General features: G+C 71.2%; 194 protein-coding genes, 3 tRNA genes and 1 pseudogene (1 of these 198 cut by a window edge). 95 read left to right on the top strand and 103 right to left on the bottom strand.

Annotated elements, in window-relative coordinates; all coding sequences use genetic code 11:
• The 15 genes from E5N76_RS03730 to E5N76_RS03660 form a co-directional block, all read right to left on the bottom strand.
• A protein-coding gene (locus E5N76_RS03730) for a calcium-binding protein (RefSeq protein WP_149535953.1) crosses the window boundary here: on the bottom strand, window positions 1-748 show its 5' portion. It extends 89 nt beyond the left edge of the window; 748 of the gene's 837 nt are visible here — the first part of the coding sequence; the start codon lies at window positions 746-748; its stop codon lies beyond the left edge, outside the window.
• A gap of 87 nt (window positions 749-835) precedes the next feature.
• The gene (locus tag E5N76_RS03725; protein WP_235907561.1) at window positions 836-2,041 is read right to left on the bottom strand and encodes an ABC transporter ATP-binding protein; all 1,206 of its coding nucleotides are present in this window, start codon (window positions 2,039-2,041) and stop codon (window positions 836-838) included.
• On the bottom strand, window positions 2,038-3,021 hold the full coding sequence (locus E5N76_RS03720) for an ABC transporter ATP-binding protein (protein WP_149535952.1): 984 nt from the start codon (window positions 3,019-3,021) through the stop codon (window positions 2,038-2,040). Before E5N76_RS03720 ends, E5N76_RS03725 begins: the two co-directional genes overlap by 4 nt.
• Entirely contained in the window at window positions 3,021-4,454 is a 1,434-nt protein-coding gene (locus E5N76_RS03715) for an amidohydrolase family protein (RefSeq protein WP_149535951.1), read from the bottom strand. The genes E5N76_RS03720 and E5N76_RS03715 overlap by 1 nt, the downstream gene beginning before the upstream one ends.
• Before the next feature lie 55 nt (window positions 4,455-4,509).
• The gene (locus E5N76_RS03710) at window positions 4,510-6,090 is read right to left on the bottom strand and encodes an ABC transporter substrate-binding protein (RefSeq protein WP_235907560.1); all 1,581 of its coding nucleotides are present in this window, start codon (window positions 6,088-6,090) and stop codon (window positions 4,510-4,512) included.
• An 85-nt stretch (window positions 6,091-6,175) separates the two neighbouring features.
• On the bottom strand, window positions 6,176-7,057 hold the full coding sequence (locus tag E5N76_RS03705; protein WP_149535949.1) for an ABC transporter permease: 882 nt from the start codon (window positions 7,055-7,057) through the stop codon (window positions 6,176-6,178).
• Window positions 7,054-7,995, bottom strand: a complete 942-nt coding sequence (locus E5N76_RS03700) for an ABC transporter permease (protein WP_149535948.1) — start codon at window positions 7,993-7,995, stop codon at window positions 7,054-7,056. Before E5N76_RS03700 ends, E5N76_RS03705 begins: the two co-directional genes overlap by 4 nt.
• An 11-nt stretch (window positions 7,996-8,006) precedes the next feature.
• On the bottom strand, window positions 8,007-9,707 hold the full coding sequence (locus E5N76_RS03695) for an amidohydrolase (protein WP_149535947.1): 1,701 nt from the start codon (window positions 9,705-9,707) through the stop codon (window positions 8,007-8,009).
• Window positions 9,704-10,489 carry a class II aldolase/adducin family protein gene (locus tag E5N76_RS03690; RefSeq protein ID WP_149535946.1) on the bottom strand — a complete coding sequence of 262 codons (786 nt, stop codon included), beginning with the start codon at window positions 10,487-10,489 and terminating at the stop codon, window positions 9,704-9,706. The genes E5N76_RS03695 and E5N76_RS03690 overlap by 4 nt, the downstream gene beginning before the upstream one ends.
• A gap of 51 nt (window positions 10,490-10,540) precedes the next feature.
• Window positions 10,541-11,329: an ABC transporter permease gene (locus E5N76_RS03685; protein ID WP_149535945.1), complete on the bottom strand. Its 789-nt coding sequence runs from the start codon at window positions 11,327-11,329 to the stop codon at window positions 10,541-10,543.
• Window positions 11,330-11,435: 106 nt separating this feature from the next.
• Window positions 11,436-12,335: an ABC transporter permease gene (locus E5N76_RS03680; RefSeq protein WP_235907558.1), complete on the bottom strand. Its 900-nt coding sequence runs from the start codon at window positions 12,333-12,335 to the stop codon at window positions 11,436-11,438.
• Window positions 12,332-13,468, bottom strand: a complete 1,137-nt coding sequence (locus tag E5N76_RS03675; protein WP_149535944.1) for an ABC transporter ATP-binding protein — start codon at window positions 13,466-13,468, stop codon at window positions 12,332-12,334. Before E5N76_RS03675 ends, E5N76_RS03680 begins: the two co-directional genes overlap by 4 nt.
• Complete coding sequence (locus E5N76_RS03670) at window positions 13,465-14,235, bottom strand: class II aldolase/adducin family protein (protein WP_149536131.1); 771 nt, start codon at window positions 14,233-14,235, stop codon at window positions 13,465-13,467. The genes E5N76_RS03675 and E5N76_RS03670 overlap by 4 nt, the downstream gene beginning before the upstream one ends.
• 1 nt (window position 14,236) lies before the next feature.
• Complete coding sequence (locus E5N76_RS03665) at window positions 14,237-15,187, bottom strand: 2-hydroxyacid dehydrogenase (protein ID WP_235907557.1); 951 nt, start codon at window positions 15,185-15,187, stop codon at window positions 14,237-14,239.
• Window positions 15,188-15,333: 146 nt separating this feature from the next.
• Window positions 15,334-16,431: an extracellular solute-binding protein gene (locus E5N76_RS03660; protein ID WP_149535943.1), complete on the bottom strand. Its 1,098-nt coding sequence runs from the start codon at window positions 16,429-16,431 to the stop codon at window positions 15,334-15,336.
• A 99-nt stretch (window positions 16,432-16,530) separates the two neighbouring features.
• Between E5N76_RS03660 and E5N76_RS03655 the strand changes: the two genes are divergently transcribed.
• Entirely contained in the window at window positions 16,531-17,850 is a 1,320-nt protein-coding gene (locus E5N76_RS03655) for an NAD(P)/FAD-dependent oxidoreductase (protein WP_149535942.1), read from the top strand.
• A 229-nt stretch (window positions 17,851-18,079) separates the two neighbouring features.
• Here E5N76_RS03655 and E5N76_RS03650 read toward each other — a convergent pair whose 3' ends face one another.
• The 5 genes from E5N76_RS03650 to E5N76_RS03630 form a co-directional block, all read right to left on the bottom strand.
• Window positions 18,080-19,132, bottom strand: coding sequence for a glycosyltransferase family 2 protein (locus E5N76_RS03650; RefSeq protein ID WP_207791850.1), 1,053 nt, complete (start codon window positions 19,130-19,132; stop codon window positions 18,080-18,082).
• A 77-nt stretch (window positions 19,133-19,209) separates the two neighbouring features.
• Window positions 19,210-19,680, bottom strand: a complete 471-nt coding sequence (locus E5N76_RS03645) for a (2Fe-2S)-binding protein (protein ID WP_149535941.1) — start codon at window positions 19,678-19,680, stop codon at window positions 19,210-19,212.
• Window positions 19,677-20,468, bottom strand: a complete 792-nt coding sequence (locus tag E5N76_RS03640) for an FAD binding domain-containing protein (protein WP_149535940.1) — start codon at window positions 20,466-20,468, stop codon at window positions 19,677-19,679. The genes E5N76_RS03645 and E5N76_RS03640 overlap by 4 nt, the downstream gene beginning before the upstream one ends.
• Window positions 20,465-22,813 (bottom strand): xanthine dehydrogenase family protein molybdopterin-binding subunit, encoded by a 2,349-nt coding sequence (locus E5N76_RS03635; RefSeq protein WP_149535939.1) that lies wholly within the window; start codon window positions 22,811-22,813, stop codon window positions 20,465-20,467. The genes E5N76_RS03640 and E5N76_RS03635 overlap by 4 nt, the downstream gene beginning before the upstream one ends.
• 35 nt (window positions 22,814-22,848) lie before the next feature.
• Window positions 22,849-24,138 carry an amidohydrolase/deacetylase family metallohydrolase gene (locus tag E5N76_RS03630; RefSeq protein WP_149535938.1) on the bottom strand — a complete coding sequence of 430 codons (1,290 nt, stop codon included), beginning with the start codon at window positions 24,136-24,138 and terminating at the stop codon, window positions 22,849-22,851.
• A gap of 214 nt (window positions 24,139-24,352) precedes the next feature.
• Here E5N76_RS03630 and E5N76_RS03625 point away from each other — a divergent pair, with 214 nt between their 5' ends.
• From E5N76_RS03625 to E5N76_RS03595, 7 genes are all read left to right on the top strand, one after another.
• On the top strand, window positions 24,353-25,117 hold the full coding sequence (locus tag E5N76_RS03625; protein WP_149535937.1) for an SDR family NAD(P)-dependent oxidoreductase: 765 nt from the start codon (window positions 24,353-24,355) through the stop codon (window positions 25,115-25,117).
• Window positions 25,118-25,130: 13 nt separating this feature from the next.
• The gene (locus E5N76_RS03620; RefSeq protein WP_187829955.1) at window positions 25,131-26,126 is read left to right on the top strand and encodes an isopenicillin N synthase family dioxygenase; all 996 of its coding nucleotides are present in this window, start codon (window positions 25,131-25,133) and stop codon (window positions 26,124-26,126) included.
• Window positions 26,123-27,274, top strand: coding sequence for an ABC transporter substrate-binding protein (locus tag E5N76_RS03615; RefSeq protein ID WP_149535935.1), 1,152 nt, complete (start codon window positions 26,123-26,125; stop codon window positions 27,272-27,274). Before E5N76_RS03620 ends, E5N76_RS03615 begins: the two co-directional genes overlap by 4 nt.
• 244 nt (window positions 27,275-27,518) lie before the next feature.
• Window positions 27,519-28,391 carry a branched-chain amino acid ABC transporter permease gene (locus E5N76_RS03610; RefSeq protein WP_149535934.1) on the top strand — a complete coding sequence of 291 codons (873 nt, stop codon included), beginning with the start codon at window positions 27,519-27,521 and terminating at the stop codon, window positions 28,389-28,391.
• The gene (locus E5N76_RS03605) at window positions 28,388-29,416 is read left to right on the top strand and encodes a branched-chain amino acid ABC transporter permease (protein WP_235907556.1); all 1,029 of its coding nucleotides are present in this window, start codon (window positions 28,388-28,390) and stop codon (window positions 29,414-29,416) included. Before E5N76_RS03610 ends, E5N76_RS03605 begins: the two co-directional genes overlap by 4 nt.
• Window positions 29,413-30,219, top strand: a complete 807-nt coding sequence (locus E5N76_RS03600) for an ABC transporter ATP-binding protein (protein WP_149535933.1) — start codon at window positions 29,413-29,415, stop codon at window positions 30,217-30,219. Before E5N76_RS03605 ends, E5N76_RS03600 begins: the two co-directional genes overlap by 4 nt.
• Window positions 30,206-30,919 carry an ABC transporter ATP-binding protein gene (locus tag E5N76_RS03595; RefSeq protein ID WP_149535932.1) on the top strand — a complete coding sequence of 238 codons (714 nt, stop codon included), beginning with the start codon at window positions 30,206-30,208 and terminating at the stop codon, window positions 30,917-30,919. Before E5N76_RS03600 ends, E5N76_RS03595 begins: the two co-directional genes overlap by 14 nt.
• Window positions 30,920-30,955: 36 nt before the next feature.
• Here the strand turns inward: E5N76_RS03595 and glpD are convergent, their stop codons facing one another.
• Entirely contained in the window at window positions 30,956-32,536 is a 1,581-nt protein-coding gene (gene glpD / locus E5N76_RS03590) for a glycerol-3-phosphate dehydrogenase (protein WP_149535931.1), read from the bottom strand.
• A gap of 114 nt (window positions 32,537-32,650) precedes the next feature.
• Entirely contained in the window at window positions 32,651-33,448 is a 798-nt protein-coding gene (locus E5N76_RS03585) for a DeoR/GlpR family DNA-binding transcription regulator (RefSeq protein WP_149535930.1), read from the bottom strand.
• 200 nt (window positions 33,449-33,648) lie between these two features.
• Between E5N76_RS03585 and E5N76_RS03580 the strand changes: the two genes are divergently transcribed.
• On the top strand, window positions 33,649-34,083 hold the full coding sequence (locus E5N76_RS03580) for an NUDIX hydrolase (protein ID WP_149535929.1): 435 nt from the start codon (window positions 33,649-33,651) through the stop codon (window positions 34,081-34,083).
• Window positions 34,084-34,335: 252 nt separating this feature from the next.
• Here E5N76_RS03580 and E5N76_RS03575 read toward each other — a convergent pair whose 3' ends face one another.
• The 4 genes from E5N76_RS03575 to E5N76_RS03560 all read right to left on the bottom strand — a co-directional run bounded on the left by E5N76_RS03575 (window position 34,336) and on the right by E5N76_RS03560 (window position 38,446).
• Window positions 34,336-34,668: a carboxymuconolactone decarboxylase family protein gene (locus E5N76_RS03575; RefSeq protein WP_408021692.1), complete on the bottom strand. Its 333-nt coding sequence runs from the start codon at window positions 34,666-34,668 to the stop codon at window positions 34,336-34,338.
• A 90-nt stretch (window positions 34,669-34,758) separates the two neighbouring features.
• The gene (gene clpA / locus E5N76_RS03570) at window positions 34,759-37,122 is read right to left on the bottom strand and encodes an ATP-dependent Clp protease ATP-binding subunit ClpA (RefSeq protein ID WP_149535927.1); all 2,364 of its coding nucleotides are present in this window, start codon (window positions 37,120-37,122) and stop codon (window positions 34,759-34,761) included.
• 198 nt (window positions 37,123-37,320) lie between these two features.
• Window positions 37,321-37,668, bottom strand: coding sequence for an ATP-dependent Clp protease adapter ClpS (clpS, locus tag E5N76_RS03565; protein ID WP_149535926.1), 348 nt, complete (start codon window positions 37,666-37,668; stop codon window positions 37,321-37,323).
• Window positions 37,669-37,936: 268 nt separating this feature from the next.
• Complete coding sequence (locus tag E5N76_RS03560) at window positions 37,937-38,446, bottom strand: phasin family protein (RefSeq protein WP_187829954.1); 510 nt, start codon at window positions 38,444-38,446, stop codon at window positions 37,937-37,939.
• Between the two features lie 374 nt (window positions 38,447-38,820).
• Here E5N76_RS03560 and E5N76_RS03555 point away from each other — a divergent pair, with 374 nt between their 5' ends.
• The 3 genes from E5N76_RS03555 (at window position 38,821) to E5N76_RS29325 (ending at window position 42,659) form a co-directional block, all read left to right on the top strand.
• Entirely contained in the window at window positions 38,821-39,966 is a 1,146-nt protein-coding gene (locus E5N76_RS03555) for a D-alanyl-D-alanine carboxypeptidase family protein (RefSeq protein ID WP_207791849.1), read from the top strand.
• 157 nt (window positions 39,967-40,123) lie between these two features.
• Window positions 40,124-42,319: a GAF domain-containing protein gene (locus E5N76_RS03550; RefSeq protein WP_149535924.1), complete on the top strand. Its 2,196-nt coding sequence runs from the start codon at window positions 40,124-40,126 to the stop codon at window positions 42,317-42,319.
• Window positions 42,320-42,323: 4 nt separating this feature from the next.
• A complete protein-coding gene (locus E5N76_RS29325; RefSeq protein ID WP_187829953.1) occupies window positions 42,324-42,659 on the top strand; it encodes a gamma-glutamylcyclotransferase family protein in 336 nt (111 codons plus the stop codon).
• Window positions 42,660-42,903: 244 nt separating this feature from the next.
• Here E5N76_RS29325 and E5N76_RS03540 read toward each other — a convergent pair whose 3' ends face one another.
• The 3 genes from E5N76_RS03540 to E5N76_RS03530 are packed head-to-tail and all read right to left on the bottom strand — an operon-like array spanning window position 42,904 to window position 46,705.
• Window positions 42,904-43,644 carry an enoyl-CoA hydratase/isomerase family protein gene (locus tag E5N76_RS03540; RefSeq protein ID WP_149535922.1) on the bottom strand — a complete coding sequence of 247 codons (741 nt, stop codon included), beginning with the start codon at window positions 43,642-43,644 and terminating at the stop codon, window positions 42,904-42,906.
• On the bottom strand, window positions 43,641-44,600 hold the full coding sequence (locus E5N76_RS03535) for a tripartite tricarboxylate transporter substrate binding protein (RefSeq protein ID WP_149535921.1): 960 nt from the start codon (window positions 44,598-44,600) through the stop codon (window positions 43,641-43,643). The genes E5N76_RS03540 and E5N76_RS03535 overlap by 4 nt, the downstream gene beginning before the upstream one ends.
• On the bottom strand, window positions 44,597-46,705 hold the full coding sequence (locus tag E5N76_RS03530) for an acetate--CoA ligase family protein (protein ID WP_149535920.1): 2,109 nt from the start codon (window positions 46,703-46,705) through the stop codon (window positions 44,597-44,599). Before E5N76_RS03530 ends, E5N76_RS03535 begins: the two co-directional genes overlap by 4 nt.
• A 355-nt stretch (window positions 46,706-47,060) precedes the next feature.
• Here E5N76_RS03530 and cysK point away from each other — a divergent pair, with 355 nt between their 5' ends.
• Both cysK and E5N76_RS03520 read left to right on the top strand, forming a co-directional pair.
• A complete protein-coding gene (gene cysK / locus E5N76_RS03525) occupies window positions 47,061-48,071 on the top strand; it encodes a cysteine synthase A (protein ID WP_149535919.1) in 1,011 nt (336 codons plus the stop codon).
• A gap of 297 nt (window positions 48,072-48,368) precedes the next feature.
• Window positions 48,369-48,878, top strand: a complete 510-nt coding sequence (locus E5N76_RS03520; RefSeq protein ID WP_149535918.1) for a cupin domain-containing protein — start codon at window positions 48,369-48,371, stop codon at window positions 48,876-48,878.
• A gap of 6 nt (window positions 48,879-48,884) precedes the next feature.
• On the opposite strand, the gene E5N76_RS03515 is transcribed toward E5N76_RS03520, so the two are convergent.
• Window positions 48,885-49,718: a uroporphyrinogen-III synthase gene (locus E5N76_RS03515; protein WP_149535917.1), complete on the bottom strand. Its 834-nt coding sequence runs from the start codon at window positions 49,716-49,718 to the stop codon at window positions 48,885-48,887.
• A 324-nt stretch (window positions 49,719-50,042) separates the two neighbouring features.
• On the opposite strand from E5N76_RS03515, the gene E5N76_RS03510 reads away from it, so the two are divergent.
• The 5 genes from E5N76_RS03510 to E5N76_RS03490 all read left to right on the top strand — a co-directional run bounded on the left by E5N76_RS03510 (window position 50,043) and on the right by E5N76_RS03490 (window position 53,836).
• Entirely contained in the window at window positions 50,043-50,477 is a 435-nt protein-coding gene (locus tag E5N76_RS03510) for a nuclear transport factor 2 family protein (RefSeq protein ID WP_207791848.1), read from the top strand.
• Window positions 50,478-50,779: 302 nt separating this feature from the next.
• A complete protein-coding gene (locus tag E5N76_RS03505; RefSeq protein ID WP_149535916.1) occupies window positions 50,780-51,658 on the top strand; it encodes a glycine betaine ABC transporter substrate-binding protein in 879 nt (292 codons plus the stop codon).
• A complete protein-coding gene (locus E5N76_RS03500; protein WP_149535915.1) occupies window positions 51,658-52,275 on the top strand; it encodes an ABC transporter permease in 618 nt (205 codons plus the stop codon). The genes E5N76_RS03505 and E5N76_RS03500 overlap by 1 nt, the downstream gene beginning before the upstream one ends.
• Window positions 52,275-52,919 carry an ABC transporter permease subunit gene (locus E5N76_RS03495; protein WP_149535914.1) on the top strand — a complete coding sequence of 215 codons (645 nt, stop codon included), beginning with the start codon at window positions 52,275-52,277 and terminating at the stop codon, window positions 52,917-52,919. Before E5N76_RS03500 ends, E5N76_RS03495 begins: the two co-directional genes overlap by 1 nt.
• On the top strand, window positions 52,916-53,836 hold the full coding sequence (locus E5N76_RS03490) for an ABC transporter ATP-binding protein (protein WP_149535913.1): 921 nt from the start codon (window positions 52,916-52,918) through the stop codon (window positions 53,834-53,836). Before E5N76_RS03495 ends, E5N76_RS03490 begins: the two co-directional genes overlap by 4 nt.
• A gap of 114 nt (window positions 53,837-53,950) precedes the next feature.
• Here the strand turns inward: E5N76_RS03490 and E5N76_RS03485 are convergent, their stop codons facing one another.
• From E5N76_RS03485 to thrS, 19 genes are all read right to left on the bottom strand, one after another.
• Window positions 53,951-54,430 (bottom strand): response regulator, encoded by a 480-nt coding sequence (locus tag E5N76_RS03485; protein ID WP_149535912.1) that lies wholly within the window; start codon window positions 54,428-54,430, stop codon window positions 53,951-53,953.
• Window positions 54,427-58,791, bottom strand: coding sequence for an ATP-binding protein (locus tag E5N76_RS03480; protein ID WP_187829952.1), 4,365 nt, complete (start codon window positions 58,789-58,791; stop codon window positions 54,427-54,429). The genes E5N76_RS03485 and E5N76_RS03480 overlap by 4 nt, the downstream gene beginning before the upstream one ends.
• Window positions 58,792-59,340: 549 nt before the next feature.
• Entirely contained in the window at window positions 59,341-59,475 is a 135-nt protein-coding gene (locus E5N76_RS30930) for a hypothetical protein (RefSeq protein WP_268921283.1), read from the bottom strand.
• Window positions 59,476-59,500: 25 nt separating this feature from the next.
• On the bottom strand, window positions 59,501-59,653 hold the full coding sequence (locus E5N76_RS29320; RefSeq protein WP_187829951.1) for a hypothetical protein: 153 nt from the start codon (window positions 59,651-59,653) through the stop codon (window positions 59,501-59,503).
• Window positions 59,654-59,661: 8 nt separating this feature from the next.
• Window positions 59,662-62,061, bottom strand: coding sequence for a TonB-dependent siderophore receptor (locus E5N76_RS03470; RefSeq protein WP_149535910.1), 2,400 nt, complete (start codon window positions 62,059-62,061; stop codon window positions 59,662-59,664).
• Window positions 62,062-62,164: 103 nt separating this feature from the next.
• Entirely contained in the window at window positions 62,165-63,082 is a 918-nt protein-coding gene (locus tag E5N76_RS03465; protein WP_207791847.1) for a FecR family protein, read from the bottom strand.
• Between the two features lie 86 nt (window positions 63,083-63,168).
• Entirely contained in the window at window positions 63,169-63,693 is a 525-nt protein-coding gene (locus tag E5N76_RS03460; RefSeq protein ID WP_149535908.1) for an RNA polymerase sigma factor, read from the bottom strand.
• A gap of 392 nt (window positions 63,694-64,085) precedes the next feature.
• A tRNA-Arg gene (locus E5N76_RS03455) sits at window positions 64,086-64,159 on the bottom strand.
• A 34-nt stretch (window positions 64,160-64,193) separates the two neighbouring features.
• A tRNA-Arg gene (locus E5N76_RS03450) sits at window positions 64,194-64,270 on the bottom strand.
• 79 nt (window positions 64,271-64,349) lie between these two features.
• Window positions 64,350-65,465, bottom strand: coding sequence for a 3-isopropylmalate dehydrogenase (gene leuB / locus E5N76_RS03445; RefSeq protein WP_149535907.1), 1,116 nt, complete (start codon window positions 65,463-65,465; stop codon window positions 64,350-64,352).
• A gap of 34 nt (window positions 65,466-65,499) precedes the next feature.
• On the bottom strand, window positions 65,500-66,114 hold the full coding sequence (gene leuD / locus E5N76_RS03440; RefSeq protein ID WP_149535906.1) for a 3-isopropylmalate dehydratase small subunit: 615 nt from the start codon (window positions 66,112-66,114) through the stop codon (window positions 65,500-65,502).
• Complete coding sequence (gene leuC, locus E5N76_RS03435; RefSeq protein WP_149535905.1) at window positions 66,114-67,544, bottom strand: 3-isopropylmalate dehydratase large subunit; 1,431 nt, start codon at window positions 67,542-67,544, stop codon at window positions 66,114-66,116. The genes leuD and leuC overlap by 1 nt, the downstream gene beginning before the upstream one ends.
• Before the next feature lie 57 nt (window positions 67,545-67,601).
• Complete coding sequence (gene rplS / locus E5N76_RS03430) at window positions 67,602-68,042, bottom strand: 50S ribosomal protein L19 (protein WP_149535904.1); 441 nt, start codon at window positions 68,040-68,042, stop codon at window positions 67,602-67,604.
• Window positions 68,043-68,067: 25 nt separating this feature from the next.
• Window positions 68,068-68,805 carry a tRNA (guanosine(37)-N1)-methyltransferase TrmD gene (gene trmD, locus E5N76_RS03425; protein WP_149535903.1) on the bottom strand — a complete coding sequence of 246 codons (738 nt, stop codon included), beginning with the start codon at window positions 68,803-68,805 and terminating at the stop codon, window positions 68,068-68,070.
• A complete protein-coding gene (gene rimM / locus E5N76_RS03420) occupies window positions 68,802-69,329 on the bottom strand; it encodes a ribosome maturation factor RimM (RefSeq protein WP_149535902.1) in 528 nt (175 codons plus the stop codon). The genes trmD and rimM overlap by 4 nt, the downstream gene beginning before the upstream one ends.
• 23 nt (window positions 69,330-69,352) lie before the next feature.
• Window positions 69,353-69,688 carry a 30S ribosomal protein S16 gene (gene rpsP / locus E5N76_RS03415; protein WP_149535901.1) on the bottom strand — a complete coding sequence of 112 codons (336 nt, stop codon included), beginning with the start codon at window positions 69,686-69,688 and terminating at the stop codon, window positions 69,353-69,355.
• A gap of 28 nt (window positions 69,689-69,716) precedes the next feature.
• Entirely contained in the window at window positions 69,717-71,114 is a 1,398-nt protein-coding gene (gene ffh / locus E5N76_RS03410; protein ID WP_149535900.1) for a signal recognition particle protein, read from the bottom strand.
• Window positions 71,115-71,311: 197 nt separating this feature from the next.
• A complete protein-coding gene (gene infC, locus E5N76_RS03405; protein WP_149536126.1) occupies window positions 71,312-71,836 on the bottom strand; it encodes a translation initiation factor IF-3 in 525 nt (174 codons plus the stop codon).
• Between the two features lie 82 nt (window positions 71,837-71,918).
• A complete protein-coding gene (thrS, locus tag E5N76_RS03400) occupies window positions 71,919-73,877 on the bottom strand; it encodes a threonine--tRNA ligase (protein ID WP_149535899.1) in 1,959 nt (652 codons plus the stop codon).
• A gap of 490 nt (window positions 73,878-74,367) precedes the next feature.
• Here thrS and E5N76_RS03395 point away from each other — a divergent pair, with 490 nt between their 5' ends.
• Window positions 74,368-74,901 (top strand): hypothetical protein, encoded by a 534-nt coding sequence (locus E5N76_RS03395; protein ID WP_149535898.1) that lies wholly within the window; start codon window positions 74,368-74,370, stop codon window positions 74,899-74,901.
• Between the two features lie 121 nt (window positions 74,902-75,022).
• Window positions 75,023-76,651 (top strand): thiamine pyrophosphate-binding protein, encoded by a 1,629-nt coding sequence (locus E5N76_RS03390; RefSeq protein WP_149535897.1) that lies wholly within the window; start codon window positions 75,023-75,025, stop codon window positions 76,649-76,651.
• Window positions 76,652-76,948: 297 nt separating this feature from the next.
• On the opposite strand, the gene E5N76_RS03385 is transcribed toward E5N76_RS03390, so the two are convergent.
• From E5N76_RS03385 to E5N76_RS31335, 6 genes and pseudogenes are all read right to left on the bottom strand, one after another.
• Window positions 76,949-78,940 (bottom strand): acetyl-CoA carboxylase biotin carboxylase subunit, encoded by a 1,992-nt coding sequence (locus tag E5N76_RS03385; RefSeq protein ID WP_149535896.1) that lies wholly within the window; start codon window positions 78,938-78,940, stop codon window positions 76,949-76,951.
• 5 nt (window positions 78,941-78,945) lie between these two features.
• Window positions 78,946-80,553: a carboxyl transferase domain-containing protein gene (locus E5N76_RS03380; RefSeq protein WP_149535895.1), complete on the bottom strand. Its 1,608-nt coding sequence runs from the start codon at window positions 80,551-80,553 to the stop codon at window positions 78,946-78,948.
• On the bottom strand, window positions 80,553-81,722 hold the full coding sequence (locus E5N76_RS03375; RefSeq protein ID WP_149535894.1) for an isovaleryl-CoA dehydrogenase: 1,170 nt from the start codon (window positions 81,720-81,722) through the stop codon (window positions 80,553-80,555). The genes E5N76_RS03380 and E5N76_RS03375 overlap by 1 nt, the downstream gene beginning before the upstream one ends.
• Before the next feature lie 164 nt (window positions 81,723-81,886).
• A complete protein-coding gene (locus E5N76_RS03370) occupies window positions 81,887-82,228 on the bottom strand; it encodes a hypothetical protein (RefSeq protein ID WP_149535893.1) in 342 nt (113 codons plus the stop codon).
• 2 nt (window positions 82,229-82,230) lie between these two features.
• Window positions 82,231-82,413, bottom strand: a pseudogene (locus E5N76_RS31340) (polymorphic toxin type 50 domain-containing protein); the annotation flags it as partial.
• Entirely contained in the window at window positions 82,410-82,514 is a 105-nt protein-coding gene (locus tag E5N76_RS31335; protein ID WP_408021691.1) for a hypothetical protein, read from the bottom strand. The gene E5N76_RS31335 and the pseudogene E5N76_RS31340, both read right to left, overlap by 4 nt.
• Before the next feature lie 779 nt (window positions 82,515-83,293).
• On the opposite strand from E5N76_RS31335, the gene E5N76_RS31550 reads away from it, so the two are divergent.
• Both E5N76_RS31550 and E5N76_RS31545 read left to right on the top strand, forming a co-directional pair.
• The gene (locus tag E5N76_RS31550) at window positions 83,294-83,839 is read left to right on the top strand and encodes an SMP-30/gluconolactonase/LRE family protein (RefSeq protein WP_268921282.1); all 546 of its coding nucleotides are present in this window, start codon (window positions 83,294-83,296) and stop codon (window positions 83,837-83,839) included.
• Window positions 83,840-83,850: 11 nt separating this feature from the next.
• Window positions 83,851-84,366, top strand: a complete 516-nt coding sequence (locus tag E5N76_RS31545) for an SMP-30/gluconolactonase/LRE family protein (protein ID WP_268921281.1) — start codon at window positions 83,851-83,853, stop codon at window positions 84,364-84,366.
• Between the two features lie 142 nt (window positions 84,367-84,508).
• On the opposite strand, the gene E5N76_RS03350 is transcribed toward E5N76_RS31545, so the two are convergent.
• The 3 genes from E5N76_RS03350 to E5N76_RS03340 all read right to left on the bottom strand — a co-directional run bounded on the left by E5N76_RS03350 (window position 84,509) and on the right by E5N76_RS03340 (window position 88,433).
• Entirely contained in the window at window positions 84,509-85,642 is a 1,134-nt protein-coding gene (locus E5N76_RS03350; protein WP_235907555.1) for a sensor histidine kinase, read from the bottom strand.
• Between the two features lie 222 nt (window positions 85,643-85,864).
• The gene (locus tag E5N76_RS03345) at window positions 85,865-87,043 is read right to left on the bottom strand and encodes an acetyl-CoA C-acetyltransferase (protein ID WP_149535891.1); all 1,179 of its coding nucleotides are present in this window, start codon (window positions 87,041-87,043) and stop codon (window positions 85,865-85,867) included.
• Between the two features lie 67 nt (window positions 87,044-87,110).
• The gene (locus E5N76_RS03340; protein ID WP_235907554.1) at window positions 87,111-88,433 is read right to left on the bottom strand and encodes an alpha/beta fold hydrolase; all 1,323 of its coding nucleotides are present in this window, start codon (window positions 88,431-88,433) and stop codon (window positions 87,111-87,113) included.
• Between the two features lie 449 nt (window positions 88,434-88,882).
• Here E5N76_RS03340 and phaR point away from each other — a divergent pair, with 449 nt between their 5' ends.
• The 3 genes from phaR (at window position 88,883) to E5N76_RS03325 (ending at window position 91,228) form a co-directional block, all read left to right on the top strand.
• Complete coding sequence (phaR, locus tag E5N76_RS03335; RefSeq protein WP_149535890.1) at window positions 88,883-89,473, top strand: polyhydroxyalkanoate synthesis repressor PhaR; 591 nt, start codon at window positions 88,883-88,885, stop codon at window positions 89,471-89,473.
• Window positions 89,474-89,891: 418 nt separating this feature from the next.
• Complete coding sequence (locus E5N76_RS03330) at window positions 89,892-90,386, top strand: helix-turn-helix domain-containing protein (protein ID WP_149535889.1); 495 nt, start codon at window positions 89,892-89,894, stop codon at window positions 90,384-90,386.
• A 119-nt stretch (window positions 90,387-90,505) separates the two neighbouring features.
• On the top strand, window positions 90,506-91,228 hold the full coding sequence (locus E5N76_RS03325) for a hypothetical protein (RefSeq protein WP_149535888.1): 723 nt from the start codon (window positions 90,506-90,508) through the stop codon (window positions 91,226-91,228).
• Between the two features lie 147 nt (window positions 91,229-91,375).
• Here E5N76_RS03325 and E5N76_RS03320 read toward each other — a convergent pair whose 3' ends face one another.
• The 3 genes from E5N76_RS03320 to E5N76_RS03310 all read right to left on the bottom strand — a co-directional run bounded on the left by E5N76_RS03320 (window position 91,376) and on the right by E5N76_RS03310 (window position 96,589).
• A complete protein-coding gene (locus tag E5N76_RS03320; RefSeq protein ID WP_149535887.1) occupies window positions 91,376-92,995 on the bottom strand; it encodes an ABC transporter substrate-binding protein in 1,620 nt (539 codons plus the stop codon).
• Window positions 92,996-93,217: 222 nt separating this feature from the next.
• Complete coding sequence (locus tag E5N76_RS03315) at window positions 93,218-94,828, bottom strand: ABC transporter substrate-binding protein (RefSeq protein WP_149535886.1); 1,611 nt, start codon at window positions 94,826-94,828, stop codon at window positions 93,218-93,220.
• Between the two features lie 147 nt (window positions 94,829-94,975).
• A complete protein-coding gene (locus tag E5N76_RS03310) occupies window positions 94,976-96,589 on the bottom strand; it encodes an ABC transporter substrate-binding protein (protein ID WP_149535885.1) in 1,614 nt (537 codons plus the stop codon).
• Window positions 96,590-96,993: 404 nt separating this feature from the next.
• On the opposite strand from E5N76_RS03310, the gene E5N76_RS03305 reads away from it, so the two are divergent.
• Entirely contained in the window at window positions 96,994-98,220 is a 1,227-nt protein-coding gene (locus E5N76_RS03305; protein WP_149535884.1) for an ABC transporter substrate-binding protein, read from the top strand.
• Window positions 98,221-98,377: 157 nt separating this feature from the next.
• On the opposite strand, the gene E5N76_RS03300 is transcribed toward E5N76_RS03305, so the two are convergent.
• Both E5N76_RS03300 and E5N76_RS03295 read right to left on the bottom strand, forming a co-directional pair.
• The gene (locus E5N76_RS03300; protein ID WP_149535883.1) at window positions 98,378-99,850 is read right to left on the bottom strand and encodes an NADP-dependent isocitrate dehydrogenase; all 1,473 of its coding nucleotides are present in this window, start codon (window positions 99,848-99,850) and stop codon (window positions 98,378-98,380) included.
• A gap of 205 nt (window positions 99,851-100,055) precedes the next feature.
• A complete protein-coding gene (locus E5N76_RS03295) occupies window positions 100,056-100,559 on the bottom strand; it encodes a CHAP domain-containing protein (protein ID WP_149535882.1) in 504 nt (167 codons plus the stop codon).
• Between the two features lie 317 nt (window positions 100,560-100,876).
• Here E5N76_RS03295 and E5N76_RS03290 point away from each other — a divergent pair, with 317 nt between their 5' ends.
• Both E5N76_RS03290 and E5N76_RS03285 read left to right on the top strand, forming a co-directional pair.
• Window positions 100,877-101,401: a hypothetical protein gene (locus E5N76_RS03290; protein ID WP_149535881.1), complete on the top strand. Its 525-nt coding sequence runs from the start codon at window positions 100,877-100,879 to the stop codon at window positions 101,399-101,401.
• A 24-nt stretch (window positions 101,402-101,425) separates the two neighbouring features.
• Window positions 101,426-101,917, top strand: a complete 492-nt coding sequence (locus E5N76_RS03285; protein ID WP_149535880.1) for a hypothetical protein — start codon at window positions 101,426-101,428, stop codon at window positions 101,915-101,917.
• A 181-nt stretch (window positions 101,918-102,098) separates the two neighbouring features.
• Here E5N76_RS03285 and E5N76_RS03280 read toward each other — a convergent pair whose 3' ends face one another.
• Both E5N76_RS03280 and E5N76_RS03275 read right to left on the bottom strand, forming a co-directional pair.
• Window positions 102,099-102,998 carry a hydroxymethylglutaryl-CoA lyase gene (locus E5N76_RS03280; RefSeq protein ID WP_149535879.1) on the bottom strand — a complete coding sequence of 300 codons (900 nt, stop codon included), beginning with the start codon at window positions 102,996-102,998 and terminating at the stop codon, window positions 102,099-102,101.
• Between the two features lie 427 nt (window positions 102,999-103,425).
• On the bottom strand, window positions 103,426-104,283 hold the full coding sequence (locus tag E5N76_RS03275) for a LysR family transcriptional regulator (protein ID WP_149535878.1): 858 nt from the start codon (window positions 104,281-104,283) through the stop codon (window positions 103,426-103,428).
• Window positions 104,284-104,378: 95 nt separating this feature from the next.
• On the opposite strand from E5N76_RS03275, the gene E5N76_RS03270 reads away from it, so the two are divergent.
• Window positions 104,379-105,281 (top strand): DMT family transporter, encoded by a 903-nt coding sequence (locus E5N76_RS03270; RefSeq protein ID WP_149535877.1) that lies wholly within the window; start codon window positions 104,379-104,381, stop codon window positions 105,279-105,281.
• Window positions 105,282-105,447: 166 nt separating this feature from the next.
• Here the strand turns inward: E5N76_RS03270 and E5N76_RS03265 are convergent, their stop codons facing one another.
• Together E5N76_RS03265 and E5N76_RS03260 are read right to left on the bottom strand one after the other, a co-directional pair.
• Window positions 105,448-106,632, bottom strand: a complete 1,185-nt coding sequence (locus E5N76_RS03265) for a CaiB/BaiF CoA transferase family protein (protein ID WP_149535876.1) — start codon at window positions 106,630-106,632, stop codon at window positions 105,448-105,450.
• Window positions 106,633-106,701: 69 nt separating this feature from the next.
• Window positions 106,702-107,550: a glycosyltransferase family 2 protein gene (locus tag E5N76_RS03260; RefSeq protein ID WP_187829950.1), complete on the bottom strand. Its 849-nt coding sequence runs from the start codon at window positions 107,548-107,550 to the stop codon at window positions 106,702-106,704.
• Window positions 107,551-108,087: 537 nt separating this feature from the next.
• Here E5N76_RS03260 and E5N76_RS03255 point away from each other — a divergent pair.
• Together E5N76_RS03255 and E5N76_RS03250 are read left to right on the top strand one after the other, a co-directional pair.
• Complete coding sequence (locus E5N76_RS03255) at window positions 108,088-108,300, top strand: hypothetical protein (protein WP_149535874.1); 213 nt, start codon at window positions 108,088-108,090, stop codon at window positions 108,298-108,300.
• The gene (locus E5N76_RS03250) at window positions 108,297-109,691 is read left to right on the top strand and encodes an amidase (protein ID WP_149535873.1); all 1,395 of its coding nucleotides are present in this window, start codon (window positions 108,297-108,299) and stop codon (window positions 109,689-109,691) included. The genes E5N76_RS03255 and E5N76_RS03250 overlap by 4 nt, the downstream gene beginning before the upstream one ends.
• A gap of 157 nt (window positions 109,692-109,848) precedes the next feature.
• Here E5N76_RS03250 and E5N76_RS03245 read toward each other — a convergent pair whose 3' ends face one another.
• Window positions 109,849-110,037 carry a hypothetical protein gene (locus E5N76_RS03245; protein WP_149535872.1) on the bottom strand — a complete coding sequence of 63 codons (189 nt, stop codon included), beginning with the start codon at window positions 110,035-110,037 and terminating at the stop codon, window positions 109,849-109,851.
• Between the two features lie 311 nt (window positions 110,038-110,348).
• Here E5N76_RS03245 and E5N76_RS03240 point away from each other — a divergent pair, with 311 nt between their 5' ends.
• A complete protein-coding gene (locus E5N76_RS03240; RefSeq protein WP_149535871.1) occupies window positions 110,349-111,320 on the top strand; it encodes a Bug family tripartite tricarboxylate transporter substrate binding protein in 972 nt (323 codons plus the stop codon).
• A gap of 12 nt (window positions 111,321-111,332) precedes the next feature.
• Window positions 111,333-111,956 (top strand): glutathione S-transferase family protein, encoded by a 624-nt coding sequence (locus E5N76_RS03235; RefSeq protein ID WP_149535870.1) that lies wholly within the window; start codon window positions 111,333-111,335, stop codon window positions 111,954-111,956.
• A gap of 173 nt (window positions 111,957-112,129) precedes the next feature.
• Here the strand turns inward: E5N76_RS03235 and E5N76_RS03230 are convergent, their stop codons facing one another.
• From E5N76_RS03230 to E5N76_RS03210, 5 genes are all read right to left on the bottom strand, one after another.
• Window positions 112,130-112,423: a gamma-glutamylcyclotransferase family protein gene (locus tag E5N76_RS03230; RefSeq protein WP_149535869.1), complete on the bottom strand. Its 294-nt coding sequence runs from the start codon at window positions 112,421-112,423 to the stop codon at window positions 112,130-112,132.
• A 272-nt stretch (window positions 112,424-112,695) separates the two neighbouring features.
• The gene (locus E5N76_RS03225) at window positions 112,696-112,950 is read right to left on the bottom strand and encodes a hypothetical protein (RefSeq protein WP_149535868.1); all 255 of its coding nucleotides are present in this window, start codon (window positions 112,948-112,950) and stop codon (window positions 112,696-112,698) included.
• Between the two features lie 2 nt (window positions 112,951-112,952).
• A complete protein-coding gene (locus E5N76_RS03220) occupies window positions 112,953-113,429 on the bottom strand; it encodes a DNA polymerase III subunit chi (RefSeq protein ID WP_149535867.1) in 477 nt (158 codons plus the stop codon).
• A 130-nt stretch (window positions 113,430-113,559) separates the two neighbouring features.
• The gene (locus E5N76_RS03215) at window positions 113,560-114,972 is read right to left on the bottom strand and encodes a leucyl aminopeptidase family protein (RefSeq protein ID WP_149535866.1); all 1,413 of its coding nucleotides are present in this window, start codon (window positions 114,970-114,972) and stop codon (window positions 113,560-113,562) included.
• A gap of 22 nt (window positions 114,973-114,994) precedes the next feature.
• The gene (locus E5N76_RS03210; RefSeq protein ID WP_149535865.1) at window positions 114,995-116,506 is read right to left on the bottom strand and encodes a leucyl aminopeptidase; all 1,512 of its coding nucleotides are present in this window, start codon (window positions 116,504-116,506) and stop codon (window positions 114,995-114,997) included.
• A gap of 128 nt (window positions 116,507-116,634) precedes the next feature.
• On the opposite strand from E5N76_RS03210, the gene E5N76_RS03205 reads away from it, so the two are divergent.
• Genes E5N76_RS03205 through E5N76_RS03195 form a run of 3 tightly spaced genes read left to right on the top strand, consistent with a single transcriptional unit; the run spans window position 116,635 to window position 119,338 of the window.
• Window positions 116,635-117,588, top strand: a complete 954-nt coding sequence (locus tag E5N76_RS03205) for a glycosyltransferase family 2 protein (protein ID WP_149535864.1) — start codon at window positions 116,635-116,637, stop codon at window positions 117,586-117,588.
• A gap of 2 nt (window positions 117,589-117,590) precedes the next feature.
• The gene (locus tag E5N76_RS03200) at window positions 117,591-118,367 is read left to right on the top strand and encodes a 3'(2'),5'-bisphosphate nucleotidase CysQ family protein (protein ID WP_149535863.1); all 777 of its coding nucleotides are present in this window, start codon (window positions 117,591-117,593) and stop codon (window positions 118,365-118,367) included.
• Window positions 118,364-119,338 carry an L-threonylcarbamoyladenylate synthase gene (locus E5N76_RS03195; protein ID WP_149535862.1) on the top strand — a complete coding sequence of 325 codons (975 nt, stop codon included), beginning with the start codon at window positions 118,364-118,366 and terminating at the stop codon, window positions 119,336-119,338. Before E5N76_RS03200 ends, E5N76_RS03195 begins: the two co-directional genes overlap by 4 nt.
• A gap of 552 nt (window positions 119,339-119,890) precedes the next feature.
• Here E5N76_RS03195 and E5N76_RS03190 read toward each other — a convergent pair.
• Window positions 119,891-120,586, bottom strand: coding sequence for a hypothetical protein (locus tag E5N76_RS03190; protein WP_149535861.1), 696 nt, complete (start codon window positions 120,584-120,586; stop codon window positions 119,891-119,893).
• A 248-nt stretch (window positions 120,587-120,834) separates the two neighbouring features.
• Here E5N76_RS03190 and E5N76_RS03185 point away from each other — a divergent pair, with 248 nt between their 5' ends.
• From E5N76_RS03185 to E5N76_RS03170, 4 genes are all read left to right on the top strand, one after another.
• Entirely contained in the window at window positions 120,835-121,332 is a 498-nt protein-coding gene (locus E5N76_RS03185) for a hypothetical protein (RefSeq protein WP_149535860.1), read from the top strand.
• Entirely contained in the window at window positions 121,332-121,634 is a 303-nt protein-coding gene (locus E5N76_RS03180) for a hypothetical protein (RefSeq protein ID WP_149535859.1), read from the top strand. Before E5N76_RS03185 ends, E5N76_RS03180 begins: the two co-directional genes overlap by 1 nt.
• A complete protein-coding gene (locus E5N76_RS03175) occupies window positions 121,600-121,908 on the top strand; it encodes a non-heme iron oxygenase ferredoxin subunit (protein WP_149535858.1) in 309 nt (102 codons plus the stop codon). The genes E5N76_RS03180 and E5N76_RS03175 overlap by 35 nt, the downstream gene beginning before the upstream one ends.
• A gap of 239 nt (window positions 121,909-122,147) precedes the next feature.
• Window positions 122,148-122,993 carry a class I SAM-dependent methyltransferase gene (locus E5N76_RS03170; RefSeq protein ID WP_149535857.1) on the top strand — a complete coding sequence of 282 codons (846 nt, stop codon included), beginning with the start codon at window positions 122,148-122,150 and terminating at the stop codon, window positions 122,991-122,993.
• Window positions 122,994-123,205: 212 nt separating this feature from the next.
• Here E5N76_RS03170 and E5N76_RS03165 read toward each other — a convergent pair whose 3' ends face one another.
• The 5 genes from E5N76_RS03165 to E5N76_RS03145 form a co-directional block, all read right to left on the bottom strand.
• On the bottom strand, window positions 123,206-124,162 hold the full coding sequence (locus E5N76_RS03165; protein WP_149535856.1) for a tripartite tricarboxylate transporter substrate binding protein: 957 nt from the start codon (window positions 124,160-124,162) through the stop codon (window positions 123,206-123,208).
• Between the two features lie 177 nt (window positions 124,163-124,339).
• On the bottom strand, window positions 124,340-126,019 hold the full coding sequence (locus E5N76_RS03160) for a thiamine pyrophosphate-dependent enzyme (RefSeq protein WP_149535855.1): 1,680 nt from the start codon (window positions 126,017-126,019) through the stop codon (window positions 124,340-124,342).
• A 15-nt stretch (window positions 126,020-126,034) separates the two neighbouring features.
• Complete coding sequence (locus tag E5N76_RS03155) at window positions 126,035-127,039, bottom strand: Bug family tripartite tricarboxylate transporter substrate binding protein (RefSeq protein WP_187829949.1); 1,005 nt, start codon at window positions 127,037-127,039, stop codon at window positions 126,035-126,037.
• A gap of 22 nt (window positions 127,040-127,061) precedes the next feature.
• Window positions 127,062-127,472, bottom strand: a complete 411-nt coding sequence (locus tag E5N76_RS03150; protein ID WP_149535853.1) for a VOC family protein — start codon at window positions 127,470-127,472, stop codon at window positions 127,062-127,064.
• Window positions 127,473-127,566: 94 nt separating this feature from the next.
• Window positions 127,567-128,346, bottom strand: coding sequence for a class II aldolase/adducin family protein (locus E5N76_RS03145; RefSeq protein ID WP_149535852.1), 780 nt, complete (start codon window positions 128,344-128,346; stop codon window positions 127,567-127,569).
• Window positions 128,347-128,534: 188 nt separating this feature from the next.
• Here E5N76_RS03145 and E5N76_RS03140 point away from each other — a divergent pair, with 188 nt between their 5' ends.
• Both E5N76_RS03140 and E5N76_RS03135 read left to right on the top strand, forming a co-directional pair.
• Window positions 128,535-129,467 (top strand): Bug family tripartite tricarboxylate transporter substrate binding protein, encoded by a 933-nt coding sequence (locus E5N76_RS03140; RefSeq protein ID WP_149535851.1) that lies wholly within the window; start codon window positions 128,535-128,537, stop codon window positions 129,465-129,467.
• Window positions 129,464-129,898, top strand: a complete 435-nt coding sequence (locus tag E5N76_RS03135) for a DUF1810 domain-containing protein (protein WP_149535850.1) — start codon at window positions 129,464-129,466, stop codon at window positions 129,896-129,898. Before E5N76_RS03140 ends, E5N76_RS03135 begins: the two co-directional genes overlap by 4 nt.
• Window positions 129,899-130,292: 394 nt before the next feature.
• Here the strand turns inward: E5N76_RS03135 and E5N76_RS03130 are convergent, their stop codons facing one another.
• The gene (locus E5N76_RS03130) at window positions 130,293-131,429 is read right to left on the bottom strand and encodes a CaiB/BaiF CoA transferase family protein (protein WP_149535849.1); all 1,137 of its coding nucleotides are present in this window, start codon (window positions 131,427-131,429) and stop codon (window positions 130,293-130,295) included.
• A gap of 141 nt (window positions 131,430-131,570) precedes the next feature.
• Between E5N76_RS03130 and E5N76_RS03125 the strand changes: the two genes are divergently transcribed.
• The 5 genes from E5N76_RS03125 (at window position 131,571) to E5N76_RS03105 (ending at window position 141,547) form a co-directional block, all read left to right on the top strand.
• Window positions 131,571-131,954 (top strand): hypothetical protein, encoded by a 384-nt coding sequence (locus E5N76_RS03125; RefSeq protein ID WP_149535848.1) that lies wholly within the window; start codon window positions 131,571-131,573, stop codon window positions 131,952-131,954.
• Between the two features lie 258 nt (window positions 131,955-132,212).
• Window positions 132,213-133,559, top strand: a complete 1,347-nt coding sequence (lysA, locus tag E5N76_RS03120) for a diaminopimelate decarboxylase (RefSeq protein WP_149535847.1) — start codon at window positions 132,213-132,215, stop codon at window positions 133,557-133,559.
• The gene (locus E5N76_RS03115) at window positions 133,556-136,159 is read left to right on the top strand and encodes a TIGR02302 family protein (RefSeq protein WP_149535846.1); all 2,604 of its coding nucleotides are present in this window, start codon (window positions 133,556-133,558) and stop codon (window positions 136,157-136,159) included. The genes lysA and E5N76_RS03115 overlap by 4 nt, the downstream gene beginning before the upstream one ends.
• Window positions 136,160-136,169: 10 nt before the next feature.
• Window positions 136,170-136,541 carry a VOC family protein gene (locus E5N76_RS03110; protein WP_149535845.1) on the top strand — a complete coding sequence of 124 codons (372 nt, stop codon included), beginning with the start codon at window positions 136,170-136,172 and terminating at the stop codon, window positions 136,539-136,541.
• Window positions 136,542-136,846: 305 nt separating this feature from the next.
• Window positions 136,847-141,547, top strand: a complete 4,701-nt coding sequence (locus E5N76_RS03105) for a beta strand repeat-containing protein (protein ID WP_149535844.1) — start codon at window positions 136,847-136,849, stop codon at window positions 141,545-141,547.
• A 15-nt stretch (window positions 141,548-141,562) separates the two neighbouring features.
• Here E5N76_RS03105 and E5N76_RS03100 read toward each other — a convergent pair whose 3' ends face one another.
• Window positions 141,563-142,234 (bottom strand): tyrosine-protein phosphatase, encoded by a 672-nt coding sequence (locus E5N76_RS03100; RefSeq protein ID WP_149535843.1) that lies wholly within the window; start codon window positions 142,232-142,234, stop codon window positions 141,563-141,565.
• Window positions 142,235-142,556: 322 nt separating this feature from the next.
• Here E5N76_RS03100 and E5N76_RS03095 point away from each other — a divergent pair, with 322 nt between their 5' ends.
• A complete protein-coding gene (locus E5N76_RS03095) occupies window positions 142,557-143,309 on the top strand; it encodes an SDR family NAD(P)-dependent oxidoreductase (RefSeq protein WP_149535842.1) in 753 nt (250 codons plus the stop codon).
• Window positions 143,310-143,699: 390 nt separating this feature from the next.
• Here E5N76_RS03095 and E5N76_RS03090 read toward each other — a convergent pair whose 3' ends face one another.
• Window positions 143,700-144,173 (bottom strand): hypothetical protein, encoded by a 474-nt coding sequence (locus E5N76_RS03090; protein WP_149535841.1) that lies wholly within the window; start codon window positions 144,171-144,173, stop codon window positions 143,700-143,702.
• A gap of 82 nt (window positions 144,174-144,255) precedes the next feature.
• On the opposite strand from E5N76_RS03090, the gene E5N76_RS03085 reads away from it, so the two are divergent.
• The 5 genes from E5N76_RS03085 to E5N76_RS03065 all read left to right on the top strand — a co-directional run bounded on the left by E5N76_RS03085 (window position 144,256) and on the right by E5N76_RS03065 (window position 150,378).
• A complete protein-coding gene (locus E5N76_RS03085; protein WP_149535840.1) occupies window positions 144,256-144,900 on the top strand; it encodes a tetratricopeptide repeat protein in 645 nt (214 codons plus the stop codon).
• A 23-nt stretch (window positions 144,901-144,923) separates the two neighbouring features.
• On the top strand, window positions 144,924-146,267 hold the full coding sequence (locus E5N76_RS03080; RefSeq protein ID WP_149535839.1) for an outer membrane protein assembly factor BamB family protein: 1,344 nt from the start codon (window positions 144,924-144,926) through the stop codon (window positions 146,265-146,267).
• Window positions 146,268-146,480: 213 nt separating this feature from the next.
• The gene (gene der, locus E5N76_RS03075) at window positions 146,481-147,827 is read left to right on the top strand and encodes a ribosome biogenesis GTPase Der (protein WP_149535838.1); all 1,347 of its coding nucleotides are present in this window, start codon (window positions 146,481-146,483) and stop codon (window positions 147,825-147,827) included.
• A gap of 500 nt (window positions 147,828-148,327) precedes the next feature.
• Window positions 148,328-149,464 carry an FAD-dependent monooxygenase gene (locus tag E5N76_RS03070; RefSeq protein ID WP_149535837.1) on the top strand — a complete coding sequence of 379 codons (1,137 nt, stop codon included), beginning with the start codon at window positions 148,328-148,330 and terminating at the stop codon, window positions 149,462-149,464.
• Window positions 149,461-150,378 carry a polysaccharide deacetylase family protein gene (locus E5N76_RS03065; RefSeq protein ID WP_235907552.1) on the top strand — a complete coding sequence of 306 codons (918 nt, stop codon included), beginning with the start codon at window positions 149,461-149,463 and terminating at the stop codon, window positions 150,376-150,378. Before E5N76_RS03070 ends, E5N76_RS03065 begins: the two co-directional genes overlap by 4 nt.
• Window positions 150,379-150,597: 219 nt before the next feature.
• Here E5N76_RS03065 and recA read toward each other — a convergent pair whose 3' ends face one another.
• From recA to E5N76_RS03025, 8 genes are all read right to left on the bottom strand, one after another.
• Complete coding sequence (recA, locus tag E5N76_RS03060; protein WP_149535836.1) at window positions 150,598-151,641, bottom strand: recombinase RecA; 1,044 nt, start codon at window positions 151,639-151,641, stop codon at window positions 150,598-150,600.
• 225 nt (window positions 151,642-151,866) lie between these two features.
• A complete protein-coding gene (locus E5N76_RS03055) occupies window positions 151,867-153,444 on the bottom strand; it encodes a PAS domain-containing sensor histidine kinase (protein ID WP_149535835.1) in 1,578 nt (525 codons plus the stop codon).
• Window positions 153,437-154,519: an EscU/YscU/HrcU family type III secretion system export apparatus switch protein gene (locus tag E5N76_RS03050; RefSeq protein WP_149535834.1), complete on the bottom strand. Its 1,083-nt coding sequence runs from the start codon at window positions 154,517-154,519 to the stop codon at window positions 153,437-153,439. The genes E5N76_RS03055 and E5N76_RS03050 overlap by 8 nt, the downstream gene beginning before the upstream one ends.
• A gap of 3 nt (window positions 154,520-154,522) precedes the next feature.
• Window positions 154,523-155,284: a flagellar biosynthetic protein FliR gene (locus tag E5N76_RS03045; RefSeq protein WP_149535833.1), complete on the bottom strand. Its 762-nt coding sequence runs from the start codon at window positions 155,282-155,284 to the stop codon at window positions 154,523-154,525.
• Entirely contained in the window at window positions 155,284-155,559 is a 276-nt protein-coding gene (locus E5N76_RS03040; protein ID WP_207791846.1) for a flagellar biosynthetic protein FliQ, read from the bottom strand. The genes E5N76_RS03045 and E5N76_RS03040 overlap by 1 nt, the downstream gene beginning before the upstream one ends.
• 168 nt (window positions 155,560-155,727) lie before the next feature.
• Entirely contained in the window at window positions 155,728-156,039 is a 312-nt protein-coding gene (locus E5N76_RS03035) for a flagellar hook-basal body complex protein FliE (protein ID WP_149535832.1), read from the bottom strand.
• Window positions 156,039-156,446 (bottom strand): flagellar basal body rod protein FlgC, encoded by a 408-nt coding sequence (gene flgC / locus E5N76_RS03030; protein ID WP_149535831.1) that lies wholly within the window; start codon window positions 156,444-156,446, stop codon window positions 156,039-156,041. Before flgC ends, E5N76_RS03035 begins: the two co-directional genes overlap by 1 nt.
• A 260-nt stretch (window positions 156,447-156,706) precedes the next feature.
• Window positions 156,707-157,096 (bottom strand): flagellar basal body rod protein FlgB, encoded by a 390-nt coding sequence (locus tag E5N76_RS03025; protein WP_149535830.1) that lies wholly within the window; start codon window positions 157,094-157,096, stop codon window positions 156,707-156,709.
• Between the two features lie 118 nt (window positions 157,097-157,214).
• Here E5N76_RS03025 and E5N76_RS03020 point away from each other — a divergent pair, with 118 nt between their 5' ends.
• From E5N76_RS03020 to E5N76_RS03005, 4 genes are all read left to right on the top strand, one after another.
• Window positions 157,215-157,550 carry a hypothetical protein gene (locus tag E5N76_RS03020; RefSeq protein ID WP_149535829.1) on the top strand — a complete coding sequence of 112 codons (336 nt, stop codon included), beginning with the start codon at window positions 157,215-157,217 and terminating at the stop codon, window positions 157,548-157,550.
• A 61-nt stretch (window positions 157,551-157,611) separates the two neighbouring features.
• Window positions 157,612-157,875: a flagellar biosynthetic protein FliO gene (locus E5N76_RS03015; protein ID WP_149535828.1), complete on the top strand. Its 264-nt coding sequence runs from the start codon at window positions 157,612-157,614 to the stop codon at window positions 157,873-157,875.
• Complete coding sequence (gene fliP / locus E5N76_RS03010; RefSeq protein ID WP_149535827.1) at window positions 157,872-158,609, top strand: flagellar type III secretion system pore protein FliP; 738 nt, start codon at window positions 157,872-157,874, stop codon at window positions 158,607-158,609. The genes E5N76_RS03015 and fliP overlap by 4 nt, the downstream gene beginning before the upstream one ends.
• Window positions 158,610-158,674: 65 nt before the next feature.
• Window positions 158,675-160,066, top strand: a complete 1,392-nt coding sequence (locus E5N76_RS03005) for a hypothetical protein (RefSeq protein WP_149535826.1) — start codon at window positions 158,675-158,677, stop codon at window positions 160,064-160,066.
• Window positions 160,067-160,283: 217 nt separating this feature from the next.
• On the opposite strand, the gene speE is transcribed toward E5N76_RS03005, so the two are convergent.
• The 9 genes from speE to E5N76_RS02960 form a co-directional block, all read right to left on the bottom strand.
• Entirely contained in the window at window positions 160,284-161,150 is an 867-nt protein-coding gene (gene speE, locus E5N76_RS03000; RefSeq protein ID WP_149535825.1) for a polyamine aminopropyltransferase, read from the bottom strand.
• A 75-nt stretch (window positions 161,151-161,225) separates the two neighbouring features.
• Complete coding sequence (gene speD / locus E5N76_RS02995) at window positions 161,226-161,678, bottom strand: adenosylmethionine decarboxylase (protein WP_149535824.1); 453 nt, start codon at window positions 161,676-161,678, stop codon at window positions 161,226-161,228.
• Window positions 161,679-161,834: 156 nt separating this feature from the next.
• Window positions 161,835-165,047 carry a hypothetical protein gene (locus tag E5N76_RS02990; RefSeq protein ID WP_149535823.1) on the bottom strand — a complete coding sequence of 1,071 codons (3,213 nt, stop codon included), beginning with the start codon at window positions 165,045-165,047 and terminating at the stop codon, window positions 161,835-161,837.
• Window positions 165,047-165,634 carry a protein phosphatase CheZ gene (locus E5N76_RS02985; RefSeq protein WP_149535822.1) on the bottom strand — a complete coding sequence of 196 codons (588 nt, stop codon included), beginning with the start codon at window positions 165,632-165,634 and terminating at the stop codon, window positions 165,047-165,049. Before E5N76_RS02985 ends, E5N76_RS02990 begins: the two co-directional genes overlap by 1 nt.
• Window positions 165,627-166,013, bottom strand: coding sequence for a chemotaxis response regulator CheY (locus E5N76_RS02980; protein ID WP_149535821.1), 387 nt, complete (start codon window positions 166,011-166,013; stop codon window positions 165,627-165,629). Before E5N76_RS02980 ends, E5N76_RS02985 begins: the two co-directional genes overlap by 8 nt.
• 28 nt (window positions 166,014-166,041) lie before the next feature.
• Window positions 166,042-166,731: a MotE family protein gene (locus E5N76_RS02975; protein WP_149535820.1), complete on the bottom strand. Its 690-nt coding sequence runs from the start codon at window positions 166,729-166,731 to the stop codon at window positions 166,042-166,044.
• Window positions 166,731-167,159: a DUF6468 domain-containing protein gene (locus E5N76_RS02970; RefSeq protein ID WP_149535819.1), complete on the bottom strand. Its 429-nt coding sequence runs from the start codon at window positions 167,157-167,159 to the stop codon at window positions 166,731-166,733. The genes E5N76_RS02975 and E5N76_RS02970 overlap by 1 nt, the downstream gene beginning before the upstream one ends.
• A gap of 4 nt (window positions 167,160-167,163) precedes the next feature.
• On the bottom strand, window positions 167,164-168,225 hold the full coding sequence (gene fliM / locus E5N76_RS02965; RefSeq protein WP_149535818.1) for a flagellar motor switch protein FliM: 1,062 nt from the start codon (window positions 168,223-168,225) through the stop codon (window positions 167,164-167,166).
• A complete protein-coding gene (locus tag E5N76_RS02960) occupies window positions 168,222-168,761 on the bottom strand; it encodes a flagellar basal body-associated FliL family protein (RefSeq protein ID WP_187829948.1) in 540 nt (179 codons plus the stop codon). Before E5N76_RS02960 ends, fliM begins: the two co-directional genes overlap by 4 nt.
• Window positions 168,762-169,006: 245 nt before the next feature.
• Here E5N76_RS02960 and flgF point away from each other — a divergent pair, with 245 nt between their 5' ends.
• The 18 genes from flgF (at window position 169,007) to E5N76_RS30915 (ending at window position 190,691) form a co-directional block, all read left to right on the top strand.
• The gene (gene flgF / locus E5N76_RS02955) at window positions 169,007-169,747 is read left to right on the top strand and encodes a flagellar basal-body rod protein FlgF (protein ID WP_149535816.1); all 741 of its coding nucleotides are present in this window, start codon (window positions 169,007-169,009) and stop codon (window positions 169,745-169,747) included.
• Window positions 169,748-169,848: 101 nt separating this feature from the next.
• Window positions 169,849-170,634 (top strand): flagellar basal-body rod protein FlgG, encoded by a 786-nt coding sequence (gene flgG, locus E5N76_RS02950; RefSeq protein ID WP_149535815.1) that lies wholly within the window; start codon window positions 169,849-169,851, stop codon window positions 170,632-170,634.
• Between the two features lie 11 nt (window positions 170,635-170,645).
• Entirely contained in the window at window positions 170,646-171,617 is a 972-nt protein-coding gene (gene flgA / locus E5N76_RS02945; protein ID WP_187829947.1) for a flagellar basal body P-ring formation chaperone FlgA, read from the top strand.
• Window positions 171,614-172,342, top strand: coding sequence for a flagellar basal body L-ring protein FlgH (flgH, locus tag E5N76_RS02940; RefSeq protein WP_149535813.1), 729 nt, complete (start codon window positions 171,614-171,616; stop codon window positions 172,340-172,342). Before flgA ends, flgH begins: the two co-directional genes overlap by 4 nt.
• A 436-nt stretch (window positions 172,343-172,778) precedes the next feature.
• Window positions 172,779-173,717 carry an NAD-dependent epimerase/dehydratase family protein gene (locus E5N76_RS02935; RefSeq protein ID WP_149535812.1) on the top strand — a complete coding sequence of 313 codons (939 nt, stop codon included), beginning with the start codon at window positions 172,779-172,781 and terminating at the stop codon, window positions 173,715-173,717.
• Window positions 173,714-174,448 (top strand): nucleotidyltransferase family protein, encoded by a 735-nt coding sequence (locus tag E5N76_RS02930; protein WP_207791844.1) that lies wholly within the window; start codon window positions 173,714-173,716, stop codon window positions 174,446-174,448. The genes E5N76_RS02935 and E5N76_RS02930 overlap by 4 nt, the downstream gene beginning before the upstream one ends.
• The gene (locus tag E5N76_RS02925; protein WP_149535811.1) at window positions 174,441-175,595 is read left to right on the top strand and encodes a DegT/DnrJ/EryC1/StrS family aminotransferase; all 1,155 of its coding nucleotides are present in this window, start codon (window positions 174,441-174,443) and stop codon (window positions 175,593-175,595) included. Before E5N76_RS02930 ends, E5N76_RS02925 begins: the two co-directional genes overlap by 8 nt.
• Before the next feature lie 21 nt (window positions 175,596-175,616).
• A complete protein-coding gene (locus E5N76_RS02920; protein ID WP_149535810.1) occupies window positions 175,617-176,759 on the top strand; it encodes a glycosyltransferase family 4 protein in 1,143 nt (380 codons plus the stop codon).
• Between the two features lie 194 nt (window positions 176,760-176,953).
• The gene (locus E5N76_RS02915) at window positions 176,954-178,192 is read left to right on the top strand and encodes a glycosyltransferase (RefSeq protein WP_187829946.1); all 1,239 of its coding nucleotides are present in this window, start codon (window positions 176,954-176,956) and stop codon (window positions 178,190-178,192) included.
• Window positions 178,189-179,346 (top strand): glycosyltransferase, encoded by a 1,158-nt coding sequence (locus tag E5N76_RS02910; protein ID WP_149535808.1) that lies wholly within the window; start codon window positions 178,189-178,191, stop codon window positions 179,344-179,346. Before E5N76_RS02915 ends, E5N76_RS02910 begins: the two co-directional genes overlap by 4 nt.
• A gap of 37 nt (window positions 179,347-179,383) precedes the next feature.
• On the top strand, window positions 179,384-181,684 hold the full coding sequence (locus E5N76_RS02905; protein ID WP_149535807.1) for a GumC family protein: 2,301 nt from the start codon (window positions 179,384-179,386) through the stop codon (window positions 181,682-181,684).
• Window positions 181,681-182,547: a glycosyltransferase family 2 protein gene (locus tag E5N76_RS02900; protein WP_149535806.1), complete on the top strand. Its 867-nt coding sequence runs from the start codon at window positions 181,681-181,683 to the stop codon at window positions 182,545-182,547. Before E5N76_RS02905 ends, E5N76_RS02900 begins: the two co-directional genes overlap by 4 nt.
• A gap of 2 nt (window positions 182,548-182,549) precedes the next feature.
• Window positions 182,550-183,878: a lipopolysaccharide biosynthesis protein gene (locus tag E5N76_RS02895; protein WP_187829945.1), complete on the top strand. Its 1,329-nt coding sequence runs from the start codon at window positions 182,550-182,552 to the stop codon at window positions 183,876-183,878.
• Complete coding sequence (locus E5N76_RS02890; RefSeq protein ID WP_149535804.1) at window positions 183,871-184,968, top strand: aldo/keto reductase; 1,098 nt, start codon at window positions 183,871-183,873, stop codon at window positions 184,966-184,968. The genes E5N76_RS02895 and E5N76_RS02890 overlap by 8 nt, the downstream gene beginning before the upstream one ends.
• Complete coding sequence (locus tag E5N76_RS02885; protein ID WP_149535803.1) at window positions 184,965-186,650, top strand: GMC oxidoreductase; 1,686 nt, start codon at window positions 184,965-184,967, stop codon at window positions 186,648-186,650. Before E5N76_RS02890 ends, E5N76_RS02885 begins: the two co-directional genes overlap by 4 nt.
• Complete coding sequence (locus tag E5N76_RS02880) at window positions 186,650-188,101, top strand: hypothetical protein (protein WP_149535802.1); 1,452 nt, start codon at window positions 186,650-186,652, stop codon at window positions 188,099-188,101. The genes E5N76_RS02885 and E5N76_RS02880 overlap by 1 nt, the downstream gene beginning before the upstream one ends.
• A complete protein-coding gene (locus tag E5N76_RS02875; protein ID WP_149535801.1) occupies window positions 188,098-189,150 on the top strand; it encodes a hypothetical protein in 1,053 nt (350 codons plus the stop codon). Before E5N76_RS02880 ends, E5N76_RS02875 begins: the two co-directional genes overlap by 4 nt.
• Entirely contained in the window at window positions 189,147-190,691 is a 1,545-nt protein-coding gene (locus E5N76_RS30915) for an ArnT family glycosyltransferase (RefSeq protein WP_149535800.1), read from the top strand. The genes E5N76_RS02875 and E5N76_RS30915 overlap by 4 nt, the downstream gene beginning before the upstream one ends.
• A gap of 204 nt (window positions 190,692-190,895) precedes the next feature.
• Here the strand turns inward: E5N76_RS30915 and E5N76_RS02865 are convergent, their stop codons facing one another.
• Window positions 190,896-192,527 (bottom strand): hypothetical protein, encoded by a 1,632-nt coding sequence (locus E5N76_RS02865; RefSeq protein ID WP_149535799.1) that lies wholly within the window; start codon window positions 192,525-192,527, stop codon window positions 190,896-190,898.
• A 40-nt stretch (window positions 192,528-192,567) separates the two neighbouring features.
• Between E5N76_RS02865 and E5N76_RS02860 the strand changes: the two genes are divergently transcribed.
• From E5N76_RS02860 to E5N76_RS02810, 10 genes are all read left to right on the top strand, one after another.
• Entirely contained in the window at window positions 192,568-193,266 is a 699-nt protein-coding gene (locus tag E5N76_RS02860; RefSeq protein WP_149535798.1) for a hypothetical protein, read from the top strand.
• A 168-nt stretch (window positions 193,267-193,434) separates the two neighbouring features.
• Window positions 193,435-195,111: a carbohydrate-binding domain-containing protein gene (locus E5N76_RS02855; RefSeq protein WP_149535797.1), complete on the top strand. Its 1,677-nt coding sequence runs from the start codon at window positions 193,435-193,437 to the stop codon at window positions 195,109-195,111.
• Window positions 195,112-195,736: 625 nt separating this feature from the next.
• On the top strand, window positions 195,737-198,562 hold the full coding sequence (locus E5N76_RS30015; protein ID WP_207791843.1) for a carbohydrate-binding domain-containing protein: 2,826 nt from the start codon (window positions 195,737-195,739) through the stop codon (window positions 198,560-198,562).
• 232 nt (window positions 198,563-198,794) lie between these two features.
• On the top strand, window positions 198,795-201,239 hold the full coding sequence (locus tag E5N76_RS02835) for a GcvT family protein (RefSeq protein WP_149535796.1): 2,445 nt from the start codon (window positions 198,795-198,797) through the stop codon (window positions 201,237-201,239).
• An 87-nt stretch (window positions 201,240-201,326) separates the two neighbouring features.
• Window positions 201,327-202,613, top strand: a complete 1,287-nt coding sequence (locus E5N76_RS02830) for an NAD(P)/FAD-dependent oxidoreductase (RefSeq protein ID WP_149535795.1) — start codon at window positions 201,327-201,329, stop codon at window positions 202,611-202,613.
• 12 nt (window positions 202,614-202,625) lie between these two features.
• On the top strand, window positions 202,626-204,632 hold the full coding sequence (locus E5N76_RS02825) for a hydantoinase/oxoprolinase family protein (protein ID WP_149535794.1): 2,007 nt from the start codon (window positions 202,626-202,628) through the stop codon (window positions 204,630-204,632).
• A gap of 3 nt (window positions 204,633-204,635) precedes the next feature.
• Window positions 204,636-206,291 carry a hydantoinase B/oxoprolinase family protein gene (locus tag E5N76_RS02820; RefSeq protein ID WP_149535793.1) on the top strand — a complete coding sequence of 552 codons (1,656 nt, stop codon included), beginning with the start codon at window positions 204,636-204,638 and terminating at the stop codon, window positions 206,289-206,291.
• 37 nt (window positions 206,292-206,328) lie between these two features.
• Window positions 206,329-206,529, top strand: a complete 201-nt coding sequence (locus tag E5N76_RS31330; RefSeq protein WP_235907551.1) for a hypothetical protein — start codon at window positions 206,329-206,331, stop codon at window positions 206,527-206,529.
• A gap of 286 nt (window positions 206,530-206,815) precedes the next feature.
• Window positions 206,816-207,571, top strand: a complete 756-nt coding sequence (locus tag E5N76_RS02815) for a 2-keto-4-pentenoate hydratase (protein ID WP_149535792.1) — start codon at window positions 206,816-206,818, stop codon at window positions 207,569-207,571.
• A gap of 70 nt (window positions 207,572-207,641) precedes the next feature.
• Complete coding sequence (locus E5N76_RS02810) at window positions 207,642-208,418, top strand: SDR family NAD(P)-dependent oxidoreductase (protein ID WP_207791842.1); 777 nt, start codon at window positions 207,642-207,644, stop codon at window positions 208,416-208,418.
• Window positions 208,419-208,556: 138 nt separating this feature from the next.
• Here the strand turns inward: E5N76_RS02810 and E5N76_RS02805 are convergent, their stop codons facing one another.
• Window positions 208,557-209,744: an MFS transporter gene (locus E5N76_RS02805; protein WP_187829944.1), complete on the bottom strand. Its 1,188-nt coding sequence runs from the start codon at window positions 209,742-209,744 to the stop codon at window positions 208,557-208,559.
• 165 nt (window positions 209,745-209,909) lie between these two features.
• Here E5N76_RS02805 and E5N76_RS29315 point away from each other — a divergent pair, with 165 nt between their 5' ends.
• From E5N76_RS29315 to E5N76_RS02795, 3 genes are all read left to right on the top strand, one after another.
• Window positions 209,910-210,404 carry a P-loop NTPase family protein gene (locus E5N76_RS29315; protein WP_187829943.1) on the top strand — a complete coding sequence of 165 codons (495 nt, stop codon included), beginning with the start codon at window positions 209,910-209,912 and terminating at the stop codon, window positions 210,402-210,404.
• Window positions 210,390-210,465: transfer RNA gene (locus E5N76_RS02800), tRNA-Glu, on the top strand. The genes E5N76_RS29315 and E5N76_RS02800 overlap by 15 nt, the downstream gene beginning before the upstream one ends.
• A gap of 252 nt (window positions 210,466-210,717) precedes the next feature.
• The gene (locus tag E5N76_RS02795) at window positions 210,718-212,424 is read left to right on the top strand and encodes a gamma-glutamyltransferase family protein (protein ID WP_149535790.1); all 1,707 of its coding nucleotides are present in this window, start codon (window positions 210,718-210,720) and stop codon (window positions 212,422-212,424) included.
• Between the two features lie 128 nt (window positions 212,425-212,552).
• On the opposite strand, the gene E5N76_RS02790 is transcribed toward E5N76_RS02795, so the two are convergent.
• Window positions 212,553-215,321 (bottom strand): DUF3141 domain-containing protein, encoded by a 2,769-nt coding sequence (locus tag E5N76_RS02790; protein WP_149535789.1) that lies wholly within the window; start codon window positions 215,319-215,321, stop codon window positions 212,553-212,555.
• A 414-nt stretch (window positions 215,322-215,735) separates the two neighbouring features.
• Between E5N76_RS02790 and E5N76_RS02785 the strand changes: the two genes are divergently transcribed.
• Genes E5N76_RS02785 through E5N76_RS02775 form a run of 3 tightly spaced genes read left to right on the top strand, consistent with a single transcriptional unit; the run spans window position 215,736 to window position 222,583 of the window.
• Window positions 215,736-216,473 (top strand): hypothetical protein, encoded by a 738-nt coding sequence (locus E5N76_RS02785; RefSeq protein WP_149535788.1) that lies wholly within the window; start codon window positions 215,736-215,738, stop codon window positions 216,471-216,473.
• Window positions 216,474-216,504: 31 nt separating this feature from the next.
• On the top strand, window positions 216,505-219,651 hold the full coding sequence (locus tag E5N76_RS02780) for a hypothetical protein (RefSeq protein WP_149535787.1): 3,147 nt from the start codon (window positions 216,505-216,507) through the stop codon (window positions 219,649-219,651).
• A 25-nt stretch (window positions 219,652-219,676) separates the two neighbouring features.
• Window positions 219,677-222,583 (top strand): hypothetical protein, encoded by a 2,907-nt coding sequence (locus E5N76_RS02775; protein WP_149535786.1) that lies wholly within the window; start codon window positions 219,677-219,679, stop codon window positions 222,581-222,583.
• A 399-nt stretch (window positions 222,584-222,982) separates the two neighbouring features.
• Here E5N76_RS02775 and E5N76_RS02770 read toward each other — a convergent pair whose 3' ends face one another.
• The gene (locus E5N76_RS02770; RefSeq protein WP_149535785.1) at window positions 222,983-223,558 is read right to left on the bottom strand and encodes a TetR/AcrR family transcriptional regulator; all 576 of its coding nucleotides are present in this window, start codon (window positions 223,556-223,558) and stop codon (window positions 222,983-222,985) included.
• A gap of 216 nt (window positions 223,559-223,774) precedes the next feature.
• Between E5N76_RS02770 and E5N76_RS02765 the strand changes: the two genes are divergently transcribed.
• From E5N76_RS02765 to E5N76_RS02755, 3 genes are read left to right on the top strand one after another with little or no spacing between them, the layout of a single operon-like run.
• The gene (locus tag E5N76_RS02765) at window positions 223,775-224,272 is read left to right on the top strand and encodes a (2Fe-2S)-binding protein (RefSeq protein WP_149535784.1); all 498 of its coding nucleotides are present in this window, start codon (window positions 223,775-223,777) and stop codon (window positions 224,270-224,272) included.
• A complete protein-coding gene (locus E5N76_RS02760) occupies window positions 224,269-225,327 on the top strand; it encodes an FAD binding domain-containing protein (RefSeq protein WP_149535783.1) in 1,059 nt (352 codons plus the stop codon). Before E5N76_RS02765 ends, E5N76_RS02760 begins: the two co-directional genes overlap by 4 nt.
• Window positions 225,320-227,566, top strand: a complete 2,247-nt coding sequence (locus E5N76_RS02755) for a xanthine dehydrogenase family protein molybdopterin-binding subunit (RefSeq protein ID WP_149535782.1) — start codon at window positions 225,320-225,322, stop codon at window positions 227,564-227,566. Before E5N76_RS02760 ends, E5N76_RS02755 begins: the two co-directional genes overlap by 8 nt.
• Window positions 227,567-227,622: the final 56 nt, after the last annotated feature.

Genomic DNA, 227,622 nt, shown 5'->3' with positions numbered 1-227,622 from the left:
AGTTGCGGATGGTCAGGCTGTCATTGGTGTCATGGATGCGGAGCACGAGGTCATTGCCCTCCTGCGCCACCAGCAGCCGGGATTCCTCGACGCCGCCCATCAGCAGGCCGAGCGGGCCATCGGCGAGTTCCACCGTGTCGTTGCCGGCGTCATAGCCGAAATTGACCAGCAGGCTGCCGCCGGTGGAGGCGATGCTGTCATTCCCCGCGCCGCCGCGGACCAGCGCATTGCCGTTGACCACGATGGTGTCATCCCCCGCCCCGGTATCGACCAGGGCGGCGAGGCCGGGCGAGGCCTCCGGGGCGGCGGTGGGGTCGCCGGCCAGCACCGCGTCATGGCCCTCCCCGGTGCGGACCGAGGCGAAATAGCCGGCCGAGCCGGCGGCGCCGGGATCGCCGCCGCCCTGCAGGATGGTGGCGAGGCGGTTGAGATTGTCATCCGCCGTATCCGGCCCGCGCGGCGCCAGGTCGATGGCCAGGCCGGCGCCGTCGCCGGTGACGACCATCGGGCCGAGCTGGGCGGCGAGGCTCATGATCTGGTCGGCCGGGGTGGTGGTGCCCTGGGAGGCGTTCAGCGCCGAGGCGATGGAGAGCAGGAGCTGCGCCTGGGAGGACAGGTAGATGGTGTCATTGCCCGTGCTGCCGCCGGTGCTGCCCCCGCCGCCGCCGGTGCCGCTGCTGCCGCGCATGGAGGACAGCAGGATGCCGATATAGGAAGCGGCGCCGCTGCCGGAGACGCTGGACACCATCTCTTCACCACGCTGGAACGGCCAGGGTGGCGGCAGCCTGCGGGATGAGGATGAAAATCCGGTTAAGCGGCGGTCAGGCTGCTGCCATCAGGCGGCAGGACGGCCGGCCGCGAAGAGCGCCAGGCGCTTCGCCGCCAACGAGCTGAGGCCGCCGCCCGGCGCCGCCGCCACCGGCGGCAGGGTGGCGGCGAAATGGCAGGCGGCGAGATGGCCGGGGCCGATTTCCAGCGCCGGCGGCTCCTGGGTGCGGCAGAGTTCCGCCGCATGCGGGCAGCGGGTGTGGAAGCGGCAGCCGGGCGGGATGGCCATGGGGCTGGGCACGTCGCCGCCGAGCGGCGTCACCTGGCCGCGCCGGCTGGGATCCGGATGCGGGATGGCGGCCAGCAGCGCCCGCGTATAGGGGTGGCGCGGCGCGGCGAAGAGGGCGCGCTTCTCGGCGATCTCCACGATGCGGCCGAGATACATGACGGCGACGCGGTCCGCCATGTGCTTCACCACGGCGAGGTCATGCGCGATGAAGAGATAGGCGAGGCCGAAGCGCAACTGCAGCTCCTTCAGCAGGTTCACCACCTGGGCCTGGATGGAGACATCGAGGGCGGAGACCGGCTCGTCGCACACCACCAGCTCCGGCTGCACGGCGAGCGCCCGGGCGATGCCGATGCGCTGGCGCTGGCCGCCGCTGAATTCATGCGGGTAGCGATCGGCGTGATAGGGCGCGAGGCCGACCAGGCCGAGCAATTCCCGCACCCGCGCGGCGCGGGCGGCGGCATCGCCGATGCCGTGCACCACCATCGGCTCGGCGATGGCGTCGCCGACGGAAAGCCGCGGGTTCAGCGAGGCATAGGGGTCCTGGAAGATGATCTGGGCGCGGCGGCGCAGGCGGCGCAGCGCGGCGCCGGAAAGGGAGGTGATGTCCTCGCCCTCGATCGCCACGCGACCCGCGCTGGGCTCGATGAGGCGCAGGACGAGGCGGGCGGTGGTGGATTTGCCGCAGCCGGATTCGCCGACCAGCGCCAGGGTCTCGCCGCGGTTCAGGGTGAAGGAGACGCCGTCCACGGCCCGCACCGTGCCGACCTGGCGGGCGAGGATCAGGCCGCGGCGGACGGGGTAGTGCTTGACGAGATTCTCGACGGCGAGGAGCGGCTTGGCGGCATGGCTCCCACCCTCCCGCGCTGCCGCGCGGGTCCCGTTGGCGGCCGTGCCGCCACCCCCCCGCTGCGCGGGCGACGGGGTGTCGCTCCCTCCCCCGCCTGCGGGGGAGGGTTGGGGTGGGGATGGCGCCACGCTGCTCACGCCGCCACCGCCTGCTCGACCGGCGCCCGGATGCAGGCCGCCCCGTGCCCCTCCGCCAGCTCCCGCAGCGGCGGCATCGCCGCCGTGCACTCGGTGATGGAGAACGGGCAGCGCGGCGCAAACCTGCACCCCGGCGGCAGGGCGAAGGGCGGCGGCACCGCGCCCTCGATGGCCAGCAGGCGGTCGCGCTCCTCATCCAGCCGCGGGATGGAGCCGAGCAGGCCCAGCGTATAGGGGTGTTGCGGGTCCTCGAACAGGGCACGGGCGGTCGCCTGCTCCACCACCCGGCCGGCATACATCACCGCCACCTCATCCGCCATTTCCGCCACCACGCCGAGGTCATGGGTGATGAGGATGATGCTCATCCCGGTCTCCGCCTGCAATTCGCGCAGCAGGTCCAGGATCTGCGCCTGCACCGTCACGTCCAGCGCCGTGGTCGGCTCGTCGGCGATCAGCAGCTTCGGCCGGCAGGCCAGCGCCATGGCGATCATCACCCGCTGCCGCATGCCGCCGGAGAGCTGGTGCGGGTATTCGTCCAGCCGCCGCTCCGGTGCCGGGATGCGGACGCGGCGCAGCGCTTCGATGGCGCGGTCGCGCAGGTCGCGCCCGCCGGCCTCATGCGCCTGCATCGCCTCGATGATCTGGTCGCCGATGGTGTGGACCGGATTGAGGCTGGTCATCGGCTCCTGGAAGATCATCGCCACCTGGCCGCCGCGCACGCTGCGCATCTCGGCGGGCGAAAGGGTGAGGAGGTCCCGCCCTTCCAGCCGCACGCTACCGGCCGCGACGCGCCCCGGCCGCGGCACCAGCCGCATGACGGACAGCGAGAGCATGGATTTGCCGCAGCCGCTCTCCCCCACGATGCCGAGGGTGCGGCCGCGCGGCACGGCGAGGGAGACGCCATCCACCGCCGCCACCTCGCCCGAGGAGGTACGGAAGACGGTACGAAGGCCGTCGATGGCGAGGAGCGGCGCTTGCATCAGGTCCAGCGGAAGGTGGTGGGGGAGATCTGCTCCGCCGTGCGGTGGTTCCAGTCCCGCTCCGGCACGCGGTCCGCGATGCGCTGCTGCGCCTCGTGCAGATGCGCGGCGGCGGTGCGGTAATCCATGGTCAGCACCTCGCCGTTTTCCACGACCTTGCTGCCATCCACATAGACCGCCTTCAGCGCCCGATCGCCCGCGGCGTAGATCAGGCTGCGCAGCGGGTCGCGGGCCGGACGCATCATCGGGTGGGCGACGTCTACCAGCACGAGATCGGCGCGGCAGCCGGCGGCGAGGCGGCCGATATCGTCGCGGCCCAGCGCCTTCGCGCCGCCGATGGTCGCCGCCTCGAACAGCTCCGTGGTGGTGAGGCTGCGCGGATCGGTCGCCTGGGTGCGGGCGAGATAGGCGGCGAGGCGCATCTCATCCAGCATGTTGTGCGGATAGGTGTCCGTGCCGAGGCCCATATTCACGCCATGCCGCTTGTAGCGGCCGAGATGCTTCAGGGTGATGCCGCGCCGGGCGAAGACGGTCGGGCAATGCGCGACGGTGGTGCCGGTCTCCGCCAGCAGGTCGAGATCCCGGCGGGTATGCCAGGGCGTGCTCGGATGGTCATCCAGGAAGATGCCATGGCCGATGATGCTGCGCTCCGAGAGCAGCCCCTGCTCATGCAGCCAGCCGATGGGCGTGAAGCCGTGGCGCCGGGTGATCTCATGGAATTCGGAGACCGATTGCGCGGCGTGGATCTGCCAGGAGACGCCGCGGCGCTTGGCTTCGTCGAAGCTGTCGCGCAGCAGCTCCGGCGTGCAGGTGTCGATCTGCGCCGGCACCACCATGCCGAAGAGGCGGCCGCTCTCATGCTGCTCGGCGCGCTCGATCAGCGTCATCGCCTCGGCGAAGGCCTTCTGGCCGGCGGCCTCGTCCCATTCGTATTCCACCACATGGCCGTTCTTCGTGAACCAGCGGGCGGAACGGAACATCGGCGCGATGCAGACGCGCATGCCGGATTCGCCGAGCAGGTCCAGCCAGCCCGGATGCGCCATGGAGAGATCGGCGACGGTGGTGACGCCGGAGAGCAGCAACTCGCTCAGCGCGACGCGCACGCAGCTCGGCACCGCCTCCGCATCGGCGCGGAAGATGGGCAAGTATTCGTAGAGGGAGGAATTGTAGAGGCCGGGCGTCCCCACCTCATCGGTGAAGCCCTTGTTCATGGGCTCGCTGGAGGGGTGGGAGTGGATGTTCACCAGCCCGGGCATCACCATCACGCCACGGCCGGAAATGGTCTCCGCCGCCGGGCCGGCATAGGCGCCGCCGACATGGACGAGCCGCCCGCCCTCGAAGGCGATGTCCACATCGGTTGCATAGACATGCTGCTGCACGGCGGCATCCCAGAGGATGGCAACCTCGGCGTTCCTGATCAGCGTGATGCTCATCCATCCCATCTCCCTGGCCGCCGCCCACCGCATGCGACAGGCGGCGGCAGCGGCGCTACCGCGTCAGCCGGATATCCAGCCCCTTGTACAGCGCCACGCCGTAGATGCCATGCGCCCGCACGCCCTCCGTGCGCTGCGAGGCCGCCACCCAGATCTGCTCCCGCGCCAGCGGCAGCCACACATTGTTCTCCGCCACGATGCGCTGCGCCCGGGCGATCGCCGCCGCCCGCGCCGCCGGGTCCAGCGCCACCTTCGCCTGGGTCAGCGCCTCGTCAGTCGCCGGGTCGTTCCAGTTCATCCGGTTCGGCGTCGGGCGGTTGCGGCTGTCGAAGTAGAGCGAGAAGGCATCCGTCGCCGTCACATAGGGGTAGGACATGGTGAAGGCGTCGAATTCCTGCGTCGCCAGCTTGCCCCAGCCCACCGTCGCATCCCAGAGCTGGATGCGCATCTCGATGCCGATGCGGCGCAGGTCGGCCTGGATCGCCTCCAGATACTGCCGCGAGGTCTGGGTGTTGATGGCATAGGTCAGGAAGCTGGCGCGCTGGCCATCCTTCACCCGCACATTGTCCGGGCCCATGCGCCAGCCGGCCTCGTCCAGCGTGCGACGCGCCGCATCCGGGTCGTAGCCCGGCACCAGCTTCGCCGCCTCCGCGTCATAGCCCGCGGTGTTGGGGTTGAGATAGGACGTCGCCGGCTGCGCCGAGCCGAACCACACCGCCTGGACGATGGCGCTGCGGTTGACCGCCTGGTTGATGGCACGGCGGATCGCCGGGTCGCTCACCACCGGCTTGTCCACCTTGAAGCCGAGGAAGTAGTCCCAGAAGTAGTTCTCCTGGGTGGACATGCGCACCGTCGGCACGTTGCGGAGCTGGTTGATGGCGACGTTCGGGATGTACTGCGTCGCATCCGCCTGGCCGGTCTGCAGCGCGGCGAGGCGCGTCTGGCTCTCCGGCACCACGCGCCAGATCACCCGCTCCACCTGCGGGCTGGGGTTGCGGTAGATGGGCGGGCCCCAGCGGTAATTCGGGTGGCGCTGCAGGACGAGTTCCTGCCGCGGCGTCCAGCTCACCCAGCAGAAGGGGCCGGTGCCGTTGAAGCCCTGCACGCCGAAATTCGCGCCGAGCTTCTCGACCGTCGCCTGATCGACGATGGAGGCGAAGAACAGGGAGAGCTGATACAGGAGCTCGCCATAGGGCTCCGTCAGCTCGTACTCCACGGTGTAATCGTCCTTCGCGCGCACCTCCTTCACCGGGCCGGCGCGCCAGCGCACCGGGCTGCGGGTGGCGGGGTCCAGCCAGCGATTGATGGTGTAGACCACGTCGCGCGCGGTGAAGGGCTTGCCATCGCAGAAGGTGACGTCACGGCGGAGATGGAAGGTGTAGAGCCGGCCATCCTCCGAGACATCCCAGCGCTCGGCGAGGCCGGGGCGGACGGTCTTCATGTCCCAGTCGAGCGAGACGAGCGTGTCGCTCATCATGTAGAGGCTCTCGCCGGCGGAACGCGCCGTGGAGCGCGGCGGGTCGTAATTGTCGGCGTCGATCTCGCGCAGCACCACCAGCGTGTTGCGTGGCGCGGGCTGCGCATGCGCCGTGCCGGCCACGAGAGCCAGCAGCGCGGCGTAAGCTAGCTTTCTCATCCCCCAACCTCCCGACATGCGAGAGGGACGCGGTCCCTCTCGCGCTCTCCCTGCCAAAGGCCGAAGGGCCTTTGGAAACCTTGAGTCAGACGCGCAGGCGTGGATCCAGCGCGTCACGCAGCGCGTCGCCCAGCACGTTGAAGGCCAGAACCACGAAGAAGATCAGCACGCAGGGAATCACTGCGATATGCGGCGCGAAGAACAGGAAATTGCGGCCCTCGCTGGCCATGGCCCCCAGTTCCGCCACCGGTGGCTGTGCGCCGAGACCAAGGAAACTCAGCGCCGAGCCCAGCAGGATCACCTGGCCGAAACGCAAAGTGGCGAAGATGAAGATCCCGCTCAGGCAATTCGGCGCCAGGTGACGCCAGATCAGCCGCGCATCGCTCATGCCGATGGCCCGCGCCGCCTCGATATAGTCCAGCCGCATTACCACCAGCGCGCTGCCGCGCACGATGCGGGCCATCAGCGGCACGGTGGAAATGGAGAGCGCCAGCACCACGGAAAAGACGCCAGGTCCGAAAATGGCGGCAATGGCCAGCCCCACCAGGATGGCGGGGAAGGACAGCATCATGTCCATCAGCCGCATGATCGGCCCATCCAGCCAGCGCTGATAGAAGGCCGCGAGGAAGCCCAGCAGCGCCCCCACCGCGCCGCCCGCCCCCGTCGCCACCACGCCCATCACCAGGGAGACGCGCAGCCCGAACAGCAGCCGCGTGATCATGTCCCGCCCCTGGGAGTCCGCCCCCAGCGGCAGGCCGGGCGAGCCGGGCGGCTGCATGGTGCGCGCCAGGTCGTTGTCGAAGGGATCGCTCGGCGCCAGCACCGGCGCCAGCACCGCGGCCGCCACCACCAGCACCACGAACACCAGCGCCAGCGCCGCCGCCGGGTCCTTCAGCAGCCGCGCCAGCAGCCCAGCGCGCTTCGGCGGCACCGCCTCCGCCGCGCTCGGCACCGTGGTCGCGCTCATGCCGCGCGCATCCGCGGGTCCAGCCCGGCATAGAGCACATCGACCAGCAGGTTCACCAGGATGAACCCGGCCGAGAGCACGATGATGGTCCCCTGCGCCATGGGGAGATCCGAGGAGAGGATGGCGCCCACCGCCAGCCGCCCGACGCCGGGCCAGGAGAACACCGTTTCCGTCACCACCGCCCCGCCCAGCAGGAAGCCGATCTGCAAGCCGATCAGCGTCACCACCGGGATCAGCGCGTTCCGCAGCGCATGCCGCAGCACCACCAAGCGTTCCGTCAGCCCCTTGGCGCGCGCGGTGCGGACATGGTCGGCGGAGAGCACGTCCAGCACCGCCGTCCGCGTCATCCGCGCCACCGGCCCGACGAAGACGCCGCCCAGCGTGACGGCCGGGAGGATGATGGCCTGGAAGCCGTCCCAGCTCCAGACCGGCCCGGCCCGGCCGGTGAAGGGCAGCAATTGCCACTGGAAGCCGACGAACCAGATCAGCAGCAGGCCGAGGAAGAAGACCGGCACGGAAACGCCCGCCACGCTGAAGGCCATGATGATCCGGTCCGCGATGGAGCCGCGCCAATAGGCGGCGAAGGTGCCCATGGCGATGCCGAGCGGAATCGCCCAGATCAGGCTCGCCGCCATCAGTTCCAGCGTCGGGCCGATGGTGGCGCCCAGCTCCTGGCTCACCGGCACGTTGTTGATGATGGAGACGCCGAGATCCCCCTGCGCCAGCCGCCATAGATAGCGGCCGAATTGCACGTAGAGGGGCTGGTCAAGGCCGAGGTCGCGGCGGATGGCCTCCACCACATCGGGCGTGGCGCTGGGGCCGGCACGGACCTGGGCGGCATCGGTCGGCACCACCTGCATCAGCAGGAAGCCGATCAGCAGCACCCCGAACAGCACGGGAATGGCGAGCAACAGGCGATGCAGGCTGTGACGCAACATGGGTCGGGCCGTTAGCCTGCGATCGCCCTGGGGGCACCCAGGGCGTGAATCGCCGGCTCAATCAAGGCTGGACCGGCGGCCGGCGGCCGGTCCAGCGCCGCCAATTCGCCATGGCGATCGAAGATCGGCAGCCCGTCGCGCAGGGTGAGGTCGGCCTGAGCGCCGAGAATCTCCTCCGGCGCGCAGGCGAAGACGTTGCGCGACAGCACGGCGAGGTCGGCCAGCATGCCCGGCTCCAGCGTGCCGCGGCGATCCTCGGCGAATTGCGTATAGGCGCCGCACCATGTCTGGCAATGGATCGCCTCGGCGACGGAAAGGGCTTCCTCCGCCCCCAGCACCGTGCCGCGGTTGGTCCGCCGCGTCACCATGGTGAAGAGGTTCACGAAGGGATCGACGGTGGAGACCGGACAATCCGAGGAGGCCGCCGGGTGATGCCCCTCCTCGAGCCAGGTCTTCATCGGATAGGCGTGGGTGCTGCGCTCTGGCCCGAGATTGGCCAGGTAGAGATCGCCGAACTCATACATGAAGACCGGCTGCGGCACCGGCAGGATGCCGCGCGCCTTCATCCGCCGCCGCTGGTCGCGGGTGACGAAGCCGCAATGCTCGATCCGGTGGCGGCGGCCGGCGAAGGGGTGCTGCGGCGTATCCGCCGCCTCCATCGCGCAAAGGACCTGCTCGATGGCGGCATCGCCGATGGCGTGGATGTCGAGTTGCCAGCCCTGCTCATGGTAGCGCTTCAGCAGCGCCTGCATGGTCTCGTCGGGGAAGGTGAAGACGCCCCGCGTCGGCGCCGGCAGATAGGGGTCGAAGAAGGCGGCGGTCAGGCCGCCGGCGCTGCCGTCGGCGAAGACCTTCACGGCGCCCCAGCGCAGCCCGTCATCGCCCTGCATCGGGCGCAGCCCCTGCTCCCAGGCCGCCTGGGCGATGTCCTCCGGATTGCCGCCCAGCACCTGCCACATGCGCAAAGGCAGCCGGCCTTCCGCCTGGGCCTTTTGATAGGCGGGGATGTCCGCCAGCCCCGCCACGGTGCCGACATACATGTCGGTGGCGCTGGCGAAGCCGTAGCTGGCGAGCCTGTGGCAGGCGAGTTCGATCGCCTCGATCATCATCGCTTCGGGCGCGACCGGCATCGCCCCCTTCACCAGCCGCATGGCGCGTTCCTGGATCAGCCCGGTCAGTTCCCCGCTGCGCCGCTCGATGACGCCGCCCTCCGGGTCCGGCGTGTTGTGGCCGATGCCGGCGGCGGCCAGGGCGGCGCTGTTCGCCACGCCCATATGGCCGCAGGTCCGCACGATCCAGACCGGGTTGTGCGGCGCCGCCGCATCCAGCTCGGCGCAGGTCGGGTGCCGCCCGACATCCAGCGCCGCATGGTCGTAGCCGCGGCCGAGGATCCAGGCGCCCTTCGGCGCCTTCGCCGCAGCGGCCCTGATGCGGCTGAGCGCCGCCTCCAGCGTCGTCACCTCCTCCGGCCGTAGATTCACCTGTGCCAGGCCGAGGCCATAAGGCAGCAGGTGCATATGCGCCTCGTTGAAGGCAGGGATCGCCACCCGCTCCCCGAGGGCCATGCGCTGCGTGCCCGGCCCGGCGAGATGCGCCACCTCCTCCCGGCTGCCGACCGCCAGCACGCGCCCGCCGCCGATGGCGAGGGCCTCCGCGAAGCCCCCCGCCAACCCACGGAAGATGCGCCCCTCGATCAGCAGCTCGGCGGTCAAGAACGGTAGTCCGGCTTGTCGTTCTCGATCAGCCGCAGCGCCGCGCTCCAGGCGAATTGCTTGCCGGAAGACGCGCTCGGGCGGTTGAATTGTTCGGCGGTATGGCGGCGGACCTCCTCCGGCGGGAAGATCAGCTCGGAGCCGCCGGCCAGGGCCGCCACCTGGGCGGAGCAGGCGCGCTCCAGATAGTACAGCTCATGATAGGCCTCGCCCGCCGTCGGGCCGCAGACCAGCAGGCCGTGGTTGCGCAGCACCATGGCGTTGTGGGTGCCGAGGTCGTTGGTCAGCCGCACCCGCTCATCCTCGTCGAGCGCGATGCCCTCATAGTCGTGGTAGGCGAGGTGGCCGTAGAATTTCAGCGCGTGCTGGCTGATCGGCAGCAGCCCGTGCTTCTGGGCGGCGACGGCCATGCCGGCCTGGGTGTGGGTGTGGATGACGAAATGCGCATCCTCCCGCGCCATGTGCACGGCGGAATGGATAACGAAGCCGGCGGCGTTCACCAGCACGCTCTGCCCGTCCCAGCCCTCTGGCTCCTCCACCGGGTTGCCGTTCACGTCGATCTTCACCAGGTCGCTGGCGCGCATCTCATGGTGCATGACGCCGTAGCGGTTGAGCAGGAAATGATGCTCCGGCCCCGGCACCCGGGCGCTGATATGGGTGTAGATCCAGTCGGTCCAGCGGTGATGCGCGCAGAGCCGGTACAGCGCCGCGAGATCGCAGCGGATCTGCCACTCCTCCTGCGACCAGCCATGCAGGGAGGCGGGCGGGGATGCGACATTCATGGCTCTCTCTCCTTCCGGGCCTGGGATGGTTGGCCGGCTTCCCAGCCGCCGTCAACCGTTTCGCCGGGCCCGGAGGGCGCCATCCAGCGCCAGCAGCGCCACGGTGAAGACGATCAGCAATACCGCCACCGCCGCCATGGTCGGGTCCAGGTTCTCGTTGATCCCGTCCCAGATCTTCCGCGGCAGGGTGAAGACCTCCCGGCTGGCGATGAACAGCACCATGACCAGCTCATCCCAGGAATGGATGAAGGCGAAGATGGCGCCGCTGGCGATGCCCGGCATGATCCGGGGCAGAATCACCCAGCGCAGGGTCTGGGAGAGGCTGGCCCCCATCCCCCGGGCCGCCTGTTCCAGCCGCGGGTCGAAGGCGGCGAGCGCGGTGGAGACGGTGATGACCACATAGGGGATGCCCGTCACCCCATGCGCCAGGGTGACGCCGAGGAACCGGTCCAGCAAATCCAGCTTGCCGAAATAGCGATACAGGCCGATGGCGTAGACGATGCTGGGGATGATGAGCGGCAGCAGCATCATCGCCCGGACCAGCTCCGTGCTGCGCCGGCTCAGCCGCCAGCAGCCGATGGCGCAGAGCGTCCCCGCCACCACCGCCAGCGCGGTCGAAGCCAGGGCGATCCAGAAGCTTTGCCAGATCGCCCCCAGCCAGGCCTCCGAGCCGAACAGGTTGACGTAGTGTTGGAGGCTCAATCCCTCCTGCGGCAGGGAGAGGTAGCGCTGATCGGTCAGCGAGACCGGGATGACGATGGTGATCGGCAGGATGAGGTAGAGCACCGTCACCCAGGCCAGGCCCTTGGCGAAGGGACCGGCGGGATATCCGCCATTCATTGCGGCAGCCCTCCGGGCGCCCGCCGGTTCAGCCCGCCGCGCACCACCGGGTCCCCACGACGCCCTGCTTCGCGGGTAGAGGCGCCGCTCCGGTCCTCGGACGGCATCACGCCCCTCCCCCGAACAGCCGCTTGAGGTTCACCACCCGGGAAAAGATCGCCAGCGTCACCAGGATGGCGACCACCAGCACCGTCGCCAGCATGGTGCCGAGGCCCCAGCGGATGAGGTCGAGGATCTGCAGCTTGATCCACTCGGCTGCCATCAGCGTCTTGCCGCCGCCGAGAATGGCCGGGGTGATGTAGAAGCCGAGGGAGAAGATGAAGACCAGCACCCCCGCCGCCACCAGCCCGGGCGCCGAAAGCGGCAGGAAGACCCGGCGGAAGGCGGTGAAGCGGGAGGCGCCGAGGCCGCGCGCCGCCGCCAGCAGCCGCGGGTCGATCTCCCGCATGGAGGCCAGAATGGGCAGCACGGCATAGGGCACCATGTAGTGCACCATGCCGACCACGATGCCGAACTCGTTCCAGACCAGGCGCAGCGGCTCGTCAATCACGCCAAGGCCCATCAACCCCTCATTCACCAGCCCCTGGCGGCGCAGCAGCGTCACCCAGGCGAAGGAGCGGACGAGGACGGAAATCCACAGCGGCACCAGCACCGCCAGCAGCCACCAGCGCTGCGCCCGCGGCGAGGCCAGCGCGACGACATAGGAGAGCGCATAGCCGAGCGCCAGCGAGACTGCCGTGGTGATGATGCAGATGCGCAGCGTGGTCTCGATGACATTCTGCACGCCCATCGAGGTGAAGAGCCGCTCGTAATTGTCGAGGCCCGGCCGTGGCTCGGTGAAGGAGATGAGCAGCACCTGCAGGATCGGCGCCAGGTAGAACACCGTCATCAGCAGGAAGGCGGGCAGGATCAGCCCCCACCAGCCGGCATTGCGGAAGCGCGGCAGGCTGGGCGCCGGGGTAGCGGCAGAAAGCGCGGGCGCGGCGGCGCTGCCGGACATGCTCATGCGGCCCCCTCATCCTCCAGCACCGGCACCGCCGCATCGGCGCTCCAGCCCAGCCGCACCGGCAGGCCCTCCGCCGGGGCGATCGGCGCCTTCCAGGCCGGCAGGGCGACGCGGATTTCGCCGAGATCGGCGGTGCGGACGGCCAGCGAGAAGCCAGCGCCAAGATAGGCCCAGGCGGCGATCTCGCCGCTGACCATGTTCTCCGCCGCATCGGATTCGCCCAGCAGCGCGATCTTCTCCGGCCGCAGGGAGAGCAGGGCGGGCGCGCCGATGGCCGGGCGCGGCCCCGCCCCTGCCGCCTGCACCAGCCGCGTCCCGCCCGCCTGCAGCGCCATGCCGCCCGGCGCCAGCTCCCGCACCGTGCCCTGCAGGAAGTTGGACTTGCCGAGGAAGTCGGCGACGAAGCGGGTGCGCGGCGCCTCGTAGAGGGCGGTCGGCCCGCCCATCTGCACCAGCTTGCCATGGTTCAGGATGGCGATGTGGTCGGAGAGGGAGAGCGCCTCCTCCTGGTCATGCGTCACATTGACGAAGGTGCGGCCGACGCGGCGGTGCAGCGCCTTCAACTCCTCCTGCAACTCGGCGCGCAGCTTCTTGTCCAGCGCCGAGAGCGGCTCATCCAGCAGCAGCAGCGCCGGGTCGAAGACCAGCGCCCTTGCCAGCGCCACCCGCTGCTGCTGCCCGCCGGAAAGCTGGGAGGGCTTGCGCTCCGCGAAGCGGTCGAGTTGGACGAGGTCCAGCGCCGCCCGCACCTTGGCCTCCCGCTCCGCCTTGCCCATGGCGCGGACGCGCAACGGAAAGGCGACGTTCTCCGCGACGCTCATGTGCGGAAACAGCGCATAGCCCTGGAAGACCATGCCGAAATCGCGCTTTTCCGGCGGCAGACCGGTGATGTCCTGGCCGTCCAGCAGAATGCCGCCCTCGCTCGGCGTGGTGAAGCCGGCGATCATCATCAGGATGGTGGTCTTGCCGCTGCCGGAGGGGCCGAGCAGCGTCAAGAACTCACCGCTCTCCACCCGCAGCGAGACATTCTCCACCGCGGTGAAGCTGCCATAGCGCTTGGACAGGCCGCGCAGCTCCAGCGCATGGCCCGCGCTCCGCGCCTCGGGGCGCGAGAGGGCCGTGGCTTCGCTCATTGCTTGTAGTCGGGCTGCTCGCGGTCGAGCTTGCGCTTCAGCGCCTGCCAGGGCAGCCAGCCCTTGGTCGGGCCGGTGCTGAATTGCGCCCGCGTCCGCTCGATGGTGCCGCGGCTGGGCAGGGAGAGGGGCACGCCGGATTGCTGCGCGGTGAGCTGGATGCGGCAGGATTGCTCCAGGTACCACATCCAGTAGAAGGCCTCCGCCACCGTGCCGCCCACCGTCAGCAGCCCATGATGCTTCAGGATCATGCAGGGCTTGTCGCCGAGGTCGCGCACCAGCCGCTGCCGCTCGGAGAGGTTGTCGTCATCGGCGATGCCCTCGTAGTCGTGGAAGGCGACGCGGCCATCGAATTCCATGGAGATCTGGTTCAGCGGCAGGATGCCCTGCTGCTGCGCCGCCACTGCCATGCCGGCCATGGTGTGGGTGTGCATGACGCAGAGCGCATCCGGCCGCCCGGCATGCACGGCGGAATGGATGACGAAGCCCGCCGGGTTCACCGGCCAGCTCGTCGCCTGCGCCGGCTCGCCATCGGCATCCACCACCACCAGGCTGGACGCGGTGATCTCCTCGAACAGCAAGCCGTAGGGGTTCACCAGGAAGCGATGGCCCTCCCCCGGGATGCGGGCGGAGAGATGGGTGAAGACCAGATCCGTCATGCCGTAGAGGGCAATCAGGCGATAGGCCGCGGCGAGATCCTCGCGCAGCTCCTGCTCATCCGGCACATGCTCCGGGTCGGGCCGCACGGGCGGCGGGGGCAAGGGCATGTCAGTAGCCTCGCGCATGGTCGTAGAGGTTGGGAAGCGCCTCGCCGCGCTCATAGGCGGCGATGGCGGCGGCCACCGCCCCGGCGCGCTCCGCCTTGGTCGGCAAGCTGGCGACATGGGCGGTGACGATGGCCCTGGGATGCGCCCAGAGCGGATGCTCGGAGGGCAGCGGCTCCGGCTCGAACACGTCGATCACCGCGCCGGAAAGCTGGCCGCTGTCCAGCGCCGCGATGATGGCATCCAGATCATGCTGCACGCCGCGGCCGACGCCGACGAAGCCGCCGCCCGGCCGCAGCTTGCCCAGCGTCGCCGCATTGATGATGCCGCGCGTCTCGGGCGTCGCCGGCAGCAGGCAGATCAGGATGTCGGTGGCGCCGAGGAAGGCGTCCAGCGCGCCGGCGCCGACGTAATTCTCCACCCCGGGCACCGCTTTCGGCGTGCGCGACCAGCCGATGACCGGGAAGCCGATCCCGGCAAGCATCTCCGCGCAGCGCACCCCCATATTGCCGAGGCCGAGGATGCCCACGGTGCGGTGCTGCGCCCGGAAGACCGGCTCGAAATAATCCCAGCGCCGCTCCGCCTGGGCGATCGCCATGCGCCGCCCGTCCTTCAGCAGGGAGAGCACCGCCCAGCAGACGAACTCGCCCATGCGCTGGGTGGCTTCCGGAATGCTCATCCGCACCAGCGGCAGGTGCCGCGGCAAATCGGGGTCGGCGGCGATGATGTCCACCCCGGCGCCGGAGCCGAAGATGACCTTCAGCTTCGGCATCCGCGCCAGCCAGCCCGGCTCCGGGTCCCACAGCAGGGCGTAGTCGATCCGCTCCGGCACCTTGATGGCGTCGTCCCAGTAGAGCAGCTCCAGCGCCGGATCGAGGGCGGCAAAGCAGTCCTGCCACTCCGCGAAGCCGGCGGCGCCGCCCGATTTCACCACCATCACCCTGCGATTCGTCATCGGACCCCCAAGCCGGCGGGCCGTGGCCTGGCCCCTGCCCCGGCCTTAGCCTGCCGGGCGGGACCAGCCCCAATGGCGCCAACGAGACTCGCCCCGAGCGTTTCCACTCAGGGCGATCGTGGACTAGCAGGAATCAGGCCAGACCTTCAGCCGGTGACGGCGTCGAGGAAGTCCTGATTCGCCTGCTGGTAATTCTCGCCCCAGAACGCGCCGTCGAGCACGATCTGCTGCTTCTCGTTCTCCGGGTCGGTCGGGTTGTACTGGCGCAGCTCGGCCGGGACCATGGCGGCCGCCTTCGGGTTGGTCGGCCCGTTGCCCAGCAGGCCCAGCAGCCCGACCTGCGGCTCCGGCTTCGCCAGCATGCTGGCGAGGAATTTCTGCACGATCTCGCCCGCCGGATTGCCCTTCGGCACCACCTGGATGCCGGGCTGCAGCACGCCCTGGTTCCAGATGAATTTGAACCGGCCATTGCTTTCCTTGTGCAGCACGCTGGCGCGGGTGTGCCAGATCTGGCCCATCACCGCCTCTCCGGTGCGCATCAGCTGCTCGGATTCGCTGCCATTGGTCCAGAAGACCAGGTTGCGCCGCAGCTCCATCACCCGGCGGATGCCGGTCCGGATATCCACCGGATAGGGCGGCTTGCCCATGGACATCAGCGCCGCTTCCAGCACGCAGGTCGCGTCCCGCCGCAGCAGGCGGGTGCCGGGGAATTTCCGCAGGTCCCAAAAATCCGTCCAGTTGGTCGGGCCGCCATTGGGGAATTTCGCGCTGTCATAGACCAGCACGCTGCTGAAGGAGTAGGGCGCCACGCCGTATTCCAGGGCGAAGCCCGGCCCGATCACGTCGTTCCGGTTGATGATGGAATAGTCCATCCTGGTGGCGAGGTCGAGCTTGCCCAGCAGGTTCGCGCCGGTGGCCGAACTGTCGCAGACATCCCAGGTGACGCGGCCGCTCTCCACCATGCTGCGGATGCGCCCGGTGGCCGGGCCGGTGCTGTCCTGCACCACGCGCACGCCCGGGTTCTCCGCCATGAAGGGCTTGCCGTAGAAATCGCCGAAGCCCTGATTGGCGAGGCCGCCCCAGTTCACCATGACGATCTGGCGCTCGGCCTGGGCCATCGCCGCCCCCCCCGGGGCGACGGCGCCCAGGGCGACCAGGCCCGCCAGCAGCTCGCGCCGGCCGACCTCGCCGCGGCGGAACCGGCGCAGCGCCAGCTCCACGCAGTCCTGCTGGAATGTTTGCATGATAGGCAATCCCTACTTGCGGCGTTGGGCCGTCGGCGTGAACCTCACCTGGCTGTCATCAAAGCGCATTCAGCGCCTTCCGGGGAGTCCCCCTGCCGCATGAGCCACCCCCTCTTCGCCACCGGCTTCAAGGCCAGCCCTTACTGGTGGGAGGCGGCGGAGCCGCCGAAGCGCGACACGACCCTGCCGGACCACGCGCCCGTGGTGGTGGTGGGCGGCGGCTATGCCGGCCTCTCCGCAGCGCTGACGCTGCGTCGTCTCGGCGATGCGGTGACGGTGCTGGATGCGGAGCGGATCGGCTGGGGCGCTTCCTCGCGCAATGGCGGCATGGTCTCGGGCGGGCTGAAGGTGGCGGGGGCGGGGCTGGACGCCGCCTTCGGCCAGGAGGAGGCGGCGCGCATCGTCCGCGCCGCCGCCGCCTCCTTCCCCTTCATCGAGGAGACGATCCAGCGCGAGGGGATCGACTGCGATTATGTCCGCTGCGGCCGCTACCGCGCCGCCTGGTCACCGAAGCACTACGCGGCGATGGAGAAGGACGCGGAGCGCCTGGCCGAGCTCACCGGCCTGCCGACCGAGATGGTGCCGAAATCCCGCCAGCGGGAAGCGCTGGGCAGCGACCACTACCATGGCGGGATGAAGGTGGCGGCGACCGGCAGCCTGCACCCCGGCAAATACGCCCGCGGCCTGGCCGCCGCGGCGGAACGCGCCGGCGCGAAGTTGGTGGACGGCGTGCGGGTGCAGGGGATCAGGGAGGAAGGCTCGGGCTTCCGGGTTACCACCGACAAGGGGGAGATCCGCGCCGATGCGGTGCTGGTGACGACCAATGGCTATTCGCTGGACAAGCGCGGCACCGCCCTGCCCTGGTTCGCCCGCCGCATGGTGCCGCTGAACAGCTACATCATCGCCACGGAGGAGCTGGGCGAGGCGGTCATCGACCGGCTCTTCCCCGGGCGGCGCGTGGTGGGCGACACCAAGCGGGTGCTGAACTACTTCCGGCCCAGCCCGGACGGCAAGCGGGTGATCTGGGGCGGTCGGGCCAGCTTCCGCGCCGCCACGGCCGAGGATACGGCGGTGGCGCTGCATGGCTACATGACCGCCTGCTTCCCGGAGCTGGCAAAGACGAAGATCACCCATGCCTGGACCGGCTTCGTCGCCTTCACCTTCGACCATCTGCCGCATATCGGCGTGCAGCGCGGCATCCACTATGCCGGCGGCTGCCAGGGCAGCGGCGTGGCGATGGCGACCTGGCTGGGGCACAACGTGGCGCTGAAGCTGGCCGGCGCCGCCAACGAACGCTTCGCGCTGGACGGGCTGCCCTTCCCGACGCGGCCCTTCTATTCCGGCGACCCGTCCTGGGTGCTACCCTTCATCGGAAGCTGGTACCGGCTGCGGGACAGGATCGACCGGATGGCGGCCTAGAGCAGATCGCCAGAGGGCGGCATCGCCCGGAGGCGTGAAGCTGCTCTACAATCCATAAGCTAGAGCGGTTTCACGCTGCACAGTCAGCGTGAAACCGCTCTAGCTACCCACGACGTCGCTGCGCGACGCCGCGGGGGCCCCGGAGTTGCTCGGCGGCGCCTCGCACAGCCTTCCGCGGCAAAGCCGCGGAAGGACACCGGGCAGCGCCGGAGCTACCGGTCCGCCTGTGCTACGCCCGCAGCGTCGTCGCCGCGCGCGTCGCTTCCCACACCTCGCGCTGCGCGGTCGGCGCCAGGCTGCAGAATTCCGCCGGCAGGGCGCGCTCATTCCCCGCCGTCACCACCCGGTCGATGAGGAAGAGCGGCCGCGCCTTCGCCTCCTGGAACAGCCGCCCGACATATTCCCCCTGGATGCCCAGCACGATGAGCTGCACCGCGCCGAACAGCACGATGGCGGTCATCACGCTGGACCAGCCGGCCACCGTGTCCCCCGCCGCCCATTGCCACAGCGTGTAGGCCAGCAGCAGCAGCGCCAGCCCGGCCGAACACAGGCCGAGATAGGTGGCGATGCGCAGCGGCCCGATGGAAAAGCCGGTGATGGCATCCACCGCGAAGCGGACCATCTTGCGCAGCGGATATTTGCTGGTGCCGGCATGCCGCGCCTGGCGCTCATAGAGCAGCGCTTCCTGCCGCCCGCCGATCCAGCTCACCAGACCGCGGATGAAGCGCTGGCGTTCCGGCATCGCCACCAGCGCATCCACCACCCGCCTTCGCATCAGGCGGAAATCGCCGGTGTCGCGCGGAATGGGCACGGCGGCGAGGTGGGAGAGCAGCCGGTAGAAGGCGCTGGCCGAGGTCTTCTTGAACCAGGTTTCCGCATGCCGCGTGCCGCGCTGGCCGAAGACCACATCGGCCCCCGCATCCATCCGCGCCATCATCGGCGCCAGCAGCTCCGGCGGGTCCTGCAGATCGGCATCGATCAGCATGACGCGATCGCCGCGCGCCAGGGAGAGCCCGGCACTGGCGGCGAGCTGGTGGCCGTGATTGCGCATCAGCCGCACGCCGACGACATGCCGGTCCTGCTCCGCCAATTCCTCGATGATCGCCCAGGTGGTGTCGCGGGAGCCGTCATCCACCAGCACGATCTCGAAGCTCTCGCCGCAACTGGCGCGCGCCGCCGCCGCCGCCCGGCGATGGAATTCATGCAGGCACTCGGCCTCGTTATAGCAGGGCGCGACGATCGAGACGGCAGGCGCGCCACCGCCGGTAATCATCCCTTCCATCGGTCCCACCCGCAGATGACCCGATGGCGATACCGTCCGGACCTCGCCTCCCGCAATGCACAAAGCGCGGCGCGAACTCAGCCTCGCCGCTGCGCCAACACGCGGAGGATGGCGCGCACGATGCCGCGATAGCCGGTGCAACGACAGAGGTTGCCGGCCAATTCCTCCCGCACGCGGGCTTCGTCGGCATCGGGCAACCGCAGGATGATATCGCGCGCCGTCACCAGCATGCCGGGCGTGCAGTAGCCGCATTGCAGCGCGTGCTCGGCGCTGAAGGCCTCGCGCAGCGCGGTCATCACCGCATCGCCATCGAAGCCCTCGACGGTGCGCACGGAGGCGCCCTCGGCCGCCCCGGCATGCAGCAGGCAGGCGCGGGCAGGGGCGCCATCCACCTCCACGGTGCAGGCGCCGCAGACGCCGTGCTCGCAGCCGATATGGGTGCCGGTCAGGCGCAGCCCCTCCCGCAGCAGGCCGGCGAGATGGGTGCGCGGCTCGGCCAGCACGGTCTCCGCGCGGCCATTCACGGTCAGGCTGATGGGACGTTTCACGAGGCGGCCTCTGCGGCGCGGCGCAGCGCGGTGCGGGCGATGGCGGCGCGCCAGGGATCTGCGACATCGAGCGCGGCGACGAGGCGCGCTGCTTCCGCCTCCGGCGCCGCGCACAGCGCGGAGGCGTCGGCGACGACGAACGGCGGCGCATCCAGCGCCGCCAGCACGGCGCGCGGCGCCTCGCCGGGCACGGCCAGGACGCAGGCTGTGGCCTTGGAGAATTCGCCGGGCTTGCGGCAGAATTTCCAGTGCCCCCACCGTGCCGCCTCCGGCAGGGCCGGCAGCTCCACCGCCAGCAGCAATTCCTCCGGCGAGAGCGCCGTCGCCAGCATGCCGGTGACGAAGCGTTCCAGCTTCACGCGCCGTTCCCCGGCCGGGCCGAGCACCACCGCCTCGCCGCGGAAGCAGGGTAGCACCGCCACCCAATCCGCCGCGGGATCGGCATGCGCCAGGCTGCCGCCGATGGTTCCGCGATTGCGCACCGGCCGGTAGGCGATGCGCCGCGCGACGCCCGCCAGGATGGCGCCCAGCCGCCCCGGCACCGCGCCATCCTCGATGGCGGCATGGGTGGTGCCGGCGCCGATGCGGATGGTGCCGCCCTGCTGCGTCACGCCGGCATAGCCCGGCAGATGCCGCAGATCGGCCAGCTTCTCCGGCGTCGCCACGCGGAGATTGAGCATCGGGCCGAGCGATTGCCCGCCCGCTACCGGCCGCGCGCCTGCCGCCAGCAGCGCCAGCGCCGCCGACCAATCCGCCGGACGCGCATAATCGAACGGCGCCGGCTTCATCGCCGCGCGGCCTCGATGGCGGCCAGCACCCGTGCCGGCGTCGCCGGCAGGTCGAACACCTCCGCCCCCAGCGGCGCCAGCGCATCGTTGATCGCGTTCAATATGGCGCCGGCCGGGCCGATGGCGCCGCTCTCGCCAATGCCCTTCTGGCCGAAGCGGGTCCAGGGACTCGGCGTCTCCATATGGTCGAGCCGGATATCGGGCACCTCCGTCGCGCCCGGCAGCAGGTAATCCGCCAGCGTGCCCGCCAGCGGCTGCCCCTGCGCGTCATAGGGCATCTCTTCATACAGCGCGGTGCCGATGCCCTGCGCCGTGCCGCCCAGCACCTGACCGTCCACGATCATCGGGTTCACCAGCACGCCGCCATCCTCGACGACGACGTAATCCTCCAGCGTGACGGCCCCGGTCTCCACGTCCACCCGCGCAACCACGGCGTGGCAGGCATAGGAATGCGTGCCCGTGTCCGGGTCAGGCCGGTAGCCGGCCGTCACGTCCAGCCCGCCGCGATCGACATCGGCGGGCAGGTTCTGCGGCCGGCGATACCAGGTGCGGGCGATCTCCTCCAACGCAATGCCGGCGCCGCCGCGGCGCCGTACCGTACCGCCCGCCAATTCCACCTCGCCCCGCTCCGCCTGCAGCAGCGCGGCGCCGATGGTCAGCGCGCGTTCGCCAAGCTGCCGGCAGGCCTCCGCCACCGCACCGCCCGCCATCACCATGGCGCGGCTGCCCCAGGTGCCGGTGGAATAGGGCGTCAGCGCCGTATCGCCATGCACCAGCCGCACCCGCGCCGGATCCACGCCGAGAATCTCATGCGCCACCTGCGCCAAGGTCGTCTCCAGCCCCTGGCCATGGCTGTGCAGCCCGACGCGCAATTCCAGCACGCCATCGGGCGTGAAGCGCGCCTGCGCCTGCTCGAAGCCCGGCACCATCGGCATGCCCCAGCCGTGATAGACGGAGGTGCCATGCGCCCCCTGCTCGCAGAAGCTGGCAAGCCCAACGCCGACGCACTCGCCTTTCGCCTGCCGCGCCCTGACCTTCGGCACATCGACCAGCGCGACCGCGCGCCGCAGCGCCTCCTTGTAGTCGCCACTATCAAAATGCTTGCCCACCAGGTTGCGGTAGGGCATCGCCTCCTTCGGCACGAGGTTCACCGCCCGGATCGCCTCGGCGGAGAGGCCGAGCTGGCGCGCCAGCGCATCCAGCGTGGTCTCCATGGCATAGCACACGCCGGGCCGCGCCACGCCGCGATATGGCAGGATGGGCGGCTTGTTCGTGCAAGCCGAAAGCGTGTGGTAGCGGAAGCGCGGCAGGATGTAGGGGCCGGGGAAGATGGAACCGATCTGCGCCGCTTCCAGGCAGGCGCTGAAAGGGTAGCTGGAATAGGCGCCGCTATCCACGGTGGCGTCCACGTCGCAGCCCAGCAGCCGGCCTTCCCGATCCGCCCAGGCCGTGACGATGTAGTGGTGCTCTCGACAATTGGCGTTGGCGGTCAATTGCTCCAGCCGGTCCTCCAGCCAGCGCACAGGGCGTTGCAGCCGCATGGCGAGGGCGCAGCAGACCAGCTCCTCCGGCAGCAGGATCGCCTTGTAGCCGAAGCCGCCGCCGACATCGGGGGCGATGACGCGCACCTGCCCTTCATCCAGCCCCAGCGCCTCCGCGATGCCGGTCTTGCTGACATGCGGCTGTTGCGAAGCGGTGGTGACGACGAGTTGCTCCAGCCGCGTATCCCATTCCGCCAGCACGCCGCGCCCCTCGATCGGCGCCATGCTCTGGCGGGAGGTGCGCAGCACGCGCGTGACCTTGGCCGCGGCGACGGCATCGAGGTCGGAGAGATCTTCCTCCCGCCGCGTCTCGAGGAAGACATTCTCCGCCCAATGCTCATGGATCAGCGGCACGCCCGGCGCACGCGCTGTCAGCATGTCGCTGATCGCCGGCAGCACCTCGAATTCCGGCTCGCAGGCGGCGGCGAGGTCCTCGGCCTCGGCCCGGCTCGACGCGAGGCAGGCGGCGATCGCCTCCCCCACATGCCGCACCTTGCCGGTCGCCAGCGCCGTCTGCTCCGAGACGCGGAAGCCCGGCAGCGCCGAGACGGCGCGAATGGGCGCGATCTCCGGCAGATCAGCGGCGAGGAAGACGCGATCCTGCGCCCCTGCCGGCTTCGTCACGCCCAGCAGCCGCGCATGCGCCACCGGGCTGCGCAGGAACGCCACCTCCAGCATGCCGGGGACGGCAATATCCCCGACATAGCGGCCGCGCCCGTGGAGGAAGCGCGCATCCTCCTTGCGCCGGAGCGAGGCCCCGACGCCCTTGCCCGTCTTGCTGGCATGGCTGTGCGGCCGATTCACGCCCTCGCTGGCGCTCGGACGATCGGACGCGGTCGTCACGCGGCCTCGGCGAGCACCGGCACGGGCAGGATCTCGGCATCCGCATCGAAGCGGGTGCCGGCGCGGAGGCAGAAGGCCGGGCGCAGCAGCCGCTCCGCCACCACCACCGTGCCTTCGTTGTCCTCCAGCCGGAAGCGGCCGCGCTCATCGCTCAGCACGGAGACATCCGCCACCATGCCGGGCCGCAGCGTGCCGATCTCGTTCTCCATGCGCAGCATGGCGGCGCAGTTGCAGGTGACCATGGCGACCACATGGTTCAGCTCCAGGCCGAGCGCGAGCATGCTGGTCATCGCCGAGGCGAGCGAGAAATTCGTCTGCCCGGCGAACAGGTGCATCTCCTCCTTGTCCGGATGCTCGGAGGGGGTGCCGCGCGGCTTCGGCACGCTGGTGTTGTAGCCATGCATGTCGGCGCCGAGCGTATCCGGGACGATGCCGGCATCGATGACCCGCCGCGCCATGTTGTAGGAGAAGTGGGAGCCATGCCCCACATCCGTCTTCAGCCCGCGCGCCAGGGCTTCCCGCACGATGGGATGCAGCGTGCCGTTGCGGTCCACGAAGCCGCCGGGATGGCGGGTGAAGGGATGCGCCAGGATGTCGCCCGGGCGCATGATCTCGATCATCTCCGGCAGGATCAGGTCCGGGTCATAGGTCCGCCCATCCTCCGGCATGCGCCAGAGCTGGCCGAAATGGATGTAGAGCGGGCGGTCCAGGCCCCGCGCGATCTGCGCCGCCTTCTGCATGGCGCTGATGCCCCAGCGGGCGAAGCCGGCGATCTCGGCATGCCCCTTCACGCCGCGCACCAGATCGGCGTTGTCGCGGCCGGCGCGGATCGTGTCCTCCACCGCGATGCACTCCGGCCCATAGAGCTCCGGATAGTAATGCCCTTCCAGCCCGCCGACCATGTAGGCGGAGATGAAGGCGAGGATGCGGGTGGCCGAGGGCTTGGCGATGTATTCGCGGAAGCCCGGGAAGGTGAGGACGGAGGGCCCGCCCTGGTCCACCAGCGTGGTGACGCCCGAGCGCACGCCGGCCATGTCCGGGTCCAGCCCGAACCGGCCGGTGACGTAGCGATAGACATGGGCGTGGGTGTCGATCATCCCCGGCAGCACCAGCTTGCCGGCAACGTCCACCACCTGGTTCGCCGGGCCGAGCAGCCTGGGCGCGATGGCGGCGATCCGGCCGGCCTTCACGCCGATATCCATGATGCCGTCCAGCCCCTGCGCCGGGTCGATGACGCGGCCGCCACGGAGCAGGATATCGAAAGCTTCGGTGGGAAGGGCGTCCATCTTCGGGTTCCTTGCGTGCGGCGGCTGAAGGAAAACGCAAAGCGCGTGCCAGAATAACCCCGTGCCCAAGCCGGCGCCACTGGCGCCGGGGCGCATCTTTCCTGGGCATTCGCCGCCCAAGCAGTGGGCGCAGCGGAGGGCCGCGCCGGGCCCGGCGCGGTCCAGAACATGGCACCGTGATTGCTACGCGGCCGGCCATGTCAGGCAGAACCACATGAGCGGCGCACCGCTTGCGGGCAAGGTCGCCATCGTCACCGGCGGTGCCGCCGGCATCGGCTTCGCGTTGGCCGAGGGGCTGGCGCAGCGTGGCGCGGCCGTGCTGATCGCCGACCTCAAGGGCGCGGAGGCGGCAGCGGCGAAGCTGGCGGCCGCCGGCCACGAAGCCGCCGGCGTCACCGCCGACGTTGCCTCGGAAGCCGCAACCATGGCGATGGCGGAGTCCGCCGAAGCGCGCTTCGGCGGTCTCGACATCCTGGTCAACAACGCCGGCATCTACGCCACGCTGACGCCACAGCCCTTCGAGGCGCTGGACATCGCCGAATGGCGGCGGGTGCTGGAGGTGAACGTGATCGGCACCTTCCTCTGCTGCCGCGCCGCGCTGCCGACGATGCAGCGGCGGGGCGGCGGGCGGATCGTCACCATCAGCTCCGGCGTCGCCTTCAAGGGCAACCCCTACATGGCGCATTACGTCGCCAGCAAGGGCGCGGTGGTCTCGCTGACCCGGGCAATGGCGACGGAGCTCGGCAAGCACGGCGTCACGGTGAACAGCGTGGCGCCCGGCTTCACGCTGAGCGACGGCGTGCTGAAGAACCCCGGGCTGATCGAGGGGGTGAAGGAGCCCTCCCTGCGCGGCCGCGTGCTGGCGCGGGACATGCTGCCGGCGGACCTGGTCGGCGCGGTCTGCTTCTTTGCCGGCCCCGATGCCGCCTTCATCACCGGCCAGACGCTGGTGGTGGATGGCGGCGCCTATTTCCACTGAAGGAGGCGCGGCCATGGCCGGCATTCCCGTCATCGACCTGGCCCCCGCCCTGTCCGGCGATGCCGCGGCGCGGCTGGCCACGGGGCAGGAGCTGGACCGCATCTGCCGCGAGACCGGCTTCTTCACCATCACCGGCCATGGCGTGGCGCCTGCCGTGATGGATGCGCTGCGCGACACGGCCAAGGAATTCTTCGCCTTCCCGCTGGCGGAAAAATTGCGCGCCGCGCATCCGGTGAAGGGCACGCCGCGCGGCTATATCGCGATGGGGGTCGAAGCGCTCTCCCTCGGCAATGCCACCGCAACGCCGCCGGACCTGAAGGAATACTGGCACTTCGGCCGGGAAAGCTGGCCGGCGACCGAGTACTACAGCTCCGCCGAAGGCCAGCGCTACTTCATCCCGAATATCTGGCCGGAGCGCCCCACCGGCTTCCGGGAGGCCGCCGCCACCTACTACGCGGCAATGGAGCATCTGACCGGGGAGCTGATGCGCGTCGCCGCCCTCGGCCTTGGCATCGAGGAGCATTTCTTCGACGGCTTCATCGACCGGCACATCACCGCCATGCGCCTCAACCACTACCCGGCGCAGGAAAAGCCGCCGCTGCCCGGCCAGCTCCGCGCCGGCGCGCATACCGATTACGGGCTACTGACCATCCTGAATGGCGAGAATGTCCCGGGCGGGCTGCAGGTGCTGACGAAATCCGGCGAATGGCTGGATGTGGCAACCGACCCCGGGCATTTCGTGGTGAATATCGGCGACCTGCTGATGCGCTGGACCAATGACCGCTGGGTCTCCAACAGCCATCACGTGGTGAATCCGCCGGAAGAGGCAGCGCGCAATCGGCGGCTCTCCATCGCCTTCTTCCATCACCCGAATTACGACGCGCCCATCGAATGCATCGCCCCGCCCGGGGAGGCGCGCTACCCGCGCGTGCTCTCCGGCGCCTACCGCGACGAGAAGTACCGCCAGACCCGCGCCGTCCCAGCGCCGCAGAAGGAGACCGCCGCATGACCTCCCGCCGTACCCTGCTGCTGGCCGGCCTTGCCGCGCCGGCGCTGGCCCGCCCTGGCTTCGCCGCCGACCCCATCAAGATCGGCATGACCCAGCCGCTGACCGGCGCCGTCGCCGCCTCCGGCAACTACGTTGCCAACGGCGCGAAGATCGCGACCGAGGTGCTGAACCGCGCCGGCGGCGTGCTCGGCCGGCCGATCGAGCTGATCCTGGAGGACAACAAATCCAATCCGCGCGAGGCCGTCGCTTCGGTGGAGAAGCTGGTGCTGCGGGACAAGGTGCCGGTGCTGATCGGTGCCTGGTCCTCCACCTTCACCCTCGCCATCATGCCGAAGCTGGTGGAGTACAAGGTGCCGATGGTCGTGGAGACCTCCTCCGCCTCCCGCATCACCACCTCCGGCAACCCCTGGGTCTTCCGCATCGCCCCGACCTCGGAGATGGAGGCGGTGGCCTTTGCCGAGCTGCTGGGGAAATTCGACCCGCCGGTCAGGAAGATCGACTTCCTTTCGGTGAACAACGATTTCGGCCGGGGTGCCGCGGAGAAGTTCACGGAGGCGCTGCGCGCCAAGGGCGCGGCGATCGGCCGCACGGAGACGATGACGCCGGAGGCCACCGACCTGGCGGCGCAGATCACCGCGCTGAAGCAATCGGATGGCGATACCGTCTTCGTCACCACGGGCGTGGAGCAATTGACGCTGGCGCTGCGCCAGGCGGTGGAGCAGCGGCTGGGGAAGCGCATCGTCTCCACCGGCGGCTCCTTCCCGGACCAGCTCCTGGCTAATCCGCTGCCGGCGGGAAACAGCAGCTTCCACATCCTGTTCTACGCGCCCTGGTTCCCGGAGCGCGCGCCGCACCCGCAGCTCGCCGAGACCTACACGGCGGAGTGGAACAAGAAGGGCTGGGAATTCGCCGGCCTCACCGAAGGCTTCCGCGGCTTTGACGCGATGCTGACGGTGGTGGAGGCGATCCGCATCGCCGGCGAGCCGGAGGCGGAGGCGATCCGCGAGGCGCTGTGGCAGGTGAAGATCCCCGGCGTGAACGGCGATATCAGCTTCGTCAAGGAAGGGCCGGCGGGGCGGGAGAGTGGGCAGAATCGCCCGAACGTCTCCGTCGTCCGGCTCAGCGAGGGTAAGGCGAGTCTGCTCTGACGATGCCAGCCCCCGTCTGCGAAGGCGCCTTCACGGCGCCTTCGACACCGTCGAAGGCGATCATTCGCGAGGGCCATGGGGCCGTTTGCGCGTCAAGAATGCCGCGAAGCGGCACCGCGCTTCGCGCGGCTTCGTCCTTGACTCGCAAACGGCCCCATGGCTCGGGCTTGAGGTGCGCTCGACGCAGTCGAGCGCGCATTCAGCGCGCCCGGACGCTACGGCGTCCCGTTTCGGGCGCTTGCTGATGGACCAGACCCTTCAGCACCTCGTCAACGGCACCGTCCTTGGCGGCACCTACGCCCTGCTCGGCATCGGGCTGACGCTCGTCTTCGGCATCATGCGCGTGGTGAATTTCACCCATGGGGAGCTCTACACCTTCGGCGCCTACATGGCCTATGCGCTGGTCGCTCTGCTGCAGCTCGACTTCATTCTCTCGCTGGTCCTGGCCACCGTGCTCGGCATCGGCCTCGGTGCCGCGATCGAGCTCCTGCTGCTCCGCCCCATGCGCCGCGCGGATATCGACAGCGTCATGCTGGTGATGATCGGCGCCGCGCTGGTGCTGCAGAATGCCGAGATGTGGGCCTGGGGCGGCGTCGCCAAGCTCATCCCCAACCCCTTCCCGGGGGAGCCGCTGGTCCTCGGCCCCGTCTCCGTCCTGCCGTTGCGCCTCTTCGTCCTTGCCGTCGCCGCCGCGCTGCTGCTCGGCTTCTGGCTGCTGCTGGACCGCACCCGCTTCGGCGTCGCCATGCGCGCGACCTTCCAGGACCCGGAAACGGCGGCGCTGATGGGCGTGCGCATCGGTTGGGTGAACACCGCCACCTTCGCCCTGGGCTCCGGCCTCGCCGCCGCGGCGGGCGCGCTGCTCGGGCCGGTCTTCATCGTCTCCCCCACCATGGGCGATCTGGTGGGGCTGAAGGCCTTCGCCATCGTCATCCTGGGCGGGCTCGGCAGCCTGCCGGGCGCCACCATCGGCGGCTTCGCCCTGGGCTATGTCGAGGAATTCGCCGGCGGCTTCGTCTCCACCGAATACCGCGATGCCTTCGGCTTCCTGCTCATCATCCTGGTGCTGGCGCTGCGGCCGCAAGGCCTGGTCCCGGCGAAGGAACGCATCGGGTGAGCGGCGGCGAGAGCGCGAACCGGCCGGGCCAGTTCATGGGCTATGCCCTTCCCTGGGGCTTCGTCGCCCTCCTGGCACTCGTGCCGGTGGTCTTCCCGGATCCCTATCTGCTGGCGGTGCTGACCTCCGCCGGCATCTTCATCATCGGCGCCATCAGCCTCAACCTGCTGCTCGGCTATACGGGGCAGCTCAGCCTCGGCCATGTCGCCTTCTTCGGCCTCGGCGCCTATGCCAGCGCGCTGGCGACCCTGGGCTTCGACATCGCCATCGGCTTCGGCCTCCGCCTGCAAGTGGCGCCGCAACCCGTCTGGGTCGGCTTCCTCGCCGCCATCCTCGTGGCCGGCGGTTTCGGCTGGCTGCTCGGCCGCCTTGCCTTCCGGGTGCGCGGCGCCTTCTTCGTCATCCTCACCGTCTGCTTCGCCCAGGTGCTGCGCATGGTGGCGCTGAACTGGGTGGAGCTGACCCAGGGGCCGATGGCCCTCATCGGCATCCCCGGCTTCGCCCTCTGGTGGCCCGGCGAGGGCGTGGTGGAGCTGACGCGCAAGGACCAGAATTACTGGCTGGTCCTCGCCGTCACCGTGCTCGCCTTCCTGCTCGTGCGGCAGCTCGTGCAGTCCCGCTTCGGCCGCGCCATGGTGGCGCTGCGGGCGAATGAATCCCTGGCCCGCTCCGTCGGCATCCGCGTCACCCACTACCTCACCGTCGCGGCCGTCATCTCCGCCGGCATCGCCGGCGCGGCGGGCAGCCTCTTCGCGCATTACACCCGCATCATCGACCCGGACGTGTTCCTGTTCATCTACACCGTCACCATGGTCATCATGGTCGTCACCGGCGGCAAGGGCACGCTCTGGGGCCCGGTGGTGGGCGGCTTCATCTTCGGCCTGATGCCGGATCTGCTGCGCGGCACCGCCCCGCCGGAGGTGCAATGGGTCATCTACGGCGCCGCCATGATCCTCTTCGTCATGTTCCTGCCGCGCGGCATCGTGCCCGCCCTGCAGGCCCTGCTGCGGCGCCGCGCGGCATGAGCGCGGCGACGCCGGCCCGGCCGCTGCTGGAAGTGGAGAACCTCGCCGTCCATATCGGCGGCCTGGTCGCGATCGCGGACATGTCCTTCGCCGTGCCGGCAGGCCAGGTGGTCAGCCTCATCGGCCCCAATGGCGCCGGCAAGACCACCGCCTTCAACGTCATCTCCGGCTATATGCGCGCGACGGCCGGGCGCATCCGCTTCGAAGGCAGCGACCTCGCCGGCCTCACGCCGGAGCGCATCGCCGCGCGCGGCCTGACGCGCAGCTTCCAGCGCAGCAGCGTCTTCGCCGGCTGCAGCGTGTTCGAGAATGCGCTGATGGCGCTGCATCTGCGCGGCCGCGCGGGCCTGCTCGGCGCGCTGCTCGCCCTGCCCTTCGCGCGGCGGGAGGAGAAGCAGCTGCATGCCGAGGCGGAGGCGCTGCTTGCCCTGGTCGGCCTCGCCGACCGCGCCGCCCGGCCGGCCGATTCCCTCGCCTATGGCGAGCAGCGCCGCCTCGGCATCGCCATGGCCGCCGCTTCCCGCCCCCGGCTGCTGCTGCTGGACGAGCCCGCCGCCGGCCTCAACCCCACCGAGACCGAGGCGCTGATGGCGCTGCTCCGCGCGCTGCGCGACCAGGGCATGACCGTGCTGCTGGTGGAACACGACATGGCCATGGTCATGCGCCTCTCCGACCATATCGTGGTGCTGAACCAGGGCCGCATCATCGCCGCCGGCCCGCCCGATGCCGTCCGCCGCGACAAGGCGGTGATCCGCGCCTATCTCGGCAGCGCGGCGGAGGAGGCGCTGCATGCTGAGGCTTGAGGCCGTCTCCGCCGGCTATGGCCGGATCGCCGCGCTGAAGGCGGTCTCGCTGGAGGTGCGGGAGGGCGAGCTGGTCTGCCTCATCGGCGCCAATGGCGCGGGCAAGTCCACCACGCTGCGCGCCATCAGCGGGCTGCTGGCGCCGGGCGCCGGCCGCATCACCTGGCAGGGCGAGACCATCTCCGGCCTGGCGCCGCGGGAGGTGCTGGCCCGCGGCATCGCCCATTGCCCGGAAGGCCGGCGCATCTTCCCGCATCTGACGGTGCGGGAGAATCTGGAAATGGGCGCGCTGCTGCGGCGGGACCGCGCTGCCGTCGCGCGCGACCTTGCCGCGATGCATGACCGCTTCCCACGCCTCGCCGAGCGCAGCCGCCAGGCCGCCGGCACGCTTTCGGGCGGGGAGCAGCAGATGCTGGCCATCGCCCGCGCCCTGATGTCCCGCCCGAAGCTGGTGATGTTCGACGAACCCTCGCTGGGCCTGGCGCCCAGCCTTGTCGATGCCGTCTTCGCCCTGGTGGCGGAGATCCGCGCCGCCGGCACCACGGTGCTGATGGTGGAGCAGAACGCCATGGCCGCGCTGCGCCTGGCCGACCGCGCCTATCTGCTGGAGACGGGCCAGGTGGTGACGCAGGGCACGGGCGCCGCGCTGCTGGCGAGCCCGGCCGTGCGGGACGCCTATCTGGGCGGCGCGACAGCGTAGGGCGCCTGGCCCATGGGTGGCCGTCGGGCCGCAAACTCACACCGGGGTCCGGGGGGTGGTCCACCCCCCGGCGGGGTGCAGGGGCAGAGCCCCTGCCGGGGGGCCCGGGGGCGGAGCCCCCGCGCGAGACCCTCGCGCCTCCTGCCCCATCCACGCCGCCACCGCCGCCTGCCGCTCCGGCGCCAGCCGCAGCCCCAGCTTGCTGCGCCGCCAGAGCACGTCCTCGGCGGTGCGGGCCCATTCCTCCCGCACCAGCCAGTCCAGCTCGCGCTCGAACAGGCCGCAGCCAAAGGCCTGGCCGAGATCGGCGACCCTCGCCGCGCCCCCCAGCAGCGCCGCCATCTCCGTGCCATAGGCGCGCAGCATGCGCCGCGCCGTCCCCGGCGCCAGCCAGGGCCAGCGTTGCAGCGCCTCCGCCTCCATCGCCGCCAGGTCGCGGCCAGCGAAATCGCCGCCCGGCAGGCTGGGCCCCGCGGTCCAGGACGGCGCCGTGCAGCCCAGCAGCGGGGCCAGCTTTCCTACCGCCTCCTCCGCCAGGCGCCGGTAGGTGGTGATCTTGCCGCCGAACACCGAAAGCAGCGGGGCCCCCGCCGTATCCAGCTTCAGCACATAGTCCCTGGTGACGGCGGAGGGATCGGCGGCGCCGTCATCATGCAGCGGCCGGACGCCGGCGAAGCTCCACACCACCTCCTCCGGCCGCGGCGCCCGGCGGAATTGCCGGCCGACCGCGGTGCAGAGATAGGCCATCTCCTCCGGCGTGCAGCGCGCCGCGCCAGGGTCGCCGGCATGCGGCACATCGGTGGTGCCGACCAGGCTGAACCGCCCCTCATAGGGCAGGACGAAGACCACGCGGCCATCGTCGTTCTGCAGGATATAGGCCTGCTTCCCGTCATGCAGGGCGGGCAGCACGATATGGCTGCCACGCACCAGCCGCACCCGGTCCGGCGCCGGCACATGGGCGGCCGCCTGGGCCTCCATCACCCAGGGCCCGGCGGCGTTCACCAGGGCGCGGGCACGCACTGCCCACTCCTTCCCCCCGGCGCCGCGCAGCCGGCAGGTCCAGCCGGCCGCGTCCCGCGTGGCGCCGGCGAAGGCGGTGCGCACCGCCACCGCCGCCCCGCGCTTCGCCGCATCCCGGGCGTTCAGCACGACCAGCCGGCTGTCCTGCACCCAGCAATCGGAATAGGCGAAGGCGGCGTGAATGTCCGGGCGGAGCGGCGCGCCCCAGGGGTGGCTGTGCGGGTCGATGCGTTCCGTTCCCGGCAGGCTGACCCGCGGCGCCAGATGGTCGTAGAGGAACAGCCCGGCGCGGATCAGCCAGCGGGACCGCATGGCGGGCCGGTGCGGCAGCACGAAGCGCAGCGGCCAGATGATGTGCGGGGCGAGGCGCAGCAGCACTTCCCGCTCCGCCAGCGCTTCCCGCACCAGGCGGAATTCATAGTGCTCCAGGTAACGCAGCCCGCCATGGATCAGCTTGGAGGAGGCGGAGGAGGTGGCGCCGGCGAGATCCCCCTGCTCCACCAGCAGCACGGACAGGCCGCGGCCCGCCGCATCCCGCGCGATGCCGGCGCCATTGACCCCGCCGCCGATGACGAGAAGGTCGAAATTATCGCGCATGCCCGCCTGCCGCCCCGCCAGGGCGCCGATCGCTGTTATGTGGCATGTACCACATAACCTGCCCGGCAGCGAGGCAGTTCCAAGCCGGCCGCGGAAGGACCTCGCCCCTCATATTCAGCCAAGGCTCGGCGGCGCCAGGATGACCCGGACCTTCTCCCGCGCCAGCGCGGCGGCGATGGGCGGGGGCGGCAGGGTATCCGTCACCAGCTCGGTCAGCGCGTCCAGCCCGGCCACGCGTTCCAGATGCGCCATCCCGAATTTTCCCGCATCCATCAGCAGCACACGCCGCCCCGCCCGCGCCAGCATGGCGCGCTTCACCCAGGCGGCGCGGGATTCGACATCGGAAATCCCCTCCTCGGTCAGGCCGGAGGCGCCGAGGAAGGCGATGTCGGCATTGAAGCGGGCGAGGAATGCCTGGGTCTCCGCGCCATACACCGCGCTCTCCACGCTGTAGAGCTCGCCAGGGCAGAGCAGGATGCGGATGCCGGGGGCGGCGGTGCAGGCCTCGGCCACGGCCAGGCTGTTGGTCAGCACGGTGCCGGTGAAGCCGCGGGCTGCCAGGGCCCGGGCCAGATGGGCGGTGGTGGAGCCGGCATCGATCATCAGCGCCGCGCCGGGGGTGACCAGCGCGGCGGCGGCGGCGCCGATGCGCGCCCGCTCCGCCACCGCGATGCGTTCCCTTTCATGGAAGACCGGCTGCACCGCGGCATGGGTGACGGAGGCCCCACCATAGGTGCGCCGCACCGCCCCGGCGCGGGAAAGGGCCTCGATATCGCGCCGCACGGTCTCTGCCGAGACGCCGAATTCCGTGGCCAGGGCAGAGATGCGCACGGTGGGGTCGCCAGCCAGGGCGGCCAGGATGCGGCGATGGCGCTGCTCTCGGCTGGGTGCGGCGCTGGGGCGGGGCGGCATGGCCGAAGCATGGCATGGGGCGCGGCCGGGGCAAGAGGCGGCAGGAACTCCACCATGATCGCGGAATTACGACATCTCGGCGATCAGTCGTGCGGTTTAAACTGCGGAAAGGTCTGGACATCCAGCATGCGCCAGCCCCATATCTGCTTTGCGTTTGGAGGTTGCAAACAGAACGTCCGATGTCCCACAGCATGACCCGTATGCGCCGAAAGCACCGCAGCCGCCAGGGCCGGCAATGCGCCGCCCTGCCGCTGCGCGAGCTGGACGGCGCCGTGCAGGTGCTGCTGGTGACGAGCCGGGACACCGGGCGCTGGGTGCTGCCCAAGGGCTGGACCGAAGCGCGCAACCTGGCCGCCGAGCAGGCGGCGGTGGAGGCCTTCGAGGAAGCCGGCATCCGCGGCATCGTCGCCCCCACGCCGATCGGCAGCTACGAATACGAAAAGCGCATCGGCAACGGGCGGAGCCTGCCCTGCCGGGTGGAGGTCTTCCCGATGCGCGTGGCCGAGCTGCTGGAGGATTGGCCGGAACGGGCCGAGCGCGAGCGGCGCTGGTTCAACCTGGCGGAGGCCGCCCAGGCAGTGGAGGAAGGCGGGCTGGGCCGGTTGATGCTGCAATTGGCGCGGCCGGAGGCGTGAGGATCGACCCCCTGGCGGTCCCGGGGGGTGGGCTTCTGGGCCTGGCCGCCTGCCCCGGCCGGGCTTCCCGCGAGCTGCCGGCGGATCTCGCCCCGGCGGAGGTGTAGGAGGCAGAGCCTCCTGCTAGAGCGGGATCGGTTGAGCTACGCTCACCCGCCCCGCCCTAGCTCATTGTTCGGTCGCGGGATTCACGGTTTCGGTCGATTCGACCTCAACCGATCACGCTCTAGGGGTTGGGGGGGAAGCCCCCGATCACTCCTCCCCCACCGCATCCAGCACATGCAGCGCATAGGTGAAGGCCGCCCCCGCATTCAGCGCGATCGCCACCCCCAGCGCCTCCGCCATTTCCTCCCGCGATGCCCCGGCCACCTTGGCCTTCCGCACATGCGCGTCGATGCAGCCATCGCAGCGCGTGGTGATGGCCACGGCAAGGGCGATCAGCTCCCGCGTCTTCGCATCCAGATGCTGCGTCGTCGCCGCCCCGCGGCTCAGTGCGCCGAAGCCCTTCACCAGCTCCGGATGCAGCGCGTTCAGCGCCTTGCCCTGCACCCGCGTGGCGGCGTTGTAGGCGTCCCAATCCTTGATCGCGCTCATGGCGGTCCCTTCCCAAGCGAAAGGGGCGCCCGCCGCCTGGCGAGCGCCCCCTGCCATCCTACGCGGGGTCCGGCGCGGCGGTTACCCCGCCACTTCCGGTTCCTTCTCCGCCTCGCCATCGCCGTCGCCGGAGCCTTCCTCCGGCTTCGGCAGGGCGGGCGGCGCTGCCTCGACATACTCGAAGAACAGCGCGGCGTCGCGCAGCCCGACCTTCACCGCCCCGCCCTTCACCAGCTTGCCGAAGAGCAGCTCCTCGGCCAGCGGCTTCTTGACGTATTCCTGGATGACGCGGGCCAGCGGCCGGGCGCCGTAGAGCGGATCGTAGCCCTTCTCCGCCAGCCACTCCTTCGCCGCCGAGCTGAGCTCGATGGTGACGTTGCGGTCGGCGAGCTGGGCCTCGAGCTGCATGACGAATTTCTCGACCACCTGGCCGACGATCTCCGGCGTCAGCCCGCCGAAGGGCACGACGGCGTCGAGGCGGTTGCGGAATTCCGGGGTGAACATGCGCTGGATCGCATCCGTGTCCTCGCCCACCCGGCTTTCGCGGCCGAAGCCGATGGCCGGCTTCGCCAGATCCGCCGCGCCCGCATTGGTCGTCATGATGAGGATGACGTTGCGGAAATCGACGGTCTTGCCGTTGTGGTCGGTCAGCTTCCCGTGGTCCATCACCTGCAACAGGATGTTGTACAGGTCCTGGTGCGCCTTCTCGATCTCGTCCAGCAGCAGCACGGCATGCGGGTGCTGGTCGATCGCGTCGGTCAGCAGCCCGCCCTGGTCGAAGCCGACATAGCCAGGGGGCGCGCCGATCAGCCGGCTGACGCTGTGCCGCTCCATGTACTCGGACATGTCGAAGCGGATCAGCTCGATGCCGAGCGTCTTGGCGAGCTGCTTCGCCACCTCGGTCTTGCCGACGCCGGTCGGGCCGCTGAACAGGTAGTTGCCGATCGGCTTCTCGGCGTCGCGCAGCCCGGCGCGGGAGAGCTTGATCGCCGCCGAGAGCGTCTCGATCGCCTTGTCCTGGCCGAAGACCATCGCTTTCAAGTCGCGCTCCAGCGTCTTCAGCGTCTCCTTGTCGTCGTTCGAGACCGTCTTCGGGGGGATGCGGGCGATCTTCGCCACGATCTCCTCGACATCCTTCAGCGTGACGGTCTTCCGCCGCTTGTTCTCCGGCAGCAGCATGCGGGAAGCGCCGACCTCGTCGATCACGTCGATCGCCTTGTCCGGCAGCTTGCGGTCATGGATGTACTTGGCCGAAAGCTCCACCGCCGCGCGGATGGCTTCCGGCGTGTAGCGCACCTTGTGGTGCTTCTCGTAGTTGGTCTTGAGCCCCTGGAGGATCTTCACCGCATCCTCGAGGTTCGGCTCGTTCACGTCGATCTTCTGGAAGCGCCGGACGAGGGCCCGGTCCTTCTCGAAGTAGTTGCGGTATTCCTTGTAGGTGGTGCTGCCGATGCAGCGCAGCGTGCCCTGGGCCAGCGCCGGCTTCAGCAGGTTGGACGCATCCATCGCGCCGCCGGAGGTGGCGCCGGCGCCGATCACCGTGTGGATCTCGTCGATGAAGAGGATGGAGCCGGGCTGCTGCTCCAGCTCGGAGACCACCGCCTTCAGCCGCTCCTCGAAATCGCCGCGGTAGCGGGTGCCGGCCAGCAGGCTGCCCATGTCGAGCGCGAAGATGGTGCTCTTCAGCAGCACCTCCGGCACGTCGCCCTCGATGATCCGCTTGGCCAGGCCTTCCGCGATGGCAGTCTTGCCGACGCCCGGATCGCCCACATAGAGCGGGTTGTTCTTGGTGCGGCGGCAGAGGATCTGGATGGTCCGCTCGATCTCCTGGTCGCGGCCGATCAGCGGATCGATCTTGCCCTGCTGCGCCTTCTTGTTGAGGTTGACGCAGTAATTGGAGAGCGCGTCCTGGCTGCGGCCGCCGCGCGGCTTCTCCTCCTTCTCCGCCTCGCCCTCATTGTTGGCGGAAGCGGTGGGGGTGCCCTGCACCGGCCGGTTCTGCGCCCTTCCCGGCGCCTTGGCGATGCCGTGGCTGATGAAATTCACCGCGTCCAGCCGCGTCATATCCTGCAACTGCAGGAAATACACCGCATGGCTCTCCCGCTCGGAGAACAGGGCGACGAGGACATTGGCGCCCGTCACCTCATCCCGGCCGCTGCTCTGCACATGGATGGCGGCGCGCTGGACCACGCGCTGGAAGCCGGCGGTCGGCTTCGGGTCGCCGGCGCGTTCCGTGACCAGCCCGGCCAGGTCCTTGTCGAGGAATTCGGTCAGGTCGCGCTTCAGCTTGTCATTGTCCACGCCGCAGGCCCGCAGCACGGTGGCGGCATCGGTGTCATCGGTCAGGGCGAGCAGCAGATGCTCCAGCGTCGCATATTCGTGCCGGCGCTCATTCGCCAGGCCGAGGGCGCGATGGAGCGTCTGCTCGAGGTTGCGTGAAAGCATGCTAGAGACGCTCCCGTTGAAACCCGTTGCACCGGTCAGCGCCCGGCGACGGAGGGGGGTTTCCCCTGATGAAATCCTGGGCGTTCCCGATCCCTGATGCGAGCCCCCCGTTCGGCGGGGTGGCATTGGCCGGAAGAGAAGCAGGCTGGCCCGGTCGCGCCGCGCCGGCAAGCCCGCACTGCCGTCTTCCCCCCGGCCTCACTCCTTTTCGATGGTGCATTGGAGGGGGTGTTGGTTCTGCCGGGCGAGGTCCATCACCTGGGTGACCTTGGTCTCCGCCACCTCATAGGTGAAGACGCCGCACACCCCGACGCCGCGGCGATGCACATGCAGCATGATCCGGGTCGCCTCCTCCCGCGTCTTCTGGAAGAAGCGTTCCAGGACGTGCACGACGAACTCCATCGGGGTGTAGTCGTCGTTCAGCATCAGCACCTTGTACATCGCGGGCTTCTTGGTCCGCGGACGGGTCTTCACCACCACGCCGGTATTCGGCGTGGTGTCCCCAGGCGTGTTACCCCCGTTCGGCCGCTTGTCTTGGTCGCTCATCGGATTCCTGCTCGGCGGGCCAACGCCGTCGCTTGGCGGTCTTCCCGGGGGCCGGCCCCTGCCAGCCCCGGAGCCTCAGACTATCGCCGCCCGGGGCCGAAGGTGAAGGGCCACGCGCGGCTGATACAAGATGATATGGGCGGAGGATTGAGAAAGCGGAAGGGCCCGGCAGCCCGCCCGCATCCCCGCGCGGGGGATGGGACGGCCCGGCCGGGCCCCGATCCGTCCGCCCGGGCGCCAGGCCCGGGCGGCAAGCAGCAGCGCTTCTTCAGGCGGCGAGCGGCTTGGAGAATTTCTCGACCGCGAGGCTCATCCGGGCGGAGAGCGGAGCGAAGCTGGACTCGGCCAGCTTCAGCGCCGCTTCCTGCAGCTTGGCGGATTCGGCGAAGGTCTTCTCCAGCGTCGCCTTGGTGAAGCTGGCCTGCAGCTCCGCGGCTTCCTTCAGGGACTTCACGGTGGAGAACGCCTTGGCGTTCTCGATCGCGGTGTCGGACAGGCCCTGGAACAGCGCCAGGGTCTGCTTGCCCAGATCCTGCACGCCGGCGACGTAGAGCTGGGTCGCCTTGGCCACCGCCTCGGCATTGCCACGGCTGAACTCGGCCACTTCCTCGGCCGCCTTGAACAGGCCCTCGGTCGCCTTCGTCATGTCGGTCACGGTCTTCTCCACGGTAAGGCGCGCCGCCGCCGGCGCGCGGGTTTCGGTCGTCTTGCGGCTGCGGCCAGCGCCGACCTCAGTGAGCTTCTTCACATCCGCGAGTTTGATGTCGTCGGCCGTCATGCCCTGATCCTTGCGCCCCCGGGGGTCCTGGTCCGGCAGGCCAGGAGGCCGGGTTGGGCTGGCACCTGACCGCCGCTTCTGCTCCGCAGCGGCTTTGCTGCGCTGCAACATGGCGGTTTCTAGGCCGCGGCCAAGGCCGAATGCAAGAGTTTTTTGCACTGCAGCATGAAAGTATCGCAATTACATCAGGGCCGGGGTCGCGACGCTCCCTCTGTGCCGTGGCGCACAAATCAGACCCCATCGCATCTTCGGGCCATAAAGTATTGCTCCGGCAAGGTTCACCTTCCATTCCGCTGGACAATCGAGAACCCCATCCCTAGGCTCCGGCTGATTCGAGGGCCCTCCGGGGGGCGGGCCACGAGTCGGGGGACAGCATGTTCAGGGACCTGTCGTCGCGCCTGGGGGCCGTGCTGGCCCTGGCCTTGCTCTGCGGCCTCGGCGCCGCCCGGCCCGCCGAGGCCCAGATCGGCAGCGACCGCTACTCCGCCATCGTCGTCGAGGCCCGCAGCGGCAATGCGCTGATCGCCGCCAGCCCGGACGAGCCGCGCTACCCGGCCTCGCTCACCAAGATGATGACCGTCTACCTGGCCTTCGAGGCGCTGCGCGACGGCAGGCTCGGCCTCTCCACGCCGATCCGCGTCTCCTATGAAGCGGCCTCCAAGCCGCCCTCGCGCCTCGGCCTCGTCGCCGGCATGACGCTGACGGCGGAGGAGGCGATCCTCGCCCTGGTCACCAAATCCGCCAATGACGCCGCCGCCGCCCTTGGCGAGTATCTCGGCGGCGGCAGCGAGCAGCGCTTCGCCCAGATGATGACGCTGAAGGCCAGGGCGCTCGGCATGAGCCGCACCACCTTCCGCAACGCCTCCGGCCTGCCGGATCTGGAACAGGTCAGCACGGCGCGGGACATGGCCCTGCTGGGCCGCCGGCTGCTGCAGGATTTTCCGGACCGCTACGCCTATTTCTCCACCCCCTATTTCGTCTTCCGCGGCCGGACGCATTTCAACCACAACCGGCTGCTGGCGGAATATGACGGCACGGACGGCATCAAGACCGGCTATGTGAACGACAGCGGCTTCAACCTGGTCGCCAGCGTGCAGCGGGACGGGGTACGGCTGGTGGCGACGGTGTTCGGCGGCCGCAGCAGCCGGGAACGGGACCGCCACATGATGGCGCTGCTGGACCAGGGCTTCGCCCAGATGGGCGTCGCGCCGGAGCCGCGCGGAACGGCGATGGCCCGGGCCGCCCCGCGCGGCGTGCTCGTCGGCCAGGCGGAGGCGGCGCCGCGCCGCGCCGTCCGGCCGCCCGTGCCGGTGGCCCACCGGCCGCATCGCACCACCGCCGCGGCCGCCAAGGCCACCGCAAGGCGGCCCACCCCGCAGGCCCAGGCCGCCAGCCGCGCCACCCTGCTGCGGGTGACGGCGGGACGCCCGGCCCGGGTGGAACAGGGCGATGCCCGGGTCAGCCGCCCGAGCCGGGCGGAACCGCGCCGTCCAGCCCAGACCCGCACCGCCCGGCGTTAACCAGGCCCGGGCCCCTGCCCCGGACTCCCGGCAGTGGACCCCAGCCCCGGGGCAGAGCCTGGCGCCGCCAGCCCCCGCGCCGCGACCGGTGGGGGCGCAGAATATTGCGGTGTGATTCCGCGCCCGCTACAGTCCCGGGGCTTTGCGAGGTCGCACCATGCCACTCGCCGCGCCTTCGCCCGAGCCCGGCACCGGCCCTGACCGGGCGCCCGGTCCTGCCCCTGCGCCGGAGGGCCGGCCGCCGGCTCTGGCCTGCGAAACCCGCTACGAACGCCTCTGCCGCGTCGCCGCCGCCCAGCTCGGCCTGCCCATGGCCGCCATCACCCTGGCCGGGGATACGGAGGTCTGGGTCCATTCCGCCCTTGGCCTGCCGCATCTCAGCATGCCCCGCAGCGCCTCCTTCTGCGGCGCGGTGATCGAGTCCGGGCAGCCGCTCCTTGTGCCGGATGCGGCCCTCGACCCGCGCTATGCCGGCCTGCCCCTGGTCACCGGCCCCACCGCCATCCGCTTCTATATCGGCGTGCCCATCCGTGACCCGGCGGGCCGGATCCTCGGCTCGCTCTGCGGCCTCGACACCAGGCCGCACCCCGATGCGGCGGCGGAGCAGGACATCGCCCTGCTGGAGCAGATCGCCGCCCTGGCCGGCGAATGGCTGCAGCAGGAAACCGAGGCGGCGCGGCTCCGCCACCGCCATGCCCGGCTGGAGCAGCGCTACCGCGCCGTCTTCGACGCCATCCCCCTGCCCCTCGCGACGATCGACCCGGAAGGCCGGGTGACCGCCTGGAACCCCGCCGCCGAGGCGGTCTTCGGCTGGCGCGCGGAGGAGGCGATCGGCCGCTTCGGCCCGCATGTCCCCCCGGAGCAGGTCGCCGCCGCGCATGCCCTGCGGGCCCCGCTCGGCCAGGGCGCCACCCTGGTCGGGGTGGAGGTGGAGCGCCAGCGCCGCGACGGCAGCCGGCTGCCCGTCGCCCTCTCCATGGCCCCGCTGCTCGATGGCGCCGGCCATGCCGATGGCGCCGTGGTGGTGATGGAGGACATCACCGCCCGGCAGGAGGCGGCGCGGGACGCCGTCGCCCGGCTGGAGCGCAACGCGGCCCGCACCCGGCTCCTCACCGGCATCGCCAATGCCATGCCGCGCGCCGCGGCGGACCTGCCCGGCACGCTGCGGCGGATCGCCGAAGCGGCGGTGGCGGGGATCGAAGGGGTGGATGCCGGGGTCTGGGACCTGCCGGATGGCGGGGACCGCTTCCTGCTGCGCATCCTGGTCGGCGCCGATGGCGCGGAGATCCCGCAAGGCGCGCCGAAGCATGCCGCCCTGGCGGCGCTGCCGGAGGCGCCGGTGCTGACCGCGGCGCTGCAGGCCGGGCGGCAGCTTCCCGCCGCCGATGCCCTGGGCGACCCCCGCCTGGCCGAGTTGCGCCGCGCCTATCTGGCGCCCTTCGGCATCGGCGCCGTGCTCTCCGCCCCCATCCGGGTCGGGGCGGAGCTGCTGGGGGTGGTCTCCGCCTGCAGCAACGGCCCCGCCCGGCCCTGGACGGTGGAGGAGCAGGGCTTCCTCGCGTCGCTCGCCGACCTCGCCGCCCTGGCGCTGGAAGCCGCGCGCCGCGCCGCCGCCATGACGGCGCTGGCCGAGGCCGCGGCGCGGGCGGAACGGGCGAGCCGGGCGAAGAGCGAATTCCTCGCCGCCATGAGCCAGGAGCTGCGCACCCCGCTCAACGCCATCCTCGGCTTCGCCGCCCTGCTCTCGGACGCGGCGCTGCCGGCGGTGCGGCGGGAGGAGTACACGGCGCATATCACCGCCGCCGGCCGCCAGCTCATCGGCCTGTTCCAGGATGTGGCGGAGCAGGCGCAGCTCGAGGGCCGGATGCCGGCGCTGGACCTGGCGCCGGTGGCGCTGCCGCCGCTGCTGGATGCGGTGGCGCTGGCGGCGGCGCCGGAGGCGGCGGAGCGCGGCATCATCATCGGCATGGCGCCTGCCGGCCAGGCCGCGGCCCCGCCCGCGCTGCGCGCCGATGCCGCCCGGCTGCGGGAGGCGGTGTCGCGGCTGCTGGCGCATGCGCTGCGGGTCTCGCCGCCGCAGGGGCGGGTGGGGCTGGCGGCGCGGTTCGAGCCGGGGCGCGGCTTCTGCATCCGGGTGGAGCATGGCGGCCCGGCGGAAGGGCCCGCCGCCTTCGAGGCCTTCCTCGCCCCCGGCATGCTGGCCCGCCCCACCGGGCTGGGCCTGCCCCTGGCCCGGGCGCTGGTGGAGGCGCATGGCGGCCAGGTGCTGGCGGAGGCGCTGCCGGGTGGCCGGCAGATGCTGCTGGCCCGGCTGCCGGCCAGCCTGGCCCTGCCGCCGGCGGGGCCGGGGTGAGGTGATGCTGTTCCTCTACGGCACGCTGCTGCAGCCGGCGGTGCTGGCGCGCTGGTCCGGGCAGCCCGGGCTGGCGCGGCGGCTGCGGCCGGCCCGGCTGCGGGGGTTCGCCCGGGTGGCGCTGCGGGGGACGCCCTACCCCACCCTGGTCCCCCGGCCGGGGGCAGAGGTGAAGGGGGCGGTGCTGCTCGTGCCGCCCGCCGCCCTGGCCAGGCTGGCGGGTTATGAGGGGCCGGAATACCGGCTGGTGCCGCTGCTCGTGGACACGCCGCGCGGGCCGCGCCGGGCGCGGGCCTGGGTGGCGCCGCGCTGGCGGGCGGGTGCGGTGATGCCGGAGTGAGGGGGGGCGCCGTCCGCAGGCCCCGGGCAGGGGCTCTGCCCCAAGGCGCGAGCCTAAGCCGAGGATAAGAATATCGACGCGGTAGAATGGGGGCTCTGCCCCCAGCCCCCCGCCGGGGGGAAGGCTTCCCCCCGGACCCCGCCCTGAGTCTGCTGGTTCGACCCCGGGCCTGAAACTTCCGCCGGAGGCCAGGGACCACCGGCGGAGGTGCGGGGGGCAAGGCCCGATCCCTTTGTCGTTGCTCTTATTCGCCGCGGAATTGCGGCGGCCGCTTGTCCCGGAAGGCTGCCACGCCCTCCTTGAAATCCTCCGACTCCCGGATCTTCGTCAGCCGCTGGTGCTGCAGCGCCCATTGCTCGGAAGGGCCGCGCGGCAGGATGTCATCCAGCACCATGCGCTTGATGGCGCCCGTCACCAGCGGGGCGAAGCCGGCGATCTCCTGCCCCCACTCGATCGCCCGGGCCAGCGCCCCGCCCGTCTCCACCACCTCGTTCACCAGCCCGACGCGCTCCGCCTTCGCCGCGTCGAAGGTGCGGCAGAGCAGCATCAGCTCCATGGCGAATTTATGCGGAATGCGGGAGGGCAGCGCGGCGATCATGCCGCCGGTCAGGCCGAGCTTCGCCTCCGGATAGTAGAATTTCCCGCCCGTACCGGACACGGCAAGATCCGCCATCATCGCCAGCACCAGCGCGCCGCCGATGCACCAGCCCTCCACCGCGCAGATCAGCGGCTTGTCGGTCTGCCAGCCGACATTGGGCACGGCGCGCCACAGCTCCGGCGGCTCCGTCACATCGGCGCCGAAGGAGAAGGCCTTGCCGCTGCCGGTCAGCACCGCCACCCGCTGGTCCGAAGCGGCGAATTCGGTCATCGCCGCCTGCACCTCCTCCGCCATCGTCCGGGTGATGGCATTGCCCTTGTCCGGCCGGTCGAGCGCCACCACCCGCACCGCGCCCTCGTCCCATACCTTGACCTGCGTGAAGCTCATTCCGCTCGTGCTCCTGTCCGCCGCACCATCTCGCCGAAAATCGCCCGGTCCTGCGCGATGCGCTGGGCGAAGGCCTCGCCCGCTTCCAGCCGCGGGCGCAACCCGACCGGCGCCATGGCCCGCGCCACCTCCGGCAGCGCCAGCACCGGGCCGAGCGCCGTGACCAGCCGGTCCACCACCGCGACCGGCAGGCCGGCCGGGCCGGCGAGGCCGAAGAAGGAAAGGCCGCCCTCGCCGTAGAGGCCGAGCTCGCGCAGCGTCGGCAGCTCCGGCAGTTCCGGGCTGCGCGTCTCGCCGGTGGTGGCCAGGCCGATGAGGCGGCCATCCTTCACCGCCGGCGTCGCCACAGGGTCGAATTGCAGCTCCACCTCCCCGGCCAGCAGCGCGGTGAAGGCGGGGGCGGAGCCGCGATAGGGCACATGCTCCAGCCGGATGCCGGCGGCGCTGGCAAAGATCTCGCCCGTCATCTGGGTGATGGTGCCGTTGCCGGCGCTGCTGAAACGGAGCTTGCCCGGATTGGCCCGGGCATAGGCGAGGAATTCCGGCATGCTGCGCGCCGGCACCCGCGGATGCATGGCCATCACCCCGTCCGAGGCGGCGAGCATGGCGATGGGGGTGAAATCCTTCGCCGGGTCGTAGGGCAGGCGCATCATATGCGGGCTGATGGTCAGCACCGCGGTCGGCCAGACCAGCAGGGTGTAGCCATCCGGCCTGGCCTGGGCGACCGCCGCCGCGCCGATGGAGCCGCCGGCGCCGCCCCGGTTCTCGATGACGATGTTCTGGCCGAGCGCCGCCGAGAGCGGCATCTGGATGGGCCGCGAGACATTGTCCGAGGAGCCGCCGGGCGGGTAGGGCACGATCAGGGTGATCGGCCGGTCCGGATAGCGCGCCTGCGCCCGGGCCAGGGCCGGCATGGCCAGGGCGGCGGCGAGCAGGGGACGGCGGGCGGTCCTCATGGCTGTTCTCCTCCGATGGTGGCGCGGGCATCGACTGCCACCGCCCCCTGGCCCCTGGCACGCAGCAGCAGCGGGTTGAGGTCCATCTCGACGAGGCGCGGCCCGAGATCGGCGGCGAGCCAGGAGAGGCGGGTCAGCGCCTCGACGGCCGCGGCGACATCCAGCGCCGGCCGCCCCCGCACCCCCTCCAGCACCGGCCAGACGGCCAGGCGGCGGAGCATCGCCTCCGCATCGGCAGGGCGCAGCGGGGCGGGCATGAGCTGGACATCGCGCAGCAATTCCACCAGCACGCCGCCGGCGCCGACCAGCACCATGGGGCCGAAGCCCGGCTCCCAGCGCGCGCCGAGGATCAGCTCCGCCTCGCCGCGCGCCATTTCCTGCACCAGCACGCCGTCGAGGGGGAGGTCCGGCAGGGCGGCATAGGCGGCGCGAAGGGCCTTGGCATCGGCCAGGTTCAGCTTCACCAGGCCGAGATCGCTCTTGTGCACCACGGCGCGGCTGACGCCCTTCAGCACCACCGGGTAGCCGATGGCCTCGGCCGCCAGGACCGCCTCCTCCGCCGAGCGGGCCAGGACGCCCCGGGTGACGGGGATGCCATAGGCGGCGGCGAGCGCCTTGGCCTCCGCCTCGGTCAGCGCGCCTTCCGGCAGGGGCGGCGGCCTGCCGATGCCGGCGGGGCGGGCAGGGGGCGGCAGGGCGGCACGGTTGCGGCCCTCGGCCTCCGCCTCCAGCGCCCGCAGCACACCGAGCGCATCGGAGACGCGGTCGAAGAAGGGGAAATCCGCCTCCCGCAGCGCGTCCCGCGCGCCATTGCCCACCTCCGCCGCGGTCATGACGAAGAGGATGGGCCGCCCGCCCTCCCGGCACAGGCCGGGGAAGAGGGCGGCGCGGGCGGCCATGGCGGGCTGCGTCGTCATCGGCACCGCCACGGCGCCGATATCCGGGTCCTTGAGGAAGGCGCGGACGCAGGCGGCGAGGCCTTCCTCGCTCGTGCCGTCATCGAAGCTGCCGGTGTCCAGCGGCAGGTGGACATGGCTTTCCGGCATCCAGCGGCGCAGCTCGGCACGCGTCGCCTCGCTCATCTCCGCCAGGCGCAGCCCCGCGGCCGGGAGCATGTCCGCGGTGGTGACGGTGGAGCCGCCGGAGGAGGCGATGACGGCCAGGCCCAGGCCCGGCCCGGGCAGGCGCGGCAGCCGGTCCAGCGCATCGGCCGCCTGGACCATGATGGCGGGATCCTCGCAGAGCACCGCGCCTTCCGCCCGGCAGAGCGCGGCGAAGGCGGCGTAGCTGCCGGCGAGGCTGGCGGTGTGGGACCGTGCCGCCTGGGCGCCGGCCGCGCTGCGCCCGGCCTTCACGCAGAGCACCGGCTTGCCCGCGGCGCGGGCCCGTCGCAGCAGCGGGGCGAAGCGGGCGGGGTCCTTCAGCCCCTCGATGTAAAGCGCGATGACGCGCGTCGCCGCGTCCTCGATGAGGAAATCGAGGACGTCGCAAAGCTCCAGATCCGCCTGGTTGCCGACCGAGATGCAGCGGCTGAACCCCGCCCCGTGATGCAGCCCGATGGAGACCAGCGTGCCCATCAGCGCGCCGGACTGGCTGACCATGCCGATGCCGCCGGCCTTCACCTGCTCTGCCTCCAGCACCAGGGAGGAGGAGAGCATGGCCCGGTCGGTCATGTTGAAGATGCCCAGGCAATTGGGCCCGACCAGCCGCATCCCCGCCGCCCGCGCCACCGCCAGGATCTGCGCTTCCAGCGCCGCCCCTTCCGGTCCCGCATCGGCCAGCTTGCCGGTGATGATGATGCAGGCGCCGACGCCGGCCGCGGCGCAGTCCTCCACCTGGCGCAGTAGATGCGCGACGGGGACGGCGAGGATCGCCACGTCTATCCCCCCGGGCACCGGGCCGGCGGCGCCGATGCCGGGGAAGGCGGGCAGGCCGCGGATGCTGGCGCGGTTCGGGTTGATCGGCAGCAGCCGGCCGGAATAGCCGTGCTTGATCAGGTAGTGAATGACCCGCCCGCCGAATTTCCCAACATCGTCGGAGGCGCCGATGACGGCGACTGAAAGCGGGCTCACGATTCGCGCGAGCGGGAGGCGTGGTTCGGCCATGGGACGTTTCCTTATGGCCGCAGGAGACGACCAGCCGCGCCCGCTGTCCAGCCCCCGCCGACGGGGGAGGGCCGGGCGGGGAGTGCGGTAGAGCCTGCGGCCCCTCCGTTCGGCGCCCGCACCCGTTCCGTACCCGTATCCGCCCCCACATCACCTCCCCGAGGGAGACCGCCTGGGCCAGACAAGGACGAGGCGCGGGACATGGGCCATGGCGGCCGGCCGGATGGCAGCCGGCCCTCGGCCGCGCCGCGGGCAGCGCCGGGCGCCCTCGCCGCGGCGAATTCAGCCGCCATCGACGCAGGATCACCCGCAATGCGGGCTACCGGCCTCCGATGAAGCATGGTAGCGGACCCCTATGCCCGATGGCGAACCGAACCGCCGGCGGCGCGCCGCGGCGCCGAAACCCGAGCCCAGCCCCGCCCCCTCCCGCGGCCGGATCTTCGGCAGCGTGCTGGAGGTGGTGGGCGCCACCCCACTGGTCCGCCTGCCGCGGCTGAAGGCGTCGGAGGGCCTTGCCGCCGACCTCGCCCTGAAGCTGGAATTCTTCAACCCGCTCGGCTCGGTGAAGGACCGCATCGGCCTCGCCATGGTGGAGGCGGCGGAGCGGGAGGGGCTGATCGCTCCGGGCCGCTCCACTTTGGTGGAGCCGACCTCCGGCAATACCGGCATCGCGCTGGCCTTCGTCGCCGCCGCCCGCGGCTACCGCCTCATCGTCGTCATGCCGGACGGCGCCAGCACGGAACGGCGCAAGATGATGCGGCTGCTGGGGGCGGAGCTGGAGCTGACGCCCTCCCGCCGCGGCATGGCGGGGGCCATCGCCCGGGCGGAATCCATCGTCGCCGCCACGCCCGGTGCCTGGATGCCGAAGCAATTCGACAACCCCGCCAATCCGGACATCCATGCCGCGACCACGGCGGAGGAGATCTGGGCGGATACCGGCGGCCAGGTGGATGTCATCGTCGGCGGCATCGGCACCGGCGGCACGCTGACAGGCATCGCCCGGGCGCTGAAGCCGCGGCGGCCGGGCTTGCGCATCATCGGGGTGGAGCCGGCGGAAAGCGCCGTGCTCTCCGGCGATGAGGCGGGGCCGCACGGCATCCAGGGCATCGGTGCCGGCTTCAAGCCGGCGGTGCTGGAGCTGGCGCTGATGGATCAGGTGGTGCGGGTGGCGGAGCGGGAGGCGATCGCCGCCGCCCGCCGCTGCGCCCGGGAGGAGGGACTGCCGATCGGCATCTCCTCCGGCGCCGTGCTGCATGCGGCGCTGGGGGTGGCGCAGGAGAAGGGGCTGGCCGGCGGGCTGGTGGTCGGCATCGCCGCCAGCTTCGCCGAGCGCTACCTCTCGACGGAGCTGTTCGCCGGGCTGTAGGCGCCACGGTTTGCGGTTGTGGCGAGCGAGTCCGGATCGCCGGATCGGAAAGAGGCGGGCGCTGCGTCCTGGATCAACGATCCGCCGCCGTGCCAAGGCGAAAACCCGGCGTCCCCCATGGTGGTTCGCCGCTGCCCGGCCTATCTTCCAGGCCAGTGTCCTGCTGCCGAAATCCCGCGGATCGGCATCGGGGCGCCAGCTCCATGTACTTTATGTATGAGTGGCCTGCTTATCCGCCCCGTCGCCGGACATCCGGCAGATCGAGCGGGCAGGACACCGAAGCCAGGGGAACCCGCCATGCCGCATGACGGCCACCACCATGAACCCGATGGCAGCCACACCCCGGAGGATGGCTGGAAACATACCGGCGTGCGCGTCATCCCGGGCGATCAGCTCGACACCAATACGGCGCAGACCCCGGGCATGAACCGCGCCGCCGCGATCAACGCCGCCCGGGTGGGCGCGCAGAAGATCTGGGCCGGCACCGTGCATATCCACCCAAACGCCAAGACCGGCGCGCATCATCACGGGGAGCTGGAGAGCGTCATCTACATCGTCAGCGGCCGTGCCCGGATGCGCTGGGGCGAGAAGCTGGAATTCGTCGCCGAGGCGGGCCCGGGCGATTTCATCTTCGTCCCGCCCTTCGTGCCGCACCAGGAGATCAACGCCAGCACGGATGAGACGCTGCGCTGCGTGCTGGTGCGCTCCGACAATGAGGCGGTGGTGGTGAATCTCGACATCGAGCCGGTGGAGAAGCCGGAGGAAGTGCTGTGGATCGACCCGATCCACAAGACCGGCGGGGTCTGAGCGGGTTCAGGAGGCGGGTTCGGTGAAGGCCAGGCCGCCCGAGGCCAGGGCGGCCAGGATGGCGTTCACCATGGGCTTCATGTGGAAGCTGTCCTCCGGCATCACCGCCACCTCGCCCCCGGCCTCCCGCACCGCCTCCGCCACCACCGGCCCGACCGCGGCGATGCGGGTGCGGCGCAGGGCTTCGGCCAGCAGCGCCGGCTCGGCCAGGGCGGTGAGGCGGCGGAGCTGCGGCGTACTGGTGAAGACGATGAGGTCCACCCGCCCCGCCGCCATCTCCGCCAGCGTCGCCAGCACCCGGGCATCGTCCTCCTTGGAGGCATAGGCGTAGGGCAGGATGGGGTCCGGGGTAGCGCCCTGGGCGCGGAGCGCGTCCAGCAGCGCCGCGTTCGGGTTGTCCGGGTAGAGCTGCACGGCGACGCGCTGGCCGGCCAGGGCGAGGCCCGGCAGGGCGGCGATGATGCCGGCGGTGGTCGGCGGTTCCGGCGCCAGATCCGCCGCGAGGCCCTGGGCGCGCAGCCGGGCGACCGGCTTCGGGCCGCGGCAGATGCGCCGCACCCCGGCCAGGGCGGCACGGAATTCCGCCTCGATCCCCGCCCGGGCGGCGACGCCGAGCAGGCGGGTGAGGCCTTCGCCGGTCAGCAGGATCAGCGTCTGCGGCGGGGTGGCGATGAAACGGCGCAGCCAGGCCTCGATGGGGGCAGGGTCCGGCGCGTCGATGATGGCGACGAGCGGGCAGCGTATGGCGGTGGCGCCCTGGCGTTCCAGCATGCGGGCGAGGACCTCCATCTCCCGCGTTTCCGGCACCACCACCTGCATCCCGGCCAGGGCATCCGCCATCGCCGCGCTCCTCTTTCGCCTGGCCCGTCCGGGCTGGGGGGTGGGAGCCTATCGCGGAATGCCGTTGGGGCGGAGCGCCATTCCGCGGCCGGGCTGCGCGCCCCGCGGCGCCGGCTGCGGATAGGGCAGAGGCACGCCGCGTCTTCCTTGCCGCCCTGCCTTCCTCGCGGGCGAAGCCGACCATGCGCGCGGACCATGCTCCGGCTTTCGTGCCAGGGAGGCGCGCCGCGCATCGCGCCGGAAGCGTGCTATTCGCACGGCGCGCGGCGGCAATGTCCCGGCCCGAATTTCCGCTTCCGCACCATGCAGGCCATCGGAGAGCGCATGATGGAAACCCGCGTCAGGAAATTCTTCGAGCGATACGAGAGCCTCTTCAACCAGTCCCTCGGCGGCGCCATGGACATGGATGGGGTCGCGGCGCTGTATGCTTCCGAGTTCATAGCGGCCTCGCCTGCCGGCGTCATGACCGGCAGGAACGACGACCGGCTGAAGCAGGCCATGGTGCAAGGCTATGCGCGCTACCGGGCGATCGGGACGAAGGAGATGCGGATACGCGATGTCCGCCTCTCCCCGATGGATGCGCAGCATTGCGTGGCGCATGTCGCCTGGACGGCAATCTATGCCCGCCAGGGCCAACCGGAGGTGGCGATAGATTTCGACGTCCACTACTTCGTCCAGGCGCTGGACGGGGAGCCGAAGGTGTTCGGCTGGGTGTCGGGGGATGAGCAGGCGCTTCTGAGGGCGCACGGCATCGTCTGATGCCGCTTGCCACGCCCGGCGGCATGTGAAGCTGGGACGCTCCCCGTGGCCAGGTGCGCTCGGCTGCGACGGGGGGCGCCACGAAGCTTCCCTGGGCCATCGAGCGCGCGGGGACGCGACTGCGTCCTGGAGGGCGGGCGAAGGCGGCGGGCATGCCGGAGTGGCGCTATCCGCCGGCACATGGGCTAGAGCAGATCGCCGGAGGGCGGCATCGCCCGGAGGCGTGAATCTGCTCTACGATCCATAAGCTAGAGCGGTTTCGCGCTGCACAGTCAGCGTGAAACCGCTCTAGGCTGCCCGCCATGCCCCTGCCCCGACGCGCCCTGCTGGCCCTGCCCGCCCTGCTGCCGCCCCGCGCCGGACAGGCGGCGCCGCGCCTCCGCATCGGCTCCAAGAACTTCACCGAGCAGCTCGTGGTCGGCGAGCTCTACGCCCAGGCGCTGGAAGCCATGGGCGCCACGGTGGAGCGGCGGCTCAATCTCGGCGGCACCGCCATCGCCCAGGCGGCGCTCATCAGCGGCGAGATCGACCTCTACCCGGAATACACCGGCACCGGCCTCGGCGTGGTGCTGAAGGAGAAGCCGGAGGGCGATGCTGCCGGCATCCTCGCCAAGGTCCAGGCCGGCTACGCCGAACGCTTCGACCTGCGCTGGATCGCCCCCTCCGGCATCGACAACGGCAATGCCCTGCTCGTCACCCCCGCCACGGCGCGGCGGCTGAACCTCGCCACCCTCTCGGACCTTGCCCGCGAAGCGCCCAGGCTGACCCTGGCCGCCGGCAATGAATTCGCCGACCGTGCCGACGGGCTGCCCGGCCTCCGCCGGGTCTATGGCATGGAATTCCGCCGCCTCCGGCAATTCGCCGCGCTCGGCCTGCGCTACGCCGCCCTCGCCCATGGCCAGGCGGATGTGGTGAACGCCTATGCGACGGACTGGCAGATCGCCGTCGGCGGCTATGTCACGCTGCGCGACGACCGCGCCCTCTGGCCGCCCTACCAGCTCTGCGCCGTGGTCCGCGGCGCCGCGTTGCGGGAGGCGCCGGAGCTGGAAGCGCCCCTCGCCGCCCTCGGCCGCAAGCTGGACAATGCGGTGATGCAGCGGCTGAACCGTGAAGTGGACCAGGATGGCGACGAGCCGCGCGAGGTCGCCAGCCGCTTCCTCCGCGCCCAGGGCCTGACCTGATGCGCTGGACCGGCCGCAACCTCGACACCATCCTCACCGCGACCGCCGTGCATCTGGAACTGGTGCTGGCGGCGCTGCTGATTGCCCTGGCGCTGGCCCTGCCGCTCGGCCTGCTGGCGGCGGGGCGGCCGCGCCTCAGCGCCTGGCTGCTGGGCAGCGCCTCGCTGCTCTACAGCCTGCCCACCCTGGCGCTCTTCGCCCTGCTGGTGCCGGTGCTCGGCCTCGGCTTCGCCCCGGCGCTGCTGGCCCTCGTCACCTACGCCCTGCCGGTGCTGCTGCGCGCCCTGGTCGCCGGCCTCGCCGGCGTGCCGGCGCCGGTGAAGGAAGCGGCGACGGGCATGGGCCTCAGCCCCTGGCAGCGGCGCTGGCGGGTGGAGCTGCCGCTGGCCCTGCCCGCCCTGCTCGGCGGGCTGCGGGTCGCCTCCGTCACCCTGGTCTCGGCCGCGACCGTCGCCGCCTATATCAGCGCCGGCGGGCTCGGCACGCTGATCCTGACCGGGCTGGACCAGGGGCATACGGAGAAGATCCTGGTCGGCGCTGGCCTCGTCGCCGCCATGGCCCTGCTGCTGGACCAGGGGCTGGGCGCGGTGCAGCGCCGCCTGCCGGCGGTCGCCTGATGCAGGCGCTGGCCGAGGCCTTCGCCTGGCTGCGGGGCAACCCCGCGCTCTTCGCCGGGGCGGTGGGGGAGCATCTGCTGCTCTCCCTCACCGGGCTCGCCCTCGGCATTGGGGTGGCGCTGCCGCTGGGGCTGGCGGTCGCCCACCGGCCGCGCCTGGCGGAGCTGGCCATCACCCTGGCCGGCGCCCTCCGCACCCTGCCGAGCCTCGCCGTGCTGGCGGCGCTGCTGCCGCTGCTGGGGGTGGGCTTCACCCCCTCCGTGATCGCCCTGGCGCTGCTGGCGCTGCCGCCGGTGCTGGTGAATCTGGTGGTCGGGCTGCGCGGCGCCGATCCGGCGGCGGTGGCGGCGGCGAAGGGGCTGGGGATGACGCGGGCGCAGACGCTGTTCCGGGTCGAGCTGCCGCTCGCCCTGCCGCTGCTCTTCGCGGGCTTGCGCATCGCCGCGGTGCAGGTGGTCTCCGCCGCGGCGCTGGCCACCTTCATCGGCGGCGGCGGGCTGGGGGATCTGGTGACCCAGGGGCTCGCCCTGCTGGATACCGGGCGGATGCTGCTGGGGGCGGTGGCGATCGCGGCGCTGGCCCTGTTGACGGAAGCCGGCTTCGGCCTGCTGGAGCGGCGGCTGCAACGGGGGGTGCAGGCATGATCCGACTGGAAGGACTCAGCAAGGCCTGGCCCGGCGCCGCCGCCCCCGCCGTGGCCGACATCACCCTGGAGGTGCCGGAAGGGACGAGTTGCGCCCTGATCGGCCCCTCCGGCTCCGGCAAGACCACCACCCTCCGGCTGGTGAACCGGCTGGTGGAACCCAGCGCCGGCCGCGTGCTGATCGCCGGCCAGGATGCGCTGCGCCAGGATCCGGTCCAACTGCGCCGCCATATCGGCTACGTCATCCAGGAAGGCGGCCTCTTCCCCCATCGCAGCGTCGCCGAGAATGTGGCGACGGTGCCGCGCCTGCTGGGCTGGGCGGAAGCCCGCATCCAGGCCCGGGTGGCGGAGGTGCTGGAGATGATGGGCCTGCCCCCCGGGCAATTCGCCGCCCGCCGGCCGCACCAGCTCTCCGGCGGCGAGCGCCAGCGCGTCGGCGTCGCCCGCGCTTTGGCCGGGGACCCGCCGGTGCTGCTGATGGACGAGCCCTTCGGCGCCGTGGACCCCGTGCGCCGCCGCCAGTTGCAGGACGAGGTGCTGAAGCTGCTGCGCCAGCTCCGCAAGACCGTGCTGGTGGTGACGCATGACGTGGCGGAGGCGATGCGCCTGGGCGATGCCGTGGCGGTGCTGCGGGATGGGCGGCTGGTGCAGCACGCGCCGCCGGAGGCGCTGCTGGCGCATCCGGCGAATGGCTTCGTCGCCGGCTTTCTCGGCAGCGACCGGGCGCTGACCCGGCTCGGCCTCTTCCCTGCGAAGGCGGCGCGGGGCGAGGCGGCGGCGGCGGGCCCGCCCCTGCCGGCCGAGGCGACGCTGCGGGATGCGCTGGCGGAAATGCTCGCCCGCGGCACCCGCGCGGTGCCCCTGGCCGGCGGCGGGGCGGTGACGCTGGAGGCGGTGCTGGACCTGGCCGCCGTCTGAGGCGGCTGGCGCGCCGGGAGAGATCCCGGAACGCCCCGCCCGCGCCGCCCTTGGCCGGCCGCGGAACCCCCGCCCGCCGCAGCGGCCCTCACCCGAATGCCCGGCGGCCGCGGCTCAGCCGCTGCCGTAGAGCTGCAGGCCGGAGGGCAGGCGCCGCGGCAGCGGGCGCCCCCGCAGCACCGCCTCGGCCGCGGCGACGGAGGCGATGAGCTCGCCTTCCGTGAAGGGCTTGCTGAGGCAGCCCAGGGCCACCCCCCGGCCCTGGCTGTCCGGGCAATTGCCGGTGACGAACAGCACCGGAATGCCGAGCGTCGCGAAATCCGCGGCGATCTGCAGCCCGCTCGAACCATTCGCCAGCCGCATATCCACCAGCGCCAGGTCGGGCAGCGGGGTGGCCTGCCGCGCCAGCCCGGCGGCGGCCACCCCATCCGCCGCCACGCCGACCACGACATGGCCCGCCGCGGTCAGGAAGGTCTCGATCTCCAGCGCGACCAGCGCCTCGTCCTCGATCACCAGCACCCGTAAGGGGCCGCCGCCCTGCGCGCGCGCCTCGGCGGCCATCATCACCAGCATCAATCTGTCTCGGCCGATCAAGATCGGGTCTCCCCTGGGCCAGTGCCGCTTCCCGCCGGGTCCGGCAGCGGCATGATGATATCGAAGGCAGCTCCCCCCTCCGGCGAGGCGGGGTGGACTTTCAGCCGGCCCCGCAATTGCCGGAGCAGGGTGGTGACGACGCGCATGCCAATGCCCCTGGACGTCGCGGGATCGAAGCCGTCCGGCAGGCCAACGCCGTCATCCGCCACGGAGATGACCAGGCTCCCCTCCTCCGCCTCCGGACGCCGGAGGGCGATTCGGACATTCCCCTGCCGCTCCTCTGGAAAGGCATATTTCATCGCATTCGTCACCAGCTCGGAGACGATCAGCGCCAGGGGCACGGCACGGTCGATCGGCGCGCGCAGCGGGCTGCCGCCATCCATGGCATCGGCGACGAATGCAAGCTGGACCCGCCCCCTGGGATCCAGCGCCGCCACGGTATCGTCGCACAGCTCCCGCAGGAAGCCGCCGAGGTCGTCGATGCGGCCATGGGTGCCGGATTGGTAGAGCCGCCGATGCACCTGCGAGACGACGCCGATGCGGCTCCGCGCCTCGGCCAGCCCGATCCGCAGCTCCGGATCGGTGGAGCGGGAGGCCTGCAGGGAAAGCAGGGAGGAGACGAGCTGCAGGCTGTTCTTCACCCGGTGGTTCACCTCGTGCAGCAGCACCTCCCTGGTCTCCAGCGCCTCCCGCAGCGCGACCTCGGCCTGGCGCTGGGCGGTCACGTCGGTGAGCGATTCCAGCACCGCCACCGGCCGTCCCTCGGCGTCGCGCCGCAGCATCTTGTGCGCCTCGACGACCACCTCCACCCCGTTCCGCGTCCATTGCCGCAGGTCGCCGACCCATTCGCCCTCCCGCTCCAGCGTCGCCGTGATCTCGGCGCGCGGGACGGGAAAGACGGTGCGGAGCAGGCTGTGCGCATCGCGGCCGACGGCCTCCGCCACGCTCCAGCCATAGAGGCGGGTGCAGCCTTCGGACCAGAAGCGGATGGTCCCGCCGAGGTCGCGCGCCATGGAAGCGCCGAGATCGAGCGTCGCCAGCAGGTCGCGCAGCCGCGCCTCGCTGTTGCGCAGCGCCGCCTCCACCTTCCCGCGCGCCGAGATCTCCCGCTGCGCCTCCTGGTAGAGCCGGGCATTGTCGATGGCGATCGCCGCCTGGACCGCGATGCCGACGACCAGCCGCTCCGCCCGCTCGGTGAAGATTCCCGGCTGCGGATGGCCGAAGAACAGGCCGCCCAGCACCTCCCCGGAGCGGGAGGTGACCGGCACGGCCAGGTAGCTGCGCACCGGCAGATGCCCTTCCGGCATGCCGCAATGCGGCGCGTTCCGGCCGTAGCGCGGGTCCTGGGTGATGTCCTCCACGCGGACCGCGCCCTCGCCGCGGAAGGTCGGGCCGAATACCTCCGTGTTGCGCGGCATCGGGAAGTTGGCGAAGGCCTCGCGCGGCGCGCCGGACAGGGCGTAGAGCGTGTAGGCCTCGCCGCGCTCGTCCAGCACGTTGTAGAAGAAGGCGCCGAAAGCGGCGCCGGAGACCTCGGTCCCGGCATCCGTCACCATCTGGACCACGCGGCCGAGGTCGAGCTCGGCGGCCAGCGCGATGCCGGTATGGTGCAGCACCTCCAGGGTACGCGTCTCCTCGCGCAGCGCCTCCTCCGCCCGGCGGCGGTCGGTGATGTCCACCGCGGCGCACACCGCGCCGGCCAGCTCGCCGGCCGCGTCGCGCAGCGGCATCGCATGGCACAGCAGCACCACCGGCGGGGCGCCGTCGGCGAAGCGGATCTCCTGTTCGTCGCCCCGCACCTCCTCGCCGCGCGCGGCGCGCACCAGGGGCAGGGTCTCGAGCGCGGCCTCCACCCCGTCGCGGAAGACGCGGAAGCCGAGATGCCCGGACGGCCCTGCCACCATGGAGGCATTGGCGTCCTCCGGCAGGCGCAGCAGCGCGGCGGCGTGGCGGTTGCCCCAGACCTGCCGCGCCTCGGGGTCCCGGGTGAACCAGACGCCGGCCGGCACCGTGGCCAGCACCGCCTCCAGCTCGGCGGAGCGGGCCCGCACCGCCTCCGCCGCTTCCCGCCGCGCCCGGGTGAGGGAAAGGCTGGCGCCGACCCGGGCCAGCAGCTCCCGGGCGGAGAAGGGCTTGATCAGGTAGTCATCGGCGCCGGCCTCCAGCCCTTCCACCTGGGCTTCCTCGCCGGCCCGGGCGGAGAGCAGGATGACCGGCACCTCGGCCAGCTCCGGCTCGGCGCGGAGGGCGCGCAGCAATCCGAAGCCGTCGAGCCGCGGCATCATCACATCGGCGAGGACGAGGTCCGGCGGCCGCCGCCGCGCCGCCGCCAGCGCCGCCGCGCCATCCGCCACCGCCTCCACCGCATAGCCGGCATCGCCGAGCAGCCGGCCGACATAGTCGCGCATATCGGCATTGTCGTCGGCCAGCAGCACGCGGCCGCCGGGCAGGGCAGGGCGCGGCAGCAAATCCCCAAGGTCCGGGCCGGGCGGCGGGCCCTCCGCCGCCGCGCTCCCCTCCAGCCAGCGGAGCGCCTCCTCCACATAGGCCTCGGCGCGGGCGGCGGCGGGCGCCGCCGGCGCCGAGGCCAGCGGCCCGTCCGGCAGCGGGGCTGCCCGGAAGGGCAGCGTCACGGTGAAGGCGCTGCCCTTACCCGGCCGGCTCTCGACCGCAATCTCGCCGCCATGCAGCCGCACCAGCTCCCGCACCAGGGCGAGGCCGATGCCGCTGCCCTCGAAGCTGCGGCCCTCCGCGCCCGCGACACGGTGGAAGCGCTCGAAGACCTTCGGCAGGGATTCGGCCGGGATGCCCGTCCCGGTATCCTGCACCGTCAACACCACCGTGGCGCCGCCCTGGGCGGGGCGGAGCGAGACGCGGATGCGGCCGGCGAAGGTGAATTTGAAGGCGTTGGAGAGCAGGTTGAGGGTGATCGTCTCCCACATGCCGCGGTCCACGAAGACCGGCGCGGGCAAAGGCGGGCAATCCACCTCCAGCGCCAGCCCGGCGCGCTCGCAGAGCGAGCGGAAGGAGGAGGCCAGCTCGGCGGTGAAGGCGGCGAGGTCCACCGGGGCGGATTGCGCCTGCGCCCGCCCGGCCTCGACGCGGGAGAAATCCAGCAGGCTGTTCACCAGCCGCAGCAGGCGGCGGGCATTGCGGTGCGCCGTCTCCAGCCGGGTATGGTCCGCCGGCGCCAGCCCCGCCGGCGCCGCCAGCACCTCCTCCAGCGGGCCCAGCATCAGGGTCAGCGGGGTGCGGAATTCATGGCTGACATTGGAGAAGAAGGCGGTCTTGGCGCGGTCCAGCTCGGCCAGCGCCTCCGCCCGCCGCCGCTCCTCCTCATAGGCCTCGGCATTGGCCAGGGCGGCGGAGACCTGGCCGGCGACCAGGCCGAGGAATTGCCGGTAGCCCTCGTCGAACAGGCGATAGGGATTCAGCCCGAGGATGAGGCAGCCGGTCCGCCCCGCCGCGCCCGCGGCGGCGATGGGCAGCAGGGCGGCCTGGGCGGGCGGCCGCGGCCAGGCGCCGGTGGGCAGGCCGGAGCCGAAGCGCGCCGCAAGATCGGGGACGAGGCGCAGCTCCGGCTGGCGCAGCAGCTCGGCGACCGGCCAGGGCGCAGCGCCTTCGAGCGGCAGGCGGGCGGGCGCCGCCGGATGCCCGGGCGCGATCCCCGCCGCGCCGGCCAGGGCGAGGCCCTGCCCGTCCGGCTCCGCCATGTAGAGCAGGGCGAAGGGCAGGTCGCGCGGGTTGCCGGCCAGGGTGGCGGCGGCGCGTTCGCAGACCTGCCGCCAGTTCCGCGCCTCGGCCGTGCTGGCGGCCAGGTCCCGCAGCAGGGCGAGCTGGCGCTCGCCGATGACGCGCTGGGTGTCCTCCGTATTGGCGCAGATGATGCCGCCGGTGCCGCCCCCGTCCTTCGGCACCGGGCTGTAGGAGAAGGTGTAGTAGGTCTCCTCCGGATAGAAGTTGCGCTCCATGACGAGGAGCTGCTTCTCCACATAGGTGCCTTCGTCGCCGGTCAGGGCGGTGGCCAGCAGCGGGCCGATATCCTGCCAGATCTCCTGCCAGACCTCCGCGGTGGGCCGGCCCAGCGCCCAGGGGTGCTTGCCGCCGATGATCGCCTTGTAGGGGTCGTTGTAGAGGAAGGTCAGCTCCTCCCCCCAGCCGATCCAGATCGGCTGGCGCGAGGTGAGCATGATGCGGACGGCGGTCTTCAGACTTTGCGGCCAGGAGTCCGGCGGGCCGAGCGGCGTCGCCGCCCAGTCGAACTGGCGCATCCGCGCGCCTATCTCGCCGCCGCCGGCGAGGAAGCGGGGCGCGGCATCCGGCAGGAAGGGGGAAATCGGGATCGTTACCTCGCGGCGCATGCACGGCCTGTCCTGGGCCATCGCGTCCGCCGCGCCGGACCGGCGGCACCCCGCCTGGCGATCCGGGGAGCAGGGCGATTCCGGGGTGTCCTCAACTCAGGGCGTGGTGGCGGCACCGGCTCTCTCTTCCTCCCGCAGCAAGGCAGATGGCACCCCATGGGCCGGCGCTGCTCAAGCCATGACACGATCATAAGATCGCTGGCAACGGGCGAAGGTCGCGATCCCATGACACCCGGCGTGTCACCTTTCCGCGCGCGTTCCATGCGCCTGGGCTGCGCGGCGCGTGCCGCGGCCGGGGCGGGGGCAGCGCGGCGGAGGGGCGCCGGATCCCTGGCGGCAGGGGGCGCGCGCGCCCCCTGCGGGCGGCGGCTGGAGCGGGATCGGTTGAGCTTCGCTGACCTGTCCCGCTCCAGCTCGTTGTTGGGCCGTGTGATTCACGGTTCCGGTCGATTCGACCCTGGCCGATCACGCCCCAGGGCGACCGCCCTGGCCGGAGGGCGGCCACCGGCAGATCCGGACGGCAGCGGCTCTCCCGCGCCCGGGCGGCGATCAGCCGGGCCAGCAGCGCGTCACGGCGGGGATGAGGCGGCGGCGGCGCGGATGCAACAGCGCCAGGTGCCACTCGAATTCCTGCGGCAGGGGCAGGATGCGGAAGCCGGGACGCAGGGCGGCCCCCTGCGCCACGGCATCCTCCGCCAGCCCGGCGCCGCTACCGGCGATCGCCGCCCGGCAGATCGCCCGTCGGGTGCAGCTCGGCGATGATGCGTGGCCGGATGCCGGCCTCCCTGGCGCGCTGGTCGAAAGCGTTGCCGAAGGGAGCGTCGGGGTCAGCACGTTCAGCGGCACGCGACCCGTCGCGCATTCCGCCCGTCACCAGCGGTAGCTCAGCGTGCCCAGCACGGTGCGGCGCAGCCCGTAATAGCAGTTGTTCGGCGCCCTGCTGCAGGAGGAGACATACTGCTCATCACCCAGGTTGTTGGCGTTGATGGTGATGCGCGCGCCGCGCAGACCCGGGCTCAGCTCGCCGAGATCGTAGCGGATCATGGCGTCGACGAGCGTGTAGCTCGGCACCGAGTAGAAATTCACCGCATCGCCCGCCGTACGGCCGACATGGCGCACGCCGCCGCCGAGCCCGAGGCCGCGCAGCGGCCCGTCCTGGAAGGTGTAGTCGGCCCAGGCCGAGGCGGTGATACGCGGAATGCCGATGGGCCGATGGCCGAGATTGGCCGTGTTGCTGCGCGTCACCTCGGGGTCGAGGAAGGTCGCGGCCAGCGTCACGTTCAGCCCGCTTGCCAGGCTCGCCTTGGCCTCGAGCTCCAGGCCGCGGGACCGGATCTCGCCGGTCTGCACGCTGAAGCTCGGATGCGCGGGATCCGTGGTGGTGACGTTCTGCTGCGTCAGATGGAACAGGGACGCGGCGAGGTAGGAGTCCATCCCCGTCGGCTGGTAGCGGATGCCGACCTCGTACTGCTCTCCCCGCGTCGGCCTGAAGGCAGCGCCGGAGAAATCGCTGCCGAGCACGGGCTGGAAGGAGGTGGAGTAGCTGACATAGGGCGCGAGGCCGATGTCGAAGGTATGGACGAGGCCGACGCGGCTGGTGAAGGCGCCGTCGGACTGCCGGGTGGTCCGGTCAAGCAGCCGGTCCGTCGACCGCGTGTCAGCCCAGTCATGCCGGCCGCCGAGGAGGAGCGACCATCGGCCGAAGCGGATCTGGTCCTGCAGGTAGAGGCCGATCTGGTCGGCCCGCTGGTTGATGCTGAGATAGACGGGCGGGCGGGCGATGGCGGCCCCGTAGACGGGAGTCAGGATGTCGAGAGGGGGCGCCGCGGCGCTGCCGATGGCGTATTGGTTGGAGGACCATTGATAGTCCACGCCTGCCAGCAGCGTGTGCTGCACCGGGCCCGTCTGCAGCCGCGCCTGAAGCTGCGTGTCCACGGTGAGGCCGGCCAGGGATTCGTCGTCGGTGTTGGCCTCCCGGTTCAGGGTGCGCAGGTCGGCCCGCAGGCCGGCCGAGGCGACGCGGCCCCACTGCACGTCCATATGCTGGTAGCGGAGGTTCTGGCGCAGCGTGAAGACCTCATCGAAGCGGTGCTCGAAGAGGTAGCCCGCCTGGATCTGCTTGCGCCGGAAATATTCGAAGCCCGGCTCGCCATCGTAGAAGCTGGTCGGGATGCGGCCATTCGGGTTGGGCAGGAAGCTGCCCTGCGCCGGCACGAAGCCGAAGAAGCCACCCTCCGGGTCGCGCTGGTAGTTGCCGAGCAGGGTCAGGCTGGTATCGGCCGAGGGTCGCCAAGTCAGCGCCGGCGAGAGGGAGATCCGGCTTTCCTCGATATGGTCCACCTGGGAGTCGGCCCTGCCGGCCAGGCTGGTCAGGCGGTACAGCCACTGGCCGCTCTCGCCCAGCGGTCCGCCGAGGTCGAAGCCGCCAGTGATCCGCCCGAAGGAGCCGGCCTGGAGCTGGATCTCATGGACCGGCTCCGCCGGAGGGCGCCTGGTGACCAGGTTGACCATGCCGCCCGGGTTGTTCTGGCCGTAGAGCACCGAGGTCGGGCCGCGGAACACCTCGACCCGCTCGATGGTGTAGGGGTCGGGTTGCGCGATGGCGTAATTGCCGAAGAGCAGGCGCATCCCGTCCTGGTAGATGATGTTGAAGCCGCCGAAGCCCCGGGCGTAGAGCACGTCGTAGTGGTTCACCGAGCCGCGGTAGTCGGCCGTGATGCCGGGCGTGTAGCGCAGGGCCTGAGAGATGCTGTGCGGCTGGCGCGCCTCGATCTCCGGCCGGCCGATGACGGACAGGGCTTGCGGGGTTTCGAGCAGGCTCGTCTCCGTCTTGGTCGCGGTTTCGCTGACGGCGGCCACGTAGCTGCGCAGCGGGCTGTAGGCTCGCGGCAGGCCGGCATCCACGCGGACCTCCGGCAGTTCCAGCGCGCCGCTGCCTGGCAGCGGCAGCAGCGTGACGGTCGCGGCATCGGTGAAGCGGTAGGTGAGGCCGGTGCCGGCGAGGAGCTGGCGCAGCGCTTCCTCGGGCGGCAGCGTGCCGGAGACGCCCTGGGTCCGGCGGTCTCCGACATTCTCCGTCAGCGCCAGGATTCGCAGCGAGGCCGCTGCGCCGAAGGCCGGCAGCGCCTGCGCCAGCGGGCCGGCCGGAATGCTGAAGCTGCGCGGCGCGGGCGAGGCCTGGGCCAGCCGTACGGCCTCCTGCGCCTGGCCGGTCAGCGGGGCCCAGGCCAGGGCGGCGGCAGCCAGCAGCGCGAGACGAATTCCGGTCATTCCGAACCCCGATCAGCGGCGCGCAAGCGGCGCCCTCACCGGGTCCAGACGTCCGTGCCCGCGAACACGGCCGGGAAAATATGATGACGTAACGAATCGCCGCTCAGGCGCCGAGCGGCTCGATGATGTCGAGCAGCGGCAGGCGCCGGATGCGCACCGGCAGCAGCGCCGGCAGGGCCTGGAGGAAGGCCTCGGTGTCGCCGGTCGGGAAGACGCCGGTGACCCGGCGCTGCGCCAGCGCCTCGCCGCGCAGCAGAAGCCAGCCGCGGCGGTAGCGCGAGACCGTGGCGACCACCTCGCCGAGCGGCTCGCCGTTGAAGACGAGCTGGCCGCGTTGCCAGGCGGTGGCGGCCGCCAGATTGACGCCGCGCGGGCGCCCCAGGCCGATGGCCGGGCTGTAATCGACCTCCTGCCCCTCCTGGAGCAGGGTTTCGGCGCCGCCATAGCGCACCTGCACGCTGTGCCGGGTGACGAGGACGCGCACCTCGGCGCCGCTCCGCGCCACCGAGAAGGCAGTACCGCGGGCCTGGCTGTCGCCGCCGGCGGCCGCCACCAGGAAGGGCCGCGCGGCATCGGGCGCGACCTCCACATGGATGCGGCCGGCATGGAGGAGGATGCGCCGCCGGTCCGCAGCGAAGTCGAGGTCGAGGCTGGTCGCCGTATCCATCTCCAGCGCCGAGCCGTCGGGCAGCGTGAGGCGCCGGAGTTCGCCGACCGCCGTGCGCTGCTCAGCCAGGAGCCGAGCCGAGCCGCTGCGGATGGCCGGCAGCCGTGAGGCGCCGAACGCTCCGGCGCCGAGGACGAGTCCTGCCGCGATAACCGCCCGGCGGCGCGAGGGCCTGGGGCGGGGCGCGGCGCCGATCGCCGCCCAGCTTCGCTCCGCTTCCGCCGCTGCCGCGGCATGGGCGGGGTCGGCGGCCTTCCAGGCGGCATAGGCCGCGTGGTCCCCGGGCGAGGCCAGGCCGGAATGCAGGCGCACGACCCATTCCAGCGCCGCCTCGCGCGCGGGTTCGAGCGGCATGTCCAACTCGGCAGGAGACAGGCGTCGTGTCATGGGCTGCGGGATGCGGTCCGGGGCTTCAAGGATACAGACGTTCGGCCGCCCGATCACGACAGCGGAAGATGCGCCGACAGGCGCCGGGTGCAATGGCGCAGCGCCCGGATGACATGCTTGGTGACCATGCTGGTGGAAATGCCGAGATGCCGGGCGATCTCCGGATGCGTCAGCCCCTCGGTCCGGCTGAGCAGCAGGGCAAGGCGGCAGTGACGCGGCAGCTCGTCCAGGGCGGCCCGCAGCACCAGGAATTCCTGCCTGGCAACCAGGATGCGCTCGGCCGAGGGCCGCGGATCGGCGAGGCTTTCCGAGAATTCCTGGAGGTCGAGGGGCGCGCCGCGCCGCCGGTGCTGCCGCCCATGGTCGCGGACGATGTTGCGCACGACCTGCCACAGGAAGGCCACCGGGTTGGCGATCGGCCGCGGCGCGTCCCCCCGTCCCTGCGCGGCCATGGCGTAGCGGAGGAAGGCGTCCTGGACGATGTCGGCTGCCTGGGAACGGTCCCGCAGCCCCTCGCGGGCGTAGCGCTGCAGCTCGCGGTGATGCCGTCGGAAGAGGGCGTCCAGGTCGTCCGGCATGCGATTCCCATCGGCCAGGATTGCCCCGTAGCTAGAATGCGAATGATTCGCAAGTAGTAGCGAGGCGCCACCGGGCGCCGGTCGGCGCAGCCTGGGCGCGATCCCGTGACGCAGGTGGAAGACGGCCGGGAAGCTGGCCTGGCCGCCTGGGCCGGGAGATGGGGCATCCCCTCCAAGGCCTCGGGCGCCTTACGGCACGGGGCTTGGAGGCGGTCGTCGCGCGGCAGGGAGGCATGGTGGCCGAAGGCGACGACCACCGCCTTCTCTGCGGCCGAGAAGGGGGCGAACGCGGCTCCCGGCCTGATGCATCGGTCGGCCAGGTCCCGCCATGCGCGCCGGCCGGACACCGCGGACCGCCACGCAAAACATGCCCTTCGACGGCTTTGCAGGTGCGCGCCCGGAGAGGTTCGAACTCCCAGCCCCCAGATCCGAAGTCTGGTGCTCTATCCAGTTGAGCTACGGGCGCCGCAACCGGGCGTGCAACGGTATGGAAGGAAGTTTGGCGCGCCCGAAGAGATTCGAACTCCTGACCCCCAGATTCGTAGTCTGGTGCTCTATCCAGCTGAGCTACGGGCGCGCAGCCGCCGAAGCGGCGAGGCCGGCGAGATAGCGGAGGGCGCGGCGCGGCGCAACCCCCCTCCCCCGCTGGCGAAGACCTATCCGGCCAGCTTGTCCAGCTCCCGCACCACCGCCTCGCCCATCACCGAGGTGCCGACCCGGGCCATGCCCGGCTGCATAATGTCCGCGGTGCGGAGGCCGCCGGCCAGCACCTTCTCCACCGCCTGCTCCACCAGCGCCGCCTCGTCCTCGAAGCCGAAGGACCAGCGCAGCAGCATGGCGAAGGAGAGCATCTGGGCACAGGGGTTGGCGATCCCCTTGCCGGCGATATCCGGCGCCGAGCCATGGATCGGCTCGTACAGCGCATGGCGCTTGCCGGTGACGGGATCCACGGCGCCAAGCGTCGCCGAGGGCAGCATGCCGAGCGAGCCGGTCAGCGCCGCCGCCAGGTCGCTTAGCACGTCGCCGAACAGGTTGCTGCCGAGGATGACGTCGAATTGCGCCGGGCGGCTGCAAAGCTGCATGGCGCAATTATCGGCATACATGTTCTCGAGCTGCACATCCGGGTATTCGGCCTTGTGCACCTCGCCCACCACGGCGCGCCAGAGGCGGCCGGACTGCATGACATTGGCCTTCTCGACGCTCGTCACCTTGTTGCGGCGCTTGCGTGCCAGGTCGAAGGCGATGCGGGCGACGCGGGCGATCTCGTCCTCATGGTACACATCGGTGTCGAAGCCGCGGCGCTTGCCGTCGGCCAGGGTCTCGACGCCGCGTGGCTCGCCGAAATAGACGCCGCCGGTGCTTTCCCGCACCACCATGATGTCCACGCCGCGGACGATGTCCGGCTTCAGCGAGGAGGCCTCCGCCAGCGGGTCCAGCACCACCGCGGGGCGCAGATTGGCGAAGAGGCCGAGATCCTTGCGCAGCCTGAGGATGCCGAGTTCCGGCCGCTGCTCGAAGGGCAGCCCGTCCCATTTCGGCCCGCCGACGCTGCCGAACAGCACGGCATCCGCAGCCTTGGCGCGGGCCACGGTGGCGTCCGAGATCGGCGCGCCCTCGGCCTCGATGGCGGAGCCGCCGACCAGCCCTTCCTCGATCTCGAAGGCGAGGCTGCGGCGGCGCGCCATCCACTCGATGACACGGCGGGTCTCCCGCATCACCTCCGGGCCGATCCCATCCCCCGGCAGAACGAGTAGCTTCTTGTTGGCAGCCATGCGCGGCGTTTCTCCGGTCGCGGCTGGCGGCGGCTCAGCCGCCGTGCAGCCAGGGCTGCGCGGCCTTCTGCCGCGCCTCGTAACTGTCGATCGCCGGCGCGTGCTGCAGCGTCTGGCCGATGTCGTCGAGGCCGTTCAGCAGCAGATGCCGCCGCAACGGGTCGATCTGGAAGGGGATCTCCTCGCCGGAGGGCCGCACCACCACCTGGCGCTCCAGATCCACGGTGAGGCGGGCATTGCCGCCCATCCGCGCATCCTCCATGAGCTGCTCGCACACTTCCCGCGGCAGCTTCACCGGCAGCACGCCGTTCTTGAAGCTGTTGTTGTGGAAGATGTCGGCGAAATCCGGCGCGATGACGCAGCGTATGCCGAAATCCAGCAGCGCCCAGGGCGCATGCTCGCGCGAGGAGCCGCAGCCGAAATTCTCGAAGGCGATGAGAATTTCCGCCTTCCGATACGGCTCCTGATTCAGGACGAAATCGGGATTCTCCGAGCCGTCCTCCTTGTAGCGGAAATTGGCGAAGAGGTTCTTGCCGAAGCCGGTGCGGCTGATGCTCTTCAGGAAGCGGGCCGGGATGATCTGGTCCGTATCCACATTCGCCTTGGGCAGCGGCGCGGCAATGCCCGTGAGGGTGGTGAAGGCTTCCATCACACGCTCCCTTTCGGCTGGTAGTCGCGGACATCGGCGAGATGCCCGGCAATGGCGGCGGCGGCGGCCATGGCGGGCGACAGCAGATGGGTACGGCCGCCCGGGCCCTGGCGCCCCTCGAAATTCCGGTTGCTGGTGCTGGCGGAACGCTGGCCCGGCGTCAGCTTGTCCGGATTCATGCCGAGGCACATGGAGCAACCCGCCTCGCGCCATTCGAAGCCGGCTTCGGTGAGGATGCGGTCCAGCCCCTCCGCCTCCGCCTGCTTCTTCACCAGGCCGGAGCCCGGCACCACCAGGGCGCGCACGCCATCCGCCACGCGACGGCCGCGGGCAATGGCGGCGGCGGCGCGGATATCCTCGATGCGGGAGTTGGTGCAGGAGCCGATGAAGGCGACGTCGATCTTCAGATCCTGCAGCTTCTGCCCGGGCGTCAGGCCCATATACTCCACCATGCGGCGGAGCTGGGCGCGGCGGGCCTCGTCGGCCGCCTCCTCCGGGTTCGGCACCACGCCGGTGATGGGCAGCACATCCTCCGGGCTGGTGCCCCAGGTGACCTGCGGCGCGATCTCATGCGCGTTCAGCGTCACCACCTTGTCGAATTGCGCGCCGGCATCGGTGGGCAGCGTCTTCCACCATTCCATGGCGCGCGCCAGCGCCTCGCCCTTCGGGCCGTTCGGCGTGCGGGCGATGTAGTCGAAGGTGGTCTGGTCCGGCGCGATCAGCCCGGCCCGTGCGCCGCCCTCGATCGCCATGTTGGAGACCGTCATCCGGCCGGCCATGTCCAGCGCGCGGATGGTGTCGCCGCAATACTCGATCACATGGCCGGTGCCGCCGGCGGTGCCGATCCTGCCGATGATGGCGAGGGTGATGTCCTTGCCCGAGCAGCCGAAGGGGAGGGTGCCGGTCACCTCCACCTTCATGTTCTTCGCCGGCTTCTGCAGCAGCGTCTGGGTGGCGAGCACATGCTCCACCTCCGAGGTGCCGATGCCGAAGGCGAGCGCGCCCATGGCGCCATGGGTGCTGGTATGGCTGTCGCCGCAGACGATGGTCATGCCGGGCAGGCTGCGCCCCAGCTCCGGCCCGATGACATGGACGATCCCCTGCCGGTCGTCCAGCAGCGGGATCAGCGGCATGCCGAATTCGGCCGCGTTCCGCTCCAGCGTCTCGACCTGGAGGCGGCTTTCGGGATCGACGATGCCGGTATAGCGGCTGGCATCGGTGGCGATGTTGTGGTCGATGACGCCGAGCGTCAGGTCCGGCCGGCGCAGCTTGCGGCCGGCCTGCCGCAGCCCGTCGAAGGCCTGCGGCGTCGTCACCTCATGCGTAAGGTGAAGGTCGATGTAAAGGAGAGCCGTGCCGTCCGGGAGGGTGTCCACCACATGGGCGTCCCAGATCTTGTCGAAGAGAGTGCGCGGCTTCTGCCCTGACATGCGTTGGTTCCTACTCCTTCTTGCGCCCTGCGCGGATCGGCGCGGGGCGGAACTCCGTTACGCTTCCTGCTGTTCCGACGGCTGCGCGGCGGCGGCCTTCGGGCTCCCCGCCGCGGCGGCGGCGCCACCGCCCCCCTGGGTGGTGGTGCGCTCCTGGATGCGGGCCGACTTGCCGGTGCGGCCGCGCAGGTAATAGAGCTTTGCGCGCCGCACCTTGCCGCGCCGCACCACCGCGATCTCCGCGACCGAGGGGGAGTAGAGCGGGAAGACGCGCTCCACCCCCTCGCCGTAGGAGAGCTTGCGGACGGTGAAATTGCTGTTCAGGCCGCGGTTGGAGCGGGCGATGACCACGCCCTCATAGGCCTGGGTGCGGGTGCGCTCGCCCTCCACCACCTTCACCATCACGCGCACGGTGTCGCCCGGGGCGAATTCCGGCACGGCGCGGGCGGCGGAGAGTTTGGCGAGTTGCTCAGCCTCGAATTGCTGCAGCAGGTTCATGGAAGCGGTCCTTTCGTCTATTCGTTTAGGCGGCGGCGGGGCGGCCGTCCATGGCCTCCGCCTCCGCGGCATGGGGGTGCAGCTTCGCCCAGAGGTCCGGGCGGCGTTCGCGGGTGATCCGTTCCGCCTCCGCCCGGCGCCAGGCGGCGATCTCGGCATGGTGGCCGGAGAGCAGCACCGGCGGGACGGCCCGGCCCTGCCACTCGGTGGGGCGGGTATAGTGCGGGTATTCCAGCAACCCGCTGGAAAAGCTTTCCTCCTCGGCGCTGGCGGCGGCGCCCATGACGCCGGGCAGCAGGCGGATGCAGGCATCCAGCAGCACCATCGCCGCCGTCTCCCCGCCCGAGAGGACGTAGTCGCCGATCGAAATCTCCTCCAGCGCCCGGGCCTCGATGACCCGCTGGTCGATGCCCTCGAAGCGGCCGCAGAGCAGGATGGCGCCTGGGCCGGCCGTCAGCTCGCGGACCCGCGCCTGGGTCAGCGGCCGGCCGCGCGGCGTCAGCACCAAAGCGGGGCGCGCCGCGCCGGCGGCCAGGGCGGCGCCCACCGCCGCATCCACCACATCCGGCCGCAGTACCATGCCGGCGCCGCCGCCGCAGGGCGTGTCGTCCACGCTGCGGTGGCGGTCCGTGGCGAAGCCGCGGATGTCGATCGCCTCCAGCCCCCAGACGCCCTCCCGCAGCGCGCGCCCGGCCAGGGAATGGCCGAGCGGCCCCGGGAACATCTCCGGAAACAGGGTGAGGATGGTCGCCCGCCAGCTCATTCCGCCGCCTCCCCCTGGGCCGAAGGCGCGGAGGGCGGCACCACCACCTCGTCAGGCGGGATGGCGGTGAGCTTGCCGAGGACGAGATCCACCACCGGCACCACCGCCCGGGTGAAGGGCAGCAACAGCTCCTTGCGCCCCTGGACGACCAGGAAGCTGCCGGCACCATGCTCCTCCACCGCGCGGACGGTGCCGAGAGGTTGCCCCTCCGGCGTCTCCACCGCGAGGCCGACCAGATCCGCCAGGTAGTATTCCTCCGGCTCCGGCGGCGGCAGGGCGGCGCGCTCGACGTAAAGCCTGGTGCCGGTCAGCTTCGCCGCCCCGTCGCGGTCGGTGACGCCGTCCACCCGCGCCAGCCCGTCGCCCAGCAGCACCACGCGGTACTGGCGGGTGCCCGCCTCGTCGGTCAGCGGGCCGTAATCGGCGATGGCATCGGGATCGGCGGTGAAGCTGCGCAGCTTCACCAGGCCGCGCACACCGTGCGGCCTGCCGATCTCCCCCACCAATATCCGCTTGCCCGCCACCGGTCAGGCCCCGTTCGCGTGCCTCAGCCCGCCGCGGCGGCGGCGGCGCGTTCCTGCGCCTTCTTCTTCGGCGCGGACTGCTTCGGCTGCTCGCGCAGCGCCGGCATCGGGGCGAGGCCCGCCTTGCCTAGGAACTTCGCCACGCGGTCGGTGGCCAGCGCGCCCTGGCTCAGCCAGTGCGTCACGCGCTCATCCTGCAGCTTCACCCGGTCGGCGTGGTCGGAGGGCAGCATCGGGTTGTAGCTGCCCAGCTTCTCGATGAAGCGACCATCGCGCGGGCTGCGGCTGTCGGCCACCACGATGTGGTAGTAGGGGCGCTTCTTGGCGCCGGCGCGCGCGAGGCGGATCTTCAGGGCCATGGTGTCGGTATCGCTCCGTGGGTAAGAATCAAAAGGGTTTCCGGCCGCCGGGGAATTGCATCCCTTTGGGCAGAAGCGCGCCGAGGCCGCCGCGCTTCAGCCCCTGCGGGCCGAGCTTGTTCATCCGCTTCATCATCGCGGACATGTCGTCGAACTGCTTCAGCAGGCGGTTCACATCCTGCACCTGCACCCCGCTGCCCGCCGCGATGCGCTTCTTGCGGGAGGCCTTGATGATGTCCGGGTGGCGCCGCTCCTTCACCGTCATGGAGGAGATGATGGCGGCGTGGCGCTTCAGGATGGTCTGGTCGAGATTGGCGTCCTCGAGCTGCTGCTTCATCTTGCCGACACCAGGCAGCATGCCGAGCAGGCCGGAGAGCGAGCCCATCTTGCCGATCTGCTTGAGCTGGCTCGCGTAATCCTCCAGCGTGAACTGGCCCTTCTGCATCCGGGCGGCGAGCTTCTCCGCCTCGTCCCGGTCGATGGTCTCGGCGGCGCGCTCGACAAGCGAGACGATATCGCCCATGCCGAGGATGCGGCCGGCGATGCGGTCGGGGTGGAAATCCTCCAGCGCCTCCAGCTTCTCCCCGGCGCCGAGCAACTTGATCGGCGCGCCGGTGACGGCGCGCATCGAGAGCGCCGCGCCGCCGCGGGCATCGCCGTCGATCCGCGTCATGACGATGCCGGTGACGCCGACCTTCTCCTGGAAGGCGCGGGCGGTGTTCACCGCATCCTGGCCGGTCATGGCATCGACGACGAGCAGCGTCTCATGCGGGTTGGTGGCGGACTTCACCGCCGCCACCTCCGCCATCAGCGCCTCGTCGATGGCGAGGCGCCCGGCGGTGTCCAGCACCACCACGTCGAACAGCTCGCGCCGCGCCTGGTCCATGGCGCGGGCGGCGATCTCGAGCGGCGTCTGGCCGGCGACGATGGGCAGGGAGGCGACGCCGACCTGCTTCGCCAGGGTCTCCAACTGCAACTGCGCCGCGGGGCGGTGCACGTCCAGCGAGGCGAGCAGGACCTTCTTCTTCTCGCGGTTCTTCAGCCGGAGGGCGATCTTGCCGGAAGTAGTGGTCTTGCCGGAGCCCTGGAGGCCGACCATGAGGATGCCGACCGGCGCCGCCGCGGCGAGGTCGATACCCCGCGCGCCACTGTCCTCCGCGCCGCCGCCGAGAGCCTCGACCAGCGCGTCATGGACGATCTTCACCACCTGCTGGGCGGGGGAGACGCTCTTCAGCACCTCCACGCCCACGGCGCGCTCGCGCACCTTGGCGGTCAGATCCTTCACCACCGGCAGGGCGACATCGGCTTCCAGCAGCGCCACGCGCACCTCGCGCAGCGCCTCCGCCACATCGGCTTCGCTCAGCGCGCCGCGGCGGCGCAGCCGGTCGAACACCCCGTTCAGCTTGCCGGACAATGCCTCGAACATCGCGGCCTGCCTGCCTGCCCACCCTGCCTCTGGGGGCGGGATTGCCCCCAAACGAAAACGCGCCGCTGCGCGAGCCTTCGCGGAGCGGCGGGAGCCCCCCGCCCGGCGGGGGGACCATCGGAATCCGGGCCAGGCCCGGAAAGGCGGCCGATTAGGCCCCCTGGCCGCCCGCGTCAAGCAGGCGGCGAGGGAGAAGCCTATTTCGGCGCCAGCACCATGATCATCTGCCGATTCTCGAGCCGCGGCATCTGCTCGACCTTGATGGTCTCGCCGAGCTCGGTCCGGATCCGCTCCAGCACCTTGATGCCAAGGTCCTGGTGCGCCATTTCGCGCCCACGGAACCGCAGGGTGACCTTCACCTTGTCACCTTCGCCGATGAAGCTCTTCATCTGGCGCATCTTCACGTCGTAATCATGGTCGTCGATGTTCGGGCGAACCTTGACTTCCTTGATTTCGACGATTTTCTGCTTCTTGCGGGCCTCGTTGGCCTTCTTCTGCTGCTCGTATTTGTACTTGCCGTAGTCGGTAATCTTGCAGACGGGCGGGACGGCGTTGGGACTGATCTCCAGCAGATCCATGCCCACCTCATAGGCGCGCAGCAAAGCGTCGCGGGCGGACATCACGCCGATCATCTCGCCGTTCTGGTCGATCAGCCGCACCTGCGGAACGCGGATTTCCTCATTGACCCGCGGGCCGTCGCGCGTTGGCGGCTGATTCGGAATGGGACCTCGTGCTATGGTCGTCTCCTGTGGCTGTGACGGAAATTTCCCCCTCCAGGGGGAAGCGTAACTTATGGGGCCTGCCTCACGCCGATGCAACCTTCCGTGAGGTTGCCGCCAAATCGGGCGGCGTCGCCTCAACGGCAAGCTGGGCAACGGCTTCGGCGAGCGGCAGGGTCACCTGCTCGCGGCCCGGCAGGCGGCGCAGCACCAGGCTCCGGTCCTCCGCCTCCCGCCTTCCGACCACCGCCAGCACCGGCACGCGCTGGTCGATATGGTCCACGACCTTGCGGTTGATCTTCTCGTTCCGCAGATCGAGGTCAACGCGCAGCCCGGCCGCCTGCAGCGCCGCCGCCGCCTCGCGCGCGAAGTCATCGGCGTCCGAGACGATGGTCGTCACCACCACCTGCACCGGGGAGAGCCAGAGCGGGAAACGCCCGGCATGCTGCTCGATCAGGATGCCGATGAAGCGCTCGAAGCTGCCGAGGATGGCGCGATGGAGCATGACCGGCCGCTTCCGCGATCCGTCCTCCGCGACGTATTCGGCGCCGAGCCGTTCCGGCAGCACGAAATCCACCTGCAGCGTGCCGCATTGCCAGTCCCGGCCGATGGCGTCGCGCAGGACGAATTCCAGCTTCGGGCCGTAGAAGGCGCCCTCCCCCGGGTTCAGCGTGTACTCGACGCCGGCGATCCGGCAGGCCTCCTTGAGGGCGCCCTCCGCCTGGTCCCAGACCTCATCCGTGCCTGCGCGGGTCGCCGGCCGGTCGCTGAACTTCACCCGGAAGCTCTCGAAGCCCAGATCGCGGTAGATGGCGGAGAGCAGCGCGACGAAGGCGACGGTCTCGCTGGCGATCTGCGATTCCGTGCAGAAGATGTGCGCATCATCCTGGGTGAAGGCGCGGACGCGCATGATGCCGTGCAGCGCGCCGGACGGCTCGTAGCGGTGGCAGCTTCCGAACTCCGCCATGCGCAGCGGCAGCTCCCGGTAGCTGCGGAGCCCCTGGTTGAAGATCTGCACATGGCAGGGGCAGTTCATCGGCTTCAGGGCGAGGATGCGGTCCTTCTCGTCCTCGTCCTCGACCCGGGCGATGAACATGTGCTCGCGGAATTTCTCCCAATGGCCGGAGGCCTCCCAGAGCCGCCGGTCCACGAGCTGCGGCGTCCGCACCTCCCGGTAGTCATGCGCATCCAGCCGGCGGCGCATGTAATCCTCCAGCACCCGGTAGAGCTTCCAGCCCTTGGGGTGCCAGAAGACGCTGCCCACCGCCTCCTCCTGCAGATGGAAGAGGTCCATCTCCTTGCCGATCCTGCGGTGGTCGCGCTTCTCCGCCTCCTCCAGCTGGTGAAGATAGGCGTCCAGCTCCTTCTGGTCGCGCCAGGCGGTGCCGTAGATGCGGGACAGCATGGCGTTGCGGTGGTCGCCGCGCCAATAGGCGCCGGCCACCTTCATCAGCTTGAAGGCGGTGCCGACATCCCCCGTGCCGCGCATATGCGGGCCGCGGCAAAGGTCGATCCAGTCGCCCTGGGAGTAGAGGCTGATCTCCTCGCTCTCCGGCAGGTCCTGGATGAGCTGCGCCTTGTACTTCTCCCCCTTCGCCTCAAAGAAGGCGATGGCTTCCTGGCGCGGCATCACGCTCCGTACGAAGGGCGCGTTGCGGGCGACGATCTCCCGCATCTTCGCCTCGATCTTCGGGAAATCCTCCGGCGTGAAGGGCTCGTTGCGGGCGAAGTCGTAGTAGAAGCCGTTCTCGATGGCAGGCCCGATCGTCACCTGGGTGCCGGGGTAGAGCGCCTGCACCGCCTCGGCCAGCACATGGGCGGCATCGTGGCGGATCATCTCCAGCGCCTCAGGGTCGCGGCGGGTGATGAAGCGGATGCTGGCGTCGCGCTCGATCGGCGTCGCCAGATCCTTCGTCACCCCATCCACCTGCATCGCGAGGGCGGCCTTGGCGAGGCCCGGGCCGATCGCCGCGGCGACGGTAGTGCCCGTCACCGGCCCATCGAAGGCGCGGACGGACCCGTCGGGCAGCGTGATCGCAGGCATCGCAGCATAAGCTCCTGGTTGGGAAGGCGGCGGACCATGGGAAGCCGGGCGCCCCGCGTCAAGCGGCGCTGGCCCGGAGGCGGGACGGCGGCCTGGCGCGGCCCCAAGGGCGGCGCACCGTGCCGCCTTGTATTTACACCCCGGCAACGGCTTCGCCATCCTGGCCGCGCCGGTTCGGCCGCTGCCCGATCCTTCGCGGGCCTGCCGTGGCCGGGCCGAGGGAGAGGCAGTGACTATGGCGAGGGCGCTGCTCCACTCACCCCGCGCCGGGAGCAATGGCGACGACACCCGTCGCAGTCTCGGCCGGGCGTTGGCGCGACCCGGCCGCTCAGGCAAGCGCCGCTGCCCAAGGCCCCGGCGGGGCCGGCCGTTCCGGCCATCATGGCATTATAGTCCTGCCGCTTCATAAACCTGTGAAACCGCCGGCCGGCCCTTCTCCGGTCAGCGGGCCCGGGCCCATACCGGCAGCCTTCCGAACCGTGGAGGCGTCATGAAGCGGCTCGTCCTGCTCGCCCTGCCCGTATGCTTCGCAAGCTGCGGCCATCAGGAGTCGCGCCTGGCGCATGAGGCACAGCTCAGCCTCGTCGGGATGAGTTCGGCCGATCTGCAGAGCTGCGCCGGCGTCCCCGACAAATCCAGCCGCATCGACGACCGCACGGAAGTCTTCACCTATATCTACAAGAGCGATGTCACGGGCGGCGTCCAGGTCACGCTGCCGATCATCGGCGGCGGCTACCAGATCGGCGCCAGCGGCTCCAATTGCAGCGCGAACATGCGCCTGGTGGATGGCCGCGTGCACAGCGTGTTCTACAGCGGCAACAACGACCGCCCGATCGGGACGGATGGCGTCTGCGCACCCATCATCCGCGGCTGCATGCGCCGCCCGCAGGCCACCATGACGCCGATGACCGGCCAGGCCGGGCATGACGTTTCCGCCTTCTCCCAGCCGCCCGCCCCGCCGCCCCCGGCCCCGCCGCCCGCCGCCACGGATGCGGTGGTGCGGATGGAGCCGGTGGGCCGCTGAGGACTCGCCGCCGAGGCACGAGGTCCGGAGGCGGATCGGCGGCACTGCCGCCAATGGGGAGCCCCCGATCTTTGCAACCTCGGCCACCCGCGCTACCCAGGCCCGGTCCAAGGAGCGCCCCATGCCCACAGCCGCCGAACGCATCATCGAATTCCTGGCCGCGCAGGGCATCGACCGCGCCTTCTGCGTCCCCGGCGAGAGCTACATCGCCCTGCTGGACGCGCTGCACGCCCATAACCGCGTCGATCTCGTCACCTGCCGCTCGGAGGGCGGCGCCGGCTTCATGGCGGTGGCGGATGCCAAGCTGACTGGCCGGCCCGGCGTCGCGCTGGTCTCCCGCGGGCCCGGCGCCTGCAATGCGAGCATCGCCGTCCACACCGCGGAGCAGGACGCCACCCCCTTCATCCTGCTGATCGGCCAGGTGGAGAAGCGCGACCTGCGCCGCAACGCCTTCCAGGAGATCGACTACGCCAACATGTTCCGCGGCGTGGCGAAGTGGGTGGGCGAGCTGACCGACCCCGACCAGGCCCCGGAATTCATCGCCCGCGCCTATGCCATGGCCATGGGCGGGGTGCCCGGCCCGGTGGTGCTCTCCCTGCCGGAGGATGTGCTGGCCATGGAGTGCCGGGCGCCGCTGCTGCCCGCCACCCTGCCCTCCCCCCTGCCGCCCTCCCCTGCTGACGCCGCCCGGCTGGCCGGGCTGCTGCGCGGCGCGGAGCGGCCCATCCTGCTGGCCGGCCATGGCTTCGAATCCGACTCCGGCCGCGCCGCCCTGCGCGGCTTCGCCGAGGCCTGGCAGCTGCCCGTCGCCGTCTCCTTCCGCCGCCAGGACCTCTTCGACAACCGCCATCCGCTCTATGCCGGCGATCTCGGCCTCAGGAACCCGGATGCGCAGCGGGAGGCCTTCGCCTCGGCCGATCTGGTCCTCGCCCTCGGCACCCGCCTGACGGACATCACCACCCAGGGCTGGAGCTGGCCCGCCCCCGGCCAGCGCCTGGTGCATGTCTGCGCCGATCCGCGCTTCCTCGGCTGGCTCTTCCCGGCGGAGCTGGCCATCGCCGCCGATGCCCAGGCCACCATCGCGGCGCTTGCCGGCGAGACGCCCGCCGCCCCGCCCGCCCGCGCCGCCTGGAATGCCCGGCTGCGGCAGCTGCATGTGGCGGATTGCCAGGTGGTGCCGACCCAGCATGCGGATGGCATCGCCTTCGCCGAAGTGGCCAAGCTGATCGAGCGCGTCGCGCCGCCCGACGCCATCGTGACGCTGGATGCCGGCACCTTCGGCGCGCCCTTCTACCGCAAGGTGGCCTGGACGCCGCCGCAGCGCCTGCTCTGCCCGGTCTCCGGCGCCATGGGCTTCGGCGTGCCGGCCGCCGTCGCCGCCGCGCTGCGCTGCCCGGACCGCCCGGTCTTCGGCCTGGTCGGCGATGGCGGCGCGCTGATGACGGGGGGCGAGCTGGCCGTCGCCGTCGCCCGCGGCGCGCCGCTGAAACTCATCCTCTCCGACAACGGCGCCTATGCCAGCATCCGCATCCATCAGGAGAAGGCGCATCCCGGCCGGGTCGCCGGCACCATGCTGATCAACCCGGATTTCGCCCAATGGTGCGCCGCCTTCCGCGTACCGGTGACGCGGGTGGAGAGCAAGGCGGAGTTCCCGGCGCTGGAAGCGGCGCTGCGCGCCCCGGGGCCGGGTGCCATCGTGGTGCGGACCTCGCTGGAAGCGGTGCTGCCGCGGCGCCTCGCGGCGGAGTAGCCCTCCTCAAACTCCACCCGCTAGAGCGGGATCGGTTGAGCTGCGCTCACCCGCCCCGCTCTAGCTCATTGTTCGGTCGCGGGATTCACGGTTTCGGTCGATTCGACCTCAACCGATCACGCTCTAGAGCAGATTCACGCCTCCGGGCGATGCCGCCCTCCGGCGATCTGCTCTAAGGGCCGAAAGCCCCTCAGAGCCTTGAATTTGGACCCGTCGGCCGAGACGCAAAACTATAGGTTTCCAAAGGCCCTTCGGCCTTTGGCGGGGAGAGCCCGAGGGAGGCAGAGCCTCCCTCGGTCACGGCGTAAAGCTGACCAGCTCCGCCCCCTCCTCCACCATCTCCTCCAGCCGCGCATGCACCGCCGCCACCACGCCATCCATCGGCGCGCGCAGGGTGAATTCCGTCTTCATCGCCTCGATCACCAGCAGCGGCGCGTTGCGGCTGACGGCCTCGCCCGGCCGCACCAGCAGGCGGGTGACGCGGCCCGGCACCGGGGCGGTCACGCGGTCGCTGCCGGCCGCCTCCTGCGCCGGCGGGGCCAGAGGATCCTCCTGCAGCACCAGGTGGTTGGCGCCGTCCAGGATGATGGTGATCTCCGCCCCCCGCCGCAGCAGCCCCAGCCGGCGGGCGACGCCGTCCAGGGTCAGGCGGAAGCCCTCCCCCGCCGGGTCCAGCCGCGCCACCGCCGCGCCGCCGGGCAATTCCAGCCGCCAGGCCCCCTCCCCCAACGGGGCGCTGCGCAGCCGGGTGGGCGCCGCCTCACCCAGGCGGAAGAACAGGTCCTGGTAGCCCTCGCCATTCAGCCGCCAGGCATCGGCGGTGGCCCAGGGGCTCCACGGGTCGCCGCTGCGTGCCGTGGCGGCGCCGATGGCCGCATGCTGGTCGCGCAGCACGCAGAGCGCGGCAGCGGCCAGCAGCAGGCGCGGCTCGGCCGAGGGCGCCGCCAGCAGCGCCGCACCATGCCGGGCGATGAAGCCGGTATCCAGCTCCGCCGCGGCGAAGGCCGGGTGCGCCGCGATATTCCGCAGCAAACCGAGGTTGGTGCGCAGCCCCGCCACCTCGTACTGCGCCAGCGCCGAGCCCAGCCGCCTTACCGCCGCCGCCCGGTCCTCGCCCCAGACGATCAGCTTGGCGATCATCGGGTCGTAGAAGGGGGTGATGCGGTCGCCTTCCCGCACGCCGGTGTCGATGCGCACCGCGCCTGGCTGTTCCGCCGGCTGGCGCAGATGGGTGAGCAGGCCGGTCGCCGGCAGGAAATTCCGTGCCGGGTCCTCGGCATAGAGCCGCACCTCGATGGCATGGCCATGCAGACGCGGCGTGGTGGTCGGCAGCTTCTCGCCGGCGGCGACGCGGAGCTGCCATTCCACCAGATCGAGGCCGGTGACCATCTCCGTCACCGGATGCTCCACCTGCAGCCGCGTGTTCATCTCCATGAAGAAGAAGTCGCTGCCTTCGGAAATGAATTCCACCGTCCCGGCGCCGACATAGCCCACGGCCCGCGCCGCGGCACAGGCCGCCTCGCCCATCGCCACGCGCCGCGCCGGGTCCATCCCCGGTGCCGGCGCTTCCTCGATGACCTTCTGGTGGCGGCGCTGGATGGAGCAGTCGCGCTCGAACAGCGAGATCGTGTTGCCCTGGCTGTCGGCGAAGACCTGGATCTCGATATGCCGCGGCCGGGTCAGGTATTTCTCCACCAGCACGCGGTCATCGCCGAAGGCGGCCTTCGCCTCGCGCCGGGCACCTTCCAGCGCGGCGGCGAATTCCTCGGCGCGCTCCACCACCCGCATGCCCTTGCCGCCGCCGCCGGCGCTGGCCTTGATCAGCACGGGGAAGCCGATGCGCCCGGCCTCGGCCGCCAGCAGCGAGGGGTCCTGGTCCTCGCCATGATAGCCCGGCACCAGCGGCACGCCGGCGCGCGCCATCAGCGCCTTGCTCTCCGCCTTGGAGCCCATGGCGCGGATCGCTTCGACCGGCGGGCCGACGAAGACGAGGCCAGCCTCGGCGCAGCGCGCGGCGAATTCGGCGTTCTCGGAGAGGAAGCCATAGCCGGGATGCACCGCCCCGGCGCCGGCGCGCTGTGCCACTTCCAGGATGCGGCCGATATCCAGATAGCTCTGCCGCGCCGGCGCCGGGCCGATCGGCCAGGCCTCGTCGGCCAGCGCGACATGGCGCGCCCCGGCATCCGCTTCCGAATAGACGGCGATGGTGGCGAGGCCCATCCGCCGCGCCGTGGCGATGACCCGGCAGGCGATCTCGCCGCGATTGGCGATGAGGAGCTTTCCGAGCATCGTCGTCACATCCGGAACAGGCCGAAGCGGGTTTCGGGAATTGGCGCGTTCAGCGCGGCGGAGAGGCCGAGGGCCAGGACGCGCCGCGTCTCTGCCGGGTCGATCACCCCGTCATCCCAGAGCCGCGCCGTGGCGTAATAGGGATGGCCCTGCTCCTCATACTGCGCGCGGATCGGCGCCTTGAATTCCTCCTCCGCCTCGACAGGCCAAGTGCCGCCGCGCCCCTCGATACCGTCGCGCCGCACGGTGGCGAGCACGCTCGCCGCCTGCTCCCCACCCATCACGCCGATGCGCGCATTCGGCCACATCCAGAGGAAGCGCGGCGAATAGGCGCGGCCGCACATGCCGTAATTGCCGGCGCCGAAGCTGCCGCCGATGATGACGGTGAATTTCGGCACCGCGGCGGTGGCGACGGCCGTGACCATCTTCGCCCCATCCTTGGCGATACCGCCCGCCTCGTATTTGCGGCCCACCATGAAGCCGGAGATGTTCTGCAGGAAGACCAGCGGAATGCCGCGCTGGGCGCAAAGCTCGATGAAATGCGCGCCCTTCTGCGCGCTCTCGGAGAACAGGATGCCGTTATTGGCGACGATGCCGATGGGATAGCCCCAGAGATGCGCGAAGCCGCAGACCAGGGTCTGGCCGTAGAGCCGCTTGAACTCGTCGAATTCGCTGCCGTCCACCAGCCGGGCGATCACCTCCCGCACCTCGTAGGGCGTGCGGAGATTGGCCGGCACCACGCTGTACAGCTCCTCGGCCGCATAGCGTGGCGGGACGGGTTCGCGCAGCGCCACCGGCGGGCGCTTGACCGCGTTCAGGTTGGCCACGATGCGGCGGGCGATGCCCAGGGCATGCGCGTCATTCTCCGCATAATGGTCGGTGACGCCGGAGATGCGGCTGTGCACATCCGCGCCGCCGAGATCCTCCGCGCTCACCACCTCGCCCGTCGCCGCCTTCACCAGCGGCGGGCCGGCCAGGAAGATGGTGCCCTGGTTGCGGACGATGACGCTCTCATCCGACATGGCCGGCACATAGGCGCCGCCCGCAGTGCAGCTCCCCATTACCACCGCGATCTGCGGAATGCCGGAAGCCGACATCCGCGCCTGGTTGTAGAAGATGCGGCCGAAATGCTCGCGGTCGGGGAAGACCTCGTCCTGGTTCGGCAGGTTCGCCCCGCCGCTGTCCACCAGGTAGAGGCAGGGCAGCCGGTTCTGCTCAGCGATCTCCTGCGCCCGCAGATGCTTCTTTACCGTGACCGGGTAGTAGGTGCCGCCCTTCACCGTGGCGTCATTGGCGATGATGACGCATTCGCGCCCGGAGACGCGGCCGATGCCGGTGATGAGGCCGGCCGAGGGCACCTCCCCGCCATACATCCCCTGCGCCGCGAGCTGGCCGATTTCGAGGAAAGGCGAGACCGGGTCGATCAGCGCCCTGATGCGGTCCCGTGGCAGCAGCTTGCCACGGGAGAGGTGCCGCTGCCGCGCCGCCTCGCCGCCGCCCTGGCGCACCGCCTCGGCGCGCTCGCGCAGCTCGGCGACCAGCGCCCGCATCGCTTCGGCATTCGCCTTCGCCTCCGCGCCGCGGGGGTCCAGCGCGCTTTCCAGCACCGGCATCAGGCGGTCTCGGCGAAGAGTTCGCGGCCGATCAGCATGCGGCGGATCTCGCTGGTGCCCGCGCCGATCTCGTAAAGCTTGGCGTCGCGCAGCAGGCGGCCCGCCGGGTAGTCGTTGATGTAGCCATTGCCGCCGAGGGACTGGATCGCCTCCAGCGCCATCCAGGTGGCCTTCTCCGCCGCAAAGAGGATGGCGCCGGCGGCATCCTTCCGCGTGGTCCGCCCGGCATCGCAAGCCTTCGCCACGGTGTACACATAGGCCCGCGCCGCATTCATCACCGTGTACATGTCGGCCAGCTTGCCCTGCATGAGCTGGAACTCGCCGATCGCCTGGCCGAACTGCTTGCGTTCGTGGACATAGGGCACCACCACGTCCAGGCAGGCCCGCATGATGCCGAGCGGCCCGCCGGCCAGCACCGCGCGCTCATAGTCCAGGCCGCTCATCAGCACGTTCACGCCGCGGCCGACCGCGCCCAGCACATTCTCCTCCGGCACCTCGCAATCGACGAAGACCAGCTCGCAGGTGTTGGAGCCGCGCATGCCGAGCTTGTCCAGCTTCTGCGCCGTGCTGAACCCCTTGAACCCCTTCTCGATCAGGAAGGCGGTGATGCCGCGCGCGCCGGCCTGCGGGTCGGTCTTGGCGTAGACCACCAGCACATCGGCATCCGGCCCGTTGGTGATCCAGAATTTGTTGCCGTTCAGCAGGTAGCGGTCGCCGCGCTTCTCCGCCCGCAGCTTCATCGAAACCACGTCGCTGCCCGCGCCCGGCTCGCTCATCGCCAGGGCGCCGACATGCTCGCCGCTGATCAGCTTCGGCAGGTATCGCCGTCGCTGCGCCGCGTTGCCGTTGCGGCGGATCTGGTTGACGCAGAGGTTGGAATGCGCGCCGTAGGACAGCCCCACCGAGGCGGAGGCGCGGCTGATCTCCTCCATGGCGACGACATGTTCCAGGTAACCCATGCCGGCGCCGCCATACTCCTCCTCCACCGTGATGCCGAGCAGCCCCATCTCCCCCAGCCTGCGCCAGAGCGGCAGGGGGAATTCATTGCTGCGGTCAGTCTCGGCGGCCAGCGGCGCGATCTCGGCGGCGGCGAAGGCGGCGACCTGGTCGCGCAGCGCATCGGCGGTCTCGCCGAGGCCGAAATCGAGGCCGGGGATCTCGTTGCGCATGGCGTTCCCTCTGCTTGCCGTTTCGGGTCGGGCTTAAAAACAAACATACGTTCGTTTTTGGGGGAAGGGCAAGCTAGGGCATTGCAAGGGCCGCTTCCCGCTCATGTGCCGCCATTGGCGGAAAGCCGATCGGACAGCCATGACGATGGCCGCCCTCCTGCCTGTCAGCCCGGCTTCGTGGGCATCCGCCATTCCGGATCGCCCCGCCGCCAGGCGAAACCTCCGGCCAGGGGCGCCGGTTCTGCGTCAGGCGGGACCACTGCGTGAGTCAAGTTGGTTCGAACCTCGTCCGGCATAGCCGCCAAGATTTCGGCCTCTGCCGTAGCGAGGGTATCCAAATCGTCTTCCGTCGGGTTTGTTCCAAAATGCGCCTTGAGCGTGATAAGAGGCTCATGGACATCGATTTCATAAGAAACGGCGACCAACGAATTAGGAGTCGATCCGGCCAACGCCCAGGGAATGATACTTGGAAACTCATTTCTCCATGCTTCGGTTCTCTTGTTCATACTTAGTCCCTCCAACCATTGGGGCGAGCCGGCACTACATGGGCGCCATCTTTGGAATAATGTATAACCCCTCGCGTAGTAGGCGCACTTCTCCCATCTCGGTGTCGATAAATGCCTATCCTTTGGCCGCCGGTATCAAATCGCTCCAAGGAGCCTGGAGCACCTGGCCCTGAACCCCGGACTAGTTCTCCTCGACCCGAGAAGCGATTGAATTGATGAGATCCTGAACATCTACATCGCGGTCAATGGTACTCCGCCCAGGAAGATAGTTCCGATGCCCTTCAATGGCTTGCCCTGCTTGTCAGGCTCAAGCCGCGACGTGCTCGGGGCCTCGCCACGGGCTGCCTGCCCCGCGGCAGGCGGCCGCGCCGGCGCTTCCATGCGTGGCGCCTGAGTGGGCGCTCCCGGCGGCGAGGACGGACGTGATGGTCCACGGGTGAAGACCTTTTGGAGAGCCTGCAGCGCCGCTCTGAGGAGCCGGCTCTGGGCCAGCGTCTCATCGCCCTCGCCCGCGTCCTTGTCGCCGCCGATGGGCAGTTTGTCGCCGCCTCGCCCCTCGGGCGCCGAACGCTGATGGGCGCCGACATCCTCGACCTTACCATTCCGCACCCGCGTATAGGCCTGGACGAACACCACACCGCCGGATCGGCCCTTCTCGCCGTACAGCGCATCAAAGCCCTGGGTCACCCAGCGGCCGAAGGCGTCCCGTTCCGGATGCCCGGCCTGCCAGTAGCGAGGGTCCCGCATGGCGGCCCTCAGGCTCTCTTCGGTGACTGGAACTTCCGCCATGCGCAGCACCTCCTATGGCGCATGTATCTGGTTTGTTCTTATTATGTCAAGGAAATTATTCTTATTCTGTCAGTGCCACTGGCAGCGGCGCGCGCCCACAGGCCTCCTGGCATGCTCCCGTAGCGATGTCCCGATCACCGTCTTCGCTGGGAAGGCCCGGGAGGCGCGCCACGCGGCGAACCCGCCGGACGGCGCCGCGCAGTCGCGACCTGCGGCGCCCACCGTCCATGCTACCCTTCGCCGCAACCCGTCCAGGGACCATGGGGAGGAACCAGAATGACCCAGAACGCCACGCGGCGCGGCGTGCTCGCCGCCGCGCTTGCCGCCGGCGCCGCCATCCCGGCCGCCGCCCAGCGCTATGACCGCGGCGCCGCGCCCACCCGCTACCCGGATGCCGATATCGTCGCGCTCGACCCCAAGCGCTTCACCGCCCGCCTCGGCAACACCGCCATCCGCCGGATCAGCACCGGCTATGGCTGGGCGGAAGGCCCCGCCTGGCATGCCACCGGCCGCTTCCTGGTGTGGTCGGACATTCCGAACGACGAATGCCTGCGCATGGTGGAGGAGGACCACTCCGTCCATCGCCGCTTCCGCTCCCCCTCCGGCTTCTCCAACGGCAACACCTTCGACCGCGAGGGGCGGCAGATCGCCTTCCGCCATTTCCACCGCGACGTGCTGCGCTACGAGCCGAACGGCACCACCACCGTGCTCGCCTCAAGCGGCCCGGACGGCGCCTTCAACGCGCCGAATGACGGCGTGGTGCATCCGGAGGACGGTGCCCTCTGGTTCACCGACCCCGGCTATGGCGCGCTGATGAATTAGAGGGCAACCGCGTGCCGGAAGCCGCCAACAGCCCCCGCCCCTTCATCAAGGAAGCCATCTACCGCATCGACGGCCAGAGCGGCCAGGTGACCAAGGTGGCGGATGAGCCCTTCAAGCCCAACGGCCTGTGCTTCTCGCCCGACTACCGCCGGCTTTACGTCGCCGATAGCGGCCGCACGCATTACGACCAGGCGAAGAACATCATCTGGGCCTATGACGTGAACGGCCCGCGCCTCTCCAATCCGCGCACCTTCTGCGACATGGAGCTGGAGGGAAAGTCCGGCTTCGGCGACGGCATACGCTGCGACGAGGCCGGCAATCTCTGGGTCGGCGCCGGCTGGGTGGGGGATGGCTATGACGGCGTGCATGTCTTCGCGCCGGACGGGCAGCGGATCGGCCAGATCCGGCTGCCGGAGATCTGCGCCAATCTCTGCTTCGGCGGCGCCCGGCGGAACCACCTATACATGACGGCGAGCCAGTCGCTCTACATGGTGCCGGTGGAAACCCGCGGGGCGCATTTCTGCTGAGCAGCCGGCGACGGCATCTCGCCCATAGCGGCACAGGCGAGCGAGGGCCGAGCCCTGCCGGGGCATGATCCTGCGGATAGGATCATGCCCCGTCCCCTGCCCCGCATGCGATGCAGGCCTTCGGCGGTTCAGCCTTCCGACGTCACGCCTTGTCCGCCTTCGGCGCCGCCGCGGCGCGGCTGAAGCGGATGCGCACCTTCAGCCCCTTGCCCGGCTTCGACTCCACCTGCACCCGCGCCAGCGCATTCTGCTCCAGCGAACGGACGATCAGCGCGCCCAGCCGCCCCGGCTGCGGCCAGGTCATGCCTTCCGGCAGGCCGTTGCCGTCATCCGCCACCAGCACTTCGCAACCCGCTGCATCCACCAGGCTCTGCAGGGTGACGGTGCCGCCGTCCTTCCCGGTGAAGGCGTGCTTCAGCGCATTGGTCAGCAACTCATTCACCACCAGCCCGGCCGGCATGGCGACGTTCACCGAGACCGGCCAGGCATCCACCTTCAGCTCCAGCCGGATGCCGGAGGCGGCATGCGCCCCCATCACCGCGGAGGCGACCTGGCTGAGATAGCTGCCGAGATCGACCTCGGCCTCCGCCTTCTGCCCGTCCAGCGCCCGGTAGAGCAGCGCGATCGCCTCCACCCGCCCGGCCAGCCGGTCGAAGGCTTCCTCCAGCGGGGCGCCGCGGGCGGCGTTGCGGGCCTCGATCCGGATCAGCGCGGTGACGAGCTGCAGGTTGTTCTTCACCCGGTGCTGCATCTCCCGCAGCAGCAGGTCGCTGTCCTGCAGGCGCTGAACCAGGGCGCTCCGCTCCCCGGCGATGACATGGCTGATATCGACCAGGGCGAGCAAGCGGAAGGTGGGGCGGCCGGCCTCATCCTCGATCAGGCTGGCATAGGCTTCGAGGGTGGCGGGCTCCGCCCCCTCCCGCACGACGCGGAAGCTGCCGAGATAATCCTGCCCCGCTGCCGCGGCAGTGCCGAGAGGGGGCCCCTCGCCCAGCGCCTCGCCGGGCAGTGCCGCCCAGCCCTGGCCCTCCAGCGCCGCCTGGCCGAGGCCAAGCAGCTTCTCTGCGGCGGGGTTGGCGTAGGTGATCGCTTCCTCGCCTGCTGGCGGCAGGGCAGAGACGATCAGGGCGACGGGCACCTGGTCGAGAAAGGACCGGAATTGTTCGCTGCGCAGGGCTTCGGCCAGTTCCGGCGCCGCCAGCAATCCTTCGACCTCTGGCGGCTTGGCGGGTGGGTCCTCCATCTCGCTGCGGTAGTAATCCCGTCCGTGGAACACCAGCCCTAGGCCGATTGCCGCCTCGCCGCCAAACACATATTCGCGCGCTGGCGGAACTATTACTGCTACGACCAAGGGAAAGCGAAGGCTTCGCCCACCTCCTGGCACTCGCCGACCAGGACGTGGCCCCGACCCCACTCGAGGAGCCAACGCTTCAACCAGCAAGCACCGGGCGGAGTCCGGGGGAAGCCTTCCCCCGGGCCGGGGTCTGGGGCGGAGCCCTCAGTGCACCCGCTCCAGGCACATCGCCACACCCATGCCGCCGCCGATGCAGAGCGTGGCGAGGCCGCGCTTCGCCTCGCGCCGCTGCATCTCGAAGAGCAGCGTGTTCAGCACCCGCGCGCCGGAGGCGCCGATCGGGTGGCCGAGCGCGATGGCGCCGCCATTGACGTTCACCTTCGCCGGATCCCAGCCGAGATCCTTGTTCACCGCGCAGGCCTGCGCCGCGAAGGCCTCGTTCGCCTCGATCAGGTCCAGCGAGGCGATGTCCCAGCCCGCCTTCTGCAGCGCGCGGCGGCTGGCCGGGATCGGGCCGGTGCCCATGATGGCCGGATCGACGCCGGCGGTCGCCCAGCTCACGATCCGCGCCAGCGGCGCGATGCCGCGCTTCTTCGCTTCCTCGGCGGTCATCACCACCACGGCGGCGGCGCCGTCATTGATGCCGCTGGCATTGCCCGCCGTCACGGTGCCGTCCTTGGCGAAGGCGGGGCGGAGCTTCGCCAGCACTTCCACCGTCGTCTCCGGCTTCGGGTACTCGTCGGCATCCACCACGACCTCGCCCTTGCGGGTCTTCACCGTCACCGGCGCGATCTCGTCCCGGAAGCGGCCGGCCTTCTGCGCCTCGCCCGCCTTGCGCTGGCTGGCGGCGGCGAACTCGTCCTGCTCCTGCCGGGTGAGCTGGTATTTCTGCGCCACGTTCTCCGCCGTGTTGCCCATGTGGTAGCCGTGGAAGGCGTCCCACAGCCCGTCCTTCAGCATGGTGTCCACCAGCTCCAGCCCGCCCATCTTCTGGCCGGCGCGGAGGTTGGCGGCATGCGGCGCCTGGGTCATGCTCTCCTGCCCGCCGGCCACCACGATGGCGGCGTCGCCGCAGGCGATCTGCTGCGCGGCGAGGGCCACGGCGCGGAGGCCGGAGCCGCAGAGCTGATTGATGCCGAAGGCGGTGCGCTCCACCGGAATGCCGGCGGCGACGGCCGCCTGGCGGGCCGGGTTCTGCCCGGCGCCGGCGGCGAGGATCTGGCCGAGGATGACCTCATCCACCTCCTCCGTCTTCACCCCGGCCCGGGCCAGCGCCGCCTGGATGGCGACGGTGCCGAGCGCATGCGCCGGCAGCGAGGCGAAGGCCCCGTTGAAGCTGCCGACAGGCGTGCGCGCGGCGCTGGCGATGACGATTTCGGTCATGACGGGCACTCTCCCACCTCGTATTTGGGCGACAATGTGGCGCGCCCCCCGGCCAGCCACAAGCGACTCATGGGTGAAGCTGCCGCAGCCAGGCGAGGAAGGGGCGCCACAGCGCCGCCTCCGCCCCCCGCCCCGCCACCATGCCCACATGCCCGGCCGCGGCGCGGTGCAGCGCCGCCCCCGGCAGCAGCCGGGCCAGGGCCAAGGCGGAGGCTGGCGGCACGATGCGGTCCCGCGACGGCACGGCGAGGAAGGCGGGCAGGCCGAGCCGGGCGGGCGAAACCGCCTCCCCCGCCACGCGCCAGACGCCGCGGGCCGGGCTGTTGGCGCCGTACCAGCCGGCGAGGCATTCCCGCGCCACCGGAGCAACCAGCGGCACGCCATCGTTCAGCCAGTCCTCCAGCGCCCCGAAGCGGCGCGCCGCCGGCCCCTCGGGATCCAGCCGGGCGAAGCCGCGATATTTGGCGGCGACGCCGAAGGGGTCCGGCAGGGCGAAGAGGGCCTGCAGCGCCTCCACCGGCAGGGCGCCGGACAGCTCCAGCAGCGGCTCCAGCGCCGGCAGCGTGGCGGCGAGGGCGCGTGCTTCCGCCGCGCCGCCGGCCCAGAAATCCCAGGGCACGGCCCAGAGGGCGAGGGCCGCCACCCGGTCCGGGCAGCGCTGCGCTGCCGCCAGGGCCAGCAGCCCGCCCATGCAATAGCCGACCAGCACCACCTTCCCGCCCGTGGCGGCCACGGCCGCGGCCAGGGCGCGTTCCAGCCTGCCGGCGATGTAATCCGTCAGGGTGAAGCCGCGTTCCAGCGCCCCCGGCTCCCCCCATTCCAGCAGCAGCGGGCGGGCGCCGGATGCGGCCAGGAAGCGCAGGCAGGAGCTGTCCGGCAGCAGATCCAGCACCCGCGCCCGGTTGACCAGGGAGGGGACGACCAGCAGCGCCGGGCCCCCGGCGCCCCCGTGCCCGCCATAATCGCGCAGCGCGCTGCCGCCCTCGGTCCAGATGGCGGGGGGCGGGGGCGGGCCTTCCGGCGGGGCCTGGCGGCGATAGGCGGCGATGCCGCCGATCAGCGCCGCATCCTGCCGCGCCAGCACGCGCAGCACCGCCTCCTGGAAGGCCTCAGCCCGGTGGCCGCCGGCGGCGAGGGCGGCTGCGATCCGCGCCATTTCCTGCCTTCCGGCGCTCGAGCGCGGCCAGGCGGGATTCCAGCTCGGCGAGCCGGGCGAGGAGGGCGGGCTCCCCTTGTTGCTTCTCTTGTTGCTGCTGTTGCTCCCCTTGTTGTTCCCCTGGCACATCCCCGCCGGCCCCAGCAGCGGCAGGGCGGCCAGCGCCGCCACCCGCCGCATCCCGGCGAGGCTCAGATGCAGCGGCAGCGGGCGGGGGCCCCGGCGGGGCGTCATGCGGCGCAGCCTCCCAGGCGGGTTGCAGGGCGCGCCACCAGCCAAGGCCGAGCAGCGCGCTGCGACGCCACAGCGCCGCCAGCTCCGGGTCGGTTGCCAGCCCGGCCAATTCGGTCTGCCACAGCGTCACCCAGTCCTCGGCGAGCTGCTCGAGATCGGGCTCGCCCGCCTGTTCCTTCGGCCCGGTCATGCACCCTGCTTCATCTGCCCCGCTGCGTCCCCGTGCATCGCGCGTTTGTCGGCCCGTTCATGCGCGCCCTTGGTTCGGCCGGTCGCCCGCCCGTCCGGGTCAGGATAGCGCCGCGCCTCACCGGGCGCGACCGCACCCCAATCCGATCGAACCTGCCCCGCCCCGCTCTTTGCAGCGCACAAAAAACGGCTTCCAGTTCCGCCATGGCCACGGCTAGGCTGGCACTCCAGGAACGCTGGCATCGGGATAGAGAGAGACCATGGCCGAACAAGCCGCCCGCGCCGAACCCGCCGCTGCGCCGCAAACGCCGCCGGTGGTGGTGAAGAAATACGCCAATCGCCGCCTCTACAACACGGAATCCTCAAGTTACGTCACGCTGGAGGATTTGGCGAACATGGTCCGCGCCGGCCGCGACTTCGTGGTGTTCGACGCGAAGTCGGGCGAGGATATCACCCGCTCGGTCCTCACCCAGATCATCGTGGAGGAGGAGGCGAAGGGCGGTGCCAGCCTGCTGCCGGAGGGCTTCCTGCGCCAGCTCATCGGCTTCTACGGGGACAGCCTGCAAAGCGTGCTGCCGCGCTATCTGGAAGATGCGATGTCGGGCTTCGCCCGGCAGCAGGAGCAGATGCGCCGGGCCATGGGCCAAGCCATGGGCATGGGCGGCTTCCTGCCCTTCCCCGGCTTCGAGGAGCTGGGCAAGCAGAACATGGCGATGCTGGAACGGGCGATGAGCCTCTTCGCCCCCTTCCGCCCGGCGGACCAGGCGCAGACGGTGGAAGCGCTGCGCGCCGAGGTGGAGCGGCTGAAGCAGGAATTGGCCGAAGCGAAGGCGAAGTCCGGCCCCGGCTGAGGGGGGTGAAAATTTCGACAATTTCTCTATATAGAGAAGGCGCCGGAGAAGGTCGCCCCCTGGTCCGGGTCCTTTCTCTATCCCTGACCGGCTGGCAGAATCGTCATGTCGCCGGCGGAAACCGGTGCACCCAGGGCTGCTCCGCCAGAAGCGGCCTCGCGACGTGCCGCCAAGGTGCCGGTTCTGCGGGTCTAACTTTCTGTTTTCGTTCATCTTCCGGCAGGAGATAGCACCGCAGGTGCCGTCTCGAATTCCACCCGGCGCCTCCCCGGCCTGCCTCTGTGGGCGTCTCAGGCCGCGCCGTCTCGCTGGCTGGACGGTTCCCTCGCCCCCATCACGGCTTCGTCACGCGCCAGGGTGGAACATGCGCCGCGCCGCGGCATTCCCTGGTGAGAGATAGACATTGGGGGAAAGACGAATGGCGGGTTCCGAGACGGCAGAAGGCCGGCAAGGCGAGGCAGGGCGGCGGGCCGGCCCTTTCCGGCCCGGACAACGCGCGAATGCGGCAGATCGGCATGTCGGTGCCCGGATTCGTGAACGCCGCGTGATGATGGGACTGTCGCAGCAGCAGCTTGCCCGCATGATCGGCGTGACCTACCAGCAGGCCCATAAGTATGAGCGTGGGCTGAACCGGATCTCCGCCGGTCGGCTCTTCGAGATCGCCCAGGTGCTCGGCGTCACCGTCTCCTGGTTCTTCGACGGGCTGGCGACCGAGGTGGAGCCGCAGGAGATGTCCTCGCGCCAGCGCATGTGCCTGGAATTGGCGCGGAATTTCGCGCTGATCGACAATGAGAAGCACCAGGAGGCGCTGAGCCAGATGGCCCGCGCCCTGGCCGCCCAGAGCCAGAGCGAGGCCGTGGTGGCCGAGACCAGGGAGGAGGCGGACCTGCCCGAGGCCGCGGAAGCCCACTGAACGCCGGGTTCGCCGGCCGGCCGGTCCGCCGCATCCGGCTGGAGCAGGATTGGCCCGAACCGCGCCCAGCACCGCGGCGGCGCCCCTGGACGGGGGCGCTGACCGGGGCGGGGTTGCTGTTGCTGGGCGGTGTCGCCGGCTATGCGCTGGGGGTGGCGGGGCAGCCGCCGCAGCCCCGGCTGCTGCCGGTGCCCGAGGCCGGGCCGGCCGCGCCCTCGCTGGCGGAAGCTCCGGCGCCCCGGGGTGCGGCTGCGGGGTCGGACGCGGCCGCCCCGGGCAGCGCGCTGGAAACGGCGCGAGAGTCGCTCGCGACGGAACTCGCCACCCTGCGCACCGCCCTGGCAGAGGAGACCGACCGGCTGGCCGAGGCCATGCTGGCGCGCAGCGAGGCCGAGGCCCAACTCGCCTTGCTCCGCCGGCGCCTGGCCGGGGAGGCCCCGGAGGCACCCGACCCGGCGCCGGAAACGGCCCCGCCTGCCTCTGCCTCCGCCCCGGCCCGGGAGCCGCCGCAAGCCGCCGACCCGCCGCGCGAGGCGGCGCCGAGGCGCGAGCCGGCGGCGTACCGGTCGCCCCGGGTCTTCCTGCATTTCCCCGCCGGCGCGGCGGAGGCGGCGACCGGCACGGCGGCGCTGCTGCGCGATGCCGGCTTCGAACTTGGTGAGATGCGGGCCGTCACTGCGGCACCGGCGCATCGGGTGGTGCGGTATTTCCACGCGGCGGATGCCGCGGCGGCGGCGCGGCTGGCCGGGCGGCTCGGCCGCGGCTGGGCGATCCAGGATTTCCGCGGCTATGAGCCGGCCCCGCCGCAGCAGACGCTGGAGCTCTGGCTGCCCGACCGCTGAGCGGCCCCCCAACGGGCCCTGGCGGCGCGCCGCTGAAGCGCGCCGCCCGTTGCCCTGAAGCGGCTTCGCCGCTTCAGGCTGTGCGAAGCCCCGGCAGCACGGCGACTCCGGGGCCCCACGGCGTCGCGCAGCGACGTCGTGGGGATTTCAGCCCATGCTGATCGGCGTCAGGTCCTGGAACCAGCTCTGCGCCTGGACGAAGCCCTTCACGTTCTTCGTCATGGCGCGCGGATTCAGGTCATGCGCGACGAAGAGGAAGGGGACATCCTCCAGCACCTTGTCGTGCAGCTCCTTCAGCACCGCATCCTGGGCGGCGGTGTCGAAGGTCTCGTACGCCTTGTTGATCAGGGCGTCGTAGCTCGGCTCGTTCAGGTAGCCCCAATTGTTGCCCACCGGCGCCACCAGGTCCGACTTCAGCAGCCGGATCATCGCGCTGTACGGATCGAGCGCGGTGTAGGTCACGTTGATGGCGTGGCAGCCGCGGATGTTCGGGGATTTCGCGCCCTCCCGCCAGGTGGAGAGCAGGGTGTTCCAGTCGAACACCTCGAAGGTCACCTCGATGCCGATCTCCTTCAGCATCTGCTGCACCGCCTCGTTCATCGCGATCGGCTGCATCTGGCCGGAGCCGGAGGCGGAGATCGCGGTCCTGGTGCGGATCGGGTTGCGCGGGGAGAAGCCGGCCTCGGCCATCAGCTTCTTCGCCGCGGCCAGGTCGTAGGTGACGCGCGGGCTGCGCACCGGGTTCCAGGGGCCGCCCACCGGCACCAGCCCGCCGCCTTCCAGCATCATCCCGCCCAGCATGTCCTTCATGCCGGCGCGGTCGATGGCGAGGTTGGCGGCGCGCCGCACCCGGACGTCCCGCCAGGGGGAGCCCTCCACCAGGGAGAGGTGCCAGGTCCAGTTATGGCCGTACTGGTTGGTCGTGATGTTGAAGCCGGCCTGGCGCAGCGTCGGGATGGTGTCGGGCGGCGGCGCCTCGATGAAATCCACCTGGCCGGAGCGGAGCGCGGCGACGCGGGTGTTCGGTTCCGACAGGGGGAGCAGCAGCACCTTGCCGACCTTCGGGATGCGGGCCGTTTCCCAATAGTCCGGGTTGCGGGCCAGCACGGCGCGTTCCCGCACCTGGAAGCTCTCCAGCTTGAAAGGGCCGGTGCCGACCGGCTGCTGCAGGAATTTGTCGTTGTCGCGGCCCGCGGCTTCCCAAGCGGCGCGATGGGTGATGCCGATCCAGGTCACGCCATAGGGCACCAGGCTGTCCACCACCCGCGTCTCGACGATGAAGGTGTTCGGCCCCTCCGCGTACCAGTTCGAGATCGTCGGCATGCGGGCACGCACCTGGGCGGAGCCGCGCGGATCGAATTCCGGTGCGTCGTTCTTGAAGGCGCGGTTGTAGGAGAAGACGACATCCTCGGCGTCGAGGACCTTGCCGTCGTGGAACTTCACGCCCTCGCGCAGGGTGAAGATCCAGCGCTTGGGGTTGTTGGGGTCCGCCTTCCAGGCGGTGGCGAGGCCGGGCTTCAGCGGCGCGGCGACATCGGCCTTGGACAGGTCCCAGGTGACCAGGTGGTCGAACAGGGTGATGCCCATGAAGCGGTGCCCCTCGGCGCCCTGGTCGGGCATGCCGTTGGGCAGGGGCACGGCGGAGGCGGTCATGCCGATGCGCAGCGTGGTGTTGGGGGCACCCTGGGCCAAGGCCAGATCCCAGGGCAGGGCCACCGCGGCGCCGAGGCCGCCAAGAAGGGCGCGGCGGCCAAATCCATTCCTCATCCCGTCGCTCCAAAGACGTAAGGCTGACAGGGGGCTAGCAAGGTTCGGGCCGTGTCGGGTGAGGGCGCCGCCCTCCCCCGAACCCCCACCTGCCAAGGGCCGCAAGGCCCTTGGAACCCTTGAGCTTTGCGGTTGAACCCATGGGTTTGAAATTCATGGTTTCCAAGGGCCCTTCGGCCCTTGGCGGGGTGGGTCCGGGAGGGGCAGAGCCCCTCCTGGTACTCAACGCAGGGAAATCGGCGTCAAATCCTGGAACCAGCTCTGCGCCTGGACGAAGCCCTGCACCTTGCTGCTCATCGCCCGCGGGTTCAGGTCATGCGCGATGAATAGGAACAGCGCGTCGTCCACCACCTTCGCGTGCAGCTCCGCCACCAGCCGGTCCTGGGCAGCGAAGTCGAAGGTGGTGTTGATCCGGTCGATGATGGCGTCGTAGTCGGGGTCGCTGAAATAGCCCCAATTATTGGCAACCGGCGGCGCCAGGTCGGTCTTCAGGAAGCGGATGAAGCCGGAGAAGGGATCGGCCGCGCCGTAGGAGACGTTCACCGCCGTCACCCCGCGGTTGGAGGGCGCCCTGGCCCCGTCCCGCCAGATGCCGAGCAGGGCGTTCCACTCGATCACCTCGAAGGCGATCTCGATCCCCACCTCCTTCAGGTTCTGCTGCACTGCCTCGTTCATCGGCAGGGGCTGCATCTGGCCGGAGCCGGAGGGGGAGATAGCGACCTTGGTCCGCAGCGGGTTGCGCGGGGAGAAGCCGGCCTCCGCCAGCAGCTTCCGCGCCTCCTCCGGGGCGTAGCGCGGGCGGAAGCCGGGCGTGCCGTACCAGGGGCTGTCCGCGACCACCAGCCCTTGGCCCGGCTTCATCAGCCCGCCCAGCATCTGTGCCATGCCGTCGCGGTCGATCGCCAGGTTGGCCGCCTTGCGCACCCGGATGTCCCGCCAGGGCGAGCCCTCCACCATGGAGAAGTGATAGGTCCAGTTGTGCGGGTACTGGTTGGTGACGATCTGGAACCCGGCCTGGCGCAGCGCCGGCACCGCATCCGGCGGCGGCGCCTCGATGAAATCCACCTGGCCGGAGCGGAGCGCGGCGACGCGGGTATTCGCTTCCGGCAGCGGCAGCAGGATCACCTTCCCGACTTTCGGAATGCGCGTCGCGTCCCAATGCTCCGGGTTGCGGGCCAGCACGGCGCGCTCCCGCACTGCGAAGCTTTCCAGCTTCCATGGCCCGGTGCCGATGGCCTTTTCCAGGAAGGCGTCCCAGCTCCGCCCCGCCGCCTCCCAGGCGCCGCGATGGGTGATGCCGACATAGGTGACGCCATAGGGGATGAGGCTGTCGGGCCGCGTGGTCTCGAGGATGAAGGTGCCCGGCCCCTCCGCATACCATCTGCTGATGGTCGGCAGGCGGATGCGCGCCTGGGCGGAGGCGCGCGGGTCGAAATGCGGCGCACCGCTGAGGAAGGCGCGGTCGAAGGAGAAGACGACATCCTCGGCCGTCATCACCTTGCCGTCGTGGAATTTCACCCCCTCCCGCAGGGTGAAGATCCAGCGCTTGCTGTCCCCGGGATCGATCTTCCACTCCGTCGCCAGGGCCGGGCGCAGCACCGCCGGCCGGTCGGATTTCGAGAGATCCCAGGAGACGAGCTGGTCATAGACCGTGATGCCCATGAAGCGGTGGCCCTCTCCGCCCTGATCCGGGACGCCATTGGACATGGGGATGGCGGAGGCGGTCATGCCCACGCGCAGCACGGTGCCGGGCGTGCCCTGGGCGAGGGCAAGGTCGTAAGGCAGGGTCGTGGCCGCGAGGCCGCCGAGCAAGGCACGGCGCGTGGGATGCATCTTCGGGGTCTCCCTGTTTCTTTGCTGTCCGAGAGACCTGGCGTTTCCTGCCGCCCTGCCGCGGTCGTGCCGCGGCAGGCTATGCGAGGCTTGGGAATCTGACCGTTCCCGGCTCCCCCCGGCGCCGCGATGCGGTGCCGCGGGCCGTCAGCCCAGCGAGATCGGCGTGAGGTCCTGCATCCAGGATTGCGCCTGGACGAAGCCCTTCACCCGCGGGCTCATGGCGCGCGGGTTCAGGTCATGGGCGATGAAGATCGCGACATCCTGCTCCACCAGATGCGCATGCAGGCTGCGGAGCAGGGTGGCCTGCTTCTCGTCGTCGAACTCCTCCAGCACCTGATCCATCAGCCGGTCGGCGGTGGCGTCGTTGCAATGGCCCCAATTGAAGGCGACGGGCGCGGCGAACTTCGCATGCAGCACGCGGATGAAGCCCGTATAGGGGTCGATCGGCGCCCAGCTTGCATTGATCGCGGTGCAGCCCCGGGCGGAAGGGGCGGCCGCGCCCTCCCGCATCATGGTGAAGAGGGTGTTCCAATCGGCCACCTCGAAGGACACGTCGAAGCCGACCTCCTTCAGGTTCTGCTGCACGAATTCGTTCATCGGCAGCGGCTGCATCTGGCCGGAGCCGCTGGGCGAGATGGCGACCTTCACGCGCAGCGGGTTGCGCGGCGAATGGCCCGCCTCCGCCATCAGCCTGCGCGCCGCTTCCGGGTCGTAGCCCGGCCGGGTCTTCGGCGTGCCGTACCAGGGATGGCTGGCGGGGACGATGCCGGCGCCTTCCTCCATCATGCCGCCGAGCAGCGCCTTGATCCCCGTGCGGTCGATGCCGAGATTGGCGGCGCGGCGGATGCGCGGATCGCGCCAGGGCGAGCCTTCCAGATAGGAGACCCACCACATCCAATTATGCGGGTAGGTGTTGGAGACGATCTGGAAGCCGGCGGCGCGCAGGGCGGGGATGGCGTCGGGCGGCGGTGCCTCGATGAAATCCACCTGGTTGGCGCGCAAGGCGGCGACGCGGGTATTGGCATCGGCCAGGGGCAGCAGCACCAGCCGCTCGCAGCGCGGGATGCGGGCGGCGTCCCAATACTGCGCGTTGCGGGTCATCACCGCGCGTTCCCGCACGTTGAATTGCTCCAGCTTCCACGGGCCGGTGCCGACGGGTTTGGTCAGATAGGTGTCCCAGTTGCGCCCCGCCGCCTCCCAGGCGCCGCGATGGGTGATGCCGATCCAGAAGAGCAGGTAGGGCAGGCAGGAATCGACCCGGTTCGTCTCGATGACGAGGGTGTAGGGCCCTTCCGCGTAGTAGCGCGCGACGGTGAAGAGGCGGGTGCGGCCGAGCGCGGCAGCGCGCGGGTCGAAGGCCGGGCCGTCCTGCTTCAGCAGGCGGTCGAAGGAGAAGACGACGTCCTCCGCGGTGAAGGGCTTGCCGTCATGGAAGGTGACGCCCTGGCGCAGGGTGAAGATCCAGCGCTGCGGGTTGGCGGGGTCGACGCGCCATGCGGTGGCGAGGCCGGGGCGCAGCGTGGCGGCGCGGTCGGCATGGGACAGGTCCCAATGGACGAGCTGGTCGTAGAGGGTGATGCCCATGAAGCGCTGCCCCTCCGCGCCCTGGTCCGGGACGCCGTTGGAGAGGGGCACGGCATTGGCCGTCATGCCGACGCGGAGGGTGCCGGAGGCAGTCTGGGCCTGGGCGAGGTCCCAAGGGAGACCGGCGGCGGCGAGGCTGGCGAAGAGCGAGCGTCGGGGGAGGGTCAGGGGCATGGCGCGGCTCCGCTCGAAGGCGGGGTGAGGCTAGAGGATTGCGCGAGGATTGGGCAAATATCTGTTTTCGCAAATTATATGTGCTTTTGCGGCCCTCTATGGGCATTTCATAGTCAGTTCCAACGACCGGGCGACGATGCCCGGCGGCAAGCGAGCACATTTCCGTCCTTGCCGCCGCCAACGCCCACCCCCTCACCCGCCACAATTCGGGGGTCATCATCCTGGCGGTCCCGCTCTCACCCCGGCTCGGCCGCGCCATGTCGGGCCGATCCGGGTCCGGTCCTCCTGAACCGGTGACCCACGCCCTGGTCGTGTCCAGCTTCGGTTTGCGCAGCCGGGCCGATCGCAGGCTAGGCTGGCGGGGCCAGGCGGCCCGGCAAGGGCCGCCGCCAGGGAGATCGTCCATGCGCCTTACCCGCCGCGCCGCCTTCGGTGCCGCCGCCAGCCTGCTGCCCATGCCTGCGCTCCGCGCCCAGCCCGCGGAGCCCATCCGCGTCGGCGTGCTGACCGACCTTTCCGGCCCCTACCGCGACGTCACCGGCCCCACCTCCATCGCCTGCGTCCGCCAGGCGGTGGAGGAGTTCACCGCGCAGAACCCGGACATCCGGGTGGAGATCATCTCCGCCGACCACCAGAACAAGCCGGATGTCGGCATCAACACCGTGCGGCAATGGTTCGACCAGCGCGGCGTGGATGTGGTGACGGATGTCGGCAACAGCGCCATCGCGCTCGGCATCAACCCGGTCTGCGTGGAGAAGGACCGCATCCACCTGAACGCCTCGGCCGGCACCTCGGACCTCACCGGCAAGGCGTGCACGCCCAACTCCATCCATTGGTCCTACGACACCTGGTGCCTCTCCAACACCTCCGGCACCGCGCTGACGAAGATGGGCGGCGACGCCTGGTACTTCATCACCGCCGACTACGCCTTCGGCCATGCGATCGAGCGCGACACCCAGCGCTTCATCGAGGCGGCGGGCGGCAGGCTGCTCGGCGCCTCGCGCTACCCCTTCCCGCAGACCACCGATTTCTCCGCCTTCCTGCTGCAGGCGCAGGCCAGCCGGGCGAAGGTGCTCGGCCTCGCCATGGCCGGCGACGACGTGCTGAATTGCGTGAAGCAGGCGCAGGAATTCGGCCTGACACGCAGCATGCGCCTGGCGGCCATCATCGGCTCCATCACCGCCGTCATCTCGGCCGGGCTGCCGACCATGCAGGGCATGTACATCGCCGAGACCTTCTGGTGGGACCTGAACGAGCGCACCCGCGGCTTCACCCAGCGGGTCCGCCAGAAGCTGCCGGCCAATGTCTGGCCGAATTACGTGCATGCCGCCAACTACTCCGGCGTGCTGCATTACCTGAAGGCGGTGAAGGCGATGGGCGTGCCGGCGGCCAAGGCCAGCGGCCGCGCCGTGGTGGCGCAGATGAAGCGCATGCCGACGGATGACGACGCCTTCGGCCCCGGGCTGATCCGCGAGGATGGGCGGAAGATCCACCCCTCCTTCCTGCTCCAGGTGAAGAAGCCGGGGGAGGAGCGCTACCCGGGCGATGTCTATACCCTGGCGGCGACGGTGCCGGCGGAGGAGGCCTTCCGGCCAATGAGCGAGGGTGGGTGCCCCGTGGTCCGGGGGTAGAGCGACCCGCCGCCGCCCCATCGGCCCGCCCCACCCGGCCGCAACCGCGCCGCCCGCTGCCCTGAAGCGGCGGCTTTGCCGCTTCAGGCTGTGCGACGCCGCCCGGCCTGCGGCGACTCCGGGGCCCCGCGGCGTCGCGCAGCGACGTCGTGGGGATCTAGGCCACGCTGTAGGCCGGCGCCCCGTCGAAGCGCTGCAGCTTCTCGATATGCATCCAATTGTGCTGCCGCCCGATCCGCTGCAGCAGGTCGGTGATCTCGGTGATGCCGTTCCCCTTCGGCGGCTCCTTGAACAGGAAGCGGGCGCGGAAATGGTCCACCAGGAAGGTGTGGCCGCCCATCGCCGGCCACACCTGCGCGCCGCGGCTGCCGATGCCGGCCAGGGTGAAGGCGGAGCCCTCCGCCGCCGCGCCCAGCGTGATGCCGATGGCGTGCGGGTCGCGCTCGCTCTCGACGAAGACGTCGACGCCCACCAGCTCCCGTGTCGTCGCGGCGCGGTACCAGGTGATCTGTGGCCATTGCTTCAGCGCGATCGGGCGGTATTCGCGCTCCGGCACCTTCTCGCTCTCGCGGCCCAAATTGGCGATGATGCGCTCGACGAAGGCCCGGGTCGGCGCCCCCTGCCCTTCCGGCGCGATGTCGCCGGTCAGGTCGCGGCCCTCCTCCAGCGTCACATACAGCGCGTGCTCCACCTTCCGCGCCGTGGCGAAATCGCCGATATGCCGCAGCAGCATCAGCGCCGAGAGCAGCAGCGCCGTCGGGTTGGCGATGCCCTTTCCCGCGATCTGCGGCGCCGAGCCGTGCACCGCCTCGAACATCGCCACATGGTCGCCGAGATTGGCCGATGGCGCAACGCCCAGCCCGCCGACCAGCCCGGCCGCCAGGTCGGAGAGGATGTCGCCATTCATGTTGGTCATGACCGTGACGTCGAATTGCTCCGGCCTTATGACCATCTGGTGGGCGCAATTGTCGACGATCATGTGCTCATGCGTCAGCCCGGCGTAGTCCTTAAGCACCTGCTCGCCGACGCGCTTCATCATGCCTTCGGTCAGCTTCATGATGTTCGCCTTGGTGGCGACCGTCACCTTCTTCCGCCCCTCCGCCTCGGCGACGGCGGCAGCCAGGCGCACGATGCGCTCGCACCCCACCTCGGTGATCAGCTTCAGGCATTGCGCCACGCTCGGTGTCTGCATGTGCTCGATGCCGGCGTACACATCCTCGACATTCTCGCGCACCACGACGAAGTCGATGCCACGCCCGCTGAAGGGCGTGTGGATGCCGGGCAGTTCCCGCACCGGGCGGACATTGCCGTACATCTCGAAGATTTTTCGCAGTGTGACGTTGGCGGATTTCTCGCCATAGCCCACCGGCGTTTCCAGCGGGCCCTTCAGCGCCACGCCGGTGCGGGCGATGCTGTCCAGCGTCTCCTGCGGTGCGCCGGTGGAGATCCCCTTGCGAAAGGCCTCGGCGCCGGCCAGCGCCTCCTCCCAGGCGATGCGGGCGCCGGCGGCGTCCAGCACCTGGCGCACCGCCGCCATCACCTCCCTGCCGATGCCGTCGCCGGGGATGGCGGTTACGGGGACCTTCTCGCGGGCGGTCTCGGCGGGGGCGGTCTCGGCGGGCAGCGGCATCGGGCTTACATCCATCGGGGCAATCCTATGGGCCGGGTCGGGCGCCGCGCGGGCGGAGGCGCGGATCATGGTTCGGCATATCGTTCCAGCGCATGGTTCACGCCTCCGGGCGTTCCGCCCTTCGGCGATCAGGCCATCATGCTGCACCGCGGCATATAGCGCATCGGGATGAAATCCGCATGGGCGCCCCGCGCCCCAGGTGCCTTCACGTCGCCGCAATGAAACCGTAGGCCGGGTAGCGGCTGGCGCCGAAATCATTCACCCGCGGATACCAGATCCGTACCAGGGACCAGTCATTGCCGGGGGAGACGTCCAGCACCGGCTGGTCCGTCGCCACCCGCCCCTTGGCGCGGCCGGAGGCCCAATTGGCGTGGTCCACCCGGATCTCCCGCGCCGAGATGACGCGCGAGACCACGGAAAGATGCCCCCGCGGCAGGCGGGAGGTGCGCATCAGCACCAGCACGCTGCCCGGCCGTGGCCGCCTTTCTCGTCGGTACTGGCCGGACGCGGCCTCCCACCACTCCCAGGCATCGCCGCGCAGCGGAATGCCGCTGCGCTGCCGCGCATAGGGCACGCAGGACCATTCCCCCGCCGCGCCCGTCGGCGCCGGCGGCGTGCGGCGCGAGGTGCCGCAGGCCGCCAGCAGCAGCGGCAGGCCCAGCACCCCGCGCCGGGCCCAGCCCGTGCCCCCTCGCCATCGCTCCAGCATACCCCCGGGACCCCCCGATCCCGTGGCGATCCTATCACACCCCGCAACAGATCGCCCATGGGAATTGAACTTTGCCAGGGGCTTGCGATAAGACACTGTTACGCCGCACGCAGACGCTCGCGCAATGGCGAGGAGTATGCTGAAAAGGGGGGAAAGGTGACCTGTTCTCGACCTGCCCCGCCGGGGGGCAAGGGCCCTGCCCGGGACGCGGCGGGACACCACGCATCAAGGCCGGCTGCCCCGGCCGCGGGCCTTCCCCCGCGGCCAAGGCAGGCGGCGAACACCAAGCAGACCTCACCCGCAGGAAGGGTCACGTGATGAGCAAGACAACCACTCCACCCCGGCGCAAAGCCTATGCGCTGCTGCTCGGCGCCGCGCTGCTGCCGGCCTCGCCGGCCCTGGCCGTGCCGCGCTGCCCGACCGAGGCCGACCAGACGGTGTTCGAGCTGGAAGCGCTGAAGACCGAGCTGATGGTGGTCGCCACCACCTGCCACATGGAAGACCGCTACAACGCCTTCGTCGAGCGCTTCAAGCCGACCCTGGCGAGCAACGGCCGCGCCTTCGGCCAGTATTTCGCCCGGGTGCATGGCCGCGCCGGCACCCGGCAGAACGACATCTTCATCACCGAGCTGGCCAATGCCCGCTCCAACGCCGCCCGTCAGCTCGGGAGCGATTTCTGCCCGCGCAACAGCGGCCTCTTCAGCGAGGTGATGGCGCTGGTCGGCGCTACCGACCTGGCGCCCTATGCCGCGGGCAAGGATCTGCTCTCCGCCGGCGTCACCGCCTGCGAAGGCGCCCCGGCACCCCGCCCCGCCGCCGCCACCCGCCGCGCCTCCCGCTGAGGTCCCGCCCTGGTGACAAAAAAGATGCGCCGGGCCACCGCGAAGCCCCTCGGCGGCCTCGCCCTGGCCGCCCTGCTCGCCGCCTGTGCCCAGCAGCAGGCGGCGGGGCCCGCCGCGCGGGTCTATGCCGTGGACCTGCAGGGCCAGGCGAAGAACTGCACCGTGCCGACGAATGTGTCGCTGCGGCCGGAGCGGGCCACGGATGCGACGATGTCGCTGGACAATGACGGCGGGTGGTGCGGCGTCACCGTCGCCCAGCCCGGGCCGAAACCCTATGATTACGGCGTGGTCCGCACGCGGCCGTCCAACGGCCGGGTGCTGATCCGCACGGTGGGGGACAGGACCCGGGTGGACTACTTCCCGAACGCCGCCTTCGGCGGGACGGATAATTTCGCCGTGCGGCTGATGCCGGGCGGGGTGGAGATGAATGTGGCGGTGACGGTCGCCTATACGCCGCCACCGGCGCCGCCGGCCCCACCCACGCCGCCGGCCAGGACGCCGGCAAGGCGGCGCTAGAGCGTGATCGGTTGAGGTCGATTCGACCGAAACCGTGAATCACGCGACCAAACAAAGAGCTGGAGCGGGGTGCGTGAGCGAAAGCGAACGCATCACGCCCCGGCCAGAGGCAGGGGGCGCTGCCCCCTGCACCCCCGCCGGGGAGGGGACCCCTCCCCGGACCCCGGTATAAGTTTGCTCCCTAGGCCGCCTTGCGCGCCGCCGGGACACGCCGCATGGCGCCGCCGGGCGTGGCGCCGGGTACGGCTGCGGCATAGTCGGCCGCCAGCAGCAGCTTGGCGAAATCGACGCCGGTCTCCACCCCCATGCGCTGGAACAGCCAGACCACATCCTCCATCGCCACATTGCCCGTGGCGCCCGGCGCGAAGGGGCAGCCGCCAATGCCGCCAGAGGCGGCGTCGAACACCCGGCAGCCCGCCTCCCAGGCCGCCGTCACATTGGCGATGCCCATGCCGTAAGTGTCATGGCCGTGATAGGCGAAGCGGTGACCCCATTTCTCCTGCGCCACGGTGAAGATGCGGCGCACCTGGTCCGGCGCGGCATTGCCGGTGGTGTCGGCCAGCGCGATCTCCATCTCCGGGTCCAGCTCGGCGATGCGGCCGATCAGCGCCAGCACCGGCGCGTCCGGCACCACCCCCTCGAAGGGGCAATGGAAGACGCAGGAGAGGTTGAAGCGGATCTTCGTCCCCTTCGGCGCCTCCCGCACGATGGCGGCCAGATCGGCGAAGCTGTCCTCCAGCGGGCGGTTCAGGTTGGCCTTGTTGTGGCTCTCCGTCGCCGACATGAAGAGGCCGAGCCGGTCCGCCCCGGCATTCATCGCCAGCTCGAACCCCTTCCGGTTGGGGACCAGCACGGTGCTCTCCAGCCCCTCGAGCTGCTTCGCGGCCTTCAGCACCTCGCCGGTATCGGCCATCTGCGGCACGGCGCGGGGGGAGACGAAGCTGCCCACCTCCATGCGGCGCAGCCCGGCCTCGTAGCTGGCGCGCACCAGGGCGATCTTGGTCTCGGTCGGCACGAAGGGGCCGATGCTTTGCAGCCCGTCGCGCGGCGCGACCTCGGAGAGGATGGCGGTTTCGGTCATGGCAGAGCGTTCTCCCGATGGTGCTGGCGCCAATGGCGGAGGGGCAAGGCTAGAGCAGATCGCCGGAGGGCGGCATCGCCCGGAGGCGTGAATCTGCTCTACAAGCCATAAGCTAGAGCGGTTTCGCGCTGCACAGTCAGCGTGAAACCGCTCTAGTGTCCTGCCCGCGAAGTTCGCTGGACTTCCAGCGAACGCCGCGGACAAGCAGGCCACTGAAAACACAGGCTAGTGGCCCGAGAACGAAAGTCCGCGGGACTTCGGAAGCGGGACACCAGTGTCCTGCCCGCGAAGTTCGCTGGATTTCCAGCGAAGGCAGCGAACAAGCAGGCCACTGCAAACGAGAGCTGGTGTCCCGCTTCCGAAGTCCGCAGGGCTTCGGAAGCGGGACACTAGAGCAGATGCCGTCAGGGGGGAAATCGGCGCCGCCTCAGCCTCCTGGCCCCAGCGCCGCCGCCAGATGCTCCGCCAGCAGGCCAGCGGCGGGGGAGAGCGAGGGAGCACGGTGCAGGCGGATATCGGCCTCCGGCAGGGGCGGCATGCCCTCCCGCGGGCCCAGCCGGCGCAGCCGTGGCGGGAAGGTGCCGGATTTCACCACCGTCACCGCCAGCCCTTCCGCCGCCACCGCCTCCACCGCCGCCAGGCTGTGGCTGACGAAGGCCAGCCGCCAGGGCCGCCCCGCCGCATCCAGCGCCGCCATGGCCCAGTGGCGGAACAGGCAGCCCTCCGGGTAAAGCGCCACCGGCAGCGGCGCCGCCGCCTCCACCGCCGGGTCCGTCCCCGCCGCCCAGACCGCCTGCTCCCGCCGCAGGAATTCGCCGCCGCCCTGGCCGGCCGGATGCATGGCGATGACGAGGTCATGCGCCTCGCCCAGCCGCTCCACCATGCCGGAGGTCAGCCCGGTCTCCATCTCCACCCTGATCTCCGGCTGCGCCGCGGCGAAGCCGGCCAGCAGCCTCGGCATCAGCAGGGCACCGTAATCATCCATCACCCCGAGCCGCACCCGCCCGCCGATCCGGTGCCGCCGCAGCCGCGCCACCGCCTCCTCCTGCAGCCTGAGGATGCGGCCGGCATAGCCCAGCAGCCCCTCCCCCGCCGGGCTCAGCGCCACATGCACAGTGCTGCGCTGGAACAGCGCGACGCCGAGCCGCGCCTCCAGCCGCCGCACCTGCATGCTGACCGCCGATTGGGTGCGGTTCAGCCGCGAAGCGGCGCGGGTGAAGGAGCGGTGCTCGGCCACCGCCAGGAAGGCCTGCAGCAATTCGGGGTCGAGCAGGGGCTGGGTCATCGCAGCTTGTTATAGCCTCCATCAGGCAAATGCCATTCCGTGATGAAGCGCCGCATGGATAGCTGCTGCCCCCGCGGGGCGGAGGCAGGCGGCGCGTGAACGAGACCATCGGCATCCTGGCCGCCATGTGCTCCAGCGGCCTCGGCGGCACCGCCATCGCCGCGACGCGCTACCTGGCAGGCGCGGCCGATCCGCTGACCATCGGCGCCTGCCGCTTCGGCATCGGCTTCCTGCTGCTGGCGGGGCTGGGGGCCTGGCAGGGCGGAGGGCGGCATGGCCGCCCCTGGCCGGCGCGGCGGGACTGGCCGGCGGTGGCCGGGCTCGGGCTGCTGTTCTTCGGGCTGTTCCCGGTGCTGTTCAACGCCTCACTCATCTACACCACCGCGGCGCGGGCGGCGCTCGCCCTTTCCACCCTGCCGCTGCTGACCATGGCGGCGGCGGCGATGCTTGGGGTGGAGGCGCTGACGGCGCGGAAGAGCCTCGGCGTGGCGGTGGCGACCGGCGGGGTGGCGCTGGCGCTGCTGGCCGGGCTGGGCACGGCGCCGGACGGGGCGTGGCGGGGCGATGCGCTGATGGCGGCGGCGGCGCTCTGCATGGCGCTCTACAATGTCTGGTCGCGGCCCTTCATCCGCCGCAGCGGCGCGCTGCCCTTCACCGCCCTCGGCATGGGGGTGGGGGCGGCGGCGCTGGCGGGGCTGGCCTGGGCGCGCGGGGACCTGGCGGCGCTGGCCGGATTCGGCCTGCCGCAATGGCTGGCGATGCTGCATCTCGGCCTGTTCGGCAGCGCCCTGACCTTCTGGCTCTGGGCCTTTGCCCTCGTCCGCACCACGCCGACGCGGGTGGCCGTCTCCGTCACCGTGAACCCGGTCACGGCAGCGCTGCTGGGCGCCGTGCTGCTGGGGGAGCCGATCCGCTGGAACCTGGTGCTGGGGCTGGCCGCGGTGCTGGCAGGCATTGCCCTGGCAAGCACCGGCGGGCCGCGGGCGGCGGCCGGTTGATCGGGTTTCGGCTCAATTCGCCAGGCTGGGCCGGCGAACTCACGGCGGGGTCCGGGAAGCATTGCCGGCAATGCCAGGCAACCCCGCCCGGCGGAGGTGCAGGGCCGCGGGCACGGCCTGCGACGAGCCTCCTGCTCGGGGGGCAGCGGGGGCAAAGCCCCCATTCTCAGCCCTTCGCCAGCAGCTCCCGGAAGACGTGGTCGTTATGCGCCCCGGCGGCAGGACCGGTCCAGCGCACCATCTCCCGTGGCGCCACGCCGTCGAAGCGGAAGGGCGCCGCCGGGTGCAGCACCTGCCCGATCAGCGGGTCGCTCACCTCCATTACCAGCTCCCGGGCGCGGAAATGCGGGTCCTCGGCGCAATCCCGCATGTCGTAGAGGCGGGAGCAGGGCACCTCGGCCTTCTCCAGGATCGCTTCCGCCTCGGCCGCCGGCAGGGTGCGGGTCCAGTCGGCGATCATGCCGTCCAGCTCCCCCACATGCTCGCAGCGGAGGCCGTTATTGGCGAAGCGCGGGTCGCTGGCCGCTTCCGGCCGGCCGATCGCCGCCATCAGCCGGCGGAAGATGAGATCGGAATTGCCGGCGATGCAGAGCCATTTGCCATCGGCGCAGGGATAGGTGTTGGTCGGCGCGGCGGTCTTGATCGCCGCCCCCTGGGGCTGCCGCACCCAGCCGAACAGCCCGTATTCCGGCAGCATCCCCTCCATCAGCGAGAACACGCTGCCAACCAGGTCCACGTCGATGACGCGCCCCCTGGCATCCGGATCGCCCTTCACCTGCCAGCAGGCGGCGACCAGCGCCATGGCCGCGTACATCCCCGCCAGGTCGTCGCTGATGGAGACGCCGCAGCGCGGCGGCGGCAGCTCGTTCTGCCCGGGATTGGCGGTCAGGTGGCGCAGCCCGCCCATCGCCTCGCCGATCGCGCCGAAGGCCGGCTTGTCGCGATAGGGCCCGTCCTGCCCATAGCCGCTGACCCGGGCGATGACGAGGCGCGGGTTCACCGCGTGCAGATCGGCCGGGCCGAGGCCGTAGCGTTCCAACTGGCCGGGGCGGAAATTCTCCACCAGCGCATCGGCGCGGGCGATGAGCTGCCGCACCTTCGCCTTCCCCTCCGCGCTCTTCAAATCCAGCGTGACGGAGAGCTTGTTGCGACCATGCACGCTGAACCAGACCGCGTGCCCCTCCACCTGGCTGCCCCAGCCGCGCACCGGGTCGCCCTCCGGCGGCTCCACCTTGATGACCTCGGCGCCGAGATCGGCCAGCAGCCGCGTGGCGAAGGGCGCGGCGATGTAGTGGCCGAGCTCGACCACCTTGAGGCCGGCGAGCGGCAGGGCGGCGTTGGTCGCTTGCATGGGTCCCCCCGGAAGGCCAGCCCCTTCCTTAGCCGCTTCCTGGCGTGGCGGGAAAGCCGGGGCGACGGCTCAGAACAAGGTGCTGAACTCCGCCGGCACCAGCCGCGCCGCCTCGCTGTAGAAATACTCGCGCTGGACGTATTCGCCATTCGCCACCCGCTGGCCGAGGGCGACGGACCGCGCCGTCTCCGCCGCGAAGCCGAAGCCTGGTTCCAGGTGCTGGCCGAAATGCTGCACCAGCCCCGCCACATGATGCTCCGCCTCCGCGTCGCTGCGGCGGGCATGGTCGCCGAACTCCGTGGCGTAGTCCCAGCCACGGGTCACCCGCTGGCGCTGCAGCCGCCAGGGCTGGTCGAAATGCTTCAGGTGGAACAGGTAGAAATGCTCGTGGAAGCGGATCGGGTTGGTGGAGCTGTGCAGCCCGCCGCCGAACCGCGTCGGGATGCGGGCGAAGCAATGCTTGCTGACCGCCGCGTTGTAGAAGACGTGGCGGCGCTGGACGAGGATCGGGAGATGCGGCTGGAAGGCCGGCTCCCGCTGCGGGATGTGCAGCAGCTCCAGCCCGATGCCGCAGAGCGAGTCCGGCCGCACCGCGGCGATGAACCCCGCCAGCCCGCCCGGGTGGTGGCGCGGATCGGCGACGAGGAATTCGTCCACGTCGCAGACGAAGCCGCAGTCGAAATACTGCAGCAGCCCCTCATGCAGCTTGGAGGCGGCGATGACCCGCCCCCTTTCGTCGTAATTCACCCGCGGCACGCGCAGGATATTGGCCCGGCCGAGCCCCGCCGTGGAAAGGTCGGTCGAGCCGTGATCGACCACGAAGAGGTTCTCCTGCCCCAATTGCCGGCCGTGATACTCGACCCAGCGGCGGAGCATGAAGTCCTCGTTATGCGCGAAGGTCAGGGCGAAGATCCGCATCGGCATCCCTTGGGCCGGAGCAGGCCCGCTTGAAGGTCGACCCACCCGAAGCGCGACTCACGCGCCCAGGCGACAGCCCCGATCGCGTGGCGCGCGGGCGGCAGCGGGCGCATCGCGCGCCGGCATGGGCGGCCGCGCCTGCCCGCGGCGAGGGCGCGGCGGGCGGGACCGGCCCCCCGGCATCCGATGCGCCGGCGGGGGCGGCACCTCCGGCGTGCCATCGCCGTCCGGAACGGCGTAGCAGCTTTACCGGAAGCGTGACAATCGGCCTGCGCCCCGCCCCCTCCCCGCCACGCGCCGTTGCACGCGACGTTCCCACCCGCCTTCCGCAAGGATCGGTCAATCCTTCCCCGATACAATCCCCCCTGAGGTCGCGTGGCGGCCTCACTCTCCCCAACAGCGCCGAGGCGGGCGCCCGCCCCTTATCCGGGCCCCGCCAACTCGCCGGCGCCGACTTCGGGGGCGGGGCCCCTCCAGGGTTCCGCCCCCGCTTTTTTTTCGGCACCCTCCCGTATCGCACCACTCGGGAGAGACCAGATGCCGGATGCCGCCCCGCCCCCCGACGCCCCCTCGCGCGACGCCATCCTCGCCGAGGCCGCCGGCCTCGGCCGTGCCTGGGCCGATCATCCGCAGGACGTGTCCGAGGCGATCGCCAACGCCGCCAAGCTGCGCAGCGCCTTCCGCCGCCCCGCCGCCCCGGCCGCGGAGCCCATGCCGCCCTATGCGGCGCCGCGGGGGGACGGCCGATGACCGCACCGCATGCGCTGAGCCTCGCCGCCGCCGGCGCGCTGATCGCCGCCCGCCAGCTTTCCCCGGTGGAGCTGCTGACGGATTGCCTGGCGCGCATCGAGGCGCTGGAGCCGAAGCTGAACGCCTGCATCTGCCTGCTGCCGGAGGAGGCGATGCAGGCGGCGAAATCGGCCGAGGCGGAGATCGCCGCCGCCGGCCCGCGCGGCCCGCTGCACGGCATTCCAGTGGGGCTGAAGGACATCATCGACCTGGAGGGCCACCCCACCACCTGCCATTCGAAGCTACAGCTCGACCGGGTGGCGGAGGCGGATGCCGCGGTGGTGGCGCGGCTGCGGGAGGCCGGGGCGATCTTCCCCGCCAAGCTGGCGACGCATGAATTCGCCATCGGCGGCCCGGCCTTCGACCTGCCCTTCCCGCCGGCGCGCAACCCCTGGAACCCGGCGCACCATCCGGGCGGCTCCTCCTCCGGCTCCGGCGCCGCCGTGGGTGCGCGGATGCTGCCGGCGGCGCTGGGGACGGATACCGGCGGCTCCGTGCGGCACCCGGCCAGCCATTGCGGGCTGGTCGGCCTCAAGCCGACCTACGGGCTGGTCTCCCGCCGCGGCGTTTTCCCGCTGGCCTTCACCCTGGACCATGTCGGGCCGATGACCCGGACGGTGCGGGACAACGCCATCCTGCTCGGCGTGATGGCCGGGCACGACCCGGGCGACCCCGGGAGCGCGCCGCATGCGCGGGAGGATTACGCGCGCGACCTGCATAAGGGGCTGCGCGGGCTGAAGATCGGCTTCGTCCGGCATTTCCATGAGGTGGACACGCCGGCGACGCCGGAGATGGCGGCGGCGCTGGATGCCGCGGCGGCGCTGCTGGCGAAGGAAGGCGCGGTGCTGAGCACGGTGGTGCTGCCGCCGCTCGGCGAATTCGCCGCCGTCAACCGCGCCATCATGCTGCCGGAGGCCGGCGCCATCCACGAGGCCTGGCTGAAGGAGCGGCCGGGCGACTACGCCGCGGTGACGCGCCGGCGGCTGCTGCCCAGCCAATTCGTCACCGGCACCGACTACGTCCAGGCCCAGCGGCGGCGGCGGGAACTGGTGGCGGCGGTGGAGGCGGCGTTCCGGGAGGTGGATCTGCTGCTCTGCGCCAGCTCCATGGACCCGGCCTGCCGGATCGACGATGCGGCGGAGGTGGAGCGGACCTATCCGCGCCAGGCCCGCACGCCCTTCAACGTCACCGGCCACCCGGCGCTCAGCCTCATGTGCGGGCTGAGCCGGGCGGAGGGGCTGCCGCTCGGCATGCAGCTCGTCGGGCCGAGCTTTTCCGAGGCGCTGATCTACCGCGCCGCCGCGGCCTATGAGCGGGCGGCGCCCTGGGCGGGGATGGCGCCGAAGCTGTGAGGCCAGGAGGGGCTTTGCCCCCTCGGCCTGTTCCGCGGGCCGTGGCCGGTTGTCGTGCCGGGATGCCGCGCGGCGAAGTCCCCGACGCGCAAGCCGAACCATGGCCGGGGCTTGGGATGCGCTCGACGGTGTCGAGGGCGCGAAACGCGCAGGGCCATCAGCCCTTCGTCGGCAGCTCCTGCTGCGGCACCGGCATGTCAGCCGCGCCGGCCGTATCCGGCTCGCATTGCTCCTGGCCGCGATCGGCCGCTGCTGGCGTGGCGGGCACCGCCGCCACCCCGGCCAGCCCCAGGGTCAACATCGTCCGGCGCAGAAACTCCGCCCAGGCATCGGGTCGGCGCTCCATGGCATCCTCTCCCCAACAAGCCCACGCATTCTGCACCAGAAGTTGTGGCGCGAAGACGGCGGAAATATTCCCAGATGTTTCAAAGCCCTGCTCAACGATGCTCAGATGATCACAAAGGTGAGAGTGTTGCAACCCTTGCGCTCGATGGTCGCGGCGGGGCGGCCGACTCCAGCGGCTGGCGCAACCCGCCCGGTCGCGCAGCGGGCCTCCGCCCACCCCCGTAGGTAAAAGCGGCGCCCGGCAGCCCCGGGCCGGCACGAGGCCGCGCCGGGTTCCGGCCCGCCGCCGCCTCGCCTATCCTCCCGTCGCCCATGCCGAACCGCCGCCCCCTCCTCGCCGCCGCCCTGCTGTTCCCCGCCTTGGCCCGCGCCCAGGCGCCGGAGCCCTGGCCCAGCCGCCCCGTCCGCATCCTGCTGGCCTACCCGCCCGGCGGCAGCACGGATGTGCTGGCCCGCGCCCTGGCGGAGCGCCTGGCCGCCGCCATCCCGGGCAGCAACTTCGTGGTGGAGAACCGGCCGGGCGGCGCCGCGGTGCTCGGCACCCAGGTCGCCGCCCAGGCGGCGCCGGACGGCTACACCATCGCCCTCGGCAACAACCAGACCCATGCGGCCAATGCCGCCATGCTGCGGGATCTGCCCTATCGCCCGGTCGAGGATTTCACCCCGATCTTCCGCCTCGCCGAGGTCCATCATGCCCTGGTGGTGCCGGCGAACAGCCCGGCAAGGACGCTCGCCGACCTCGCCGAGCGCGGCCGAACCCAGGGCATCACCTACGCCTCCTCCGGCGTCGGCTCCGCCAGCCATGTCATCGCCGAGAGCTTCGTGCGGCGGGAGGGGCTGAAGGCGACGCATGTGCCCTATCGCGGCGGCGCCCAGGCGGTGACAGACACGGTCGGCGGGGTGGTGGATGCCTTCGTCTCCACCTGGCCGCAGGTGGTGACGCTGGTGCAGGGTGGCCGGCTCCGCTGCCTCGGCATCGGCGCCCCGGCGCGGCTGCCGGAGCTGCCGGCGGTGCCGAGCTTCGCCGAGGCGGGTGCGCCCTACATGGCCGTGGATGCCTGGTTCGGCCTGTTCGGGCCGGCCCGCACCCCCGCGGCCGTGGTGGAGAAGCTGGCCGCGGTGCTGCCCGGGCTGCTGGCGGCGCCGGAGATGTCGGCGCGGCTCGCCAGCCTCGGCTTCACCGCCGCGCCCATGGGCCCCGCCGAGTTCGCCGCCTTCCAGAAGGCGGAGCTGGCCCGCTGGGCAGAGCTGGTGGCGCTGACCGGCATCCGGATCGAAGGCTGAGGACCCCGCGCCATGTACACCCTGTTCACCTCCCCCGGCTCCTGCTCCTTCGCCAGCCATCTGGCGCTGGAGGAGGCAGGGCTGCCCTTCACCCTGAGCCGGGTGAATTTCGGCCGGAACGCGCAGCGCTCGCCGGAATACCTGAAGGTGAATCCGAAGGGCCGGGTGCCGGCCCTGGCGACGCCGCGCGGCATCCTGACGGAAACGCCGGCCATCCTCGCCTTCCTGGCGCAGAGCCACCCGGAGACGAAGCTGCTGCCGGTGGCGGACCCGTTCGAGTTCGCCCAGGCGCAGAGCTTCAACCTCTATCTCTGCGCCACGGTGCATGTGGCGCACGCGCATAAGGGCCGCGGCACGCGCTGGGCGGATGATCCGGCGGCGATCGCCGAGATGCAGCGCAAGGTACCCGAGACGATGGCAGCCTGCTTCAGGCTGATCGAGGAGGGGATGCTGCGCGGGCCCTGGGTGCTGGGCGAGACATTCTCGGCCTGCGATGCGTATCTGTTCACGCTGGCGCGCTGGCTGGAGGGGGACGGGGTGAAGCTCTCCTCCCTGCCGCTTGTGGCGGCGCATTTCGCAAGGATGATGGCGCGGCCGGCGGTGCAGAAGGCGCTGGCGGCGGAGGCCGCGCTGTAGGTCGAGGAGGGCTCTGCCCTCCTCGAACGCCACCCGCCAAAGGCCGAAGGGCCTTTGGAACCCTTGAGCTTTGCGTCCCGGCCGTCGGGTCCGGAACCCGGGAGCTCTGCGGCCTGCCCGGATCGGCCGATTTCGACTCCATGTCGTGCGGCATAGTTGGGCTGCGTCCAGGTTCAGCTCTGTCGAAGGTAGACCCATGCAAGCAGGCCTGAGGCAGTCCTGACCTTTGAACGCCGGTAGTTCGGAGGTTCGTATGCGTCAGCCGCAGCAAGATCGGCATCCGTAACTTCGAATACCATGCCGTCCACGCGGTCATTCAGAATGCCTGACGGCCGCACGAAAGGTTCTCGACAAAAGCCGACGAGGGCATCCGGCTTCCCAGCCAGTTGGCGGCCGAAGACTTGTTCCTGGACCGCCGCCTGCTTGAAACTTCCACAAGCAAACAGATACAACTTGGTGCTGTCCATGTTCCACCTGCCGAGCTCGGCGAGCGCCCCTGGAGCAGTATCCGATCAGATGGAATCGTCTGATCGGATATTGCTCTAGAAAATATAGTGTCTAGAGTAGCTTATCTCCGATCTGACGGATCACGACGCGATCCGTCGGATCGGAGGCTGCTCTAAGCGACCGATAGGACTGTTCTACAGGTCGGATGTCGTCAGCAACCTGCTCCCGATGGGGCACAAATCCCTTGGCGGGTGAGAGGTCGAAGGGTTGCGGGCACGGCCGCAACGAGCCCTCAAAGATACCTGCCGCGCTCCATGATCTCGAGCGTGTATTCCCGATAGCTCATCCCGATCTCCTCGGCCCTGGCCAGCCGCCGCAGCGCGATTTCCCGCGGCACCTTCCAGGCCTGCTTCGCCTTCTTCCGCCAGACATAGCCGCGCCAGCTTTCCTCCGGGTCCAGCGGCGGCCCGCCATTATGGCCGAGGCGCGGCGGCGGCAGGTCGGGTACGGGCGGCGGCGGCAGGCGGAAGCGGCGACGAGGGCGCATGCTCAGGACGTAGCAAGCGCCGCGCCAGAGGTCGCCTTCTTCTCCCAGCCGCGCGGCCCCTGCTGGAAATAGGTCAGCGCATGCCCCGCCGTGCGCGCCGCCGCCCAGCGCCTTCGGGCGGCGGCGACGGCCGCCTCGTCATGCCCGTCGAACAGATCCAGCACCCGGTCATACTCGCCGAGCCATGCGCTCTCCGCCCCGTCCAGCAGCACCAGATAGCGGGCGCCGTTCGGCGCCGGGGCATCCTCGGCGGTCAGCAGGATGGGCTGGTGCGCGGCGTGGCTGCCGGCCGCCATGCCATGCGGCAGCCAATCCGGCTCCGGGCAGAGCCAGAGCGCCGCATCGAGCGCCTGCACCCGTTCCGGCCCGCCGCACAGCACCAGAGCGCGTCCCTGCTGCGCCAGGATCCGGCCGAGCAGCCGGGGCAGCGCCTGGTCCAGCGGCGTGCGCGTCAGGTGGTAGAATCCGATCTCGGCCACAACGCCCGCCTCCTCACCCCCTTGCCCGCTGTCCGGCAGCGGCCCTGCCGCTGCAGGCTGTACGAGACCTCCGGCCCCCAGCGCCTCCAGGGGGCCCCCGCGGCGCCACGCAGCGGCGTCGTGGGGGAGCTCAGTGTCTCTCCTCATCCTCGAAATACATCTGCACCAGCATGTCCAGCAGCCGGGCGCCGAAGCCGGAAGGGCCGCGCGCCCCCAGCGCCGCCGCCTCCGCCAGCGTATCCACGCCGGCGATGTCCAGATGCGCCCAGGGCACCGCGCCGGCGAATTCGCGCAGGAAGGCGGCGGCATGGCTGGCATCCGGCAGGAAGCGGCCGGTGGCGCATTGCTTCAGGTCGGCGATCTCGCTGCGCAGATCCTCCCGGTGCCGGGCGCCGATGGGCATGGGCCAGAGCCTTTCCCCGACCACCTCCCCCGCCGCCGCCGCCTGGGCCAGCAGCGCCGCATCCGTGCCGAACAGCCCGGCCCGGTGCGCCCCCAGCGCGGTGACGATGGCGCCGGTCAGGGTCGCCAGATCCAGCATCGCCTGCGGCCGGAAATGCGTGGCGGCGTAATGCAGCGCATCGGCCAGCACCAGCCGGCCTTCGGCGTCGGTGTCCACCACCTCCACCGTGCGGCCATTGCCCATGCGCAGCACGTCGCCCGGGCGGTAGCTCTCGGCCCCGGTCATGTTCTCCGCAATGGCCAGCACCGCCACGGCCGGCGCCGGACTCTGCCGCAGCGCGAGCGCCAGCATCGCCCCGGCGCAGGCGGCGGCGCCGGCCATGTCGGCCTTCATCTCCTCCATGCCGGCCGCCGGCTTGATGGAAATGCCCCCCGTATCGAAGCAGAGCCCCTTGCCGATGAAGGCGATGGGCGGCGCCGCCACGCTGCCGCGCCAGCGCAGCACCGCCAGCCGCGGCGGGCTGGCACTGCCGCCCCCGACGGCCAGCAACCCGCCCAGCCCCTCCCGCCGCAGCCGCTTGCGGCCCAGCACATCCACGGTGATGCCGTGCTCCGCCAGGGCTTCCAGCCGGCGGACGAATTCCCGCGTGGTCAGCAGGTTGGCCGGGGCCGCCACCAGCTCCCGCGCCAGCAGGCAGCCGCGCACCGCCGCCTCCGCCCGGGCCCAGCGCGGCAGCACCGCCTCGGGGCTGTCCACCACCAGGTCCAGATGGGTGGGCGCCTTCTCGCCGGGGGCGCGGTACGCCTCGCAGCGCCAGGCCCGCAGCGCCGCCCCGGCGGCCAGCGCGGCCGCTGCCTCCGGCGCCAGGCCGCGCGCATCCAGCGCCAGCCGCTTCACCGCCCCGGCGGCGGCGAGGCCATGGCCCCCCGCCTCCTCCCATTCCAGCGGGCGCTTCGGCGTGCCGCACCCCACCAGGATCAGCCGCCGCGCGGGCCCCGGCTGTTCCGCCACCTGGCCCGCCGCGCCGACGAAGCCCGCTGCGACGGCGAAAGGAAAACGCCCGGCATCGCCCTCCGCCACCGGCACCACCAGCGGCGAGTCGTCCTCCCGCGGCGCCCGGCGCAGGCGAAGCTTCAACATGCGGTATCGGGGACGGGACGCCTCACCCTTCGTAATGCTCCGCCACCAGCCTATCGAGCAGCCGGACGCCGAAGCCCGTCGCGCCCTTCGGCACGGTGGGCAGGTCCTTCGTCGTCCAGGCGGTGCCGGCGATGTCCAGATGCGCCCAGGGCATCGGCCCGTCCTTGGTATCGACGAAGCGCTGGATGAAATGCGCCGCGGTGATGGAGCCGCCCGGCCGCCCGCCGACATTCTTCATGTCCGCGATGTCGGATTTGAGCTGCTTGTCATAGGCCTCGCCCAGCGGCATGCGCCACAGCGCCTCGCTGACCGATTTCCCGGCGGCGGTGAGCTGCTGCGCCAGAGTGTCGTCATTGCTGAACAGCCCGGCATGCTCATGGCCGAGCGAGATGATGATGGCCCCTGTCAGCGTGGCGAGGTCCACCATGAAGCGCGGCGCGAAGCGCTGCTGGCAGTAATGGATGACATCGGCCAGCACCAGCCGCCCCTCGGCATCGGTGTTGATCACCTCGACGGTCTGGCCGGAGGCGGTCTTCACCACATCGCCCGGGCGCTGCGCACTGCCGGAGGGCATGTTCTCCACCAGCCCGACCAGCCCCACCGCATCCACCTTGGCCCGCCGCCCGGCGAGGGCCAGCATGGTGCCGGCCACGGCGGCGGCGCCGGCCATGTCGAATTTCATGTCCTCCATGCCGGCCGCCGGCTTGATGGAGATGCCGCCGGTATCGAAGGTCACGCCCTTGCCGATGAAGGCGACCGGCTTCTGTGCCGCCTTCTTCGCCTTGCCGCCCGTCGCGCCGTTCCACTGCATCACCACCATGCGCGGCTCCTCCGCGCTGCCCTGGGCGACGCCGAGCAGGGCGCCGAAGCCGAGCTTCTTCATCTCCTTCGGCCCCAGCACCTCCACCTGCAGCCCGTGGCTTTCCAGCCCCTGCAGCCTTTCGGCGAATTCGCCGGGGTTCAGCACATTGGGCGGCTCGCTCACCAGGTCCCGCGCGAAGAAGACGCCATCCGCCACGGCGCGCAGCGGCGCCCAGGCGCTCTTCACCGCACTCGCGGCATCGGTCGCCACCGCCACCCGCTCCAGCTTCGGCTTGTCCTCCTCCTTCTCCGTGGTGCGATAGCGGTCGAAGCGGTAGCTGCGCAGCAGCAGGCCGAAGGCGAGGCTGGCGGCCACGGGCGGCGGCAGGGCCTCGGCGGCGATCACCGCCTCCCGCTCCCCGGCGATGAGGGGGAGCAGGGCGCCACCCGCCGCCTCCGCCGCCTCCACCGTCACCTCCTTGCCCAGGCCGAGGGCGACCAGCTTGGAAGGCCCGGCCGCGCCGCCTTCCAGGGCCGGGGCCCAGATGGTGGTGCTCTGTCCCTTGCGGCCCTTGAAGCCGGCGGCTGCCAGCGCCTTGCCCACCGCCCCGCCGGTCGCGGCGTCGATCGCCTGGGCGAGGCCGGCAAGGACGGTCTCCGCGCCCTCCGCCAGCGGCAGGACCAGGGCGCCGTGGCGTGGCAAGGCGGGCTTGACGAAGGCGATGTCGGGCATGCGGCGGGAATCCGGAATAGGACAGCGTCCTGCCATAGATAGCACCGTGCCCGCCCGCCGCTATCCTTCCCCATCGGCGCCGCCCGTCCACGATTGATCCGCGTGCCGCACAATTCTAAGTGTGGCGCATGCCGTCCGCCCCCGCCCCGCCGCTGCCGGCGCTCAGCCTGCTCCTCTGCACCCGCAACCGGGCACCGGCCCTGGCGGCCAGCCTGGCGGCGCTGGGCGAGGCCCTGGCGGCCGAGCCCGGCCTCACCGCCGAGGTGGTGGTGGTGGACAACGGCTCCACCGACGGCACGCCGGCGGTGATCGCCGGCTGGGCCGCCGCCATGCCCTTCCCGGTGCTCCACCGGGTCGAGGCCCGGCCCGGCCTCGCTGCCGCCCGCAACGCCGCGGTGCGGGCGGCGCGCGGCCGGCTGCTGGCCTTCACCGATGACGACTGCCACCCGGCACCCGGCTATTTCCGCGATCTCCGCCGCCATTTCGCCGCGGACCGCGTGCCCACCATCCGCGGCGGGCGGGTGGAGCTGGGCGACCCGGAAGACCTGCCGGTGACCATCAAGCTGGACCCGGACCCTGCCCGGCTGCAGCGCCTGACCCGGCCCAGCGGCTTCATCCATGGCTGCAACATGGCCATGCACCGGCAGGTGCTGGAGCGCCTCGGCCCCTTCGACGAGCGCTTCGGCGCCGGCACCCGGCTGCGGGCCGGGGAGGATACCGACCTCTTCATCCGCGCCGTGCGGGCCGGGGTGCCGGTGCATTACGTGCCGGACATGGCGGTGCGGCACTATCACGGCCGCCGCGGCCGGGCGGCGCTGCGCCGCCTGGTGCAGGGCTACACCCTGGCGAATGGCGCGCTCTGCGCCAAGCATTTCCGGGATGGCGCGCAGCGCCGGCATTTCTGGTGGGACCTGCAGCGCCTGGCGCGGGACTGGTCGGGCGGGACGCGGCCGGACTTCCCCCTGACCCGGGCGGCCGCGATGCTGGCGACGCTGCAGGGCATGGCGCTGTACCTGGCGACGCCCCGCGCCCCGCGCCGGGATCGGGCACTGCCCGGCGGGCTGCCGGATGCTACACAGTAAGGATGACCGACCAGGACGCGCTGGAGCTTGCCGCCCGCCTTGCCGCCCGGGCCGCCGCCGCCATCAATGCCGTGCGGGCCGCCGGCTTCGCCGTCGAGCGCAAGGGCGATGACAGCCCCGTCACCGAGGCCGACCGGATCGCCGAGGCGCTGATCGTGGAGGGGCTGCGGGAGGCAACGCCGGGCCTGCCGGTGGTGGCGGAGGAGGAGGTGGCCGCCGGCATCGTCACCGCCCCGGCGGCGCGCTTCTGGCTGGTCGATCCGCTGGACGGCACCAAGGAATTCGCCAGGGGCCTCAATGAATTCGCCGTCTGCATCGGGCTGGTGGCGGCGGGGCGGCCGGTGCTCGGCGTGCTCGCCCTGCCGGCGACGGGGGAGGTGTTCGGCGGGCTGGTCGCGCCGCGCCAGGCCTGGAAGCAGCAGGGGGAGGCGGGCGAACGCCTTCCCATTGCCGCCCGGCCGATGCCGGCGGGCGGCGCGGTGCTGCTGGACAGCCGCAGCCATCCCAATCCGCGGCGCATGGCTGAATGGCTGGCGGATCGCCGGCTGAAGCTGGACCGGGTGCAGCCCATGGGCTCCGCCATGAAATTCGCCCGCATCGCGGAAGGGGCGGCGGATGTCGCACCGCGCCTCGGCCCGACCATGGAATGGGACACGGCGGCGGGCCAGGCGCTGCTGGAGGCCGCGGGCGGCCGGGTGCTGGGCGAGGACGGCGCGCCGCTGCGCTACGGCAAGCCGGGCTGGCGCAATGGCGGCTTCGTCGCCGAGGGGCGGCGATGACCCGCCTGCTGCCCCCGGAGGCGGTGGCGGAGGCCGCCGCCCTGCTCCGCGCCGGGGCGCTGGTCGCCTTCCCCACCGAGACGGTCTATGGCCTCGGCGGCGATGCGCGGAACGGCCGCGCCGTCGCCGCCATCTTCGCCGCCAAGGGGCGGCCGCATTTCAACCCGCTGATCTGCCACTACCCCAGCGCCGCGGCGGCCTTCGCGGATGTCCGCGCCGATGACCGCGCCCAGGCGCTGGCCGCCGCCTTCTGGCCCGGGCCGCTGACCCTGGTGCTGCCGCGCCGGCCGGGCTGCGCGATCGACCTGCTGGCCGGGGCGGGGCTGGATACCCTGGCGGTGCGGGTGCCGGCGCATCCCCTGGCCCTGGCCCTGCTGCGGGCGGCGGCGCTGCCGGTGGCCGGGCCTTCCGCCAACCTCTCCGGCCAGGTCAGCCCCACCACGCCGGCGCATGTGCTGGCGGGGCTCGGCGGCCGCATCGCCGCGGTGCTGGATGGCGGGCCCTGCGCCGTGGGGGTGGAAAGCACCGTGCTGGACCTGACCGGCGCCGGTGCGGTGCTGCTGCGCCCGGGCGGTGTCCCGGCGGAGGCGATCGAGGCGCTGATCGGCAAGGTCGGCCGGCCCGTGCCGCTGGCGGCGGCGGAGGCGGTGCGCAGCCTGCGCTCCCCCGGCATGCTGCTGTCCCATTACGCCCCGTCCCTGCCGGTGCGGCTGAACGCCACTGCGGTGGCGGCGGATGAGGCGCTGCTCGCCTTCGGCCCGCCCCTGCCCGGCGCGGCGGTGACCTGGAACCTCTCGGAGACGGGCGATCTGGCGGAGGCCGCCGCGCGGCTCTTCGCCGGGCTGCGCTGGCTGGATACGGAAGGCACGGCGCGCGGCTGCCCCCGCATCGCCGCCATGCGGGTGCCGGAGCAGGGGCTCGGCGCCGCCATCAACGACCGGCTGGCCCGGGCCGCCGCGCCGCGCGGCTGACCGGCCGGCCCGGGATGGGCCCCGGCCATCTGCAATGCCGGCGGAAGCGCCGGACGTCCTGGAGAATGCGACCAGGCGACAGGCAGGGCGGCTTGCTGCCGGCATGGCCCGCGTGAAGCCGCTCCACTGCGCTGCCCGCGACGCTCGCGGATGCCCCGGCGAACGGAGCGGGCAGGCAAACCATTGAAAACGACGGCCGGCAGCCCCGGAACGAAGGTCCGCAGGACTTCGGGGTCAGGCCACTAGAGCGTGATCGGTTGAGGTCGAATCGACCGAAACCGTGAATCACGCGACCGAACAATGAGCTAGAGCGGGGCGGGTGAGCGCAGCTCAACCGATCCCGCTCTAGAGCGGTTTCACGCTGACTGTGCAGCGCGAAACCGCTCTAGCTTATGGATTGCAGAGCAGATTCACGCCTCCGGGCGATGCCGCCCTCCGGCGATCTGCTCCAGGAGCGGTTTCACGCTGACTGTGCAGCGCGAAACCGCTCTGGCTTATGGATTGCAGAGCAGATTCACGCCTCCGGGCGATGCCGCCCTCCGGCGATCTGCTCTAGAACCGGCCGCTGATGCCGATGGTGAGTTTCGGCGCCGCGGCGCCCGGACAGGCCCCGGCAATGCGCAGCGGCGCAAGGCTCGGCCGGCTCAGTTCCAGCTTCAGCTCGCAGCTCGAGGACAGCTCTGTCCAGCCATGGGACAGGACCTTCCGCACAGTGGCCAATTGAAGCTCCGCGCGCAGCGGCGTGCCGACGACGGAACCGACATCGCTCGCCAGGGAGGCGGAAGCGCGGACGGCCAGGTTGTCGGCCGCCCCCCTGCCATCGGTGAGAAGCTCGGGCACCCCGACGGAATCGCCGAGGCCGATGCTGGCGCGGAAGCGCGATCCCCCCGGCAGGGACACCGCCGCCTCCTGCAACAGGGAAGCGCCGAAGGCGGGAATGGCCGCGGCGCCATGCGGCCCGCCTGCCGCGTCGACGCGCAGCTCCGGCAGGACCGCCCAGCTCACGCTCGGCAGGACCATGAGCTCGTGGCGGCTGCCCAGGGCCACCGAGGCCCGGTAGGAGGTGCCTTCCCCGGCCTCGGCCGGGGCGACCGGCATCGCTTCACCCAGGGCCCACCAGCTTCGGCCCGGCGAGTCCAGGCGCAGCTTGGCCGCCGAGTCGGGCAGGATCGCGCGGCCCGGCTGCCCGGTGAGATGCTGGGCGGGGGTAACGACCTCATAGGCCGCGGCGGGCAGGGCCGCCGCCATCATCAGGGCAGAGAACAGCAATGCCTGCCCGAATCCGGCACGGACCACATGAAATACGGCCATGGAATGCGCCTCGAATATGGCGAATTGCGGCGAAAAGATGTTTTCGCCGAGTTAGGCTGCCGACGCCACGGGTGCAAGTCATATTTCGCGAATTCGAGAGCAGCGCTGTTCTTGGGTTTCGTTGCCATATCACCGATGTTTTGCAGGCCGTCAGCATCGACAACTTGCTTGTTACAAATTCTTCGATGCCATTCGGCAACATGACCGCCAGGAGCCGAAGCGGATCGCGGGGGCTGGCCGCCTGTCGGTTGGGCCGCCAGGCTGATGCAAGGCCGCGGCAGGGCCTAGGCCGGGCTGGTTGGGCAGCCGCCCTGGGGCCCGGCGCCAGCGATACGGCATGCGGGCCTCTCCCCGGCTTCTTCCGCGGCGGCTGGGCGGAACAGGCGATCACGCGGCTGCTGGGCGCGGTGGCCGCGATTCCGGTGCTGATCCGGGCCGTCGCCCTGGCCGGCGTCTTCGACATCCGGGAGATGCAGGTCAGCCCCTTCACCCTTGGCAATGAGGCGAAGCCGATGCCGGGCCTGGTCCATGTGCCTGCGCTGGCACGCATCACCTGCATCGCGGCGGCCGGCGAAATCCCAGGCGCATTACGTGGCGGCCGCAGGGGGTGGCGGGCCGGCGCCTCATGTTCTCCGGCGCGCTCCCGAATTACCTCTCCCCGGCCGTCGTCCAGGCGACGCTGATGCTGGCGCTCGGCATCATCATCGAGGCCTCCGTCCGCTTCGTCGGCCTCGGCGCCCAGCCGCCCACGCCCGCCTGCGGCGATATGCCGGCGGATGCGCGGACCTATCTGCTCTCCGGCATCGCGCTCTGGTCCGTTGTCCGACCGCGTGACGCACGCTTTCGGCCGGTTCGGCCTCAGGCGATCGCGCTCCGGCGCGTGATCGACAGAGGTCGCCGGGCCGGCTATGGCGGGGGCGACCAACCCCGCAGGCAGAAGGTCCCCGAAGATGGCCGAATGGCACCGCGTCGCCGCCGAGGATGAGCTGGCCGAGAACATGCCCCTGCCGGTGCGCATCAACGGGGAGCCGATTGCCGTGGTGCGGCTGGAGGATGGCATCTACGCGGTGCACGACGTCTGTACCCATGAATACGCCCTGCTGTCCGACGGCTTTTGCGAGGAGGGCAAGCTGGAATGCCCGCTTCACCAGGCCTGTTTCGACATCCGCACCGGCGCCGCGCTGAACGAGCCGGCGGAGGTGCCGGTCGCGACCTACAAGGTGAAGGTCGAAAACGGCGAGGTCTTCGTCGAGGCCTGACCTTCCGGCCGGTCGTTGCCGGCCCTGCGAAGCGACGGCAGGCCATCCCAGGCCCGCCCTGAAGATGCCGGCCGGGCGTGCCTGCAGCGCCCGCGCCGCCAGCCCGGCCGCGCTGGACTATCCTTCCGCAGCCGACCATAGTATGCATTCGATATGATCCGGCATGGCCTTCCGCAGCAGCGAGCAAGCCACCGAGGTCAGCCAACTCCAGCTTCCACGCAGGCGCTTGGATCATCGGCATGCAGAACTACTCGAAGGCTGAACGATACGTGGCATTTCTCGCCACCTACCTGCCGCGGCTGGCAACGGTCACCGGCGTTTGCTACGGGGGAGATACGTCGCGGCGCGGCCTGCCCTTGCTGGCCGCCCTCGAGAAAGCCAGGACTTCCCCCGGCATTTGCCTGGAATTCGGCGTCTACAAGGGCAACTCGATCAATTACTGCGCGGGAAAGTACCCGGGTCTCCGCTTCTACGGCTTCGATAGCTTCCAGGGCTTTCCGGATGACGGCCGGAGTGACTGGCAGCAGGATTTCTCCACGCATGGCGTGCTGCCGCAGGTCCGGGAGAATGTCACGCTTGTCCCCGGCTTCTTCTCCGATACGCTGGCGAAATTCCTGTCCGAATGCGCCGAGCCGATCGCCTTCGTCAATATCGACTGCGACATCTACTCTTCCAGCGTGGATGTGTTCCGCTGCCTCGAGGAAGCCGGCGCGCTGAGGCCCGGGCTGCCGATCTCCTTCGACGAACTCATCAACTACAAATCCTTCCTGTGGAATGAGATGCTGGCCCTGTTCGAAATGCTGGAGCGGACCGGCCTCGGCATCGAATGGGTCTGCGCGCATCAGAAGGTCCGGCTGGTCGATGAGGCGCTCTTCCTGCTGCAGACGAATGCCTATCCTGGCTGGGAGGACGATCTGAATACCGGCTTCCGGCAGCAGGCCTCGCTCATCTTGACCCCTGGCGGGCTGGATTTCTCGGTCCTGTCCCTGCCGCATGCCGAGCAGCGGATCAGGCAGATGGCCGGAAACCTGTTGGAGCTGACGGAGCAGCATAGCCCGGAAAACCTCGGCTCGCTCCGCAACTAGAGCGGTTTCATTTCGCCTGCGTTCGGCGAACCCGCTCCAGCCCTTTATCTGGTCGCATTTTCCAAGTCGTCCGGCGATTCCGCCGGACTTGAAAATGCTCCAGAGCATGATTGCTTGAGGTGGAAACACCGAAAGCGTGAATCACGCCATCAAACAGATGGCTGGAGCGGGGAGGAGCAGAGCTCAACCCACCCGCTCCAGGAGCCGCCCGCTCACTCCGCCCGGATGCCGCCCTCCTTCACCACCCGCGCCCATTTCGCCGCCTCGGCGGCGATCTGCGCCTGGAACTCCTCCGGCCCGACCTCCAGCGGGTCGAGGCCGGCGGCGATCACCTTCTCCCGCACCGCGGGCAGGCGGGCGGCGGCGAGCAGGTCCTGGGAGAGGCGGATGGTCAGCGCCGTGGGCAGCCCGGCCGGGGCCAGCACGCCGTACCAGGAGCCGGCCTCCGCCCCGGCGAAGCCGAGGGAGGCGAGGGTTGGCAGCTCCGGCAGCTCCCGCCAGGGCTGCGTGGCCGCCACGGCCAGGCCGCGCAGCGCCCCGGCGCGGATCTGCGGCACGGCGACGGTGGAGTTCAGGAACCCCGCCTTCACCTGCCCGGCGAGCAGCGCCGTCTGCGCCGGCGCGGCGCCGGCGAAGGGCACGTGGGTGTACTCGATGCCAGCGACCGAGGCGAAGAGCGCCGCCGCCAGGTGGCTGGCATTGCCGACGCCGGCCGAGGCCATGGTGAGACCCCCCGGCGTGGCACGGGATTGGGCGATGAAGCCCGGCACATCGGTGATGCCGGTGCCGGGATGCACCACCAGCACCATGGGGTGGTAGGCGGCGTTCAGCAGCGGGGCGAAGCCGTACACCGCGTCATAGGTGAGGCGCGGCATCAGCGGCGGGTTCATCACATGAGCGGTGGCCGCCAGCAGCAGGGTGTAGCCGTCCGGCGCGGCGCGGGCGACGAGCTCCGTGCCGATGGTGCTGCCGGCGCCAGGGCGGTTCTCCACCACCACGGGCTGGCGCCAGGTGTCGTAGAGCGCGGCGGAGAGGGCGCGGGCGAGGATGTCGGAAGGGCCGCCCGGTGGGTAGGGGACGACGAAACGTACCGGGTGGTTGGGAAAGGCGGGCTGGGCGTGAGCGGGCAAGGCCAGCCCGGCCAGCAGGGCACGGCGAGATAGGCGCATGGTGTTCCTCCCGTTCTTGAGGGAGGGCGCTGCCCTCCCTCAAACTCCCACCCGCCAAGGGCCGAAAGGCCCTTGGAACCCTTGAGTTTGCAGGTTGGACCGTTGGGTCCAAAACTCATGGTTTCCAAAGGCCCTTCGGCCTTTGGCGAGGGGAGTTTGAGGGGAGCAGAGCTCCCCTCAACCATGCACGCGAGGCGCACCCTTCCGGCGCCACGCGCTCATCTGGATCGCGCTGCTGTGCACATGCACCACCACCGGCTTGGTCTTCACCGCGAAGGCGCGGGCGATCCCCGCCTCCACCTCGCTCTCATGGCTGATGGTGATGCCCTCGGCGCCGAACACCCGCGCCCAGGCGGCGAAATCCGGGTTGGTCAGCCGCACCGCGTCCTCATAGGGCCGGTTCGGGTAGCGTACCTCATGGTGCATGCCGATGGTGCCGTAGCGCTTGTTGTCGGAGAGGATGATGATCGGCGCCCCGCCATATTGCATGGCGGTGGCGATCTCGTTCCCCGACATCAGCGCCCCGCCATCGCCGACGAAGGCCACCGCCTGCTTGCCCGGCCGGCGGATGGAAGCGGCGACCGCCATCGGCACCCCCGCCCCCATCGCCCCGACCACGGAGGAGAGGAAATTCTGCCCCGGCCGGAAGCCGATATAGCGATGGATGAAGGAGGAGAAATTCCCCGCATCCGAGGTGACGGCGGCATCCGGCGCCAGGTGCTTCGCCACCTCCACGCAGATGGCGGCGAAGTTCACGCCGTCGCTCGTGCTCTCCCATTCCGGCGCCATCAGCTTGCGGTGGATGGCGTTCAGCCCGGCCACCCAGCCCTGCCGCTTGGCCGCCCCCGCCGGCGCCCCGCGCTTCAGCAGCGCGCGGATCACCGAAGCCGGCTCCGCCACGATGCCGAGGTCCGGCCGGAACACCCGCCCGATCTCATTCGCATCCGGCCAGACCTGCACCAGCGGCAATTGCGGATCCGGCGCGGTGGGGAAGCTGTAGGACTGGCTGACGGAATCGGTGATGCGCTCGCCGAGCGAGACCAGCAGGTCGGATTTCTTCATCTCCTCGACGAGCTGCTTCGGCACGCGGATGCCCATATAGCCGCCGTAATTCGAGTGCGAGGCGTCGAAGAGTTGCGGCCGGCGATGCGTGGGCGAGACCGGCAGCACCCATTGCTCCGCCAGCTGCTGCAACTCGCCCAGCGTCTCGCTGGAGGCGTTGGCCAGCGCACCGCCCACCCAGACCAGCGGCCGCTCGGCCTTCGCCAGCATGCCGGCGAGCTGGTCCAGGTCTTCCTCCCGCGCCCCGCCAAAGACGCGCGGGCGCGGCTTCGCCACCGGCGTGTCGCAGGGCTCGTCGAAGATGTCCTCCGGCAGGATGACGGCGACGGGGCCCGGCGTGCCGCTCTCCGCCAGGTGGAAGGCGCGGGCGATGGACTCGCTCGCCTGCACCACCTCGTTCACCTCGATGACGTCCTTCGTCACATCGGCCAGCAGCTTCGAGTAATTCTGTTCCTGCAGGGCGAGCCGGCCGAAATCCTTCCGTTCCACCTGGCCGCACAGCACCACCAGCGGCGTCGCGTCATGATAGGCGGTGTGCAGCGAGACCATGGCATTGGACAGGCCGGGGCCACGGCTCACCAGCAGCACGCCGGCGCGGCCGCCGCGCATGCGGCCATCCGCCACGGCCATGAAGCCCGCCCCGCCCTCGTGCCGGCAGACGATGAGGCGCACCTCCGGCACCTCCGTCAGCGCGTCGGTCAGACCCAGAAAACTTTCCCCCGGCACCATCCAGATGGTGTCGATGTCGTGCGCGACGAGGCTTTCGGCCAGGACGCGGCCCACTGTGCGACTCATTGAGTGTTCCCTTCCCTATTCCACCTTGATCCCGGCGGCTTCCACCACGCGCTGCCATTGCGGCACGTCGCTGTCCAATCTTCGCACCAGCGCTTCCGGCCCGGTCAGCAGCGGCGAGGTGCCGGCGGCGGCGAAGCGGGCCTGGATCTCCGGCAGGTCGTGCAGCGCCGCCAGCGTCTCGGTGAACCGCGCCAGCACCGGCTCCGGCAACCCGCGCGGGCCGGCGATGGCGTACCAGTTCAGCGCCACATAGCCGGGCACGATCTCGTTGATCGCCGGCACCTCGGGCAGCGCCGGCACCCGCGCCTCCGTCGCCACGCCCAGCAGCCGGGCGCGGCCGGCGGCGACATGCGGCAGCGTCTCGATGGTGCTGGCGAAGACCATGTCGATCTCGCCGGTGAAGAGCGCGATCATGGCCGGCGCCGCGCCCCGGTAGGAGATGTGCTCCAGCCGGAGCCCCGCCGCTTGGGCGAAGAGCGCGCCGGAGAGGTGGTTGGAGGAGCCGACGCCGCCGCTGCCATAGGTCAGCGTGGCGGGCCGCGCCTTCGCCGCCGCCATCACATCCCCCACGCTGCGATAGGGACCATCGGCGCGCACCACCATGGCGGTGGGCACCTCGGCCACCAGGCTGACCGGGGTCATCGCCCGGCGGGGGTCGAGCCCCTGGCTGGGATAGAGCGCCGGCACGGAGGCCAGCGAGGCGCTGGTGAGCAGGAAGGTGGCGCCATCCGGCGGCGACTGCACCACGGCGCGAATGCCGATGCTGCCGCCCGCGCCGGGCCGGTTCTCGATGACGAGGGGCTGGCCCAGCCGGTCGCGCAGATGCTCCGCCAGCAGCCGGCCGATGGCATCGATCGGGCCGCCGGCGCCGAAGGGGATGACGAGGCGGACCGGGCGGTTGGGCCAAGCCTCGTCCGCCCGCGCGGCCTTGGCCAGGAAGGGCAGCGCCAGCGCAGCGCGGCGCGGCAGCCACCCGGTGTCCCGGGCTGGTTGGGGTGGAAGCTGCCTCGTCATGGCCATGCCCGGACCTCCCCCGGTTCGGTCAGCCGCGAGCCTGGTGCACTTCGATAACGTTGCCCTCGGGGTCCTGGAAAAAGATCTGGTACCAGCCATTCATCGCCCAATCGCCGTAATCGGCATAGGGAATGCCCTTCTCCTCCAGCAGCCGCTTGAAGCCGGCGATGTCGTCGGTGCGGAAGGCGATGTGCCCGCGTTCCAGCGGATTGAGCGGCTGGCCGGTGCGGAAGGCCACGCCCAGATCCTGCTGCGCCAGATGGAACTGCGTCTGGCCATCGGTGACAAAGGCGACCGCGCCGGCATAGCCCTTGGCGGTGACGCGGGAGGCAGGGTTGATCGAGGGCTCCGTCTCCAGGCCGAGGATGTCGCGGTAGAAGCGCTCCATCCCCGGGACGTCCTTGGAGCAGTAATTCACGTGATGCAGCGTGAGCTTCATGGCGTTCCTCCGTGGCGTGGACGCTTTTGGTGCCGGTTGGGCACGGGCCGGGACCACGCCCGGAAGGTCGTGGTCCCGGCTTGTGGGCGCAGCCTCAGTCCCGGTAGCTCGGGTCCTGCATGTCCAGCTTGCGCAGCAGGCCGGGCCATTCCAGCAGCCCGTAGCGGCGGGAGCCGCTGGTGTACATCTCGCAGGATTTGGCGACGACGTCGTCGGGCGGGAGGTTCAGCTCCGTGTTGCAGGCCATGGCCTGGAGCTGGGCCTGGCAGGCGCGCTCCAGCCCCCACATGGCGATGAAGGCTTCCGGCACGCTCTCGCCCAGGGTCAGCAGCCCGTGGTTGCGCAGGATGCAGTAATTCAGCGGGCCAATGCTCTTCGCCAGCGAATCGCGCTCGGACGGGTCGCGCTCCGGCCCACGGAATTCATGGTAGGCGAGGCGGCCGTAGAAGCGCGTCGCCGTCTGGGTCAGCGGCAGCAGCCCGCATTTCAGGGCGGAGACCGCCATGCCGGCCACGGTGTGGGTGTGCATCGCCGCCATGGCATCCGGCCGCGCCCGGTAGATGGCGGAATGGATGGTGAAGCCCGCCGGGTGCAGGCCGTAGGGCAGGTCCGGCTTGTAGAGGATCTCCCCGTCCAGGCTGACCTTCAGCAGGGAGGAGGCGGTGATCTCCCCGAACAGCATGCCGTTCGGGTTGATGAGGAAATGGTCCTTCTGGTCCGGCACCCGCGCGGTGATGTGGGTGTAGATCATGTCGGACATGCCGTAGCTCTCGCAGAGCCGGTAGCAGGCGGCGAGGTCCACCCGCGCCTGCCACTCGGCGGCGGAGACGGAGCCCTGCAGGGGGGCGATGCGCAACGGGCCATGCATGGTCATGGGCGGGTCCTCCTAGTGTCCTGCCCGCGAAGTTCGCTGGATTTCCAGCGAACGGAGCGGACGAGCAGGCCACTGCAAACAAAGCCTGGTGGTCTGGGTCCCATTCAAGCAGCGAAGCGCGGGGGGTTGAAGGGGGTGGTCGATCGACCGACAGTGGCAACGGAAGAAACGTCCCGGACCCTCTGCCCATGCTGCGCCGCCGCGCCCTGCCCCTCTTGCTGCTCTCCACCCCCGCCTTGGCCCAGCCCCGCCCGCTGCGCATCATCGTCCCCTTCGCCCCGGGCGGCTCGGGCGACATCACGGCGCGGCTGATCGGGCAATATATCGAGAGCACGACCGGCCAGCCCGTGGTGGTGGACAACCGGCCGGGCGCCAATGGCGTGATCGGCACCATGGCGGTGAAGCAGGCGGCGCCGGATGGCCACACCCTGCTGCTGGCCACCACCAGCACCCATTCCGCCAACCCCTCCACGGTGCGGGACCTGCCCTACGACCCGGAGAAGGATTTCACCACGGTCGGCTTCTTCGGCTCCAATGGCAGCTACCTGATGGTGAAGGCGGAGGCGCCCTTCCGGGATGTGGCCGGGCTGCTGGCGGAGGCAAAGCGGCGCCAGGTGTTCTTCGGGCATTTCAACGCCTCCTCCCGCGTGCCGGGGGAGTTGCTGGGGGTGATGTCCGGGGTGCCGATGCAGGGCGTGCCCTACCGCGCCATCGGCACGGCGCTGACCGACCTGCTGGCCGGGCGGCTGGATTTCATCTTCGTGGACACCACGGCGGGCGATGCCTGGCTGCGGCAGAACCAGACGCGGGCGCTGGCCATCACCCGGCAGGGGCGGTGGGAGAGGTGGCCGGACCTGCCCGCCCTCTCCGAGACCTGGCCGGATTTCGTGCTGACCGGCTTCCTCGGCGTGGCGGTGCCGGCGGCGACGCCGGAGGAGGTCTCCACGCGGCTGAACGCGCTGGTGAACGCCGCCATCCTGGCGGAGCCGGCGCGGTCCCGGCTGGTGGAATTCGGCTTCGTGCCGGAGGCGTTGAGCCTGGCGCAGATCGCCGCGTTGGTGCGGCAGGAGCGGGAGAAATGGGCCCGCTTCGTACAGATGGCGGGGATCGAGCCGGAATGAGCGACGCGGGGCTGGAACGGTTCGCCACGGCGCAGGCGCCGGTGCTGGAAGCGGTAAAGCGGGAGCTGGCGGCGGGGCGGAAGACGAGCCATTGGATGTGGTTCGTCTTTCCGCAATTGCGCGCGCTGGGCCGCAGCCCGACGGCGCTGCATTACGGGCTGGCGGATCTCGCCGAGGCGCGGGCCTGGCTGGCGCATCCCGTGCTGGGCAAGCGGCTGGAGGAGTGCACGCGGCTGGTGCTGGGCGTGCGGGGCCGCAGCCTGCACGAGATCTTCGGCAGCCCGGACGACATGAAGTTCCGCTCCTGCATGACGCTGTTCGCCGCGGCTGCGCCATCCGGCTCCGTCTTCGAGGACGCCATCGCCGGCCCTTGCGGCGGCGAGCGCGACAAGCTGACGCTCGACCTCCTCGCACGCGGCGAGTGCGGCTGAACGGCCGCTGCCGCCGGCGCACCCGATCGCCGCGCCCACCTTTGACGGCGCCTGCGGTGGCAGACGCAATCCGCCAGTCCTCGGCGCGTCGCGCGCAGCGAAGGGCCGCGCCACCTTCCCGGCGGCTTATCGCGGCGAAGCCGCCATGCACAGCCTATCCATCGCCACCCCGCCCCTCTCGCGGCGCGAAGGCCCTGAACGGGCCTTCGACACCGTCGAAGGCCACCATTGCCCTGGGCCACGGTGCTGGAACGCTGTCAAGGATGCCGCGCAGCGGCACCGCGCTTTGCGCGGCTGCGTCCTTGACAGCGTTCCAGCACCGTGGCTGTCGCGAGGGATGCGCTCGACGTCGTCGAGCGCGCGATCAGCGCGCCCGCCGCGACGCGGCTGCCGGTCAGCCCTTCTTCGGCACCGGCGCGCCGAATTCCGCATTCGCCTCGCCCAGCGCCGGCGCCCCCTGCCGCGTCGCCGGCCTTGCGCCGTCGAAGCTCACCGGCAGCCCGATGCCCCGCAGGTCATAGCCCGGCATCTCCTGGATGATGCCGAGCGCCGCGGTCTGCGGATGTGCCTCCACCCCTGCAAGGTCATGGATCGGCGAGCAGGGAATCCCCGCCGCCTCCAGCGCCTCCGCCCACTCCGCACTGGTCTTCTCCCGCATCGCGCCTTCCAGCAGCGGCAGGATGATCTCGCGATGGGCGATGCGGTCGGCATTGGTCTTGAAGCGCGGATCGGCGCCCCATTCCGGGTGGCCCAGCACCGCCGTCATCTTGGCGAAGAGCCGGTCATTGGCGGCGGCCACCACGATCTCGCCATCCAGCGTATCGAAGGCCTGGAAGACGATCAGCTTCGGGTTGCCGCTGCGGTGCCGCGGCGGCTGCTTCCCGCTGACGAAATAGCCGCAGAAATGCTGCGCCATCCAGCCGAGGCCGGTCTCGAAGAGCGAGGTGTCCACCACGCCCCCCTCCCCCGTCAGGTGCCGCCTTTGCAGCGCCGCCAGGCAGCCCAGCGCCGCCCACACCCCCGTGCCGAGATCCAGCACCTGCATCCCGACCCGCGCCGGCGGCGCCTCGGCCGAGCCGTTCACGCTGAACATGCCGGTGAAGGCCTGCACGATCGGCTCATAGCCCGGCTTCAGCGCCAGCGGCCCGACGGCGCCGAAGGCGTGCAGGGAGCAGTAGATCAGCTTCGGGTTGGCGGCCCGCAGCGCCTCCGCCCCCAGCCCGAACCCCTCCAGCGAGCCCGGCCGCATGTTCTGGATGAAGATGTCCCGCGTGCCGATGAAGCCGCGCAGCCAGTCGCAGGCCGCCTTGTCCTTCAGGTCCAGTGCGATGCTGCGCTTGTTGCGGTTCACCGCGTGGAAGCTGGTGGCGATGCCGGCATGGAAGGGCGGGCCCCAGCCACGGGCGTCGTCGCCCTCCGGCCGCTCGATCTTCACCACCTCCGCCCCCAGCATGCCGAGGATCTCGCTGGCATAGGGCCCGGCCAGGTTCTGGCCGATCTCGACAACCTTCACGCCTTGCAGCGGCAACATGCGCTCTCATCCCGGGACGTTCCGCGGCAAGGCTCGCCCCCGCGCCGGGCGCGGTCAAGCGGCGCCGGATTCACCCCCGCTTCACCCTTGCCGCGCCATGCTGCCCGGTGCCGTCCAAGGGGGCAAATCAGGGAGGCAGGGATGCCCGAGACCGACAACCAGGAGGATGTGCGGGAGACCCGGTTGCGCATCGCCCGCCACCTCGCGGAGCTGCACCGGCTGCACCTGGTGCTGGTGAACGAAAGCCGCGCCCTGAAGCGCTTCACGCTCGATGGCCGCGCCCGGGTGGAGATCGACATCGCCGCCGAGATGATCGAGCAGTACATGGGCAGCAGCGACGCCTTCCTGGAGAACCTCCGCGGCCGATTCGAATCCCGCCTCGGCCTGCTGCGGCGGGGCGAGCCGAAGGTGAACAACCATGCCGAGGACGCGCCCGGCCACGGTGCTTTCTGGCTCGCCTTCTCCCGCCTCTGCGCCGTGCTGCGCCGGGCCGGCAGCCGGGTGAACGGGACGGTGGGGGGCTGACGCCTTCCCTCCCCCGCCCTGCGGGGGAGGGTCAGGGTGGGGGTGTGGCTGGAATCTGTGGAGGGTGCGGCGCCACCGCGCGCCTCGGCCACCTGCGCTGCTTTGCCCACCCCCACCGCCTTTGCCCACCCACCGCCTTCGTCCCCACCGCCTTTGCTCACCCCCACCCCGACCCTCCCCCGCTTCGCGGGAGAGGGAGTCGTCGGCTTGTCCACGCTTCCCTTGTCCCCACCCCCTCCCGCGCCGCACAATGGCGGGATGGCCTCCCCCCTTCCGCTGCCGCCCGAAACCCCGGATCCCAGCTTCGCCGAGCTGATCGCCGCCCGCCCCGCCCTCTCCCTCCACGCCCAGGATGGGCTGCTGGTGGAGGAGGTGCCCCTCGCCCGCATTGCCGAGGTCGCCGGCACCCCCTGCTGGGTCTATTCCGCCAACACCCTCCGCCGCCGCGCCCGCGCGCTGAAGACGGCCCTGGCCGAGGCCGGCCTCCGCGCCGGCATTCATTACGCGGTCAAGGCCAACACCAACCTCGCCGTGCTGCATGTGCTGGCGCAGGAGGGCCTCGGCGCCGACGTGGTCTCGGAAGGCGAGCTGCGCGCCGCCCGCGCCGCCGGCATCCCCGCCTCGGCCATCGTCTTCTCCGGCGTCGGCAAGACGGCGCGGGAGCTGCGCCTGGCCCTGGCCGAGGACATCGCCCAGATCAACCTCGAGAGCGCCGAGGAGGCGGAGATGCTCTCCGCCCTCGCCGCCTCCCTCGGCCGCACCGCCCGGGTCGCGCTGCGGGTCAACCCGGACGTGGATGCCCGCACCCACGCCAAGATCACCACCGGCCGGTCGGAGAACAAATTCGGCGTCGGCATCGACCAGGCGCCGGCCCTCTACGCCAGGCTGGCCACGCTGCCCGGCCTCGCCCCGGTCGGCCTCGCCACCCATATCGGCAGCCAGATCACCAGCGGCATGGCGCCCTACCGCGCCGCCTATGCCCGCCTCGCCGAGCTGGCGCGGGAGCTGCTGGCGGCCGGCCTGCCCCTCCACCACATCGATTGCGGCGGCGGCCTCGGCATCCCCTATCGCGACGAGCCCGCCCCGCTGCCGGAAGCCCTGGCCGGCGCCATCAAGGCCACGCTCGGCCCGCTCGGCCTGCCGGTGATGCTGGAGCCCGGCCGCTGGATCGCCGGCCCCGCCGGCCTCCTGCTCGCCGCGGTGGTGCTGCAGAAGCAGACCCCCTCCCGCCGCTTCCTCGTCCTCGACGCCGCAATGAACGATCTGGTCCGCCCGGCGATGTATGAGGCGTGGCACGGGATCCTCCCGGTCTCGGCGGAAGCGGCCGCGTTGCCTCTCGCCCCGGCCGATGTGGTCGGCCCGGTCTGCGAGACGGGCGACACCTTCACCCGGGGCCGGGCATTGCCATCTCTACCTCCCGGGGCGCTGGTCGCCCTCCTCGATGCGGGGGCCTATGGCGCGGCGATGAGCAGCACCTACAACATGCGCCCCCTCGCCGCGGAGGTGATGGTGGACGGCGCCCGCTTCGCCGTGGTGCGGGACCGGCAGAGCCAGGAGGCCCTGCTCGCCGGCCAGCGCCTGCCGCCTTGGGAGAGCGCGACATGAGCCAGGCCCCCCTGCCGGGCGAGATCCAGGGCGCGCTGCGCCGCCGGCGCCGCCTCGCCGGCCTCGCCTTGTGGTGGGAGGAGGCCTGGCCGCGCGCCTGGCCGGTGCTCGGCCTGCTCGGGGGCTTCGCCATCCTCGCCTTCCTGGATGTGCCGGCGCGGCTGCCGCCCTCAGCGCACCTGCTGCTGCTGGCAGGGTTCGGCGGCGGGCTGGGCTGGCTCGCCTGGCGTGGCATCCGTGGCTTCGCCTGGCCGGATGCGGCCGGGGCGGAACGCCGGCTGGAACGCGATTCCGGCCTGCGCCACCGCCCGCTCTCGGCGCTCTCGGACCGGCCGGCGGGGGATGACCCGGCGGCCCTCGCCCTCTGGCAGGTGCATCAGCAGCGCGCCGCGGCGGCGCTCGGCCGGCTGAAGCTGCGCGCCCCCCGCCCCGGCCTGCCGGCCCGGGACCCGCGGGCGCTGCGCGCCGCCGTGGTGTTGGGCCTGGTGGCGGCGCTGACCATCGCCGGCGCCGATGCGCCGCGGCTGCTGCTGCGCGCCTTCCAGCCGAGCTGGGCCGGCCCGGCCCCGGTGCCGGCGCTGAAGCTGGAAGCCTGGGTGACGCCGCCCGCCTATACCGGCGCCGCGCCGATCTTCCTCGACCCGCGCGGCGGCGCCGCCACCGTGCCGGCCGGCAGCAAGCTGCAGGTCTCGCTTTCCGGCGGCAGCGGCGGCGCGGCGCCCGAGCTGGTCACCGGCCCCGAGCTGCGCCCCTTCCGCGCCCTGGATGGCGGCAGCTTCACCGCCGAGGCGCCGCTGACCGCGGGCCAGCAAGTCGCCATCCGCCGCAACGGGTCGGAGCTGGTGCAATGGAGCCTCTCGGTCCAGGCCGATGCCCCGCCGACCGTCGCCTTCGCCGAGCCGCCGGGCCGCGCCCAGCGCGGCCTCGCCACCCGCCTGCCCTGGCGGGCGGAGGATGATTGGGGCCTGGCCGGGCTGCGCGCCGAGCTGCGCCTGGCGGCGAGGCCGGACGCCCCGCCCTTGGTGCTGGATCTGCCGTTGCCCGGCGGCTTGCCGAAATCCGCCCGCGGCGCCGGCCAGCCGGACCTGTCGGCCCATCCCTGGGCCGGGCTGGAGGTGGAGGCGAAGCTTATCGCCCGCGACGGGGCGGGGCAGGAGGGCCAGTCCGAGCTCGCCGGCCTGACCCTGCCGGAGCGCAGCTTCACCCATCCGGTGGCGAAGCAGCTCATCGCGCTGCGCCGCCAGCTTTCCCTGGAGCCCAATCGCCGCACCCCGGCGCGGCAGGAGCTGGAGGCGATTGCCCAGGCCCCGGAGGCCTTCGAGCATGATGCCGCCACCTATCTGGCGCTGCGCAGCGCCCGCTCCCGCCTCGCCTATGACCGGCGGCCGGAGGCGATCGGCGAGGTGCAGGAGATCCTCTGGGAAACCGCCCTGGCGCTGGAGGAGGGCCGCGACGGCCGCACCCTCCGCGCCCTGCAGCAGGCGCGGGAGGCGCTGCGCGAGGCGCTGGACCAGGCCGAGCAGATGCCGCGCGACGACCCCGCCCAGGCCGAGCAGCGCGCCGAGATCGAGCGGCGGATCCAGGAGCTGCGTGACGCCATCCGCCAGCATCTGGAGGCGCTGGCGGAACGGCTGCAGCGCGAGAATGCCGAATCCATCCCCTTCGACCCGCAATCCCGGCTGATGGACCAGCGGGAGATGGACCGCCGCACCCGCCGCATGGAGGAAGCGGCGCGCGAGGGCCGCACCGAGGATGCGCGGCGCGAGCTGGCCGAGCTGGAGGAGATGCTGAAGGCGCTGGAGGAAGGCCGCGCCAGCCGCAGCGAAAGCGCCGAGCGGCAGCAGCGCCGAGAGCGCGGCCAGCAGCAAATGGGCGTGGTGCAGGACATGGTCCGCCGCCAGTCGGACATGCTGGACCGCAGCCATCAGCGGGCCGATGGCGAGGAGCGGGAGCGGGCCCAGCGCCAGCGCCAGCAGCAGCGCCCCCTGCCCGGCCTGCGCTGGCCGCCGGAGCCGCCGCAAGCCCAGCAGCCACCGCAGCCCAGCCCGGACGCCCAGGCGGAGACGGAGCAGGATGGCCGCCGCCAGCGCGCCCTGCGCCGGGCGCTCGGCGAGCTGATGCAGCAATTCGGCGACCTGACCGGGGAGGTGCCGGACGGCCTCGGCCGCGCCGACCAGGCGATGCGCGAGGCGCAGGAAGAACTCCGCGGCGGCGGCGACCCGCGCGACGCCCAGCAGCGCGCGCTCCGCGCCCTGCAGGAGGGCGGGCGGCAGATGGCGCAGAGCATGCAGCGCCAATTCGGCCAGGGCGCCCAGGAAGGCGACGAGGAGGGCGACCCGCAGGACATGGCGGGCGACCAGCCGGGCGGCGGCAACGGCCAGGACCAGGCGCAGGGCCAGGGCGAGGGGCGCGACCCGCTCGGCCGCCGCACCCGCGACGTGAACGGCACCGCCGACAACGGCGCCGATACCCGCGTGCCGGAGGAGGCGGAGCTGCTGCGCACCCGCCGGCTGCAGGAGGAGCTGCGCCGCCGCGGCGCCGAGCGCGAGCGCCCGGCCGAAGAGCTGGACTATATCGACCGGCTGCTGAAGCGGTTCTGAGGCGCCTCGGATGATCGACCATGTCTCGATCCCGGTGAGTTCGCTGGCGCTGGGCGACTTCTACGACGCCGCCCTCCGCCCGCTCGGGCTCGCCCGGCTGGTGGAGCGGTCGCGCCAGCTCGGCTACGGCAAGCGCTATCCGGAGCTCTGGCTCAATCTCCGCGAGGGGCATGCGGCGCCGGCCGGCACCGGCCACCATCTCTGCCTCCGCGCGCCGGACGAGGCGGCGGTGCGGGAATTCCACGCCGCCGCCCTGGCGGCGGGCGGGCAGGATGACGGCGCCCCCGGCCCGCGCGCGGCGGCGATGACGGGCTACTACGCCGCCTTCATCCGCGACCCGGACGGCAACCGGCTGGAAGCCGCCACCTTCCCGCGCGGCTGAGAGCCTGGCGCAAAAGGGTCTGCGGCGCGTCGCGGCGGATCCTTTCCGCCCTGGCGTCATGCGCCGGCATGCTCCTCGCATGACGTCCGCAGACTTGCCGATGCCACCGGCATCGGCCGCACCGTCGCGGCAATGCCGCGACCCTGGCCGGGACGCAGAAGCCCTCGCCGCTCCGCTGCCGGCGCCCTTTTGCGACAGGCGCGAGCCGCCCGGGCGGCTTCAGCCTTCCTCAACCGCCTGCCGCCTAGTGTCTTCCGCCCGGCCGCTGCTTCCTGTCCCCCTACCCGGCCGCGGACGGGAGAGTCATGGCGAGCGTCACCGGCACCACCGGCAACGACCTGCTCCAGGGCACCGCCGGGGCGGATCAACTGCTTGGCCTCGCCGGCAATGACACGCTGCTGGCCGGCGCCGGGCTGGATACGCTGGATGGCGGGGCGGGCCAGGACCGCGCGGTGGTGGACCGCAGCGCCGCCGCCGGCGCCATCACCCTGTTCCTCCTTGGCCCCGGCCTGGTCTCGGACCTCGCCGGCACCAGCGCCACGGGCGTCGAGGAGCTGTATTTCACCGCCGGCAGCGGCGATGACCGGCTGGTGGGCGGCACCTATGCGGACAGCCTCGCGGGCGGCGGCGGCCATGACGCGCTGCAGGGCGGCGCCGGCAACGACACCCTGCTCGGCGGCGCCGGCGACGATACGCTGCTGGGCGGTGCCGGGCAGGATGTCCTCACCGGCGGCACGGGGGCGGACCGCTTCGTGCTGCAGGGCACCGGCACGGTGGACGGCACCCTCGGCAGCATCGACCGCATCACGGATTTCAACGCCGCCGAGGGCGACCGGCTGGCGCTGCGCGGCCAGACCGTGGGCGGCGAGATCCAGGCCATCGCCAGCGGCAGCTTCGCCCTCGCCGGCCTGCCGCTGCGGCCGGTCGGCTTCGGCGGCAGCCTGCCCAGCCGCGCCACCCTCGCCGCCGGCATCCCGCTGGCGGACCGCACCGGCGGCCAGGCCTACACCCTCTACTGGCAGCCGGATGCCACCGGCGGCTGGGTCCTCATGGACCTTAATTTCGACGGCGTGCTCGGCACCGGCGACCTGGTGGCGCGGGTGGATACCGGCGGGGCCGCCGTCACCGCCGCCAGCTTCCTCGCCCGCACCTTCAGCGCCACCGGCACCACCGGCGCGGACAGCCTGGTGGGTGGCGGCAATGCGGACCGGATCCACGGCTTCGCGGCGAATGACACCCTGGCCGGCCTCGGCGGCGACGACACGCTGGCCGGCGGCGCCGGCGGGGACAGCCTGGATGGCGGCGAGGGCGCCGACAGCCTGCTCGGCGAGGACGGCAATGACTGGCTGGTCGGCGGCAATGGCAGCGACCGGCTGGATGGCGGCGCCGGCAGCGACACCGCCTATGGCGGGGCGGAGTCCGATCTCCTCCTCGGCGGCGCCGGCAATGACCTGCTGGATGGCGGCGCCGGCGATGACAGCATCGAGGCCGGGCCGGGCGCCGACACCGTCACCGGCGGCGCCGGGGCCGACACGCTGCTGCTGCAGGCGATGGGGGAGGCCGCCTGGTCCGGCCTTTCCGCCATGGACAGCATCACCGGCTTCAGCCCGGCGGATGGCGACCGCATCCGGATCAGCGACGCCTTCTGGGGCCTGACCAATGGCGCCGGCGCCACCGCCGGCACCTATGCCGGCGCGGATGGCGTCGCCCGGCCGCTGGTCTTCAGCGGCGCCCTGCTCACGCCGCAGACCGGCCTCAGCGCCGGCCAGCTCCTGCCGCGGCAATGGCTGGGCGGGCTGGAGGCCTACCAGCTCTTCTGGATCCCCGCCTTGGTTGCCGGCAACCCGGCGGGCGGCTGGCTGGTGCTTGATCTGGACCGGGACGGGGTGCTGGGCGCCGCGGATTTCGTCGCCCGCTTCGGCGGCAGCAATGCCGATGTCACCATCGGCGCGGCGGATTTCTACGACGGCACGCTGCTCAGCCTCGGCGGCGGCTACAACCTGGCGGGCAGCGCGGGCAATGACACCATCACCGGCGGCAGCCTGGGCGAAGCCATCACCGGCAGCGGCGGCAGCGACCGCATCTCGGGCGGCGCCGGCGCCGGCAACGCGCTGAGCTATGCCGGCTTCGCCGGCCCCCTCGCCGTCACCTTCAGCGGCGCCTATGCCGGCACCGTCGCCAAGCCCGGCGGCGCGGCGGACAGCTTCACCTTCATCCAGTCCCTGACCGCCACCAGCGGCAACGACACGATCGACGCCAGCGCCGCCACCACCGACCTCTACGCCCTGACGCTGGAAGGCCGCGCCGGCCATGACCGGCTCATCGGCAACGCCACCACCGGCGTTCAGCTTTCCTATGCGAACAGCCCGGCCGCGGTCGCAGTCAACCTCGCCCTCGGCACGGCGACGGATGGCTGGGGCGGCACGGATACGCTGGTCGATATCCGCCGTGTCCTGCTCGGCAGCGCCTTCCACGACACGCTGCTCGGCTCCGCCTTCGACGACGTCATCCTCTCCGGCGCCAATGGCAGCAAGGCCATCGACGGCGGCGGCGGCAGCAATGAATACCGCTACGCCGGCAGCGGCGATGTGACCATCGTCCTGGCCCGGGCCAATTTCGGCGGTGTCCTGGAAAGCGCCTATGCGCTGAAGCCGGGCGGCACCGACCGCCTCGCCAACATCCAGGTGGCGGTGGGCGGGGCGGGCGACGACAGCATCACCGGCTCCACGGCGGATGAGCGCCTGGCCGGCGCCGCGGGCAATGACACGCTGGATGGCGGCGGCGGCCGGGACATCGCCTTCTACGACGTCATCGCCCCGGGCTCGCCGCTCGCCACCCAGGGCATCGTGTTGAACCTCACCTTCGGCACCGCGACCGACCAGTGGGGCGGCGCCGATATCCTGCGCAACATCCAGAGCGCCTGGGGCAGCCAGCTTTCCGACGACATGACCGGCCTCGCCCTGGTCGGCACGCCCACCTGGCTGCGCGGCCTCGCCGGCAACGACATCCTCCGCGCGCCCTATGCCGGCTCGCTCGTCACCGCGGATTACGCCGGGGACCCGGCGGGCATCCGCGCCAACCTCGCCACCGGCCAGGTCCGGGATGGCTGGGGCGGCCTGGATACGCTGGTGCTGATCGGCAATCTCCGCGGCAGCGGCTTCGCCGACAGCCTCCTCGGCAGCAGCGCCGCCAATACGCTGCTGGGCGGCGGCGGGGACGACACCCTCGATGGCGGCGGCGGCGCCGACTGGATGGAGGGCGGCACGGGCAACGACCTCTACTATGTGGATCATCCCGGCGACGTGGTGGTGGAGCTCCCCGGCGAGGGCAATGACACCCTCATCGCCGCCGCCCCCGGCCTGATCCCCGCCGGGAATATCGAGGTGCTGATCCTGCTCGAGGCCGCCGGCGCCGCCTCGAGCATCGGCGACGGCAACGCCAACCACTTCACCGGCAACAACGCGGCCAATGTCTTCGATGGCGGCGATGGCGGCGATACGCTGCTCGGCCGCGGCGGCGACGACGTGCTCTATGGCGGCTGGGGCGATGACTGGCTGGAGGGCGGCGACGGCAACGACGTCCTCGGCAGCCATCTCGGCGCGGACACGCTGTTCGGCGGCGCCGGGGATGACGCCGTCCTGGCCGATGCGGATGGCAGCTTCACCGGCACCCTGCTGCTGCAGCTCGACCCGCGGACCAGCCACAGCCTCGACGCCACCGGCTTCGCCATCTTCCAGGACCGCTTCGATGGCGGCGACGGCTTCGACACCTGGATCGGCACGGCGGGCAACGACCTGATGGATCTGCGCGCGGCGCCTGGGCCCATCGTCAATGTGGAGCAATTCAACGGGCAGTCCGGCAACGACGCCATCCTGCTGGCGCTGGCGGGCGGCAGCGCCGTGCTCCTCGGCGGCGAGGGCGACGACACGCTTTCCGCCACCAACGCCGCGGACACGCTGTGGGGCGAGGCGGGGAACGACGTGCTGGCCGGCCAGGACGGCAATGATTCCCTCATCGGCGGCGCCGGCGCCGACCTGCTGTTCGGCGGCAATGGCGATGACACGCTGGTGGGCGGCAGCGACCTGAACTGGCTGGCGGGCGGCGCCGGCAACGATCTCTACGTCGTCGACGCCGCGAGCGACGTAGTGGCGGAACGCGCCGCGGAGGGCAGCGACACGGTGGTGGCAGGCGCCAGCCACGCGCTCTCGCCGGAGGTCGAGGCGCTGGCCCTGGCCGGCGACGGGCCGCTCTTCGGCCTCGGCAATGCCGGCGGCAACCACCTTGCCGGCAATGCGGCGGCCAATCTGCTGCATGGCGGCGCCGGTGCGGACAGCCTGATCGGCCATGGCGGGAACGACACGCTGTTCGGCGGCGAGGGCGACGACAGCCTGCTGGCCGGGGCGGGCAGCGACTACCTGTTCGGCGGCGCCGGCCGGGATACGCTGGACGGCGCCAGCGGCGACGGGGAGTCCGACTATCTCAGCGGCGGGGCGGGGGATGATCTCTACCGGATCGATTCGGCCGCCGACCTGGTGATGGAAGCGGCCGGCGAGGGCCATGACACCGTCATCGCCGACATCGCCACCGCCGGCTACACGCTGCCGGCGGCGGTGGAGGCGCTGATCCTCGGCGGCAGCGCCGTCTTCGGCATCGGCAATGCGCTGGGCAACGCCATGGCCGGCAATGCCCTGGGCAATTGGCTGGTGGGCGGCGCGGGGGATGACACGCTGAACGGCATGGGCGGCGATGACGTGCTGCTCGGCCAGGAAGGGGCGGATCTCTTCATCCTGCAGGCCGGCAATGGCAGCGACACGATCCGCGACTTCGCCCCGGGCATCGACCGGCTGCAATTGCTGGGCTACGGCATCGCCGGCCTGGCGGCGCTGCAGGCGGCGGCGATTCAGGCCGGCGAGGACCTGGTGCTGAGCCTCGGCCATGGCGAGACCCTGACGCTGCAGGGCCTGCGGCTCGCCCAGCTCGGCGCCGGGGATGTGCTGTTCGGCTGAGGCAGGTAGCGGCTGCTATTCCCGCCGCAGGATGCCGTCCACCAGCCGGTCCGCCCAGGGGCGGGACTGGAAGCCCTGGCGCAGCGCCGCCTCCTCGTAATCCTCCCGCAGCCAGTCGACGAAGGGCTTGCCGGTTGCCGCCTGGGCTTCGGCATAGGCGGCGAAGAAGGCATCGAGGATGCCGGTCCGGCTCTGCCGCACATGGCCGAAGCGCAGGCTGAGCTGCGCCGCCGCCTCCGCCACCGGCCGGCCCTGCAGCAGCAGCCACAGCCCGGCGGCGAGGCCGGTGCGGTCGGCGCCGGATTTGCAATGGATCAGCACCGGCTCCGGCAGGGTGCGGAAGATCTCGGCCAGGCGCAGGATGCGGTCCTTGTGCGGGGCGCCGCGGCTTTCGAAGGGCGCATCCACATGCACTAGGCCGAGCGCCGCCGCCGCCGCCCGGCCGAGCTGGTCCGAGCCGCAATCGGCGCGGTGGCCGCGCAGGTTGATGACGCTGCGCAGCCCGAAGCGGCGGGCGGCGGCGCGGAGCTGCCAGGGCAGCGGGTGGTTGCAGCGGTAGAGCCGGCCGCTTTCCACCACCCCCCAGTTACGCCAGCCGAGGCGGAGCAGGGCGTGGTCCACGAACAGGCTGTTCAGCCAGGCGCGGTGGCCGGGGGCAGGCTGGCCGAGGGCGGAAGGGGCGGTCATGCGCCGGGGTATGGGGTGCGGCGGGGCGGAACGCCAGAGGCGAGGTGGGGTGGGCTCCCCTCCCCGGCCCCCGGCAGGGGCGCTGCCCCCTGTCCCCCGCCGGTGGCTGCCGGCAGTGCCGGCGACCCCTTCCCCGGACCTCGGTGTGAGTCTGCGGGTTCAAACGCCGGGTCCAAAACTCGGACCGGGGTCCGGGGCCAGGTCCTGGCCCCGGCGGGGGCTTGGGGGCAGAGCCCCCAAAAGGCGCCCATGAACGTCTTGCCCCCACGCCCCGACCGCGCGAGGCTACCGCCCAACAATCATAAGAGGGGAAGGAAACGCCATGCGTCTCGCCGACAAGGTCGCCATCATCTCCGGGGCCGCTTCCGGCATGGGGGCTGCCACCGCCCGGCTCTTCGCCCGGGAAGGCGCCAAGGTCCTGGTCGCCGACATGCTGGAGGTGGAGGGCGCCGCCGTCGTCGCTTCCATCACCGCCGCCGGCGGCACTGCCCTGTTCCGCAAGCTGGACGTGACCGAGGAAGGCCAGTGGGAGGCCACGGTTGCCGAGGCGGTGCAGCGCTGGGGCAGGCTGGATGTGCTGGTGAACAATGCCGGCATCAGCGGCAGCGCCACCAACGACCTCTACGATACCGGGCTTTGGGACCGGATCATGGCGGTGAACGGGCGGGGCGTGTTCCTCGGCACCAAATACGCGGTCGCGGCCATGCGGAAGGGCGGCGGGGGCAGCATCGTCAACCTCTCCTCCATCTCCGGCGTGGTGGGGCAGGAGCGGATCCATTGCGCCTACAACGCCTCCAAGGCCGCGGTGCGGCTGCTGACGAAATCCGTGGCGACGCAGGAAGGGGCGGCAGGCATCCGCTGCAACAGCGTCCATCCCGGGCTGATGCCGCCCATGCGCACCAGCGGCGCGACGGCGGACCCGGTGTTCCGTGCCAAGATGCTCGACCATGTGCCGCTCGGCCGGTCCGGGGAGGTGGATGAGGTGGCCTATGCCATCCTGTTCCTCGCCTCGGACGAATCCAGCTACATGACGGGCACCGAGTTGCATGTGGACGGCGGCTACCTGGCCTGCTGATGGCGTTCCGCAGGGGACCGCTGGGCGGCGGGGCCGCTTCCTGCCCGCGCCTGGCGCAACCTGCCATGGGTTGGCAGGGCTAGAGCAGATCGCCGGAGGGCGGCATCGCCCGGAGGCGTGAATCTGCTCTACCATCCATAAGCTAGAGCGGTTTCGCGCTGCACAGTCAGCGTGAAACCGCTCTAGCCGGATCATGGGCTCTTCCTCTGACTGGCGGCGCCGTCGCAGCAGCGTGAGGCCGGTGGTCTAGCTGCGGCTCCAACCCGCATCCGCGGGTCCGGCCAGCGGCCGGCCCGGCTGGGGCTCACGGCACCGCCGCCAGCGGGCAAATCCCCCGATCTTCCCTTCGCCCTTACATCCATCCCCGTCTCGATCCCGAAGAAGGCGTGGTCAGGGCCCCGGCGGGGCGGCGATCGGCTCCAGGCCCTGGATCAGCACCGGAACGGCCGGAACGACAAGGCGCGGGGGTTCGGGCGGGTCCGGATGATCCCAGAACAGATCGCCCCAGCGCCTCATGCGATGGGCCTCCTGCAGCGCCGTCAGACTGGCGCGGCCATCCGCCACCCCGGCCTGGCGCGGGAAGGCCAGGGGCGGGCTGCGCCAGCAATCCACCCGGCCGAGCGAGCGGGTGCAATAGGGCGGCGGCTCCGGCGGCGGATCCTCCGTCCGGCAGTAGGATTCGCCACGCTCCAGCCGTACCGAGGAACAATCCCGCCCGCTGACCAGGGAAACCGTCGCATCCGGCAGGGTCCGCCCGATCGTGGTGACGGCGGCGACATGGGCGACGCCGAGGCTCGCCGTCAGCGGCACCGCCGCCTCGCAGGCCGGCAACAGCAGGAGCAGGAGGAGAGGCCAGGGGTGCATGCCGGCAGTAAAGCCCGCCCGGGCTTAACGCCCTGCCAATCGGCTGCTATGCACGGCGCGCCCTGGGAGAAAGCTGCGCCGCGTGGCCGATATCTTCGACGAGGTGGAAGAAGACCTGCGCGCCGAGCGCGCCCGCCGCCTGTTCGCCCGCTATGGCGGGGTGCTGGCGGGGCTGGCCGTGCTGGTCGTCCTCGCCGCCGGCGCCTGGCAGGGCTGGCGCTGGTGGCAGGCCAGGGAGGCCGCCAGGGCCGGCGCCGCCTACCTCGCCGCCAGCGAGGCGACCGTGCCGGCCGAGGCCGACCGCAAAGCGGTGGCGGAACGCTTCGCCAGCCTCGCGGCCGAGGCGCCGGAAGGCTACCGGGTGCTCGCCCTGCTGCGCGCCGCCGCGCTGCAGGCGGAGGCCGGGGAGCGCGACGCGGCCCTGGCCACCTGGGACCGGGTGGCGAATGACGCCGGCGCCGATCCGCTCTATCGCGAGCTCGCCACCCTGCTCTGGGGGCTGCATGCGCTGGATGGCGGCGATGCCGCCGCCATCGAATCCCGGCTGGCGCCGCTGGCCAACGGCCCCTGGCGCGCCTCGGCCGCCGAGGTGCTGGCGCTGGCGGCGCTGCAGCGGGGGGAGACGGAGCAGGCGAGGCAGCGCCTGGCGGCCCTGGCCGCCGACCCGCTGGCCCCCCAGGGGGTGCGGGACCGCGCCGGCAGGCTGCTGGCGGGGCTGGGCGGCTGATGCAGGGGAGCCAAGGGGGACGAATGCGGGGCATCACCCGAAGGGCGGCGCTGCTCGGCAGCGCCGGCCTGCTCGCCGGCTGCGAGACCATCACCGATTCCTTCGACAGCATCTTCGGCGAGCGGAAACGCCCCCTGCCCGGGGAACGCCGGCCGGTGCTGGCGGCCGAACGCCCGCTCGGCGTGGATGAGGGCGAGGCGCAGCCGATCAGCCTGCCGGCGCCGGAGCCGGTGGCGGAATGGCCCCAGGCAGGCGGCAGCATCAGCCATGCCCCGGGCCACCCGGCCCTCGGCGCCGGGCTGCGGCAGGCCTGGAGCAGCTCGATCGGCAGCGGCACCGCCTATCGCCGCCGGCTCATCTCCCCGCCCGTGGTGGCGGAGGGGGTCGTCTACGCCTCCGACGCCTATGGCGAGGTGACGGCGCTGGATGCCGCCACCGGCCGCCGCCGCTGGTCCTTCGATACGAGACCCGACCAGGACAGCGACGGGGCGCTCGGCGCCGGCCTCGGCTTCGCCGGCGGCACGCTCTACGTCGCGACCGGCCTGGCAGAGCTGCTGGCGCTGAACCCGGAGGACGGCAAGCCGCGCTGGCGCGTCTCCCTGCCCGCCCCGGCGCGCGGCGCGCCCACCATCGCCAATAACCGCATCTATGTGCCGACGACGGAGAACCAGCTCCTCGCCCTCTCGGTCGAGAATGGCGACCGGCTCTGGACCTACCGGGCGCAGCCCACCGTCACCATGGCGCTCGGCCTGCCGGCGCCGGCGGTGCTGGGCGAGATCGTGGTGGCCGGCTTCGGCTCCGGCGAGCTGGCGGCGATCCGGGCCGGGGATGGCCGCACCGCCTGGAGCGAGACCCTGGCCTCCGCCCGTGGCGGCGGGCTGGCGGATATCGCCGCCATCACCGCGATGCCGGTGATCGACCGCAACCGGGTCTTCGCCACCGGGCTTGGCGGCATCACCATCGCCATCGATCTCCGCTCCGGCCGGCGGATCTGGGAACGGGACGTGGCCTCGGCCGAGACCCCCTGGGCGGCGGGGGACGCGCTGTTCCTGATGAGCACCGATGGCGACCTGGTCTGCTTCGGCCGGGATGACGGGCGGGTGCGCTGGCTCCGGCCGCTCGGGCGGTACGAGGATGAGGAAAGGCGGCGCGACCCGATCACCTGGGGCCCGCCGCTGCTGGCCGGGGGGCGGCTGCTGGTCACCAACACCCTGGGCCAGATGGTGGAGGTGAACCCGGTGAATGGCGAGCTGGTCAACCGTAGCCGCCTGGGCGCGGCCTGCCTGCAGGCCGGGGCGGTGGCGGGGGAGACGCTGTACCTGCTGACCGAGGACGGCAATCTGGTGGCGATGCGGCCTGGGGGGTAGCGGCGGCGGGATCGGGGGCTTCGCCCCCGGGCCCCAGCAGGCGGCACTGCCTCCTGCACCTCCGCCGGGGGGTGGACCGCCCCCCGGACCCCGGTGTGAGTCGTGGAATCGGCGGGTTGACCTTGCGACTCCGGCAGGGGGACACCGCTTTCGGGATGGCAGCCTCCGCACGCGCGAGGCGACAAGCCGCCTCCGCCGCCCTACATAGTGCCCATGCTCCCCACCATCGCCATCCTCGGCCGGCCCAATGTCGGCAAATCCTCGCTGTTCAACCGGCTGGTGGGCCGGAAGATCGCGATCGTCGACGACACGCCGGGCGTCACCCGCGACCGCAAGGAAGGCGAGACCCGCATCGGCGGCCGCAAGGTCCGGCTGCTGGACACGGCCGGGCTGGAGGAGGCGCCGCCCGAGACCATCCAGGGCCGCATGCGCGCCAGCTCCGAGGCCGCCGTGCGGGAGGCCGATCTGGTGCTGTTCGTCGTCGATGCCCGCAGCGGGCTGACGCCAGGGGACCGCGCCTTCGCCACCTGGCTGCGCCGCCAGGCGGTGCCGGTGCTGCTGGTCGCCAACAAGACGGAAGGGCGCCTCGGCGGCCAGGCGGCGCTGGAGGCCTATGAGCTGGGCCTCGGCGACCCCATCCCGGTCTCCGCCGAGCATGGCGACGGCATGGGCGGGCTGCATGATGCGGTGCGCGAGATCCTGCCGGAGGAGGCCCCGGAGGAGGAGGAAGCCGGCCCGGACCGGCCGCTCCGCCTCGCCATCATCGGCCGCCCCAATGCCGGCAAATCCACCCTGCTGAACGCCTTGCTGGGCGAGGAGCGGATGATCACCGGGCCGGAGCCGGGGCTGACGCGCGATTCGGTCGCCGTGGAATGGATCGACAGCACCGGCGGGAAGGTGCGGCTGGTCGATACCGCCGGTCTGCGCAAGAAGGCCCGCATCGAGCAGGCGCTGGAAAAGATGTCGGCCGCCGCCTCCATCGCCGCGCTGAAGGAATGCGAGGTGGCGGTGCTGGTGCTGGACGCGCTGCTGGGCATGGAGGAGCAGGAGCTGCGCCTCGCCCGGCTGGCGGAGCGCGAGGGCCGCGCCGTGGTGATCGCGCTGAACAAATGGGATGCGGTGGAGGACCGCGCCGCGGCGCGGAAACGGCTGGAGGATGTGCTGACGGCGAGCCTCGCCCAGTTGAAGGGCATCGCCGTGGTGCCGCTCTCCGCCCAGACCGGGCGGGGGGTGGAGAAGCTGATGCCCGCGGTGCGTGCGGCCTACGCGCTGTGGAACCGCCGCATCCCGACCGGGGAGCTGAATCGCTGGTTCGAGGCGATGCTGTCTCGCCACGCCCCGCCCCTGGTGGATGGGCGCCGGATCAAGCTGCGCTACGCCACCATGCCGAAGGCGCGGCCGCCGACCCTGGTGGTGTTCGGCACGCGGGCGGAGGACCTGCCGGAGGATTACCGCCGGTACCTGGTGAACGGCTTCCGCGAGGCCTTCGACATGCCCGGCGTGCCGGTGCGGCTGCAGGCGCGGGGGACGAGCAACCCCTATGCGGAGGCGGAGGGGTAGCGCGACCTCTCTCGGCGGCGCCGAGGGGGAGACAGGCTGCGCTCCCATGGCCGCGGAGGCGGGGCGCACCCTCACCCCAACCCTCCCCCGCAGTGCGGGGGAGGGGCAAGCTGCACTCCCACGGGCTGCAAGGCGGGCGCACCCCCGCCCCAACCCTCCCCCCGCAGTGCGGGGGAGGGGCAAGCTGCACTCCCACGGGCCGCAAGGCGGGCGCACCCCCGCCCCAACCCTCCCCCGCAGCGCGGGGGAGGGGGGAAGCTGCACTCCCACGGGCCGCAAGGCGGGCGCACCCCCGCCCCAACCCTCCCCGCAGCGCGGGGGAGGGGGCAAGCTGCGTTCCCGTGCGCCGCGGAGGCAGGCCGCTCCCTCCCCCGCTGGCGGGGGAGGGCCGGGGTGGGGGTGGCCTCACCTTCCCCGGGCGCAGGGGTGCCCCACCTTGACGCCCGCGAAACGCCCCCGCCATCCTCCCGCGGTGCAACATCACCCCGCCCCGCCCCCCCATGCCGCCTGAGCCCCGCATCGCCGTCATCGGCGCCGGCCTCGGCGGCATCACCCTCGCCGCCCTGCTGCAGCGCCAGGGCTTCCCCGTCACTCTGCATGAGCAGGCGCCCGCCTTCGCCCGCATCGGCGCCGGCATCGTACTCAGCGGCAATGCGGTGAAGGTGCTGCGGCGCCTGGGGCTGGAACCGGCGCTGCTCGCCACCGGCATCCGCCCCGCCGCCTTCCGCAGCCGGGACTGGATCACCGGCGCCCTGACCTACGACCTGGCGCTGGACGCCGCCAGCGAGGCGCGGTTCGGCGCCCCCTTCCTCAACATCCACCGCGCCGACCTGCACGAGATCCTGCTCTCCGCCCTCGTCCCCGGCACGCTCCGCCTCGGCCAGGGTCTGCTCGGCGTGAACCAGCGCGGCGAGACGCTGCGGCTGGACTTCGCCGATGGCAGCCGGGCGGAGGCCGATCTGGTGGTTGGCGCCGACGGCATCCATTCCCGCCTGCGCGCCCTGCTCTTCGGCGAGGCGCCGCCACGCTTCACCGGCCGGATGGCGCAGCGCGCCATCTTCCCCACCGCCAATCTCCACGGCCTCGCCATGGACGACTGCACCAAGTGGTGGGGCCCGGACCGCCACGCGCTGACCTATTTCATGACCGGCGCGCGGGACGAGGTCTATGTCATGGCCAGCGTGCCGGGCGAGGAATGGGACGGCACCGACCTCTCCCGCCCCCTGCCCCGCGCCGAATTCCTGGCCAGCTTCGCGGCCGCCGCCCCCGATCTGCGCCGTATCGCGGAAGGGGCCGAGAGCTGCATGGTCTGGCCCATCCTCGACCGGCCGCGCGACGACCGCTGGCATGAAGGCCGCGCCGTGCTGCTGGGCGATGCCTGCCACCCGGTGCGCCCCTACATGGCCGCCGGCGGCGCCTCGGCCATCGAGGATGCGGCGGTGCTGGCCCGCTGCCTCGCCGCCGCGCCGGGACATGCGGCCGCCTTCACCGCCTATGAAGCCACCCGTATCCCGCGCGTGGCGGAGGTGCAGCGTATTTCCCTCGCCAACACCTGGATGCGCGGGCCGGAGGAGGAGCTCGACTGGTTCTTCGGCTACGACGCCTGTACCGCCCTGATCGAAGGACTCGCCGCATGATCCGCCCCGACCCGATGCGGCAGCGCGACCTGGTCGGCTATGGCGAGACCTCGCCCGATCCGGACTGGCCGGGCGGGGCGTATATCGCGGTGAATTTCAACCTGAATGTCGAGGGCGGGGGCGAATCCACCCTGGCCAATGGCGATGCCGTTTCCGAAGCCATGCTGAACGATATCGGCGTGCCGGAGTATCGCGGCGTCCGCGTACCGCTGGTGGAATCGGTGTTCGAATACGGCAGCCGCCGCGGCGCGTGGCGGCTGCTGGAGCTGTTCGACCGGCACGGCCTCAAGGTCAGCGTCCTCGGCGTGGTCCGCGCGCTGGAGCAGAATCCGGCGCTGGCCCGCGCCTTCGTCGAACGCGGGCATGAGGTAGTGAGCCATGGCTATCGCTGGATCGATTACTGCCAGGTGCCGGAAGCGGTGGAGCGCGAGCATCTGCGGCTGGCGGTCGAGGGCCTGACGAAGCTGACCGGCGCCCGCCCCCTGGGCTGGATGACCGGCCGGCCGGGCCCCAACACCCGCCGGCTGCTCGCCGAGGAAGGCGGCTTCCTCTACGACCGCGACAGCCTGGCCGACGAACTGCCCTATTGGCTGGACATGCCAAGCGGGCCGCATCTCGTCATCCCCTACTCCTATGAGGCGAACGACAACCGCTTCAACGAGAACAGCGGCTTCTCCACCGCGTCGCACTTCTTCGAATACATGCGGGATACCTTCGACGTGCTCTACGCCGAAGGCCAGCGGGGCGCGCCGAAGCTGCTCTCCATCGGGCTGCATGACCGGCTGATCGGGCGGCCGGGGCGGCTGCTCGGGCTCGCGAGGTTGCTGGAATACATGCGGTCCCACGACAGGGTCTGGTTCTGCCGGGGGATCGACATCGCGCAGCATTGGCGGGCGCGGCACTGGCCGGTGTAGCGCCTGCTGAAGGGTTGTCTTGAGGAGGGCGTCGCGGCAGTGCCGCGACCCCTCCTCAAACTCCACCCGCCAAAGGCCGAAGGGCCTTTGGAAACCATGAATTTCAGAGTCGACGGTCGAAGCGGAGAACTCAAGGGTTCAAAGGGCCCTTCGGCCCTTTGCGGATGGGGTTGAACGCACTGCGTTCAACGGGAAGGCAGAGCCTTCCCCAGAAACACGTCACTCCGCCGCCGCGGCGTCCTCGCTCTCCTCGCCCCCCACCAGCATGGCATTGGCGACCACGCCCGCCTGGGCCCGCACCTTCTGCTCGATGGCGGCGCCCACCGCAGGGTTGTCCCGCAGGAATTGCTTCGCGTTCTCCCGCCCCTGGCCGATCCGCTGGCCTTCGGCGCTGAACCAGGCGCCGGATTTCTCCACGATGCCGGCCTTCACGCCCAAATCGATCAGCTCGCCGAGCTTCGAGATGCCCTCGCCATACATGATGTCGAAATCGACGACGCGGAACGGCGGCGCCATCTTGTTCTTCACCACCTTCACCCGGGTCTGGTTGCCCACCACGCTCTCGCGGTCCTTGATGGCGCCGATGCGGCGGATCTCCATGCGGACGCTGGCGTAGAATTTCAGCGCATTGCCGCCCGTCGTCGTCTCCGGGTTGCCGAACATCACGCCGATCTTCAGGCGGATCTGGTTCAGGAAGATCAGCAGGCAGTTGGAGCGGGAGACGGTGCCGGTCAGCTTGCGCAGCGCCTGGGACATCAGGCGGGCATGCAGGCCGACATGGCTGTCGCCCATCTCGCCTTCCAGCTCCGCCCGCGGCACCAGCGCCGCGACGCTGTCCACCACCAGCACGTCGATGGCGCCGGAGCGCACCAGCGTGTCGCAGATCTCGAGCGCCTGCTCGCCGGCATCCGGCTGGCTGATCAGCAGGTTGTCGACATCGACGCCGAGCTTCTTGGCATAGCCGGGGTCGAGCGCATGCTCGGCGTCGATAAAGGCGCAGGTGCCGCCCTTCTTCTGCGCCTCGGCGATCGCGTGCAGCGCCAGGGTGGTCTTGCCCGAGCTTTCCGGGCCGTAGATCTCGATGATGCGGCCCTTCGGCAGGCCGCCGATGCCGAGCGCGATGTCGAGGCCGAGGGAGCCGGTCGAGACCACCTCGATCTCGCCGTCCTGCGCCTGGCGGGCGCCCATCTTCATGATGGAGCCCTTGCCGAAGGCTCGCTCGATCTGGCTGAGCGCGGCGTCGAGCGCCTTTCCCTTATCCATTTTGGCTATCCCCGCTGTTGCGCGCCATTGCCCCACCAAGGCGCGACCCCGACCAGGCCCCGCAAAAGCCCAGGTTGTGTCGCCGGAATCCTACCACCCGAAGGCGTCCCATTGGAACAGGATCGCAACCGATTTCGCAGCCTCGCGCTGCACCAGGCGGAGTATGCCCGGAAGCCCCGCGCTGGACAAGAACATTTAGCAAACATCCGTGGAAACCCCGGGATTTCACCCGCTCTGCGCCACGCCCGGCAGCATCTCCGCCAACAATTGCCGCAGCGCCGCTGGGGCGAAGGGCTTGGCGAGGAAGCGGAACCCCTCCGCCGCCGGGGGGGTGCCGACCAGCGACTCGGCATAGCCGGAAAGCAGCAGCACCGGCAGGCCCGGCCAACGCTGCCGCAATCGCCGCGCCAGGGCCAGCCCATCCTCGCCCGGCATGGCCACATCGCTGACCAGCGCCGCCGGCGCCAGCCCTTTCTCCACCGCTTCCAGCGCCGATTCGGCACTGTCCGCCACCACCACCTGGTAGCCGGCGCGCCGCAGCAAGGCCTCGCCCAGCCGGGCCAGGGGGGCCTCGTCATCCACCAGCAGCACCGGGCCGGGCGCTGCTTGCACCGGGGCTGCTTCCGGCGGGGCCGCCCCCTCCTGCCCCACCGGCAGCTCCGCCGGCGCCTCCTGCCGCGGCAGGTGGATACGGAAGCTGGTCCCCTCCCCCACCCGGCTGGCGACGGTGATCTGCCCGCCCGCCTGGGCGACGATGCCCTGCACCGTGGCGAGGCCAAGCCCGGTGCCGCCCTTCTCCGGTCGGGTGGTGAAGAAGGGCTCGAAGAGCCGCGGCAGAATTTCCGGCGGAATGCCGGCGCCGCTATCAGCCACTTCCAGCACCGCGTAGCGGCCAGGGGGCAGGCCGCCCGGCCCCTCCCCCTCCGGCCGCAGCACCACGGCATGGCCGGTGGCCAGCCTGAGGCGCCCGCCTTCCGCCATGGCCTGGCAGGCATTGGCGACGAGGTTCAGCACGAGCTGGTCGAGCTGCCCGGGGTCGATCCTGACCCGCCGCCCCGGCTCCTCCAGCGCCAGCTCCAGCGCGATCCGCCCGCCCAGCAGCCGGCGCAGCAGCGGCGCCATGCCGCGCAGGGCGGCGTTGAGGTCCAGCACCAGCGGTGCCACCGGCTGCTGCTGGGCGAAGGCGAGCAATTGCGCCACCAGCCCGGCGCCGCGCCGCGCCGCATCCTCGAGCGCGCCGAGATCCTCCGCCTGCGCCGCGGTCAGCCCCGCCTCCCGCAGCGCCGCCGCGCTGCCCAGGATGATGGCGAGCAGGTTGTTGAAATCATGCGCGATGCCGCCGGCCAGCTTGCCCACCGTCTCGAACCGCCCGGCGGTGGCCAGGCGGGCTTCCGCCCGCAGCGCGGCGGTGCGGTCGGTGACGCGCAGCAGCAGCGCCCCGCCCGCCGCGCCCCCCCCGCCCCTCCAGGGCTCGGCGGCCAGCTCCCAGCTTGTATCGGCCGCCGCCAGCGGGTCGGCCGGGGCGGCGGCGAGCGGCGGCGGCGTCTCGCCGGCCAGGGCGCGGGAGAGCAGGGCGGCGAAACTGGGCCGCGCCTCCTCCCGCAGCAGCAGGGCGGCGGGCAGGCCGGGGCGCAGCGGCAGGGCCGGCCCGGCCATGCGGCCGAGCGCCGGATTCGCCACCTGCACCAGCCCCGCCGCATCCAGCAGCGCCAGCCCCTCCGGCAGGGCGGCGAAGAGCGCCTGGAACTCCTCGCCGGGCGCGCCGCCGCGGCGGGCCAACCAGCCCGGCCGTCGCTCAGCCATGCGCCGCCCCCCCGGCCTGGCGGCCCTGCAGCCGCCAGACATAGGCGATGATCTCGGCCACCGCCTGCCAATGCTCGGCCGGCACCTCGGTATCCGGCTCCAGCCGGAACAGGGCCCGCGCCAAAGGCGGGTTGGACACGATCGGCACGCCATGCTCCTCCGCCACGGCGCGGATGCGCGCCGCCAGCTCATCCGCCCCCTTGGCCACCAGCCGCGGCGCCGCCGCCTGGCCCTGCTCATAGAGCAGCGCCACGGCGTAGTGGGTGGGGTTGGTGATGACAACCGTCGCCTTCGGCACCTGCGCCAGCATGCGCCGCCGCGCCCTGGTCTCGCGGATCTGCCGCTGCCGCGCCCTTATATGCGGGTCGCCTTCGGATTCCTTGTGCTCCTCCCGGATATCCTCGCGGCTCATCCGCATCTGCTGCAGAAAGCGCCAGCGGACCAGCAGCAGATCCAGCACGGCGAGCACGCCGAAGGCCAGCAGCATGGCGACCAGCAGCCGCAGCATGGCATGGCCGGATTCCTGCAGCAGGGCGGCGACCGGCAGGTGCAGCATGGCCTGCAGCCGCTCCGGCTCCACCGCCTGCCACAGCGCGGTGCCGAGCAGGACGAGCTTTACCAGCGTGCGCCCCAGCTCGATCAGCCCCTCCGCGCCGAACAGACGGCGCAGCGCGGCGAGCGGGCTGAGCCGGCTGAGGTCCGGGGCCAGCTTCTCCGGGTGCAGGCCGGGGCCGGTCTGGGCCAGGCTGGCCAGGATGGCGGCCAGCCCCACCAGGCCGAGCACCGGCAGCAGCAGCAGCGCGGAGGCCCGCAGCAGCGCCGCCACCAGCGGCGTCGCCAGCGGCGTCGCCAGGGCCGGCTCGGCGGCCTCGAAGAGGCGGCGCATGCTCCGCAGCCAGCCCAGGCCGAGCGGCGGCAAGGTGAGGAAACAGGCGATGGTCGCCGCCAGCAGGGTGGCGAAGCCCACCGCCTCGCGGGAGAGCGGGACCTGGCCCTGTTCCCGCGCCTTCTCCAGCCGCTTTTGCGATGGGGCTTCTGTCCGGTCCTCGGCCTCCTTGTCGTCGCCCTCCGCCATGGCTCAGCGGCCGGCGCCGAGGGTGAGGAAGCCCTGCCGGCTGGCCTCCAGCCAGACATCGAGCAGCGGCGGCAGGACCAGCAGCAGCAGCAGCAGCCCGGCCAGGATCTGCGCCGGGGCGGCGAGGTTGTACACCTGCACCTGCGGCGCGACGCGGGCCAGCAAGGCGAGGGCGAAATTGGCGGTGATGCCGGCCAGCACCAAGGGCGCCGCCAGGCGCAGCGCGATGCCGAGGCTTTCCGCCACCGCCTGGGCCAGCAGCTCCGCCGTGCCGCCGAGCGGCAGCGGGTCGCCGGGCGGCAGCAGGGCGTAGCTGCGGACGAGGCCCTGCAGCGGCAGGGCGTAAAGGCCGGTGGAGAGGACCAGCAGCGCCGCCATCAGGGAGAAGAGGCGGCCCGGCGCGGTGCTGTGGGCGCCGAAGGCGGGGTCGGTCTGCAAAGGGCTGCTGAGGCCGGTCATTAGCGCCACCACCTGCCCGGCCTGGGCCATGGCGAGGCTGAGCAGCCGGGCGAGGAAGCCGAACCAGAGGCCGATCGCGATCTCGCCGCAGAGCAGCCGGGCGAGGTCGCCGAGCGCCGCCGGCAGGGCGGGCAGCGCGGGGGCGAGCGGCGCGATGAGCAGGGCGACCAGCGCCAGCAGCAAAGCGAGGCGGATCGCCATCGGCACCTCCTGCTCCCCCAGGCCGGGCAGCAGCATGACAGCGCCGCCGAGCCGGCAGAGCAGCAGCACGGCGTGGAAGGCGAGGGTCGGCAGCGCCTCCGCCATCAGGGCAGGCCGCCGATGGCGACGATGCGGTCGAACAGCCCGGCGGCATAGGCGCGCATGGCGCCGACCATGCCGGGGCCGAGCAGCAGCAGGATGACGCCGAGCGCGACGAGCTTCGGCAGGAAGGCCAGCGTCGCCTCCTGCACCTGGGTCAGGGCCTGGAGGATGGAGACGAGCAGGCCGACCGCCAGCATGGCCAGCAGCGGCGGCCCGGCCAATTGCAGCGCCATCCAGATGGCCTCCCGCACCGCGAGGGCCGTGGGATTCTCGATCATGCTCCCGCCTCCTGCGGGGGCCGGCACGGCGACCGGCCTGCTGCACGCTGCGCGCTCCATCCCCCGCCCGTTGCCCTGAAGCGGCTTTGCCGCTTCAGGCTGCGCGAGGCTTCGGGAATGCAGCGACTCCGGGGCCCCCACGGCGTTGCGCAGCAACGTCGTGGGGACCTAAATCGGCATGCGCATCACCTCCTGATAGGCGGAGACGACGCGGTCCCGCACCGCGACGGCGGTCTGCAGGGTCAGCTCGGCGCGGGAGACGGCGAGCACCACATCCGTGACGCTGCCCTGGCCCATCAGGGATTGGGTGGTGACGGCATCGGCGCTGTGGCCGACATCCACGGCATCCTGCACCGCCCGCTGCAGCGCGGCGCCGAAGCCTTCCGCCGCCGCGCCGGCCTCCGCCGGGCTGGCAGCGGCGCGGTAGGCGGCGGCGACCTGGGCCGGAGCGACGGAACCGGGCGCGACCGGCCCGGGCATCAGCGCAGCGCCTCGATGGTGCGGGTCAGCATGCCGCGCGTGGTTTCCAGCACCGAGAGGTTGGCGCTGTAGCTGCGCTGGGCCTCGCGCATATCCATCACCTCCACCAGGCTGTCGATATTCGGCCGCTTCACATAGCCTTCGGCATCGGCGGCGGGGTGGCCCGGCTCGTAATCCTGGCGGAAGCCGCTGGGGTCGGTGCCGACGCGGTCCACCCGCACCAGCTCCACCCCCGCCGCGCGGTCCACCCGGTTGGCGAAGGTGACGGTCTTGCGGCGATAGGGATCGGCGCCCGGCGACTGGCCGGTGCTGTCGCGGTTGGCGATGTTCTCCGCCACCACCCTGAGGCGCAGGGATTGCGCCTGCATGCCGGCGGCGGAGATGCGGAGAGCCTGGTCGAGATCCATGGCGTAGGTCCTTGGCTGTCTGCGGCGGGCCGACTGGCAGGCTCTCCCCGGCGCCGCGTCACGGCCGGCGCCATCGCGGCTGGCGTCGTCATCGCGGGCGCCGCCGCTGCTGGCGTCGCCGGCGTCGGGACTGTCGAGGGGGCTGCCGGCAGCGTTGCCGTCCGCCCCGTCATTGTTCGCCCCATCATTGTTCGCCCTATCATTGTTCGCCTTGTCATTGCCCGCCCCCGTCACCGCCGGCAGCCTGACCGTCTGCCGCCTCATTGCTGGCGGCCGAGCGCGGTGCGGAACATGCCCATCCAGCGGCGATAGAGGTTGCTGGCGAGGGCATGGGCGGTGTCGGTATCCGCCACCCGCAGGGCCTCCCGGTCCAGCGAGACGGCATTGCCGTTCGGCGCGCGTTCCACCGCCTGCCGGTCCCGCCTGGCATCCGGGTTGCCGCGGCGGCTCGGCATGTGCTGGCCATCGGTGCGGGCCAGGGTCATGCCGCCGCCGCCGCGCAGCAGCTCGGCGAAAGGGCGGATGTCGCTCGGCCGGTAATTCGGCGTATCGGCATTGGCGACGTTCTGCGCCAGCACGCCCTGCCTGGTATCCAGCCAGGCAAGCCGCCTTTCGGCGAGGGCGATGGTCGGGGTCCGCGACGGGTCCATGCCCGGGATATGCGGCCAGGAGAACGAAGGAAGCGTAAATGCCACGCCGTCCCGGCCACAGGGGCAAAGCCAGGCCGCCGCAAGGATCGTTTAACCCCGCCCCGGCAGAATATGCCGCATGACCCATAGCCCCGGACCGGACCGCCCCACCGCCTCGGACCGCCGCAGCGCGAAGGATCGCAGCATGGCGGCGGGTGACGCCGCAGCGGACCGCCATGTTGCACCCGTGCTCGCCGCCATCCAGTCCATGCAGGGCACGGTTTCGCTCGCCCGCGCCCTGACGGAAGCGGGGCGGCATATCGACCTCGCCGGGCTGGATGCGGAGGCCGCCAGGCTTTGCGCCGCCGTCGCGGTGCTGCCGCAGGACGCAGCGCGATCCCTGCGGCCGGCGCTGCAGGCCCTGGTGGCGGAGGTGGACGGGCTGGCCGTCGCCCTGCCCGCCCCGGGACGCTGAAGGAAAGGCGCCAGGCCAAGGGCGCCGCCCCCCCCAACCGCCGGCAGGAGGCCGCGGGATGATGCTGGATACCGGACCCTGGCTGCAGGCCGCCGCCGCCCTGGCGGCGGTGCTCGGGCTCATCTGGCTGGCGGCGCGGGCGCTGGCCGCGCGCCAGGACGCCGCGGCGCGGCCCGGCCGGCGCCTGGCCCTGGTGGAAAGCCTGGCGCTGGACCCCCGCCGCCGCCTGCTCCTCATCCGCTGCGACGGCCGCGATGCGCTGCTGCTGACCGGCGGCACGGAGGACCGCATGCTGGGCTGGCTGCCGCCGGAGCAGGGGCCGTGAGGCGGCTCGGCCTCGGCCTGCTGCTTGCGGCCACCGCTTTGCCGGCGGCGGCGCAGAGCCTTTCCATCGACCTCGGCGCGGCAGGCCAGGCCGGCACCACCTCCCGCCTCGTCCAGCTCACCGCGCTGATCGGGCTGCTCTCCCTGGCGCCCTCCCTGCTGGTGATGGCCACCGCCTTCACCCGCATCGTCATCGTGCTCTCCCTGCTGCGCAGCGCCATCGGCGCCCAGGGCGTGCCGCCCAACCCGGTGCTGATCGGGCTGGCGCTGTTCCTCACCCTCTTCGTCATGCAGCCGGCGCTGGAGGCAAGCTGGCAGGCCGGCATCCAGCCGTTGATGGAAGGCCGGATCGGCGAGATGGAAGGGCTGGCCGCCGCCACCGAGCCCTTCCGCGAGTTCATGGCCGGCCAGGTGCGGGAGGGCGACATGGCGCTCTTCCTCGACCTCGCCCACCTGCCCCCGGTGCCGGAGGATGCGCGGCCGGAGCAATTGCCCTGGCGCGCTTTGCTGCCCGCCTTCCTGGTCAGCGAGATGAAGCGCGCCTTCGAGATCGGCTTCCTGCTCTTCCTCCCCTTCCTGGTCATCGACATGGTGGTGGCCAGCCTGCTGATGTCCCTCGGCATGATGATGCTGCCGCCCAACCTGGTCTCCCTGCCCTTCAAGCTGATCTTCTTCGTACTGGTGGATGGCTGGCGGCTGGTGGCGGGAAGCCTGGTGCAGGGCTTCGCGCAGTGACCCAGGTCATTCGACGGCGGCAATGTCGCTGCCTAGCCTGACCCCTTCGCGGGAAGGGGCGGGAGATGCGCGGCGCCGCATGGGTCCTGGCTTGGCTGTGGGGGCTGCTGCTGCCGGTACTGGCGCAGCCGGCGCCCGCGCCGGCCCGGCAGGCCGCCGCGTTGCGGCCCCTGGCAAGCTGCGCCCTGGAAAACGGCCCGCGCAACGCCCGGGAGCTTTACGCCGTCACCGCCGAATGGCCGGGCGGCATCGGCCAGGGCTTCCGCCCGCCGGTGGAGCTGGCGGCGAGCACCTCCACCCATGGCGCCGCCGCCGGGCAATCCGTGCAGATCGAGATCGAGGCGCCCCAGGCCGCCCTGATCCCGCCGGCGGAATGGCTGGGCGCCACCTTCCTCGGCACCTCCCGCCGGGCGGAAGCGCCGGCCGGCGAAAGCCGGAACGCCGATTACGCCGGGCTCCGGGCCAGCGTCCTCAGCCGCGGCGAGGCCGGCGACGGCAAGCTGCGGCTGCGGCTGCAGGTGCCGCCGAACCGCACCGGCTTCTGGGGGGAGCATTGGCTGATCGCCATCGCCGCCTGCGACCGCGACGCGAAGCTCATCGCCTACGGCACGGTGCCGATCGCCGTGGCGCCGTCGCGCCTCGCCAGCCTGGCGGCGATCGCGCTGACCGTTCTGCTCTATGCGCTGGTCGCGCTCGGCGCCTGGTTCTGCAATGCGGACCGGGTGAGGCGCATCCGGGCGGCGCGCGCCAGGGCCAGCCACGCGACCGCGCCGCCGCCGGAATGGCAGCAGCGCTGGCGCAAGGCGCTGGGGCATATGGCGAACCCGGTCTTCGTCACCCAGGATGCCAGCGGCTATGGCAGCCTAGCGCGGCTGCAGCTCCTGCTCTTCACCCTCGCGGTCGGCTTCGTCAGCACCCGTGCCTATCTTTCCAGCGGCGCCATCCCGAATTTCTCCACCGATGTGCTGTGGCTGCTGGGCATCGCGGTGGGCGGCACCAGCGCGTCCCGGCTGATCCGCAGCAATGCCGGGCTGACGGATGCGAACCGGCTCTGGCTGCTGCAATCCGGGGTGCTGGAGATGAAGGAAAGGCTGCCGCAATGGCGCGACGTCATCGCCGCGGATGGCGAGATCGACGTGACCAGGGTGCAGGCGGTGGTCTTCACCACCATCACCGTGCTGGCGCTGGTGGTGGGCGGCAGCGGCGACCTTTCCAATTTCCGGATTCCGGAGGAGGTGCAGTACCTGCTCGGCCTCAGCCAGCTCACCTATATCGCCGGCAAGGCCATCCCGAGCGAGACGATGCGGCAATTGGACCAGGCGCTGACCGCGCTGCGCCAGGCGGAGGCGAAGCCGGACGCGGGGGCGGAGCTGGAAGCGGCGCGGCGAGGTGCGGCCGGGCTGCTGCGGCAGGTGTTCGGGGATGGGTTCAGCGCGGCGCGGCTGGCGGCGGGGTGAGGCCAGAGGCTCCGCCCCTGGACCCCGGCAGCGGGCGCTGCCCCCGCCGGGGCCAGGACCTAGCCCCGGACCCCGGTCTGAGTTCTGGATCCGACGGCTGAACCTGCCGACTCCCACCGTGGTCGGGGGGGGGTGGTCCACCCCCCGGCGGGGGTTGGCGGCACTGCCGCCAACGGGCGGAGCCCCTGCTGATGGTTTGGGGGCGAAGCCCCCAACCTCACCCCCCCAACGCCGCCGCGATGTAAGGCGGCAGGTGGAACGCCCCGACATGGATCTCGGGCGTCCAGTATTTCGTCGTCCCCAGCACCCCGGCGGCGGCGGCGCGGGCGCGGATCTCCTCCACCCCCACCTGCCGCAGCGCGGCGTCCTTCGCCGCCCAGCCCAGCGTCATGAAGCCGCCGACATAGGTCGGCACCGCCGCCACATAGGCGTGGGTGTCCTGGAAGGCTTTGGCGCGGCGCAGATTGGTGTCGCGCAGCTCATCCGCCTGCATGAAGGGCACGCCGCACTGGTTGACGATGAGCCCCTTTTCACTCAGCAGCCGCGCCGCATTGGCGTAGAATTCCTCGGTGAACAGCACCTCGCCGACGCCGATCGGGTCCGTGCTGTCCACGATGACGACGTCGAAGCTGCCCGCCGGCGCCTGGCGGACATAGTCGATGCCGTCGCCGACGATCACCTCGGCACGCTTGTCGTTCCAGGCATCCCCGGCGATGCCCGGCAGGTATTCCTTCGCCAGCCGGATCACCTCGCCATCGATCTCGACCATGACGGCCTTCTCGACATTGCAATGCTGCAGCACGCGCCGCAGCACGCCGCCATCGCCGGCGCCGATGATAAGCACGCGCGCAGCCGACCCATGCGCCAGCAGCGGCACATGGGTCAGCATTTCCTGATAGACGAACTCATCCGCCTCGGTGATCTGCACCACGCCGTCCAGCAGCATCACCCGCCCATGGGTGAAGCTCTCGAACACCATGATGTCCTGGAAATCGCTCTGCACCCGCGCCAGCTCCCGCTTCACCAGGAAGCGCTGGCCCCATTGCGCGTAGAGCGTCTCGTTCACCCAGGAATCGGTCGCCATGGCGGCCCCCTATGACATCGAAAGGGCCGGATCCGCAGGGATCCGGCCCCTCTCCATCCTACGCTGCGGTCAGGCTCAGGCGATCATGCCGCGCTTGTTCTCGGCAAGCTGCACCCGGCCGGGCAGGAAGCCCTTCTTCAGCACGGGGATCGCGTTGTACGGGTTGCAGGCGCCACAGACAAAGATGTCGAGCGCCGCATAGTCCCGCTCCGGCCAGGTGTGGATGGAGACATGGCTCTCCGCCAGCACCAGCACGCCGGACACGCCGCTGTTCGGGCCGAAATGGTGGAAATGCCCGTGCAGGATCGTGGCGCCGGTGGCGATCGCCGCCTCCCGCAACACCGCATCGATATGCTCCGGGTCGGCGAGGTTGGTCGCTTCCCACAGATCGATGATGAGATGCGTGCCGGCGAATTTCACGCCGTCCCGCACCACGAAATAGTCCTTCGCCTCGCTCGCCGAGGTTTCGCAGTTCTGGGCTTCGCTCGGGAGCTCCGAGACCATCCCCAGTTGGAGAAGAGCTTCCATCGCGGGCTCCTGTTCCCACCAGCAGATGACCAGGGTGATCGGGTATCGATCAGGTCAACGGGGCGCGCATATGGGGCAACCCGCCCCCCCATGCAAGCGAAAACATCCCCCCTTGGCCGAAAATTTTGCCGCCCAGCCCCGGGGGAAGCGCGGGACTCAACGCGCCACCGGTGCGCCGGCCCGCAATGCCTCCAGCCGGGTTGGCAACGAACGGAACAATTGCAGCTCCTGCTGCAGCCGCGGCAGATCGGACAGGCCGCGCATCGGATCCCCGGTCAGGGCCTGGAAGGCGGCCGCCAGGCGGGGGTCCGCCAGACGCGCGGCATGGTCGGTGCGCAGCGCCGCCAGCGCCGCCTCATCCCCCGCCAGGGCAAGGATCGCCGCCTGGCGCAGCACGGCGCGCTGCTCCGGCTCCGGCAGCGGCGCGGCGCCGGCGGGCGCCACCGCGCGGAGATGCGCGCCCAGGGCTGTCGCCGCGCCCGGCCAGTCCTGCGCCTCGGCCAGCAGATCGGCCAGGGTTTCCAGCCCCGCGGCGCCGATCGGCAACAGCAGCTGCTTCGCCTCCGCCAGCCGGCCGCGCCGCGCTTCCGCCCGCGCCGCCAGCAGCACCCTTCCCTGGGCCAGGGCCGTGGAAGGATTCGGCACTTCGGTCGCCGCCAGCGCCTCCAGCGCCGCGGCGCCATCGCCATCCGCCAGCTTCAGCGCCGCCAGACGCAAGCCCAGCGAGGAGCGCTGCGGCCCGGCGGCGCGCTCCGCCGCCTGGCGCAGCAGCAAGGCGGCGCGTTCCACGAGGTCCAGCGAAGCCAGCCTTTCGGCCAGCAGCAGCACCGCCTGCTCGCCCCGCTCGCCGCCCGGCAGCAATTCCGGATAGGCGTCGAACAGCGCGACGGCGGAAAGCGGCGGCTCGCCCTCCAGCGCGGCGAGAAAGGCGTCGGCGATGCCGGCGCGGAGCTGCGCCGTCTGCTCGGGGAAAAGCGGCTCGCTCTCTTTCAGCAGGGCCATGGCGCCACGGGCATCGCCGGCGGCCCGCCGCAGCTCCGCCAGCCGCAGCCGCGCCGCGATCTCCGTGGCGTCGCCACGCCAGGCGAAGAGCGTGGCCTCCATCGCCTTCGCCGCCGCCGCGGCGTCGATGCGCCCGGTGGCGAGGCGCAGCTCGATTGCCCGGCGCAGGGCGCGAGCGCGGGCCAGCCGGTCGCGGCCCTGCGCCACCGCGTCATAAGCGGCCAGCGCCTCCTCCGGCTTGCCCTGCGCCTCGGCCAGGATGCCGCGGGCGAGGCGCAGATCCAGCTCCGGCGGCGCCGCCGCCAGCAGGCTGCGCAGCGCCGCAGCCTCGCCGCCCTCGGCCAGCGCCAGCGCCACGGGGGGCAGCAGCCGGGCGCGGAGCGGCGCAGGATAGTCCAGCAGCAGCGGCAGGGTGGCGGCGAAGCCGGGGGCGGCCGCGGCCGGCTCGCCCTGCGCGGTGGCGAGATAGGCGCGCCAGAAGCTCAGCTCATCGCTCTCCGGCAGCGCCACCTCGCGCAGCGGTGCAGCTTCCGCCAGCCGCCCGGCCAAAGCGGCGGCGATGCCGCCGAGAACGCGCAGCACCGGATCGGCCGCCGCGGCGGGGGATTCCGCCATGGCCAGGCCGATCATGGATTGTGCTTCCTGGGGCAGGCCGAGGGCGAGCAGCGCCTCCGCCGCCGCCCGGCGCTGCGGCGCGCGGGAGAGGGGCGGCGTCGCGGCGAGGCCGGCCTGCAGCGACCGTACCCGTTCCAGCAATTGGCCGGGCAGCATCGCCGGGAAGTCGAAGCTGCGGGTCATGGCCGGGGCGGCGGGGGGCTGGGCGGCGATGTCGTCCAGCGTCAGCCGGGCGCCGATGGCGGCCAGCAGGAAGCGGTCCGGCCCGGCACGCAGGGTGACGCGGTCCGCCCGCGCCAGCACGGCGGCGCCGAGGCGGGTGGGCGGCAGGTCCAGCTCCGGCAGGCGGCGGGCAGCCAGCATGGCCTGGCCAGGGCTGGCCACCAGGCCGAGCAGCAGCGGCATGCCGCTTTCCGGGTCGGCGATGGCCAGCACCCGCGTCGGCTGCTCGGCCAGGATGGCGATGCGGGCGGGCGGGTTGCCCTCCAGCTCCAGCGCCATGCCGCGGCCGGGCTGGGCGGCGTCGCGCGGATCGGCGCCGCGCACGGCCTCGATCACCCAACCGAGCGCCTCCCGCCGGGCGCGCGGCAGGGTGCCGTCGGGCAGGGCGAGGCGCAGCAGCATGCCGCCCGGCACCGGCTCGGCCTCGGTGGCGCCGAAATTCGGGTCGTTGCGCAGGGCGGCCAGGTTGAGCGGCGTGGCGTCGTCGAAGACGGCGAGCCATTGGGCGCCGCGGCGCAACAGCGCGGCGCCGGTGCCACGGGGATAGGCGAGCAGCAACGCCCGGTCCTGCCCGGCAGGGCCGAGCAGCCGCGCCGGCAGCGCCTCCGGCGGCGGCGGAGCAGGGGGTGGCGTGGGCTCGGCGCGGCCGGGCTGGGCCGGGGCGGCGACGGCAAGCTGCTGCACCGGCGGCGTAGGGGCGGCGGCGACGGGCGGGGGCGGCGCGACGGGTGGGGCGGGGACGGCCGGCAGGGCAGCGCCCGGGGCAGCCGCGATGGCGGTGCCGGGCGCGGCCGGCGGTGAGGCGGGACGCGCGGCGGCGGCGCGGGGCGGCGTTGGCTCCGGCCGTCCCTCCCGGTCGCGCGGGGCGGGGCGCTCAGCGGGCGCGGCCTGGGCGAGCGGCGTTTTGGCCACGGGGCGTTCCTGCGTACCGCGTGCGGCGGCGGCGCGGGCGGGCGATGCGGCGGCTGGCGGGACGCCCTCGGCGAGGCCCTGTTCGACGGCGGTGCCGCGCGCGGCCGGTGCGGCGGCGGCACGGCCGGACAGCGCGGCGGGCGGCAGCATGGCCTGCGATGCGGCTTGGGGGGTGGCGGCCTGAGCCGGCGCGGCGAGGCCAGGCGGCGCTTCGGCGGCCGGGGCGGCCTGCGGGTTCAGCGCGTCCACCACCAGGCGGTTGCCGATGCGGAAGACCCGGGCGCGCACGCCGGGCTTCAGGGCGACGACCACCACCCCCTCCTCCTGCGTCACCCCCCGCATATTGCGCGGCGGGCGGCGGGCTCCGGCCAGGTCCAGCGCGGCGCCTGCGGGGAAGCGCAACAGCAGGTTCTCGCCCTGCTGCTCCGCGGTGAAGGCGGGCGGTGCCGGCCAATCGAAGACCAGCCTGCCATGCGTCGGGTGATCGCCGACGCGCACCGCGACGCGGTCCTGCGCCGGGGCGGGGCACGGCCAGAGCAACAGCAGCGCGCCGAGCAGCGCCGCCCGTCCCGCCATCTCCAGGGCCCGCGCCATCCTGGCGGCCGGCCGGGGCGGCATCAGTCGAAACTCGCCAGCAGCCGGTCGATCTCCTCCTGCGAGGTGCCGCCGCCGGGGAGCTGCGGACCATTGGCCAGCTTCTGCCCCTCGGTGAGCGGCGCCCTCTCCTCCTCCGCCGGCGCCGGCTCAGGCCCGCGGCCGAAGCTTTCGGAGACGGCGGCGACCCGCTTCTCGATCGCCTTCAGCGCCGCCACCACCTTGCCGATGCGCTGGCCGGTGATGTCCTGGAAGCTGCAGGCCTCATAGATGCGGGTGACGACGCTGCCGACGACATCCGCCGCCTCGCCGGACAGGCCGGGCTGCAGCCCTTCCAGCTTCTCGCAGCAATCGAGGATTTCGTTGGTCGCCGCGGCGGTGTGCTCCACCACCGCGTCCAGCTCATCCGTCGCGGTCGGGATGTGGCTGTGATTGATGTCCTCGACCCGCAGCGCGGCGATCTCGGACTTGGCCCGCGCCACCTCGCGCCCGAGCCCTTCCAGCTCGGCGAGCAGCGCGGCCTCGGTGACCGTGAGGTCGCCGGAGAGGCTGCCGAGCACGGCGCGCACCGCTTGCTCGATCTTGTCCGGGGTGCCGTCGCCGTCAGGCATGCGCCATCACCTTCTCGATCTTCTCGCGGAGGGTCTCCGCGTTGAAGGGCTTCACGATGTAGTTGGAGACGCCGGCGGCCTTGGCGGCAACCACATTCTCCGTCTTGCTCTCGGCGGTGATCATGATGAAGGGCGTGTCCTTCAGCCTGCCGTCGGCGCGGACCTCCTTCAGCAGGTCGAGGCCGGTCATCGGCTGCATGTTCCAGTCGCTGATGATGAGGCCGAAATGGCCGGCGCGCAGCTTGGCCAGCGCCTCCTGCCCGTCCGTCGCCTCCTCCACATTGTTGAAGTCGAGCTGCTTCAGCAGGTTGCGGATGATGCGCAGCATGGTCTTGTAGTCGTCCACGATCAGCACGTTGGTGTTCTTGTCGATCGCCATACGCGGTCTCCTTCAGCGGTGCATGGGGTCAGTTCGCCGGCCTGGCGCGGTGGCGGGCGAGTTCGGTGGTCAGCAGCCGGGCCCGGTCCGGCTTCATGGCGCCGAGGATCGGCGCCGCCTTCGCCTCCCGCATCCGGTCCACCAGCGGAACCAGCACGGTCAGGTCCAGTTCGTCGAAGATCGTCGCGGCATCGCGCGGCCGCATGCCCTCATAGAGCTTCACCATCTGCCGCCAGCCGGCCGCCTCGCGCTCGCCATTGGCGCGGTCCGCGGCCTCGATCCGCTGCTGCAATGCGGTCAGCTCCTCCACCCGCCGGGTCAGGCGGCGCTCTGCCGCGGCCACCACCATCTCGCGCGCCTGCATCGCCTGCTCCCGCGCCTCGATCTCGGCGCGTCGGGCGCGCAGCCCTTCCAGCAGGGCGCGCTCCGCGCGCTGCTCCGGCGTCGGCTCCGGCGGCGGGGCAGGCACCGCCTGGGGCGGCGGCGCGGCGGCCTGGGCTGCCAGGGCAGAGGCAGGGGCGGGCGCCGGGGCAGGCGCGGCGGCGGGCGCCGGGCTGCTGGCGCGCGCCTCCGGCACCAGACCGCCGGCCCGCGCTTCCGGCACCGGCGCCAGGGCCGCCAGCTCCGCCACCACCGCCGGCCCGGGCAGCGCCAGCCCGGCGAGCTTCGCCGCCAGCAGCAGCCCCATGGCCGGCAGCGCGGCGGGCAGCAGGCGCATCAGCGCACCGCCTTCAGGGCGCGCAGCAGGTCGCGCTCCGCCTGGCTGCGGGCCTGGGCCGGCTCGGCGGCTGGCGCGGCGCGGGCCGTCTCGCTCGCCAGCGGCCTGGCGCTGCGCACCAGCAGGTCCAGCCTATCGGCCAGCGCCTCGGCGCGCTCCACCAGGTAGCGGAGGTCGTCGCGCAGCGGCTCCGCCGCGGCGAGCTTCTCGGCCACCTGCCGCCCGGCGCCCTCGGCGGTGGCGCGCAGGCGGGTGGTCGCCGCCTCGGCCAGCCGCGTCGCCTCGCCGAGATCGGTGGCGCTGCCTTCCAGCGCCGCCCGGTCCTGCCGCGCCAGGCGCAGCGCGCGTTCCAGCCGGATGGCGAAGGGCAGCGTTGCGCCGAGCAGCGCCACCACCAGAAGATCCAGCCCTGTCTGCACCCATCCCATGGAATTAGGCCTCCTGCCGACGGCGGATTTCATGCCCGATGCGGACCGCGAGACGGGTTTCCCGCCGCCCCAGCTCGGCCTCGAACAGGCGGATATCGCCGCAGCGCAGCACCACCGGGGCACCGGGCGCGGCATTCAGGGTGATCTGGTCGCCCGGCTGCAGCGACATGACGGCAGCGAGTGGCATGGTCTGCTCATCCAGCACCACGTCGAGCGAGAGCTCGGTGTGCAGCAGTTCCTCCGCGAGGTGGGTTTCCCAGATGCTGTCGCGGCCGAATTTCTCGCCCATGAATTGCTGCAGCAGCAGCTCGCGCACCGGCTCCAGTGTCGCATAGGGCAGCAGCAGCTCGATCTTGCCGCCGCGGTCCTCCATGTCGACGCGGAGGCGGGAGAGGATGCAGGCGTTGGAGAGGCGGGAGATGGCGGCGAAGCGCGGATTCACCTCCAGCCGCTCGAAGCGGAAATTGGCCGGGCTCAGCGGGCTGAAGGCGTCCGAGAGGTCCTGCAGCACGACGGTGATGAGGCGCTCCACCAGGGTGCGCTCGATGGTGGTGTAGGGCCGCCCCTCGATGCGCATGGCCGCCGTGCCGCGGCGGCCGCCGAGCAGCACGTCCACCACCGAGTAGATCAGCGCGGAATCGATGACGAGCAGGCCGTAATTATCCCACTCATCCACCTTGAACACCGCCAGCATGGCGGGCAGCGGCACGGAATTCAGGTAATCCCCGAAGCGCAGCGACACGATGCTGTCGATCGAGACCTCGACATTGTCCGAGGTGAAATTGCGCAGGCTGGTGGACATGATGCGGACGAGGCGATCGAAGACGATCTCCAGCATCGGCAGGCGTTCATAGGAGACGAGGCCGGCGCTGACGATGCGCTCGATCCCCGATTTCTCCCCGCTCTCGGACGGGCCGGAGCTGAAGCCGAGCAGGCTGTCGATCTCCGCCTGGTTCAGCACCCGCGCGGCGTCAGGGCCGGCGGCGGCGCCCGCCTCGCCTTCAGCGTCCAGCGCCGCGCCCCAGGCGGCGGCGAGGTCCTCTTCCTCGTTCGGGCTGTCGCTCATTGCACCAGCAATTCGAGGAAGAGCACGTCGGTGACGCGGGCCGGGGCCGCGGCGATGCCGGCGCGGGCGATCAGCTCCTCCCGCAGCCGCTGGATGCCGGCGCTGCCGCGCAGCTCCTCCGGCCGCATCTCCCGCAGATAGGTGGTGAAGAGGTCGAGCAGGCGGGGCATCGCCCCCTGCAGCGTCGCCGCATCCTCCTGCTTCGTCAGCTCCAGCTTGCTGCGTAATTTGATGTAGGTGGCGCGGCGGCCGGGGGCGTTGAGATTGGCCACGATGTCCGGCATGTCGAAATAGATCGCGGGGCGGGGCGGCGCGGGCGGCACCGCTGCCGAGGCGCCATGCCCGCCCGCCTCGCCGGCCGCCGCATGCTCCCCGGCCGGCATCCCGAGCAGTCCCGGCAGGATGCCGCCGAACCACAGCCCGGCGCCCAGCATGGCCAGCAGCGCCGGCACCGCGAGCAGCAGCAGCTTGCGCCGGCCGCCCTTCGGCTTCGCCTCGCCTTCCGTCGCCTCGGCCTTCGCCGGCTTCCCCGCCATGACCCATCCGCCGCTCGGTCCCCGGCGAATGTGCGCGGCGTCGCTTAAGGAAGGCTTGAAGGCGCTGCCGTCCGGCAATCCGCGCCGCCGCCGCCGGCAGGAATTGCCGCGCCCGGCAGGGAAGGCCCGGCCGGGCGGCGACATTTCGCCCCGCCTCGCTGGCATGGCGGTTGCCCTGTCCCCGGCGCACCCCGCGCCAGGACGGCGCCGCCCCGGCCACCCCCGGGGCTTCCGCGGAGACGCAGATGGATACGCCCGGCTATGTCATCCTCTCCCGCCTCGGCGCCCAGATGCGGGCGACCGCGGTGGTGGCGAACAACCTTGCGAATGCCGACACGCCCGGCTTCCGCAGCGAAAGGGAAGTCTTCACCCGCTACCTGCAGACCGACCCGATGGCGGAGCAGCCGCGCGGCGCCGGCAGCGTCGCCTATACGGTGGACCGGGCGACCTGGCGGAACATCCAGCAGGGGCCGATGACCACCACCGCCAACCCGCTGGACGTCGCCATCCAGGGCGAGGGCTACTTTGCCATCGAGACGCCGCGGGGCGAGCGCTTCACCCGCGCCGGCCGCTTCAGCCTGAACCAGGAGGGCAGGCTGGTGGATGCCGAGGGGCAGGACGTGCTGAACGAGCAGGGCGGCCCCATCCTCTTCGCCCCTGGCGATACCCGGATCGAGATCATGGGCGACGGCACCATCCGCACCGAGAACGGGGTGGTAGGCAAGCTGCGCATCGTCCGCTTCGCCGATCCGCGGCGCCTGCGCGCCGAGGGCGGCCGGCTCTTCGCCGCCGATGATGCGCCGGAGCCGGTGGCGCGGCCGCAGCTCCTCCAGGGCGCCTTCGAGGGCAGCAATGTCAGCGCGGTGCGGGAGATGGTGCGGCTGACGGAGGAAAGCCGCGAATTCGCGATGGTAACGCAATTCGCCGAGCGCGAGGGCGAGCGGCTGCAGAACGCCGTCGAGCGCATCCTCCGCCACCGCAGCTAGGCCGCGATGCCCCTGCCCGGGCAGGGCGGAGGCAGCGGCATCCGCTGACCGCGCCGCAACCGATCCCACCCCAGCCGCCAAGCCCAGGAAGGTCCTGACTCATGCGCTCGCTCCAGATCGCCGGCACCGGCATGCTGGCACAGCAGACCAATGTCGAGGTGATCTCCAACAACATCGCAAATATGAACACCACCGGCTTCAAGCGCCGGCGGGCGGAATTCCAGGATCTGCTCTACCAGAACCAGCGCCGGGTCGGCTCGCAGAGCTCGGAGAACGGCTCGGTCCTGCCCTCCGGCACGCAGATCGGCCTCGGCGTGAAGACCGCCGCCATCTACCGCATCGCCGAGCAGGGCAGCCTGTCCCAGACGGAGAACCGCTTCGACGTCGCGATCCGCGGCAATGGCTTCTTCCAGGTGCAGCTCCCGAGCGGCGACATCGCCTATACCAGGGACGGCACCTTCGGCCTCTCGGCGGAAGGCCAGATCGTGACGGCGGAGGGCTATCTGGTGCTGCCCGGCATCACCATCCCGGCCGCCGCCGTGGACGTCACCATCAATGTGGCGGGGGAGGTGCTGGCGAAGCTGGACGGGCAGATCAACCCGCAGAATGTCGGCCAGATCCAGACCGCGATCTTCGCCAATGAGGGCGGGCTGGAAGCCATCGGCGACAATCTGCTGCTGGCGACGCCGGCCTCCGGCCAGCCGCAGCTCGCCGCGCCAGGGCAGCCGGGCCATGGCCAGTTGCTGCAGGGCTTCCTCGAATCCAGCAATGTCAACATCGTCTCCGAGATCACCAACCTCATCACCGCGCAGCGCGCCTATGAGATGAACAGCAAGGTGATCACCGCGAGCGACGAGATGCTCTCCACCCTCTCCCGCATGCGCTGATGAGGTGCCTGATGCGCGCCCTCGCCTGGCTGCCGCTGCTGCTCGCCGCCCTGCCGGTGGCGGCGCAGACCGTGCCTGCCCCCATGCCCGCTCCCTTGGCCGCGGCCCGGCCGCTCAGCCTGGTGGACTCCGCCACGCTCCGCCTCGGCGACCTGTTCGAGAATGCCGGGCCGCGCGCCGGGCAGGCGATCGGCGCCGCGCCGGCGCCCGGCCACCGCATGGTGGTGGAGCTGGCCCAGCTCGCCGCCCTCGCCCGCGCCTATGGCCTGGCCTGGCGGCCGGTTTCCGGCCATGAAAGGGTGGTGGTCGAGCGCCCCGGCCGTGCCGTGCCGCGGGAGGAGATCCTCGCCGCGCTGCGGGCGGAGCTGCTGCCGCTGGCGCTGGACCCGGAGGCGGAGCTGGAACTCGGCCCGCTGGCCCCACCCCTGGTGCCGCCCGCCTCCCAGGTGCAGCTCGCGGCGGAGGCGACCAGCTTCGACCCCGCCACGGGCCGCTTCGTCACCACCCTGGTGGTGCTGGCGGAAGGCATGCCGACGCTGCGCCAGCGCCTCTCCGGGCGGGCGGTGGCGACCCTGCCCGTGGTGCTGGCCAATCGCCGCCTGGCCGCCGGCGAGGTGGTGCGGCCAGGCGATGTCCGCGCCGGCAGGCTGCGGGCGGAGCGCGTCCGCCCCGGCGCCGCGCAGCGGCCGGAGGAGGTGGTGGGCCAGCAGCTCCGTCGCCCCGTCGCTGCCGAGCTGCCGCTGCTGGCGACCGATGTCGCCCCGCCCTGCCTGGTGGAGAAGAACGCGCTGGTGGTGCTGGAGGTGCAGGCGCCGGGCCTGGCGCTGACGGCGCAGGGCCGTGCCCTGGAGGCCGGGCCGCGCGGCGGGCTGGTGCCGGTGATGAACCTGGCCAGCCGCGCCGTGGTGGAAGGCCAGGTGGTGGGCCCCGGCCGGGTGCGCATTGCCATGGGCGCGACGCCGTTGCGGGCGGAACGGCCATGAAGCGGCGGCTCGTCGCCCTGGTGATCCTGCTGCCGCTGGCCGGCTGCGGCTCGCTGGAACGGCTCTCCCGCATCGGCCGCAACCCGGAGATGAGCCAGGTGACCGACCCCACGGCGGCGGCGGATTACCGCCCGGTGACCATGCCCATGCCGGCGTCGCAGGACCCGCCGCTCGCCGCCAACAGCCTGTGGCGCCCGGGCAGCCGTACCTTCCTGCGCGACCAGCGCGCCGCGCAGGTGGGCGACCTCATCACCATCCTGGTCAGCATCGACGACAACGCGCAATTGCAGAACCGCACCCAGCGGGAACGCGACGGCACCGACACCATGGGCCTGCCGCAATTCTTCGGCCTGCAGAGCCGTTGGCTGCCGCGCGCCGCCAGTCCGGAAACGCTGCTCAGCGCCAATGGCAACCAGACCACGGACGGCAACGGCACGATGCGGCGGACCGAAACCATTGCATTGCGCCTGGCCGCGACCGTGACGCAGGTGCTGCCGAACGGCAATCTGGTGGTCTCCGGCCGGCAGGAGGTGCGGGTCAGCGCCGAGCTGCGGGAACTGGCGGTGCGCGGCGTGATCCGGCCGCAGGACATCGCCAGCGACAACACCATCCGGCATGACCGGCTGGCGGAGGCGCGCATTACCTATGGTGGGCGCGGTACGCTTTCGGATTTGCAGCAGCCGCGCATCGGCTCGCAGCTTCTCGACGCCCTGCTCCCGTTCTGACGTCATCCCACGAATTCATCGCGCAACGACGTAGAGGGTGCGCCTGACGAGCAGCGCCTCGCGCAGCCCGGCACGGCGGCGGCGCGTCGGCCAGCGGGAACGCCACAGGCGCCCTGCGGCAGCTCGGCGTGCGGATCGGCGCGGCGTGCCGTCGCCGCTGGCACCCGCCCGCTCGCCTGCCGGTTGATCACACACGGCTCTGTTATTCTTGTACGGGATATTCAACCAAGGGTGCATCCCCGGCCTCTCGCATAGTTTTATTTGGCGCACCCGCAGAACATCCTAGAACTCCCGCCACGGAACGACTGGGCGAATACCCCAAATTCCAGCTTCCCGCACAGTTCTCCTTGCGGCGGAGCGGTATGTGACGAGACCGGATCGGCGGCAACACCGCCGTTTCCGCAGGGGACTGCTTGCGGAGGAGCTTGCGCAGGGAATGGACACCATCCTGGTCACTGGCGGCGCCGGCTATCTAGGCGGCGCTCTGTCACAGAAATTGCTGCGGTCCGGCTATCAGGTCCGGGTGCTGGATTGCCTCCGCTTCGGCGGCCAGGCCCTGCTGCCGCTGCTGGCCGAGCCCGGCTTCCGCTTCATCCCCGGCGATGTCCGGGACCCGGAAGCGGTCGCCCGCGCGCTGGACGGCGCCGATGCCGTCGTACACCTTGCCGCTGTCGTTGGCGACCCAAATTGCGCTGCCGAGCCGGAGCTGGCCCGCGAGGTGAATGAGGCGGCCTCGCTCGCCCTGCTGCGCGCGGTCGGCGATCGCCGCATGGTCTTCGCCTCCACCTGCAGCAATTACGGCCGCATGGCGGATACCTCCGTGCTGGCGACGGAGGAGCATGAGCTGCGCCCCGTCTCGCTCTACGCCGAGACCAAGGTGGCGGTGGAGCGGGCGCTGCTGGAGGCCGGCCATACCGTGCTGCGCTTCGCCACGCTTTACGGCCTCGCCGCCCGCACCCGGTTCGACCTCACGGTCAATCAATTCGCCGCGGAGATGCAGGTACTCGGCAAGCTCACCGTCTTCGGCGAGCAGTTCTGGCGGCCCTATGTGCATGTGCAGGACGCCGCCGCCGGCATCGCCCTGGCGCTGTCCTCGCCGCGGGAGAAGGTGGCGGGCGAGGTGTTCAATGTCGGCGCCACGGCGGAGAATTTCCGCAAGCAGGACATCGTGGAGATGGTCCAGCAGCGGCTGCGCAAGAAGGCCGAGGTGATTCGCGTTGCCCGCGCCGAGGATCCGCGCGACTACCGCGTTTCCTTCGAGAAGATCGCGGCGCGCCTCGGCTTCCGGCCGGAGCGCAGCGTGGCGCAGGGCATCGACGAGGTGGTCTCCGCTTTCGAGACCGGCATCTTCCGGCCGACGGAGATCACCGCGTGAGCGCCCCGCTGGACGGCGTGAAGGCCGTCATCCTGGCGGGCGGCCGTGGCACGCGGCTGCACCCCTTCACCGTCACCTTCCCCAAGCCGCTCATGCCGCTCGGCGACACCCCGGTGGTGGAGACGATCCTGCAGCGGCTGCACCGCTTCGGCTGCCGCGACGTGACGCTGACGCTCGGCCATCTGGCGGAGCTGACCCGCGCCTATTTCGCCCAGCGCGACCAGGCCTATGCCGGCCTCAAGCTGCGCTTCGTGCAGGAAGCGGAGCCGACCGGCACTGCCGGCTCCCTCGCTTCGGTGCCGGAGCTGAACTCGACCTTCGTCACCATGAATGGCGACGTGCTGACCGACCTCGATTTCGGCGAGCTGATGCGCGCCCATCGCGCGCACGACGCCATCCTGACCATCGCCACCCACCAGAAGCAGGTGAAGATCGACCTCGGCGTGCTGAAGCTGGATGCCGAGGGTGACGTGGTCGACTACCTGGAGAAGCCGCAGCACAACTATCCGGTCAGCATGGGCATCTATGTCTATGAGCCGCGGGTACTGAAATACATCGAGCCCGGCAAGTATCTCGACTTCCCCGATCTGGTGCTGAAGCTGCTGCGCGCCGGCGAGAAGGTGCACGCCCACCGCACCGAGTGCCTCTGGCTGGATATCGGCCGGCCCGATGATTACGCCCGCGCGCAGGAACTGCATGCGGAAGAGAAGCGGCGGTTCGATCATGTCTGAGCCCGGCATCCCCCTCAGCGATCTCGACTACGGCACAGAGGAGGAGCAGGCGGTGCTCGGCGTGCTGCGCCGGCGCTGGCTCTCCACCGGGCCGGAAGTCAGCGCCTTCGAAGCCGGCGTCGCCGAGCTGCTCGGCGTGCGCCATGCCGTCGCGGTGGCGAATGGCACGGCGGCGCTGCATCTGGCGTTGCTCGCCCTCGGCATCGGCCCGGGCGACGAGGTCATCCAGCCGGCGATCAACTTCGTGGCCGCCGCCAATGTTACCCGGGCTACTGGAGCGACACCGGTCCTGGCCGATATCGTTAGTGTCGAGGAACCGGTACTCGATCCGGCGGAGCTGGAACGCCGCCTCACCTCCCGTACCCGCGCCGTCGTCATCATGCATTACGGCGGCTACGCCACGCGGCTGGAAGCGGTGGCGGAATTCTGCCGTGCCCGCGGGTTGCTGCTCATCGAGGATGCCTGCCACGCCATTGGCGGCCGCACCCGGCCGGACGGGCCGATGTCCGGCAGCCTCGGCGACATCGCCTGCTTCTCCTTCTTCAGCAACAAGAATCTCGCGATCGGCGAGGGCGGCATGGTGACGACGAACAGCCCCGAGCTGCTCGCCGCCGTCACCAGGCTGCGCTCCCACGGCATGACCAGCCTGAGCTGGGACCGGCATCGCGGCCACGCCAGCGGCTATGACGTGACCGTGCATGGCTACAATTACCGCATGGACGATCTGCGCGCCGCCCTCGGCCGTGCGCAACTCGCCAAGCTGCTGCCCAACAATGCGAAGCGGCGCGAGCTCACCCTGCTCTACCGGCGGCTGCTCGGCGGCGTGCCGGGCCTGGTCATCCCCTTCCGCGAAGCGGAGGTCGCCGCCAGCGCCTGCCACCTGATGCCGGTGGTGGCGCCGAGCGCTGCGGCGCGCGACGCGATCGCCGAGGCGCTGCGTGCCCAGGGCATCCAGACCAGCCGCCACTACCCGGCGATCTCCGGCTTCACCGCCTTCGCCGAGGCCGCCGCCAACCGCCTGCCGCACAGCATCGACTACGCCCGGCGCACCCTTACCCTGCCGCTCTTCCCCACCATGACGGAAGCGCAGGTGGGACGGGTGGCGGAGTCCGTGATCCAGGCTATGCCAGCCGCCCTCGCTGCCTGAGGGCACCAAGGAAACGCCGTGATGAAAGACCCGTGCGTGGCCACGCTGCTCGCTTTTCCCGTGGAGGAAAGCGGTGGCATCGCCGCCTTCGTCCGCGCCCTGCTGACGGCACTGCAGGGCGCCTATGGCCCGCGCTTCCCGCTGGTGGCGCCGACGCCGGATGAGGCGCGCCGCCTGCCCTGGTCGCGCCTCGGCCCGCTGCTGTTCCAGCGCCTGCGCACGGCGCGGCCGGATGCCATTCACAACCACGAAAACCTGCCGATGCTCGGCCTCGCCCTCCTGCTGAAGCTGCTGAGCCTCGGCCGGGTGCGCGTCGTCCATACTGTGCATGTGGATCCGGCAGAGCGGAAGCCGTTCGTCAAACGCGTTCTGATCGGCGCGCTCTTCGCCTGCTGCGATCATGTCGTCGTGGTCTCCGAGGATACCGGACGGCGCATCGGCAACATGGCGGTGCCGTTCCGGCGGAACATCCGCGTGATCTACGGCGCGCCGCCGCCCGCCACGCCGCCCACGCCGGAGGCGCTGGCGGGTTTCGCCCGCGCCTATGGTCTCGGCCCCGGCCCCGTCATCTGCCAGATCACCCGCTTCTACTATCCGTTGAAGGTGGCCGGCGCGGCGCGGCTGCTGGAAGCCTTCCGCATGGTGCGCCAGCACGTGCCGCAGGCGCAGCTCCTGCTCGTCGGGCATGGCCCGCTCTGGGCCGAATTCCGCACCCGCCACGGCCTGGCCACGCCGCAGCCCGGCGTCATCCTCACCGGCTTCGTGGACGACCCGCTGCTGCCCATGGCGATGGCGGATGTCTACTGCCATGTCAGCCAGCAGGACGCGCTGCCCATCGTGGTGCTGGAAGCGATGGCACTCGGCAAGGCGGTGGTTGCCTCGCCGGTCGGCGGCATTCCGGAGATGATCGAGCATGGCGAGACCGGCCTGCTCGCCGCGCCGGAAACGGCAGGGCTAGCGCGGCAGTTGATCGCGCTGCTGCAGCATCCCGCGCAGCGTGCGGCACTCGGCGATGCGGCCGCGGCCAGCATTGCGCGCGGCTTCACCTGGCCGCGCTGCGCCGCGCAATACGCCGCGCTGTATGACCGGCCGCGCCCCACGCCGCAACGCGCGCATGGCAGCGCAGCCGGCAACCAGCGGGTGATGCCGCCACCTGCGGCGTGAATTGGAATGCGCATCATGCACGTCGTGATTCACGCTGCTTCGCCTCACGCCCATTTTTGCTGCGCCGCGGTAGGTGCCGGCCTAAGGCCAGCATGGCGGCCATCGCCGCAGGACACAGCCGGGAGTGCCACCTTGCCCCCCGACATGCCGCAAGCTCTGCCTTCCGCCGTCGCGCCGCAGAGGAATTCCGCCCGATGATCGCCTCCGCGCCGCGCCGCGTACTGATGGTCAACCGCGTCGCCCATATGGGCGGGGTGGAACGGGTGATCGTCACCCTCGCCGCCGGGTTGCGCCCGCATGGCTGGGACGTGCTGCTGGCCTGCCCGCCGGAAGGCGAGTTGCCGCGCGCCGTCACCGCCGCCGGCGGCACCGTGCTGCCCTGCGATTTCGACCGCATGCGGGTGACGCGCGATCCGCTTTCCCTGCTGCGCTACCCCTTCGCCTGGCGCGCCGGCGCGGCGGCGGTGGAACGCCATGCGCGCGCGGCGCAGGTCTCGCTGCTGCACACCCATCACCCGGTCGGCACGCTCTACGCCATGCGTGCCGCGCGCCGGCTGAACCTGCCGCTGGTGCAGCACATGCATGAGGTGCTGCCGGTGCACCTGCCCTATGCGCTGACCCAGCGCCTGGCCGCCACCGCCTGCGACCGCTTCCTCTGCGTCTCCGGCGCCGGCCGCGCGCTGCTCGCGCATCTCGGCGTCGCCGCGGAGCGCTGCGAGACGGTGCATAACGGCGTCGATCCCGGCTTCCTCGCCCGCGGCCCCGCCCTGCCGGCCGCCGATATCCTCGCCGCCGGCCCCGGCCCGCATATCGGCGTCTTCGGCGTGATCGAGCCGCGCAAGGGGCAGGACGTCTTCCTCGCCGCCGCCGCGCGCCTCGCCGCGCAGCACCCGACGGCGCGCTTCTGGATCGTCGGCGGCCTGGCGCTCGCCGAGCACGCGCCCTTCCTCGCGCGGCTGAAGGCGCTCTCCGGCGCGCCGGAACTCGCCGGCCGCGTCGCCTTCACCGGCCACCGGCCGGATGTCGCCGCCTGCCTCGCCGCCATGGATTGCGTGGTGCAGGCCTCGGTGCGGCATGACAGCCTCAGCATGGCGCTGATCGAGGCGCTGACCCTCGGCCGCCGCATCGTCGCGACCGATGTCGGCGGCACGGCGGAGATCGTGACGCATGGCCGCACCGGCCTGCTGGTGCCGCCTGCCGATCCCGCCGCGCTGGCCGAGGCGATGGCCGAGGCGCTCGGCCCGCGCGGCGCCGGCTTCGGCGCGGCGGCGGCACGGGATGCCGCGCGCTTCCGCCCGGAAGCTTTCTGCGCCGCCGTGGCCCGCAGCTTCGATGCCGTGCTGGCCGCCCGCCGCGCCGGCCCGGGCCGCGCCGCACCGGTGGCCGCCATCGGCCCTGCCCCGCAAGGCACCGCCCAAGGATTGCCGCGATGAAGCTGGCCATCATCCATGACAGCATCGGCCAGTATGGCGGCGCCGAGAAGGTGCTGGAGGAGATGCACGCCGCCTTCCCGGACGCGCCGATCTTCATGGCGCTGTGGAACCAGAAGGGGCTGCCGCCGCATTTCCGGCAATGGGATGTGCGCACGAGCTGGCTGGACCGGCTGCCCGGCGCGCGCCGCTGGCATCGCGCGCTGTTTCCGCTCTACCCCATGGCGATGCACGGCTTCGACCTTTCGGGCTTCGACGTCGTGCTCAGCTCCTCCTTCAACTTCGCCCACAATGTCGTGGTGGGGCCGGAGGCGGTGCATATCTGCTACTGCCATTCGCCGGCGCGCTTCCTCTGGGATTTCCACGGCTATGCGGAGCGCGAGCGGTTCGGCCGGCTGACCCGCGGCGCGGTGAGCGCCATGCTGCCGACGCTGCGTACCATGGACGCCGTCGCCGCCATGCGCGTCGACCACTGGATCAGCACCAGCCGCCTCGTGCAGCAGCGCATCGGCAAGTACTACCGGCGGGAGAGCGAGATCCTGCCGCCGCCGATCCGCGTTGCGGAATTCCGCATGGGCCAGGGCCCGGGCGAGCATTTCCTGCTGCTGATGCGCCTGGTCGGCTGGAAGCGCGCCGACATCGCCATCGAGGCCTGCAACCGGCTGAAGCTGCCTTTGGTGGTGGCCGGGGACGGCCGCGACACCGCGCGGCTGCGCGCCATGGCCGGCCCCACCATCCGCTTCGCCGGGCGGGTGGACGGCGCGGAGAAAGCCGCGCTCTACGCCCGCAGCACGGCGCTGATCCTGCCGGCGGTCGAGGATTTCGGCATCACCCCGCTGGAATCCATGGCGGCCGGGCGGCCGGTCATCGCGCTCGGCGCCGGCGGCGCGCTGGATACGGTCCGCCCCGGCGTCACCGGCGAATTCTTCCCCGAGCAGAATGCCGAGAGCCTGATCGAGACGCTCTCCGCCTTCCGCCCGGAGCACTATGATTCCGAGGTGATCCGCGCCCATGCGGAGACCTTCGACGCGGTCGCCTTCCGCGCCCAGTTGCGGCAGATCGTCGCCGCCCATGCGCCGCCCGCCGGCAGCCTGAAGCCGCCCCGCCCCACCGCCCGCCTGCCGCCCGCCGAGCTGGCGGCCCGCCCGGCCGGATGATCCGCGTTCCCTGCCCCCCAGCCGCGAAAGCTGCGTGATGATCCCTGAACCCTTGACCCGCCCGGCGGCGCCTGCCGCCCTGCCCCCGCCCTACGCGCCGCAGCCCTATGCCGTGGAATTGCCACGGCAGGAGGGCGGCTTCGGCGCGGCCTTCGCCGCGCTGCGCCGCAGCCGCCTCCTGCTGGTGGTCTGGGTGCTGCTGACCTTCGGCCTCGCCACCGCCGCCATCCTGCAGCTCACGCCGCGCTACCGCGCCTCCGCCCTGGTGCTGCTGGACATGCGGGAACTCAATCTCGGCGATGTGCGCGGGCCGCTGATCGGCCAGACCGCCTCGCTGGACAGCACCATCGTGCGCAGCCAGGTGGAGCTGCTGAGCAGCGAGGAGCTGGCGCGGCGCGTGGTCGCCGATCTCGGGCTGGTGGACAATCCGGAATTCCGCCCGCGCCCGTCGCGCAAGGAAAGGCTGCTGAACGGCACGCTCGACCTGCTCCGCCAGGCGGAGACGGCGCTCGGCCTGCCCGCCGCCTGGCGCGTGGTGCCGCCGGCACCGCCGGTCGAGCCGCCGACCCTTGCCGAGCGCATGGCCTACGCCGTCGATCTCTACCGGAACAACCTCTCGGTGTTCAATGACGGGCGGTCCTTCGCCATCACCATCGCCTACCAGTCCACCGATCCCGAGTTGGCCGCGCGCGTCGCCAACCGCCATGTCGCGCTCTATGTGGAGGAGCAGCGGCGGGCGAAGCGCGAGGCGCTGGCCGCGGCCGGCACCTGGCTGACCGAGGAGGTGGAGGAGCAGGCCGCCAGGCTGCGCGACGCCGAGCGTGCGCTGCAGGATTACCGCGAGCGCAACAACCTCTTCGCTCCGCGCGGCGTCTCCGTCGTCGCGCAGCAGCTCTCCGAGGTGAACAACCAGCTCGCCGCCGCCCGCGCCGACCTGGCCGCCAAGGAAGCCCGGCTGCGCAGCGCCCAGACGGCGCGGCTGCAGGCCGGCGGCGGCGATGCGGAGCTCGCGGCCGTCGCCTCCGACACCATCTCCCGCCTGCGGGAGGCCGAGGCCACGGCCCGCCGCCGCGCCACCGAGGCGGCGAGCCGCCTCGGCGCCCGGCATCCGGAAGTGCTGGCAACCCGCGCCGAGGTGGGCGAGGTGCAGGCCAAGATCGCCGAGGAGGTGCAGAAGATCATGCGCGCCCAGGCGAGCGAGGCGGCGATCGCCCGCGTCCGGGTGCAGGAGCTGCAGCAATCCATCGCCCAGCTCGAGCAGCGCATGGCGGAGACCGAGCGGGCCGAGAACGGCGCCCGCGACCTGGAGCGCGTGGCGGTCGCAACGCGCACCCTCTATGAGAACCTGCTCGGCCGGCAGAAGCAGTTCGCGGCGCAGGAAGGCATCCAGCGCGCCGATGCGCGGATGATCTCCCCGGCCGGCGTGCCGCTGCGGCCGAATTTCCCCAACGTGCCGCTCTTCCTCGCGGCTGCCCTCCTCGCCTCCGGCGGCTCGGGCATCGGCGTCGCGCTGCTGCGGGAACGCCTCCGCTCGCGCATCACCTCGCTCGAGGAAGCGAGCGAGCTGGTCGGCGCGCCGGCGCTCGGCACCCTGCCGCACGCCCCGCTGCGCTCGCCGATGCATCGCCGGGTGGTGGAGCGGCCGAAATCCGCCGCCGCCGAGGCGGTGCGGATGCTGCGCAGCGCGCTCGCCCTGCAGCAGCGCAACCTGGAGATCCTGCCGCCCGGGGCGCGGACGCTCGCCCTCACCTCGGCCCTGCCGGGCGAGGGCAAGACCACCGTCGCGCTGGCCATGGCGCGCAGCATGGCGGTCTCCGGCCTCTCCGTGCTGCTGATCGATGCCGATCTGCGCAAGCCGAAGGTGGCGCGGCTGATCTGGGGCCGGCCGCCCTCGGAGCCCGGCCTCGCCGCCGCCATCGAGCATGAGCTGCCGCTCGATGCCGTGGTGCTGACGGACCATGCGACGCCGCTGAAGGTGATCCATGCCAGCGACCGCGCGCCGCTCGCCCCGCCGCAGGACGTGCTGGCCGCCCCCGGCATGCGCCGCCTGCTGAACGAGGCGCGCCACGCCTTCGACTACATCATCATCGACACGCCGCCGGCGGCGCTCGTCACCGATGCCGCGGTGGTGGGCGGGCAGGTGGAGGGGGTGATGCTGATCGCCCGCTGGAACCGCACGCCGGTCGCCGCCTTGCGCGCCGCCGCGCGCAACCTGGCGACGGCGCAGGTCCGCCTGCTCGGCCTGGCGCTGAACGATGCCGACCCGAACCGCCTGCCGGAATATGGCAGCGGCGCGACCTACGCCATCGGCACGCGCAACCGCTACTTCGAGGCATGAGCATGGATATGAGCATCACGGCGCCGCCCCGCGCGGCGGCGCCCGCCGCCGGGCTGGTGCCGCTCTCCGTCATCATCCTGGCGAAGAACGAGGCGGATATGATGGAGCGCTGCCTCGCCAATGTCGTCGGCTGGGCGGATGACGTGCTGGTGCTCGATTCCGGCAGCACCGACGGGACGCGGGAAATCGCCGCGTCCCTCGGCGCCCGGGTGGTGGAGCAGCCCTGGCTGGGCTGGTCCGGCCAGCGCAACCGCGGCGCCGCGCTGGCAAAGCATGACTGGGTGATGTGCATGGAGGCCGATGAGGTGATGGACGCGCCGCTGAAGCGCGCCATCGCCGCGGTGCTGGCGGCGAACCCGGACCCGCGCGACGGCTTCTCCATCGTCCGGCGCGATGAATTCTTCGGGCGACTTTTCCCCAATCTGCGCAACCGCGCCCGCCAGCGCGCCTTCATCCGCTTCTACAACCGCACCCAGAGCCAGTGGAATCCGGACCATCTGATCCATGAGGAGCTGATGCTCCCCGGCCGCTCCATCCCGCTGCCCGGGGTGCTGCTGCACTGGCGGAATTTCACCCTGGGCGAGCAGCTCGACCGCTATCTGAGCAATGTGAAGCTGGAGGTTGCGCAGCTCGAGGCCAAGGGCACCAGGGGCGCCGTCTGGCGCATGCTGCTGCGGCCGCCGGCGCGCTTCCTCTGGTGCTACGTCGCCTGCGGCGGCTGGCGGATGGGCAGCGCCGGCCTGGTCCAGGCTATGATGGTCGCGCATTCCGAATGGCTGCGCTGGGCGACGCTCTGGGAACGCCGCCACGCGCCGCGCGTGCCGCACCCGCCGGCGGCGCTGATCGCCGGGAAGGAGTCCTGAGCGTGACGGCGCTGGCCGGCTTCGCCGCCGCCCTGCTGCGTGGCCAGGGGGCGCATGCACGCTTCCTGCAGACCATGTCTGTGCAGGTGCTGATGATGGCGGTGAATATCGGCACCGGCCTGTTCATCGCCCGGCTGCTGGGACCGGAAGGGCGCGGCTCGCTGGCCGCCATCGTGTTCTGGCCGCAATTCATCGCCTCCCTCGTGCTGGCCGGCCTGCCCTATGCGCTGATCTACCATCTGCGCGGCGTGCCGGAGGCGCGGCGGCCGATCTTCGGCGCCGGGCTGGTCATCTCCACCGCGCTCGGCGTGCTCGGCGTGGTCGCCGGGTATTTCGGCATTCCCTACGCCATGTCGCAGGGCTTTCCGCCGGATGTGGTGGAATATGCCCGGGTGGGGGTCGTCATCACCGTGGCCAGCACGGTCGCCATGCTGCTGAAGGCCAGCCTCGGTGCGCTGGACCGGCAGGGCCTCGCCAACCGCTTCGGCCTCGCCGACCCGGTGCTCTATCTGCTGTTGCTGCTTGTCGCCGCCGTCACGGTGCCGGTGACGCCGCAGGTCGCGGCCACCTGCCTCTACGTGGCCACCGCGCTCACCCTGGGCGCGGTGCTGGTCACCCTGCGCGGCGACATGCCGCCCCGCTTCGCCGGCATCGGGCGCTGGTTCGGCCCGGTCGGCGGCTATGCGCTGCGGGCGGCGCCGGCCGGCATGCTCTCCAACCTCTCCTACCATCTGGACCGGCTGGTGCTGGTGGCGATGATCACGCCGCATGAGCTCGGCCTCTACGCCGTCGCCTTCAGCCTCTCGCGGCTGATGGAGGTGGTGAAGAGCACCATCGCCTCGGTCGGCATGGCGGCCATGGCCGGACGGCCGGAGGCGGAGGTGAAGGCGCTGCATGACCGCGTCTTCCGCTTCGTGCTGTATGCCGTGACGGTCATCGTCATCGGCGGGCTGCTCTTCGGCGGCCTCGCCATCACCCTGGTCTATGGCCAGGATTTCGGCCCGGCCAACGCCTTCTTCCGGGTGCTGGTGGTGGAGGCGGCGCTGTCCTGCCTCGGCCAGGTGGCCTCGCAGCTCTTCTTCAGCCTCGGCCGGCCCGGCCAGGTCTCGCTCGCCCAGGGGATCAGCTTCGTCGCCTCGCTGGCCACCATGCTGGCGCTGGTGCCGGCAATGGGCGCCATGGGCGGCGCCATCGGCCTTTTCGTCGGCACCGCGGTCCGGCTGGGCGTGCTGCTCGGCGCCATCCGCCTGACCCTGCGCCTGCCACTGCCCGGGCTGCTGCCGCTGCCCGGCGAGATCCGCATGTTCTGGAGGAGCCTCGTTCGTGTCTGATGTGCAAACCTCCTCCGCCGCGGCCGATGCCGTCGACCGGGTGCGCCTGGCCAATACGCCGCTCGACTGCTCGCGCCTCGGCTACGGCACGGCGGCGCTGATGGGGCGGCTCGGCCGCCGCCGCTCCGTGGAATTGCTGCGCTGCGCCTATGACTCCGGGGTGACGCATTTCGACACCGCCCGCTCCTACGGCTATGGCGAGGCGGAGGTGGCGGTGGGCGATCTGGCCCAGGCGGTAGGCCGCGACCGCATCACCATCGCCACCAAATTCGGCATCCTGCCGCCGCGGCGCAGCCCGGCCCTGACGGCGGCCAAGGCGGTGGCGCGGGTGCTGACGGCGGCGCTGCCCGGGCTGCGCCGGGCGATCGGCCGCCGCGCCTATGGCATGGTGCAGGGCGGCGCCTTCGACCTGGCGACGGCGACGGCCAGCGTGGAAGCAAGCCTCCGCGCCCTGCGCACCGACCACATCGACCTGCTGCTGATGCATGAATGCGCGCCGGAGGACCGGACGGAGGAGATGCTCACCTTCCTCGACCGGCTGCTGCGGGAGGGCAAGATCCGCAGCCATGGCGTCGCCACCCAGCCGGGGGCGAGCCGGGCCATCCTGCTTTCCCCGAACGCGCCGGCGCCGGTGGTGCAGGTGCCGGACAGCCCGCTTTCCCCCACCCTGCCGGGGCTGCTGGCCGGGCTGACGGCGCCGCCCGGCTGCGTCACGCATTCCGCGCTCGGCGCCCGCTTCGCCGAGCTGCGCGCCCGGCTGGCGGCGGATCCGGCCCTGGCGCGGCGCTGGTCGGACCGGCTCGGCTTCGACGTTGTCGGGAATCCGGACCGGCTGGGCGGGCTCTGCCTCGCCGCTGCGCTGGCCGCCAACCCGCAGGGCGTGGTGCTGTTCTCCTCGACGCGCGAGACGCATATCCGCGCCAATGCGAAAATCGGCACGGCCCGGGCAACCGCTGCGGCGCGGCCGGCGGTCGGCGCGCTGCGCGCCCTGCTGGCGGAGGCGGCGCCGGCCGCGGCGCCCATTGCCGCCACGCTGGCGGGCGCCACGAGCTGGACGCTGCTCGCCATGGCCGGGATCGCCGGGGCATGATCGGCGACATCACGGAACTGCCCCCCGGCGGGCGGCTCGAAGCCGATCTCTGCATCATCGGCACCGGCCCCACCGGCCTTGCCCTGGCGCGGGAATTCCTCGGCAAGCCGGGGCTCAACGTGGTGATGCTGGAAGCCGGCGGGCAGGAGGTGGAGGCGGCGGCGCAGCGCCTGAACGATGGCGTCGTGCTGCTCGGCCTGCCGCATCGCGGCAACCGCAATGAGGGCCGCGCCCGCGCCTTCGGCGGCACCGGCCGGATCTGGGCCGGGCAGTGCCTGCCGCTGGATGCCATCGACTACGCCGCGCGGCCCTGGGTGCCGCATAGCGGCTGGCCGATCGGCCCGGAGGAGCTGGCGCCCTTCTTGGCAAGGGCGGAGGAATTCTTCCACGTCCCCGGCGCCGCCTATGATGCGCGGAATTACGCCGCCTTCCGGCTGCGCCCACCGGGCTTCAATCCGGCGGCGCTGCGCAGCCTCTTCACCGTCTATACGCCGCGCGTCGATACCGGCGCCGACCGGCTGGCGGAATTCCGCGCCGCCGCCAATGTGCGCGTGCTGCTGCATGCGGCGGTGGCGGAGATCCTGACCAATGCCGAGGGAACGCGCGCCACCGGCCTCAGCGTGCTGGCGCCGGACGGCACGGCACGGCAGGTGCTGGCGCCGCGCATCGTGCTCTGCGCCGGCGGCCTCGAGAATGCCCGGCTGCTGCTGCTCTCGGACAGCGCGCGCCCCGCCGGCCTCGGCAATGACCGCGACCTGGTCGGCCGCTTCTACCAGGACCACCCGACCGGCATGACCGCCGAGCTGGAATTGGGCAGCGCCGACCTCGCCGATCTGCAGACCCGCTTCCGCCTGCTCTATGGCCGCGACGGGCGGCGCTACTTCCCGAAATTCGCCCTCAGCGAGGCGGTGCAGCGGGAGGAGAAGCTGCTGAACGGCGTCGCCCATCTCTATTTCGACTACCCCGAGGACAGCGTGCAGCAGACGCTGCGGGAGGCGGTGCTGGCGCTCCGCCGCGGCCGGCGGCCGGAGCTTTCGGCGCGGCAGGCGCTGGGCCTGGCCGGGGGCGTGGGCGAACTTGGCCGGGCGGCGGCGCGGCGCTGGCTGCACGGCTTCTCCCCCATCGGCAGGCTCACCGGCATCCGCCTGCAATGCCATCTGGAACAGGCGCCGGATCCGGACAGCCGCGTCACCATCCGGCGGGACCGGCACGATGCGCTCGGCCTGCCGGCCATGGCGATCGACTGGCGCTACGGCGCGCTGGAACGCCGCACGCTGCAAAGGCTGACCGAGCTGGCGGTGGTGGAATTCGCCCGGCTCGGCCTCGGCCGGCTGCGCCCCTATCCCTGGCTGCATGAGGCGGCGGCGGAGTGGCGCACCCGGCTGGAGGATTGCTGCCACCAGGCCGGCACCACCCGCATGGCCGCCAGGCCGGAGGACGGCGTGGTGGACCCCGATGGCGCGGTCTTCGGGGTGGATGGGCTCTACATCGCCGGTGGCTCCACCTTCCCCACCTCCGGCTTCGCCAACCCTACCCTTACCATGGTGGCGCTGGCGATCCGCCTGGCGGACCATTTGAAGGCCCGGCTGACCGCCCCGGCGCCGCGCCGCGCGGCGGTGGCGGCGCCCGCCGCCGCGAAGCTGCCCGCTGCCGCGGCCGCTGCCCGGCTGGGAGGCGGCTGATGGCCAGCCTCGCCGCCCAGCGCGCCCTCCGCCCCGCCGCGCGGGGCCGGCCCGCCCTGCTCTTCCTGGAATTGCTCAGCGGCGAGGCGCTCTTCGCCCTCTTCATCGCGCTGCTGCTGCCCATCGGCTTCACGCTGGTCGGCCTTTCCGCGCTGAACCGCACCCTCTACCCGCTGCTCGCCTGCCTGGCGGCGGGCTGGCTGCACCACAAGCGCTCGCCCTGGTACCTTGGCCTCTGCATCTGGCTCTTCGCCGCCAGCCCGCTGATCCGCCGGCTGACCGACTACGATCTGGGCTATGAGCAGACCAGCTCGGTGCTGCTCGCCGCCTATCTCGCCTGCCTCTGGGGCGCGGCGACCGGCCTGCCCTATGTGCTGCGGCCGGGGGCGCGCTATGCCGGCGCCTTCCTCCTCATCTTCGCCTGCATCGCCTATGGCGTGCTGGTCGCCGTCTTCAACGACCGGCTGGTGGCCTCGCTGGTGGAGGCGCTGAAATGGCTGGTCGGGCCCTTCCTCGCGCTCCACATCATCGCCGATCCGGCACGCCGGTCGGAGTATCGCCGCGTCGTCGTGCTGGCCTTCGTCGCCGGCGGGCTGGCCATGGCGCTCTACGGCATCCACCAATTCGTCTCGCCCACGGCCTGGGACCTCGAATGGGTGTCCAATGTGCGGCAGGACGGCATGACCTCCATCGGCAATCCGGAGCCCTATGGCATCCGCGTCTTCAGCACCATGCATTCGGCGGGCTCGCTCGGCGCCTTCCTGATGGCCTCCATGCTCTTCGCCCTGGCGCTGCCGGCCACCGTCGCGGTGCCCAGCCTGCTGCCCATCATGCTGGCGATCGGGCTCTGCCAGTACCGCAGCATCTGGGGCGGCACGGTGCTCGCCATCCTCTGCGTGGCGATGATCGGGCCGGCGCGCGAGCGCAGCCGCATCGTCCTGGCGGCGCTTGGCGTCATCTTCTCCCTCGGCATGCTGAGCATGGTGCCGGAGGTGGAATACACGCTGGGCGAGCGGCTGCGTTCCCTCACCGAGCTGCGCGCCGATGCCAGCGGCGAGGACCGGCTGCAGCAATATGTGCAGGTGCTGGAGCACAACGAGGATCTGCTGGCCGGCCAGGGCCTCGGCACCGGCGCCGGCTCGCTGATCGGCCAGCAGGCGGGCGGGCCGGGCTATATCGATGGCGGGCTGCTGATGTCCTATGTCGCGCTCGGCTTCGTCGCCGCCAGCCTCTACTTCGTCGCGCTGCTGACGACGGTCGGGCGGGTCCTCGCCTTGGCCGGCCGCCTGCCGGGCGAGGGCTTTCTCTACGCCGCCATCGTCGTGGGATGGATCATCCAGCTCCCCCTGAGCGCGGTGCATACCAGCGAGACCGGCATTCCCGGCTGGCTTGCCATCGGCCTGGCACTGGCCGGAGGGCGGGTCATCGCGGAACAGGGAGGGCAGCGATGAGCGAGACCACCACCATCGCCACCTGGATCGTGCTCGACAGCCCGGACGAGGCAAGCGAATACCCCTCGGTCGGTGCGGATTCCTCGAAGCCGGAATTCCAGCTCGTCTACTGGCGCTGCATCGCGCTGTTCTTCCTCTCGGCGCGTATCCACAACCCGGAGCATGCGCTGCTGCTCTACTGCAACCGCCGGGTGGCGGAGGTGGCGCCGCCGCGCATCGCCGCGCTGCTCGCCGAGCTGGGCGTGGCCGAGGTGACGCTGCCGCTGACCCACCGCCTGCCCCCGGAAGCCGCGGCGCGCTGGGGCAATGTGTTCTACGAGATCGACATATTGCGGCATTACGCCGAGGCGGGCGGCCCGCCTTCCCTGCTGCTGGCGGACAGCGACTGCCTGTGGCGCCGCCCCTTCGCGCCCTTCGAGGCGCGGCTGCGCGCCGAGCAATGCCTGCTCTACACGCTGCGCCCGGCCGACCAGAAGGCGTATCAGGGCGATGTGCTGATCAACGGCATGTCCCGCCGCCGCATGGCGGCGACGGCGGAGACGCTGTTCGGCCGCGGCCCGGCCGGCGAGATGCCTTTCCAGGGCGGCGAATTCTCCGCCTTCACCCTGGGCTGGTGCCGCCGGGCCCTGCCGCTCGCCGAGCGGCTCTGGGAACTGGCGCGCACCGAGGCGGAGCTGCCCGACGCCATCCGCACCGAGGAACATCTCTGGAGCATCATCGCCGTCGCCCTCGGCGTCCGGCCCTATGGCGCCAACGACATCGTGCGCCGGATCTGGACCAATTTCGACGCGGCGAATGCGAAGCCGGAGGATCTCGACCTCACCCTCTGGCACCTGCCCTCCGAGAAGAAATTCGGCTTCCGCCGCATGTGGCACGCCATCGAGGCCGGGGACCGGCCGCCGCTCGCCCTCTCGCCGGATGAGTTCAACGCCATGACCCGCCGCTTCATGGGGGTGCCGCAGCGCGGGCCGCGCAAAGTGGCGCTGGACCTCGCCGCCAAGCTCAGGGAACGCCTGGCGCTGGCCGCCGGGCTGGGGCGCGTGGCATGAGCGCGACGGGCATCCCCTACGCATCCGGACGGGTCGCGGCGCGCGGCGGCACGGCGCTCGATCTCGGCCTCATCCTGCTGGCGACCTTGGCGCTGCGCCTGCCGGCGCTCTCCATCTCCGTCTTCGACAATGCCGCGGCCTGGGACGAGCACGCCTTCCTGCTGGCGGGGCGGGAGGTGCTGCACGGCCACCTTCCCTACCTGACCTTCTGGGACCACAAGCCGCCCGGCACCGCGGTGCTGCTGGCCGGCGCCATGGCGCTGCTGGGCCCGACGGTGGAGGCCGGGCGGTGGCTGGCCATCCTCGCCGTCGCCTCGACCGGCTGGGCGCTTTACGGCATCGCCTGGCGGGTGGCGGCGGACCGGCTGGTGGCGCTCGGCGCGGCGCTGCTCTGGGTGGTGTTCTCCGCCCGCCTCGCCGGCGTGCAGCTGATGACGGAGACGCTGCAGGCGCCCTTCACCGCCTTCGCCGTGCTGCTGCTGCTGGATGCGGCGCGGCCGCGCGGCTTCGGCGCGCTGGCCTGGCGCTTCGCCCTGGCGGGGCTGGCGGGCGGCGTCGCCGTTTCGGTGAAATACGTGCCGGCGGTGCCGGTCTCGCTCGTCGCCGCGGCGGCGCTGCTGGCGCTGCTGCAGGCGCGGCTTGGCCTGCTGCGCTGCCTTGGGCTTGGCGTGGCGTTCTCCATCGGGCTGCTGCTGCCCACGGCGGTGGCGGTGGGCGTGTTCTGGCAGGCGGGGCAGTTGCCGGAATTCTGGCACGCCAATTTCGGCTTCGCCCAGCGCTATGTGGAATTCAGCGAGCATGTGCGCGGCGCCTGGGCCGAGCGCATCCGCTGGATCAGCCTCTCCCTGGTGCAGATCTGGCCGCTCTTCGTGCTCTCGGCGGTCGCGCTGCTGCCGGTTTCGCTGCGGCTGCTGCCGCGCGGCTTCCCGCTGCTGGCCCTGGCGCTGTGGTGGGTGGGGGAGGCGATCGCGCTCTGCCTGCAGACCCGCTTCTTCGACCACCATTTCATTCCGCTGCTGGCGCCAATGGCGGTGGTCTCGGCGGCGATGCTGGTGGTGCATGCGCGGCGGCTGGCGGCGCCCGGCCTGGCGCCGCAGCTTGCAACGCTGGCGATCGGCGCGCTGGCGCTGATGCCGCTGGCGCAGGATGTGCTGGAAGTGGCGACGGCGCGCTTCCGCCCGGACGTGCCGCGCCGCGTCGCCGCCGCCCTGCCGCGCGGGGCGGAGGTGTATGTGGCGAATTACGCGCCGGTGATCTACCTGCTCTCGGACTCGCCGCTGGCGACGCGGCAGGCCTGGCCCTCCTTCCTCGTCGGGCCGCGGGTGCTGACGGATGACGTGCCGACGGAGCGCGCCCGGCTGCTGGCGGAGAAGCCGCGCTTCGTGGTGTTCCACGAGGCCTGGCGGAACAACGCGGTGGCCTGGGATGCCGGCGCGCTGGAGGCGGTGGAGGCGATGCTCGCGCAGGACTATGTGGCGCGGGAGCACTGGTCGCTGAACGATGCGCGGGGGGTGGTGACGCTGTACGAGCGGCGGGGGTGAGGACGGGGGCTCCGCCCCCGTGCCCCGGCAGGAGGCTCTGCCTCCTGCACCTCCGCCGGGGCCAGGACCTGGCCCCGGACCCCGGTCCGAGTCGGCAGGTTGAACCACAGAACTCACACCAGGGTCCGGGGGGTGGTCCACCCCCCGGCGGGAGTGCAGAGGGCAGCGCCCTCTGCTGGGGGTTTGGGGGCAACGCCCCCAAACCTAGCCGATCGCCAGCGTGGCCATCCCATCCCCCGTCGCGAAGCACCAGCCGATCGCGCCCTCCCTGCCGCCCGGCCGTGCCGTGCCGTCCGGCCCCTTCACCAGCCACGTATCCGCCTGGCCTTGCGGCGCCCGCACCGAAAGCGTCGCGCCGCGCAGCGCCATCACCGTGAGGCCGCCGGGCGGCGCCGGCATCAGGCAGATGCCCGCCACCGGCGTCGGGCCAGGCCTGCCGGGCCGCACCCGCCCGCCCGGCGCCCATTCCAGCACCTGGCCGCGCTCCACCGCCGGGCCTTCCGCGGCCACCGCGGCGAAGCAGGCGTCCCAGCCGCCCTGCTCCAGCAGGCGCCAGCCGCGGAAGCTGTCGTCGCGCACGGTCTGCGGGTGCAGCATCGGCCGCCGCGCCGCAGCGCAATTGTGCAACAGATGGCCGATATGGCCGTGGATCTCGCAGCCTTCCGAACGCGCCACCTTCAGCAGCGCCTGCTCGCCCGGCACGGTGGCGAAGGGCTCCTTCAATTGCCGCCAGCTCACCCGCTCCGCGCGGTACAGATCCCATAGCGCATCGCGCGGCGCCCGCGTCCAGCGCCATTCGTCCGACCACTGGAAGTAGCAGGTGTCGAAGCTGACGATGCGCATCACCGCGCGGCGCGGCGCATTGGCATCCTGGATCCAGGCATTGCCGACATATTCGAACATGCAGTTGAGGAAGACGGAATTGCTGACCAGTACCGCATCGCCCGGCCCGGCCTCCTTCAGCAGCGCGTAGGGGGAGCCGCCGACATAGCAGGAGACCAGCGTGCAGCCGCCCATCTGCGCCTCCGGCGCCACCGCGATGGCGGCCATGGAGCAGCCGGAGAACATGCATTTCTCGAACAGCAGATCGCCGTACAGCGTCTCGCTCGGCGCCGGGAAATGCACGGCGTAGAAGCATTCGCGGCAGATCACGTCCTCGAAGCGCGAATGGTCGCCGACGATGCTGAGCCCTGCCCGGAACCGGCTGGCCAGGCAGCGCGTCATGCGGCGGCGGGAGCCCCAGCCCCAGCCATCCATCGCCGCCGGCATCACCCCCGGCCGCGGCGCCACGCGGGCCGGGCCGAGCAGGCCGATATCCTGCCACACCCCCTCATACATCCCGGCCGGAGCGCGACGGCCGGGGCAGAGCACGGCGAACTGGCCTTCGCCGAGATCGACCGGCCAGTGATAGGTGGTGGCGTATTTCCCCTCGCCCAGCCAGTTCACCTCGGCGCCCCGCTCGCCCCATTCGCGGCATTCCGGGAAGGTGAGGCTGCGGTTGCAGATGTAGGTGCCGGCAGGCGAGAGGACGGTGCCGCCGCCGGTCCTGGCGATCAGGTCGATCGCCGCCTGGGTGGCGGCCCAGTCGATCTCGTCCTGCAGGCTCGTCGCCTGCGGGAAGTCGCGCTGGGCGGCGGCCAGGCTGCGGTAGCGCTCGCTGAGCGGATGCCGCCTGCCATCGCCGATGGCGCCGAGATCCCGCACCGAGACCATGCGGCTGCCGCGCAGCGCGGCGATGGAGAGCGGACGGTTCAGCCCGTCCGTCCCGATGGCGCCGACAACATCCGCGCGATCCACCCGGGGGGATGTCTGCCGTCGCGCGGTCTCGTCTGCCATGTTGGCTCCCTGTCCGCTGCAACAGGGAGTAGGTAAGGACATGCTGCGGCGACGTCATCTGCCGGTTCTGGCACTGCCGGTCACAGCCGCGCGGGCGGACGCCGCCCCGCCTGGCATCCGCGTCGCGCCGGGCGCCGAGGCGGCCTTCGCCGCGCTGGCGGCACGCCTGGCCGGCACTGGCATGGCGTTGCGCCCGGTGCCGGGCGAAATGGGCGAATGGGTGCCGGGCGAGGCGGGGCAATGCGGCGCGCTTGCCTTCGGCCCGCTGCCGGCCAGCCCGGCGCTGCTGCCCTTCGGCGGCTTTCCCTGCGGCATGGCCGCGGCGGAGCTGCGCCATTGGCTCGGCATCGCGGCGGGGCAGGAGCTGTGGGCGGCGGGCTTCGCGCGGGAGGCGAAGCGCGCCTTCCCGCTGGCCGTGGTGACCCGCGCGGCGCGGGCGGACTCGCCGGCCCCCGGCCTGCTGCATGGCGCGGTGATCGAGCTCGCCCTGCCGCAGGCGCGCTTCGCCGCGCTGCCCGCCGCGGCACAGGCAGCGCTGGAAGCGGCCTGCGCCGCATGCTGGGCGGCGGCCCCCCTGCCGGAACCCGAGCCACTGCCTGCCCCGCCGGCGGCGGCGGAGGCGATGCGGCGCTGGTGGGCGGAGGTGACGGCGGCGTCGGAAGCCAGGGCGCTGGGCTTGGCGGAGCGCTACCGAGCGGCGCGGATAGCGGCGGTTTTCCAGGCTTTTCCTGCCGCCTGAGCCCATTTTCGTCAAGTTATGTAAGCTCAGTACACCCAGTATCTCTGGGAACGGTCGGCAGGTGGGCAAGCTGCTGATGGCATAGCTGCGCCGCCAGCACAAGTTGTGCTTGCCGAAACCGCAAAAATTGCACATTGAATATCGTACACAACAACATGGGACGAAGACGTGGCAGATATCCAAGTCGCCATGCGCGCTGCTGATTTTATCGACACTATAGGTGTCAATACGCATCTTGCCTGGAAGGGGTCCGGGCTGCCCTATTCCCATCAGGACAAGATCGTCGCCGCGATCGACTATCTCGGCGTGAATTATATTCGGGATGGCGTGCCGCATGCCGGCTATACGCTGGACCAATATGTCGAATTGGCGGAGCGTGGCGTGCAGTTCAACCTGCTTGTCACTTCGGACGCCTTCAATGAGACAGGCGATTACGCGCACGATCTGGACAATGCCGAGCGGCTGGTGCGGGCGGCACCGGGCAGCGTGGTCTCGATCGAAGGGCTGAACGAGGTCAATACCTGGCCGGTGACCTATAATGGCCAGAGCACGGCCGCAAACCTTGCCCTCGGCCGGGATGTGCAGAAGCTGCTCTACGACCAAGTGCACGCCCATGCCGGGTTGGGGGGCATCGAGGTCCTCAACCTCACCCTGGGCGGACTGCGGGAGCGTGACGTCGGGCCGCTCGGCAACATGAGCGCCTTCGCCGATTACGGCACCTTCCACGTCTATTACGGCAATGGCGACCAGCCCGCCGTCACCCTGGCCGCCGGGGTCTCCGCGGCGAAGGCCATGGCCCCCGACGACCCGGTCCAGATCACCGAGAGCGGCTACTACAACGCCATCCATGACATGTCCTGGCTCGGCGGCGGCGTGAGCGAGGCGGTGCAGGCCAAGCTCACCCTGAACCTGCTGATGGATGCGGCGAGCATGGGCGTCGCCCGCACCTTCCTCTACGAGCTGATGGACAATGGCCTGCGGCCGACCAGCAGCCTGGAGGGGAGCTTCGGCCTGTTCCGCGGCGATGGCTCGCCCAAGCCGGTGGCGGATGCGATCCACAACCTGACCACGCTGCTGCACGATGACGGCAGCAACGCCGAGAGCTTCGCGACCAACCCGCTCGACATCTCGATCAGCGGAATGCCGTCCAGCGGCAAATCCATGCTGCTGCAGAGCTCCGATGGCGACCACCAGCTCGTCCTCTGGGCGGAGCCGGTGATCTGGAGCATGTCGAGCCTGAGCGAGGTCTGGGCGCCGTCGCAATCGGTGACGATCTCCCTGGGCGAGGTCGCCGATTCGATCAGGGTCTACGACCCGCTGCGCGGCACCGGCGCGATCGAGCAGGCCTCGAACAGCGACAGGATCACGGTCGAGCTCAGCGATCACCCGATCATCATCGACATCTCGGATGACGGCGGGCGGGTCGTGTCGGACGCGCCGGCCGCGCCGGCGGCCCCCGAGACGGGCGGCTCGGCCGGGAGCGTGATCGGCGCCGGCAGCCACGCGCTGGTGCTGGAGATCAGCCAGGATTTCTACCAGGAGAATGCGCGCTACACCGTCAGCGTGGATGGTGTGCAGCAGGGCGGCACGCTGACCGCCAATGCCGTCGCGGGCCGCGATGCCCCCGACATCGTCACCATCAAGGGCGACTGGTCGGAGGGTCGTCACACCGTCACGGTGGACTTCCTGAACGACGCCTATGCCGGCACGCCGGAGACCGACCGCAACCTGCACGTCGAAGGTATCAGCTATGATGGCGTCGACCTCGCCGACGGCTCGGCGACGCTGCTGAGCGCCGGCCATAAGCACTTCGCCCTGCCGGCCACCGCCGACTGGGCGATGTGACAAGAGCCGCGAAGCCGCATCGCGGCTTCGCGGAATTTCCCGGTGCCGCCCTTCCGTCCTGCCGCCTGCCGCAAGGCGGCGGCAGGCAGGCGGCGGCACCGGCCGGGGCAGGCCTCCTTCGAGCCGCCTGCGCAGCTCGGCCTGCCGGCACGACGCCGCAGCGGCCCCAGGCGGTGTCGCCACGCCCATCCCGCCGCACCATCCACCATCGCTCACCATGTCGCTTTCGCCGGCTGAGAGGCCGCCGAGCCCGCCTGCCGATGCCGCGGCGCTGCGTCCGCCCCGGCGCTGCCGCGTAGTGCGGCCGGGCGCGCTGTTCACCCCCGCGCGACGCTGATCACCACCACCTCGAAGACTCCGCCAGCAGCGGCAAGCACGCGCCTTCGCGGCGTGGCGCCGGCGGCGGGTTCCGGAAAATCCGGTGAAGGCTGTCGCTGTCGAAGCGGTCCGGCAGCGCATTCTCCTTGCCGCTAAGTAAAAAACTCCGAATTCGATATAATTCCGGATATCGGCGAGGTCCCAAGCTCGTAATCGCACACGTGAAATTCAATATCAACTTTTCGTTGATCGTCGCCGCGAAAAATTGCTCACTGTTGATCGTACACAATCTCGTGAGGACGATCACATGGCTGCGACCAACGTCTCGATGCGGGCCGCCGACTTTCTCGGCACCATCGGTGTAAACACTCACATCTCATGGCAAGACAGCGGCTCCGCCTACGCTAACCAGAACAATATCACCAAGGCCATCGAGTACCTCGGCGTGAAATACGTCCGGGACGGCGTCCCCTATGAGGGCTGGACCCAGCCCTTCTACGAGTCGCTGGCGGAGAAGGGCATCAAGTTCGACCTGATCGTTACGTCTACCGCGTTCAACCGGCATGGCGACTATTCGGAAGACCTGGGGCACATCAGCTCGCTGGTGAAGGCGGCGCCGGGCAGCGTGATCGGGATCGAGGGTCTCAACGAGATCAATATCTGGACGGCCAATTACGGCGGCTCGAACACCGGCGCCAATCTGAGCCTCGGTCGGCAGATCCAGACCATGCTGAACGACCAGACCAACGCCAACCCGCTGCTGAAGGACATTCCGATCCTGAACCTGACGGTCGGCGGCATCACCGGCCAGACGGCCTCGGTCATCGGCGACCTGAGCGGCGTTTCCGACTACGCCACCTGGCACGTCTATTACGGCAATGGCGACCAGCCGCGGCACAACCTCATGCTGGGCATCAACGATGCCAAGCTGCTGAACCCGCATGACCCGGTGCAGATCACCGAGAGCAACTATTACACCGCCGTGAACGACATGGCCTGGGGCGGCGGCGGCGTCACCGAGGCAGTGCAGGCCAAGCTCGACCTCAACCTGCTGATGGACGCCGCCAAGAACGGCGTCGCCCGCACCTATCTCTACGAGCTGCTGGACAACAACCTCAGCTCCACCAGCGAGATCGAGGGCAGCTTCGGCCTGTTCCACAGCGACGGCTCGCCGAAGCAGGTGGCGACCGCCATCCACAACCTGACCACCATCCTGGCCGACAATGGCAGCAAGGCCTCCAGCTTCGCGACCTCCGCGCTCGACATCTCGGTCAGCGGCCTGCCGAACACCGGCGAGACGATGCTGCTGCAGAAATCCGATGGCCACTACCAGATGGTGATCTGGGCGGAGCCGGATATCTGGAACCAGGCGAGCCGCAGCGCCATCAACGTCGCCAGCCAGCCGGTCACCCTCACCCTCGGCCAGACCGCCGGCACGGTGAAGGTCTATGATCCGCTGGTCGGCACCTCCGCCATCTCCAGCGCGAGCAACACCAAGACCGTCACGGTGCAGGTCAGCGACCACCCGGTGATCATCGACATCTACAGCTCCGGGACCGCCGCGCCGCCGGCCACCACGCCGACGACGCCGACGACGCCAACGACGCCGAGCGCCCCGACCACGCCGCCCGCCAAGGCCACCACCACGATCGGCAGCGGCAGCGACAGCCTGGTACTGAAGATCAGCCAGGACGCCTATAACGGCAATGCGCAGTACACCGTCAGCGTGGACGGCAAGCAGATCGGCGGCACGCTGACCGCCAAGGCGCTGCACGATGCCGGCGTCTCCGACACCATCACGGTGAAGGGCGACTGGGCGGCCGGCAGCCACAAGGTTGCCGTCACCTTCCTGAACGACGCTTTTGGCGGCACCGCGACCACCGACCGCAACCTCTATGTCGATGGCGTCACCTATAACGGCACCAAGGTCTCCTCCGGGGCGGAACTGCTGAGCGCCGGCGCGGCGACCTTCACCGTGGCCGACAAGACCGCCGTTCCGGCCAAGTCCGACACCATCAGCACGACCATCGGCAGCGGCAGCGACACGATGGTGCTGAAGATCAGCCAGGACGCCTGGAAGGGCGATGCGCAGTACACCATCAGCGTCGACGGCAAGCAGGTGGGCGGCACGCTGACCGCCAAGGCGCTGCACGATGCCGGCGTCTCCGACACCATCACGGTGAAGGGCGACTGGGCGGCCGGCAGCCACAAGGTTGCTGTCACCTTCCTGAACGACGCCCATGGCGGCACCAAGGACACCGACCGCAACCTGCACATCGACTCGCTGACCTATAACGGCACCAAGGTCGCCACCGACGTGGCGCAGAACAGCAAGGGCGCCGCGGACTTCACCGTGAAGGACGCGACCGCCATCCCCGGCGCCACGGCCAAGGCCAGCGCGGTCCTCGGCGCCGGCAGCGACACGCTGGTGCTGAAGATCAGCGAGGATGCCTGGAAGGGCGATGCCCAGTACACCATCAGCGTGGACGGCAAGCAGATCGGCGGCACGCTGACGGCCAAGGCGCTGCACGATGCCGGCGTCTCCGACACCATCACGGTGAAGGGCGACTGGGATGCGGGCAACCACAGCATCTCGGTGAATTTCCTGAACGATGCCCATGGCGGCACCAAGGCCACCGACCGCAACCTGCACATCGACTCCGTGGCCTATAACGGCACCACCGTTGCCACCCATGTCGCGCAGAACGCCAAGGGCGCTGCCACCTTCAGCGTCGCCGACAAGACCGACCTCGGCACCGTGCTGGGCAGCGGCAGTGACAGCATCGGGCTGAAGATCAGCCAGGATGCCTATAACGGCAATGCGCAGTATGTGGTGCTGGTGGACGGCAAGCAGATCGGCGGCACCCAGACGGCGCACAGCCTGCATGGGAGCGGCGCTTCCGATCTGGTGACGGTGCAGGGGAGCTGGGGCGCGGGCGAGCACACCCTGGCGGTGAAGTTCCTGAACGACGCCTATGGCGGCACCGCCACCACCGACCGCAACCTCTATGTCGATGCGGTCAGCTATGACGGCAAGGCGCTGGCCGGCGGCACTGCCGAGATGCTGAGCGCGGGGGAGGTTCACTTCACCCTGACCGACACGACGGCAGCGACGGTGAACTGGATCCTGTAACCGGGTGTCGAGGGAGGCTCTGCCTCCCTCGAGTTCCCGCCACCGGGCCGAAGGGCTTTCCCTGGCGGCCCGGTCGCCAAGCGCCGGGGTTCAAAGGACCCTTTGGCCCTTTGCGGGCGGGGGTTGGGGGTTGCGGCCCTGCCGCAACCAGAGCCCTCCCCGAAAACGGGGCATTGTCGCGCCGCCCAGGCCATGGCCTGCTGGCGGCGCGACTGATTCAAGGAGTCCCCGCATGCCTGCCCTGCCCGACCGTGCCCAGGTGGTGATCATCGGCGGTGGGGTGGTGGGGTGCAGCCTGGCCTACCACCTGGTGAAGCGCGGCTGGCGGGACGTGCTGCTGCTGGAAAGGAAGCGGCTGACCAGCGGCACCACCTGGCATGCGGCCGGCCTGGTCGGGCAGTTGCGCGCCACCCAGAACCTGACGCGCCTCGCGCAATACACCACCTCGCTCTATCGCGGGCTGGAGGCGGAGACGGGCCAGCCCACCGGCTTCCGCCGCTGCGGGTCGCTCGCCATCGCCACCACCGAAGGACGGATGGAGGAGCTGGCCCGCGGCGCCGCCATGGCGAGCTGCTTCGGGCTGGAGGCGCAGATGCTGGGCGCCGCCGAGGCCGCCGCCCGCTGGCCGCATATGTATGCCGGCGACGTGCTGGGCGGCGTCTTCCTGCCGGAGGATGGCTATACCAGCCCGATCGACACCACCCAGGCCCTGGCCAAGGGCGCCCGCCAGGGCGGCGCGCGCATCCTGGAAGGCGTGCGTGTCACCCGCATCCTGCACGCAAACGGCGCCGTCACCGGCGTCGAAACCGACCAGGGGGTGGTGCAGGCCGAGTATGTGGTGAATTGCGCCGGCCTCTGGGCCCGCGACCTCGCCGCGCAATGCGGCGTCGCCGTGCCGCTGCACGCCGCCGAGCATTTCTACGTCGTCACCGAGCCGATCCCAGGCCTGCCGCATGACCTGCCCGTGCTGCGAGACCCCGACGCCCGCACCTATATAAAGCCGGAACAGGGCAAGCTGCTGATCGGCTGGTTCGAGGAGGTGGCGAAGCCGTGGGGCATGGAAGGCGTGCCGGATGATTTCGAATTCGGCCACCTCCCGGATGATTTCGACCATATCGCGCCGCTGCTGGAGCTGGCCCAGAAGCGCATCCCGGCGCTGGGCGAGGCGGGCATACGCCTGTTCTTCAACGGCCCGGAAAGCTTCACGCCCGATGACCGCTACCTGCTGGGCGAGGCACCGGAGCTGAAGCGCGCCTTCGTCGCCGCGGGGTTCAATTCCATCGGCATCCAGTCGGCCGGCGGCGCCGGGAAGGTGCTGGCGGATTGGATCGTGGACGGCCACCCGCCCATGGATCTGTGGGATGTGGATATCCGCCGGGTCATGCCCTTCCAGCGCAACAGGCGCTACCTGCATGACCGCACGGTGGAGACGCTGGGCCTGCTCTATGACATGCATTGGCCCTTCCGCCAGCCGGCCAGCGCCCGCGGGGTGCGCCGCACGCCGTTGCACGACGCCATGGCCAAGGCCGGTGCCTGCTTCGGCGAGACCGCCGGCTGGGAACGCGCCAATTGGTTCGCGCCCCCCGGCATGGCGCCGCGCTACGAATACAGCTATGGCCGGCAGAATTGGTTCGCGGCGTCTGCCGCCGAGCACCGCGCGGTGCGCGAGGCGGTCGGTCTCTTCGACCTCTCCTCCTTCGCCAAATTCGTGGTGGAGGGAAGCGATGCGGAGGCGGTGCTGAACCGCATCTGCGCCAATGACGTCGCCGTGCCGCCGGGCCGCGTCGTCTATACCCAATGGCTGAACGAGCGCGGCGGGATCGAGGCGGATGTAACGGTGACGCGGGAGTCGGCGGAGCGCTACCTCGTCGTCACCGCCGCTGCCAGCCAGACCCGGGACCTCGCCTGGCTGCGCCGGAACATCCCGGAGGACGTACGCTGCGCGGTGTTCGACGCGACCTCGGGCCTCGCCACCATCGCCGTCATGGGCCCGCATTCGCGCGCGCTGCTGAGCCGCCTGACCGATGCCGATCTCTCCAACGCCGCCTTCCCCTTCGCCACCTCTCAGGTGATCGACCTCGCCTATGCCCGGCTCCGCGCCACCCGCATCACCTATGTCGGCGAGCTGGGCTGGGAGCTCTACATGCCAAGCGAATTCGCCGCCGGCGTGCATGAAGCGCTCGTGGCAGAAGGCGCCGCTTTCGGCCTGCGCCATGCCGGCTACCACGCGCTGAATTCGCTGCGCATCGAGAAAGCCTACCGTCATTGGGGCCATGACATCGGGGAGGAGGACACGCCCCTCGAGGCCGGGCTTGGCTTCGCCGTCGCCTGGAGCAAGCCCGGCGGCTTCATCGGGCGCCAGGCGCTGTTGCCGAAGCGCGGCCAGCCCTTGACCAAGCGCCTCGTGGTGGTGGTGGTGGAAGACCCCGAGCCCCTGCTCACCCACAACGAACCCATCTTCCGGGACGGCACGCTGGTCGGCCGCACCACCTCCGCCATGTTCGGCCACACCATCGGCCGCAGCATCGCCCTCGGCTATGTCGAGTACGCCGCGGGCGTCACGCCGGACTGGCTGGCGGGCGGGCGTTTCGAAATCCAGGTCGGCATGCGGCGCGTCGCGGCCACGGCCTCGCTGAAGCCGCCCTACGACCCTGCCGGCGCGCGCATCAAGGCCTGACCTGTGCTTGGGCAGTATTGCGCCGCTCGACGCAATTTCGGCCCAGCCCCGGCTTGACCGCCAGGGGTTCGCAGCGAAAGCTGGCGCATGGCCACCCACACGCCGCGATCGCTGCCGCGCAGCCTCTACGCCGCCACCGCCATCCCCGCGCCGCCGACGCCGCCGCTGGAAGGCGAGGCCAGCGCCGACATCGCCATCATCGGCGGCGGCTTCACCGGGCTGTCCACCGCGCTGCACCTGGCGGAGCGCGGCATCGCCGTCACGCTGATCGAGGCGAATGAGCCGGGCTGGGGCGCCTCCGGTCGCAATGGCGGCCAGGTCAATCCCGGGCTGAAGCACACGCCGGACGAGATCGAGACGAAATACGGCGAACTCGGTAAGCGGATGGTCGGTTTCAGCCATGCCGCGCCGGATTACGTCTTCGACCTGGTCCGCCGCTTCCAGCTTCGCTGCGCCGCGCACCAGGGCGGCACCTTGCGCGCCGCCATCGGCCGCAAGGCGGCGGAGGAATTGCGCCGCCTGCAGAAAGTCTATGAGGAGCGCGGCCATCCGACCCGCCTGCTGGAAGGCGCCGCGCTGCGCGACGCCACCGGCACGGATTTTTATACAATCGGCCTGCTCGACCCGCGCGGCGGCGATTTGAACCCGCTGAGCTATGCGCGCGGCCTGGCCGGCGCGGCCATGGCGCTCGGCGCCCGCATCCATGGCGGCACGCCAGCCCTCGCCCTGCGCCCGGGCACCGATGGCTGGGAGATCGCGACGCCCAACGGCAAGCTCCGCGCCGGCCGCGTGCTGCTGGCGACCAATGGCTACACGGACAGCCTCTGGCACGGCCTCGCCCAGAGCCTGGTGCCGCTCTACAGCTCCGTCCGCGCCAGCGCGCCGCTGCCGGAGAAGCTCGCGGCGAGCATCGTGCCCTTCCGCGGCTCGGTCTACGAGACCGGGCGCGTCACCGTCTATTACCGCGTCGATGACGGCAACCGTCTGGTCATCGGCAGCCGCGGCCCGCAGCGGGACCTCACCTCGCCAGCACCGATCGCCTATCTCGTCGCGCATGCGGAGCTTCTCTGGCCGCAGCTCAAGGGCATCGAATGGGCGCAGGCCTGGAACGGCCAGCTCGCCTATACCGAAGACCACTACCCGCATGTGCATGCGCTCGCCCCCGGGCTTTACGCCGCCTATGGCTATAATGGCCGCGGCGTCGCGATGGCCAGCCATATGGGCAAGGCGCTGTCGGGCCTGCTGACGGAAGGCGAGGCCGGGTTCGACATGCCGATCACGCCGATGCAGCCCATCGCCTTCCACCGTTTCTGGAAGCTCGGCGTCTGGTCGGAAATCACCCGCATGCGGGTGCTGGACAAACTAGGCTTGTAGGGAGGGCCGCGCATGCGGGTCGGGATCGAGGTCGGCGGCACCTTCACGGATCTGGTCGCCATCGAGGGCGGCGAGGTGCGGGTCATCAAGGTGCCCTCCACGCCGCGCAGCCCGGATATCGGCGCCTTCAACGCGTTGACCGCGGCCGGCATCCCGGCGGCGAGCGTCACCGATCTGGTGCATGGCTCGACGGTCGCGACCAACGCCATATTGGAACGCCGCGGCGCACCCATTGCCTTCGTCACCACGCAGGGCTTCCGCGACATCCTTTTCATGCAGCGGCATGACCGCCGCAATATCTACGACCTGCACTACGCCAAGCCCGCCCCACCGGTCCGCCGCCGCGATTGCTTCGAGGTGCCGGAGCGCATCGCCGCCGATGGCAGCGTCATCGCCCCGCTGGATGAGGCGGCGGTGGCGAAGGCGTTGATCCCGGCGCTGGCCGAGGGCGGGTACCAGGCCGTCGCGCTTTGCCTGCTCTCCGCCTATGCCTCGCCGGTGCATGAGGCGCGGCTGAAGGCAATGATCGCTGCCGCGTTGCCGGGGTTGCGCATCGCCGCCAGCCATGAGGTGGCGCCGGAATTCCGCGAATACGAGCGCGCCTCCACCACCGCCCTCTCGGCCTATGTCCAGCCGGTCATCGACGGCTATCTGGACCGCTTCGAGGCGACGCTCGCCAAGGCCGGATTCGCCGGTCATTTCAGTGTGATGCAGTCCAATGGCGGGCGCATGCCGGCGCGCGCGATGCGCGCCAATGCCATCAGCGCCCTGCTCTCCGGCCCCGCCGCCGGCGTGGTCGGCGCCATCCGTCAGGCAGCGCGGTCCGGGCGCGGCAACCTCATCACCTTCGACATGGGCGGCACCTCCACCGATGTGGCGCTGGTGCAGGAGGGCGAGGCGTCCCTCGCCGCCGAGACGGAGGTGGACGGCCTGCCCATCCGCACGCCGGTGCTGGATATCGTCACCGTCGGCGCCGGCGGCGGCAGCCTGGTCTGGATCGATGATGGCGGCATGCTGCGCGTCGGCCCGCGCAGCGCCGGCGCGGAGCCGGGCCCCGCCTGCTATGGCCGCGGCGGCACCCAGCCCACGGTGACGGATGCCCATGTGGTCCGCGGCACCATCCGGCCGGATGCCTTCCTCGGCGGCGGCATGACGCTGGATGCCGATGCGGCGCATCGCGCCTTCGAGGACATTGCGAGGCGCCTCGGCACTGATGTGCGCGGCGCTGCGGCCGCCGCCATCCGGCTGGCGGTGGCGAATATCGTCCGCGCCATCCAGCTCGTCTCGACCGAGCGCGGCCGCGACCCGCGCGACTACGCCCTGCTGCCCTTCGGCGGCGCCGGCCCGCTGCTGGCGGCCGAGATCGCCGAGGAGCTTGGCATCCGCGAGATCCTGGTGCCGCCAAACCCCGGTGTGATCTCCGCCCTTGGCCTGCTTTCCGCCGACTATGTGAAGATCCGCGGCGCCACCCGCCGCGTGGCGCTGGATGGGGACACCCCCGGCATCATCGCCGCGGAGTCCGCCCGGCTGCGCGCCGCGACGGAGGCGGAGTTCGCCGCCCTTGGCCTCGCCGGCGCGCTGGAGCACAGCCTGGAGCTCGACATGCGCTTCATCGGCCAAGCCTTCGAGATCCCCGTCGCCGTCGATCCCGCCGAGCTGCCGCGCCTCACCACCGCCGACCTCGCCGAGCGCTTCGCCGCCGCGCATCGCCGCGTCTACCTGCATGGCGGCGAGCCGGGGCGGAAGGTGGAGCTGGTCGGCCTCCGCTTCGGCGTCCGCCGCCGGCTGAACGCGCTGCCGGAGGTGAAGGAACGCGCCTCTGGCCTCTCCCGCCCGCCCGCGACGGAGGTGGTGACGGGTGGCGCGCCGCTGCAGGCGAAGCTGCTGGACGCCGCCACCCTGACCAACATCGCCGGCCCCGCGATGATCGAGGGCTATTCCTCCACCATCTGGGTCCCGCCCGGCTGGGCCGGCGCCCGCGACGACTCCGGCAATTTGCTGCTGCGGAAGGAGGGCTGATCCATGGAGCTCGATCCCGTCGAATACGCCATCCTCAGCCAATCCGTCATCGCCGCGGCGCGGGAGATGGGCGCGAAGCTGATCCGCTCCGCCTACTCCACCATCCTGCGGGAAGCACGGGATGGCTCCGCCGCGCTGCTGGATGCGGAGGGCTTCACCGTCGCCCAGGCCGAGCTGATCCCGATGCAGCTCGGCTCCATCGGCCCGATCTTTCAGCCCTGCAAGGCATTGTTCCCAAAGGAGAGTTTGGAGGAAGGCGACTTCCTCGTCATCAACGACCCCTATTCCGGCGGGCAGCATCTGCAGGATGTCTTCTTCTTTCATCCCATCTTCGTCGCAGGGGAGGTGATCGGCTTCGCCGCCTCCGTCGCCCACCATCTGGATCTCGGCGGCGGTGCGCCCGGCCTCAATGCCGGCGCGCGGGATGTCTATGCCGAGGGCCTCATCATCCCGCCGATGAAGGTGAATATCCATCGGGATTGGCATGGCGGCGGCTTCCAGCGCCTGCTGCGCGCCAATGTCCGCGTGCCGCAGCAGACCATGGGCGATTTCGACGCGCAGATCGCCGCCAACAATATCGGCGTGCTGCGCATGCAGGAGCTCGCCGCGCGCTATGGCGTGGCCAAGGTGAAGGCCGCCATGGCGGCGCTGCAGGACTACTCGGAACGGCGCATGCGCGCCGCCATCGCCGAAGTGGCGGACGGCACCTATCGCGGCGAGTCGCAAATGGACGATGACGGGCTCGGCAGCGGTCCCGTCACCGTGCGCGTCGCCGTCACCGTGGCCGGCGATTCCATCGATGTGGATTTCGCCGGCACCGATCCGCAGGTCGGCACCAATCTCAACTGCCCCTTCGCCTCTGTCATCTCCGCCTCCGTCTCCTGCCTCAAGGCGGCGCTGACCAGCCCGGACATTCCGTTCAACGATGGCGCGCTGCGCCCCATCAAGGTCACGGCGCCGAAAGGCTCGCTGCTCAACCCCAACCATCCCGCGCCGGTGCGGGCGCGCATGATCTCCGCCTCCCGCGCCTGGGAATCGGTGATGCTCGCCATCTCCCAGGCGGTGCCGGAGAAGGTCATCGCCCAGGGCTACGACACCACCACGGCCTTCTGCCTCTCCTGGCTCGGGCCCAAGGGCTGGTCCGTCTATCTGGAGGTCTATGGCGGCGGCTATGGCGCCGGCATCGGCAATGATGGCTGCGATGCGGTGGACAACCCGCTCTCCAATTGCAGCAACACCCCGGTCGAGGCGATGGACCAGGATTTTTCCTTCTTCCGCGTGCTGGACTACATGCTGCGGCCGGACAGCGCCGGCGTGGGCGCGCGGCGCGGCGGCGCCGGCTTCAGCCGCAGCTATGAGATCCTGGTGGATGGCCCGCTCGTCTCCCACTACTCGGACCGCTTCACCGGCCAGGCCAATGGCCTGTTCGGCGGCGGCAAGGGCGCCAGCGGCTTCTGCCGGGTGAAGCGCGGCGGCCAGGTGATCGAGCTGCGCAGCAAGGACAGCTTCAACCTGCAAGCCGGCGACATCGTCACCATCAGCCTCGGCGGCGGCGGCGGCTATGGCAAGCCGGCCGATCGCCCGGCGGCGCTGATTCAGCGGGATCTGGAAGACGGAATCATCACCCCGGGCCACGCCGCTGCCTGGGCGGCGGAATAGCCTCAGGCAAGGGGCGGGGACCACGCAGCGCAGAGACTTGCTGAAGGGCGCGGCGGCCGTCATCGCCGCGCCATCGCTGGCCATGGCGCAGGGGTCAGCGCGTGCTGCGCTTCAAGCCCAATGCGGATGTCTCCATCCTCGACCCCGTCTTCAGCACCGCCTACAGACGGCCTATCGTCGCCTCCTGACCGGCACGCTGAATGGCGCGCCGCTTTTCTACAACGTGCGGAAGGGCTGAGCCGCGCGGCGGGGCTTCCGTCGAGCACGGTCTCCGTCCATTCTCCCATCGTATATGGACGAAGGCGCTCCAAGGCGCCTTCGACACCGTCGAAGGCGACCATTCGCGACGGCCATGCTGCCGTTTGCGAGTCAAGGCCGGAGCCGCTTCGCGCGATGCGGCGAAGCCGCGGCCTTGACTCGCAAACGGCACTCTGGCTGGGGCTTAGGGTGTGCTCGACGGCGTCGGGCGCGCATTGGCACGCCCGGACGCGACAGCGCCCATTCGGGCGCAAGGGGGGAAAGAGATGGCCGAGGACAGGATCACCCAGGCAGCCCAGGCGCTGCTCGCCGCGCGGCAGGGCGCGCCGAAAGCCGCCAATCTCGGCGCCGCCGCCCCCACCAGCATGGCGGAAGCCTTTGCCATCCAGCGCGCTGTGCTCGCCGGGATCGGCGGCAGCATCGGCGGCTACAAATGCGCCGCCCCGCCGGGCAAGGATCCCTCCGCCGCCATCATGAACGGCGCCACCATCCGCCCCTCTCCCGCCACCTGGCAGATGCCGCGCGAGGGCAGGATCGGCATCGAGACGGAAGTGGCCTTCCGCCTCGCCCGCCCTCTCCCCGCCCGTGCCACCCCCTACAACCGGGAGGAGGTGCTGGACGCCGTCGCCGCCGCCTTCCCCGTCATGGAAATGGTGGAAAGCCGCTACCAGGACCCGCGCGCGGTGAACCCGCTGGAAGCCATGGCGGACAATGTCGCTCATGCCGGCCTGGTCTTCGGCGCCGATGTCCCGAATTGGCGCAGCCTTGACCTGCCCAACCTCGCCGTGAAGCAGACTGCTGGCGGCGAGACCCAGGTGGAGCGCATCGGCGGCAACCCCTCGCTCGACCCCGTCACCCCGCTGGTCTGGCTGGCGAATTTCCTGCCCACGGTCGGCCTGCATCTGGAAGCCGGCCAGGTGGTCACCACGGGAAGCTGCACCGGCCTGCTCTGGGTGCCGGGGAAGCAGCGCGTCACCGGCGGCTTCGCCGGCTTCGGGGAGGTGGCGGTCGATCTGGCCTGACGCGCCTTCGCATCCGCCGCGCTGAACCTGCCCAACATCGCGCGCGGGCATGAACACCCATAACAAGACCATGGAGGAGTCCAGAATGCGCTTCCAGGATCAGGCGGTGCTCGTCACCGGCGGGGCCAGCGGCATCGGGGAACAGGTCTGCCTCGCCGCCGCGCGGGAAGGCGCCCGCATTGCGGTGGGCGATCTCGATGCCGGCCGGGCGGAGGCCGTGGCCGCCGCCATCCGCGCCCAGGGCGGGGAAGCCATCGGCCTCGGCGTCGATGTCGCCACCCCTGCCTCCGCCGCCGCCTTCGTCGCCGGGGCGGAACAGGCGCTGGGCCGGCTGGACGTGCTGGTGAACTCCGCCGGCGTGCGGGAGATCGTGTCGGTTCTCGACATCAGCTTCGAGGAATGGAGCCGCGTCATCGGCATCAATCTCTCCGGCACCTTCCTGCCCAGCCAGGCCTTCGCCAGGCGGCTGGTGGCGGCGCAGCGGGGCGGGCGGATCGTCAACCTCGCCTCCACTTTGGGGCTGGTCGCGGCGCCGAACCGGGCGGCCTATGTCGCCTCCAAGCACGGCGTGGTGGGGCTGACCAAGGAAATGGCGATGGAGCTCGGGCCCATGGGCATCCGGGTGAATGCGGTAGCGCCGGGCGTCGTGCGGACGCCGCTGACGGAGCGCTATTTCCAGGACCCGGAGATGGCGGACACCATCCGGGGGATCCATGCTCTCGGACGCTGGGCGGAGCCGAAGGAAATCGCCGCGGCCATCCTGTTCCTGGCCTCGGAGGAATGCGGCTTCATGACGGGCAGCATCCTGCCGGTGGATGGCGGCTGGACGGCGGGGAAGAAAATGTAGTGCTCCGCATGGAGTCGCTTCGCGCCTTCATGGGGCCGCCGGGAATCGCTTGCCGATCGGCGATTCGCACGGCCTGCCGTGGCTTTGCCACGGCAGGGCACCCGGCGGCACGGTAAGGCCAGCCGCCTGGCGGGCCGGCTATCGCCGGCCGAACAGCGCCAGGGCGCCACCCAGCAGGGCGACACAGGCGGTCAGGGGGCCGAACAGCGTGAAACCGCCCTGTGCCACCATCCAGCCGCCGAGGGAGGCTGCGCCCAGCCAGCCGATGGCGGCTGACGTCACGTTCAGCCCCAGCACGGTGCCGCGCACTTCTTCCGGTACGTTCGCCAAGGCCGCCATCAGGCTGGGGCGGGCGAAGGCGGTCACGAATACATAGAGGAAGCCCAGCGCCACCGTACCCACCAGGCTGGGCGTCCAACTGAAAAGCACGAACCCCACCAGCGCCGAACCCGCCATGGCGCCGGCGAAGGTCAGCAGCCGGTTCGGCAGCCTGTCCGCCAATTGCCCGCCGATAATGGTGCCGAGGATGTTGCCGCCGGCAAACAGCGCCAAAGGCAGCGCCACGGCAGCAATGGAAAGGTCGTAGGTGGTCTGCAGGAAGGTGGCGAAGAACACCGCCGTCAGCCCATAGCACACCCGCTCCGCCACCCCCATGGCCAGCAGCCGCAGCACCGGGCCGGAGAGGGCTGAGGCCCCGCCCTTCTTCCGCCCCCGCCCTGCCCCGCCGCCATCCGAAAGCGCTGGCCGCAGCGTAGAAAGCCCCAGCGCCGCGGCCGCCAGCACGGCAATGCCCGCCACCACCCAATGCACGCCGCGCCAGCCGATGAAGCTGCCGATCCAGGCCGCCAGCGGCACGCCCACCAGCAGGGTCAGGGATTGCCCTGCCATCACCCAACCCAGCGCCCGGCCGCGCTGCCGGTCCACCGTGCGGGCGGAGGCCTCCGCCATGATGACGCCGGTATAGGCGCCGGCGCAGCCGCCGCCAAAGGCCGCCCAGCCCATCACCACCGCGAAGCTCTCCGCGCTGGCCACCCCGGCCAGGCTCAGCGCCAGGCCGAGCGGTCCGAGGATGATGAAGGGCCGCCGTCCCCAGAGGTCCGATCCCGCCCCGGCCAGCAGCGAGGCGATGCCCCAGACCACCGAGGTGACGGCCATGAGGTTGGCGACCAGCGGCAGGGAAGTGCCCAGATCCCGCGCCATGTCCAGCAGGAAGGGCGCCCTGGTGGTGCCGGAGGAAGAGGCAGCGAACATGCCGAGACAGGCGGCCGCCAGCACCGCCCAGGGCATACGCGGCGCCTGGGCCGGGGACGCGGAAGGAAGAACCATGCCCCTTTCATAAATCGGTTTGGTCGATGGACCAAAACCGGGCGGCAGATGCCAGGGCGGGGTTGGTCGAGCTTCGCTCCCACCCCGCGCCGCGCCCCGGCATCTTCGCCTGCCGCGGTATCCGTCTGGCGCCCCGCCCGGTCCTACGCCGCCGGCACGGCGGTGGTGGAGGCGCTGCTGGCGCAGCTCCATCTGGAGCATCGTGCTGCGACGCGATCTGCCAAGCTGCCCTATTCCGATCGGCTGGAGCTGGGCCCGGCGCTGGCCACCGAGCCGCGCATCATGCTGCTCCGAGCCCGCCGCCGGCAGTGGCTGACCGTCGCCCTTGGCATCAGCAGCCGCGTCCTGGTGATGGGGCATGGGCAGATCGTGCATGCGGGGCGGCCGGCGGAGCTGCGGGAGAATGCGGAAATCCAGCGGCGCTGGCTGGCGGTGTCCGGCGTGGCCCGGCAGGCAAATGGCCCGAGGGGGCTAGGCTTGGCCCGCCAGCACCGCTATGGAGCCGCGCGCCGGGCGCCACCCGGTGCATTGGGCTGCTGCATCGGCTGGGTACCTTGGTGCCAAGGTTGCGGACTCCCGCAAAACTTTCTAATAGCGCCCCGCCGGGCCGCGCGGCGGCTGAGGAAAAACAGCGGTTTGACTTACGTCCCCATCGTCTAGAGGCCTAGGACACCAGCCTTTCACGTTGGTAACACGGGTTCGAATCCCGTTGGGGACGCCATTGACATTGCTCCGGATTTTCCCGGCTTCTCGCCTTCTTGTCGGCCGTTGGCAGCCGGGTGGCAGGCAGCTTGCTCTTCGCCGCGACCCTGTCGGTATTGCCAAGGGATTGCCGGTATCCGGCGCCGGTTCCCGCCTTTCACCTCTCCCGCCAATGGCGATAGCCCCGAAGCCCGCCCACCGGGATTGACAGCCAAGCCACCCGGGGCCGAGCCTTCTCCCTTCGGAGGAGGCCCGCCCAGGGGAGCCAAGCATGTACGCCACCCGCCCCACCCTCTACGGCACCCGCCATGCCGTCTCCGCCGGCCATTACCTGGCGGCCAGCGCCGGCTTCGCCGTGCTGGAAGCGGGCGGCAACGCCATCGATGCTGGCTGCGCCGCCGGCATCGCCCTCGGCGTGCTGCTGCCGGACCTGGTGAATGTCGCCGGCGTCGCGCCCATCCTGATCCGTAAGGCGGATGGCACGGTGGAGACCATCGCCGGCCTCGGCACCTGGCCCAAATCCATCCCCGCCGACCTCTTCATGCGGGAGCATGGCGGCAAGATCCCGAATGGTGTGCTGCGCACCGTGGTGCCGGCGGCGCCGGATGCCTGGATCACCGCGCTGGAGCGCCACGGCACCATGGGCTTCGGCGATGTCGCGCAATACGCGCTGCGGCATGCGCGGGACGGCTACGCTGTCTATCCCCTGCTCGCCGACAATATCCGCGACCATGAGGCGGAATACGCAAGCTACCCGGGCAGCGCCGCCATCTTCCTGCCCGGCGGCCGCCGACCCCAGGTGGGCGAGAAATTCATCCAGTCCGACCTCGCCCGCACCCTGCAATACATGGTGGATGAGGAGAAGAAGGCCTCGGGCAAGGGCCGCCTCGCCGGCCTCGCCGCCGCCCATGCCGCCTTCTACCGCGGCGACATCGCCCGCGAGATCGCCGCTTTCATGCAGCGCGAGGGCGGCTACCTTTCCATGGCGGACCTCGCCGGCTACCGCTCCTGCATCGAGCCGGCGGTGCGGCGGAGCTGGCGCGGGCACGAGGTGCTGACCTGCGGTCCCTGGTGCCAGGGCCCCGCCCTGCTGGAAGCCCTGCTGCTGATGGAGAAGGGCGGCATCGCCGGCATGGCGCATAACAGCGCCGACTACATCCATCTCTTCACCGAGAGCATCAAGGCGGCGATGGCCGACCGGGAATATCATTTCGGCGACCCGGCCTTCCTCGACGTCCCGCTCGACCGGCTGCTGGCGGAGGACCATCTCTCGGCGCGGCTGGCGGAGATCGACCCGCGGCGGGCACTGCCCGGCATGCCGGGGAAGATCCTCGGCAGCAACCATCCGCCCGCTTCGCCCGACCCCTCCCTCCGCTCGGCGCCGATGGTGGAGGCGGATACCTCCTATTGCTGCGTGGTGGACCGCTGGGGGAATGCCTTCAGCGCCACGCCCTCCGACGGGTCGTGGAATTCGCCCGTGGTGCCAGGGCTCGGCATCATCCCCTCCAACCGCGGCAGCCAGAGCCGGCCGGACCCCGCCCACCCCTGCGGCGTCGCCCCCGGCAAGCGGCCCCGCCTCACCCCGAACCCGGCGATGATCGTGACCGCGGCGGGCGGCGTCATGCCCTTCGGCACGCCGGGCGGCGACGTGCAGATCCAGGCCATGCTGCAGGTGGTGCTGAACATCTTCCAGCACGGCATGGAGGTGCAGGACGCCATCGAGGCGCCGCGCTTCGCCAGCTACTCCTTCCCCTCTTCCTTCGCCCCCTTCGACTTCTTCCCCGGCCGGCTGGCAGTGGAAAGCCGGGTGCCGCAGGCGGTGCGGGAGGAGCTCGCGTCGCGCGGGCACGACATCAAGGACTGGCCGGAGAAGACCTGGCTGGCCGGGACGGTGGAGGTGGTGAAGAGCGATCCGCAGACTGGCCTGCTGGCGGCAGGCGCCGATCCCAGGCGGCCGGCCTACGCGATCGCGGCATGAAGCCGGAGCGGCGGCCATGCTGCCGGAAGCGCCCGGCCCCGCCCCGCACCAGCAGCCTCACCCCCCGGGGCTGAAACCTGCCGGCAACCACCGGCGGGATTCGGGGCGGAGCCGCCCCCACCGCCGCTTCAGGCCTCGGACCCCTCCGCCGCCAGGTTGCCCTGGCGCGCCCGCTTCGCCGTCGGCTTCGCGGCGGGTTCCGGCGCGGCCTCGGCGGCAGGGGCCGTCGTGGCGCTGGCGGCCGGCGCTGCCGCCGCGGCAGCAGGAGCCGTCGCGGGTTTGGCGGGGGGCACCGCCGTACTCCCGGCGCCCGGTGGTGCCGCGGTGGCGGCGGCTGGCGCCGGCGCGGTCTTCGCGGCAGGCACCCCCGGGTCGCTGGCGGCCGGTGCTGCCGCCGCGGCTGCGGCGGGGGCCGTCGCGGTCCTGGCCGCAGGCGCCGTCACGGTTGCCCCGGCAGGCGCCGGCGCGGTGCCGGTGGCAAGCGCCGCGGCGGCGGCCTCGGCAGCGGGTGCCGCGGCGGCCGGGGCAGGGGCGAGCGGATCCTCCAGCACATCGCTGGTGATCGGCGGCAGGCCCAGCACCCCGGCCATGCGGCGCAGCGTCTCGAAGGTGTGCGGCGCCATCTCGTCGATCCGGCCCGGCACGTAATAGGCCACCTTCAGCGCCAGCTCGCGCTCCTCCTGCTTCGGCAGAAGCTGCGGCAGGGTGGCCAGCGCCTCCGCCGGCGCCAGGGTGGCGATCAGCGTCTGCTCGCGGATGATCAGGGTGCGCTGCTCCGTCGTCAGCGCCGCGAAGGGCTGGTCCCGGGTCAGGAGCTGGGCGGAGCGCTCCAGCCTGTCCCGCCGCACGCCGCCGCGGCTTTCCGCCAGCATCACCAGCATGCGGATCACCGCCTCCACGAAGCCGCCCTGGGCAGTGCGGGAGAGCGCCATCTGCGCCTCCGGCAGCCCGGTCAGCTCATGCAGATCCATCAGCGCCCGGCCCCTGGCATGGCGCTCGCCGAAGCCGCGCGCGACGGGCGTCGCCCAGAGGCCGAAGAAGGCCAGCTCATAGGTCAGGTCGCGCAGGTCGCGGCCGAGGTCCATGGCCTGCTCCACCAGATCGGCCCCCGCCTCCTCCATGGCCAGGAAGGGGTTGCCGGCGCGGGCCGGCTGGCGCTGCTCACGGATCCGCTCCGCCATCGCCTTCCAGGGCAGCATGAAGGGGTTGTTCCCCGCCATCAGCGCCCGCTGCAGGCGCAGCGGATGCAGCGCCCGGGTCAACTCGGCCGAGGCCGGCGTGACCATGGCGCGCAGGAAGGGGCGGAGCATGGTGTCGTAAAGCTCTGCCTGGATTTCGGAGGCGCGGGCGATGGCGGCGAAGGGCCGCTCATCCGCCTGGCCGTCATCGGCGCGGCGCAGATCGGCGATACTGCGCTCCTCGAAGCTCACGGTGAAGCTGCGCTGCTGGCCCTCGCCGTTCGCCGCCTCGATCTTCATCTCGTAGAGGCCGGGGGCCAGCGCCTCGATGGTCTGCATGACGGAGGTGACTTCCGTATGCTCCTTCCGCGCCACCTTGGCGGAGACGAAGATGCCGAGATGGCCGACTTCCTCATGCAGCATGTAGATGATGCGCTGGCCGCGGATGCGGATCTCCTGCACATCCTGGTAGATATCGGCGATCCAGTTCAGCGCCTGCTGCGGCGGGGTGATGTTGTCGCCGCGGCTGGCGAAGGCGATGATCGGCGAGCGGATGTTCTTGATGTCCACGGTGCGGCCGGGCTCGAGCTGGGCCATGTTGCGCACCAGCCGGTTGCCGATGAAGAGCTGCTCGACGATCCAGCGGATCTCCGCCTCGTTCAGGCGGAAGAAGCCGCCCCACCAGCGCTCGAATTCCAGGAAGCGGTCGCGCTCGGTGTCGATGCGGGCGAACAGGTCGTAGTACTTGCGGAAGAAATTCCGGCTGGGATTCATCAGCTCGAAATTCAGCACCAGGTTGGCGCCGTCGAAGATGCCGCCGCCGAGATCCGATTGCAGCATCGGCTGCCAGGTGCCGCCGAACAGCCCGGCATTGTAGCGCATCGGGTGCAGCCCGACCTCGCCGGCCCAGGGGTCCACCGGCGCCCCGTTCAGCACGATGGGGCCGGTGAGGTCCGGGTTGGTGGCGGCCAGCAGCAGCGCCGCCCAGCCGCCCTGGCAATTGCCGATGACGCAGGGCTTCGGCGCCTGCGGATGCAGGCGCGTCACCTCGCGGACGAACTCCGCCTCGGCGCGGGTGACGTCGGCCAGGGTCTGGCCCGGCACCGGGTCCCGCCGAAAGGCGACGAAATAGACCGGGTGGCCGGCGGCGAGGGCGACGCCCACCTGGCTGTCATTCTTGAAGCCGCCGATGCCGGCGCCATGGCCGGCGCGCGGGTCGATGATGATGTAGGGGCGGGCGGCAGGGTCGATGGTCACGCCGGAAGGCGGCAGGATGCGCAGCAGCATGTAGTTGCAGGGCTGCGGCAGGGTGGCGCCGTCCAGCACCACCTCATAGTCGTAGACCAGCACGGGCGGGCAGCCGGCCGCCTCGTGCTCGACGAAGATGTCGCCGCGCTCGCGCAGCGTGTCGAGGGTGAGGACGAGGCGTTCGGCCCGGTCGCGCAGGTATTCGAACCACTGCGCGGCAAGTTCCTGCCCGGCCTGCGGCGCGGAGAAAGCGCCCGCCGCCTGGGTCAGGCCTTGCAGCAGGGCGTTGGAACGCGGCCCCTGCTCGGCGGTCAGGCGCTCGCCCCGACGCGCGGCGGCGCGCGCCAGCAGCCCGGCCTGGTCCGAGAGCGCGGCGGCGCGGACGGTGAGGGAGCGGAGCGGTGCGGCGGCATCGACGCCGGTGCCGGAGAGAGCCGCGGCGATCGGCTGTGAAATGCCGATGACATTCATGGCGAGGTCACCTTCCCTTGATGCGGCGCCGCGCCGATGTGGCGGAGGCGGGTGAGCCCCGGCCGGACCGCCAGCAAGCCGCAAGACCCTGTGGTGCTGGGGTCACGCTAGGGCTGGGGCCAGGGCGAATCCATCTCAGCGATGTGAAGCTATGAAGGCGGGCCGCGACCCGGGGCGGCTGGCCTGCGCTCAAGCTTCGATTCACTTTCCTCACGGAAATGCGACTATTGGTTGAATGGCCGCCGCCGATGCCGCATTCACAGTTTCGCTAGGCTCTGATATGCGTTTCGCTACCGGCTGGAGCGAGGCCGGTGGCGGCGAGCGCCGGTCGCCATATCGGACGAAACGCAATGAGTGCCCCGCGAAGCCATGCCGGCGTTCCCGGGCGGGATCACAGCGCGAGGAAAACGGACGATGCCCGACGATGCGCGGCGTGAGTGGATCCGGAAGGTCCTCGGCATCGATCCCGCGCCGCAATCCACCGGCCCCTCCAAGGCGGAGCTGACCGCGCGGCTGATGGCGGTGCGCGACGGCATGGCGCTGATCGGCGCGGCCGAGACGCTGGGGGGCGATCTGCGGCTCGCCGCCGCCGCGGTGAAGGACGGCAATCCCGAAGCCGCGGCGATGCTCGGCGCGCTGGAGGACCGGCTGGCGGCGCTGACGCAGGAGAAGCGCGCCGCCGAGGCGGCAGCCACCATCAAGGCCGGCGCTGCCTCGAAGACCACCGGCGTCGTCGCCTTCGCCAAGCTGCGGCTGAAGCTGAAGGCGGCGGAAAGCGCCTATGACCTGGCCGGCGGCAATCTGGAAGCCGCCTGCACCGCCATGCTGGCGACGCCCGATTTCATCGACGACCCGAAGGCCTCGGCGCCGGAGACGCTCGCCGCCGTGGCGCGGGTGCGGGAGCAGGTGCCGCCCATTGCCGAGGCCGCCGCGGCGGTGGGCGACGCGCTGGACGGCATGGCGAACGCCGCCGCGCCGGAAGCGCGGCAGAAGCTGGCCGCCAGCGCCCTGCAGGCGATCGGCGACTACCGCAAGCGGCTGGATGCGGTGCCGCTGCTGCGGGAGATGGAGAATTCCGAGGCCGGCAGCTTCGCCATCCATACGGCGCTGGCCGGCGCGCTGGACGACCTTGCGGCCGCGCTGCGCGGCTGAGCCACCCCGACCCGAGACGCGGAGCCCACCGATGAGCGACGTGATCGCCCCCCCGGACCCGTTGCAGGCCAAGCGCGACGAATTCTACCGCAAGATCGGCGTGCCGACCGGCCCGCTGACCAAGAAACAGAACAAGGATTGGGAGAAGATCGCCCGCAAGGAGGGCAAGAAAACCGCTAAGCAGGAAAAGGTAGCGCTGAAGCAGGATGTCGCTCAGGCGAAGGCGCAGCAGCTCTATCTCGACCGCCGCAGCCGCTCCGAGGCGACGCTGGCGGCGATCGAGCGCTACCGCCCGGCGGCCAATGTGCTGGCTGACAGCTTCGTCGCGGCGCATCTGCAGGTCGATCTGCTTATCGAAGCGGGGGAGAAGCAGACCCCGCCGGCGGTCGACTGGAAGAAGGCGTTCGACATCCTGCACGCCGTCCATGTCAGCAATGCCGAGGAGAAGGCGGCGCTGGCCTGGGAGGATGGCAAGAAAGCGACCCGCACGGCCAACCCGGCGCTGATGGATGCGGCCGACGAATTGTTCAGGCGGGTGGGCGAGGAGCGCGCGCGGCTGAGCGACGACGAAGTCGCCCGGCTGCAGGGGCAGGTGCGCGACGCCATTCGGCCGGTGCTGATCCCGAGCCCGGAGCAGAAGCTAATCGACGGCGCGACGCGCGAGCTGGAGGTGGCACGCCAGGCGCTGGAGGATGCGCTGGATGCCGCCGTGGCGAATGACAAGGAAGCGCGGCTGCTGCGCGGCGATGCCACCATCCTGCTGGACATGGCGGCGCCGCTGACGGTGGCGAAGGACGCGCCGCCGCCGCTGCTGCCGAACAAGCAGGCGGCCGAGCTGCGCCGCCTGCTGGCGAGCGCCGATACCGCCCGGCAGGCGCGCGACTACGCGACGGAGATGGATCTGCTGCAGACCATCATCGACACCGCGAGCGCCGCCCGCGGCGATGGCGGGCCGCAGCGCGAGGAATGGCTGCGGCGCAAGGGCGAGGTGGCCGGGCACCAATCCGCCGCCAATGTGCTGGCCACCACCGCCACCTCCCCCGCCGTGCAGGCGGAGGCCGCGGCGCTGCGCCGGCGGCTGGCCGAGATCGACGAGCAGAAGCCCGGCATCGGCATGACCTATGCCGAGGCGCTCTCCCGGCTGAACGGCGCGCCGGCGCAGCTAAAGGCGCTCGAGCTCGAACAGAAAGGCTTCGCCGAATTCACCAAGGCGCGGGCAGCGGCGGCGAAGCGCGTCGAGACCGAATTCGGCAAGGTGGAGCAGGCCTTCGGCGCGCTGCACCAGGCGGTGGCCGAGGCAACCGACAACGAGCATACCGATATCGCCGACGGCCCGTTCCGCGCCCGCCTTGCCGCGCTGCGCGATGAATGGGACGCCAAGCTGGCCCGCGCGCACAGCGTGGACAGCCTGGACGAGGCGGGCACCAATGTGGCGATGACGAAGCTTGAGATCGACATCGCGGCGGCGGCGCGGGAGACCGACAAGCTGCCCGGCCTGGTGGATGCCGGGCTGCTGCAGGATGCGCGCGACCTGTTCGACGACGCCTACGACGGCGCGCTGGCGGCGGCGGAGAAGCTGGTCGCGCTGGACAGTGCCGCCGGCGCGGCGCTGCTCTCGGCGCTGGCCGAGCAGCGGGAGAGGGCCGATGCGGCAACCACGCCCGGCGGCTTCGCCGGGCCGAAAGCGCAGGTGCTGCTGCTGCAGAAGCAGGCGATCGGCGCCGCCGCCGCCCAGAGCGACAAGGTGTTCGGCCTGCAGGAAAGGCTGAAGCAGATCCTGGCGCCCCTGCCTGGCCGAATCCAGGACGTGTTCGACAAGGCCGAGAAGATCAAGAACACGGCCAAGCAGGCGCCGCACCTGGCGATGCACCAGACCTTGGTCACTGCCTATGACACCCAGCGCGCCATGGGCAGGCTGACCCAGGTGCCGCTGCTGGAGAGGGCGATCGACGAGGCGCTGCAGCTCGAGGAGGATGTCGCCGCCGCGCTGCGGGCGCTGACCGGCGAGAAGGACGAGGACGGGGAAAAGCCCCTGACCTTCGAGAAGGCCCGCAAGACGCTGGCCGACATGAAATCCGACCTGGCCGGCAAGACGCTCGACATCTACGCCAAGGTGACGAGCTTCGAGCTGGCGGAGCAGGTGAAGGCGGTGGAGAAGGGCCTCGGCACCACCAGCATCGCCGAGCTGCAGAAGGCGCTGGACGAGTTGGAGGTGAAGATCGCCGAGGCGAAGAAGCAGGCGGAGGAAGCGAAGAAGCTGTTCGCCGCCTTCGAGAAGGATGCGAAATCGATCACCGACCAGCTCAAGGCGCCGGCCTTCAAGGATGCCCCGGCCTATGTGAAATCCGTGCAGGGACGGATCGCCGGCATCATGGGCAATGCCCGCTTCGAGGGCGGGATGTCGGGCGCCAAAAGCGAGATGCTGAAGCTCTCCGAGGAGTTGACGAAGCTGCTGGAAGGCGGCCGCGATGACCGTGGCGTGCCGCTGGCGCTGGCGGCGCAGGAGGCAGCGGCAGTTGCCGCGGCGCGCCAGGCAGAGGTCGAGAAGGGCAAGTGGGAGGGCGAGGTGAAGGTGGTGGAAAAGCTCCTCGCCGCCGCCGAAGGCATCCCTTCCGACGAGATGAAGCAGCTCAAATCGACCCTCTCCGAGGCGAAGAAGGCGACGGAGAAGAGCCACGACTACGCGACGGGGCGGGAGCAGCTCAACGCGGTCCGCACCCGGCTGGCGCTGGTGGCGGAGAATCCGCATGGCCTTGCCATCTCCGCCCGCAACAAGCTGCCGCAGGTGCTGGTGCGGGTGAAGCAGGCGATCGCCGGGCTGCTGCAGGCCTTCAAGGAGGTGCAGGATAAGGTGGAGGCGGTGCCGGACGGCGATCTCAACGCCGATGGCAAGAAGGCGGTCGCCTCGCAGCTCGCCCAGCTCCGCGGGCTGTTCAACCCCTCGGTCTTCGACAAGCCGGTGGCACAGGCCGCGGCGAAGGACCAGGACGACAAGGTGCGCAGCGGCGCGCGCGAGGTGGCGCTGCGCGATGCGCGGCGGATGATGGCCTATCTGGCGGATGATTTTCGCCTGCAGGTGCTGGCCGAGACGCCCTTCCGCCCGGCCATGGCGGCGCCGATCTCAGAGCTGAACCTCGCTCTGCTCGATCTCGAGAACAACCTGCTGGTCTCCCTGTAACCACGTACTGCCGGAGGAAGCTGCGATGGCGCTGCAACCCGCCGAAGCCAAATGGCTCTACCGCTTCACCGGCGGGGCGATCCCGCTGCCGGACGATCAGAAGCCGAAGACCGGCCTGGAGGCGCTGGCGGCCGAGCTGGAGCTGCGCCAGGCGCGCGAGCGGATCGAGGAGCAGGCGCTGAAGGATGCGCTGATCGCCCAGGCGATCGCCGCCATCGAGCCGGAGAAGGAGCGCATCCGCGCCGCCTGCGACCTGGAGGCGACCACCGCCGAGGAGCCCGGCGGCAAGGAGAAGACGCAGCGGGTGCGCGACAAGGACGGCCGCCAGGAGCGCGCCTTCGACAGCATGGAAGCGCCGAAGATGACCAGGGCGGCGACCGGCCGCAAGGACAAGAAGCTGACCGCGACCGATGCCACCCAGGCCATGGCCCTGGTGGTGCAGGAGAGCGACCGGCTGGCCGCCGAGCTGGTGCAGCGCAGCTATATCGACGAGGTGAAGGGGGTGATCGCGACCAAATCCGCGAAGCTCTTCACCAATGACGAGATCATGAACGATCTCTACACGCCGCTGGTGCGTCAGCTCGTCCTGCCGGAGACCTTCGTGCCGGACAAGTTCAGCGCGACGCAGAAGATGATCGACGGCTCGAACGACTACTACATCAAGGAGTGCAAGGAGAAGGGCAAGCAGCTCGGCTACGGCCTGCCGGCGCTCGCCAAGGGTACGGTGCAGCTCGCCACCGCCGTCACCGGCACGGTGCTCGGCGCGCTGGCGCCGGTGAAGGATCCGCAGATCGGGATGTCCAGCAGCGGCACGCTGACCAAGGGCGGCGTCGCCAAGGCGCAGGCGATCACCGAGGGCATCGCCGCGCTGCTGACCGTCTCCATCGACGTGATCGACCAGGTGGACGATTTCCGCAAGACCGAGGATTTCTCGGTGGCCGGCTACAAGGCGGTGATGAATGGCATCGCCACCGGCATCGGCAAGATCGTCGCCGGCACCACCGGGGACATGAATCTCGGCCTCGTCATCACCGACAGCATCGTCGCCGCCAGCACCGCCAGCACCCTGGTGCCGCAATTCTACAATTGGCGTGCCAAGGGCGGCGAGCCGCCGGTCGGCGCCATCATCGAGGCGATCGGCGACGCCATCGGCGCTAGCTTCAGCGCGACCTCCGACCAGACCTCCGGCAATACCAGCACCGCTTTCGCCCAGGCCAGCGCCGGGGTCAGCGCCGCCTTCTCCACCTTCGCCATGGCGGCTCAGAAGAAGCTGATCGAGGCGATGCGCAAGGGCGACTGGAAGACCGTGTTCTCGGTGCTGGAGGCGGCGGGCAACAACGCCGCCAAGGCGGTGCCGGTCTGCGTCCGCTTCGCTGCGGAATACAACGCCATCTCCGAGGATCCGAGCATCACCGACCCGGAGAAACGCAAGGAGGAGCTGTTCGCCGCCCAGGCCAAGGAGCTGAAGGCGATGAACGACACCACCACCAATGTGGACAAGGCGGGCGGCGCGACCACCAAGCTGACCGACACGGCGATCGCCGAGATCTCGAAGAAGCTCGGCCTCAAGCTGCCCTCGACGCCGATGGGCAAGCTGCTGGAGGACTCCGAGCAGAAGTTCAAGGAACGCGAGGAAAAGAACAAGGAGGACGCGGCGGCGGCGCAGCAGGAGGAGATCGCCGCCATCCAGAAGGCGCTGGACGCGGAGCGCAAGGCCTACAAGGAGTCGCTCTCCTGCCTCGGCTCCAAGGATCCTTCGGCGGCGGAGTACAAGTCGATCGCCAGGCTCGTCGCGCAGCTCGAGCGCGACCGGGCGATCTGGACGGCGGTGCATGCCATGGTCGGCGCCGGCATCGGCATCGGCACCTCGGTCACCACCGTCACCGCCAATGTGGCGGCGGAGGTGCTGCCGGCGCTGAAGGTCGCCGGGCAGATGATGAAATTCATCTTCAACGTCGAGGCGGCGGCGACCCGCCTGGCCGCCTTCCTGGAATGGCGCGACGGGCAGAAGGATGCGGAGAGCGCGGTCAGCCCCTACGCCACCTCCATCGATAATTTCGTCCGCAACCAGGGCGAGCAGTTCAGCCATTACAGCCTGCAGGCGGCGGCCAACCTGATCCAGGCGCTGCTGGCTGCGGGCGAGATGTCCCCCTACGCGCCGGCCTTCAAGGCGGCGGGCGGCGCGGTGGCGGCCGCCGCGGCGGCGGAGGACATGCTGTACAAATTCTACAAGGCGGTGGCGCTGCGCCGCGCCTGGAGCCAGACCAAGGAAGTGCTGGACCCGAAGAACAAGGGCAACCGCAAGATGGCGCTGCTGGTGCGGCAGATCAATCCGACGCTCGCCAAATACAGCATCGCCTACGGCGCCCTGATCTCCAAGGATCCCATCGCCATCACCGCGATGAACCGGATCGGGCTGGACCGCGAGACGCTGACCCGGGCGGGCGACAAGGTGGCCGACGTGAAAGGCTACCTGGAGAAGCTGTACAACGAGGACAATATCGTGGTCGGCCAGCTCGATGCGACACCAGGCAAGACCAAGGTGCCGGCACCAGCGCTGACCAGCAAGGCCTGGTCGCTCTCGCATCTGCTGTGGACGGAGAAGGAGGGGCTGGCCACGCCGAATCCGCCCGGCATCATCGGCAACCTGGCGCTGGTGGAACCGCTGCTGAAGCGCGAGCGGGAGACACTGGCGGAAGCAGAGTTCGAGCAATTGCTGGACGCGCTGATGAAGCTGGAGGCCGGCTTCCGTTCCTTCAAGCCGGCCACCGAAAGCAGCGCGCCGCTCGACGACGTCAGGAAGGCGGCGGGGGTCTATGCCGATCTGGCGGCGATGACGGCGAAGGCAGTGCGGCTGGATTTCGAGGCGAAGCAGGCGCAGGAGGCCGAGAAGCTGGTCGAGGATGAGGAGAAGGACGAGGAGCTGGTCTGACGCCAGCGGGGTGCACGCCTTGGGATCCGGGAAGGGAAGGTCGGCGCAAGGCCCCTCGGCCCCTCCCCCTTGATTCCTGGAGCAGCCTCCTGACGGATCGCGGCGTGATCCGTCAGGATGGAGATCCGTTCTGGATGGTGTTTTAGCAGGCTGCTGAAGAAGGAAGATCGGAGGGCACCGCCGCAACCTTGCTTCGCGTCAGGCCGCCGATGCGCATGGTTGATGCGCGCCGCACCTTCCCTCCTCGATTCTTTCTGAACTTCCGTTGCGATGCCGAGGGACTTTTTCAGCAGCCTGCCAGAGCGGTTTCTCCTCGCCTGTGCTCGGCAAACTCGCTCTAGCTTTTTGTTCTGTCGCATTTCCGAGTCGTCCGGCGATCCCGCCGGACTTGAAAATGCTCTAGTGCCGCCGCAGCCCATCCACGACGACATCCAGCAGCCGCAGCACGCTGTCCTGCCAGCCCGGGCGCTCCTGCGCGTAGCACATGCCGACCAGGGCGCGGAGCAGCTCCTCGGCTCCGATATCCGGCCGAATCTCGCCGGCCTCCACGCCCCGCCGCAGCAACTCCGCCATCGCCCGGGTCAACTGGTCCAGCGAATAGGCCGCCAGCTCGGAGGAGGATTGCGCCGCCAGCGCCAGCGCCGCCGCCATGCCCTTCTTGGTGGCGACGAATTCGATATTCGCCCGCAGCCAGCCTCGCAGCGCCTCCAACGGGCTCGCCTCGGCGGCAAGCGCCGCGGCCAGCGCCACGAGCTGGTCCACCTCTCGCCGGTACACCGCCTCGTACAGCGCTTCCCGGGTCGAGAAATGCCGGTAGAGCGTGCCGATGCCGACGCCGGCCTCCCGCGCTACCGCTTCCAGGCTCGCCTCCGCGCCGCCCCGGCTGAACACCGCCTTGGCCGCCGCCAGCACCCGGTCCCGGTTGCGCACCGCATCGGCGCGGGGCTTCCGCGGCTTCTTTCGCGGATCCGTCATCACCTGCACCCGATCGGCCCCTTGTAAACGGAGGCAGCCTCCATATTTTCCCGCTCCGTGACGTCGGGCAGGCACGTTCCACCGCCCGGCGCCGCGCCTGTTACGACCGCGCCGGCACCACCGCTGCGCACTACCCCGGCCGGAGTCCCGTCCCGCGCCGGGCAACATCCTACCGCGCGAACGGACCCAACCGAACCCGCTTCCCAGGAGGCCCGCATGAGCCTGCCCATCACCTTGACCATCAACGGTGCGGAACACCGCATTGCCCTGGACGACCCAAGGGTTACGCTGCTCGACCTGCTGCGGGAGCGGCTGGACCTGCCCGGCACCAAGAAGGGCTGCGACCGCGGCCAGTGCGGCGCCTGCACCATCCTGCTCGATGGCCGCCGGGTGAATTCCTGCCTGGCGCTGGCCATCAGCCATGACGGCGCCGAGATCACGACCATCGAGGGCCTGTCCCAGGGCGAGGAGCTGCACCCGCTGCAGGCCGCCTTCGTCGCGCATGACGCCTTCCAATGCGGCTTCTGCACCCCGGGCCAGATCATGAGCGCCCTCGGGCTGATCCAGGAAGGCCAGGCTGGCACCGACCCGGAGCGGGTGCGCGAGGGGATGAGCGGCAATCTCTGCCGCTGCGGCGCCTATCGCGGCATCACCGAGGCGGTGGTCGAGGCGCAGGAGAAGCTGGGCCAAGCCGGCCGGAAGGAGGCCGCATGAACCGCTTCGACTATCTCCGCCCGGCCAGCATCGCCGAGGCGATCGCTGCCGCGGCGCAGCCGGGCAGCGCCTACCTCGCCTCCGGCACCAATCTGCTGGATCTGATGAAGGGCGATGTGGTCCGCCCCGCAAGGCTGGTGGATCTCGGCGGCCTGCCCGGGCTCGACCGGATCGAGCTGCTGCCGGATGGCGGCGCGCGGATCGGCGCCCGGGTGCGCAACGCCGATCTCGCCTATCATCCGGAGTTCAGCCGCCGCTTCCCGGCAGTGGCGGAGGCGCTGCTCTCCGGCGCCTCCGCCCAGCTCCGCAATGCCGCGACGGTGGGCGGCAATTTGCTGCAACGGACGCGCTGCGCCTATTTCTATGACCCCGCCAGCGCCTGCAACAAGCGTGCGCCCGGCGCGGGCTGCGATGCGCGCGGCGGCGAGAACCGGCTGCACGCTGTGCTGGGCTGGAGCGAGCGCTGCATTGCCACGCATCCCTCGGATTTCTGCGTGCCGCTGGCCGCGCTCGGCGCGGTGGTGGAGATCGAGGGCCAGGCCGGGCGCCGCGAGGTGCCGCTCGAGGAATTCCACCTGCTGCCGGGCGAAACGCCGGAGCGCGAAAGCGTGCTGGCGCCGGGCGAGCTGGTGGTGGCGCTGCGCCTGCCGGCCGAGGCTGCGCGCTTCGCCGCGCATGCCCGCTACGTGAAGCTGCGCGAGCGCACCTCCTACGCCTTCGCCGTGGTCTCCGCCGCGGCGGGGCTGCGCATCGAGCAGGGCGTCATCGCCGAGGCGCGGCTTGCCCTGGGTGGCGTCGCGGCCAAGCCCTGGCGCGCCCGCGCTGCAGAAGCCGCGCTGGCCGGCGCCCGCCCGGATGCGGCGAGCTTCCGGCGCGCGGCGGAGGCGGCGCTCGCCGAGGCCACGCCCTCCGGCGACAATGAATTCAAGATCGAGCTCGCCCGCCGCATCGCGGCGCGCGCCCTGGCGCTGGCCGCCATCGGCACGCCCGAGAGGCTGCCGGCGCTGCCCGCCTCTCCCTTCGCCCCTGTTCCGGGAGCTCCTCTCCATGGCTGAGACCGCAAGCGCCACCCATGTCCGGCACGGCTCCAGCATCGGCCAGCCGCTCACCCGCCGCGACGGCGTGCTGAAGGTGACGGGCCAGGCCCGCTACGCCGCCGACAACCACCCGCCCGGGATGCTGCATGCGGCGCTCGCCGTCAGCAGCATCGCCCGCGGCCGCGTCGCCGCGCTGGATGTCGCCGCGGCCAGGGCGCATCCTGGCGTGGTGGAGGTGATGACCCCCGCCAACCGCCCGCCGCTGGCGCAGGACCCGGATGACAAGAACGGTCCCTTCGTCTTCCGCATGGAGGCGCTGCAGGATGACCGCGTCCGCTATGCCGGGCAGCCCATCGCCGTGGTGATCGCGGAGACGCTGGAGGCCGCGACCGAGGGCGCCGCCCTGCTCGCGCCGCGCTACGAGGCCGAGGCAGTGGAGACCGGGCTCGACGCGAGCGACGTCTTCATCCCCCAGATGGTCGGCCCCGGGGCGCCGGCCGAGGCGCGGCATGGCGATGTCGAGGCCGGGCTCGCCGCGGCGGAGCGGCGGGTCGAGGCCACCTACGAGACGCCGGCGCAGTACCACAACGCCATGGAGCCACACGCCATCGTCGCCGCCTGGGAGGGCGACCGGCTCACCGTGGACACGCCGAGCCAGGGCCTGGCCTGGGCGCAGGAGCGGATCGCGGGCCTGCTCGGCCTGCCGCCGGAGAACATCCATATCCGCAGCCCCTTCCTCGGCGGCGGCTTCGGCTCCAAGGGGGTGATCTCCGGGCCGCAGGTCCTCGGCATCCTCGCCGCGCGGCTGGTCGGCCGGCCGGTGAAGCTGGTGCTGCGGCGGGAGCAGATGTACGGGCCGGTCGGCCATCGCGGGCCGACGCGGCAGACGCTCCGCCTCGGCGCCGGAGAGGATGGCGGGCTGACCGCGCTGCACCACCATGTCCGCACCGCGACCAGCCGCTTCGATGACTTCCTTGAGCCGGCGGCCAGCGTCTCGCACACCCTCTACGCCGCGCCTGCCATCGCCACCACCTATGACGCGGTGCGGCTGGACACCGGCACGCCGCTTTTCATGCGGGCGCCGGGCGAGGCGAGCGGCAGCATCGCGCTGGAAAGCGCGATCGACGAAATGGCGCTGGAATGCGGCATGGACCCGCTGGAGTTCCGCCTGAGGAATTACGCGGAGGTCGAGCCGATGTCCGGCAAGCCCTTCTCCTCCAAGGCGCTGCGCGAATGCTATGCGCAGGGCGTGGCGCGCTTCGGCTGGGCCGGGCGGCCCCTGCAGCCGCGGCAGATGCGCGACGAGAACGGGCTGCTGGTCGGCTGGGGGCTCGGCACCGCGACCTTCCCGGCGCTGATGTTCCAGGGCCAGGCGCGGGCGGTCATCCGGCGCGACGGCACCGCCCTGGCCGAGACCGGGGCGCATGACATGGGGCAGGGCGCCTGGACCGCCCTTGCCCAGCTCGCCGCCGACAGCCTCGGCCTCGAGATCGACCAGGTGGAGTTCCGCTCCGGTGATTCCCGGCTGCCGGATGCCGGCATCGCCGGCGGGTCCTCCCACACCGCGACGGCCGGCATCGCCCTGCACCATGCCGGCGCGGACGCCATTGCGAAGCTGACGGAGCTGGCCATGGCGGATCAGCGCTCGCCGCTCTTCGGCGCCGGCAATATGGGCGTGGTGGCGCGCAACGGCCGGCTGCTGCGGCGCGACGACGAAAGCCGGGGCGAAAGCTATGCCGACATCCTGACACGGGCTGGCCTTGCCGAGATCGAAGGGCGGGGCACCGGCGCGATGGACCCAGCGGTGCCGGAGCATTATGCGACCCATTCGCATGGCGCGGTCTTCGCCGAGGTGAAGATCGATCCCGAGCTCGGGCAGATCCGCGCCACGCGCCTGGTCGGCGCCTTCGCCGCCGGGCGCATCGTCAATCCCCGGCTGGTGCGGAGCCAGTATTATGGCGGGATGATCTGGGGCGTCTCCTTCGCCCTGCATGAGCAGGCGGTGATGGACAAGTGCAGCGGCCGGGTGATGAACGCCAATCTCGGCGAGTACCATGTGCCGGTGAATGCCGATGTGCCGTCGCTGGAGGCGATCCTGGTCGAGGAGCACGACCCGCATGTGAACCCGCTCGGCATCAAGGGGGTGGGCGAGATCGGCATCACCGGCACGGCCGGCGCGGTGGCGAATGCGGTGTGGCATGCGACGGGCGTGCGGGTGCGGCGCTTTCCGATCGCGATCGAGAAGTTGTTGGTGTAGGGGGCTCCGCCGGCAGGGGGCGCTGCCCCCTGCACCCCCGCCAGGGGCTCTACCCC

The sequence above is a fragment of the Siccirubricoccus phaeus genome, from assembly GCF_008360935.1.
GTDB classification, from domain to species: domain Bacteria; phylum Pseudomonadota; class Alphaproteobacteria; order Acetobacterales; family Acetobacteraceae; genus Siccirubricoccus; species Siccirubricoccus phaeus.
This window is presented reverse-complemented; position numbering and strand designations above follow the sequence as displayed.

Coding starts and splice junctions, on each gene's coding strand:
- E5N76_RS03720 (WP_149535952.1), bottom strand. CDS start 3,021: ATGCAAGCGCCGCTCCTCGCCATCGACGGCCTTCGTACCGTCTTCCGT.
- E5N76_RS03715 (WP_149535951.1), bottom strand. CDS start 4,454: ATGAGCATCACGCTGATCAGGAACGCCGAGGTTGCCATCCTCTGGGAT.
- E5N76_RS03710 (WP_235907560.1), bottom strand. CDS start 6,090: ATGAGAAAGCTAGCTTACGCCGCGCTGCTGGCTCTCGTGGCCGGCACG.
- E5N76_RS03705 (WP_149535949.1), bottom strand. CDS start 7,057: ATGAGCGCGACCACGGTGCCGAGCGCGGCGGAGGCGGTGCCGCCGAAG.
- E5N76_RS03700 (WP_149535948.1), bottom strand. CDS start 7,995: ATGTTGCGTCACAGCCTGCATCGCCTGTTGCTCGCCATTCCCGTGCTG.
- E5N76_RS03690 (WP_149535946.1), bottom strand. CDS start 10,489: ATGAATGTCGCATCCCCGCCCGCCTCCCTGCATGGCTGGTCGCAGGAG.
- E5N76_RS03685 (WP_149535945.1), bottom strand. CDS start 11,329: ATGAATGGCGGATATCCCGCCGGTCCCTTCGCCAAGGGCCTGGCCTGG.
- E5N76_RS03680 (WP_235907558.1), bottom strand. CDS start 12,335: ATGAGCATGTCCGGCAGCGCCGCCGCGCCCGCGCTTTCTGCCGCTACC.
- E5N76_RS03675 (WP_149535944.1), bottom strand. CDS start 13,468: ATGAGCGAAGCCACGGCCCTCTCGCGCCCCGAGGCGCGGAGCGCGGGC.
- E5N76_RS03670 (WP_149536131.1), bottom strand. CDS start 14,235: ATGCCCTTGCCCCCGCCGCCCGTGCGGCCCGACCCGGAGCATGTGCCG.
- E5N76_RS03665 (WP_235907557.1), bottom strand. CDS start 15,187: ATGACGAATCGCAGGGTGATGGTGGTGAAATCGGGCGGCGCCGCCGGC.
- E5N76_RS03660 (WP_149535943.1), bottom strand. CDS start 16,431: ATGCAAACATTCCAGCAGGACTGCGTGGAGCTGGCGCTGCGCCGGTTC.
- E5N76_RS03655 (WP_149535942.1), top strand. CDS start 16,531: ATGAGCCACCCCCTCTTCGCCACCGGCTTCAAGGCCAGCCCTTACTGG.
- E5N76_RS03650 (WP_207791850.1), bottom strand. CDS start 19,132: ATGGAAGGGATGATTACCGGCGGTGGCGCGCCTGCCGTCTCGATCGTC.
- E5N76_RS03640 (WP_149535940.1), bottom strand. CDS start 20,468: ATGAAGCCGGCGCCGTTCGATTATGCGCGTCCGGCGGATTGGTCGGCG.
- E5N76_RS03630 (WP_149535938.1), bottom strand. CDS start 24,138: ATGGACGCCCTTCCCACCGAAGCTTTCGATATCCTGCTCCGTGGCGGC.
- E5N76_RS03625 (WP_149535937.1), top strand. CDS start 24,353: ATGAGCGGCGCACCGCTTGCGGGCAAGGTCGCCATCGTCACCGGCGGT.
- E5N76_RS03620 (WP_187829955.1), top strand. CDS start 25,131: ATGGCCGGCATTCCCGTCATCGACCTGGCCCCCGCCCTGTCCGGCGAT.
- E5N76_RS03615 (WP_149535935.1), top strand. CDS start 26,123: ATGACCTCCCGCCGTACCCTGCTGCTGGCCGGCCTTGCCGCGCCGGCG.
- E5N76_RS03610 (WP_149535934.1), top strand. CDS start 27,519: ATGGACCAGACCCTTCAGCACCTCGTCAACGGCACCGTCCTTGGCGGC.
- E5N76_RS03600 (WP_149535933.1), top strand. CDS start 29,413: ATGAGCGCGGCGACGCCGGCCCGGCCGCTGCTGGAAGTGGAGAACCTC.
- E5N76_RS03595 (WP_149535932.1), top strand. CDS start 30,206: ATGCTGAGGCTTGAGGCCGTCTCCGCCGGCTATGGCCGGATCGCCGCG.
- glpD (WP_149535931.1), bottom strand. CDS start 32,536: ATGCGCGATAATTTCGACCTTCTCGTCATCGGCGGCGGGGTCAATGGC.
- E5N76_RS03585 (WP_149535930.1), bottom strand. CDS start 33,448: ATGCCGCCCCGCCCCAGCGCCGCACCCAGCCGAGAGCAGCGCCATCGC.
- E5N76_RS03580 (WP_149535929.1), top strand. CDS start 33,649: ATGCGCCGAAAGCACCGCAGCCGCCAGGGCCGGCAATGCGCCGCCCTG.
- clpA (WP_149535927.1), bottom strand. CDS start 37,122: ATGCTTTCACGCAACCTCGAGCAGACGCTCCATCGCGCCCTCGGCCTG.
- clpS (WP_149535926.1), bottom strand. CDS start 37,668: ATGAGCGACCAAGACAAGCGGCCGAACGGGGGTAACACGCCTGGGGAC.
- E5N76_RS03560 (WP_187829954.1), bottom strand. CDS start 38,446: ATGACGGCCGACGACATCAAACTCGCGGATGTGAAGAAGCTCACTGAG.
- E5N76_RS03555 (WP_207791849.1), top strand. CDS start 38,821: ATGTTCAGGGACCTGTCGTCGCGCCTGGGGGCCGTGCTGGCCCTGGCC.
- E5N76_RS03550 (WP_149535924.1), top strand. CDS start 40,124: ATGCCACTCGCCGCGCCTTCGCCCGAGCCCGGCACCGGCCCTGACCGG.
- E5N76_RS29325 (WP_187829953.1), top strand. CDS start 42,324: ATGCTGTTCCTCTACGGCACGCTGCTGCAGCCGGCGGTGCTGGCGCGC.
- E5N76_RS03540 (WP_149535922.1), bottom strand. CDS start 43,644: ATGAGCTTCACGCAGGTCAAGGTATGGGACGAGGGCGCGGTGCGGGTG.
- E5N76_RS03535 (WP_149535921.1), bottom strand. CDS start 44,600: ATGAGGACCGCCCGCCGTCCCCTGCTCGCCGCCGCCCTGGCCATGCCG.
- E5N76_RS03530 (WP_149535920.1), bottom strand. CDS start 46,705: ATGGCCGAACCACGCCTCCCGCTCGCGCGAATCGTGAGCCCGCTTTCA.
- cysK (WP_149535919.1), top strand. CDS start 47,061: ATGCCCGATGGCGAACCGAACCGCCGGCGGCGCGCCGCGGCGCCGAAA.
- E5N76_RS03520 (WP_149535918.1), top strand. CDS start 48,369: ATGCCGCATGACGGCCACCACCATGAACCCGATGGCAGCCACACCCCG.
- E5N76_RS03515 (WP_149535917.1), bottom strand. CDS start 49,718: ATGGCGGATGCCCTGGCCGGGATGCAGGTGGTGGTGCCGGAAACGCGG.
- E5N76_RS03510 (WP_207791848.1), top strand. CDS start 50,043: ATGATGGAAACCCGCGTCAGGAAATTCTTCGAGCGATACGAGAGCCTC.
- E5N76_RS03505 (WP_149535916.1), top strand. CDS start 50,780: ATGCCCCTGCCCCGACGCGCCCTGCTGGCCCTGCCCGCCCTGCTGCCG.
- E5N76_RS03500 (WP_149535915.1), top strand. CDS start 51,658: ATGCGCTGGACCGGCCGCAACCTCGACACCATCCTCACCGCGACCGCC.
- E5N76_RS03495 (WP_149535914.1), top strand. CDS start 52,275: ATGCAGGCGCTGGCCGAGGCCTTCGCCTGGCTGCGGGGCAACCCCGCG.
- E5N76_RS03490 (WP_149535913.1), top strand. CDS start 52,916: ATGATCCGACTGGAAGGACTCAGCAAGGCCTGGCCCGGCGCCGCCGCC.
- E5N76_RS03480 (WP_187829952.1), bottom strand. CDS start 58,791: ATGCGCCGCGAGGTAACGATCCCGATTTCCCCCTTCCTGCCGGATGCC.
- E5N76_RS29320 (WP_187829951.1), bottom strand. CDS start 59,653: ATGCGCGACGGGTCGCGTGCCGCTGAACGTGCTGACCCCGACGCTCCC.
- E5N76_RS03470 (WP_149535910.1), bottom strand. CDS start 62,061: ATGACCGGAATTCGTCTCGCGCTGCTGGCTGCCGCCGCCCTGGCCTGG.
- E5N76_RS03465 (WP_207791847.1), bottom strand. CDS start 63,082: ATGCCGCTCGAACCCGCGCGCGAGGCGGCGCTGGAATGGGTCGTGCGC.
- E5N76_RS03460 (WP_149535908.1), bottom strand. CDS start 63,693: ATGCCGGACGACCTGGACGCCCTCTTCCGACGGCATCACCGCGAGCTG.
- leuB (WP_149535907.1), bottom strand. CDS start 65,465: ATGGCTGCCAACAAGAAGCTACTCGTTCTGCCGGGGGATGGGATCGGC.
- leuD (WP_149535906.1), bottom strand. CDS start 66,114: ATGGAAGCCTTCACCACCCTCACGGGCATTGCCGCGCCGCTGCCCAAG.
- leuC (WP_149535905.1), bottom strand. CDS start 67,544: ATGTCAGGGCAGAAGCCGCGCACTCTCTTCGACAAGATCTGGGACGCC.
- rplS (WP_149535904.1), bottom strand. CDS start 68,042: ATGAACCTGCTGCAGCAATTCGAGGCTGAGCAACTCGCCAAACTCTCC.
- trmD (WP_149535903.1), bottom strand. CDS start 68,805: ATGAGCTGGCGGGCGACCATCCTCACCCTGTTTCCGGAGATGTTCCCG.
- rpsP (WP_149535901.1), bottom strand. CDS start 69,688: ATGGCCCTGAAGATCCGCCTCGCGCGCGCCGGCGCCAAGAAGCGCCCC.
- ffh (WP_149535900.1), bottom strand. CDS start 71,114: ATGTTCGAGGCATTGTCCGGCAAGCTGAACGGGGTGTTCGACCGGCTG.
- thrS (WP_149535899.1), bottom strand. CDS start 73,877: ATGCCTGCGATCACGCTGCCCGACGGGTCCGTCCGCGCCTTCGATGGG.
- E5N76_RS03395 (WP_149535898.1), top strand. CDS start 74,368: ATGAAGCGGCTCGTCCTGCTCGCCCTGCCCGTATGCTTCGCAAGCTGC.
- E5N76_RS03390 (WP_149535897.1), top strand. CDS start 75,023: ATGCCCACAGCCGCCGAACGCATCATCGAATTCCTGGCCGCGCAGGGC.
- E5N76_RS03385 (WP_149535896.1), bottom strand. CDS start 78,940: ATGCTCGGAAAGCTCCTCATCGCCAATCGCGGCGAGATCGCCTGCCGG.
- E5N76_RS03380 (WP_149535895.1), bottom strand. CDS start 80,553: ATGCCGGTGCTGGAAAGCGCGCTGGACCCCCGCGGCGCGGAGGCGAAG.
- E5N76_RS03375 (WP_149535894.1), bottom strand. CDS start 81,722: ATGCGCAACGAGATCCCCGGCCTCGATTTCGGCCTCGGCGAGACCGCC.
- E5N76_RS03370 (WP_149535893.1), bottom strand. CDS start 82,228: ATGAACAAGAGAACCGAAGCATGGAGAAATGAGTTTCCAAGTATCATT.
- E5N76_RS31550 (WP_268921282.1), top strand. CDS start 83,294: ATGACCCAGAACGCCACGCGGCGCGGCGTGCTCGCCGCCGCGCTTGCC.
- E5N76_RS03345 (WP_149535891.1), bottom strand. CDS start 87,043: ATGACCGAAATCGTCATCGCCAGCGCCGCGCGCACGCCTGTCGGCAGC.
- E5N76_RS03340 (WP_235907554.1), bottom strand. CDS start 88,433: ATGACGCCCCGCCGGGGCCCCCGCCCGCTGCCGCTGCATCTGAGCCTC.
- phaR (WP_149535890.1), top strand. CDS start 88,883: ATGGCCGAACAAGCCGCCCGCGCCGAACCCGCCGCTGCGCCGCAAACG.
- E5N76_RS03330 (WP_149535889.1), top strand. CDS start 89,892: ATGGCGGGTTCCGAGACGGCAGAAGGCCGGCAAGGCGAGGCAGGGCGG.
- E5N76_RS03320 (WP_149535887.1), bottom strand. CDS start 92,995: ATGAGGAATGGATTTGGCCGCCGCGCCCTTCTTGGCGGCCTCGGCGCC.
- E5N76_RS03315 (WP_149535886.1), bottom strand. CDS start 94,828: ATGCATCCCACGCGCCGTGCCTTGCTCGGCGGCCTCGCGGCCACGACC.
- E5N76_RS03310 (WP_149535885.1), bottom strand. CDS start 96,589: ATGCCCCTGACCCTCCCCCGACGCTCGCTCTTCGCCAGCCTCGCCGCC.
- E5N76_RS03305 (WP_149535884.1), top strand. CDS start 96,994: ATGCGCCTTACCCGCCGCGCCGCCTTCGGTGCCGCCGCCAGCCTGCTG.
- E5N76_RS03300 (WP_149535883.1), bottom strand. CDS start 99,850: ATGCCGCTGCCCGCCGAGACCGCCCCCGCCGAGACCGCCCGCGAGAAG.
- E5N76_RS03295 (WP_149535882.1), bottom strand. CDS start 100,559: ATGCTGGAGCGATGGCGAGGGGGCACGGGCTGGGCCCGGCGCGGGGTG.
- E5N76_RS03290 (WP_149535881.1), top strand. CDS start 100,877: ATGAGCAAGACAACCACTCCACCCCGGCGCAAAGCCTATGCGCTGCTG.
- E5N76_RS03285 (WP_149535880.1), top strand. CDS start 101,426: ATGCGCCGGGCCACCGCGAAGCCCCTCGGCGGCCTCGCCCTGGCCGCC.
- E5N76_RS03280 (WP_149535879.1), bottom strand. CDS start 102,998: ATGACCGAAACCGCCATCCTCTCCGAGGTCGCGCCGCGCGACGGGCTG.
- E5N76_RS03275 (WP_149535878.1), bottom strand. CDS start 104,283: ATGACCCAGCCCCTGCTCGACCCCGAATTGCTGCAGGCCTTCCTGGCG.
- E5N76_RS03265 (WP_149535876.1), bottom strand. CDS start 106,632: ATGCAAGCGACCAACGCCGCCCTGCCGCTCGCCGGCCTCAAGGTGGTC.
- E5N76_RS03260 (WP_187829950.1), bottom strand. CDS start 107,550: ATGCGGATCTTCGCCCTGACCTTCGCGCATAACGAGGACTTCATGCTC.
- E5N76_RS03255 (WP_149535874.1), top strand. CDS start 108,088: ATGCCGGATGCCGCCCCGCCCCCCGACGCCCCCTCGCGCGACGCCATC.
- E5N76_RS03250 (WP_149535873.1), top strand. CDS start 108,297: ATGACCGCACCGCATGCGCTGAGCCTCGCCGCCGCCGGCGCGCTGATC.
- E5N76_RS03245 (WP_149535872.1), bottom strand. CDS start 110,037: ATGGAGCGCCGACCCGATGCCTGGGCGGAGTTTCTGCGCCGGACGATG.
- E5N76_RS03240 (WP_149535871.1), top strand. CDS start 110,349: ATGCCGAACCGCCGCCCCCTCCTCGCCGCCGCCCTGCTGTTCCCCGCC.
- E5N76_RS03235 (WP_149535870.1), top strand. CDS start 111,333: ATGTACACCCTGTTCACCTCCCCCGGCTCCTGCTCCTTCGCCAGCCAT.
- E5N76_RS03230 (WP_149535869.1), bottom strand. CDS start 112,423: ATGGACAGCACCAAGTTGTATCTGTTTGCTTGTGGAAGTTTCAAGCAG.
- E5N76_RS03225 (WP_149535868.1), bottom strand. CDS start 112,950: ATGCGCCCTCGTCGCCGCTTCCGCCTGCCGCCGCCGCCCGTACCCGAC.
- E5N76_RS03215 (WP_149535866.1), bottom strand. CDS start 114,972: ATGTTGAAGCTTCGCCTGCGCCGGGCGCCGCGGGAGGACGACTCGCCG.
- E5N76_RS03210 (WP_149535865.1), bottom strand. CDS start 116,506: ATGCCCGACATCGCCTTCGTCAAGCCCGCCTTGCCACGCCACGGCGCC.
- E5N76_RS03205 (WP_149535864.1), top strand. CDS start 116,635: ATGCCGTCCGCCCCCGCCCCGCCGCTGCCGGCGCTCAGCCTGCTCCTC.
- E5N76_RS03200 (WP_149535863.1), top strand. CDS start 117,591: ATGACCGACCAGGACGCGCTGGAGCTTGCCGCCCGCCTTGCCGCCCGG.
- E5N76_RS03195 (WP_149535862.1), top strand. CDS start 118,364: ATGACCCGCCTGCTGCCCCCGGAGGCGGTGGCGGAGGCCGCCGCCCTG.
- E5N76_RS03190 (WP_149535861.1), bottom strand. CDS start 120,586: ATGGCGGCGGCCCTGCCCGCCGCGGCCTATGAGGTCGTTACCCCCGCC.
- E5N76_RS03185 (WP_149535860.1), top strand. CDS start 120,835: ATGCCATTCGGCAACATGACCGCCAGGAGCCGAAGCGGATCGCGGGGG.
- E5N76_RS03180 (WP_149535859.1), top strand. CDS start 121,332: ATGCTGGCGCTCGGCATCATCATCGAGGCCTCCGTCCGCTTCGTCGGC.
- E5N76_RS03175 (WP_149535858.1), top strand. CDS start 121,600: ATGGCCGAATGGCACCGCGTCGCCGCCGAGGATGAGCTGGCCGAGAAC.
- E5N76_RS03170 (WP_149535857.1), top strand. CDS start 122,148: ATGCAGAACTACTCGAAGGCTGAACGATACGTGGCATTTCTCGCCACC.
- E5N76_RS03165 (WP_149535856.1), bottom strand. CDS start 124,162: ATGCGCCTATCTCGCCGTGCCCTGCTGGCCGGGCTGGCCTTGCCCGCT.
- E5N76_RS03160 (WP_149535855.1), bottom strand. CDS start 126,019: ATGAGTCGCACAGTGGGCCGCGTCCTGGCCGAAAGCCTCGTCGCGCAC.
- E5N76_RS03155 (WP_187829949.1), bottom strand. CDS start 127,039: ATGGCCATGACGAGGCAGCTTCCACCCCAACCAGCCCGGGACACCGGG.
- E5N76_RS03150 (WP_149535853.1), bottom strand. CDS start 127,472: ATGAAGCTCACGCTGCATCACGTGAATTACTGCTCCAAGGACGTCCCG.
- E5N76_RS03145 (WP_149535852.1), bottom strand. CDS start 128,346: ATGACCATGCATGGCCCGTTGCGCATCGCCCCCCTGCAGGGCTCCGTC.
- E5N76_RS03140 (WP_149535851.1), top strand. CDS start 128,535: ATGCTGCGCCGCCGCGCCCTGCCCCTCTTGCTGCTCTCCACCCCCGCC.
- E5N76_RS03135 (WP_149535850.1), top strand. CDS start 129,464: ATGAGCGACGCGGGGCTGGAACGGTTCGCCACGGCGCAGGCGCCGGTG.
- E5N76_RS03130 (WP_149535849.1), bottom strand. CDS start 131,429: ATGTTGCCGCTGCAAGGCGTGAAGGTTGTCGAGATCGGCCAGAACCTG.
- E5N76_RS03125 (WP_149535848.1), top strand. CDS start 131,571: ATGCCCGAGACCGACAACCAGGAGGATGTGCGGGAGACCCGGTTGCGC.
- lysA (WP_149535847.1), top strand. CDS start 132,213: ATGGCCTCCCCCCTTCCGCTGCCGCCCGAAACCCCGGATCCCAGCTTC.
- E5N76_RS03115 (WP_149535846.1), top strand. CDS start 133,556: ATGAGCCAGGCCCCCCTGCCGGGCGAGATCCAGGGCGCGCTGCGCCGC.
- E5N76_RS03110 (WP_149535845.1), top strand. CDS start 136,170: ATGATCGACCATGTCTCGATCCCGGTGAGTTCGCTGGCGCTGGGCGAC.
- E5N76_RS03105 (WP_149535844.1), top strand. CDS start 136,847: ATGGCGAGCGTCACCGGCACCACCGGCAACGACCTGCTCCAGGGCACC.
- E5N76_RS03100 (WP_149535843.1), bottom strand. CDS start 142,234: ATGACCGCCCCTTCCGCCCTCGGCCAGCCTGCCCCCGGCCACCGCGCC.
- E5N76_RS03095 (WP_149535842.1), top strand. CDS start 142,557: ATGCGTCTCGCCGACAAGGTCGCCATCATCTCCGGGGCCGCTTCCGGC.
- E5N76_RS03090 (WP_149535841.1), bottom strand. CDS start 144,173: ATGCACCCCTGGCCTCTCCTCCTGCTCCTGCTGTTGCCGGCCTGCGAG.
- E5N76_RS03080 (WP_149535839.1), top strand. CDS start 144,924: ATGCGGGGCATCACCCGAAGGGCGGCGCTGCTCGGCAGCGCCGGCCTG.
- der (WP_149535838.1), top strand. CDS start 146,481: ATGCTCCCCACCATCGCCATCCTCGGCCGGCCCAATGTCGGCAAATCC.
- E5N76_RS03070 (WP_149535837.1), top strand. CDS start 148,328: ATGCCGCCTGAGCCCCGCATCGCCGTCATCGGCGCCGGCCTCGGCGGC.
- E5N76_RS03065 (WP_235907552.1), top strand. CDS start 149,461: ATGATCCGCCCCGACCCGATGCGGCAGCGCGACCTGGTCGGCTATGGC.
- recA (WP_149535836.1), bottom strand. CDS start 151,641: ATGGATAAGGGAAAGGCGCTCGACGCCGCGCTCAGCCAGATCGAGCGA.
- E5N76_RS03055 (WP_149535835.1), bottom strand. CDS start 153,444: ATGGCTGAGCGACGGCCGGGCTGGTTGGCCCGCCGCGGCGGCGCGCCC.
- E5N76_RS03050 (WP_149535834.1), bottom strand. CDS start 154,519: ATGGCGGAGGGCGACGACAAGGAGGCCGAGGACCGGACAGAAGCCCCA.
- E5N76_RS03045 (WP_149535833.1), bottom strand. CDS start 155,284: ATGGCGGAGGCGCTGCCGACCCTCGCCTTCCACGCCGTGCTGCTGCTC.
- E5N76_RS03040 (WP_207791846.1), bottom strand. CDS start 155,559: ATGATCGAGAATCCCACGGCCCTCGCGGTGCGGGAGGCCATCTGGATG.
- E5N76_RS03035 (WP_149535832.1), bottom strand. CDS start 156,039: ATGCCCGGGCCGGTCGCGCCCGGTTCCGTCGCTCCGGCCCAGGTCGCC.
- flgC (WP_149535831.1), bottom strand. CDS start 156,446: ATGGATCTCGACCAGGCTCTCCGCATCTCCGCCGCCGGCATGCAGGCG.
- E5N76_RS03025 (WP_149535830.1), bottom strand. CDS start 157,096: ATGGACCCGTCGCGGACCCCGACCATCGCCCTCGCCGAAAGGCGGCTT.
- E5N76_RS03020 (WP_149535829.1), top strand. CDS start 157,215: ATGACCCATAGCCCCGGACCGGACCGCCCCACCGCCTCGGACCGCCGC.
- E5N76_RS03015 (WP_149535828.1), top strand. CDS start 157,612: ATGCTGGATACCGGACCCTGGCTGCAGGCCGCCGCCGCCCTGGCGGCG.
- E5N76_RS03005 (WP_149535826.1), top strand. CDS start 158,675: ATGCGCGGCGCCGCATGGGTCCTGGCTTGGCTGTGGGGGCTGCTGCTG.
- speE (WP_149535825.1), bottom strand. CDS start 161,150: ATGGCGACCGATTCCTGGGTGAACGAGACGCTCTACGCGCAATGGGGC.
- speD (WP_149535824.1), bottom strand. CDS start 161,678: ATGGAAGCTCTTCTCCAACTGGGGATGGTCTCGGAGCTCCCGAGCGAA.
- E5N76_RS02990 (WP_149535823.1), bottom strand. CDS start 165,047: ATGCCGCCCCGGCCGGCCGCCAGGATGGCGCGGGCCCTGGAGATGGCG.
- E5N76_RS02985 (WP_149535822.1), bottom strand. CDS start 165,634: ATGCCTGACGGCGACGGCACCCCGGACAAGATCGAGCAAGCGGTGCGC.
- E5N76_RS02980 (WP_149535821.1), bottom strand. CDS start 166,013: ATGGCGATCGACAAGAACACCAACGTGCTGATCGTGGACGACTACAAG.
- E5N76_RS02975 (WP_149535820.1), bottom strand. CDS start 166,731: ATGCGCCTGCTGCCCGCCGCGCTGCCGGCCATGGGGCTGCTGCTGGCG.
- E5N76_RS02970 (WP_149535819.1), bottom strand. CDS start 167,159: ATGGGATGGGTGCAGACAGGGCTGGATCTTCTGGTGGTGGCGCTGCTC.
- fliM (WP_149535818.1), bottom strand. CDS start 168,225: ATGAGCGACAGCCCGAACGAGGAAGAGGACCTCGCCGCCGCCTGGGGC.
- E5N76_RS02960 (WP_187829948.1), bottom strand. CDS start 168,761: ATGGCGGGGAAGCCGGCGAAGGCCGAGGCGACGGAAGGCGAGGCGAAG.
- flgF (WP_149535816.1), top strand. CDS start 169,007: ATGGATACGCCCGGCTATGTCATCCTCTCCCGCCTCGGCGCCCAGATG.
- flgG (WP_149535815.1), top strand. CDS start 169,849: ATGCGCTCGCTCCAGATCGCCGGCACCGGCATGCTGGCACAGCAGACC.
- flgA (WP_187829947.1), top strand. CDS start 170,646: ATGCGCGCCCTCGCCTGGCTGCCGCTGCTGCTCGCCGCCCTGCCGGTG.
- flgH (WP_149535813.1), top strand. CDS start 171,614: ATGAAGCGGCGGCTCGTCGCCCTGGTGATCCTGCTGCCGCTGGCCGGC.
- E5N76_RS02935 (WP_149535812.1), top strand. CDS start 172,779: ATGGACACCATCCTGGTCACTGGCGGCGCCGGCTATCTAGGCGGCGCT.
- E5N76_RS02925 (WP_149535811.1), top strand. CDS start 174,441: ATGTCTGAGCCCGGCATCCCCCTCAGCGATCTCGACTACGGCACAGAG.
- E5N76_RS02920 (WP_149535810.1), top strand. CDS start 175,617: ATGAAAGACCCGTGCGTGGCCACGCTGCTCGCTTTTCCCGTGGAGGAA.
- E5N76_RS02915 (WP_187829946.1), top strand. CDS start 176,954: ATGATCGCCTCCGCGCCGCGCCGCGTACTGATGGTCAACCGCGTCGCC.
- E5N76_RS02910 (WP_149535808.1), top strand. CDS start 178,189: ATGAAGCTGGCCATCATCCATGACAGCATCGGCCAGTATGGCGGCGCC.
- E5N76_RS02905 (WP_149535807.1), top strand. CDS start 179,384: ATGATCCCTGAACCCTTGACCCGCCCGGCGGCGCCTGCCGCCCTGCCC.
- E5N76_RS02900 (WP_149535806.1), top strand. CDS start 181,681: ATGAGCATGGATATGAGCATCACGGCGCCGCCCCGCGCGGCGGCGCCC.
- E5N76_RS02885 (WP_149535803.1), top strand. CDS start 184,965: ATGATCGGCGACATCACGGAACTGCCCCCCGGCGGGCGGCTCGAAGCC.
- E5N76_RS02880 (WP_149535802.1), top strand. CDS start 186,650: ATGGCCAGCCTCGCCGCCCAGCGCGCCCTCCGCCCCGCCGCGCGGGGC.
- E5N76_RS02875 (WP_149535801.1), top strand. CDS start 188,098: ATGAGCGAGACCACCACCATCGCCACCTGGATCGTGCTCGACAGCCCG.
- E5N76_RS30915 (WP_149535800.1), top strand. CDS start 189,147: ATGAGCGCGACGGGCATCCCCTACGCATCCGGACGGGTCGCGGCGCGC.
- E5N76_RS02865 (WP_149535799.1), bottom strand. CDS start 192,527: ATGGCAGACGAGACCGCGCGACGGCAGACATCCCCCCGGGTGGATCGC.
- E5N76_RS02860 (WP_149535798.1), top strand. CDS start 192,568: ATGCTGCGGCGACGTCATCTGCCGGTTCTGGCACTGCCGGTCACAGCC.
- E5N76_RS30015 (WP_207791843.1), top strand. CDS start 195,737: ATGGCTGCGACCAACGTCTCGATGCGGGCCGCCGACTTTCTCGGCACC.
- E5N76_RS02835 (WP_149535796.1), top strand. CDS start 198,795: ATGCCTGCCCTGCCCGACCGTGCCCAGGTGGTGATCATCGGCGGTGGG.
- E5N76_RS02830 (WP_149535795.1), top strand. CDS start 201,327: ATGGCCACCCACACGCCGCGATCGCTGCCGCGCAGCCTCTACGCCGCC.
- E5N76_RS02825 (WP_149535794.1), top strand. CDS start 202,626: ATGCGGGTCGGGATCGAGGTCGGCGGCACCTTCACGGATCTGGTCGCC.
- E5N76_RS02820 (WP_149535793.1), top strand. CDS start 204,636: ATGGAGCTCGATCCCGTCGAATACGCCATCCTCAGCCAATCCGTCATC.
- E5N76_RS02815 (WP_149535792.1), top strand. CDS start 206,816: ATGGCCGAGGACAGGATCACCCAGGCAGCCCAGGCGCTGCTCGCCGCG.
- E5N76_RS02810 (WP_207791842.1), top strand. CDS start 207,642: ATGGAGGAGTCCAGAATGCGCTTCCAGGATCAGGCGGTGCTCGTCACC.
- E5N76_RS02805 (WP_187829944.1), bottom strand. CDS start 209,744: ATGGTTCTTCCTTCCGCGTCCCCGGCCCAGGCGCCGCGTATGCCCTGG.
- E5N76_RS02795 (WP_149535790.1), top strand. CDS start 210,718: ATGTACGCCACCCGCCCCACCCTCTACGGCACCCGCCATGCCGTCTCC.
- E5N76_RS02790 (WP_149535789.1), bottom strand. CDS start 215,321: ATGAATGTCATCGGCATTTCACAGCCGATCGCCGCGGCTCTCTCCGGC.
- E5N76_RS02785 (WP_149535788.1), top strand. CDS start 215,736: ATGCCCGACGATGCGCGGCGTGAGTGGATCCGGAAGGTCCTCGGCATC.
- E5N76_RS02780 (WP_149535787.1), top strand. CDS start 216,505: ATGAGCGACGTGATCGCCCCCCCGGACCCGTTGCAGGCCAAGCGCGAC.
- E5N76_RS02775 (WP_149535786.1), top strand. CDS start 219,677: ATGGCGCTGCAACCCGCCGAAGCCAAATGGCTCTACCGCTTCACCGGC.
- E5N76_RS02770 (WP_149535785.1), bottom strand. CDS start 223,558: ATGACGGATCCGCGAAAGAAGCCGCGGAAGCCCCGCGCCGATGCGGTG.
- E5N76_RS02765 (WP_149535784.1), top strand. CDS start 223,775: ATGAGCCTGCCCATCACCTTGACCATCAACGGTGCGGAACACCGCATT.
- E5N76_RS02760 (WP_149535783.1), top strand. CDS start 224,269: ATGAACCGCTTCGACTATCTCCGCCCGGCCAGCATCGCCGAGGCGATC.
- E5N76_RS02755 (WP_149535782.1), top strand. CDS start 225,320: ATGGCTGAGACCGCAAGCGCCACCCATGTCCGGCACGGCTCCAGCATC.